Annotated in this window: 200 protein-coding genes, 1 tRNA gene and 2 pseudogenes (1 of these 203 running past the window's edge); 102 read left to right on the top strand and 101 right to left on the bottom strand. The window is 64.7% G+C overall.

The features are described 5' to 3' along the window. Nucleotides 1-278: 278 nt before the first annotated feature. Both RAD16_RS22940 and RAD16_RS22935 read left to right on the top strand, forming a co-directional pair. Nucleotides 279-1,139: a 23S rRNA (adenine(2030)-N(6))-methyltransferase RlmJ gene (locus RAD16_RS22940; RefSeq protein ID WP_458160111.1), complete on the top strand. Its 861-nt coding sequence runs from the start codon at nt 279-281 to the stop codon at nt 1,137-1,139. 267 nt (nt 1,140-1,406) lie between these two features. Next, the gene (locus RAD16_RS22935; RefSeq protein ID WP_008544396.1) at nt 1,407-1,622 is read left to right on the top strand and encodes a cold-shock protein; all 216 of its coding nucleotides are present in this window, start codon (nt 1,407-1,409) and stop codon (nt 1,620-1,622) included. 134 nt (nt 1,623-1,756) lie between these two features. Here RAD16_RS22935 and RAD16_RS22930 read toward each other — a convergent pair whose 3' ends face one another. Next, a complete protein-coding gene (locus RAD16_RS22930; RefSeq protein WP_458160110.1) occupies nt 1,757-2,380 on the bottom strand; it encodes an outer membrane protein in 624 nt (207 codons plus the stop codon). 246 nt (nt 2,381-2,626) lie between these two features. Between RAD16_RS22930 and uvrC the strand changes: the two genes are divergently transcribed. The 7 genes from uvrC (at nt 2,627) to RAD16_RS22895 (ending at nt 8,905) form a co-directional block, all read left to right on the top strand. Continuing rightward, the gene (gene uvrC, locus RAD16_RS22925) at nt 2,627-4,687 is read left to right on the top strand and encodes an excinuclease ABC subunit UvrC (RefSeq protein WP_458160109.1); all 2,061 of its coding nucleotides are present in this window, start codon (nt 2,627-2,629) and stop codon (nt 4,685-4,687) included. Between the two features lie 95 nt (nt 4,688-4,782). Continuing rightward, nucleotides 4,783-5,400 carry a CDP-diacylglycerol--glycerol-3-phosphate 3-phosphatidyltransferase gene (pgsA, locus tag RAD16_RS22920; RefSeq protein WP_326897617.1) on the top strand — a complete coding sequence of 206 codons (618 nt, stop codon included), beginning with the start codon at nt 4,783-4,785 and terminating at the stop codon, nt 5,398-5,400. Continuing rightward, nucleotides 5,397-5,648, top strand: coding sequence for a molybdopterin converting factor subunit 1 (moaD, locus tag RAD16_RS22915; protein WP_007596861.1), 252 nt, complete (start codon nt 5,397-5,399; stop codon nt 5,646-5,648). Before pgsA ends, moaD begins: the two co-directional genes overlap by 4 nt. A gap of 4 nt (nt 5,649-5,652) precedes the next feature. Further along, nucleotides 5,653-6,135 carry a molybdenum cofactor biosynthesis protein MoaE gene (locus tag RAD16_RS22910; RefSeq protein ID WP_458160108.1) on the top strand — a complete coding sequence of 161 codons (483 nt, stop codon included), beginning with the start codon at nt 5,653-5,655 and terminating at the stop codon, nt 6,133-6,135. Continuing rightward, entirely contained in the window at nt 6,135-7,094 is a 960-nt protein-coding gene (prmB, locus tag RAD16_RS22905) for a 50S ribosomal protein L3 N(5)-glutamine methyltransferase (RefSeq protein WP_458160107.1), read from the top strand. The genes RAD16_RS22910 and prmB overlap by 1 nt, the downstream gene beginning before the upstream one ends. Before the next feature lie 91 nt (nt 7,095-7,185). Beyond that, nucleotides 7,186-7,773 (top strand): phage holin family protein, encoded by a 588-nt coding sequence (locus RAD16_RS22900; RefSeq protein ID WP_458160106.1) that lies wholly within the window; start codon nt 7,186-7,188, stop codon nt 7,771-7,773. A gap of 1 nt (nt 7,774) precedes the next feature. Then, nucleotides 7,775-8,905: a YihY/virulence factor BrkB family protein gene (locus RAD16_RS22895; RefSeq protein ID WP_458160105.1), complete on the top strand. Its 1,131-nt coding sequence runs from the start codon at nt 7,775-7,777 to the stop codon at nt 8,903-8,905. 47 nt (nt 8,906-8,952) lie between these two features. On the opposite strand, the gene RAD16_RS22890 is transcribed toward RAD16_RS22895, so the two are convergent. Next, nucleotides 8,953-9,786, bottom strand: a complete 834-nt coding sequence (locus RAD16_RS22890; protein WP_458160104.1) for a class I SAM-dependent methyltransferase — start codon at nt 9,784-9,786, stop codon at nt 8,953-8,955. Nucleotides 9,787-9,907: 121 nt separating this feature from the next. Between RAD16_RS22890 and RAD16_RS22885 the strand changes: the two genes are divergently transcribed. The 3 genes from RAD16_RS22885 (at nt 9,908) to RAD16_RS22875 (ending at nt 13,980) form a co-directional block, all read left to right on the top strand. Continuing rightward, nucleotides 9,908-11,470, top strand: a complete 1,563-nt coding sequence (locus RAD16_RS22885) for a winged helix-turn-helix domain-containing tetratricopeptide repeat protein (RefSeq protein ID WP_458160103.1) — start codon at nt 9,908-9,910, stop codon at nt 11,468-11,470. A 143-nt stretch (nt 11,471-11,613) separates the two neighbouring features. Beyond that, nucleotides 11,614-13,110: an EAL domain-containing protein gene (locus RAD16_RS22880; RefSeq protein WP_458160102.1), complete on the top strand. Its 1,497-nt coding sequence runs from the start codon at nt 11,614-11,616 to the stop codon at nt 13,108-13,110. Between the two features lie 15 nt (nt 13,111-13,125). Beyond that, on the top strand, nt 13,126-13,980 hold the full coding sequence (locus RAD16_RS22875; RefSeq protein ID WP_458160101.1) for a TIGR01459 family HAD-type hydrolase: 855 nt from the start codon (nt 13,126-13,128) through the stop codon (nt 13,978-13,980). Between the two features lie 195 nt (nt 13,981-14,175). Here RAD16_RS22875 and RAD16_RS22870 read toward each other — a convergent pair whose 3' ends face one another. Next, entirely contained in the window at nt 14,176-14,571 is a 396-nt protein-coding gene (locus tag RAD16_RS22870; protein WP_007596883.1) for a response regulator, read from the bottom strand. A gap of 228 nt (nt 14,572-14,799) precedes the next feature. Between RAD16_RS22870 and RAD16_RS22865 the strand changes: the two genes are divergently transcribed. The 7 genes from RAD16_RS22865 to arfB all read left to right on the top strand — a co-directional run bounded on the left by RAD16_RS22865 (nt 14,800) and on the right by arfB (nt 23,815). Continuing rightward, nucleotides 14,800-15,771: a bifunctional riboflavin kinase/FAD synthetase gene (locus RAD16_RS22865; protein WP_458160100.1), complete on the top strand. Its 972-nt coding sequence runs from the start codon at nt 14,800-14,802 to the stop codon at nt 15,769-15,771. Between the two features lie 204 nt (nt 15,772-15,975). Further along, complete coding sequence (gene ileS, locus RAD16_RS22860; protein ID WP_458160099.1) at nt 15,976-18,984, top strand: isoleucine--tRNA ligase; 3,009 nt, start codon at nt 15,976-15,978, stop codon at nt 18,982-18,984. Between the two features lie 8 nt (nt 18,985-18,992). Then, nucleotides 18,993-19,487: a signal peptidase II gene (gene lspA / locus RAD16_RS22855; RefSeq protein WP_458160098.1), complete on the top strand. Its 495-nt coding sequence runs from the start codon at nt 18,993-18,995 to the stop codon at nt 19,485-19,487. Between the two features lie 104 nt (nt 19,488-19,591). Continuing rightward, nucleotides 19,592-20,317 carry a hypothetical protein gene (locus RAD16_RS22850; protein ID WP_458160123.1) on the top strand — a complete coding sequence of 242 codons (726 nt, stop codon included), beginning with the start codon at nt 19,592-19,594 and terminating at the stop codon, nt 20,315-20,317. Nucleotides 20,318-20,521: 204 nt separating this feature from the next. Next, nucleotides 20,522-21,916 (top strand): M16 family metallopeptidase, encoded by a 1,395-nt coding sequence (locus RAD16_RS22845; RefSeq protein WP_458160122.1) that lies wholly within the window; start codon nt 20,522-20,524, stop codon nt 21,914-21,916. Next, nucleotides 21,913-23,280: a M16 family metallopeptidase gene (locus RAD16_RS22840; RefSeq protein ID WP_458160097.1), complete on the top strand. Its 1,368-nt coding sequence runs from the start codon at nt 21,913-21,915 to the stop codon at nt 23,278-23,280. Before RAD16_RS22845 ends, RAD16_RS22840 begins: the two co-directional genes overlap by 4 nt. A 118-nt stretch (nt 23,281-23,398) precedes the next feature. Beyond that, nucleotides 23,399-23,815 carry an alternative ribosome rescue aminoacyl-tRNA hydrolase ArfB gene (gene arfB, locus RAD16_RS22835; RefSeq protein WP_458160096.1) on the top strand — a complete coding sequence of 139 codons (417 nt, stop codon included), beginning with the start codon at nt 23,399-23,401 and terminating at the stop codon, nt 23,813-23,815. 63 nt (nt 23,816-23,878) lie between these two features. On the opposite strand, the gene RAD16_RS22830 is transcribed toward arfB, so the two are convergent. Next, nucleotides 23,879-24,187, bottom strand: coding sequence for a hypothetical protein (locus RAD16_RS22830; RefSeq protein WP_458160095.1), 309 nt, complete (start codon nt 24,185-24,187; stop codon nt 23,879-23,881). Nucleotides 24,188-24,492: 305 nt separating this feature from the next. On the opposite strand from RAD16_RS22830, the gene RAD16_RS22825 reads away from it, so the two are divergent. From RAD16_RS22825 to RAD16_RS22810, 4 genes are read left to right on the top strand one after another with little or no spacing between them, the layout of a single operon-like run. Continuing rightward, on the top strand, nt 24,493-24,879 hold the full coding sequence (locus tag RAD16_RS22825; protein WP_458160094.1) for a c-type cytochrome: 387 nt from the start codon (nt 24,493-24,495) through the stop codon (nt 24,877-24,879). Next, nucleotides 24,880-25,275 (top strand): VOC family protein, encoded by a 396-nt coding sequence (locus RAD16_RS22820; protein ID WP_458160093.1) that lies wholly within the window; start codon nt 24,880-24,882, stop codon nt 25,273-25,275. Between the two features lie 44 nt (nt 25,276-25,319). Beyond that, the gene (locus RAD16_RS22815; RefSeq protein ID WP_458160092.1) at nt 25,320-25,868 is read left to right on the top strand and encodes a gluconate 2-dehydrogenase subunit 3 family protein; all 549 of its coding nucleotides are present in this window, start codon (nt 25,320-25,322) and stop codon (nt 25,866-25,868) included. A gap of 27 nt (nt 25,869-25,895) precedes the next feature. Beyond that, a complete protein-coding gene (locus RAD16_RS22810; protein ID WP_458160091.1) occupies nt 25,896-27,464 on the top strand; it encodes a GMC family oxidoreductase in 1,569 nt (522 codons plus the stop codon). Nucleotides 27,465-27,685: 221 nt separating this feature from the next. On the opposite strand, the gene RAD16_RS22805 is transcribed toward RAD16_RS22810, so the two are convergent. After that, nucleotides 27,686-28,003 (bottom strand): ribbon-helix-helix domain-containing protein, encoded by a 318-nt coding sequence (locus RAD16_RS22805; protein ID WP_008544274.1) that lies wholly within the window; start codon nt 28,001-28,003, stop codon nt 27,686-27,688. Between the two features lie 241 nt (nt 28,004-28,244). On the opposite strand from RAD16_RS22805, the gene mutL reads away from it, so the two are divergent. After that, nucleotides 28,245-30,059 carry a DNA mismatch repair endonuclease MutL gene (mutL, locus tag RAD16_RS22800; RefSeq protein WP_458160090.1) on the top strand — a complete coding sequence of 605 codons (1,815 nt, stop codon included), beginning with the start codon at nt 28,245-28,247 and terminating at the stop codon, nt 30,057-30,059. A 77-nt stretch (nt 30,060-30,136) separates the two neighbouring features. Here mutL and rsmD read toward each other — a convergent pair whose 3' ends face one another. Together rsmD and RAD16_RS22790 are read right to left on the bottom strand one after the other, a co-directional pair. Continuing rightward, nucleotides 30,137-30,694, bottom strand: coding sequence for a 16S rRNA (guanine(966)-N(2))-methyltransferase RsmD (rsmD, locus tag RAD16_RS22795; RefSeq protein WP_458160089.1), 558 nt, complete (start codon nt 30,692-30,694; stop codon nt 30,137-30,139). A 174-nt stretch (nt 30,695-30,868) separates the two neighbouring features. Beyond that, the gene (locus RAD16_RS22790) at nt 30,869-32,878 is read right to left on the bottom strand and encodes a pseudouridine synthase (RefSeq protein WP_458160088.1); all 2,010 of its coding nucleotides are present in this window, start codon (nt 32,876-32,878) and stop codon (nt 30,869-30,871) included. Nucleotides 32,879-32,998: 120 nt separating this feature from the next. Between RAD16_RS22790 and RAD16_RS22785 the strand changes: the two genes are divergently transcribed. Continuing rightward, nucleotides 32,999-33,457: a nucleoside deaminase gene (locus tag RAD16_RS22785; RefSeq protein WP_458160087.1), complete on the top strand. Its 459-nt coding sequence runs from the start codon at nt 32,999-33,001 to the stop codon at nt 33,455-33,457. On the opposite strand, the gene RAD16_RS22780 is transcribed toward RAD16_RS22785, so the two are convergent. Together RAD16_RS22780 and purD are read right to left on the bottom strand one after the other, a co-directional pair. Further along, nucleotides 33,454-34,359 (bottom strand): alpha/beta fold hydrolase, encoded by a 906-nt coding sequence (locus RAD16_RS22780; RefSeq protein WP_458160086.1) that lies wholly within the window; start codon nt 34,357-34,359, stop codon nt 33,454-33,456. The genes RAD16_RS22785 and RAD16_RS22780 overlap by 4 nt on opposite strands. Nucleotides 34,360-34,513: 154 nt before the next feature. Then, nucleotides 34,514-35,797, bottom strand: a complete 1,284-nt coding sequence (purD, locus tag RAD16_RS22775) for a phosphoribosylamine--glycine ligase (protein WP_458160085.1) — start codon at nt 35,795-35,797, stop codon at nt 34,514-34,516. A 214-nt stretch (nt 35,798-36,011) separates the two neighbouring features. Here purD and RAD16_RS22770 point away from each other — a divergent pair, with 214 nt between their 5' ends. Next, nucleotides 36,012-36,680 (top strand): hypothetical protein, encoded by a 669-nt coding sequence (locus tag RAD16_RS22770; protein ID WP_458160084.1) that lies wholly within the window; start codon nt 36,012-36,014, stop codon nt 36,678-36,680. A gap of 401 nt (nt 36,681-37,081) precedes the next feature. Here the strand turns inward: RAD16_RS22770 and RAD16_RS22765 are convergent, their stop codons facing one another. The 5 genes and pseudogenes from RAD16_RS22765 to RAD16_RS22745 form a co-directional block, all read right to left on the bottom strand. Further along, a complete protein-coding gene (locus RAD16_RS22765; RefSeq protein WP_458160083.1) occupies nt 37,082-38,323 on the bottom strand; it encodes a hypothetical protein in 1,242 nt (413 codons plus the stop codon). Between the two features lie 182 nt (nt 38,324-38,505). Beyond that, nucleotides 38,506-39,327, bottom strand: coding sequence for a tetratricopeptide repeat protein (locus RAD16_RS22760; protein WP_458160082.1), 822 nt, complete (start codon nt 39,325-39,327; stop codon nt 38,506-38,508). Next, on the bottom strand, nt 39,324-39,590 hold the full coding sequence (locus RAD16_RS22755; RefSeq protein WP_458160081.1) for a hypothetical protein: 267 nt from the start codon (nt 39,588-39,590) through the stop codon (nt 39,324-39,326). The genes RAD16_RS22760 and RAD16_RS22755 overlap by 4 nt, the downstream gene beginning before the upstream one ends. Before the next feature lie 607 nt (nt 39,591-40,197). Next, a complete protein-coding gene (locus RAD16_RS22750) occupies nt 40,198-40,497 on the bottom strand; it encodes a winged helix-turn-helix domain-containing protein (protein ID WP_458160121.1) in 300 nt (99 codons plus the stop codon). 24 nt (nt 40,498-40,521) lie between these two features. Continuing rightward, nucleotides 40,522-40,758, bottom strand: a pseudogene (locus RAD16_RS22745) (alpha/beta hydrolase); the annotation flags it as partial. 136 nt (nt 40,759-40,894) lie between these two features. Here RAD16_RS22745 and xseA point away from each other — a divergent pair. Next, on the top strand, nt 40,895-42,517 hold the full coding sequence (xseA, locus tag RAD16_RS22740) for an exodeoxyribonuclease VII large subunit (RefSeq protein WP_458160080.1): 1,623 nt from the start codon (nt 40,895-40,897) through the stop codon (nt 42,515-42,517). Between the two features lie 265 nt (nt 42,518-42,782). On the opposite strand, the gene RAD16_RS22735 is transcribed toward xseA, so the two are convergent. After that, on the bottom strand, nt 42,783-42,932 hold the full coding sequence (locus tag RAD16_RS22735) for a hypothetical protein (protein ID WP_326897582.1): 150 nt from the start codon (nt 42,930-42,932) through the stop codon (nt 42,783-42,785). Nucleotides 42,933-43,096: 164 nt separating this feature from the next. Beyond that, nucleotides 43,097-43,927, bottom strand: coding sequence for a dienelactone hydrolase family protein (locus RAD16_RS22730; RefSeq protein ID WP_458160079.1), 831 nt, complete (start codon nt 43,925-43,927; stop codon nt 43,097-43,099). A 214-nt stretch (nt 43,928-44,141) separates the two neighbouring features. Between RAD16_RS22730 and RAD16_RS22725 the strand changes: the two genes are divergently transcribed. Beyond that, complete coding sequence (locus RAD16_RS22725) at nt 44,142-44,366, top strand: DUF2093 domain-containing protein (protein ID WP_326897580.1); 225 nt, start codon at nt 44,142-44,144, stop codon at nt 44,364-44,366. Nucleotides 44,367-44,520: 154 nt separating this feature from the next. Here RAD16_RS22725 and RAD16_RS22720 read toward each other — a convergent pair whose 3' ends face one another. The 9 genes from RAD16_RS22720 to RAD16_RS22680 all read right to left on the bottom strand — a co-directional run bounded on the left by RAD16_RS22720 (nt 44,521) and on the right by RAD16_RS22680 (nt 52,265). Further along, nucleotides 44,521-44,826: a hypothetical protein gene (locus tag RAD16_RS22720; protein ID WP_458160078.1), complete on the bottom strand. Its 306-nt coding sequence runs from the start codon at nt 44,824-44,826 to the stop codon at nt 44,521-44,523. A gap of 190 nt (nt 44,827-45,016) precedes the next feature. Next, a complete protein-coding gene (locus RAD16_RS22715) occupies nt 45,017-45,415 on the bottom strand; it encodes a hypothetical protein (RefSeq protein ID WP_458160077.1) in 399 nt (132 codons plus the stop codon). 170 nt (nt 45,416-45,585) lie between these two features. Next, nucleotides 45,586-46,596: a cysteine synthase A gene (locus RAD16_RS22710; protein WP_458160076.1), complete on the bottom strand. Its 1,011-nt coding sequence runs from the start codon at nt 46,594-46,596 to the stop codon at nt 45,586-45,588. Nucleotides 46,597-46,749: 153 nt separating this feature from the next. Next, a complete protein-coding gene (lpxK, locus tag RAD16_RS22705; RefSeq protein WP_458160075.1) occupies nt 46,750-47,766 on the bottom strand; it encodes a tetraacyldisaccharide 4'-kinase in 1,017 nt (338 codons plus the stop codon). Further along, nucleotides 47,759-49,093, bottom strand: coding sequence for a 3-deoxy-D-manno-octulosonic acid transferase (locus RAD16_RS22700; protein WP_458160120.1), 1,335 nt, complete (start codon nt 49,091-49,093; stop codon nt 47,759-47,761). Before RAD16_RS22700 ends, lpxK begins: the two co-directional genes overlap by 8 nt. Beyond that, entirely contained in the window at nt 49,056-49,769 is a 714-nt protein-coding gene (locus tag RAD16_RS22695) for a lysophospholipid acyltransferase family protein (protein ID WP_458160074.1), read from the bottom strand. Before RAD16_RS22695 ends, RAD16_RS22700 begins: the two co-directional genes overlap by 38 nt. Next, entirely contained in the window at nt 49,766-50,008 is a 243-nt protein-coding gene (locus tag RAD16_RS22690) for a DUF4170 domain-containing protein (RefSeq protein ID WP_063687197.1), read from the bottom strand. The genes RAD16_RS22695 and RAD16_RS22690 overlap by 4 nt, the downstream gene beginning before the upstream one ends. A gap of 60 nt (nt 50,009-50,068) precedes the next feature. After that, nucleotides 50,069-50,887, bottom strand: coding sequence for a 3'(2'),5'-bisphosphate nucleotidase CysQ (locus RAD16_RS22685; protein ID WP_458160073.1), 819 nt, complete (start codon nt 50,885-50,887; stop codon nt 50,069-50,071). Then, nucleotides 50,874-52,265, bottom strand: coding sequence for a TldD/PmbA family protein (locus RAD16_RS22680; RefSeq protein WP_458160072.1), 1,392 nt, complete (start codon nt 52,263-52,265; stop codon nt 50,874-50,876). Before RAD16_RS22680 ends, RAD16_RS22685 begins: the two co-directional genes overlap by 14 nt. Nucleotides 52,266-52,541: 276 nt before the next feature. On the opposite strand from RAD16_RS22680, the gene RAD16_RS22675 reads away from it, so the two are divergent. Continuing rightward, on the top strand, nt 52,542-53,060 hold the full coding sequence (locus RAD16_RS22675) for a DUF6101 family protein (RefSeq protein ID WP_458160071.1): 519 nt from the start codon (nt 52,542-52,544) through the stop codon (nt 53,058-53,060). A 121-nt stretch (nt 53,061-53,181) separates the two neighbouring features. Here RAD16_RS22675 and ubiA read toward each other — a convergent pair whose 3' ends face one another. Together ubiA and RAD16_RS22665 are read right to left on the bottom strand one after the other, a co-directional pair. Continuing rightward, nucleotides 53,182-54,114 carry a 4-hydroxybenzoate octaprenyltransferase gene (ubiA, locus tag RAD16_RS22670; protein ID WP_458160070.1) on the bottom strand — a complete coding sequence of 311 codons (933 nt, stop codon included), beginning with the start codon at nt 54,112-54,114 and terminating at the stop codon, nt 53,182-53,184. Then, nucleotides 54,111-54,770, bottom strand: a complete 660-nt coding sequence (locus RAD16_RS22665) for a hypothetical protein (RefSeq protein ID WP_458160069.1) — start codon at nt 54,768-54,770, stop codon at nt 54,111-54,113. The genes ubiA and RAD16_RS22665 overlap by 4 nt, the downstream gene beginning before the upstream one ends. A 212-nt stretch (nt 54,771-54,982) precedes the next feature. On the opposite strand from RAD16_RS22665, the gene RAD16_RS22660 reads away from it, so the two are divergent. The 6 genes from RAD16_RS22660 to RAD16_RS22635 all read left to right on the top strand — a co-directional run bounded on the left by RAD16_RS22660 (nt 54,983) and on the right by RAD16_RS22635 (nt 60,986). Further along, nucleotides 54,983-55,738, top strand: coding sequence for a 16S rRNA (uracil(1498)-N(3))-methyltransferase (locus RAD16_RS22660; protein ID WP_458160068.1), 756 nt, complete (start codon nt 54,983-54,985; stop codon nt 55,736-55,738). Nucleotides 55,739-55,868: 130 nt separating this feature from the next. Further along, entirely contained in the window at nt 55,869-57,020 is a 1,152-nt protein-coding gene (locus tag RAD16_RS22655) for an ATP phosphoribosyltransferase regulatory subunit (RefSeq protein WP_458160067.1), read from the top strand. A gap of 3 nt (nt 57,021-57,023) precedes the next feature. Beyond that, a complete protein-coding gene (gene hisG, locus RAD16_RS22650) occupies nt 57,024-58,001 on the top strand; it encodes an ATP phosphoribosyltransferase (RefSeq protein ID WP_458160066.1) in 978 nt (325 codons plus the stop codon). A gap of 100 nt (nt 58,002-58,101) precedes the next feature. Continuing rightward, the gene (locus tag RAD16_RS22645; protein WP_458160065.1) at nt 58,102-59,148 is read left to right on the top strand and encodes a glycosyltransferase family 2 protein; all 1,047 of its coding nucleotides are present in this window, start codon (nt 58,102-58,104) and stop codon (nt 59,146-59,148) included. Continuing rightward, nucleotides 59,145-59,990, top strand: coding sequence for a ChbG/HpnK family deacetylase (locus RAD16_RS22640; RefSeq protein ID WP_458160064.1), 846 nt, complete (start codon nt 59,145-59,147; stop codon nt 59,988-59,990). The genes RAD16_RS22645 and RAD16_RS22640 overlap by 4 nt, the downstream gene beginning before the upstream one ends. 126 nt (nt 59,991-60,116) lie before the next feature. Then, complete coding sequence (locus RAD16_RS22635) at nt 60,117-60,986, top strand: DUF2076 domain-containing protein (protein ID WP_458160063.1); 870 nt, start codon at nt 60,117-60,119, stop codon at nt 60,984-60,986. A 77-nt stretch (nt 60,987-61,063) separates the two neighbouring features. Here the strand turns inward: RAD16_RS22635 and RAD16_RS22630 are convergent, their stop codons facing one another. Then, nucleotides 61,064-61,879 carry a L,D-transpeptidase family protein gene (locus tag RAD16_RS22630; protein ID WP_458160062.1) on the bottom strand — a complete coding sequence of 272 codons (816 nt, stop codon included), beginning with the start codon at nt 61,877-61,879 and terminating at the stop codon, nt 61,064-61,066. A 312-nt stretch (nt 61,880-62,191) separates the two neighbouring features. Here RAD16_RS22630 and RAD16_RS22625 point away from each other — a divergent pair, with 312 nt between their 5' ends. Beyond that, nucleotides 62,192-62,977, top strand: a complete 786-nt coding sequence (locus RAD16_RS22625) for a protein phosphatase CheZ (RefSeq protein ID WP_458160060.1) — start codon at nt 62,192-62,194, stop codon at nt 62,975-62,977. Between the two features lie 165 nt (nt 62,978-63,142). On the opposite strand, the gene RAD16_RS22620 is transcribed toward RAD16_RS22625, so the two are convergent. Continuing rightward, complete coding sequence (locus RAD16_RS22620) at nt 63,143-63,670, bottom strand: hypothetical protein (protein ID WP_458160059.1); 528 nt, start codon at nt 63,668-63,670, stop codon at nt 63,143-63,145. 315 nt (nt 63,671-63,985) lie between these two features. Here RAD16_RS22620 and RAD16_RS22615 point away from each other — a divergent pair, with 315 nt between their 5' ends. From RAD16_RS22615 to RAD16_RS22605, 3 genes are all read left to right on the top strand, one after another. Further along, nucleotides 63,986-64,282: a co-chaperone GroES gene (locus tag RAD16_RS22615; RefSeq protein ID WP_212080141.1), complete on the top strand. Its 297-nt coding sequence runs from the start codon at nt 63,986-63,988 to the stop codon at nt 64,280-64,282. Nucleotides 64,283-64,441: 159 nt separating this feature from the next. Further along, nucleotides 64,442-66,073, top strand: a complete 1,632-nt coding sequence (gene groL, locus RAD16_RS22610; protein ID WP_326897558.1) for a chaperonin GroEL — start codon at nt 64,442-64,444, stop codon at nt 66,071-66,073. A gap of 141 nt (nt 66,074-66,214) precedes the next feature. Further along, a complete protein-coding gene (locus RAD16_RS22605) occupies nt 66,215-67,426 on the top strand; it encodes a hypothetical protein (RefSeq protein WP_458160058.1) in 1,212 nt (403 codons plus the stop codon). 152 nt (nt 67,427-67,578) lie between these two features. Here the strand turns inward: RAD16_RS22605 and RAD16_RS22600 are convergent, their stop codons facing one another. Together RAD16_RS22600 and RAD16_RS22595 are read right to left on the bottom strand one after the other, a co-directional pair. After that, nucleotides 67,579-67,977 (bottom strand): META domain-containing protein, encoded by a 399-nt coding sequence (locus RAD16_RS22600; protein ID WP_458160057.1) that lies wholly within the window; start codon nt 67,975-67,977, stop codon nt 67,579-67,581. A 132-nt stretch (nt 67,978-68,109) separates the two neighbouring features. Next, on the bottom strand, nt 68,110-69,774 hold the full coding sequence (locus tag RAD16_RS22595; protein ID WP_458160056.1) for an L-lactate permease: 1,665 nt from the start codon (nt 69,772-69,774) through the stop codon (nt 68,110-68,112). A gap of 336 nt (nt 69,775-70,110) precedes the next feature. Between RAD16_RS22595 and RAD16_RS22590 the strand changes: the two genes are divergently transcribed. Then, nucleotides 70,111-71,874 (top strand): ABC transporter ATP-binding protein/permease, encoded by a 1,764-nt coding sequence (locus tag RAD16_RS22590; protein WP_458160055.1) that lies wholly within the window; start codon nt 70,111-70,113, stop codon nt 71,872-71,874. A gap of 216 nt (nt 71,875-72,090) precedes the next feature. Here the strand turns inward: RAD16_RS22590 and RAD16_RS22585 are convergent, their stop codons facing one another. The 5 genes from RAD16_RS22585 to RAD16_RS22565 all read right to left on the bottom strand — a co-directional run bounded on the left by RAD16_RS22585 (nt 72,091) and on the right by RAD16_RS22565 (nt 78,094). After that, nucleotides 72,091-73,122 carry a TorF family putative porin gene (locus RAD16_RS22585; RefSeq protein ID WP_458160054.1) on the bottom strand — a complete coding sequence of 344 codons (1,032 nt, stop codon included), beginning with the start codon at nt 73,120-73,122 and terminating at the stop codon, nt 72,091-72,093. Nucleotides 73,123-73,550: 428 nt separating this feature from the next. Then, nucleotides 73,551-73,901 carry a histone gene (locus tag RAD16_RS22580; RefSeq protein ID WP_458160053.1) on the bottom strand — a complete coding sequence of 117 codons (351 nt, stop codon included), beginning with the start codon at nt 73,899-73,901 and terminating at the stop codon, nt 73,551-73,553. 69 nt (nt 73,902-73,970) lie between these two features. Beyond that, nucleotides 73,971-75,293: a glycolate oxidase subunit GlcF gene (glcF, locus tag RAD16_RS22575; protein WP_458160052.1), complete on the bottom strand. Its 1,323-nt coding sequence runs from the start codon at nt 75,291-75,293 to the stop codon at nt 73,971-73,973. Further along, complete coding sequence (locus RAD16_RS22570; RefSeq protein ID WP_458160051.1) at nt 75,290-76,528, bottom strand: FAD-binding protein; 1,239 nt, start codon at nt 76,526-76,528, stop codon at nt 75,290-75,292. The genes glcF and RAD16_RS22570 overlap by 4 nt, the downstream gene beginning before the upstream one ends. Nucleotides 76,529-76,600: 72 nt before the next feature. Continuing rightward, nucleotides 76,601-78,094, bottom strand: a complete 1,494-nt coding sequence (locus tag RAD16_RS22565; RefSeq protein ID WP_458160050.1) for an FAD-linked oxidase C-terminal domain-containing protein — start codon at nt 78,092-78,094, stop codon at nt 76,601-76,603. Nucleotides 78,095-78,361: 267 nt separating this feature from the next. Between RAD16_RS22565 and cycA the strand changes: the two genes are divergently transcribed. Next, nucleotides 78,362-78,757 (top strand): cytochrome c-550 CycA, encoded by a 396-nt coding sequence (gene cycA, locus RAD16_RS22560; protein WP_326897548.1) that lies wholly within the window; start codon nt 78,362-78,364, stop codon nt 78,755-78,757. A gap of 116 nt (nt 78,758-78,873) precedes the next feature. On the opposite strand, the gene RAD16_RS22555 is transcribed toward cycA, so the two are convergent. Next, nucleotides 78,874-79,830 carry an alpha/beta fold hydrolase gene (locus RAD16_RS22555; RefSeq protein ID WP_458160049.1) on the bottom strand — a complete coding sequence of 319 codons (957 nt, stop codon included), beginning with the start codon at nt 79,828-79,830 and terminating at the stop codon, nt 78,874-78,876. Nucleotides 79,831-80,158: 328 nt separating this feature from the next. Here RAD16_RS22555 and RAD16_RS22550 point away from each other — a divergent pair, with 328 nt between their 5' ends. Continuing rightward, nucleotides 80,159-80,341 (top strand): hypothetical protein, encoded by a 183-nt coding sequence (locus RAD16_RS22550; RefSeq protein WP_326897546.1) that lies wholly within the window; start codon nt 80,159-80,161, stop codon nt 80,339-80,341. A 6-nt stretch (nt 80,342-80,347) separates the two neighbouring features. Here the strand turns inward: RAD16_RS22550 and RAD16_RS22545 are convergent, their stop codons facing one another. The 3 genes from RAD16_RS22545 to ykgO all read right to left on the bottom strand — a co-directional run bounded on the left by RAD16_RS22545 (nt 80,348) and on the right by ykgO (nt 81,627). Then, nucleotides 80,348-80,608: a hypothetical protein gene (locus RAD16_RS22545; RefSeq protein ID WP_458160048.1), complete on the bottom strand. Its 261-nt coding sequence runs from the start codon at nt 80,606-80,608 to the stop codon at nt 80,348-80,350. Between the two features lie 124 nt (nt 80,609-80,732). Continuing rightward, nucleotides 80,733-81,377: a tetratricopeptide repeat protein gene (locus RAD16_RS22540; protein WP_458160047.1), complete on the bottom strand. Its 645-nt coding sequence runs from the start codon at nt 81,375-81,377 to the stop codon at nt 80,733-80,735. Between the two features lie 124 nt (nt 81,378-81,501). Next, the gene (gene ykgO / locus RAD16_RS22535; protein ID WP_006611362.1) at nt 81,502-81,627 is read right to left on the bottom strand and encodes a type B 50S ribosomal protein L36; all 126 of its coding nucleotides are present in this window, start codon (nt 81,625-81,627) and stop codon (nt 81,502-81,504) included. Between the two features lie 340 nt (nt 81,628-81,967). Between ykgO and RAD16_RS22530 the strand changes: the two genes are divergently transcribed. Then, a complete protein-coding gene (locus RAD16_RS22530; RefSeq protein WP_458160046.1) occupies nt 81,968-82,852 on the top strand; it encodes an amidohydrolase family protein in 885 nt (294 codons plus the stop codon). 76 nt (nt 82,853-82,928) lie between these two features. On the opposite strand, the gene RAD16_RS22525 is transcribed toward RAD16_RS22530, so the two are convergent. From RAD16_RS22525 to RAD16_RS22510, 4 genes are all read right to left on the bottom strand, one after another. Further along, entirely contained in the window at nt 82,929-83,426 is a 498-nt protein-coding gene (locus tag RAD16_RS22525; RefSeq protein WP_458160045.1) for a GlcG/HbpS family heme-binding protein, read from the bottom strand. A gap of 39 nt (nt 83,427-83,465) precedes the next feature. Next, nucleotides 83,466-84,059 carry a family 16 glycoside hydrolase gene (locus RAD16_RS22520; RefSeq protein ID WP_458160044.1) on the bottom strand — a complete coding sequence of 198 codons (594 nt, stop codon included), beginning with the start codon at nt 84,057-84,059 and terminating at the stop codon, nt 83,466-83,468. A 71-nt stretch (nt 84,060-84,130) separates the two neighbouring features. Beyond that, nucleotides 84,131-84,727 (bottom strand): superoxide dismutase, encoded by a 597-nt coding sequence (locus RAD16_RS22515; protein WP_458160043.1) that lies wholly within the window; start codon nt 84,725-84,727, stop codon nt 84,131-84,133. A gap of 563 nt (nt 84,728-85,290) precedes the next feature. Beyond that, nucleotides 85,291-86,025, bottom strand: coding sequence for an SDR family NAD(P)-dependent oxidoreductase (locus RAD16_RS22510; protein WP_458160042.1), 735 nt, complete (start codon nt 86,023-86,025; stop codon nt 85,291-85,293). 160 nt (nt 86,026-86,185) lie between these two features. On the opposite strand from RAD16_RS22510, the gene RAD16_RS22505 reads away from it, so the two are divergent. Further along, nucleotides 86,186-86,557, top strand: a complete 372-nt coding sequence (locus tag RAD16_RS22505; protein ID WP_458160119.1) for a winged helix-turn-helix transcriptional regulator — start codon at nt 86,186-86,188, stop codon at nt 86,555-86,557. 262 nt (nt 86,558-86,819) lie between these two features. Here RAD16_RS22505 and RAD16_RS22500 read toward each other — a convergent pair whose 3' ends face one another. Next, nucleotides 86,820-87,638: an alpha/beta fold hydrolase gene (locus RAD16_RS22500; RefSeq protein WP_458160041.1), complete on the bottom strand. Its 819-nt coding sequence runs from the start codon at nt 87,636-87,638 to the stop codon at nt 86,820-86,822. 223 nt (nt 87,639-87,861) lie between these two features. Here RAD16_RS22500 and RAD16_RS22495 point away from each other — a divergent pair, with 223 nt between their 5' ends. Then, nucleotides 87,862-88,785 carry a LysR substrate-binding domain-containing protein gene (locus tag RAD16_RS22495; protein WP_458160040.1) on the top strand — a complete coding sequence of 308 codons (924 nt, stop codon included), beginning with the start codon at nt 87,862-87,864 and terminating at the stop codon, nt 88,783-88,785. Between the two features lie 145 nt (nt 88,786-88,930). Then, a pseudogene (locus RAD16_RS22490) lies at nt 88,931-89,089 on the top strand (haloacid dehalogenase type II); the annotation flags it as partial. 27 nt (nt 89,090-89,116) lie between these two features. Here the strand turns inward: RAD16_RS22490 and RAD16_RS22485 are convergent. The 5 genes from RAD16_RS22485 to RAD16_RS22465 form a co-directional block, all read right to left on the bottom strand. Next, nucleotides 89,117-89,551, bottom strand: a complete 435-nt coding sequence (locus RAD16_RS22485) for a DUF2721 domain-containing protein (protein ID WP_458160039.1) — start codon at nt 89,549-89,551, stop codon at nt 89,117-89,119. Nucleotides 89,552-89,563: 12 nt separating this feature from the next. Next, entirely contained in the window at nt 89,564-90,586 is a 1,023-nt protein-coding gene (locus RAD16_RS22480) for a SphA family protein (protein ID WP_458160038.1), read from the bottom strand. Nucleotides 90,587-90,787: 201 nt separating this feature from the next. Then, complete coding sequence (locus RAD16_RS22475; RefSeq protein WP_458160037.1) at nt 90,788-92,221, bottom strand: DUF1254 domain-containing protein; 1,434 nt, start codon at nt 92,219-92,221, stop codon at nt 90,788-90,790. Between the two features lie 92 nt (nt 92,222-92,313). Further along, nucleotides 92,314-92,982 (bottom strand): hypothetical protein, encoded by a 669-nt coding sequence (locus tag RAD16_RS22470; RefSeq protein ID WP_458160036.1) that lies wholly within the window; start codon nt 92,980-92,982, stop codon nt 92,314-92,316. Nucleotides 92,983-93,108: 126 nt separating this feature from the next. Continuing rightward, the gene (locus RAD16_RS22465) at nt 93,109-93,354 is read right to left on the bottom strand and encodes a helix-turn-helix domain-containing protein (protein ID WP_458160118.1); all 246 of its coding nucleotides are present in this window, start codon (nt 93,352-93,354) and stop codon (nt 93,109-93,111) included. A gap of 528 nt (nt 93,355-93,882) precedes the next feature. On the opposite strand from RAD16_RS22465, the gene RAD16_RS22460 reads away from it, so the two are divergent. The 3 genes from RAD16_RS22460 (at nt 93,883) to RAD16_RS22450 (ending at nt 96,339) form a co-directional block, all read left to right on the top strand. Then, nucleotides 93,883-94,884, top strand: coding sequence for a helix-turn-helix domain-containing protein (locus RAD16_RS22460; RefSeq protein ID WP_458160035.1), 1,002 nt, complete (start codon nt 93,883-93,885; stop codon nt 94,882-94,884). 225 nt (nt 94,885-95,109) lie between these two features. After that, nucleotides 95,110-95,850: a haloacid dehalogenase type II gene (locus tag RAD16_RS22455; RefSeq protein ID WP_458160034.1), complete on the top strand. Its 741-nt coding sequence runs from the start codon at nt 95,110-95,112 to the stop codon at nt 95,848-95,850. A gap of 21 nt (nt 95,851-95,871) precedes the next feature. After that, a complete protein-coding gene (locus RAD16_RS22450) occupies nt 95,872-96,339 on the top strand; it encodes a YbaK/EbsC family protein (protein WP_458160033.1) in 468 nt (155 codons plus the stop codon). Nucleotides 96,340-96,345: 6 nt separating this feature from the next. Here RAD16_RS22450 and RAD16_RS22445 read toward each other — a convergent pair whose 3' ends face one another. Together RAD16_RS22445 and RAD16_RS22440 are read right to left on the bottom strand one after the other, a co-directional pair. After that, nucleotides 96,346-96,693 (bottom strand): hypothetical protein, encoded by a 348-nt coding sequence (locus RAD16_RS22445; protein WP_458160032.1) that lies wholly within the window; start codon nt 96,691-96,693, stop codon nt 96,346-96,348. A 95-nt stretch (nt 96,694-96,788) separates the two neighbouring features. After that, nucleotides 96,789-97,775, bottom strand: coding sequence for a tripartite tricarboxylate transporter substrate binding protein (locus RAD16_RS22440; RefSeq protein WP_458160117.1), 987 nt, complete (start codon nt 97,773-97,775; stop codon nt 96,789-96,791). Nucleotides 97,776-97,922: 147 nt separating this feature from the next. Here RAD16_RS22440 and RAD16_RS22435 point away from each other — a divergent pair, with 147 nt between their 5' ends. After that, nucleotides 97,923-98,180 carry a hypothetical protein gene (locus RAD16_RS22435; protein ID WP_458160031.1) on the top strand — a complete coding sequence of 86 codons (258 nt, stop codon included), beginning with the start codon at nt 97,923-97,925 and terminating at the stop codon, nt 98,178-98,180. A gap of 153 nt (nt 98,181-98,333) precedes the next feature. On the opposite strand, the gene RAD16_RS22430 is transcribed toward RAD16_RS22435, so the two are convergent. Then, nucleotides 98,334-99,269: a LysR family transcriptional regulator gene (locus tag RAD16_RS22430; RefSeq protein ID WP_458160030.1), complete on the bottom strand. Its 936-nt coding sequence runs from the start codon at nt 99,267-99,269 to the stop codon at nt 98,334-98,336. A 116-nt stretch (nt 99,270-99,385) separates the two neighbouring features. Between RAD16_RS22430 and RAD16_RS22425 the strand changes: the two genes are divergently transcribed. From RAD16_RS22425 to wrbA, 3 genes are all read left to right on the top strand, one after another. Then, nucleotides 99,386-100,138 carry an SDR family NAD(P)-dependent oxidoreductase gene (locus tag RAD16_RS22425; protein WP_458160029.1) on the top strand — a complete coding sequence of 251 codons (753 nt, stop codon included), beginning with the start codon at nt 99,386-99,388 and terminating at the stop codon, nt 100,136-100,138. A gap of 40 nt (nt 100,139-100,178) precedes the next feature. After that, complete coding sequence (locus RAD16_RS22420; RefSeq protein WP_458160028.1) at nt 100,179-100,877, top strand: pirin family protein; 699 nt, start codon at nt 100,179-100,181, stop codon at nt 100,875-100,877. 114 nt (nt 100,878-100,991) lie between these two features. Further along, the gene (gene wrbA / locus RAD16_RS22415; protein WP_200513090.1) at nt 100,992-101,591 is read left to right on the top strand and encodes an NAD(P)H:quinone oxidoreductase; all 600 of its coding nucleotides are present in this window, start codon (nt 100,992-100,994) and stop codon (nt 101,589-101,591) included. Nucleotides 101,592-101,905: 314 nt separating this feature from the next. Here the strand turns inward: wrbA and RAD16_RS22410 are convergent, their stop codons facing one another. Then, on the bottom strand, nt 101,906-102,790 hold the full coding sequence (locus RAD16_RS22410; RefSeq protein ID WP_458160027.1) for a protein-L-isoaspartate O-methyltransferase family protein: 885 nt from the start codon (nt 102,788-102,790) through the stop codon (nt 101,906-101,908). 115 nt (nt 102,791-102,905) lie between these two features. Further along, a complete protein-coding gene (locus RAD16_RS22405; RefSeq protein ID WP_458160026.1) occupies nt 102,906-103,382 on the bottom strand; it encodes an Lrp/AsnC family transcriptional regulator in 477 nt (158 codons plus the stop codon). A gap of 120 nt (nt 103,383-103,502) precedes the next feature. On the opposite strand from RAD16_RS22405, the gene RAD16_RS22400 reads away from it, so the two are divergent. Then, nucleotides 103,503-104,042, top strand: a complete 540-nt coding sequence (locus RAD16_RS22400) for an RBBP9/YdeN family alpha/beta hydrolase (protein WP_458160025.1) — start codon at nt 103,503-103,505, stop codon at nt 104,040-104,042. A 21-nt stretch (nt 104,043-104,063) separates the two neighbouring features. Here the strand turns inward: RAD16_RS22400 and RAD16_RS22395 are convergent, their stop codons facing one another. From RAD16_RS22395 to RAD16_RS22385, 3 genes are all read right to left on the bottom strand, one after another. Next, nucleotides 104,064-105,209 (bottom strand): GNAT family N-acetyltransferase, encoded by a 1,146-nt coding sequence (locus RAD16_RS22395; RefSeq protein ID WP_458160024.1) that lies wholly within the window; start codon nt 105,207-105,209, stop codon nt 104,064-104,066. Between the two features lie 133 nt (nt 105,210-105,342). Continuing rightward, nucleotides 105,343-106,689: an O-antigen ligase family protein gene (locus RAD16_RS22390; protein WP_458160023.1), complete on the bottom strand. Its 1,347-nt coding sequence runs from the start codon at nt 106,687-106,689 to the stop codon at nt 105,343-105,345. A 45-nt stretch (nt 106,690-106,734) separates the two neighbouring features. After that, nucleotides 106,735-107,802 (bottom strand): glycosyltransferase, encoded by a 1,068-nt coding sequence (locus tag RAD16_RS22385; RefSeq protein ID WP_458160022.1) that lies wholly within the window; start codon nt 107,800-107,802, stop codon nt 106,735-106,737. Between the two features lie 248 nt (nt 107,803-108,050). On the opposite strand from RAD16_RS22385, the gene RAD16_RS22380 reads away from it, so the two are divergent. Next, nucleotides 108,051-109,049: a glycosyltransferase gene (locus RAD16_RS22380; protein WP_458160021.1), complete on the top strand. Its 999-nt coding sequence runs from the start codon at nt 108,051-108,053 to the stop codon at nt 109,047-109,049. Between the two features lie 9 nt (nt 109,050-109,058). Here RAD16_RS22380 and RAD16_RS22375 read toward each other — a convergent pair whose 3' ends face one another. Then, nucleotides 109,059-110,087 (bottom strand): glycosyltransferase family 2 protein, encoded by a 1,029-nt coding sequence (locus RAD16_RS22375; RefSeq protein ID WP_458160020.1) that lies wholly within the window; start codon nt 110,085-110,087, stop codon nt 109,059-109,061. 406 nt (nt 110,088-110,493) lie between these two features. Here RAD16_RS22375 and RAD16_RS22370 point away from each other — a divergent pair, with 406 nt between their 5' ends. The 5 genes from RAD16_RS22370 (at nt 110,494) to RAD16_RS22350 (ending at nt 116,330) form a co-directional block, all read left to right on the top strand. Further along, nucleotides 110,494-111,294 carry a methyltransferase gene (locus RAD16_RS22370; RefSeq protein ID WP_458160019.1) on the top strand — a complete coding sequence of 267 codons (801 nt, stop codon included), beginning with the start codon at nt 110,494-110,496 and terminating at the stop codon, nt 111,292-111,294. Nucleotides 111,295-111,582: 288 nt separating this feature from the next. Continuing rightward, a complete protein-coding gene (locus RAD16_RS22365; RefSeq protein ID WP_458160018.1) occupies nt 111,583-113,946 on the top strand; it encodes an exopolysaccharide transport family protein in 2,364 nt (787 codons plus the stop codon). Then, entirely contained in the window at nt 113,939-114,745 is an 807-nt protein-coding gene (locus RAD16_RS22360; protein ID WP_458160017.1) for a WecB/TagA/CpsF family glycosyltransferase, read from the top strand. The genes RAD16_RS22365 and RAD16_RS22360 overlap by 8 nt, the downstream gene beginning before the upstream one ends. A 19-nt stretch (nt 114,746-114,764) precedes the next feature. Next, entirely contained in the window at nt 114,765-115,757 is a 993-nt protein-coding gene (gene galE / locus RAD16_RS22355) for a UDP-glucose 4-epimerase GalE (RefSeq protein WP_458160016.1), read from the top strand. Nucleotides 115,758-115,988: 231 nt separating this feature from the next. Further along, a complete protein-coding gene (locus tag RAD16_RS22350) occupies nt 115,989-116,330 on the top strand; it encodes a hypothetical protein (RefSeq protein ID WP_458160015.1) in 342 nt (113 codons plus the stop codon). Here RAD16_RS22350 and RAD16_RS22345 read toward each other — a convergent pair. Beyond that, nucleotides 116,304-119,870: a bifunctional diguanylate cyclase/phosphodiesterase gene (locus RAD16_RS22345; protein ID WP_458160014.1), complete on the bottom strand. Its 3,567-nt coding sequence runs from the start codon at nt 119,868-119,870 to the stop codon at nt 116,304-116,306. The genes RAD16_RS22350 and RAD16_RS22345 overlap by 27 nt on opposite strands. Nucleotides 119,871-120,165: 295 nt before the next feature. Between RAD16_RS22345 and RAD16_RS22340 the strand changes: the two genes are divergently transcribed. From RAD16_RS22340 to RAD16_RS22330, 3 genes are read left to right on the top strand one after another with little or no spacing between them, the layout of a single operon-like run. Next, a complete protein-coding gene (locus RAD16_RS22340) occupies nt 120,166-121,218 on the top strand; it encodes an Ldh family oxidoreductase (RefSeq protein ID WP_458160013.1) in 1,053 nt (350 codons plus the stop codon). Between the two features lie 21 nt (nt 121,219-121,239). Further along, nucleotides 121,240-122,607, top strand: coding sequence for an LLM class flavin-dependent oxidoreductase (locus RAD16_RS22335; protein WP_458160012.1), 1,368 nt, complete (start codon nt 121,240-121,242; stop codon nt 122,605-122,607). Nucleotides 122,608-122,622: 15 nt separating this feature from the next. Next, nucleotides 122,623-123,408 (top strand): fumarylacetoacetate hydrolase family protein, encoded by a 786-nt coding sequence (locus RAD16_RS22330; RefSeq protein ID WP_458160011.1) that lies wholly within the window; start codon nt 122,623-122,625, stop codon nt 123,406-123,408. Between the two features lies 1 nt (nt 123,409). On the opposite strand, the gene RAD16_RS22325 is transcribed toward RAD16_RS22330, so the two are convergent. Continuing rightward, nucleotides 123,410-124,330 (bottom strand): LysR family transcriptional regulator, encoded by a 921-nt coding sequence (locus RAD16_RS22325; protein ID WP_458160010.1) that lies wholly within the window; start codon nt 124,328-124,330, stop codon nt 123,410-123,412. A gap of 90 nt (nt 124,331-124,420) precedes the next feature. Here RAD16_RS22325 and RAD16_RS22320 point away from each other — a divergent pair, with 90 nt between their 5' ends. Both RAD16_RS22320 and RAD16_RS22315 read left to right on the top strand, forming a co-directional pair. After that, nucleotides 124,421-124,825: a hypothetical protein gene (locus tag RAD16_RS22320; RefSeq protein WP_458160009.1), complete on the top strand. Its 405-nt coding sequence runs from the start codon at nt 124,421-124,423 to the stop codon at nt 124,823-124,825. A gap of 56 nt (nt 124,826-124,881) precedes the next feature. Then, on the top strand, nt 124,882-125,385 hold the full coding sequence (locus tag RAD16_RS22315; protein ID WP_458160008.1) for a hypothetical protein: 504 nt from the start codon (nt 124,882-124,884) through the stop codon (nt 125,383-125,385). 88 nt (nt 125,386-125,473) lie between these two features. On the opposite strand, the gene RAD16_RS22310 is transcribed toward RAD16_RS22315, so the two are convergent. Next, nucleotides 125,474-125,929, bottom strand: coding sequence for an Lrp/AsnC family transcriptional regulator (locus RAD16_RS22310; RefSeq protein WP_458160007.1), 456 nt, complete (start codon nt 125,927-125,929; stop codon nt 125,474-125,476). A gap of 153 nt (nt 125,930-126,082) precedes the next feature. Here RAD16_RS22310 and RAD16_RS22305 point away from each other — a divergent pair, with 153 nt between their 5' ends. Together RAD16_RS22305 and iaaH are read left to right on the top strand one after the other, a co-directional pair. Next, on the top strand, nt 126,083-129,532 hold the full coding sequence (locus RAD16_RS22305) for an indolepyruvate ferredoxin oxidoreductase family protein (protein WP_458160006.1): 3,450 nt from the start codon (nt 126,083-126,085) through the stop codon (nt 129,530-129,532). A 74-nt stretch (nt 129,533-129,606) separates the two neighbouring features. Next, nucleotides 129,607-131,025, top strand: a complete 1,419-nt coding sequence (gene iaaH / locus RAD16_RS22300; RefSeq protein WP_458160005.1) for an indoleacetamide hydrolase — start codon at nt 129,607-129,609, stop codon at nt 131,023-131,025. Nucleotides 131,026-131,143: 118 nt separating this feature from the next. Here the strand turns inward: iaaH and RAD16_RS22295 are convergent, their stop codons facing one another. Continuing rightward, complete coding sequence (locus RAD16_RS22295; protein WP_458160004.1) at nt 131,144-132,052, bottom strand: LysR family transcriptional regulator; 909 nt, start codon at nt 132,050-132,052, stop codon at nt 131,144-131,146. Nucleotides 132,053-132,194: 142 nt separating this feature from the next. Here RAD16_RS22295 and RAD16_RS22290 point away from each other — a divergent pair, with 142 nt between their 5' ends. The 3 genes from RAD16_RS22290 (at nt 132,195) to RAD16_RS22280 (ending at nt 135,571) form a co-directional block, all read left to right on the top strand. Next, on the top strand, nt 132,195-133,346 hold the full coding sequence (locus tag RAD16_RS22290; protein WP_458160003.1) for an HlyD family secretion protein: 1,152 nt from the start codon (nt 132,195-132,197) through the stop codon (nt 133,344-133,346). Nucleotides 133,347-133,463: 117 nt separating this feature from the next. Further along, nucleotides 133,464-135,080, top strand: a complete 1,617-nt coding sequence (locus tag RAD16_RS22285; protein WP_458160002.1) for an MDR family MFS transporter — start codon at nt 133,464-133,466, stop codon at nt 135,078-135,080. Nucleotides 135,081-135,109: 29 nt separating this feature from the next. Beyond that, nucleotides 135,110-135,571: a carboxymuconolactone decarboxylase family protein gene (locus tag RAD16_RS22280; protein WP_458160001.1), complete on the top strand. Its 462-nt coding sequence runs from the start codon at nt 135,110-135,112 to the stop codon at nt 135,569-135,571. Nucleotides 135,572-135,711: 140 nt separating this feature from the next. On the opposite strand, the gene RAD16_RS22275 is transcribed toward RAD16_RS22280, so the two are convergent. The 6 genes from RAD16_RS22275 to RAD16_RS22250 all read right to left on the bottom strand — a co-directional run bounded on the left by RAD16_RS22275 (nt 135,712) and on the right by RAD16_RS22250 (nt 141,573). Continuing rightward, nucleotides 135,712-136,572: a D-amino-acid transaminase gene (locus tag RAD16_RS22275; RefSeq protein ID WP_458160000.1), complete on the bottom strand. Its 861-nt coding sequence runs from the start codon at nt 136,570-136,572 to the stop codon at nt 135,712-135,714. A gap of 187 nt (nt 136,573-136,759) precedes the next feature. Beyond that, nucleotides 136,760-137,491 carry an amino acid ABC transporter ATP-binding protein gene (locus RAD16_RS22270; RefSeq protein WP_018648485.1) on the bottom strand — a complete coding sequence of 244 codons (732 nt, stop codon included), beginning with the start codon at nt 137,489-137,491 and terminating at the stop codon, nt 136,760-136,762. A 12-nt stretch (nt 137,492-137,503) separates the two neighbouring features. Beyond that, on the bottom strand, nt 137,504-138,196 hold the full coding sequence (locus RAD16_RS22265) for an amino acid ABC transporter permease (RefSeq protein WP_458159999.1): 693 nt from the start codon (nt 138,194-138,196) through the stop codon (nt 137,504-137,506). Nucleotides 138,197-138,200: 4 nt separating this feature from the next. Then, entirely contained in the window at nt 138,201-138,932 is a 732-nt protein-coding gene (locus tag RAD16_RS22260) for an amino acid ABC transporter permease (RefSeq protein WP_458159998.1), read from the bottom strand. Between the two features lie 243 nt (nt 138,933-139,175). After that, nucleotides 139,176-140,087 (bottom strand): amino acid ABC transporter substrate-binding protein, encoded by a 912-nt coding sequence (locus RAD16_RS22255; protein ID WP_458159997.1) that lies wholly within the window; start codon nt 140,085-140,087, stop codon nt 139,176-139,178. 100 nt (nt 140,088-140,187) lie between these two features. Further along, nucleotides 140,188-141,573 carry a M20 family metallopeptidase gene (locus tag RAD16_RS22250; RefSeq protein WP_458159996.1) on the bottom strand — a complete coding sequence of 462 codons (1,386 nt, stop codon included), beginning with the start codon at nt 141,571-141,573 and terminating at the stop codon, nt 140,188-140,190. A gap of 264 nt (nt 141,574-141,837) precedes the next feature. Between RAD16_RS22250 and RAD16_RS22245 the strand changes: the two genes are divergently transcribed. Further along, a complete protein-coding gene (locus RAD16_RS22245) occupies nt 141,838-143,217 on the top strand; it encodes an LLM class flavin-dependent oxidoreductase (RefSeq protein WP_458159995.1) in 1,380 nt (459 codons plus the stop codon). Nucleotides 143,218-143,392: 175 nt separating this feature from the next. Here the strand turns inward: RAD16_RS22245 and RAD16_RS22240 are convergent, their stop codons facing one another. The 4 genes from RAD16_RS22240 to RAD16_RS22225 all read right to left on the bottom strand — a co-directional run bounded on the left by RAD16_RS22240 (nt 143,393) and on the right by RAD16_RS22225 (nt 148,664). Further along, the gene (locus tag RAD16_RS22240) at nt 143,393-145,054 is read right to left on the bottom strand and encodes a thiamine pyrophosphate-binding protein (RefSeq protein ID WP_458159994.1); all 1,662 of its coding nucleotides are present in this window, start codon (nt 145,052-145,054) and stop codon (nt 143,393-143,395) included. A gap of 107 nt (nt 145,055-145,161) precedes the next feature. Next, nucleotides 145,162-145,665, bottom strand: coding sequence for a GFA family protein (locus tag RAD16_RS22235; protein ID WP_458159993.1), 504 nt, complete (start codon nt 145,663-145,665; stop codon nt 145,162-145,164). A gap of 254 nt (nt 145,666-145,919) precedes the next feature. Beyond that, nucleotides 145,920-147,047: an alkene reductase gene (locus RAD16_RS22230; protein WP_458159992.1), complete on the bottom strand. Its 1,128-nt coding sequence runs from the start codon at nt 147,045-147,047 to the stop codon at nt 145,920-145,922. A gap of 120 nt (nt 147,048-147,167) precedes the next feature. Continuing rightward, nucleotides 147,168-148,664, bottom strand: coding sequence for an aldehyde dehydrogenase family protein (locus RAD16_RS22225; protein WP_458159991.1), 1,497 nt, complete (start codon nt 148,662-148,664; stop codon nt 147,168-147,170). 185 nt (nt 148,665-148,849) lie between these two features. Between RAD16_RS22225 and RAD16_RS22220 the strand changes: the two genes are divergently transcribed. Beyond that, the gene (locus tag RAD16_RS22220) at nt 148,850-149,695 is read left to right on the top strand and encodes an SDR family NAD(P)-dependent oxidoreductase (RefSeq protein WP_458159990.1); all 846 of its coding nucleotides are present in this window, start codon (nt 148,850-148,852) and stop codon (nt 149,693-149,695) included. A gap of 221 nt (nt 149,696-149,916) precedes the next feature. Here RAD16_RS22220 and RAD16_RS22215 read toward each other — a convergent pair whose 3' ends face one another. The 6 genes from RAD16_RS22215 to RAD16_RS22190 form a co-directional block, all read right to left on the bottom strand. Beyond that, the gene (locus tag RAD16_RS22215; RefSeq protein ID WP_326897493.1) at nt 149,917-150,123 is read right to left on the bottom strand and encodes a hypothetical protein; all 207 of its coding nucleotides are present in this window, start codon (nt 150,121-150,123) and stop codon (nt 149,917-149,919) included. A 73-nt stretch (nt 150,124-150,196) separates the two neighbouring features. Beyond that, complete coding sequence (locus tag RAD16_RS22210) at nt 150,197-150,610, bottom strand: Rieske (2Fe-2S) protein (RefSeq protein WP_008145193.1); 414 nt, start codon at nt 150,608-150,610, stop codon at nt 150,197-150,199. Between the two features lie 5 nt (nt 150,611-150,615). Continuing rightward, nucleotides 150,616-151,728 carry an amidohydrolase family protein gene (locus RAD16_RS22205; protein WP_458159989.1) on the bottom strand — a complete coding sequence of 371 codons (1,113 nt, stop codon included), beginning with the start codon at nt 151,726-151,728 and terminating at the stop codon, nt 150,616-150,618. Nucleotides 151,729-151,743: 15 nt separating this feature from the next. Continuing rightward, the gene (locus tag RAD16_RS22200; protein ID WP_458159988.1) at nt 151,744-152,808 is read right to left on the bottom strand and encodes an amidohydrolase family protein; all 1,065 of its coding nucleotides are present in this window, start codon (nt 152,806-152,808) and stop codon (nt 151,744-151,746) included. A 270-nt stretch (nt 152,809-153,078) separates the two neighbouring features. After that, nucleotides 153,079-153,354, bottom strand: a complete 276-nt coding sequence (locus RAD16_RS22195) for a YiaA/YiaB family inner membrane protein (protein WP_195800661.1) — start codon at nt 153,352-153,354, stop codon at nt 153,079-153,081. A gap of 55 nt (nt 153,355-153,409) precedes the next feature. Next, nucleotides 153,410-154,105, bottom strand: coding sequence for a PspA/IM30 family protein (locus RAD16_RS22190; RefSeq protein ID WP_458159987.1), 696 nt, complete (start codon nt 154,103-154,105; stop codon nt 153,410-153,412). A gap of 101 nt (nt 154,106-154,206) precedes the next feature. On the opposite strand from RAD16_RS22190, the gene RAD16_RS22185 reads away from it, so the two are divergent. The 3 genes from RAD16_RS22185 (at nt 154,207) to RAD16_RS22175 (ending at nt 158,102) form a co-directional block, all read left to right on the top strand. Beyond that, nucleotides 154,207-154,815 (top strand): TetR/AcrR family transcriptional regulator, encoded by a 609-nt coding sequence (locus RAD16_RS22185; protein ID WP_458159986.1) that lies wholly within the window; start codon nt 154,207-154,209, stop codon nt 154,813-154,815. A 114-nt stretch (nt 154,816-154,929) separates the two neighbouring features. Further along, complete coding sequence (gene hydA / locus RAD16_RS22180; RefSeq protein ID WP_458159985.1) at nt 154,930-156,384, top strand: dihydropyrimidinase; 1,455 nt, start codon at nt 154,930-154,932, stop codon at nt 156,382-156,384. 95 nt (nt 156,385-156,479) lie between these two features. After that, a complete protein-coding gene (locus RAD16_RS22175; RefSeq protein WP_458159984.1) occupies nt 156,480-158,102 on the top strand; it encodes an ABC transporter substrate-binding protein in 1,623 nt (540 codons plus the stop codon). Here RAD16_RS22175 and RAD16_RS22170 read toward each other — a convergent pair. After that, nucleotides 158,099-159,442 (bottom strand): glycoside hydrolase family 3 N-terminal domain-containing protein, encoded by a 1,344-nt coding sequence (locus RAD16_RS22170; RefSeq protein ID WP_458159983.1) that lies wholly within the window; start codon nt 159,440-159,442, stop codon nt 158,099-158,101. The genes RAD16_RS22175 and RAD16_RS22170 overlap by 4 nt on opposite strands. A 187-nt stretch (nt 159,443-159,629) precedes the next feature. On the opposite strand from RAD16_RS22170, the gene RAD16_RS22165 reads away from it, so the two are divergent. Genes RAD16_RS22165 through RAD16_RS22155 form a run of 3 tightly spaced genes read left to right on the top strand, consistent with a single transcriptional unit; the run spans nt 159,630 to nt 163,433 of the window. Beyond that, entirely contained in the window at nt 159,630-161,126 is a 1,497-nt protein-coding gene (locus RAD16_RS22165; protein WP_458159982.1) for a DUF4153 domain-containing protein, read from the top strand. 19 nt (nt 161,127-161,145) lie between these two features. Further along, on the top strand, nt 161,146-161,850 hold the full coding sequence (locus RAD16_RS22160) for a response regulator transcription factor (RefSeq protein ID WP_458159981.1): 705 nt from the start codon (nt 161,146-161,148) through the stop codon (nt 161,848-161,850). After that, on the top strand, nt 161,847-163,433 hold the full coding sequence (locus tag RAD16_RS22155; protein WP_458159980.1) for an ATP-binding protein: 1,587 nt from the start codon (nt 161,847-161,849) through the stop codon (nt 163,431-163,433). The genes RAD16_RS22160 and RAD16_RS22155 overlap by 4 nt, the downstream gene beginning before the upstream one ends. On the opposite strand, the gene RAD16_RS22150 is transcribed toward RAD16_RS22155, so the two are convergent. Further along, on the bottom strand, nt 163,430-163,570 hold the full coding sequence (locus RAD16_RS22150; protein WP_007597071.1) for a hypothetical protein: 141 nt from the start codon (nt 163,568-163,570) through the stop codon (nt 163,430-163,432). The two genes, RAD16_RS22155 and RAD16_RS22150, sit on opposite strands and share 4 nt — an antisense overlap. A 79-nt stretch (nt 163,571-163,649) precedes the next feature. Here RAD16_RS22150 and RAD16_RS22145 point away from each other — a divergent pair, with 79 nt between their 5' ends. The 5 genes from RAD16_RS22145 to RAD16_RS22125 all read left to right on the top strand — a co-directional run bounded on the left by RAD16_RS22145 (nt 163,650) and on the right by RAD16_RS22125 (nt 168,077). Further along, on the top strand, nt 163,650-164,219 hold the full coding sequence (locus tag RAD16_RS22145) for an alpha-ketoglutarate-dependent dioxygenase AlkB (protein WP_458159979.1): 570 nt from the start codon (nt 163,650-163,652) through the stop codon (nt 164,217-164,219). A 206-nt stretch (nt 164,220-164,425) separates the two neighbouring features. Further along, nucleotides 164,426-164,842, top strand: a complete 417-nt coding sequence (locus RAD16_RS22140; RefSeq protein ID WP_458159978.1) for a DUF3606 domain-containing protein — start codon at nt 164,426-164,428, stop codon at nt 164,840-164,842. A gap of 23 nt (nt 164,843-164,865) precedes the next feature. After that, entirely contained in the window at nt 164,866-165,351 is a 486-nt protein-coding gene (locus RAD16_RS22135) for a hypothetical protein (protein WP_458159977.1), read from the top strand. A gap of 123 nt (nt 165,352-165,474) precedes the next feature. After that, nucleotides 165,475-166,416, top strand: a complete 942-nt coding sequence (locus RAD16_RS22130; protein WP_458160116.1) for an alpha/beta hydrolase — start codon at nt 165,475-165,477, stop codon at nt 166,414-166,416. 434 nt (nt 166,417-166,850) lie between these two features. After that, nucleotides 166,851-168,077 (top strand): ABC transporter substrate-binding protein, encoded by a 1,227-nt coding sequence (locus RAD16_RS22125; protein WP_458160115.1) that lies wholly within the window; start codon nt 166,851-166,853, stop codon nt 168,075-168,077. A 255-nt stretch (nt 168,078-168,332) separates the two neighbouring features. On the opposite strand, the gene RAD16_RS22120 is transcribed toward RAD16_RS22125, so the two are convergent. Then, a complete protein-coding gene (locus RAD16_RS22120; protein WP_458159976.1) occupies nt 168,333-169,895 on the bottom strand; it encodes an adenylate/guanylate cyclase domain-containing protein in 1,563 nt (520 codons plus the stop codon). A 193-nt stretch (nt 169,896-170,088) separates the two neighbouring features. On the opposite strand from RAD16_RS22120, the gene RAD16_RS22115 reads away from it, so the two are divergent. Beyond that, complete coding sequence (locus RAD16_RS22115) at nt 170,089-171,177, top strand: enolase C-terminal domain-like protein (RefSeq protein ID WP_458159975.1); 1,089 nt, start codon at nt 170,089-170,091, stop codon at nt 171,175-171,177. Nucleotides 171,178-171,186: 9 nt separating this feature from the next. Here RAD16_RS22115 and RAD16_RS22110 read toward each other — a convergent pair whose 3' ends face one another. Further along, the gene (locus tag RAD16_RS22110) at nt 171,187-171,609 is read right to left on the bottom strand and encodes a RidA family protein (RefSeq protein WP_458160114.1); all 423 of its coding nucleotides are present in this window, start codon (nt 171,607-171,609) and stop codon (nt 171,187-171,189) included. A gap of 210 nt (nt 171,610-171,819) precedes the next feature. Between RAD16_RS22110 and RAD16_RS22105 the strand changes: the two genes are divergently transcribed. After that, nucleotides 171,820-172,305, top strand: coding sequence for an NUDIX hydrolase (locus tag RAD16_RS22105; protein WP_458159974.1), 486 nt, complete (start codon nt 171,820-171,822; stop codon nt 172,303-172,305). A gap of 300 nt (nt 172,306-172,605) precedes the next feature. On the opposite strand, the gene RAD16_RS22100 is transcribed toward RAD16_RS22105, so the two are convergent. Beyond that, the gene (locus RAD16_RS22100; protein WP_458159973.1) at nt 172,606-172,851 is read right to left on the bottom strand and encodes a hypothetical protein; all 246 of its coding nucleotides are present in this window, start codon (nt 172,849-172,851) and stop codon (nt 172,606-172,608) included. Between the two features lie 161 nt (nt 172,852-173,012). On the opposite strand from RAD16_RS22100, the gene RAD16_RS22095 reads away from it, so the two are divergent. After that, the gene (locus RAD16_RS22095; RefSeq protein ID WP_458159972.1) at nt 173,013-173,633 is read left to right on the top strand and encodes a DUF4440 domain-containing protein; all 621 of its coding nucleotides are present in this window, start codon (nt 173,013-173,015) and stop codon (nt 173,631-173,633) included. 26 nt (nt 173,634-173,659) lie between these two features. On the opposite strand, the gene RAD16_RS22090 is transcribed toward RAD16_RS22095, so the two are convergent. The 3 genes from RAD16_RS22090 to cpdR form a co-directional block, all read right to left on the bottom strand. Continuing rightward, on the bottom strand, nt 173,660-173,875 hold the full coding sequence (locus RAD16_RS22090; RefSeq protein ID WP_458159971.1) for a DUF2945 domain-containing protein: 216 nt from the start codon (nt 173,873-173,875) through the stop codon (nt 173,660-173,662). Between the two features lie 145 nt (nt 173,876-174,020). Then, nucleotides 174,021-174,095 (bottom strand) — tRNA-Val (locus tag RAD16_RS22085). Nucleotides 174,096-174,169: 74 nt separating this feature from the next. Next, the gene (gene cpdR / locus RAD16_RS22080; RefSeq protein WP_007597092.1) at nt 174,170-174,529 is read right to left on the bottom strand and encodes a cell cycle two-component system response regulator CpdR; all 360 of its coding nucleotides are present in this window, start codon (nt 174,527-174,529) and stop codon (nt 174,170-174,172) included. Nucleotides 174,530-174,889: 360 nt separating this feature from the next. Here cpdR and RAD16_RS22075 point away from each other — a divergent pair, with 360 nt between their 5' ends. The 3 genes from RAD16_RS22075 (at nt 174,890) to RAD16_RS22065 (ending at nt 178,102) form a co-directional block, all read left to right on the top strand. Beyond that, nucleotides 174,890-175,780: an N-formylglutamate amidohydrolase gene (locus RAD16_RS22075; protein ID WP_458159970.1), complete on the top strand. Its 891-nt coding sequence runs from the start codon at nt 174,890-174,892 to the stop codon at nt 175,778-175,780. A 527-nt stretch (nt 175,781-176,307) separates the two neighbouring features. Then, nucleotides 176,308-177,090 (top strand): histidinol-phosphatase, encoded by a 783-nt coding sequence (gene hisN / locus RAD16_RS22070; RefSeq protein WP_458159969.1) that lies wholly within the window; start codon nt 176,308-176,310, stop codon nt 177,088-177,090. A gap of 22 nt (nt 177,091-177,112) precedes the next feature. Continuing rightward, nucleotides 177,113-178,102, top strand: coding sequence for a Bug family tripartite tricarboxylate transporter substrate binding protein (locus tag RAD16_RS22065; RefSeq protein WP_458159968.1), 990 nt, complete (start codon nt 177,113-177,115; stop codon nt 178,100-178,102). A 129-nt stretch (nt 178,103-178,231) separates the two neighbouring features. On the opposite strand, the gene RAD16_RS22060 is transcribed toward RAD16_RS22065, so the two are convergent. Beyond that, complete coding sequence (locus RAD16_RS22060) at nt 178,232-179,122, bottom strand: LysR substrate-binding domain-containing protein (protein ID WP_458159967.1); 891 nt, start codon at nt 179,120-179,122, stop codon at nt 178,232-178,234. Nucleotides 179,123-179,290: 168 nt separating this feature from the next. Here RAD16_RS22060 and RAD16_RS22055 point away from each other — a divergent pair, with 168 nt between their 5' ends. After that, nucleotides 179,291-180,043, top strand: a complete 753-nt coding sequence (locus RAD16_RS22055) for a sulfite exporter TauE/SafE family protein (RefSeq protein WP_458159966.1) — start codon at nt 179,291-179,293, stop codon at nt 180,041-180,043. Between the two features lie 33 nt (nt 180,044-180,076). Here the strand turns inward: RAD16_RS22055 and RAD16_RS22050 are convergent, their stop codons facing one another. Next, the gene (locus RAD16_RS22050) at nt 180,077-180,709 is read right to left on the bottom strand and encodes a LysE family translocator (protein WP_458159965.1); all 633 of its coding nucleotides are present in this window, start codon (nt 180,707-180,709) and stop codon (nt 180,077-180,079) included. A gap of 225 nt (nt 180,710-180,934) precedes the next feature. Here RAD16_RS22050 and RAD16_RS22045 point away from each other — a divergent pair, with 225 nt between their 5' ends. Next, the gene (locus RAD16_RS22045; RefSeq protein ID WP_458159964.1) at nt 180,935-182,731 is read left to right on the top strand and encodes an adenylate/guanylate cyclase domain-containing protein; all 1,797 of its coding nucleotides are present in this window, start codon (nt 180,935-180,937) and stop codon (nt 182,729-182,731) included. Nucleotides 182,732-182,935: 204 nt separating this feature from the next. Then, a complete protein-coding gene (locus tag RAD16_RS22040) occupies nt 182,936-185,743 on the top strand; it encodes a di-heme-cytochrome C peroxidase (RefSeq protein ID WP_458159963.1) in 2,808 nt (935 codons plus the stop codon). A gap of 226 nt (nt 185,744-185,969) precedes the next feature. On the opposite strand, the gene RAD16_RS22035 is transcribed toward RAD16_RS22040, so the two are convergent. Beyond that, entirely contained in the window at nt 185,970-186,917 is a 948-nt protein-coding gene (locus tag RAD16_RS22035; RefSeq protein WP_458159962.1) for an alpha/beta fold hydrolase, read from the bottom strand. A 234-nt stretch (nt 186,918-187,151) separates the two neighbouring features. Between RAD16_RS22035 and RAD16_RS22030 the strand changes: the two genes are divergently transcribed. Continuing rightward, nucleotides 187,152-187,619, top strand: a complete 468-nt coding sequence (locus RAD16_RS22030; RefSeq protein WP_458159961.1) for an Hsp20 family protein — start codon at nt 187,152-187,154, stop codon at nt 187,617-187,619. A gap of 158 nt (nt 187,620-187,777) precedes the next feature. Further along, nucleotides 187,778-188,548, top strand: a complete 771-nt coding sequence (locus RAD16_RS22025) for an alpha/beta fold hydrolase (RefSeq protein ID WP_458159960.1) — start codon at nt 187,778-187,780, stop codon at nt 188,546-188,548. A gap of 63 nt (nt 188,549-188,611) precedes the next feature. On the opposite strand, the gene RAD16_RS22020 is transcribed toward RAD16_RS22025, so the two are convergent. After that, nucleotides 188,612-189,409, bottom strand: coding sequence for a hypothetical protein (locus RAD16_RS22020; RefSeq protein WP_458159959.1), 798 nt, complete (start codon nt 189,407-189,409; stop codon nt 188,612-188,614). A 489-nt stretch (nt 189,410-189,898) separates the two neighbouring features. On the opposite strand from RAD16_RS22020, the gene gltB reads away from it, so the two are divergent. Beyond that, on the top strand, nt 189,899-194,632 hold the full coding sequence (gene gltB / locus RAD16_RS22015) for a glutamate synthase large subunit (RefSeq protein ID WP_458159958.1): 4,734 nt from the start codon (nt 189,899-189,901) through the stop codon (nt 194,630-194,632). A 176-nt stretch (nt 194,633-194,808) separates the two neighbouring features. Beyond that, nucleotides 194,809-196,260, top strand: a complete 1,452-nt coding sequence (locus RAD16_RS22010) for a glutamate synthase subunit beta (protein ID WP_458159957.1) — start codon at nt 194,809-194,811, stop codon at nt 196,258-196,260. Nucleotides 196,261-196,419: 159 nt separating this feature from the next. Here RAD16_RS22010 and RAD16_RS22005 read toward each other — a convergent pair whose 3' ends face one another. Further along, entirely contained in the window at nt 196,420-198,171 is a 1,752-nt protein-coding gene (locus RAD16_RS22005; protein WP_458159956.1) for an outer membrane beta-barrel protein, read from the bottom strand. Nucleotides 198,172-198,358: 187 nt separating this feature from the next. Between RAD16_RS22005 and RAD16_RS22000 the strand changes: the two genes are divergently transcribed. After that, nucleotides 198,359-199,366, top strand: coding sequence for a KpsF/GutQ family sugar-phosphate isomerase (locus RAD16_RS22000; protein ID WP_458159955.1), 1,008 nt, complete (start codon nt 198,359-198,361; stop codon nt 199,364-199,366). A gap of 107 nt (nt 199,367-199,473) precedes the next feature. Here RAD16_RS22000 and RAD16_RS21995 read toward each other — a convergent pair whose 3' ends face one another. Continuing rightward, nucleotides 199,474-200,025, bottom strand: a complete 552-nt coding sequence (locus tag RAD16_RS21995) for a carboxymuconolactone decarboxylase family protein (RefSeq protein ID WP_458159954.1) — start codon at nt 200,023-200,025, stop codon at nt 199,474-199,476. Between the two features lie 72 nt (nt 200,026-200,097). Between RAD16_RS21995 and RAD16_RS21990 the strand changes: the two genes are divergently transcribed. Next, complete coding sequence (locus RAD16_RS21990; RefSeq protein WP_458159953.1) at nt 200,098-200,430, top strand: winged helix-turn-helix transcriptional regulator; 333 nt, start codon at nt 200,098-200,100, stop codon at nt 200,428-200,430. A gap of 111 nt (nt 200,431-200,541) precedes the next feature. Here the strand turns inward: RAD16_RS21990 and RAD16_RS21985 are convergent, their stop codons facing one another. The 4 genes from RAD16_RS21985 to hemH all read right to left on the bottom strand — a co-directional run bounded on the left by RAD16_RS21985 (nt 200,542) and on the right by hemH (nt 204,319). Next, nucleotides 200,542-200,985, bottom strand: coding sequence for an NfeD family protein (locus RAD16_RS21985; RefSeq protein WP_458159952.1), 444 nt, complete (start codon nt 200,983-200,985; stop codon nt 200,542-200,544). A gap of 55 nt (nt 200,986-201,040) precedes the next feature. Then, nucleotides 201,041-202,045, bottom strand: coding sequence for an SPFH domain-containing protein (locus tag RAD16_RS21980; protein WP_458159951.1), 1,005 nt, complete (start codon nt 202,043-202,045; stop codon nt 201,041-201,043). 241 nt (nt 202,046-202,286) lie between these two features. Next, on the bottom strand, nt 202,287-203,255 hold the full coding sequence (locus tag RAD16_RS21975; RefSeq protein ID WP_458159950.1) for an ABC transporter substrate-binding protein: 969 nt from the start codon (nt 203,253-203,255) through the stop codon (nt 202,287-202,289). 26 nt (nt 203,256-203,281) lie between these two features. Next, entirely contained in the window at nt 203,282-204,319 is a 1,038-nt protein-coding gene (gene hemH, locus RAD16_RS21970) for a ferrochelatase (RefSeq protein ID WP_458159949.1), read from the bottom strand. A gap of 82 nt (nt 204,320-204,401) precedes the next feature. On the opposite strand from hemH, the gene RAD16_RS21965 reads away from it, so the two are divergent. Then, entirely contained in the window at nt 204,402-204,800 is a 399-nt protein-coding gene (locus RAD16_RS21965) for an MAPEG family protein (protein ID WP_458159948.1), read from the top strand. Nucleotides 204,801-204,807: 7 nt separating this feature from the next. Here the strand turns inward: RAD16_RS21965 and RAD16_RS21960 are convergent, their stop codons facing one another. The 4 genes from RAD16_RS21960 to RAD16_RS21945 form a co-directional block, all read right to left on the bottom strand. Next, nucleotides 204,808-205,245, bottom strand: coding sequence for an acyl-CoA thioesterase (locus RAD16_RS21960; protein WP_458159947.1), 438 nt, complete (start codon nt 205,243-205,245; stop codon nt 204,808-204,810). Nucleotides 205,246-205,414: 169 nt separating this feature from the next. Beyond that, complete coding sequence (locus RAD16_RS21955) at nt 205,415-206,548, bottom strand: nickel/cobalt transporter (RefSeq protein WP_458159946.1); 1,134 nt, start codon at nt 206,546-206,548, stop codon at nt 205,415-205,417. Beyond that, the gene (locus RAD16_RS21950) at nt 206,539-207,177 is read right to left on the bottom strand and encodes a DUF1007 family protein (RefSeq protein WP_458159945.1); all 639 of its coding nucleotides are present in this window, start codon (nt 207,175-207,177) and stop codon (nt 206,539-206,541) included. Before RAD16_RS21950 ends, RAD16_RS21955 begins: the two co-directional genes overlap by 10 nt. Then, nucleotides 207,177-209,258: a M3 family metallopeptidase gene (locus tag RAD16_RS21945; protein ID WP_458159944.1), complete on the bottom strand. Its 2,082-nt coding sequence runs from the start codon at nt 209,256-209,258 to the stop codon at nt 207,177-207,179. Before RAD16_RS21945 ends, RAD16_RS21950 begins: the two co-directional genes overlap by 1 nt. Nucleotides 209,259-209,395: 137 nt before the next feature. On the opposite strand from RAD16_RS21945, the gene RAD16_RS21940 reads away from it, so the two are divergent. The 3 genes from RAD16_RS21940 to RAD16_RS21930 form a co-directional block, all read left to right on the top strand. After that, nucleotides 209,396-209,650, top strand: a complete 255-nt coding sequence (locus tag RAD16_RS21940; RefSeq protein WP_326897374.1) for a hypothetical protein — start codon at nt 209,396-209,398, stop codon at nt 209,648-209,650. Nucleotides 209,651-210,341: 691 nt separating this feature from the next. Next, complete coding sequence (locus tag RAD16_RS21935; protein WP_458159943.1) at nt 210,342-211,484, top strand: type III PLP-dependent enzyme; 1,143 nt, start codon at nt 210,342-210,344, stop codon at nt 211,482-211,484. Nucleotides 211,485-211,630: 146 nt separating this feature from the next. Then, nucleotides 211,631-211,702: the beginning of a GNAT family N-acetyltransferase gene (locus tag RAD16_RS21930; RefSeq protein ID WP_458159942.1), read on the top strand. The gene runs 516 nt beyond the window's last position; 72 of the gene's 588 nt are visible here — the first part of the coding sequence; it begins with the start codon at nt 211,631-211,633; its stop codon lies beyond the right edge, outside the window.

Genomic DNA, 211,702 nt, shown 5'->3' with positions numbered 1-211,702 from the left:
AACGAGCCTGAAGGCGTGCTCGCTCAGGTCAAGACCAAGCCGCTTCGCGGCGGCCCTCACGGGCCGGTCTTGACCTGATCTGCGCGCGCCATCCCAAACTTCCCGCGGTCGGGACGAAGAGCTGGCCTGCAATCGAACAAAAAGCTGACCATAAACCTTGACACACCAAATCCCCATGTGAGCAATCCAGACTGCCGCCGCAGATCAATTCTGGATTGCTTCGCTGCGCTCGCAATGACAAGGGGTTAGGATCACGAAAGACAACGTAGTCCTATCCCATGAATTACCGCCACGCCTTCCACGCCGGCAACTTCGCCGATGTCATCAAGCACATCGTGCTGGCGCGCATCATCACCTATCTGCAGGACAAGCCGGGGGCGTTCCGCGTCATCGACACCCATGCCGGCGCCGGCCTCTACGATCTCAAAAGCGACGAGGCGCGGCGTGGCGGCGAGTGGCTCACGGGAATCGCGCGGCTGATGCAGGCGCGCCTCTCGAACGAGACCGCGGCGCTGACAAAGCCGTATCTCGACATCGTCCGCGCCTTCAATCCAAAGGGCGAGCTCAAGGCTTATCCCGGCTCGCCGCTGATCGCGCGCGGCCTGCTCCGGCCGCAGGACCGCCTCGTCGCCTGCGAGCTCGAGCCGAAGGCGCGCAAGGCGCTGATCGACGTGTTGCGGCGCGACGAACAGGCGCGCGTGGTCGATCTCGACGGCTGGATGGCAGTGCCGGCTTTCGTGCCACCAAAGGAACGGCGCGGCCTCGTGCTGATCGATCCTCCCTTCGAGGCGAAAGACGAGTTTGAAAGACTGGGCGAAGCCTTCTCGACCGCCTTCGCGAAATGGCCGACCGGTATCTATGTAATCTGGTACCCCGCCAAGAGCCGGCGCGCCACCGATACGCTGGCGCAACTCGTGGCGCGGACCGCAGCCGCAGCGAAGACTCCAGGAAAGTGTCTCCGCCTCGAATTCAGTGTTGCGCCGCAAGCCGACGGTGCGGCCCTCACCTCCACCGGGCTTCTCATCGTCAATCCACCCTACACGCTGCAAAGCGAGCTCAAGACGATCCTGCCCGAGCTGGAAATGCCGCTCGGTCAAGGCGGAGCTGCCAGATTCCGATTGGAGGTACCCAAGCCGTAGGAGGTACCCCACGTAAGGCTCCGTCATCTTTGGGAAAAAGATGCAGTAGCGGTAGTCAATCTGCAACGAACCGTATTATGCTGTTTCCGTGACTGGCTTTACGTTCCGCTTCCGCGAATGGTTGCGGCGGAGTGAAGGCCTAAGAAAGATCCGGCCGGGCCGATGAGGCCCGCCCAAGGATGGCCAGCTCCCGGGCTTCGTAATGCCCGGTCATGTCGTGACGTGAGTCTGCGTCGCGACGGAGGAGCAATGAGGGGGAGTTTCCCGATGGCCATGACGGGAACGGTTAAGTTTTTCAACGGCGAGCGCGGCTACGGTTTCATCAAGCCGGATGACGGTGGTCGCGATGTTTTCGTTCACATTACAGCTGTGGAGCGGGCGGGACTCAAGGACCTTGCCGAAGGACAGCGCATCACTTTTGAAGTCGAGCCGGACAAGAAGGGGAAGGGACCGAAGGCGGTCAATTTAGTCATCCTCTCCTAGCGCATTTTCAAGCGAACGCTTGGTGCCAAGAATACTTGGTGCCAAGAATATCTGGCGCGAAGAACACCTGGCGCAAAAAAATCCCGGCCGCGAGCGGCCGGGAGGCTGTAGTCCGGTATTTTCTTCTTTCGCTATCAGAAGTGATAGTTCACGCCGGCGCGCACAACGCTGGCGCTATAGCCGTTTGACACGCCTGTAATTGCGAACTGGCTCGTCGACAGGTCGATGTAGAGATACTCGAGCTTGGCGCTCCAGTTCGGCGCGAAGCCGACTTCCGCACCGGCGCCGATGGTCCAGCCGGCGTTGGTGTGCGACTCGGTCCAGCCGAAGGTCTGCGCGCGCAGCTCGCCGAAGGCGAGACCCGCGGTACCGTAGACCATCACGTTGCTGAAGGTGTAGCCGGCGCGGCCGCGCAAAGTGCCGAACCAGGGATTCGAGAACTTCCACGGCGCAAAAGTATCGTCGGCACCGGCGGCCTGGATATCGCCCTCGACACCGAACACCCACGGTCCGGTCTGGAAATTATAGCCGGCCTGAATGCCGCCGACGAAGCCGGAAGGCTTCACGGGCGAGTTGCTGACCGAGCCCCATTCGTAGCCGAGATTGGCGCCGAGATACGGACCCGCCCAGCTATAGGCGTTGAGCGGCTGGTTGACGGTATAGGGCGCGCGCTGGCCGTAGTTGAAATCGGCCGCCTCTGCCGAAGCTGTCCAGCCGGCAGCAACCAACGCGGCTGCGCCCACAACGAGCCTCTTCATCACACACTCCAACGCAACTGCCGCCCCGCGATGCCCGCGCCGCTGCGCGAGGCAAAACCGCAGGGTTACGGAACCACCACTTTTTCGCGTAAGATTTATCGAGAGTTTTAAGTTAAAGGCCTGTTAAGCCGGGTTACCGCCCTGTTAACAGGCTTAAGCAAGCGTTACCGGGAACCCCGCCGCCATCCTGTGCGTGCCGCACGGCCGGAACTTCAAATCGGCACCCCCAGCGCCTAAATTCGCACCATGGTTCACGATTCCACCGACAATCCGGACGATCGCGCGCGCAAGGCGCCGCGCGCTGCTACGACAGACGCCCCGACCGAAGCCCTGGCGGCGCCGGACGTCGATCCCGCGGCAGCCGGCGGCGACGACGAGGACGACGCGCTGCTGCCCGATATCCTGGAGGAGAGCGGCGCGGTCGGCGAAGAGCCGCTGGCGACCGGCCACGAGGCGATCGAGCGCGCGGTCCGCCTCGCCCCGACCTCACCCGGCGTCTATCGCATGCTCAGTGCGAACGCCGACGTGCTCTATGTCGGCAAGGCCAAGAACGTCAAAAAGCGCCTGTCCAACTATGCGCGCCAGAGTGCGCCGCAGCCGGCGCGCATCCTGCGCATGATCGCGGCCACGGTGACCGTGGAGATCGTCTCGACCAACACCGAGACCGAGGCGCTCCTGCTGGAGGCCAACCTTATCAAGCAGCTGCGGCCGCGCTTCAACGTGCAGCTGCGCGACGACAAGTCGTTCCCCTACATTCTGATCACCGGCGACCATTGGGCGCCGCAGATCCTGAAGCATCGCGGCGCGCAGACGCGGCCCGGACGCTATTTCGGCCCGTTCGCCTCCGCCGGCGCCGTCAACCGCACCATCACCGCACTTCAGCGCGCGTTCTTGATCCGCTCCTGCACGGACTCCTTCTTCGAGAGCCGCACCCGCCCGTGCCTGCTCTACCAGATCCGGCGCTGTGCCGGTCCCTGCACCCGCGAGATCGACTTCGGCGGCTATACGACGCTGGTGCGCGAGGCGACCGACTTCCTGTCCGGCAAGAGCCATGCGGTGAAGCAGGAGCTTGCCGGCGAGATGGAGAAGGCCTCCGGCGAGCTCGAATTCGAGCGCGCGGCGCTCTACCGCGACCGTCTCGCCGCGCTGTCGGCGATCCAGTCGCAGCAGGGCATCAATCCGCGCACGGTGGAGGAAGCCGACGTGTTCGCCATCCACCAGGAGGGCGGCTTCTCCTGCGTCGAAGTGTTCTTCTTCCGCACCGGCCAGAACTGGGGTAACCGCGCCTATTTCCCGCGCGCCGAGAAGACCTATACGCCGGAGGAAGTGCTGGGCTCCTTCCTCGCCCAGTTCTACGACGACAAGCCACCGCCGAAGGTCATCCTGCTCTCGCACGAGATCGAGGAGAGCGAGCTGCTCGCCAACGCGCTGTCGATCAAGGCCGGCCACAAGGTCGAGGTCACCGCACCCAAGCGCGGCGAGAAGAAGGAACTCGTCGCTCACGCGCTGACCAATGCGCGCGAGGCGCTCGGCCGCAAGCTCGCGGACACCGCAACCCAAAGCCGCCTGCTCGACGCCATGGCCACGACGCTCAGCCTGCCGCATGCGCCCAAGCGCATCGAGGTCTACGACAACAGCCACATCCAGGGCACCAATGCGGTCGGTGCCATGATCGTCGCCGGCCCGGATGGCTTCGTGAAGAACCAGTACCGCAAGTTCAACATCAAGTCCGAAGGGCTCACGCCCGGCGACGACTACGGCATGATGCGCGAGGTGCTGGAGCGCCGCTTCAAGCGCCTGATCAACCCGCCCGAGGACGCTGCCGGCAAGGCGAAGGACGACGATTTCCCGCAATGGCCCGACCTCGTCATCATCGACGGCGGCCGCGGCCAGCTCAATGCCGTCCGGGAGATCTTCACGAATCTCGGCCTGACCCAGGTGTCGCTGATGTCGGTCGCCAAGGGGCCGGACCGGGATGCCGGCCGCGAGACCCTGTTCATGCCCGAGCGCGAGGCGATCAAGCTGGAGCCCCGCGATCCCGTGCTCTATTTCATCCAGCGGCTGCGGGACGAGGCCCACCGCTTCGTCATCGGTTCGCACCGCAAGCTGCGCAAGAAGGACATCCGCGAGGCCGGCTTACAGGAGATTCCGGGCATCGGCCCGTCACGCAAACGTGCCTTGCTGCATCATTTCGGAACCCTGAAGGAGATCGAACGGGCCTCGATCGCCGATCTCGGCAAGGTTCCGGGGGTGAGCGCCGAGAGCGCCCGCAGGATTTTCGAGTATTTCCATCCCCAGCCGGGGTGAACTAAGGGGACCGCGGTCATATGGTCGTCGCATCCCGCGCTCCATTTGGGGGCGGGACGGTTGACCTTCAGGCTTGAGCGGTATTGGTAGGACGGATGAACATCGCCACGACACGAGGGACCACCAGCCGCGCGATGTCCCTCCCCAACATCCTGACCTATGGCCGGATCGCCGCGATCCCGGTCGTGGTCGGATGCATCTATGCGCAGTCGATCATGGATCAGCCGCTGTGGCTGCGCTGGGTCGCGGTTGCCATTTTCATCGCGGCTGCGGTCACCGACTACCTCGACGGCTATTACGCGCGGATCTGGAATCAGCAATCGGCATTCGGCCGGATGCTCGATCCGATCGCCGACAAGCTGCTGGTCGCCTCGTGCCTGCTGATGCTGGCCGCCGACGGTATCATCCACGGCTGGTCGCTGTGGGCCGCCATCGTGATCCTGTGCCGCGAGATCCTGGTCTCGGGCCTGCGCGAATACCTGGCCGCGCTGCGCGTCAGTGTGCCCGTGACCAAGCTTGCGAAGTGGAAGACCACGGTCCAGCTCGTCGCGATCGGTTTCCTGCTCGCAGGCCCTGCCGGCGACGAGGTGGTGCCCGTCGTCTCGATGATCGGACTGGCGCTGCTGTGGGCCTCGGCAATCCTGACCATTTACACCGGCTACGATTATTTCCGCGCCGGTATCCATCACCTCATCAAGGAGGATGAGGGATGAAGGTGAAGTATTTCGCCTGGGTGCGCGAACGCGTCGGCAAGGCCGAAGAGACCATCGAGCCGCCGGCAACCGTGCGTACCGTGGAAGAGTTGATCGCCTGGCTGTCCGGCCAGAGCGAGGCTTATGCCTATGCGTTCGAGAAGCCGAAGGTGATCCGCGCCGCGATCGACCATGCCCATGTCAAGTCGGACGCCGCTATCGCGGGCGCTCGCGAGATCGCATTCTTCCCGCCGATGACCGGCGGCTAGGCCGATGACCTCCTCTGTCACCAGCTGCTCCGTCACCATCCGTATCCAGGAAGACGATTTCGACATCGCGCGCGAGATCGCTGTCCTGACCAAAAGCCGCACCGACATCGGCGCGGTCGTGAGCTTCTCCGGCATCTGCCGCGCGGACGAGGACAGCTCAAAAGTCGCAGCGCTGACGCTCGAGCATTATCCCGGCATGGCCGAGGAAGAGATCAGGCGCCACGCCGACGAGGCCGTTTCGCGCTGGCCGCTCAATGGTGTCACGGTGATCCACCGCGTCGGCCGCTTCATGCCCGGGCAGAACATCGTGCTGGTGCTGACCGCCTCGCAGCACCGCCAGGCCGCATTCCACGCAGCCGAGTTCCTGATGGATTACCTCAAGACCAGTGCGCCGTTCTGGAAGAAGGAAGAGAGCGCCACCGGCACCGGCTGGGTCGAGGCCCACGCCCGTGACGACGAGGCCGCCGCTCGCTGGACCAAATCCTGATGGCAAAAGCTTCGAAAAAGACCGTGCGCGGCCGCGCCGCGCCAAAGCTCGCCAAGGTCGGCCCCGGCGAGCTGCTCACGCTGCTCGATTTCGTCCGCTACGCGGTGAGCCGCTTCGTTGAAGCAAAGCTCGCCTTTGCGCACGGCACGACCGATCCGGTCGCGGAAGCCGCCTTCCTGGTCTGCGAAGCCCTGCATCTGCATCCCGACCAGCTCGAAACGTTTGCCCATGCGCGTGTCACCGCCGCAGAAGGCAAGACCATTCTCGATCTCATCCATCAACGCGTCACGACGCGCAAACCGGCCGCCTATCTCGTCAACAAGATCTACATGCGCGGCCTGCCCTTCTATGTCGACGAGCGCGTCATCGTTCCGCGCTCCTTCATCGGTGAGCTCTTGGAGTCGCATTTCGGCGGCGATGGTGAACCCGGCTCGCTGATCGACGATCCCACGGCCGTCGAGCGCGTGCTCGATCTCTGCACCGGATCGGGATGCCTCGCGATCCTCGCGGCGCATCATTTTCCGAATGCCGCGGTCGACGCCGTCGACATCTCCAAGGGTGCACTCGAAGTTGCCACGCGCAATGTCGGCGAATTCGGGCTCGACGAGCGGATCACGCTGCATCGTGGCGATTTGTTCGCTCCGCTCGGCGACGCGCGATATGACCTCATCATCACCAATCCGCCTTACGTCGATGCTGAGGGTATGGCAGCCTTGCCGCCGGAATGCCGGGCCGAGCCCAAACTCGCCTTCGACGGCGGCGCCGACGGCCTCGACGTGGTGCGCCGAATCCTGCGCGACGCGCCAGATCACCTCACGCCGGATGGCGGCCTCATCTGCGAACTCGGACGGGGACGCGAGCTGGTCGACGAGGCTTTTCCGGAACTGCCGCTGCTCTGGCTGGACACCGAAGATTCCGAGGGCGAGGTATTCTGGATCGCGGCTGCCGATCTCGGCTGATCCGCCCCCGCAAATCGCACGCCGGCGGAACTAGTCAAATTCCGCCACGTTCATCCCCCGACGACTTGTCTCGGTCTCGGAGGATGTCCGCATGCTCGCGCCATCGGGCGAATTGCTGCGCGCCGGCATGGCGCTGAAACTCAACCATCTCAAGCGCGCCGCCCGGTCCTACCTGCGCGACCGCACCAGCCAGACCACCGGACGCCTGACCTCCTATGCGGTGGCGGCGGGATTGTTCGCCGTCGCCGCGCTGTTCCTGATTGCGACCTTCTTTGTCGGCCTGATCGCGCTCTACCGCTGGGTCGCCATCGCTTACGGACAATTCTGGGGCCTTGGCGCCGTCGCGGCCGTGCTGCTGGTGCTCGCCGCCGTTTGCTCGGGGGCGGCCATGGCCCAGATGAATCGCCGGACCCGGCCGATTGTGCCGCTCGCCAGCCGCATGCGCGTTGCCATCGCAACGCCACGGATTCCGCGCGGAACGGTCAAGCAGGCGGTGAAGGAGGTCGCGACCACGATCCCGCTGGTGCCGCTCGCGCCCGGTGAGCGCGGTCATGGCGGCAGTACCTCGTCGGCCCGGACCAACCGGCCCGTGCAGCTTGGCCTGATGCTCGCCGCGATCGGATTACTGGGCTTCACGGCCGCGCGCCGACGGCGCCACAGCCACGGATTGGACGCCTGAGATGCGTGTGCGGCACTCCGAACAGCTCGACTCCTGGCTGCTGGTCGCCGCCACCGCTGTCTTCGTCCTCACTGCGGAACGCTATTTCCAGGAGGCTGGTCTGATCGGAGCCGGGCCACCGCAAGACCATCGCAACAAGGAAGGCAACTCACCGGAAACCAGCCCGGCAGGCGCCGCCATCCAGCCCGGCCACGGCCGCCGCTCGAAGAGCCCGCTCGCAATTCCCTGGGCGGGTTGGAAGGACATCTTCTGGCGCACCTACAAGCGCATCGACGACGATCGCCTGCTCGCGACCGCCGGCGGCGTCGTGTTCTTCGGGCTGCTCGCGATCTTTCCCGCCGTGACCGCACTGGTCTCGTCCTACGGGCTGTTCGCCGATCCCGCCACCATCAGCGACAATCTCCAGACGCTGGCGCTGATGCTGCCCCAGGGCACGTTCGAGATCGTCGAGGACCAGGTCGGGCGCGTTGTCTCGAAAGGCAACACGGCTCTCGGCGCCACCTTCCTGTTCGGCCTCGTGCTCGCGATCTGGAGCGCCAATGCCGGCGTCAAATCCATCTTCGACGCCCTCAACGTCGCCTATGAAGAGCGCGAGAAGCGCAGCTTCATCAAGCTGAACCTGATCTCGCTGAGCTTCACGGTCGGCGCCATCGTGGCGCTCCTGCTGATGGTGGGCGCCGTGGTCGCCTTCCCGCTCGCGCTCGACCATCTCGGCATTGCACCGGAGAGCAAGCTGATCGTCGCGCTGGCGCGCTGGCCGCTGCTGCTCGTCATCCTGCTCGCGGCACTGGCCGTCCTCTACCGCTTCGCGCCCAGCCGCGATTCGCCGCGCTGGCAATGGCTCAGCATCGGCGCAGTGACGGCCGCCCTGCTCTGGATCGCCGGCTCGTCGCTGCTGTCCTGGTACCTCTCGGCCTTCGCCAATTACAACGCGACCTACGGCTCGCTCGGCGCGGCGATCGGCCTGATGACGTGGATGTGGATGTCGGCGATCGTCATCATGTTCGGCGCCGAGCTGAACTCGGAGATCGAGCGGCAGACCCTGCGGGATACGACGACCGGCCATCCCAAGCCGCTCGGCAGCCGCGAGGCCGTCGCGGCCGACACGGTCGGCGCCGCCGCGCCGTCCTGACGGCGAATGGTCAGGCCGAATGCCGGCCTGACCATTCCGATGGCGGATCAGCGCTTGGTGATGACGGCTTCCAGATATTCGCTGTGCACGACGATCGTGCCGTCATCGGCGTGGTTGAACTCGCCGAGCAGCGCCAGCAGATCGCGCTTCAGCGCGGCCTTGCCGCTCTCGTCGAGCGCGGCAAACGCCTTCAGCGTCGGCCCGTAGAAGGTCTTGAAGATCTCGAGCCAGTGCTCCGGCGAGCGATAGCGGAACACGAACATGCGCGGCTCGGCCACGATCTCCGAGGCTATGCTGCCGAACATCTCCTCGAGCCGCGCCGGCGTGCCCCACAGCGCCGGCGACTTCACGCCCGCGGGCGGCGGCAAGTGCTTGCCGATGGTCTTGAACAGCTGGCCGATAAAGCCCTGCGGCGTCCAGTTGGCGAGGCCGATCTTGCCACCGGATTTGCAGACCCGCGCCAGCTCGGAGGCCGCCTTGTCCTGGTCCGGCGTGAACATCACACCGAAGGTCGAGACCACGACGTCGTAGCTCGCGTCGGCAAACGGCAAGGCTTCGGCATCGGCCTCGCGGAATTCGACCATCAGATGTTCCGCCGCCGCGCGTTCCCGCCCGCGTTTGAGCAGCGCCGGCACGTAGTCGGTGGATGTGACATCACACCAGCGCCGTGCTGCGGCCAGCGTCACATTTCCGTTGCCGGCGGCGACGTCCAGCACCTTGCTGCCGGCGCGCAAGTCGAGTGCCTCACAGAGCTGCTCGCCGACGATCTGCAAGGTGGTACCGACGACGGCATAGTCGCCGGACGACCAGGCGCCGTGCTGGCGTTGCTTGACGGCGGCAAGATCCGGTACGGCGGACGCGAGTGCGGCGGATGTCGACATGGACAATCTCCTGGGGTTGAAAACGCCGGGACGATAAGGCGCATACGCATCGCTGGCCTTGAGAGCGGCGTTATTTTACGCTGAGACGCCCTTGATTTCCGAACGGGAGCGAGGAGGAATCGTGACGCTTCGGTTTGAGGATTTTTCGCTCGACCCCGCGCGCCGCGAATTACGGCGTGGGGACAGATTGATCCCGCTCGAGCCCCAGGTGTTCGATCTGCTGCTTCATCTCGTCCGCAACCGCGAGCGCGTGGTGACGCGGGACAATCTGCTCGATGCGATCTGGAACGGGCGCGTCGTCTCGGAATCGACGATGACGAGCCGGATCAACGCGGCGCGCCGCGCGGTCGGCGACAATGGCGAGGAGCAGCGGCTGATCCGTACCATCGCGCGCAAGGGTGTGCGGTTCGTCGGTGAGGTCACGGAAGTTTCCTCGGACGCCATGCCCGCTGCGTCGGGCAAGCCAGCCGCTCCGGCACCGGCTGGCTTACCGCTGCCCGACCGTCCCGCGATCGCGGTGCTGCCCTTCATCAACATGAGCGGCGAGACCGAACAGGACTATTTCTCCGACGGCATCAGCGAGGACATCATCACCGCGCTGTCGAAGCTACGCTGGTTCTTCGTGATCGCGCGCAACTCCTCCTTCATCTACAAGGGGCGCACGGTTCATCTGCGGCAGGTCGCCGAAGAGCTCGGCGTGCGCTACGTCGTCGAAGGCGGCGTCCGCAAGGACGGCGACCGCGTCCGCATCACCGCCCAGCTCAACGACGTCGCTACCGGCAGCCATCTCTGGGCCGAGCGCTACGACCGCGAGCTCGCCGACGTCTTCGCCGTCCAGGACGAGATCACCGAGGCGATCGTCGCCGCGATCGAGCCGCAGCTCTATGCGGCTGAAAGTTTTCGCGCCCAGCGCAAGCCGCCCGACAGCATGGACGCCTGGGACCTCGTGATGCGCGCGCTGTCGCATTACTGGCGTGTGACGCGACAGGATCACGTCGTGGCGCAGGCTCTGCTCGAAAAGGCCATCGCGCTCGACCCGAATTATGGCAAGGCGCTCGGCCTGCTCGGCACCAGCTACATGTTCACGGCGCATATGGGCTGGATGGAGATGGCGACCGCCATCTCCGCCGCCGAGCGCGCGGCGCGAGCCGCGATCCGCGCCGATAACGAGGACGCTTGGGCGCACAATGCGCTCGGCCACGTCAACCTGTTCGCGCGGCGGTTCGAGGACTCGCTGGCCGAATTCGAGACCGCGCTGCGGCTCAATCCCAACTTCGCGCTGGCGCAAGGCTATTACGGCCTGGCGCTCGGCTATTGCGGCCGCTGGCGAGATGCCGACGAAGCCGCACGGCGGGCGATCCGCCTCAGCCCCCGCGATCCCTATGCGCCGGTCTATTTCGGCATCGCCGCCTATGCCCGCTATCTCGGCGGCGACTACGAGGAAGCGATCCGGCTCGCCCAGGAGTCGCTTCGCCAGCGCAGCGACTTCGTCGGCGCGCACCGGGTGCTGACGGCCGCCGCCGGCATGGCTGGGCAGACCGAGACCGCCCGCGCGGCCCTGAAGGAGCTCCACCGTGCCCAGCCGAACGTGTCGTTGGCCTGGATCGCCGAGTTCATGCCGGTGAAGCTCGCCTCCGACCGTGAGCACTACCTCGAAGGCTTTCGCCGGGCCGGTCTGACATGAGCCGCAACGAGGCCGCTATCCCCTCGAATCAACAATGATGTTAGGGTGATACGGCTTGGGGGAGCATGAGGCGTGACGGGATTGGACGCCGCCCATGTTTTCCCGGGGTGAGGCTGTCAGCTCTTTGAGGCGTAACGCGCGGCATGATTCGCATTTCGACGATCTTCATCGCCATCTGCATGGTTCTGGTCGCGGCTTCGCTCGGGCTGGTGCTCTACTCGGTCGCCGGCATCAGCGGAACCGAATCCGCGATCGTGGCGCTGACCGCGCTGACCTTCCTGATCCTCTACAACGCGGTGTCGATGCGGCTGCGCGACCGTAGCGACGTCGGCGGCCAGATCGCCGACCTCTCCCGCGGCACCGCCGACCTCGCCCGCCAGGTCGCCGAGTTCGGCCGCCGGTTAGCTGCGATCGAGGGGCGCATCGCCTCGTCCAATTCGACTAATTCCGACCGCATCCAGTCGGTGGTCGGCGAGATCAACGAGCTCGGCGGGCTGGTCAAGCAGCTCGCCACCACCGTGTCGGCCCATGAAGACATGCTGGCCGGCGCAGCACCGGCACCCTCTCCGGCTGCCGCCGTGGCACGTCCGGAACTGGAGGCGCCGATCGACCTGATCGCAGCGGTCGAGGAACGGCCGGTTGCGCTGCCGCCGCTTCCCGCAGCGCCGCAGCGCCCCGCAGTGCCGTCGCGGCCCGCACCGGCGGTTCAGACCCAGGGCGCCAATCCGGCTCAAACCGCCAACGGCCGCAACCAGACCCAAATGCTGGCGACGCTGCGCAATGCCGTCGACGAGAACCGCATCGACATCTTCCTGCAGCCGATGGTGACGCTGCCGCAGCGCAAGGTGCGGTTCTACGAAGCCGTAACGCGGGTGCGCGACGAGCGCGACCAGCTGATTGCTGCCGAGGAGTTCATCAGCATCGCGGAAGCCTCCGGGCTGATCGGACGCATCGACAACATGGTGATGCTGCGCTGCGTGCAGGTGCTGCGCCGCCTGATGGTGCGCAACAAGGATGTCGGCGTGTTCTGCAACGTCGCGGCCTCCACACTCGGCAATTCCACCACCTTCGCGCAATGCCTCGACTTCCTCGAAGCCAACCGGGCGCTCGCGCCCTCGCTGGTGCTGGAGTTCAAGCAATCGACCTTCCGCAATCTCGGCCCGGTCGAGACCGAGAATCTCGCCGCGCTCGCCCAGCGCGGCTTCCGCTTCTCGATCGACCATGTCACGGACCTCAGGATCGAGCCGCGCGAGCTCGCCGACCGTGGCGTGCGCTTCATCAAGGTGCCGGCCAACCTGCTGCTCGACCCCAGGCAGGCCTCGACCTCGGACATCCACCCGTCCGACCTCTCCGACCTGCTCGGCCGCTTCGGCATCGACCTGATCGCTGAGCGGATCGAGGGCGAGCGCGCGGTGGTCGATTTGCTCGACTATGACGTGCGGTTCGGCCAGGGGTTCCTGTTCGCGCCGCCCCGGCCATTGCGGCCGGAGGGGGCATCTGCTACCGGCGGGGCCTCGCCGAACCAGGCGCAGGACATTCAGGGATCCAATGGCTCCGCTTCGCCCAGCCCAGGCGCGACCTCTTCAGCGCCCCCAGCCCAACGCATCACCGGCAACGCGGCGCTCGCGCGCCGCATCTGATCGGCCGCGCGCATCATGACCACGCTGCATTTCGCCGAAAGCCTGCGCGAACTCGTGGGCGGTGTTGACGTCGTGCTCAGCGACATCTGGGGCGTGGTCCATAACGGCCTGGAAGCTTTCCCCGAGGCCTGCGAGGCGCTGCACACCTATCGCAGCCGTGGCGGTACGGTGATCCTGATCACCAACGCGCCGCGCCCGGCCGACTCGGTGCAGCGGCAGTTGCGCAAGCTGGGCGTCGCTGACGAGACCTATGACGCGATCGTCTCGTCGGGCGATCTGACCCGGCTCTATGTCGCCGACCATCCCGGCAGCAAGATGTTCTGGCTCGGCCCCGAGCGCGACAACTCGATCTATCGCGGCCTCGCTGCGACCACCGCGCCGCTGGAAGAGGCGGATTACATCGTCTGCACCGGTCTCTATGACGACGAGACCGAGACGGCGGAAGACTACCGCGGCATGATGCTGCAGGCGCGCGAGCGCAAGCTGACGCTGGTCTGCGCCAACCCTGACATCGTGGTGGAGCGCGGCGACCGGCTGATCTATTGCGCCGGCGCGATCGCGGAGCTCTATCGCGAGCTCGGCGGCGAGGTGATCTTCTACGGCAAGCCGCACCGGCCGATCTACGAGCGCGCCATGGCGCTCGCCGGCGAACGCCAGGGCCACCAGATCGACCGCAGACGCGTGCTGGCGATCGGCGATTCCGTCCGCACGGACCTCACCGGGGCGCGCGAATTCGGCATCGACTGCCTGTTCGTCACCCGCGGCATTCATGCCGAGGAGTTCGAGGGCCTCGACCAGCTCGACCCGAATTCGGTGATGGAATTGTTCGGCCACCCGCCGAAGGCGCTGATGCGCGAATTGAAGTGGTGACGGCAGAGCCCGCGCAGATGCTGCGGGCTTAGACCAATTGCTTAGCCGCCAACGTCGTCACCGCCGGGCATGGCGGTCCGAAGGACGGCGTCGCTTTCGATCCGATGTCTTTTCAAATCCACAAACGCGGATGCCCGGGACAAGCCCGGGCATGACGCTCCGAATGGAAAGATTGTTGTGCGGTCAGGCGCGCGCTTACGCGCTCGCCATGTCCGGGAAGACCGCCTCGATCTTGGTCTTCAGCGTCGCTGCATTGAACGGCTTGACGATATAGTTGTTCACGCCGGCCTTCTTCGCCGCGATCACGTTCTCGGTCTTCGATTCCGCCGTGATCATGATGAAAGGCGTGGTGGCGAGGTTCGGATCGGCGCGCACTTCGCGCAGCAGGTCGTAACCCGTCATCGGCTCCATGTTCCAATCGGAAATCACGAGCCCGTACTTCTTGCCGCGCATCTTGTTCAGCGCTGCCGAACCGTCGCTGGCATCGTCGATATTCTCGAAGCCAAGCTGCTTCAGCAGATTCCTGATGATACGGATCATGGTGCTGTAATCGTCCACCACCAGAACCGACATCGACAAATCAACCGCCATCTCGACTCCCCCAACGCAAACCCAGGATTGCTACAATCGGACCCGTGGGCTCCAGCCCCGCAGTTCCACGTTTCAAGGACTAGCACCAAGGCGTTAAACAGCGCGTTAACTGCGGACGGCCCCGAAGGACTGAAATCACGTTCAATCCGGTCGCCCCCTGCCGCTTGACTTCATCCGGCCGGTCAAGCCACGGTCCGGACCGGTCCTGCCGCTTCGAGAATTCCCCTGATGGCCCCGCATTTTACCGTTATCCGCGATACGACGCCGGATTCCGCGATATTAAAGGGCGCCGTGGTCGCCATGGGCAATTTCGACGGCGTTCACCTTGGCCATCGCGCGGTGATCGCGGCAGCCATGGAAATGGGCCGCGCGCATGGCCGCCCTGCGCTGGCGTTGACCTTCGAGCCGCATCCGAGGCGATTCTTCAGCCCCAACACCCCGCAATTCCGCCTGACGGACGAACCGGCCAAACTGCGGCTGCTGGCCGGCACCGGGCTCGCCGGCGCCGTGGTCATGACCTTCGACAAGGCGCGGGCCGGCACCAGCGCGCAAGATTTCATTCACCATGACCTGATCGGGCGGCTCGGCGTCAGCGGCATCGCGGTCGGCTACGACTTCCATTTCGGCAAAGGACGGGTCGGCTCGCCGGGCCTGCTCGTGAACGAGGCACCCCGGCTCGGCATCGAGGTCGACGTCCAGCCGCATGTCGATATCGACGAGCGGCCGGTGTCCTCCAGCGCCATCCGGATCGCGCTCGCCGAAGGCCAGCTCGACGAAGCCACCACCATGCTGGGCGCGCCGTGGTTCATCACCGGCGAGGTCATTCACGGCGAGAAGCGCGGCCGCGACCTCGGCTATCCCACCGCCAATATCCGTCTGGACGCCAATTGCGGACTGAAGCACGGCATCTATGCCGTGCGGGTCGGCCGCGGCGCCGAGCGCCTCGACGGGGTGGCAAGCTTCGGCCGCCGCCCGACTTTTGATAATGGCGCCCCGCTGCTGGAGATCTTCCTGTTCGACTTCAAGGGCGACCTCTACGGGCAGGCGCTCGATTGCGCCTTCGTCGGCTTCATCCGCGAGGAGCTGAAATTCGACAGTCTGGAGGCCCTGATCCGCCAGATGGACGACGATTCCGCCCGCGCCCGCACCATGCTGGCCGCCGCCCCGGACGCGTTTCCGCGGCTCGGCGTGATCGATTGAGGCCGAAAGCCGGCCCGCCGGACCTTTGCGCTTCCTCTGGCCCCCTGCTATGGAGAGCCCATGTTTGCGCGGCGCATCATAGGGATTAGCGGCCCGGCTTCCGCCTGAGCCTTCGGCTCGGCGCAAGACCGGGATTTTGTCGTTTCACCCCCGCGATTCCGCATCGCCAGCCGTTCCCGCGCCATTTCCGAGCCAGTCAGCCTCATGTCCGAAAAGCCGCAGAAGTCCCAAAAGTCTGAAGTCAACGACTATTCGAAAACCCTGTACCTGCCGCAGACCGAATTCCCGATGCGTGCCGGCCTGCCGCAGCGCGAGCCGGAACTGCTGAAATACTGGAACGACATCGGCCTCTACGATAAGCTGCGCCAGGAAGCCCGGGGCCGCGCCAAGTTCGTGCTGCATGACGGCCCGCCCTACGCCAACGGCAACATCCATATCGGGCACGCGCTGAACAAGATCCTCAAGGACGTCGTCACCAAGAGCCAGCAGATGCTTGGCTTCGACTCCAATTACGTGCCCGGCTGGGACTGCCACGGCCTGCCGATCGAATGGAAGATCGAGGAGGAGAACTACCGCAAGAAGGGCAAGCAGAAGCCCGACTTCCGCGACTCCGCCGCGATGGTGGCGTTCCGGAAAGAGTGCCGCGCCTATGCGACGCACTGGATCAACGTGCAGCGCGAGGAGTTCAAGCGGCTCGGCATCATCGGCGACTGGGATCATCCCTATCAGACCATGACCTACCCGGCCGAAGCGCAGATCGCGCGCGAGCTGATGAAGTTCGCCGCCAACGGCACGCTCTATCGCGGCTCCAAGCCGGTGATGTGGAGCGTGGTCGAGAAGACCGCGCTTGCGGAGGCCGAGGTCGAATACGAGGACTACACCTCCGACATGGTCTGGGTGAAATTCCCGGTCACCTCGCCCGCGCATGGCGCGCTCGCCTCCGCCAGCGTCGTGATCTGGACCACCACGCCGTGGACGCTGCCCGGCAACCGCGCCATCTCGTTCTCGCCGAAGATCGCCTATGGCCTCTACAAGGTGACGGACGCGCCCGCGGACAATTGGGCGAAGACCGGCGATCTGCTGATCCTCGCCGATGCACTGGCCGCCGAAGTGTTCAAGCAGGCGCGCGTCACTTCCTATGAGAAGGTGCGCGACATCCCCGGCGACACGCTGGACGCCGTCGAATGCGCCCATCCGCTGAAGGGCCTCAGCGGCGGCTATGAATTCATCGTGCCGCTGCTCGCCGGCGAGCATGTCACCGACGACACCGGTACCGGCTTCGTGCACACCGCGCCCGGTCACGGCCGCGAGGACTTCGATGTCTGGATGGCGAATGCGCGTGAGCTCCAAGCGCGCGGCATCTCGACCGCGATCCCCTACACCGTCGACGAGAACGGCGCCTATACCGCACAGGCCCCCGGCTTCACTGGCAAGCGCGTGATCACCGACAAGGGCGAGAAGGGCGATGCCAACGAGGCCGTGATCAAGGCGCTGATCGAGGGCGGCAAGCTGCTCGCACGCGGCCGCCTCAAGCACCAATATCCGCATTCGTGGCGCTCGAAGAAGCCGGTGATCTTCCGCAACACGCCGCAATGGTTCATCGCGATGGACAAGGACATCAGCGAGGACGGCCATGCGAAGAAGGGCGACACGCTGCGCGCCCGCGCGCTGCGTGCGATCTCGGTGACGCAATGGGTGCCGCCGTCGGGCGAAAACCGCATCAACGGCATGATCGCCAACCGTCCGGACTGGGTGATCTCGCGCCAGCGCGCCTGGGGCGTGCCGATCGCCGTGTTCGTGCGCGAGAAGAGCGACGGCTCGGCCGAGATCCTGCAGGACGAGATCGTCAACCAGCGCATCACCGAAGCCTTCATGGAGGAAGGCGCCGACGCCTGGTACATGGAGGGCGCCCGCGAGCGCTTCCTGGGAACACGCGCATCCGAAGACTGGAAGAAGGTCGACGACATCTGCGACGTCTGGTTCGATTCCGGTTCCACGCACGCTTTCGTGCTGGAAGATCGCCAGAACTTCCCGCAGCTCGGCAACATCGTCCGCAAGATCGATGGCGGCGACGACACCGTGATGTATCTGGAAGGCAGCGACCAGCATCGCGGCTGGTTCCACTCCTCGCTGCTGGAAAGCGCCGGCACGCGCGGCCGCGCGCCTTACGACATCGTGCTGACCCACGGCTTCACGCTCGACGAGAACGGCCGCAAGATGTCGAAATCGCTCGGCAACACGGTCGAGCCGCAGAAGGTGATCAAGGATTCCGGTGCGGACATCCTGCGCCTGTGGGTCTGCGCCACCGACTATGCCGACGACCAGCGCATCGGCCCGGAGATCCTGAAGAACACCATCGAGACCTATCGCAAGCTGCGCAACTCGATCCGCTGGATGCTCGGCACGCTGCATCACTTCAAGCCGAGCGAGAAGGTCGCCTATGCCGACATGCCCGAGCTCGAGCGCTTGATGCTGCACGAGCTGGCCGGCCATGCCGAAACGGTTCGCAAGGCCTATGCCGCGTTCGACTACAAGACCGTGGTCGCGAGCCTTGCGGCCTTCATGAACTCGGAGCTGTCGGCGTTCTACTTCGACATCCGCAAGGACACACTGTATTGCGATCCGCCGTCCTCGCCGGCGCGCAAGGCCGCGCTGACCACGATCGACCTGTTGTGCGATGCCATCCTGAAGTGGTTCGCGCCGATCCTGAGCTTCACCACCGACGAGGCCTGGCGGATGTTCCGCCCCAACGCGGAGCCGTCGGTGCATCTGACCCTGTTCCCCGAAGGCATCGAAAAGCTGCGCGACGACAGGCTCGCTGCGAAATGGGAGACCATCCGCAACGTCCGCCGCGTCGTCACCGGCGCGCTGGAGCTCGCGCGTGCCGCCAAGAACATCGGCTCGTCGCTGGAGGCTTCGCCGGTGATCTATGTCGCCGACCGCGACATGCTGGCGACTCTGTTCGACACCGATCTGGCCGAAGTCTGCATCACCTCGAACTACGAGGTGCGTGAGGGCGAGGCGCCGGCCAATGCATTCCGTCTCGATGCGGTGCCTGGCGTTGCGGTCGTGGTCGAAAAGGCTGTCGGCACCAAATGCGCCCGCTCCTGGAAGATCTCGCCGACGGTCGGCGAGGACGCCGAATACCCCGACGTCACCCCGCGCGACGCTCAGGCGCTGCGCGAATGGAAGGCGTTGGGCGTGAGCGTCTGATCCCGGCCATGACTCCGCTCCGCGCCGGCATCTTCACGGCCCTGGTCACGCTGGTGGCCGACCAGGCCTCAAAGCTCTGGCTGCTGAACGTGTTCGACCTTGCCCGCCGCGGCAAGGTCGAGGTGACGCCGTTCTTCGACCTGTGGCTGGCCTGGAACGTCGGTATCAGCTTCGGCTGGCTCCAGAACGACGGCCAAGCCGCCCAGATCGCACTGATGGCGGTCAAGGCCATCGCGGTGGTCGCGCTGGCGGTCTGGATGGTCCGGTCGCACACCCGGCTCGCTACGGTCGCGCTGGGGCTGATCATCGGCGGCGCCATCGGCAACGGCATCGACCGCCTGGTTCATGGCGCGGTGGTCGATTTCGCCCTGTTTCACATCGAAATCGGCGGAACGACCTATAATTGGTACGTTTTCAACCTCGCGGACGTGGCCATCGTTGCTGGGGTGGCGGCCCTATTGTATGATTCCTTCCTGGGGGTACCCGCCGCAAAAGCGCCCTGATCCCGGCCGATACGGGCTGGCAGGCGGAACCTTGCTTTTTGTGAGGATTGGCCGCGTGCGAGCGGCAAAGCAGCAATCTGCCACAATATGGAACAGGTACAGTGATGCGCAGCTCGAAGACCAGCGGTTCGATGGTTCGAGACCCCCGGCAGGGGCTTTTGCGGGCGTTGAAATTGTCCGCTGTCGCACTCGGCATCGGTCTCGTCATGTCGGCAGGCCCGGTCCGCGCCGGTGACGGCGACGACGACGATGATGACGGGATGACCTTCGAAGAGAAGATCATCGACAATCTGATGTCCGGTATCGGCGCCAAGAGCATGGAAAAGCCCGGCATCGAGTACCGCGAGCGCTCGCCGCTCGTCGTGCCGCCCAAGCTCGACCTGCCGCCTCCCGCGACCCAGGCCAAGAATGCGCCGAACTGGCCCAAGGACCCCGAGGAGAAGCGCCGCAAGGAAGCGATCGCCGCGCGGAAGAAGGCCACTAAAGAAACGGAGAACTGGCAGGCTGCGAGGCCGCTGACGCCCGCGGAGATGAAGGTCGGCCAGACCGCTGCCCCCGAGCGCACCAGCAACGATCCGATTCAGCCGGGTACCAACGGCAACCCGTCGCTCAGCCCCGCCCAGCTCGGTTTCACCGGCGGGCTGTGGAACATGATGACGAACGGCAAAGGCGAAACCAAGCAATTCACGACCGAGCCGCCGCGCCAGTCGCTGGTCGAGCCGCCACCGGGCTATCAGACGCCGTCGCCGAGCTATGCCTACGGCGCCGGAGAGGACAAGTCGCGGCGGACCTATTTCGACATCATGTCCGGCAAGGACAAGGAACAATAACGTTCCTGTCCGCTGCGACATCCTGACAGACGACGCCAATCTGGCGCCGGCGGCAGATGTCCGCCGGTCGCGGCCGATAAATTGCTTATCAGTAACTTGCCTAGGCGTTGAGTTCTCTGCTTCGTGACGCGAAGCCTCAGCCGCACGGTGTAGCATGCCGTGCCCTCCGAGCCGGACATCCGGGCTCGGCCTTTCATAAGGATGATGATGTCCTCTTACCGATCGGCGGCCTGCCTCCTTGCCGCACTGCTTTCGACGAGCGTCCTCTCCGCAGGCGCCGCCCTCGCCCAGACCACGGTGACATCGGCGCCGCCCGCCAGCTTCACGCTTAGCAACGGCATGCAGGTCGTGGTGATCCCGGATCACCGCACGCCCGTCGTCACCGAGATGATCTGGTATAAGGTCGGCTCGGCCGACGAGACGCCGGGCAAATCCGGGCTCGCGCACTTCCTCGAGCACCTGATGTTCAAGGGCACCTCGAATCATCCGGTCGGTGAATTCTCCCAGACCGTGCTGCGCGTCGGTGGCAACGAGAACGCCTCGACCTCGGTCGACTACACCAATTACTACCAGCGTGTGCCCAAAGAGCAGCTGCCGACCATGATGGAGTTCGAGGCCGATCGCATGACCGGCCTGATCCTCAAGGACGAGAACGTGCTGCCCGAGCGCGACGTCGTGCTCGAAGAGTACAACATGCGCGTCGCCAACAATCCCGACGCGCGGCTCAACGAGCAGATCATGGCCGCGCTCTATCTCAACCATCCCTACGGCCGGCCGGTGATCGGCTGGCACCAGGAGATCGAGAAGCTCGACCGCGAGGACGCGCTCACCTTCTACCGCCGCTTCTACGCGCCCAACAACGCGATCCTGGTGATCGCCGGCGATGTCGAGGCCGCCGACGTGCGCCCGCTGGTGGAGCGCAATTTCGGCGCGATCCCGGCCCAGCCCGCGATCCCGGCGCGCCGCATCCGTCCGCAGGAGCCGGAGCCTGCGGCACCGCGCACCGTCACGCTGGCCGACCCGCGCGTCGAGCAGCCGGGCCTGCGCCGCTATTATCTCGTGCCCTCCGCAACGACGGCCGCGGCCGGTGAAAGCGCAGCCCTCGACGTGCTGGCGCAGCTGATGGGCAGCGGCAGCAACTCCTATCTCTACCGCGCGCTCGTCGTCGACAAGCCGCTCGCGGTCTCCGCCAGCGCCAGCTATTCGAGCATCTCGCTCGACCCGACCCAGTTCGCGGTCTCGGCCTCGCCGAAGCCGGGCGTCAGCTTCACCGAGGTCGAGCAGGTGATCGACGGCGTCATCGCCGACATCGCGCAGAACCCGATCCGCGCCGAAGACCTCGAGCGCGTGAAGACCCAGCTGATCGCCGAGGCGATCTACGCCCAGGACAATCAGGCTGTGCTGGCGCGCTGGTATGGCGGCGCGCTGACCACGGGCCTGTCGATCGAGGACATCCGGAGCTGGCCCGACCGCATCCGCGCGGTCACCGCCGAGCAGGTTCGCGCCGTCGCGCAGAAATGGCTCGAGAAGAAGCGCTCGGTGACGGGCTATCTGATCAAGGACACCAGTGCCGCCAAGCGCGAGGAGAAGCGTTCGTGACCTATCCCTTCCTTCGACGCGTTGCCTTCTCTCTCGCTACCGGCGCGGCACTCGCGCTCGCGACGGTCTCGCCGTCGCAGGCCGCGGCCAAGATCCAGCGCCTGGTCTCCCCCGGCGGCATCGAGGCCTGGTTCGTGCAGGACGCAACCGTGCCGCTGATCGCCATGGAATATTCCTTTGCCGGCGGTTCGGCGCAGGATCCCAAGGACAAGTCGGGCGTCGCCAATCTCGTCGGCGACCTGCTCGACGAGGGCTCCGGCGACATGGACTCCAAGACCTTCCACGAGCGGCTAGACCGCCGCGCCATCGAGTTGTCCTTCAGCGCCACCCGCGACACCTTCCGCGGCAGCCTGCGCATGCTGCGCGACAACAAGGACGAGGCCTTCGACCTGCTCAGGAGCGCGCTGACCTCGCCGCATTTCGATGCCGCCGACGTCGAGCGCATCCGCTCGCAGGTGATCTCGGGCCTGCGCCGCGAGACCACCAATCCGTCGTCGCTGGCGAGCCGCAAATTCCTCGAGGTCGCGTTCGGCGACCATCCCTACGGCCGGCAGACCAATGGCACGCTGGACAGCGTGCCGACCGTCACGGTCGCCGACATGAAGGACTATCTCGGCCGCGTCCTCGCCAAGGACGGGCTGAAGATCGCGGTGGTCGGTGACGTCGATCCCGCCACCCTCGGTAAGCTGCTCGACCACACCTTTGGGAGCCTGCCCGCAAAGGCCAATCTGACGCCGGTGCCCGACATCGAGGCGGCAAAGCCGCCGCAGCGCGCCTTCGTGCCGCTCGACGTCCCGCAGACCGTCATCACCTTCGGCGGTCCCGGCGTGAAGCGCAGCGATCCGAACTTCATGGCCGCCTATGTCGTCAACCACATCCTGGGTGGTGGCGGATTGTCCTCCCGGCTCTATCGCGAGGTCCGCGAGAAGCGCGGTCTCGCCTATTCGGTGTTCGAATCCCTGCTCTGGATGGAGCACTCGGCGATCTTCATCGGCAATACCGGCACCCGCGCCGACCGCGCCGGCGACACCTTCGATGCCATCGACAAGGAGGTGCGCCGCATCGCCGAGGAGGGCCCGACGCAGAAGGAGCTCGACGAGGCCAAGTCCTACCTCAAGGGCTCGCAGATGCTGGCGCTGGATACGTCCTCGAAGCTCGCGCAGGCGCTGCTGCAATATCAGCAGGACAAGCTGCCGATCGACTATATCGAGAAGCGTAATGCCATCGTCGATGCCGTGACCATCGACGACGCCAAGGCCGCCGCGAAGCGCCTCTGGGGCGAGGGTCTCCTGACCGTCGTCGTCGGCCGCGCCCCGCAGGCCGCCGCTCAGCCGGCGGCGGCTCCGGCGACGAAGTCGAACTGATCTCCGCTGACGTCTCTGAAATGGCCGGGCTCGCCCCGGCCATTTTTCGTTTCCACGATGCACCATTGCCGAACGTGGATGTTCCGCGATATGTCGTGACATCACAAATGGTGCCATCATGCTGCGGATATCCCGCGATCTCGTCATCGACGAGGACGACATCGAGATCGGCTTTGTCCGCGCCTCCGGCCCGGGCGGGCAGAACGTCAACAAGGTCTCGACCTCGGCCCAATTGCGCTTCGACACGCGCAAGCTGACAATGCCGGAGGACGCAGCGATCCGGCTCGCCCGCATCGCCGGCCAGCGCATGACCAAGGACGGCGTGATCGTGATCCACGCCCAGCGCTTCCGCACCCAGGAGCGTAACCGGCAGGATGCCATCGACCGTCTCGTCGAGATCCTGACGGAAGCCATGATCCGGCCGAGGCCGCGCCGCGCGACGCGGCCGACCTTCGCCTCCAAGCAGCGCCGGCTCGACGGCAAGAAACGCCGCAGCGACGTCAAGGCCGGGCGCGGCGGCCGCTTCGACGACTAGCAAACGCGGCCAAGAAACTCCGGCCGCGGGGGCGACCGGAGTTCTGTTGTATTACCCGGCTGGCTAGTAACGTTTACCCGTGGCCGCACCGCCCGTCGCGGTATCGTCTGCCGTTCCCTTCTGCACAGCGCTGCCCGTGGTCCCGACCGTACCTCGGGTACCCTTGGTCGACTTCATACCGGTCTTCTCGCCCGCCGCGCCGGGCTGCGCATTCATCTCCTCATCGCCGCTGCCCATCGTGCCGCCTTGCATGGGTTTGCTTTGCACGGTGCCGCCTGGCTTGGCGGTCGGGGGCGCGCCTTGCGCGAGAACGGGCGTCGCAATGAGAGCCGACAGAGCGCATGCGATCATCGAGGTCTTCACCAACTTCATCCATTTCTCCTGGATTTTTTCGCGATGAATGGCGCGGCGGCTCGCTGCGCCGCTCGTCAGCACCGGACCATTTGCATCGCGTAGACATTTCAAGCGGCGCGACCGTCATGCAATGCGCATGGTGTGGTGAACGTTTAGGGATTTGACGGCGGTTTCGCGGAATTGTGCTCCGCATATAAGGCAGCGCGGAACATCGCACGCCGCAAGGCATCTCTGCGGAAAGCGAAACAGCCCGCTACTACCACCGCATCTTTGCCGACGCCTAGTGTTTGCGCAATTTGATGTGGATGGGCGGATTCTTGGCGATGCGCGCGATCGTGCTGGGATTGTGCACCGCGATGGTGCTGGTGGTGCGAGTTGCCGATGCGCAAATGCCGTTACCGGTCGCAAAGCCGCCGGATGGCGCCTCGCTGTTCAAGCAGCAATGCGCAGTGTGCCACACGTTGAGCCTGTCGGAACCGATGCGGCAAGGCCCGCCGCTGGTGAAGATCGTCGGCCGTCCCGCCGGCAAGACCGACGGCTTCAAATACTCGGAGGCGCTGTCGAAGGCGGACTTCGCCTGGGACGACACCAGGCTCGACGCCTGGCTGGCCAATCCGCAAGCCGTCATTCCCGGCGTGACCATGGTCTACCGGCAGGCCAAGCCTGAGACGCGCGCCGCCATCATCACTTATCTGAAGGAGCAGAACTGAATGGCAAAGCCCGTTCATTCCATGATCCGCGTGCTCGACGAAGCGCGCGCACTCGACTTCTACAAACGCGCCTTCGGTCTCGAGGTCACCGACCATCTGAAGTTCGTGGACTTTGCCCTGATCTATCTGCGTCATCCCTCCTCACCTTTCGAGGTCGAGCTGACGGTGAATTTCGATCGCAAGGAGCCCTACGTGCTCGGCGACGGCTACGGCCATCTCGCCGTGGTGGTCGAGGATCTCGATGCCGAGCATGCCCGCTTCGAGCGCGAGAAGCTCGCACCGGGGCCCCTGCGCGACTTCAAGCACGACGGCAAGACGCTGGCGCGCTTCTTCTTCGTCAGCGATCCCGATGGCTACAAGATCGAGGTGATCCAGCGAGGCGGACGTTTCGGCTGATCAAACACAAAAATCCAAATCATAAAAATCCACGGAGGAATGCCATGAGAGAAATCGATCGTCGAAGCAAGCACAGCCGCCGCGTCTTTCTCAAGGGCGCGGCGACCGCCGTCCCGGTCGTCGCCGTCGCGACCAGCGTATCCGTCAGCATCGATGACGCCTGGGCCGAGGATGCCAGCGCACTGTCGCCGGCGACCATGAAGACGCTGCTCAAGGTCGCGCGCGACATCTATCCACACGATGTCCTCGGTGAAAGCTACTACATCACCGCGATCAAGCCATGGGACGGTAAGGCAGCGAAGGACCCCGCCGTCAAGTCGCTGATCAGCGATGGCATCACGCGGCTCGACCAGAACGCGCGCGATCGCCACAAGGTCGCTTACGCCGAAGTGCCGTGGGAGGCCGACCGCGTCGTGCTGTTGAAGGAGATCGAGCAGAGCGACTTCTTCCAGAAGGTGCGCGGCGACCTCATCGTCTCGCTCTACAACCAGAAAGAGGTCTGGCCGCGGTTCGGCTACGAAGGCTCCTCCGCCGAGCACGGCGGCTACATCAACCGCGGCTTTGCCGACATCGACTGGCTGCCGAAGGCTTAAGCCACCCAACGGTTCAGGAGAACGCATATGGCAAAATTCGATCTGAACGATTCTGGCGTTGTGGTGATCGTCGGCTCCGGCGCCGGCGGCGGAACGCTGGGCAATGAGCTCGCACAGAAGGGCGTCAAGGTGGTGATCCTTGAAGCCGGCCCGCGCATCGAGAACCAGGACTTCGTCAACGACGAGTGGGAGAGCTTTTCCCAGCTCGCCTGGAACGATGCGCGCACCACGTCGGGCACATGGCGCGTTGCCAAGGACTTCTCAGGCCTTCCTGCCTGGATCGTCAAGGCGGTCGGCGGCTCGACGACACATTGGGCCGGCGCGTCGCTGCGCTTCGACGAGCACGAGTTCAAGGTGAAGAGCACCTACGGCAACATTCCCGGCGCTAACCTGCTGGACTGGCCGGTCACGCTGGCCGAAATGGAGCCGTGGTACGCCAAGGCCGAGGACAAGATGGGCGTGACTCGCACCAACGGCATTCCCGGACTTCCCGGCAACAATAATTTCAAGGTGCTCGAAGCCGGCGCGAAGAAGCTCGGCTACAAGACCGTGCACACCGGCAACATGGCGATCAACAGCCAGCCGCGCGACGGACGCGGCTCCTGCCAGCAGATCGGCTTCTGCTTCCAGGGCTGCAAATCCGGTGCGAAATGGTCGACGCTCTACACCGAGATCCCCAAGGGCGAAGCGACCGGCAATCTCGAAGTCCGGCCCGGCAGCATGGTGGTCAAGGTCGAGCATGACGCCGGCGGCAAGGTCACCGGCGTCGTCTATGCCGACGAGACCGGCGCCATGCAGCGCCAGAAGGCCCGCATCGTCGCGGTCGCCGGCAACTCCATCGAAAGCCCGCGGCTGCTGCTCAACAGCGCCTCGAGCATGTTCCCCGACGGCCTTGGCAACTCAAGCGGCCAGGTCGGCCGCAACTACATGCGTCACATGACCGGCAGCGTCTATGCCGTATTCGAGAAGTCGGTGCACATGTATCGCGGCACCACCATGGCCGGCATCATCCGCGACGAAGCCGCCAACAATCCGAAGCGCGGCTTCGTCGGCGGTTACGAGATGGAGACGCTGTCGATCGGCCTGCCCTTCATGGCGGCGTTCCTCAATCCCGGCGCCTGGGGCCGTTCGTTCACTGCGGCACTCGACGGCTATCCGCGGATGGCCGGCATGTGGCTGGTCGGCGAGGACATGCCGCAGGAGACCAACCGCATCACGCTCGATCCGGTCGTGAAGGACAAGCACGGACAGGCAGTCGCAAGCGTGCATTTCGACGATCATCCCAACGACCTTGCCATGCGCGCCCACGCCTACAAGCAGGGCGCCGCGGTCTACGACGCCGTCGGCGCCACCGTGACCTATCCGACCCCGCCCTATCCGAGCACGCACAATCTCGGCACCAACCGGATGAGCGAGAAGCCACGGGATGGCGTGGTCAACAAGTTCGGCCAGAGCCACGACGTCAAGAACCTGTTCGTCTCCGACGGCAGCCAGTTCACCAGCGGCGCGGCCTGCAACCCGACGCTGACCATCGTCGCGCTCGCGATCCGGCAGGCGGACTACATTGCGGGCGCGATGCAGAAGAAGGAGATTTGAGGCCGGCTCTCTCCCCCCGTCATTGCGAGCGCAGCGAAGCAATCCAGAAATCCCTGCGGAAAGACTCTGGATTGCTTCGTCGCTTGCGCTCCTCGCAATGACGGCGGAGGGAGTCTCGTAGCCCGGATGGAGCGAAGCGTAATCCGGGGCCGTTGTCGCTTGTCGCCCGCATCCCGGATTGCGCTGCGCTTCATCCGGGCTACGCAGTTTTGTTGGGACGGCTACTCGGCCGCATCGAGAATCGGCGCCACCGTCGCCTTGAAATCCGGCACCGGCACCATGCTCCTCGAACGATAGATCAGACACGAGCAGCGCAGCAGCGAGGCGAAATTGTTGACCTCGCCGTGATGGTCGAGCACCTCGTTGTAGAGCGTGGTCAGGAACTTGCCGAGGCTCATGCTCTCCTTGGCCGCGATCTCCTCCAGCGTGTCCCAGAACGCCATCTCGAGCCTGATCGAGGTGCAGTGTCCGCCGATCCGCAAGGATCGGGTCTGGGATTCGTAGTCACGTTGGGGCTGGTGCGCGAAGAGATGGCACATGGCGTCCTCCCGTCCTGTTGCCATTTTTTCACGATGCTACACTTCTGCCCGGCACCCCACAATCACGACGATGGCTCCATCCGGCCTCCGCGATTTTCGCGAACGTCCAATGTCTTCAATGTGATAGACAGCCCTCTTCCCCAGGCCGCCACGTCCCTGTTGCCCAACGCATGCTTTTGACGCAACACGGCCTAGAATAGCGCCGTCAGCGAATCCAGATAGCAAATCCAAGTCTGAGCCCATGCCCGTCCGCCAATTGCCAGAACAGGTCGTCAACCGCATCGCCGCCGGCGAGGTGGTCGAGCGTCCGGCGAGCGTGGTCAAGGAACTGGTCGAGAACGCCATCGATGCCGGCGCGAGCCGGATCGACGTCTTCACCGATGGCGGCGGCCGCCGGCGGATCGGCATCACCGACGACGGTAGCGGCATGACCGCAAAAGACCTCGCGCTCGCGGTCGAACGCCATGCGACCTCAAAGCTCGACGACGAGGATCTGCTCCAGATCCGCACCCTCGGGTTCCGCGGCGAGGCGCTGCCCTCGATCGGCTCGGTCGCGCGTCTGTCCATCACCACGCGCCATGCCAGCGAACCGCACGCCTGGGCGCTCAATGTCGAGGGCGGCGAGAAGTCCGAGATCATGCCGGCGGCACTGGCGCACGGCACCCGCGTCGAGGTCAACGACCTCTTCTATGCAACACCGGCGCGGCTGAAGTTTTTGAAGACCGACCGCACCGAGGCGGAGGCGATCCGCGAGGTGGTGCGGCGCCTCGCCATGGCACGGCCGGACGTCGCCTTCACGCTGGCGGGCGAAGAGCGCGCACCGGTGACCTGGGCCGCCGCGCTGCCCGGTGCTGCCGGCCGGCTGACGCGGCTCGGCGACATCCTCGGCGCGGAGTTCCGCAGCCATGCCTTCGAGGTCCATGCCGAGCGCGAGGGCGTCGTCGTCTCCGGCTATGCCGCAGCCCCCGCGCTGACCAAAGCCAACGCGCTCGGGCAATATCTCTTCGTCAACGGCCGGCCCGTCCGCGACAAGCTGATCCTCGGCGCGGTGCGCGGGGCCTATGCCGACTATCTGCCGCGCGACCGTCACCCGGTGCTCGCGCTGTTCGTGACCCTCGATCCGCGCGAGGTCGACGCCAACGTGCATCCGGCCAAGACCGAGGTGCGCTTCCGCAATGCCGGCCTCGTCCGTGCGCTGATCGTGCACGGCTTGAAGGAAGGCCTTGCGCGCGAGGGCCGCCGCACCGCCGCCAATAGCGGCGAGAGCGCCCTGTCATCGTTCCGGCCAGCCTTCACGCCGCCGCGTCCGGCAAGCTGGGACTGGCGCGCCTCGCCGTCGGCTCCGGTCGCGCCGATGCCGTCATTCGAGGGCTCCGCCGCCCCCGCTTTCGCCGAGCGCGCGCAGGCGGCCTTCGACGTCGGCGCACCCAGCGCGGACGTGCGGTTCGAGACGCAGCCGGTCGCGGACCTCGTCGACCGCCCGCTCGGCGCGGCGCGCACGCAGATCCACGAGACCTATATCGTCTCGCAGACCCGCGACGGCCTGATCATCGTCGACCAGCACGCCGCGCATGAGCGCATCGTCTATGAGCGGCTCAAGGCGTCACTCGCCGAGAACGGTGTGCAGCGGCAGATCCTGTTGATCCCCGAGATCGTCGAGATGGACGAGGCGACAGTGGAACGCTTGCTGGAGCGCAGCGAGGAACTGGCCTCGTTCGGCCTCGCGATCGAATCCTTCGGCCCCGGCGCCGTCGCGGTGCGCGAGACGCCGTCGCTGCTCGGCAAGACCAACGCGGGCGGGCTGCTGCGCGATCTCTCCGAGCATATGGCCGAATGGGACGAGGCGCTGCCGCTGGAACGCCGCCTGATGCACGTCGCCGCCACCATGGCCTGCCACGGCTCGGTGCGCGCCGGCCGCCGGCTGCGACCGGAGGAGATGAACGCCCTGCTCCGCGAGATGGAGGAGACGCCGAACTCCGGCCAGTGCAATCACGGCCGGCCGACCTATGTCGAACTGAAGCTGAGCGATGTGGAGAAGCTGTTCGGGCGGCGGTGATCTTCGTAGGGCGGGTTAGCGTAGCGTAACCCGCCGTTTTGTATCCGCGGAGAGAGACGATGGCGGATTAAGCTTCGCTAATCCGCCCTACGCAGAAACACGAACTCCGTATCGTCATACGCCCGCCGCTCCAGCTCCTCGTACCCTTCCGGCGTCACGAACTGTGCGGCCTTCGCCTCTTCCACCACCAGCAGCGCACCCGGCGTCAGCCAGCCGCCATCCCGCAAGGACGCGAGCGCCTTCTCCGCAAAGCCCTTGCCATAGGGCGGATCGAGGAACACCAGCGAGAACGGCTCGACCGGATGTGCGGAGCCAAGGTCGGTCGCATCGCGGCGATAGACTTTTGTGACGCCGCCGAGGCCCAGCGATTCCACATTGTTGCGCAGCAACGCGCGCGCTTCCGCACCATTGTCCACGAACAGCGTGAACTTCGCGCCGCGTGACGACGCCTCGATGCCGAGCGCGCCGGTACCGGCGAAGAGATCGAGCACGCGCGCGTCCTCGATCGGATCGTCGTAAGCGTGCACGAGGATGTTGAACAGGGACTCGCGCAAGCGGTCCGCCGTCGGGCGGATGTCGCGCGAGGACGGTGAGGCGAGATTGCGCCCCTTCAACCTGCCGCCGACGACGCGCATTACATTGCCCGTCCCGCGGCCACGCAAACGATGAGCTCTCCTCCCCCTTGCGGGGAGGGGTTGGGGAAGGGGGTGCCACGTGCACAGACCTCGCGTGTGGTACCCCCCTCCCTAACCCTCCCCCGCAAGGGGGGAGGGAACGAGAAAGAGCCGAGTGACGAACCGCACTCCACCTCACTCCTCCCGCGGCGTCAGATCGCGCTTGCCGTGATAGCCGCGCTTGGGACGGCGCGGCGGGCCGTAGCCGTTCGCCTCCATCTCGTTGCGCTCGCGGGCCTCCTCGCTGCCGGTGCGCTGCACCAGCACGCGGCGGCCCTTGCGGTCGTTGATCACCGCGCGTTTGCTCGCGGGTTTCTTTTCGCTCGGCGCGTCGTCGACGCGCGAAGCCTTCGAGGGCACGTCGAACTCGGCGCCCGACTTCTCGATCACCTTGTCGCCGAGCTGCTCACGCAACACGCGCGAGCGGATCTCGTCGACCTGGCCTTCGGGAATCTCGCCGAGCTGGAACGGGCCGTAGGACACGCGGATCAGCCGGTTCACCTCGAGGCCGAGATGGGCGCAGACGTTGCGCACCTCGCGGTTCTTGCCTTCGCGGATCGCGAACACCAGCCAGACATTGGCGCCCTGGTCGCGCTCCAGCGACGCCTCGATCGGACCGTATTTCACGCCCTCGACCTCGATGCCGCTCTTGAGCTCGTCGAGCTGCGCCTGGGTGACGTCACCATGGGCGCGAACGCGATAGCGGCGCAGCCAGCCGGTGTCGGGCAGCTCGAGCGTGCGCGCGAGGCCGCCGTCATTGGTGAGCAGCAGCAGGCCCTCGGTGTTGAAGTCGAGCCGGCCGACGCTGATCAGGCGCGGCAGGCCTTCGGGGAGATTGTCGAACACGGTCGGGCGACCCTCGGGATCGTCATGCGTGGTCATCAGCCCGCGCGGCTTGTGATAGAGGAATAGCCGCGTGCGCTCGCGCTCCGGCAACGGCTTGCCGTCGACCAGGACGACGTCGTTCTTGGTGATGTCAAGCGCCGGCGAGTTGATGACGCGGCCGTTGACGGTGACGCGGCCCTGCGTGACCATCTCCTCGGCGTCGCGGCGCGAGGCAAGCCCTGCACGTGCCAGCGCCTTGGCGATGCGCTCGCCGGTCTTCTTCGGCTTCGGCGCCTCGTCGCGACGCGGCCGTCCCTCGAAATCGCGATCGCGGTCGCGATAGGCGCCGCGGCCGCCGAACGCCGGACGCTTCTCGAAGATCCTGCTGTCGTCCTCGTTGTCGCGGCGCGGGCGATCGCCGAAACGGCCCTCGCTGCGCGGATGCTCCTGCCAGTCCCTGCGTCCCTCAGGCCGGCCCTCGCGCGAGCGATTGAACCGCGGACGGTCGTCACCGGAGCGCTCTTCGCGCGGGCGCGAGAAACGCGGGCGGTCGTCACCCCCCTCGTCGCGGCGCCGCTGGAAGCGCGGACGGTCCTCGCCGCCACGGCCACCGTCACGGCGGTCATCGCGCTTCTGCCAGGGCTTGTCCTCGCCGCGATCGCGGCCGCCGAAATCCTTGTCGAAGGACTTGCGCGGGCGATCGCCGCGCGGGCGGTCGTCGCGCTTCTGCCACGGCTTGGAGTCGCCCCGCTCGCCACCGCGTGAAAACTTCCGCTCGCCGTCGAACTTGCGTTCCGGACGTTCGCCGCGCGGCGCATAAGGCCGCTTGTCGCCGAACTTTCGCTCGCTGGAGCGGCCGGCGGGACGGGCATCGTCGCGATCCCGGCTGCGCGGCGGACGGTCGTCGCGGCCATAGGACGGGCGCTCACCGCGCGGCTTGAACGGCCGCTTCTCGCCGTCGCGCGAGGAGCGATCCGAGAACGGACGGTCGCCACGCGGCTTGAAGCTGCGCTCGCCCCGGCCCTCTCCGCCGCGGTCGTCGCGCTTGAAGCGGGGACGGTCGGAAAAATCGCGGCGCGGGGCATCGCCTTCCTCGCGGCGGCGGAACGGTCTACCCTCGCGGGGCGCGCGGCTCTCGCGGTCACCGCGGGGCGGGCGGCTGTCGCGGTCGCCCCTCCCCTCGCTCTTGCCTTCAAAACCGCGCTTGGCGAATTTCTTGTCGGGACCGCGCGGCTTGCCGCTGCGGCCGCCCTTCGACGGTCCCTTGGGGGGGCCTCGCCGGCCGCGGGAATCGTTGTCTTTGTCGCTGTTGCGAGGCATGAATAATCTCACTTAAGGGGGCGGCGCGGGAGCATTGCGCGCGCTCGTTCCAAGCCGCATGCTCAGGCAAAACCGGTATTCACTCTTGCTGAAGGCGGAGCTACTAGCAGGTTTCTTCGGATGATACGAGGCTTGAAAGCCCCCTCTTTCATGGATTTGGCGCTTCTGACGGCCGAAAATGCCGGAAAGGCGGGCGAAGTTCCGATCGGATGCGTGGTGGTCCGGGACTACGAGGTCATCGCCGCCGCCGGTAACCGGACGCTGACGGACCACGACCCCACCGCTCATGCCGAACTGGTGGCCCTGCGCGAGGCCGCCAGGAAAATCGGCAGCGAGCGCCTGGTGGACTGCGACCTCTACGTGACGCTGGAGCCCTGCACCATGTGTGCGGGCGCGATCTCCTTTGCAAGGGTCCGGCGGCTCTATTACGGCGCGGCCGACCCCAAGGGCGGCGCGGTCGAGTCCGGCGTGCGGTTCTTTGCCTCGCCGACCTGCCACCACGCGCCGGATGTCTATTCCGGCGTCGGCGAGAGCGAGGCGGCCCGGCTGCTGCGGGAGTTCTTCCGGGAGCGGCGCTAAGGCGCGAGGAAAAACTCGCGCAGCGCCTTCGCGGTCACATCGGGATTCTCCTCCGTGAGGAAGTGGCCTGAATCCACCGGCATGCCGTCGACATTGGTCGCCCACTGCTTCCACGTATCGAGCGGCGTGGCGGCGGCCTGCGCCACGCCGGCATTGCCCCACAATGCGAGCATCGGCACCGTGATCTTCTTGCCGGCTTCGAAATCGGCCTTGTCGAGGTCGTAGTCGAAATAGGCACCGGCGCGGTAGTCCTCGCACATCGCGTGGACGCGGGCGGGATCGCGGAACGGCGCGATGTAGTGCGCGAGTGCGCGCGCATCGATCGCATCGAGCGTCTTCGACTTGGTCTGGCTCGCCATCTTGAAGCGCAGGAAGAACTCGCCATTGCCCGAGATCAGCGTCTCCGGCAGCGGCGCGGGCTGGGCGAGGAAGGTCCAGTGATAGATCTTCAGCGCATAGGCGCGGTTCATCCGCTCCCAGTAATTATAGGTCGGCAGGATATCGAGCACGGCGAGCTTCGACAGCCGGCCGGGATGATCGAGCGCCAGCCGATAGGAAACACGGCCGCCGCGGTCGTGGCCGGCCAGTGCGAAGTGGACGTGGCCGAGCTGCTCCATCGCCTCGACCATCGCTTTCGCCATCGCGCGCTTGCTGTAGGGGATGTGCAGTGCATCGCTCGCGGGCATGTCGGACCAGCCATAGCCCGGCAGGTCGGCGATGATCAGCGTGAACTTGTCGGCCAATTGCGGCGCCACGCGGTGCCACATCACATGGGTCTCGGAGAAGCCGTGCAGCAGCAGCAGCGGCGGGCCGCTGCCGCCGACGCGGGCGAAGATGCGGCCGAGGGAGGTGTTGATCCATTCCGAGGCGAAGCCGGGGTAGAGGTCGGCGAGATCGGACATCTTCGGCATCCTTGTCTGGTCAGTCGCGAGGGGGGCCCAACAAATAAGTCGAAAAACAACCCCATGCACAGTAGCTAAGTTCAAGCCCCGCCTGCACATTTTTGAAGTGCCGACGGGCGCGGCACCAATTGCGCGCCGGACGGCAAAAACCCAGTCAGCTCCGTGCCTTCTCGGCTTTCACCGCCTGCCAGCCGATGTCGCGGCGGCAGAAGCCCTCCGGCCAGTTGATGCGGTCGACGGCCTGATAGGCGCGCGCCTGCGCCTCCGTCACGGTCGCCCCGAGCGCGCAGACATTGAGCACGCGACCGCCATTGGCGAGGATGGCGCCGTCCTTCGCCACCGTTCCGGCGTGGAAAATCTCCACCGTGTCCACCTTGGCGGCGTCATCGAGCCCCTCGATGCGCGTACCTTTTTGATAATCGCCGGGATAGCCCTTCGCCGCCATCACCACGGTGAGCGCTGATTCCGGATACCAGCGCAGATCGAAATTCTTCAACTGGCCGTCGCAGGCAGCGAGGAACGCCGGCACGATGTCCGACATCATGCGCAGCATCAGCACCTGGCACTCGGGATCGCCGAAGCGGACGTTGAACTCGAACAGCTTTGGCCCCTGCGTCGTCAGCATGATGCCGGCGTAGAGGATGCCGCGGAACGGCGTGCCGCGCTGCTTCATGCCGGCGACCGTCGGCAGAATGATCTTCGCCATGATCGTGTCGTGGATTGCCGGCGTCACCAGCGGTGTCGGCGAATAGGCGCCCATGCCGCCGGTGTTCGGGCCGACGTCGTGGTCGAACACGCGCTTGTGGTCCTGCGCGGAGGCCAGCGGAATGGCGGTCTCGCCGTCGCACAGCGCAAAAAAGCTGATCTCGCGGCCGGGCAGAAATTCCTCGATCACGACCTCGGCGCCGGCCTCGCCAAAGGCGCCCTCGAACATCATGGCGATGGCGTCCTCGGCCTCGCGCACGGTCTTGGCGACGACGACGCCCTTGCCGGCGGCGAGCCCGTCGGCCTTCACCACGATCGGCGCGCCCTGGCTGATGACGTAGTCGCGCGCATCCTCAGGCCTGGTGAAGCGCTTGTAGGCGCCGGTCGGAATGCCGAATTCGGTGCAGAGCGCCTTGGTAAAGCCCTTAGAGCTTTCGAGCTGGGCGGGGATCTTGTTCGGACCGAACGCCTTGATGCCGGCAGCAGTGAGATCGTCGACGATGCCGGCGGCAAGCGGCGTCTCCGGGCCGACCACGACCAGGTCGACTGCGTTCGTCTTGCAGAAGTCGATCACCGCGGCATGGTCGGCAACGTCGAGCGCCACGCATTCCGCCTCGCGCGCGATGCCGGCATTGCCGGGCGCGCACCAGAATTTGGTCACCAGGGGAGAGGCTGCGATCTTCCACGCCAGGGCATGTTCGCGGCCGCCGGAACCAAGCAGGAGAATGTGCATCGAAGGCTCGAAATGAGGGGTTTTGCTGGGGCCGGAGGTCGCACGAATCGGGGTGGGGCTCAAGGGGGTGACCATCCATTCCCCGTCATTCCGGGACGTGACCACTGATGGAATTCGCCGCACCGGTGGAGATGATGGTCACGTCGGCCTGAAAGCCGCAACTTTCGGTGGCGCCCTCCTGAACGCTGTACTAGCGTGAACGGGGGGAAATCACATGGCACGGTTTGGGTCCGTATTGCTTTGCTTGGCCGCGATGCTGCTGTCAGGCTGCATAACTACTGCCATGCAGGGTTACGCTGACCGAGATTTACCGGCGCGGCCCGTACAACGCATAGCAGCTTACGTCGTCGCGCCGACAGCACTGGCTTCCAGTTTCCAATCGAGCATCGCTGAGGAATCGGCGAAGCGGGGTATTGGGGCCGAAGATGCTTACGCGCTCCTTCCACCGACGCGAACTTACACTGACGCGGAAATTCGGAAAGTATTGGCCGACAACAGCGTCGATGCAGTTCTAATCATAAATGTGGGGGATACGGGCGTCGTCAAGGAATACGCTGGCACGTTCTTTCAAGGCCAATATTCGGGTTCGACCGATGTTAGCGGCACTGTCACACGCAACGGAAATATCTCGAATGTTTCCCTCGCAGGAAGTACGTCCGGAACGATGACTGGAACAACAACCCCCATGCACAGATACAGTCGCCAAACGGTGTTCAAGGCACGCCTCGTTGATCCGGCTACCGCAAGAAACCTCTGGGTGGGGTCGGGAGAGGTGAGCGCGGGTGGCCGACTTTTCGTCGGAAACGGAAGCAGCGCATCAAGCTCTGTTTCTGCAATTTTTGATGATTTACGCTCCAAGAAGATAATCGGCGGCACCTCTTAGACGGCGAACGCCACAACAGAGATGGCGCTTCTTCAAGGTGCAGCCCGACAGCTTGCGATCCGCGCGCGACTCGCACCGCGACCTAACTGCGCAAAATTACGGCGACAGTGCACAAAACTCCCAAAGCATTGCTCACATGTTTAGTGCACTGTCACCGTAATTCCAGCTTCCTTAACGTGCTGACGGTTGGCTACAGAAATCCCGCCGCACACATCACGGAGCTGGGGCAGCTCGACTACAACAAGTGCCGCGAACTTGTTATCGGTGCGGATGGCGGCCTATGGAAGCTCTTGGTTTCCACAGTCAGACATCGCAGCTAAAGGCGGATTTGGCCATTACAGTGACAGTGCACTGAATTCCAAAGCATCAGTTGACACAGTTTAGTGCACTGTAATCGCAGGTCATTCATCGCTCGGGTTCGGGACGTTCACAGCCATGACGGTCAAGATGATCTGCCGCGCGGGGTCGTCCTTGCAGGCGAACACGTAGCGATATCGGGTCTCCGTTTCCTGCACCGGATCGCGTTTACAGTTCGGGTGCTCGCTCGCGGTCTCCACCATCTTCTTGACCATGGCGGTGAAGTTCTTGTTGCGGTTGAACATGATCAGCGCGGCTTTGGTGTCGCGCCACGTCAGGTAACCGAGGAGCTGGTCGAGGGCGTCCATCAGCGTCTGTGGGCCGTGCCAGTACTTGCATTCAGCGATGAATACGTTGCGGTTGTTTTCCCGGATCAGGATGTCCGTCTTGCCGCTGGCATTAAAGGTCTCGCCCGTTGCGCGGCCCTCGTAGTGGCCGTTGAGGACGACGAGGTAAAAATCCCTGAGGTGCTCTTCCTCCAGGCGCTCAAACGCCGTGGGGCTGCGCTCCATCATCACGGACATGTCGTCGATGATCTTGAGGATGTGCTGGTACTCCGCCTCTTCAAGGGCGGGCTCGGGGGAATAGGCTGTCGAGGTCTGAGGAGGCAGTGAAGGCCTAATTCGGCGTCGCATCTGCGCCGGGACATGGGTCATCGGGACGTGACCGGCACGCACCATTGGATAGCCCAGAGACTCAGCGATACTCCGCGCCGCCAAAATGCCTTTCTTCCGTTCCTCCACGAGTTTGCGGACCTTAGGCCTCAAAGCGTCGTTGAAAGGCTTCACGACCTTCTCCTGACCGCTGAGCCGCATCTTGATAGCGTCGATGACCTTCTTAAAGTGGGCCTGCAGCTCCTCCTTGGTGAGGTTGTAGCCCGAAGCGGTGAGGGTGATGCCGTCCTCGTTGGCCTTCGCCCGCGGCGAGTCGCCGACCGACAACGAGGAGGAGTGGCGGAACAGCCCGAGGTGGCCCTCAAACGGGACCGTAATCCTATACTGGAAGCCCTGCACGCTGATCATGCGACCGTAATCCCGCACCTCCCGAGTCACCTCACGCGGGTCGGCCTGAAAGGTCTTGTCCTCCAGCAGAACAGGGACTTCGAGATGGCAAACGTCGTAGGCCTGCTCGACGATGTCCTCGGCCGGCGTCGACAGCAGCGCATCGCTGCCGTACTCCGCGACGACGTTCTCCGCGCGACCTTTCTGCATGTCGATGAGCGTTGACAACGATTGGTCGCTGAAAAGCGTCTCGCTGACGGGTTCTTGGTCGGAAAAAAATGGCATAGGTCATCCGGGAAATTGAAGATTTACGGTGACAGTGTTGGACTACCAATCAGTGGACAGGGTTTAGTGCACTGTCACCGTAATACTTCAAGGCAGCCAAGGTCGTGGACATCCGCGCGGCCAATCGTTGAACAGCAAAGGAGTGATGTACATCGCAGCATAAGCCTTGGCGCTTTAACAGCTCACCTCAAGATCAGAGTGTGCTGCTCATTATCCACCGACCACGATTTGAACTTGCTCAAAAAACTTTGACCCAAGAGAATTGTCGCATTCACTGAGGCAATGCTCCCAACTACGTTCTCGACGGTCTTATTTCCAACTTTCAGTGACCGAATGCGAAACCGATGGGACGGTACCTTTGAACCGTCCGCGAGAACATAGATTTGTTCGCCCAAAAAATCCTCATCCGTAATAGTCTTGGTGCGTATCAAGGTTGAAACAATATCGGCGGGAATACTTACGTCACTTGCGCCGCTATCAACTATGGCCGGCAACGTGATGATGTCGTTAAAGCGTACCGGAATGACATACACGCCGCCGCTTTTTTCCATGCTGATATTTTCCAACCCAGCAGCCGTTGCAACAGGTTTGCCGGCGACGTTCGTCGGACCTGCTGTTACGCGCTTTAACGCGCGTTGTGCATCGGGATACGACGGATCGACTTGTGCGAAGTATCGATAATCTGCAAGGGCGTCTTGGAGTTTGCCCTTCTTCTCGAAAGCGAGGCCTCTGTAGTAAAAAGCTCTGACATACTTTGGATCAATGCCGATGGCTCGGCTAAAATCGCTGATCGCGCGGTCGTAATCTCTCAACTCGTACCAAGCCAATCCCCGAGCAATATGAGCTTGAGCATGTCCTGTGTCATTCGCGATAACTTGATCGCAGGCCGAGATTATATCCCTAGGCGGCATTCCCGCAGTGAAGCAGTTTGAATTACTCTGCGCCGACGCTGCGCCGGTCATCGTCGCGAGCGCGAGTAGAACGAGCGGATTTATCTTGGTCATAAACCCCGGTTATCCTGAAGGGTGTCGAGAAACCTAAACTCGGTGCGTAGATTCGCGAGAAGCTGGGCCATGGCTTCGGGGTCGTCCGGCGCAGCACGCTCAATCTCGTCAATGATCGCAAGAACCGACCCGCACGCCTCCTCGATGTAGACGATTTTCTGCGCAAGGTCGCGGCGCGTCACGTCCCAGTGACCGCGATCTGGTTTCTTTCCCGTCAGCTTTTCATAGAACAGGGCTACTCGTTGCTCGTCCAGCTTCGCCATGATGCTACCGCCGGGGGCTGACTTGCCGACCGACGCCCTTCGCAAACGCCTCTCTCAGTGGCGCAAGTGCGTCTGCTCGTCGCGCAAATGCCTCTGCTCGTCGGCGCGCGCGGTCACGGCTGATGATGACGAGGCGAACGGTCTCTCGACTGAGGCCGAACTCCTTTCCAAGGGCCGTCAACGACAGACCTGAGGCGCGGCCTTCGTCGTAGCGGGCGCAAATGCGCTGGTTGCGCTCGGGGACGTGAGGGTAGCGGGACTTGCTTGGACCAGTTGCCATGCTGCAATCTCCGTGGGCAACCTCAAGTTTATCTGAGTCGCAGCAGCTCGAACGCCGTGCTTCTACGGTGGTCCACGAAGTTCATTGTTCGACCGGCCCTTACGGATCCTCGCTAAGCCGGGCGGTAGCCCCTACAAAATGCGTATTGGGGCACCAAAATGCGAGCGTCGCCGCGATTGGACAGGACGGGGACAGTCTCGCCTTCTATATTGAAATTATTGACGTTTTTCTACTATCCCGACTCCCGGAAGGGGAGAAGGCACAGCAATCGGCGCTGCGATCTGAAGCAAGCGTCGGCTACACAACGCCCTGAGATGACGATCGGCGCTAAACCTGCTTCCCCGCAATAATCTCCTGCAACGTCGCCACATGCCGTGCGAAGGCGCCGCGGCCGGTGCTGGTGGCGGTCACTGTGGTCTGCGGCTTCTTGCCGACGAAGGCCTTGTCCACCGAGACGTAGCCGGCCTTGGCCAGGGTCTCGATATGTGCGCCGAGATTGCCGTCGGTGGCGCCGGTAAGCTTCTTCAGGCGGGCGAATTCCAGGCCGACCTCCGCAGGCAACGCGTTGAACGCGGCCATGATCTTCAGGCGCAGCGGCTGGTGGATGATGTCGTCGAGCTCTGCCAAGTCTAGCTCCGCCGCATCCAGAGTCCCCTTCGGCGCGTAATGGCGGAAGCCGAGCCAGGTGCCGTCGCGGGCCTGGAAACGCTCGAGCGGCGGCAGCATGGACCAGTCGATGCCCATGGCGGACTCCGAGACCGAGCGCATCTCCGCGGGCCGCTCGAGCGGCGTCGCGATCAGGACGGTCAGCAGCAGCGCCACGGCGCCGACCGCACACAGCCCCCATTTCAGCAAGCCCAAAGCACCTCGCAGCAATTGCATCGCCATGGCCAACCCCGCCAAATCCATTGTCAGTAACAAACTCTATATTACAGAGTACTCTTTCATTCAATTCCCGGATTGGCGCCGCGCGGCGAAAATCCTTAACGTCGGGTCCGACCCCAAAATACCGAATCGTTTGCCGATGCCGCCTGCGGAACAACTGAACAACGCGTTCGAATTCACCGTCTCCGAGCTCTCGCAGTCCCTGAAGCGGACCGTGGAGGACACCTATGGCCATGTCCGGGTCCGCGGTGAGATCTCAGGCTTCCGTGGCGCCCACTCCTCCGGCCATTGCTATTTCGCGCTCAAGGACGAGAGCGCCAAGATCGAGGCGGTGATCTGGAAGGGCGTGCACGGCCGCATGCGCTTCAAGCCCCAGGAAGGGCTGGAGGTCATCGCCACCGGCAAGCTCACGACCTATCCGGGCTCCTCGAAGTACCAGATCGTGATCGAGGCGCTGGAGCCGGCCGGCATCGGCGCGCTGATGGCGCTGATGGAGGAGCGCAAGAAGAAGCTCGCCGCCGAAGGCCTGTTCGACGAGGCCCGCAAGCAGCTCTTGCCGTGGCTGCCGGAGGTGATCGGCGTGGTGACCTCGCCGACCGGCGCGGTCATCCGCGACATCCTGCATCGGCTGGAGGACCGCTTTCCCCGCCGCGTGCTGGTGTGGCCGGTCAAGGTGCAGGGCGAAGGTTCGGCCGAGCAGGTCGCAGCCGCGATCCGCGGCTTCAACGCGCTGCCCGAGGGCGGCAGGATTCCGCGGCCCGACGTGCTGATCGTCGCGCGCGGCGGCGGCTCGCTGGAGGATCTCTGGTCGTTCAACGAGGAGATCGTGGTGCGCGCCGCGGCCGAGAGCATGATCCCGCTGATCTCGGCGGTCGGCCACGAGACCGACATCACGCTGATCGACTTCGTCGCCGACAAGCGCGCGCCGACGCCGACGGCGGCCGCCGAGATGGCGGTGCCGGTGCGCAGCGAATTGTTCGTCGAGGTCGCCGATCTCGCGCGGCGCACCCGCGCCTGTTGGCAGCGCGGCCATGAAAACCGCCGCAATGAATTGCGCGCCGCCGCGCGCGCGCTGCCGTCGGCCGGCGATCTCTTGGCGATCCCGCGGCAGCGGCTGGATTCGGCGGGCGCCTCCCTGCCCCGTGGCCTCAAGGCCAATACGCATGCGCATTTCCGCAGGTTCACCGCGGCAAGCTCGAAGCTGACGCTGCGCGTGCTGCACGGCCAGATCTCGCAGGCCGATCATCGCCTCACCGTCTGCGGCGAACGGCTCGGCCTGTCCGCACGCTCGCTGCTGCGGCAGCGTCGCGACCGCTTTGCCGGGCTCGAGGTGCGCTTGCGTGCCTCGAAGCTTTCCAATGCGCAGGCGCAGCGGAACGCCATCGCCCGCCAGCGCGAGCGCACCCATCGCCTGGCCGAGCGCGCCAACCGTGCGCTGGTCACGCTGCTGCAGCGGTTCGATGCGCGGGTCGAGAACAGCGGCAAGCTGCTCTCCGCACTGTCCTATCGCAGCGTGCTCGCGCGCGGTTTTGCGCTGGTGCGGGATGACGGGGGACATCCCGTGCACGCCGCCGACAGCATCGGGCCGAATGCGCGGATCGAGATCGAGTTCGCCGACGGCCGCGTGGGTGCGACGGCGGACGCGGATCGCCCGGCCCCGGCGACGAAGCGTGCGCCGGCCCAGCCGAAGCAGGCCGCGCAGGAGACGAAGCCCGCGCCGAAGCGCGCAGGCAAGCCGGTCGATCAGGGCAGCTTGTTCTGAAGCGCGATGGCGGCGCTCCGCCCGCAGTGTCATTCCCCGCGAAGGCGGGGAATCCAGTACGCCGCAGCTTCTCGGTAAATCACAGGCGCCTCGGCGTGCTGGATCGCCCGGTCAAGCCGGGCGATGACAGTGAGTGTGGAGACGGCGTAGCCCTAACCTCGTCATTGCGAGGAGCGCTTGCGACGAAGCAATCCAGAATCCCCCAACGGAAAGACTCTGGATTGCTTCGCTGCGCTCGCAATGACGGCTGTGGAGGGAGCGCGCCCTACCGGCAGGACAATCCCGCGTCGATCGTGGTCCAGAAGCCGCAATGTTCCGGCGCGAGCATGGGCGAGCCGGCGTGGGCTTCGAACAGGAAGATCGCGACGGTGAAGACGATCAGTGCGGAGGAGAAGAGGACGATGCGGTTGCGCATGTGAGATGCGTTTAGTCGACATCATGGTCGAACTAAGGCACCGACATCCGCTGAAACCGGTTTGCCGCGCGATCCGTAGCGTCACGGTCGGCCATTCTCCGTGCAGGGCGGTGGTCGATGCGGGGCTGTCCGCCTAAATTGTTCCTCGGGCGGCCCCGCTCGGGCTACCGCGCCAGCCACTCCGCGACTTCGCGCTGCGACTCCGCGCGCGCATCGGCATCGGTGCCGAGATGGCCGTGCTCGGGGGCGGCGGCATCGGTGCTGGTGCTGGCTGCGTGCAGCGGCGTGTTGGCGCGGTCGAAATCGTGATAGGCGCCGGGATAGACCACGATGCGCGCGAGCGCGCTGCGGCCGTGCGCGCCGTCCACCATCTGGCGGCAGGCCGGCGGCGAGGACACGTCGTCGTTGGCGCCGATCAGCACCAGCGTCGGCACGCGCGTGCTCCAGCCGAGGCCGGCGGAGATCCGGCAATCCGGATAGAACGCGATCGCGGCGCGGAAATCCGGCACAGCGTCACGCGCCACGCTCTGCGGACGCACCGCCCAAAGCAGCGCGCTGGCGCCGTTGGCCCAGCCGATCAGGCTGATACGGTCGCGCGCGACCCAGCTCTGCTTCATCAGCCAGGCGCGCGAGGCCGCGATGTCGGCGACGCGCTCGCGACGCGCCTTGACGTGCATCTCCTTGACGCGGCATTGCGGCCCGAGTTCGCGCGAGCCGTAGCTGTCGGGCAGCAGCACGGCATTGCCGGCCTTGAGCAGCCGCTCCGCCCAGTCGCGGTAGCGCGGCAGCACCGGATCGGCATGGCCGCCGAGGCCGCCACAGCCGTGCAGCGCAATCACGGTCGGAAACGGCCCCTCGCCCGCGGGCTTGAACAGCTGCGCATGCAGGGTTCCGGACGCAAGCGGAATCTCCACCTGATGCGGCGCAGTCTCCGGCGCAGCGTGCGCGGCCGACATCAGCAGCGTCAGGAACAGGGCGATCAGTCGAAGGCGCATCGGACTCTGCCGTCGGAGGAGCCGGTCCGCGCGGGTGCCGACGATCCCGGATCGAGCACTATCACGCTGAAACGGCTGCAAAACATCACAAACCGGTGGGTTTACCGGGCGGACAAGCCACCCTATCTATGCTACATCGCGTCCAACACATCGTGCCCTCCAGGGTTTGCTTTAGGGTTTTCCTTGGAGAGGCCTTCCACGGAGACTTTCGACCGTGCTGAACAAGTTCGGCTCTTCCGGCCATGGCGAAGCGCAGGTGCAATATCTCGACGGCGATTTCCGCGTGATCTCGCCGGGGACTTTCGTGCGCTGCGCGATCACCGACACGCGGATCCCGCTCGACGAGCTGAAGTACTGGAGCGTGGATCTGCAGGAAGCCTACGCCACGCCCGCGGCCGTGCTGCAGCGGCACTTTCCCGGTGCGCTGAAGCAGCCGTGATCTCGTCGAGTGGGCAAAGGCGCAAAGCGCCGTGCCCACCGTCTCTCGAAGATCGTAACGAGCAACGTGGGCACGCTTCCGCCTTCGCTCTCCGAGCTTCGGCGGACAAGCCGCTTCGTCTATTCTGCTGCAGCGAGTTCGTGGCATCATTCTGCTATTGCGGCTCGGGACCATCGCCGCCCACGCAGGTCTTGATCGCGCTCTTGCGCGCCTCGCCGACAATCTTCTGGTCGATCGCCTGCTTCAGGCAATCGACCCGCGCCTGCGCCATGCAGAGCTGCATCTGGTCGCGTTTGTCCTGCCCCTTCAGACTTGCCGTCGTGGCGAGACATGTCACCCGCTTGGTCGCGGGAACCGGCACGGTGCTGGTCGGCGCGGCGGACGGCGTCGTCTGCGCCAACACCGGCGCAACAATCAGACACACAAGGCTGGCGGCGACAGCCGCAGAGGGCAATTTCATCGAATTCTCCTGATCGTACGGAACCGATAGGAGTCTTGCGATGAATATCGCCTGAATGGCGAACCGCGGTCGGCTGGGCGAAGCGCAAGCGTCTGAAGATACACGGTCATTTTGGCGACCGGCGCGGGTCCTCCGGTCCTCCAGAGGCGGCGCCACGCAGGCGCTCCGCGATGCTCGCACGCCGTCGACGTCACATCGGACAGCGAACGTAAATCATATCCATGGGCACGGGGCCGTTGGAGCTGAGTGTGATCTCATTCTCACCGGTGTGTTTCACCTCGAACGTGACATCTGAAATCGCGACGCCGTCCGAGCATGCCGCAACTACTCGCACATTCGGCCCGTCATCGTGCCGCGATTTGACGGTGCATTTTTGCAGCGTGCCGGAAATCTCCCGTCCCTGGACGATCAGACCGCCGGCATGGAGATCAGCATCTTTCTTGAACGCAATCCTGTTGTTTTCCTTGGTGAACATGCTGCCGCAGGCCGAGGCGTCGATCGACCATGCTCCGTTCAAATCCGCGGCCTGCGTCGAGGCCGATTGCATAACGAGCAGTACCAGCAACAGCAACGGGTCGAAGCTCTTCATGAAACTCTCCGATGAAATGGCCGATGAGCTACTGGAGCCCGTTCGACTGAACGTGGAATTGTCGTCAGAGCAGATTTCTTTCGAAGCAGCAGGCGTCGCACAGCGACGCTGCCTTTCGTGTCACTTTTACCAACCCAAGCGTGCAAGGGCCTGGCCGGTCTCTCGTTGATCTAAGTCAATCCTTTGATCTGGATCAATTCCAACCACCGCGGCACGGGCAGATTCTTACCGCGCAAGAATTCCGGGTTGAACAGTTTTGATTGATAGCGCTGTCCGCCGTCCGCAAGGATGGTCACGATGGTCTTGCCCGGGCCGAGGTCGCGCGCGAGCCGCATGGCGCCGACGATATTGATGGCGCTGGAGCCGCCCAGCACCAGTCCTTCATGTTCGATCAGGTCGAACAGAACGGGCAAGGCTTCCGCGTCGGTGATCTGATAGGCCATGTCGATCGGCGTGCCTTCCAGATTCCTGGTCACGCGGATCTGCCCGATCCCTTCGGTGATGGAGTCGCCTTCCGTCGTCAGCTCACCCTTGGTGAACCAGTTGTAGAGAGCGGCGCCCATGGGATCGCTGAGCGCGATCTTGACGTCGGGATTGCGCTCCTTGAGCGCACGCGCGATCCCGCCCAGGGTGCCGCCGCTGCCGACAGCGCAGGTAAAGCCGTCGATCCGTCCCTCGGTCTGCGCCCAGATCTCCGGACCGGTCGTGCGATAATGGCCGTCGCGATTGGCGACGTTGTCGAACTGGTTGGCCCAGAAGGCGCCGAGTTCTTCAGCGAGCTGGCCGGAATAACGTGCGTAATGACCGGGGTTGGAATAGGGCACGGCGGGCACCAGGCGCAAATCGGCGCCACAGAGCCGCAACATGTCCTTCTTCTCCTGGCTCTGCGTGTCAGGCATCACGATCACGCTGCGATAGCCGCGGGCATTCGCCACCAGCGCGATGCCGATGCCGACATTGCCGGCGGTGCCTTCGACGATGACGCCGCCGGGCTTGAGCCTGCCGCGTCGCTCGGCATCGTCGATCATGGCAAGGGCCGCGCGATCCTTGATCGAGCCGCCGGGATTGAGGAATTCAGCCTTGCCGTAGATCTCGCAGCCCGTGGCCTCCGACGCCGCCCGCAACCGGATCAGCGGCGTATTGCCGATGGAGTCGAGGAAACCTGCCCGGACATTGTTCATCGCCTGCCCCTTTATGTTCCCGCAACTTTAGGCGGGCGCGCGGGCAATTCGGTTCTCTAGTTCGGGAGATGTTTGAAATGTTTTGGGTGTTTGACGCAGACAACCGGCAATTCCATGCTCAAGTGCCGTACGGGAGCAGCGCTTGCAGCAAGATCATCGTGCGCTGAAGCGTCGCTCGCGCGCCTTGTAGAGGTGGTCGCTGATCAATTGCCGCAGCCTTGCCGGCTGGTCGAATTCGAGCTGGACCGCGAACGGCACGATGCCGTCGGGGACGCCCGCGCGGCCGCGCAGGCGGGCAAGGTCCTTTTCCGTCGTCACCAGCGTGAGCTGCTCGCGGCCAGCCTCCGCTCCGAGCGCGGCGATCTCGTCGTCCGAAAACATGTGATGATCGGCGAAGGCGCGCGTGCGCGCGACCTGGATGCCGCTGGTGCGCAGGGTGCGGAAGAAGCGCTCGGGATCGCCGATGCCGGCGAAGGCGAAAACCGGCTTGCCGAACAACTGCGCGAGCGAAGCCGCATCCGGCTTCAGCCGCGCGCGCAGCTCGGGCTTGTTGCGCTTGGCGAGCTCGGCCGCGACATCGTTGGCGGCACGGCCGTCGCCGATAAGCACCAGCGCGTCGGTGCGCGCGAGCTGTGCTCTCAAGGGCGCGCGCAAGGGACCGGCCGGAAATACCTTGCCGTTGCCGAGACCACGCTCGCTGTCGATCACGATCAGCGACGTATCCTTCAGCAGGCGCGGGTTCTGGAAACCGTCGTCCATCAGGATCACGGTCGCGCCCTGCGATTTGGCCAGCGCGACGCCTTCGAGGCGGTCGTGCGCGACGGCGACAGGCACGTCGCGCACCATCATCAGCGGCTCGTCGCCGATATCGGCTGCGGTATGACGTTCGCGGTCGACCATCACCGGGCCCTTCAACCGCCCGCCATAGCCGCGGCTGAGCACCACCGGCGTCTCGCCGAGCTCGCGCAGCAGCTTCGTCAGCGCCAGCACGGTCGGCGTCTTGCCGGCGCCGCCGACATGGTAATTGCCGACGCAGATCACGGGGATGCCGGCGTCAAAACCCCGGCGCACCATGCGGCGCGCGGTGATGGCGCCATAGAGCGCGCCCAATGGGGTGAGGAGATGCGACTTCGGGGAACGCGGCCGGTACCAGAAGGCCGGCTCACGCATTGGCGGCTCCCATCTCGATCCGCAATTGCAGCAGATACGGCTCGAGCGCGGTCATGGTGCGATCCAGCGCGCCGCCGAGCTGCTCGACGACGCCGTGACCTGCCTGCTGCATCTTGTCACGCAACGAAGGATCGGCGAGCAACTGGCCGAGCTGCTTGACCAGCAGCTCCTGCGTGTCCGCCTGGCGCGCGCCGCCGCTTCCATCGAGCGCCTCGTAGACATCGGCGAAGTTGAAGACGTGCGGGCCGTGAACGATGGCCGCGCCGAGCTTGATCGCCTCGATCGGATTCTGGCCGCCATGGTGGATCAGCGATCCGCCCATGAACACGATCGGCGAGAGCCGGTAGAACAGGCCGAGCTCGCCCATGGTGTCGGCGACATAGATGTCGGTGGTCGCCGCCAGCGGCTCGTCGCGCGAGCGCAAGGCGGGCTTCAGGCCGGACGCCGTGATCAGGCCGGCGATCGAGGCGCCGCGATCCGGATGACGCGGCACGATCACGGTCAGAAGCTGCGGGAAGAAGCCGACGAGGCTGCGATGGGCCGCAACCAGCATCTCGTCCTCGCCCGGATGGGTCGAGGCCGCGACGATGATCGGACGCCCGCGCGTCATCGCCATGAGACGTTCGAGCTTGGCGGGATCGGCCGGCGGCGCCGGCACGTCGAGCTTGAGATTGCCTGTCGTGACGACGTCGCGGCCGCCGAGCGCGGAGAAGCGCTCCGCATCGGTCTTCGACTGCGCGAGGCAGATGTCGAAGCGCGACAGCAGCGCCGAGATGGTGCCGTACATGCGGCGCCAGCGCGGGAAGGAGCGCGGCGACATCCGTCCGTTGATCAGCACCATCGGCACCCGGCGCGCCGCGCCCGCCAGGATCAGGTTCGGCCACAGGTCGGATTCGATGAACAGCGCCAGCGACGGTTTCCAGTGATCGAGGAAGCGCGCGACATAGCGAGGGGAATCATACGGCACGTATTGGTGGATGACGTCGGGCGGAAAGCGCTTTGCGACGACGGCCGCCGAGGTGACGGTGCCGGAGGTGAGCAGGATGCGCAGGTTCAGATCGCGCAGCCGCCCGATCAGCGCGCCGGCCGCTAGCACCTCGCCGACGCTGGCGCCGTGGATCCAGACCAGCGGGCCATGCGGCCGCACGTCCTGGCTAAGCCCCCGCCGTTCGCCGACGCGCGCGGGGTCTTCCTTGCCCTGCTTGAGCCGCCGCTTGATCAGCACAGGCGCCAGCGGCACCAGGCCGGAGGCCAGGCGCTGATACATCCGCAGCGTCATCGGCAGCGCGTTAGGCATCTTCGGGCCCCGGGCGGCCGAGCTGCGCATAGGCACGGCGGGTCGCCTCGTTCAACGTGTCTTCCAACTCCTGCCGCAACGCCTCCATCATGGCGGCATCGGCATCCGGCGGCACGTTGATTTCCTTGATCCCGACCAATGCGCCCCGCCCGAACGGCAAATTGATGGTGGTGCGGTCCCAGTTCTTGAGCCGGATGAAGCGGCTGGTCGCCATCGCGAAAGGCATGATCGGCCGTCCCGATTCCCGTGCCAGCATGATGATGCCGAGCCCGGCCACGCGCGAGCGCTTGGGGACATCGGCGGTCAGCGCGACATTACAACCGTCCTGGAGCGTCCGCACCATCTCCTTGAAGGCGCCCACACCGCCTTTGCGGTGAAAGGCGCCGCCATGGTCGCCGGAACCGCGGATCGTGCCGATGCCGAGCCGCTCGGCGGCAATGGCGTTGAACTCGCCGTCGCGGTGGCGGGAGATCAGGACCCTCGCCTTGTAGGAGTCCTTGTTCTTGATGAAGGGGGTGAGGAAGTGCTGGCCGTGCCAGAAGGCGAAGATCCCGGGGATCTGCGGCTCGACGATCTCATAGACGTCGGGCGGATCGAAGGTGAACTTGTTGGTCCGCCAGACAAAGCGCAGATATTCGGCCGCCAGGACCCCGACGGCACGCTGAACGAAGCTGCTTCGCAGCGTATTGCGAAGCAGTTTTTTCAACGCGCCGGTTCTTGATTCGGGTCGAGCAGCCGGTGGAGATGGACGATGAAATAGCGCATCTGCGCGTTGTCGACCGTGCTCTGCGCCTTGGCGCGCCAGGCGGTGTGCGCGGTCGCATAGTTCGGATAGAGGCCGACGATCTCGACGTCATCCAGGTTCTTGAAGGTGTTGTGCTCGAGATCGACGAGCTCGCCACCGATGACGAGGTGAAGCAGTTGCTGCGGGGCGCTATCTGGCATGGGTTCGGTTCCTAATGGGCTGCCCGGCAAAGCAGTGGTCGACAAGCACGACGCAAGCGCTCAGGGCAAGGGACGATTTCGAAAATGCGCGACAATGCTCGCATGACGATCGCGTCCCGCTGCCACCAGCACCCCGTGCGTAACTTCCCTGCGGTTATAGAGGATGGGGTCTCCGGAGAGGTCGCTCATCCTACCACCCGCTTCCTGCACGATCAAATCGGCCGCCGCAAGGTCCCAATCATGGCTGTTGCCCGCCGCAAAAGCCGCATCCAGCGCGCCGTGGGCGACCCGGCAGAGCCGCAGCGCGAGCGAACCGATTCGCGGATGCAGCTTGATGTCGCCGCCGGCCGAGTTGAGCCGCTCGACCATCGGCTTGGGGCCGGACATGCGGGAGAAGTCGAGGCTGGATCCGGACGTCACCCGCACCGGCCTGTCATTGAGCAGCGTCGCTTGGCCGCGGGCCGCGAAGAAGAACTCATTGCTGGTCGGCGCGAACACCGCAGCCAGCACCGGCGCGCAATTCTCGACCAGCGCGACGCTGACGCACCATTCGTCGTGACCGCTAAGATAGTTGCGGGTGCCGTCAATGGGATCGACCACCCAGACGAGCCGCCGCGACAGCCGCGTGGAATCGTCGGCGCTCTCCTCCGACAGCCAGCCATAATCGGGCGTCGCCGCGCGCAGGCGCGATTCGAGCAGGTCGTTGACGGCGATGTCGGCTTCAGAGACCGGCGAGGATGCGCCTTTGGTCCACTTCTTCAGCTCGGTGCGGAACATCGAGCGGGCGAGCGCGCCCGCATCCCGCACCGTGTCTTTCAGCAGCGCCGCATCGCGCGTCAGGATCGTTTCGTCGAGAGAGTTCGCGTCAGCGTCCGCCAAGCGTCAAACCCTCGATGCGCACCGTCGGCGCATTGATGCCGTAGCGGAATTCGAGATTGTTGGCGGGCTGCATCGACTTGAAGATCTCGAACAGGTGGCCCGCAATCGTCACCTCGCTGACGGGATAGGTGATCTCGCCGTTCTCGATCCAGAAGCCGGAGGCGCCGCGGCTGTAATCGCCGGTGACGCCGTTGACGCCGGAGCCGATCAGGTCGGTGACGTAAAAGCCCTGCTTGATGTCGGAGATCAGCTCGGCCGGCGTCGGCGTGCCGGGCTCGAGATGCAGATTGTACGGCCCCGGCGAGGGCGAGGACGAGACGCCGCGATGGGCGTGGCCGGTGGTGGCAAGGCCGAGCTCGCGCGCGGTGGCGCAGTCGAGCAGCCAGGTGGTCAGCACGCCCTCGTCGATCAGCGCGGTCTTCTTCACCGCGACGCCCTCGGCATCGAAGGTCTGCGAGCGCAGGCCGCGCTTGCGCAAGGGATCGTCGATGATGCGGATGTTCTTGGCGAAGAGCTGCTGGCCGAGCTTGTCCTTGAGGAAGCTGGTTTTGCGCGCGATCGAGGCGCCGTTGATGGCGCCGACGACATGGCCGACCAGCGAGCCCGCGACGCGCGGATCGAACACGACAGGCACCTTGCAGGTCTCGACCTTGCGCGGATTGTAGCGCGCCACGGTGCGCTCACCGGCGGAACGGCCGACGACCTCAGGTGACAGCAGATCGGCCCCATGCGGCGCCGAGGTGAAATCGTAGTCGCGCTCCATGCCGGTGCCCTCGCCGACGATCGCCGTCGCCGAGATGCCCTGGCTGGAACGCAAATAAGAGCCGTGGAAACCGGTGCTGGTGACAAGCACCATGCCGCCCATGCCGGCGGAGGCCGAAGCGCCACCGGATTTGGACACGCCCTTCACGGCAAGCGCGGCAGCCTCGGCCTCGAGCGCACGGCGCTCGAGCTCGCTGGTCGCTGGAATATCGGGATCGAGCAGATCGAGATCCGGGAAGTCGCGCGCGAGCAGCGCGGGATCGGCGAGGCCGACATATTTGTCGTCGGGCGCGACGCGCGCCATCGCCACCGCGCGCTCGGCGAGCTTGGTCACGGCATCGCCGCTGGCGTCATTGGTCGAGACCACGGCCTGACGCTGGCCGACCAGCACGCGCAGGCCGACATCGTCACCCTCGGACCGCTCGGATTCCTCGACACGGCCGTCGCGTACCTCGACACCTTGCGAGATGCCGCGCACCGCGACCGCATCGGCCGCATCCGCCCCCGCGCGCTTGGCCGCCTCCACCAGCCGCTGTGCAAGGTCGGACAGCGCGGACTGATCAAACAGGTCGCGATTGGCTTTGGACGAAAGCGTCGAGCTTGGTGAAGGGTTCACAAACGAAATCCTGTTGGGGCGGGAGGTTTCGGGGCGATCGGGGCCCTGAACACCAGATGTGCCCAAATGGTGCGGACTTCAAGCATTTTCAGCCGTCAAAAAGCTCAGATTCGCAGCTCCCGCGCAACGTCTCGTCAATCATGTGCGCCAAGCTCTTGTCAATCATGACCGCCGGTGACGTTGGGTTAACCAGCCTTTTTAAGCGATTTTCGGACACCGCGCGCTAAGGTCCTCGCATCGACCGGGAACATAATCCCGGCGGGGAGAACGAAAGCCGTGAGGCGTCAAACAGCAACAAGCGGGGTCGCTCCCGCCGGGTCGGGCCGCAGCTTGCGGCTCGACCCTCTTTCCCTTCCTGTCCGCTTCGATGCGCATGATCCGCGCGCCGACGGATACACCAGGCAGATCGAGCTTCATCGCGAACGCGTCGTGCTGCGCCGTGCCGTCCGCGGCATGCAGATGGCGATCAACGTCCGCGTCAGCGATTTCACCGGCGTCGCGCTGCGCGGCAATGACGAGGCGCAGACCCTCGTCCTCGTGCATCGCGATCCCTCGCTCTCCGTTCCGCTGCTGGTCAGCGCCGACGGCGACGAGCTCGCCGAAGCCTGGGCTGTCTGGAGCGAGCTGTTCGCGCTGCCGCAGCTCGACGAAGGCGCCCGCAAGCCCGCGCCGCGCCGCCGCCGCGCCAATGCGATCCGCGCCCGCCGTCCGAAATTCCTGATGCGCCGCCGCACCGGCATCGCGCGCGAGCTGCCGGTTCATCGTGCAGAGCGCGAGATCATCGCGCGGAACTGAGCGACAAGCACAGGTGCCGTAGGGTGGGCAGAGCGAAAGCGTGCCCACCTTTTTTATTTCTGTATCAATCTCGGAAAGATCGTGGGCACGGCGCTGTGCGCCTTTGCCCACCCTACGAGAGCTACGCCGCCCGCATCACCGCGTCGGTCAGCAATCCCGCAAACAGCAGCAGGCCCGCATATTTGTTCGAATAGAACAGGCGCTTGCACAGCTCGGGATCCTCGATCCGCAAGCGCACGATCTGCGAAGCCAGATGCGCGGCGAAGGCTGCAAGCCCGAGCCAGGCCGGCCAGCGCACATCACCTGACGCCAGCGCGACGCCGATCAGCACCACCGCGAGCCCATAGAACAGGATCAGCGCCTGGTGCGTATGCGCGCCGAACAGGCGCGCGGTGGATTTGATGCCGATCAGCGCATCGTCCTCGGCGTCCTGGTGCGCATAGATCGTGTCATAGCCGATCACCCAGGAGATCGCGCCGCCATAGAGCACGAGTGCCGTGACGTCGATGCGCCCGAAGGTGACGGCAAAGCCCATCAGCGCGCCCCAGGAGAAGGCGAGGCCGAGGAAGACCTGGGGCCACCAGGTGACGCGCTTCATGAAGGGATAGATCGCGACGATCAGCAGCGAAGCGATGCCGGTCAGGACCGCAAAGCGGTTGAACTGCAGCAGCACCACGAGACCGATCAGCGCCTGCGCGACCATGAAGGCCAGCGCCTGTCTGGTCGTTACCTGCCCCGACGGCAGCGGCCGCGAGCGGGTGCGCTCGACCTTGTCGTCGAGGTCGCGATCCGTGATGTCGTTCCAGGTGCAGCCTGCCCCGCGCATCACGAAGGCGCCGATGAAGAACAGCACGATGACGAGCGGGAGGCGGTGGACGTCGTGCGCCATGCCGGCGGCAAGCGCCGCCGACCACCAGCACGGCATCAACAGAAGCCATGAGCCGATCGGACGATCGAAGCGTGACAGGCGCAGATAGGGCCGCGCCCATTGCGGCGCGAGCGTATCGACCCAGTTGCCGGTGGAGTCGGCAACGCGGGCGGATGTGTCACTCATCGGGTGAGGACGTTGCCGTTGAGCGTATCGAAGGTGCTGCCGCCTTTCTTGCCGGCATTGGCTTCAGGCGCCGAGCCCGAGCCCAGCACCTCGCTCAGCGACGGACCGGCCGGACGCGCCTGCTGCTGCTGCATCTGCTGCGCAACGTTGCAGACCTTGGCCTGCGTGGCCTCGGTGTTCTTGTGGCTGGCCTTCAGCTGCTCGCTGACCTGTGGCGGGATTCCGCATTTGGCGGAATTGGTCTCGACATATTTGAGCATCTTGAATTCGGCCTGGCTGTAATTCTTGAACAGCTTGCAGGCTTCGTCCGGCGTGGCATGACGATCGCTCGCCACCTTGATCATCTTGCCGCGCTTCTCGGCCTCTTCACGCAGGGGCACGAACGCCTTCATGCAGTCCTCGCCGGGTCCGGCTTGCGTCGGTGGAGCGGCGCTGAAAGCACCGGCGCCGCCAAGCGGCGCAGCACCGTTGACGGGAAACGAGGATTGCGGCGCGGAGCCGACCGAGGCGGTCGGCGCCGAACCGTTCACGGACGGAAACGGCGAGCTGCTCGCAGCCTGGTTCGGCAGTGGCGCCGGGAATCCCTGGGCGTAGGCGCCAGCGGCACCCATGGGGACCATAGCGGCAGTGATCGGAACCATCAAACGACGGATCATCAAGATAGTCTCTCCGGCAGGAGCTTACGGGGTTCGGCGTCTTCCCAAATTGAAGCGCAACCAGCGTGTTCGCGTTTTTACGATTCCCGCCGGCCCTTAACAACCCGTCGAATAGGGCAAGAGCGCGGCGTGCCGACGCACCGGTTTGGCAATATTTACCCCCGAAATGGCGGCTTTAGGTTAATAACGCCGGCAAATCGGACCTTTGAACGATGCCCTCCCACGATTTTCGCGCCCCCCGCCTGTTCGTTGACGCCCCCCTCGCCCAGGACGCCAGGGTCGCCCTCGACCGCGACCAGAGCAACTATCTCGGCAATGTGCTGCGGCTGGCCGCCGGGGCCGAGGTGCTGGCCTTCAACGGCCGCGACGGCGAGTGGCAGGCCGCCATCGAAGGCCGCAAGCGGCCGGACGGCCTCGTCATCCTGCAGCAGACCCGGCCCCAGGACCGCCTCCCCGACCTCGCTTACGTCTTCGCCCCGCTCAAGCATGCCCGGCTCGACTACATGGTCCAGAAGGCAATCGAGATGGGCGCTGCCACGCTGCAGCCGGTCCTGACCCGGTTCACCCAGGCCTCCCGGGTCAACACCGAGCGGATGCGTGCCAATGTCGTCGAGGCGGCCGAGCAATGCGGCATCCTCAGCATTGCGGACGTGACCGAACCGGTGCCGCTGGAGCGCTACCTCGGCCAGCGCCCTGCAGGCCGGCTGCTGATCTTCTGCGATGAGGCTGCCGAGGTCGAAAACCCCGTCCAGAGCCTGCAAGGCGCGCGCGAGGCGGGACAGGGGATCGATGTGCTGATCGGCCCCGAAGGCGGCTTTGCCGAGGAAGAACGGGCGCTGCTGCTGCGCCAGCCGAAAATCCTGCGGCTCGCCCTCGGCCCCCGGATCATGCGGGCCGACACCGCCGCGGTGGCGGCGCTGGCGCTGGTCCAGGCGGTGCTGGGCGATTGGGGCGGCCAGCCCGCCTGATCCGGCATTGGCCTGCCATTAAGCGATTGATCCTTTGGAGGTCGAAACCGTTTTCCGGCCATGCTAAGGGCTGCGCCAATTCGCCTCCCTTTGCCCTACCCGGTTCCACCGGGACGATGGACCCCTGAAGATGACCGCGACTGCCACCTCAAATGCTGCCGGCTCTGCCGCCTGGGCGGATACGCTGCTCTTGTCGTTCGCGCAGGCCGGCTATGTCAGGGCCGAGCCCGCCATCCTGCAGCCGGCCGAGCCGTTCCTGGACCTCTCGGGCGAGGACATCCGCAAGAGCCTGTATCTGACCACGGACCTCTCCGGCGAGGAGCTTTGCCTGCGCCCGGACCTGACCATCCCCGTGGCACGCGATTACCTTGCCTCGGGCCGTGCCGGCCAGCCGGCCGGCTTCAGCTATCTCGGCCCGGTGTTCCGTTACCGCAGCGGCCAGGCCAGCGAGTTTCTTCAGGCCGGCATCGAATCGTTCGGCCGCCAGGACCGGGCCGCGGCCGATGCCGAGATGCTGGCGCTGGCACTGGAGGCGACCGCGGCCTTCGGCGTCAGCGATGTCGAGATCCGAACCGGCGACGTCGCGCTGTTCAATGCGCTTCTCGACGCACTCAACCTCTACCCGGTCTGGCGCCGCCGCCTGGTCAAGGATTTCAACCGCAAGATCAGCCTGGAAAAGGATCTGGAGAAGCTGGCGGCCGCGACCACCGCGACCCGCAGCGAGTATGAAGGCGTGCTCGCCGCGCTGGCGGGCTCCGACCGCAAGGCTGCGCTCGCTTTCGTCACCGACCTGATGTCGATCGCCGGCACCACCAACGTCGGCGGCCGCACCACGGCCGAAATCGCCGACCGCTTCCTCGAGCAATCGACGCTGAAGGGCGGCGCGCTGCCGCGCGAGGCGATCGCCGTGCTCAAGCGCTTCCTGTCGATCGCAGGCAATCCCGACGACGCAATCGCCGCGCTGCGCGCGCTCACCACCGATGCCAGGCTCGACCTCAGCGCAGCCATCGACCAGTTCGAGAGCCGGGTCGGCTTCATGGCCGCGCGCGGCGTCGACGTGAAGCAGACGCGCTTCTCGACCGCGTTCGGGCGCGGACTCGACTATTACACCGGTTTCGAATTCGAGCTGCATCATCGCGGCAATGGCGCCGAACCGCTGGTGGCCGGCGGCCGCTACGATGGGCTGATGACCCAGCTCGGTTCAGCCGAGCCGATCCCCGCGGTCGGCTTCTCGGTCTGGGTGGGCACGCTGACCCGGATCGGTCGCAAGGTGGGAGCTTAAGTCATGAGCGCGCCATTCGTTCTGGCCGTTCCCTCCAAGGGCCGCCTGCAGGAAAACACCGAGGCCTTCTTCGCCCGTGCCGGACTGAAGCTGTCGAAGGCCGGCGGCGCCCGCGACTATCGCGGCACCATCGCGGGCCTCGACAATGTCGAGGTCGCCTATCTCTCGGCGAGCGAGATCGCCTCGCAACTGTCGCGCGGCTTCGCCCATCTCGGCGTCACCGGCGAAGACCTGGTGCGCGAGAACATCCCTGACGCGGACAAGCGTGTGGCGCTGATCGAGGGGCTCGGCTTCGGCTATGCCGACGTCGTCGTCGCGGTGCCGCAGGCGTGGATCGACGTCCGCACCATGGCCGATCTCGACGACGTCACCACCGGCTTCCGCGAGCAGCATCACATGCGGATGCGGGTCGCGACCAAGTTCGTCAACCTCACGCGCACGTTCTTCCAGAGCCACGGCATCACCGATTACCGCATCGTCGAGAGCGCGGGCGCAACCGAGGGTGCGCCGGCGGCCGGCAGCGCCGAGCTGATCGTCGACATCACCACCACGGGCGCGACGCTGGCCGCCAACGGTCTGCGGGTGCTCGACGACGGCGTGATGCTGCGCAGCCAGGCCAATCTGGTCGCCTCGAAGGATGCTGACTGGACGCCGCATGCGCGCGAGACCGCGCGCATCATCCTCGATCACATCGCAGCCCGGGCGCGCGCCAACAAATATCGCGAGGTCCGGACCCGCTTCCGGCAGTGCGACGCCACCCTGCTCGGCGAAGCCCATAGCCGGTTCGGCGTCGAAGCCCCGTTCGGCGGGCCGACCTCGTCGGGCATGCTCACGCTGCACTGCCCGCCGGGGCAGCTCTATGCGCTGGCGAGCTTCCTGCGCGAGCACGGCGCCGAGACCGTCTCGGTGGTGTCGCTGGACTACGTGTTCGACCGGGAGAACCCGCTGTTCGCCAAGCTCGAGGCGTTCCTGCGGCGGTGAGCCCAAGTTTGCTGAGCAGTCTTGTTCAGCGTAGCGACAGCAAACGGCAGCTACCATATGCTGTTGAGATGACCTTGAACGCCCTCTGGAACCTTGATCGATGACGCTGGGCTCTGACGTTTCCGGCCTGACGACCACCGCGGCGAGCGCCGCCGCGAAGGGGCTGTCGATTGTTGTCCCCGTCTACAACGAGGCGAAGGGCCTCGCCGCGCTGCACCAGCGCATCTGCGATCTCGCCAGGACCTTGCGGGAGCGCTACCGGCTGTCTTGCGAGGTCGTCTATGTCGACGACGGCAGCAAGGACGCGACGCTGTCGATTGCGCGCTCGCTGCCGGCCGATGCGATCGACGTCCAGGTGGTGTCGCTGTCGCGCAATTTCGGCAAGGAAGCTGCGCTGATGGCCGGCCTCGACCATGCCCGGCTCGGCGCCGTGATGTTCATGGACGGCGACGGCCAGCATCCGCCGGCGCTGATCGAGCAACTGGTGCGGCACTGGATCGATGACGGCTATGACGTTGTCTATACCGCCAAGGCGCATCGCGACAACGAGACCTTCCTGCGCCGGGTCGCCGTGCACGGCTTCTACGCGCTGATCAATTGGGGCGCCCGCCAGAAGATTCCGGAAGACGCCGGCGACTTCCGCCTGCTGTCGCCGCGCGCGGTGACGGCGCTGCGGCAATTGCCGGAGCGCAACCGCTTCTTCAAGGGCCTCGCGAGCTGGATCGGCTTCCGCCAGATCCGCGTCGATTACGAGCCTGCGGCGCGCGCCCATGGCGTCACCACCTTCAACGCCGCGAGCCTGCTCGGCCTGTCGATCGAGGGCCTGACCTCGTTCTCGGTGGCGCCGCTGCGCTTCGCCAGCCTGCTCGGCGTCATCCTCGCCGGCATCGCCTTCCTGTTCGGCCTCTCGATCCTCTGGGAGGTCTTCACGACCGGCAAGCAGGTCCCCGGCTATCCCTCGCTCGTGGTCGGCCTGATGACGATCGGCGGCGTGCAGCTCATCATGATCGGCATCGTCGGCGAATATATCGGCAAGATCCTGTCCGAGCTGAAGGCGCGCCCGATCTACTTCGTCGCCGAACACAGCGAGAAGCATTTCGAGACCGACAAGGCCGACGACGCCTCGAAGCGGACCGCGGCTGAATGAGCGCGGCCGCGAGCCTGCGGCGGATCTGGCTCTGCGCCGACGATTACGGCATCAGCCCGGGCGTCAACCGCGCCATCCGTGACCTGATCGAGCGCGGTCGCCTCAACGCGACGTCGGTGATGATGGTCGGCCCTGCGATCGAGCGCGGCGAGGTCGAGGCGCTTCAGGCCTCGGTGCAGCAAAGCCCGCGCTGCGCCGTCGGATTACACGTGACGCTGTCCGCGCCGTTCCGCCCGCTCACCATGCATTACCGTCCGCTCGACGGCGACATGTTCATGCCGTTTCCGAAGCTGCTGCGCGCAGGGTTGATGCGGCGGCTGGACCGCGAATTCGTCCGCAATGAGGTGAAGGCGCAACTGGCGGCCTTCGTGGAGGCATTCGGGCGCCCGCCCGATTTCGTCGATGGCCATCAGCATGTGCAGCTCTATCCGCAGGTGCGCGACGGCTTCGTCGATGCCGTCAGCGAGGGCGCGCCGCAGGCCTGGGTGCGCCAGGGCGGCCGCGACCTGCCGCTGGCGCAGCGGCTGGCTTCCCCGAAAGCCATGGTGCTCGACATTCTCAGCGCGCAATTCCGCCGCCGCGCCGGCAGCGCCGGTCTCAGCTTCAATCCGGGCTTCGCCGGCGCCTATGATTTTACGCGCGCATCCGATTTCGGCGCGCTGATGCGGCAATTCCTCGAAGGCCTCCCCGATGGCGGCCTCGTGATGTGCCATCCGGGCTTCGTCGACGACATCCTCACCGGCCTCGACCCGATGACGGACGTGCGCGAACGCGAGCACGCCTATCTCGCAGGCGACGCCTTCCCGCGCCTGCTGGTGGACAGCAACGTGACGCTGGGATGACCCGGGCGAAAAGCGAGCCCTCGGGCAGCTTGTCGCATACAGAAATTTAATCCGGCCGGCACTGTTGGGGCCACATTGGAACCCTACATCTTCGGCGCGCTTGGTTTTGCGCAGAGGAGACAGATCATGACGCCGCAGGAACGCCAGCTCGTTGACGAGCTTTTCGACCGGCTTTCGAAACTGGAAAATGCACAGCGCGATCCCGACGCGATCGCCGCGATCTCCGACGGGCTGCGCAAGGCCCCCGGCGCCGTCTACGCGCTGGTGCAGACCACGCTGCTGCAGGACGAGGCGCTGAAGCGCGCCCATAACCGCATCCAGGAGCTGGAAGCGGCGGCCCATGCCCCCGAGCAGGCGCCGTCCGGCGGCTTCCTCGACACCATGCGCGACACCTTGTTCGGCGGGAGCCCCTCGCGCGGCTCGGTTCCGAACGTGCCGCAGCGTGACTCCCGGCCGGTCTGGAACAGCGGCCAGGCGATGCAGCAGGCGCAGCCGGGTTACGGCCAGCCGCAATACGGACAGCCTTACGGCCAAGGCCCGGGTCAGGCCCCCGGCCAAGGTTATGGCGCCCCGGGTCAGGGTTATGGCGCCCCGCCGGTCGGCGGTGGCGGCGGCTCGTTCCTCGGCACGGCGGCGGCAGCCGCGGCCGGTGTCGTCGGCGGCTCCCTGCTGCTCTCCAGCATCCGCGGCATGATGGGCGGATCGCACCAGCAGGGCTTTGGCGACACCACGATCATCGAGGAGCGCGGTGGCGGCAGCGCGGGCGGAAGCCCTTGGGGCGGTAGCGGCGATCAATCCGGCGGCTCGCTGGCGCGCGACGCCGGCCTCAACGACATCGGCTCCAACCGCGATTCCCGCCAGGGCTACTTCGACCAGGCCTCGAACGACCGCGACAACGACCAGAACTACGACGACGATCGCGACGACGGCAACACGGACATGGCCGACGACAGCGATTTCGGCGGCGACGACGATGGCGGCAGCGATTACGCCTGAGGCTGCTTGATCAGCGCACCAAACAAAACGGCCGCCCGGGAGGCGGCCGTTTTCATTTCAAGCTGCTTGCTCGGGGCTCACATCACCACGACCTTGGTGCCGACATTGACGCGGCCGTAGAGGTCGATGACGTCCTCGTTGCGCATGCGGATGCAGCCGGAGGAGACGTTGGTGCCGATGGTCCAGGGCTCGTTGGAGCCGTGGATGCGGTAGAGCGTCGAGCCCAGATACATCGCGCGGGCGCCGAGCGGGTTTTCCGGGCCGCCCTCCATGTGCCGGGGCAGGTCGGGCCGGCGCGCGATCATTTCCGCCGGCGGGGTCCAGTCCGGCCATTCGCGCTTGGCCGTGATCGACTTGACGCCGGACCAGGTGAAGCCCGGACGCCCGACGCCGATGCCGTAGCGCATCGCGCGGCCGTTGCCCTCGACGAGGTAGAGGAACTTGTTCGGCGTATCGACCACGATCGTGCCGGCACTTTCCTTGCCGCTATAGTCAACAGATTGTTTTTCGAATTTCGGATCGAACGGACGCTGCCGCGGGTCGATCGTCTCCTGTTGGAGACCGGCGCCCTGCTGATATCCGCCTTGCATCTGCGGCTCACCCATCGGCGGCAGGCGGCGCTGGTCGTAGTATCCCGGCTGCTGCTGATAGACCGGCGCTTGCGGCGCGTAGGCCGGACCGCGGCCGGGGCCGTCGCCGAACAGGAACTCGATGAAGCCGCCGCCCATGTTGGCATTGGAGGCGACGCGCACCGGCGCCGCCGGCACCTGCGGCTGATAAAGCACCGCGGGCGGATCGTTCGGCACCGTATTGTCGAATGCGCTGGCGCTGTTCGCGCCGACAACGAAGGTGCAAGCGCTGCCGAGCAGCGCGACAGACATTTTCTTGAACATCGACGTACTCTGTACTGTTTCGTCTAGTTGCATTCGCCGCCGAACGCGCTGGCTGTTCGCGTCCTCGACGTGGTCAATAAAGAGCAAACTCCGTTTCGTTTGGTAAACGTATCAGGCGTTTCGATTCACCACGTCGCGAATGGCGCGGCAATTTGGCGATCAGCGTTTATTTTCGATGAAGGGCGGAGCCTCATGGTTAATCGCTCCTTTGCGCGCCGTCGCGCGTGGCCGCACAACAGTTCCCGCTGTGAACCTCGTGTTAAATTGCTTCTGCCTACAAAGACGCGTGAGTGAGGTGGGGGGAGTATCCTGATGGCTGTTCACCGCAAGCGTTTTCGTGTCGAGGATATCGCCGGTGGCGAGATGCCGATTCTAGACGTAACAGAAGAGGCAGGCCCGATGCATAGCGAGATTATGGCGGAGCTGCGCGCGATCCGCGCACAGATGGCGAAGGGCATTACCGCTGCCCCGCTGTCCGGCAGCGCGGCCATGGCGGCGATCGACGCGTCCACGGCGCATGAGCTCTCCGAAGCGCGCACCATGCTCGATACCTACCGGGCGCAGATCGAGCAGTGCGAGAAGCTGAAGGTCGAGCTCGACCTGATCCACGACGCCATCGATCGCACCAAGCGCGAGATCGCGACGCTGCACGGCAAGAGTTTTGACGGCGGCGAAATGGCCAAGGTCAATGGCGAACTCGGCGCGGTGGTCGGCGGCACCGAGCAGGCGACCCAGCAAATTCTCGAAGCGGCCGAGTCGATCGACCAGGCTGCCAGCGCGATGTCCAAGGTGGACTCGGCCGACCAGCAGAAGCGGCTCGCCGACGACATCCAGGAACGCGTCATCTCGATCTTCGAAGCCTGCAACTTCCAGGACCTGACCGGCCAGCGCATCAGCAAGGTCATGACCACGATGAAGTTCATCGAGCAGCACATCAATGCGATGATGGACATCTGGGGCGGCGTCGACGCGATCAAGGCCCATGTGCCGCCGCCGGTCGACACCCGCAGCGACGACGACAAGCTCCTCAATGGCCCGAAGCTCGCCGGCGACGTCGGCCACGCCTCGCAGGACGACATCGACGCGCTGTTCGACTGAACGGACGCGCGCGAGAGAGAAAAACAAAACGCCGGCGCAAGCCGGCTTTTTTTTTGTTGTCTTCGTCATTGCGAGCGAAGCGAAGCAATCCAGAGTATCTCCGCGGAGGCAGCCTGGATTGCTTCGCTTCGCTCGCAATGACGGGCGGTTAGGCCCGAGCCCCGATCACGCCCGCGGCGCGCAGCGCACGTAGACCATGTTGCCGTAGCGGGTGGCGGCATCCTTGTCGATGAAGCGGGTGATCATGACGCGGCCGTCGAAGGACACGATCTCGCGGTCCTGCTCGCCGGGGGTCGGACCGGCCGGCCCGATATAGTTCTTGCCGCTCGGCGAGCCCTTCAGCCGGAGCTCCTGGGGCGTTGCCTGGTCGGCCAGGTGCATCACCACGCCGCCGGAGGAACCGGCGCCGATCACGTAGGGATTCTTGCACTGCTCGCGCGCCATCTTCTCGGTACGCGGGCGGTCGGCCGGGTTCTGGAACGAGGCGAGACCCCAGCGGCCGACGATCTCGTCGGCACGGATGCTCGCCGGCATCTCCGGCCCGCCGCCGGGGCCGGTATCGGCCTCAGGCGGCGGTTGATTCGACGAGAACGACGGCAGGCTCATACCGCCGCCGCAGGCGCCGAGCAGCAGCGCCAAGCATGAGGCGGCCACCAGGTTGGCAACCGTGCGCACGTGAGCTGAACTGATCATGGCATTCCCCCGAACAAGACCATGGCCGCACCCCTCCCGCAGCCAAGCGCAAAACCGCTGCCGGAGCAATGACGTCCTTTGATACGCCGGAGCCCCGAACAAGTTTCCAATGCCACCATCCTATATCCGCCTCACCAATCGCTTAACCACCTTTGCTTGACAGGATCGCGGCCAAGCCATATTTCCGGGCGCACTATTAGCACTCGGAAAGCCCGATTGCTAAGCGCGCCGTTCGATCCTCGGGACGAGGGAGGACGGAAGCGCCGCCCCACCCACTTCCGCTACTTCCGAAGCGAGCCTCCAAAGGGAAACGTCATGGCTAAATCCAAATTTCGTCCGCTGCATGACCGTGTCGTGGTCAAACGTATCGACGCCGAGGAAAAGACCAAGGGCGGCATCATCATTCCGGACACCGCCAAGGAAAAGCCGTCCCAGGGCGAGGTCGTCGCCGTCGGTCCCGGCGGCCGCGACGAGGCCGGCAAGCTGACCCCGATCGACCTCAAGGTCGGCGACCGCGTGCTGTTCGGCAAGTGGTCGGGCACCGAGGTCAAGATCGACAACGAAGATCTCCTGATCATGAAGGAGTCGGACATCATGGGCGTTCTGGCCTAAGGCCATCCGCCTGAACGGCCGCTGAATGTCATGCCCGGATCGCACGATCCGGGCATCCATCATTCCGCCGGGGTCAACCTTCCGGTCCCGGAATTGATGCGAAGGCGGCACGATACAGCACGAAACAAGACACATCACGAAACACGAGGGATTGCAGACATGGCTGCCAAAGACGTCAAGTTTTCCGGAGACGCGCGCGATCGCATGCTGCGCGGCGTCGACATTCTCGCCAACGCCGTCAAGGTGACGCTCGGCCCGAAGGGCCGCAACGTCGTCATCGAGAAGTCGTTCGGCGCGCCCCGCATCACCAAGGACGGCGTCACCGTCGCCAAGGAGATCGAGCTCGAGGACAAGTTCGAGAACATGGGCGCCCAGATGGTGCGTGAGGTCGCCTCCAAGACCAACGACCTCGCCGGCGACGGCACCACCACCGCGACCGTGCTGGCCCAGGCTATCGTGCGCGAAGGCGCCAAGGCGGTTGCCGCCGGCATGAACCCGATGGATCTCAAGCGCGGTATCGACAGCGCGGTTGCCGCCGTCATCAAGGACATCGAGAAGCGCGCCAAGCCGGTTGCCGCCTCCTCCGAGGTCGCCCAGGTCGGCACCATCTCGGCCAATGGCGATGCCGCGATCGGCAAGATGATCGCCCAGGCGATGCAGAAGGTCGGCAACGAGGGCGTCATCACCGTCGAGGAGAACAAGTCGCTCGACACCGAGGTGGACATCGTCGAGGGCATGAAGTTCGACCGCGGCTATCTGTCGCCCTACTTCGTCACCAATGCCGAGAAGATGACCGCCGAGCTCGAGGACGCCTACATCCTCCTGCACGAGAAGAAGCTGTCGGGCCTGCAGGCCATGCTGCCGGTGCTCGAAGCCGTGGTGCAGTCGGGCAAGCCGCTCGTCATCATCGCCGAGGACGTCGAGGGCGAGGCGCTGGCCACCCTGGTCGTGAACCGCCTGCGTGGCGGCCTCAAGGTCGCCGCCGTCAAGGCGCCCGGCTTCGGTGACCGCCGCAAGGCCATGCTGGAAGACCTCGCGATCCTGACCGGCGGCCAGCTGATCTCCGAAGACCTCGGCATGAAACTCGAGAACGTCACAGTGAAGATGCTCGGTCGTGCCGGCAAGGTCGTGATCGACAAGGAGAACACCACGATCGTCAAGGGCGCCGGCAAGAAGCCGGAGATCGAGGCCCGCGTCGGCCAGATCAAGGCCCAGATCGAGGAGACCACCTCGGACTACGACCGCGAGAAGCTCCAGGAGCGCCTCGCCAAGCTCGCCGGCGGCGTCGCGGTGATCCGCGTCGGCGGCGCGACCGAGATCGAGGTCAAGGAGAAGAAGGATCGCGTCGAGGACGCGCTCAACGCCACCCGCGCCGCGGTGCAGGAAGGCATCGTCCCCGGCGGCGGCGTCGCGCTGCTCCGCGCCAAGAAGGCGGTCGGCCGTCTCACCAACGCCAATGCCGACGTCCAGGCCGGCATCAACATCGTGCTGAAGGCGCTGGAAGCCCCGATCCGCCAGATCTCCGAGAACGCCGGCGTGGAAGGCTCGATCGTGGTCGGCAAGATCCTGGAGAACAAGTCCGAGACCTTCGGCTTCGACGCCCAGAACGAGGACTATGTCGACATGGTCGAGAAGGGCATCATCGATCCCGCCAAGGTGGTGCGCACCGCGCTGCAGGACGCCGCCTCCGTGTCCGGCCTGCTGGTGACCACCGAAGCCATGGTCGCCGAGCTGCCGAAGAAGGACGCTCCGCCCGCGATGCCCGCCGGCGGCGGCATGGGTGGCTTCTAAGCCGTCCGTTCCATCACAGCATTGCGAAGGCCGCCTCCGGGCGGCCTTCTTTTTTGCCCATCGTCCCGGACGCTTTGCAATTCAACCGACGGCCAAAACCAACTACGGTGGCGGCCGATTCGATTGCGCGAGGACTTCACAATGCGTGCGCTTCTGGTTTGTTCGACTGCCCTTTTGGCGGCACTTCTCGTCGTCTCGCCCGAAGTCGCATCCGCCCAGATGAAATTGTCGCCGAAGGCGGCGGCGCCCGGCGGCACCGAGACGCGCTATTTCACCTCGATCGACGGGCTGATGGACGGCAATGCCGACGTGATCCTGAAGGAGACGCGCCAGGGCAAGACGGTCACGGCGGCCGTGCTCGACGTCTGCTATCCCGTCGCGAAGAATTCCGACCGCAAGGACCGCTTCGTCGTCAACCTCCAGGTCGCCGGCCAGAACCTGACCGGCACGACGCAGAGCCTCGGCGAGAAGTCGCCCGTCAGCGTGAAGCTGCTGCGCAAGCAGTCCGGCGACACGTTCGAATTCCGCGGCCAGATCAGCATCGGCCAGACCGTCACCGAGGTCACCTCGCCCGACAATTCCGATCTCAGCGAGAAGGAGTTCCAGGACAACCAGACCTCCGACGACGGCATCACGGCGCAGCCGAAGGATTTCACCGACGTCTCGCCGGAGGCGATCGCGGTCAAGGTCAAGCTGGATGCGGCGACCGAGTTCCTGAAGAGCCTGAAGGGCCAGGAGGTCGAGGTGACGCTGGCGAGCCTGTCGGTCGGCTGCGACGCGCTGCGCGCCGGCGAGCAGACCATCAACATGTCGGTCGATCCGGAGCGCGCGGCCGCGCTGCTCGCCAAGTTCAAGGCGATGCCGGGCGTCACCGCCGCAGGCTGGACCGCTGGTATGACCGAGATGGACCGCACCATCCGCTTTGCCGCCGCCGACTGGCGCGACGGCGACAAGATCAGCCGCGACAAGCTCGCAAGCGCGGTGGCGGGCGTGCTGAGCAAGACGCTCGCGGCGAAGCCGGTCTCGCAAAACTTCAACCCCGCGACCGGCAAGCTCAAGCTGGTGTTCAAGCGGCCGAACCAGGATTTCCCGGCGCTCGATCTCACCGACACGATCGAAGTCGCAGGACTGATCTCGCCGGACAAGCCCGGCAGCACCGACAAGCTGATGCTGTGGATCGGCAGCCCCGCGACCACGACCGCGGATGAGAGCAGCGGCGCCAAGCTCAATCTCTCGGACGAAGCTTCGGCCGACGAGGAAGGCAATCAGCCCGACGACAACGGCTCGATCGAGGCGCTCGCCAAGGAGCTGAGGGGCCAGCGCTGGGACGCCGACAAGTCGGTGTGGAAATAGGCTCTCGCGCTCCGGACGCAGCGCAGCACGTCAGTGATGCGCTGCAGAGCCGGGGCCCAGAAACGACAAGCGCGATCGTGGACAGAACTGGGTCCCGGCTCTGCGGCGCAGCGCTTGCGCGCTACGCCTTGTCCGGGACACGAGAGCGAAAGCTAATTCCCGGTCGAGCGAAAGCGCAGCGGCTTGGGGCCGATCAGCGTCAGCACGTCACCTTGGCGCTTCCAGGTCTCGACACTGCTCAGCGCTGTGACGAGATCGTCGTCGGCCTGCGCCCGCGCCGGCGGGCAGGAACGGTCCTGGATCTGGCCGGGCACGAAGATCACGGTGTTGCCGGCGACGGAGAACTGGCCCTTGCCGCCCTTGCACCAGAGCTCGAGCACGACCTCGCCATTGTCGCCGATCTCGATGTTCGGGATCCGCTTCGAGCCGGGCTGCGGCAGCGCCTCCAGCGTCATCTCGGTGCCGAACGGAAAACCCTCCTCGGCGCGCGCGAGCGTTGACACCGCGAGCATTGCAACCGTCACACATACGATCTGCTTGATCGAAACCATGAAACCTCTCGACCGACCTGATTTGCCGCACCTTCTATAAGACGATGGCGTCATTGAGAAGGTTCGCCGGGTACGGACGCAAAATCCCCGTGAGGGCGAACCTCGCGGGGATTTGCGTCGAAGCGTGGCCTGCTAGTGCAGGACCAGCGCCGTGAACGGCCAGACATAGGCCTGCAACGTCACGAGCACGCCGACGAGACAGGCCAGCACGATCGAGTGCCAGAACACGAAGCGCAGGATGGTGCCCTCGTGGCCGTACCAATTCGTCGCCGTGGAGGCGACGACGATCGACTGCGCGTCGATCATCTTGCCCATCACGCCACCCGATGAATTCGCCGCCGCCATCAGGATCGGCGACAGGCCGAGCTGCTGGGACGTGATCTTCTGGAGGTTGCCGAACAAAATGTTCGACGACGTATCCGATCCGGTCAGCGCCACACCCAGCCAGCCGAGCAGCGTGCCGAAGAAGGGATAGAGCACGCCGGTCGCGGCGAAGGCGAGACCGAGCGTGGCGTCGACGCCGGACAGCCGCGTCAGCGTGCCGATCGCGAGCATCGCCGAGATCGTGATCAGCGAGATCGCGCACAGGCGGATGGTGCGGCCGTACTCGGTCAGCAACCGTCCGGGACCGACGCCCATCAGGAAGCCGGAGATGATCGCCGCGATCAGCATGCCGGTGCCGGTGAACGACAGATAGGTGAAGCCGAACACCGCAGTTTCCTTGGTCGGCGCCGGTGCGACCGGCGGCATCTTGTTGATCATCTGGTGCAGTTCGGGCACCGGATAGTTCCAGACGAAGATCGAGTTCGCCCAGGTCTTGAATGCACCATTGCCCCAGATCAGCATCACGATGCAGACGATGATCCACGGCAGCAGCGCGCTCCACATCTCGCTCTGCGTCAGCGGCGTCTTGTCGAGCGGCTTTGCGGTGGCCATCGTCGCCGCCGATTCATCATGTCCGCGCAGCGCCGGCGACAGCCAGAGCTGCCTGGGCTGCCACACCTTCAGGAACAGGATCAGCGCGCCCATCGAGATCAGCGACGCGCCGATGTCGACGATCCAGGGATTGATGAAGTTCGAGATCACGAATTGCGGGATCGCGAACGACACGCCGGTGACCAGGATCGCCGGCCAGACGTCCTTCATGCCCTTCCAGCCCGCGAACGCCCACACCACCCAGAACGGCACGATCAGCGAGAAGAACGGCAATTGCCGTCCGACCATCGCACCGAGGATGTAGGGATCGAGCCCGGTGACCGAGGCAAGGCCCTGGATCGGCGTACCCAGCGCGCCATAGGCGACCGGCGCGGTGTTGGCGATCAGCGACAGGCCGGAGGCCGCGAGCGGCGAGAAGCCGAGGCCGATCAGCACGGCGCCGGTGATCGCGACCGGCGTGCCGAAGCCGGACGCGCCCTCGAAGAAGGCGCCGAACGAGAACGCGATCAGCAGCAATTGCAGCCGCCGGTCCTCGGTGACGCCGCCGACCGCGCGCTTGAGCAATTCGAAGCGGCCGGTCGCGACCGTCACCTGGTAGAGGAAGATGACGTTGAGAACGATCCAGCCGATCGGGAAGAAGCCGGTGACGATGCCGAGCACCGAGGCGCGGATCGACATGTTGGCCGGCATGGTGAAGACGAAGATCGTGATCAGGTTGGTCACGATCACGGCGATGATGGCTGCGATATGCGCCTTCACGCGACCGCTCGCGATCAGGACCAGCAGCGTGACGACAGGCACCGCCGCCGCAATGGTCGACAGCACGGGGCTGTGCAGCGGATCATAGATTTGATTCCACATGGTCTTCCTCCCCCACGCATGTGTGTGGCAGGCGGCCCGCGTGGACAGCCGGACCTGCTTGGCGTTGGAAGCGATAACCCCCGAGTTGGATGCGAATTCCTCGCGAATGCGACGGTTCCCGCCTGCTCACAAGCTCGCGAAATCCTGGAGGCCCCCACCCCGCGCCGCTAAAGCCCATGCTAGGGTTGCAAGCGGCGACAAGCCAACGCAAATTGCAGAACTTGCGACTTTAGTCTAAGTGCGCCCATTTCTAGTCTGAGCGCGCCCATTTCTGCCTTTGCCGCAAGCCTTTGGCTTCAGGCATTTGTGCCCATCCCCTCGAGGAGACAGAGCTCTGTGAACAACATCCGCGCCACGCTCGCGACCGTCTGGCGAATCGCCGCCCCCTATTTCCGGTCGGAGGACAAATGGGCCGGCCGCGGCCTGCTCGGCGCCGTGATCGCGATCGAGCTGGCGCTGGTCGCGATCGACGTGCTGGTGAACCAGTGGCAGAACCGGTTCTACAGCGCGCTCCAGGCCAGCGACTGGGACTCCTTCGTCACGCAGATCTGGATCTTCATCGCCCTCGCCTTCACCTATATCGCGCTGGCGGTCTACAAGCTGTACCTGAATCAGTGGCTCCAGATCCGCTGGCGGAATTGGCTGACCAGGCATTATCTCGGCGAATGGCTCAACGGCGCCACGCACTACCGCATGCAGCTCAAGGGCGACGCGGCCGACAACCCGGACCAGCGCATCACCGAGGACGTCAAGAACTTCGTCGAGCAGACCCTGACCATCGGGCTCGGCCTGCTCTCCTCGATCGTGACGCTGTTCTCCTTTGCGCTCATCCTCTGGGGACTCTCCAACGCCGCGCCGCTGCACCTGTTCGGCACCGACTTCATGATCCCCGGCTATCTGTGCTGGGGCGCGCTGATCTACGCGATCTTCGGCACCGCGCTGACCCACTGGATCGGCCGCCCGCTGGTCAACCTCAATTTCGAGCAGCAGCGCTATGAAGCGGACTTCCGCTTCAACCTCGTCCGCGTCCGCGAGAACTCGGAGCAGATCGCGCTGCTCAAGGGCGAAGGCGCCGAACGCAGTCGCCTGCTCGATCGCTTCGGCTTCGTGATCGGTAACTGGTACGCGATCATGAGCCGGACCAAGCGCCTCACGATGTTCACCGCAAGCTATCAGCAGGCTGCCGTGATCTTTCCCTACGTGCTGGTGGCACCGGCCTTCTTCGCCAAGAAGATCCAGCTCGGCGACATGATGCAGACGGCGTCGGCCTTCTCCAGCGTCCAGGGCGCCCTGTCGTTCTTCGTGACGGCCTACCGGGCACTGGCGGAATGGCGCGCGATCGTTGCTCGTCTCGACGGCTTCGAGATGTCGGTCGAGAGCGCGGCAAACCTGCCGGCGCATGAGGCGACGGTCGAGCTCAAGACGGTGGGCGGCAGCCGCAATATCGACCTCGAGAAGCTCTGCGTGTATCTCCCCAACGGTACGCCGCTGGTCGCCGCCGACGGCTTCGCCATCCAGGCGCCCGAGCGCGTGCTCGTGACAGGGCCGTCTGGCGCCGGCAAGTCGACGCTGTTCCGCGCCATCGCCGGCATCTGGCCGTTCGGCACCGGCACCATCGCCATCCCCGCGCAGGCCAAGCTCATGACGCTGCCGCAACGCCCCTATTTCCCGGTCGGCGCGCTCGGCGACGCCGTGATCTATCCCGCTGCGCCCGGCGCATTCCAGGCAACCCGGATCCGGGACGCGGTGATCGCCGTCGGCCTGCCCGACCTCGCCGAACGGCTCAACGAGGAAGGCCATTGGAACCGGATGCTGTCGCTCGGCGAGCAGCAGCGCCTGGGCCTCGCCCGCGCGCTGCTGCATGTGCCGGACTATCTGTTCCTGGACGAGGCCACGGCATCGCTGGACGAGCCCTCCGAGGCCCGGCTGTACCGGCTGCTGGCGGAGAAGCTGCCGCAGGCCACCATCGTCTCGATCGGCCACCGCTCGACGCTCGACGCCTTCCACACCCGCAAGGTAACGATGGTGAAGGACGGCGCGATCCACGTCGTCGGCAAGGAGGGTGAGGCGGCCGAGGCGGAGACGACCGCGGCGCGCTGAGGCGAGAGGGTAGCCCGGATGGAGCGAAGCGCAATCCGGGGCATCTCACCGCGCCGATAGCCCCCGGATTTCGCTGCGCTCCATCCGGGCTACGCGCTGCCGCCGCGGAGAGATTCTGGATTGCTTCGCAGTCTCGCTCCACGGCGAGCCCAAAAGCCCCAAAGCAAAAGGGCGGCAGGTTGTCCTGCCGCCCTCGAAGTCGTCTCGGAAAGAAACTTACTTCAGGTTGCTCATCGCCGTCAGGTCGAAGGACAGCTTGGCGACACCAGCAGCGCTACACCAGTTGGAGCCGAAGGCCGTGGCCGCGTTGGCACCACCGTTGATCGGGGTGACGAAGCCGGGGCTGGAATTGGTGGCCGAGAAGTCGCTGGTGAAGGCGTTGCAATTGCCCTTGGACAGGTCGGTGTCGTAGTAGCGCAGATCGAGCGTGAACACCTTGTAGGTGAAGCCGACACCGATGTTCCAGGTGTTGTAGCTGGGCTCCTTGATGCCGTTCGCGTACAGCGGGTCGCCGGCGATGCCGTAGAAGACGTCGGAGGTGCCGAGCCACTGACGGCCGAACTCACCCGACACATACATGCCGACGCCGCTGGAGCCAAAGGTTGTGCTCGGCGCGGTCCACTTGGCGGTGATCGAGGAGTAGTTGCCCCAGGCGCCGAGGTTCAGGAAGTTCGGCGAATAGTACTCGTTGAAGCCGACCACCCACTGGTCGTTAATGTTGAGGTTCAGCTTGGCGTAGACTTCGTAGAAGCTCGCGTCCTTCTTGGCGAAGTTGCCGTTGATCGGAAGGCCGATGGCGCCCTGGGAATTGTCGAGGCTGCTGCCGCAATTGCCCTGGACGAGGGTGCCCTGCGAGCCGAAGCAGCTTCCGCCCGGATACAGGTAGCCCCAGATACCGAAGTCGAAGGCGAACATGCCGAAGGTCGGGCGGATACCGCCGTAGATGTCGACTTCGGCCGCGGCGCGGTTCGGGAACGAGATGCTCTCCGCGGACGCACCAACGTAAAGCTGCAGGTCCTTGTTGACGTTGTAGCGCGGCTCGAAATAGGCCGCGACCGACGGGTTGTGGTTCGACTGGGTGACACCGCGGAAGATGTAGTCGCTCATGATGCCGCCGCCGAAGGCGATATCCCAGGGGTCAAACGCGGGCGGCGGCGGAGCCTTCAGCGCCTTCACCGGCATGTCTGCCGCGAAAGCCGAACCCGTCACCAATGCCAGCGCCGTTGCCAACAAAGCCACTTTTTTCATTTCGATCCCCATCACCAGTTCTTACCCAGTCGGTCCCGGAAGCCCCCCGGGGCGCACGACCTGTCTGCAAAATTTCGTTACTGCGACAATCTGGAGCGGCGGATGTGAACCGTGAAGCAAAAATCACGGGCATCTGCCGACTTTTTAGGCGTTCTGACGATTCCACGAAAGGTTGTCAGCCTGTGTGGCTTCTCGATCACATTATTTGCACTCCAAAGTGCACAGGGAGAACCGAATTAGTACGGGGCACTATGGCGCCGTGCTCTGCGCATTACGAATCAAGCTGACGGTGGAAATGACCACCTGTGGTGGCAGCCATAGCGATGCAAAAAGGCCGCAGCGTCGCCGCCGCGGCCTCTTGCTGTCTGTCGATCGGGGCGTCGGATCGACCCGATCTCTGGCCTGACCTTGGCGCCTGACCTTGGGACCTAACCTTGTCCCTCGGCCGGCGTCGGTTCCGCAGAAAACGAAGGCATCGCCCAGCTCGTCTCGGCGACAGGCTCGGGAGCCGGAGCTGCCGCTGGCGCTGACGGCTGCGGTACGGGAGCTGCCTTCGCCTTCTTCGGCGCCGCTTTCTTCGCGGCCTTCTTCGGTGCAGCCTTTTTCGACGCAGCCTTGGCGGCTTTCTTCGCCGTCTTCTTGGCGGCCTTCTTCGGCGCGGCCTTCTTGGCTGACTTCTTCGCAGACTTCTTGGCTGCCTTCTTCGCGGTCTTCTTCGCCGCTACAACCTTCTTGGCCTTTTTGGCCTTCTTGCTTTTCTTCTTCTTCGCTTTCGCCATCGTGGTCCTCCTGTTGCCGCCGAACAATGGTCGATCGGGCGTCTTCAGCCGTCACCTCGGGAGGAAAGCTCAGCTCGACGTGTTGAGTGCCGGCCGCGACCCGCCCGTAGCCCAATCGAGAAGCTCAATCGTGTGTACGACCGGAACTGACGTGCCACTGGCAATCTGCACCATGCAGCCGATATTGCCCGCGGCAATCATGTCCGGCTTGACGCTTGCGATGTTGGCAACCTTGCGATCGCGCAACCGGCCCGCAAGCTCGGGCTGGAGAATGTTGTAGGTCCCCGCCGAGCCGCAACACAAATGGCTCTCGGGCACATCTTTCACCACGAATCCATTCTTGGAAAGCAATTCTTTCGGAAGGCCCGTGATTTTCTGGCCGTGCTGCAATGAGCACGCTGAGTGATAGGCGACGACGATGTCGTCGTGACGCGTAGTCGGTTCGAGTCCGAGACCGGCGATGTACTCTGTGATGTCCTTCGCGAGTGCGGAGACCTTCGCCGCATCAGCCGCAAAGGCTTGATCCTCGCGCAAGAGATAGCCGTAGTCCTTGATCACGGTGCCGCAGCCGGACGCCGTCACCAGGATGGCGTCGAGCCCCTCGCCTGCGGCTTCTTTCTGCCAGGCCGTGACGTTGGCGCGGGCCCGTCCCAAGGCATCCTGGTCGTTGCCGAGATGGTGGGTCAGCGCGCCGCAGCACTGCTCGTCCCGGACCAGGACGACCTCGATGCCGTGGCGGGTCAGCAGGCTGATGGCGGCCTGGTTGATGCGCGGCGCCAGCACCTGCTGGGCGCAGCCCTGGAGCAGCGCGACCCGGCCGCGCTTCTTGCCGAGCGCTGCGAACACGCTGCCCGGCAGCGCGCCGGGCGACGGCAGCCGGCTCGGAGCCAGCGCCAGCATCGCCTTCAGGCGCTGGATCAGGCCGGGCGTGGCCGAGGGCCGCGGCGTCGGCAGGAACACGGCCAGCGGGCGGGCCAGCCGCGCCAGCCACATGCTGATACGGAAGCGCTGCGGGTCCGGCAGCACGAAGGCCAGGACCTGGCGCAGCAGGCGTTCGGCCAGCGGCCGCTGATAGCGCTGCTCGATCCTGACGCGGGCCTGGTCGACGAGGTGCATGTAGTTCACGCCGGACGGACAGGTCGTCATGCAGGACAGGCACGACAGGCAGCGGTCGACATGCTTGACCACCTCCGCCGTCGGTGTCTGGTCTTTCTCCAGCATCTCCTTGATCAGGTAGATGCGGCCGCGCGGGCTGTCGAGCTCGTCGCCGAGCAGCACATAGGTCGGGCAGGTTGCGGTGCAGAAGCCGCAATGGACGCAGGCGCGCAGGATCTTGTCGGCTTGCGCGATGTCGGGGTCGGCGAGCTGCGCCAGTGAGAATTCCGTTTTCATGCCGCCGCGCCCCGCCTCAAGCGTCCCCGGTTGAGAATGGTTTTTGGATCGAAGCTGGCGCGGACACGCTCGCTCAGGGCGGCTATGCCTGATGCCTGCGGATGGAACACGTCGACGCCGCGCCTGACGTCCTCGGCGGCCCGGATCAGCGTGGCGTGCCCGCCGACCGCGTTGGCCCGCTGCCGCACCGCGGGCTCATGCGCGTCGCTCTTCGGCGGCAGTGCCGCCCAGATCAGGCCGCCGCCCCAGTCGTAGATCACGTCGCCGCCGGTCTCGCGCGCCAATTGCGTGCCGAGCGCCGCGCCCGAGGCGGGCGGGCAGACGATCCGCCACACCGGCCAGGCGCCAAGGGCGCCGCCGGCCGCGAACGGCAGCACGTCGCGGATGGTCGCCCACAGCGCGGACGAGGCGGCGTCCTCGATCAGCGTTGCGGTTCCGAACGGCGCCAGCAGTTCGCGCAGCGAGCCGGCGCGATGCGCGGCGGACGCCGTGATCCCCTCGAGCCGCAGCACCGTCAGCGCCTCGCCCTGGCCGGCGATGGCGCCGAGCCCGTCGGTCTTGGCGCGGAACGCCGATTTCGGCAGATGCGCGGCGCCCGAGACGTCATAGGGCGAGCCGAGCGCCGCGGTCATCGCCTTGTTGGCGGCGGCATCGTCCAGCCCGCGCAGCAGCAGCGTCCGCTCGGCTTCCGGCTTCGGCATCACCTTGAGCGTCACCTCCGTCATCACCGACAGCGTGCCCCAAGACCCCGCCAGCAGCTTGCAGAGGTCGTAGCCGGTGACGTTCTTCACCACCTTGCCGCCGGTCTTGAAGCTGTCGCCGAAACCGGAGACGGCGTGCGCTCCGAGCAGATGGTCGCGGGCCCCGCCCGCCCTGATCCGCCGTGGACCGGCAAGGCCGGCCGCGATCATGCCGCCGATGGTGCCAAGCGCGGGAGTGCCGAGCAGCGGCGCGGTATCCATCGGCTCGAAGGCGAATTGCTGGTTCTTGGCGTCGATCAGCGACAGCACGTCGGCCACCGGCGCGCCGGCCTGAAGCGTGATGATCAGCTCGTTGGGCTCGTAGGAGGTGACGGCATTCAGCGCGGAGACGTCGAGCACGGCGTTGGTCGCCATCGCATGGCCGATGCCGCGCTTACTGCCATGACCGATGATCTCGAGCGGCTGCTCATTGGCAATCGCCGCGCGCACCACCTCTTCGACGTCTTTGGCGTCTCTAACTTTGAGCGTATCCACGACTGAGCCGGTATCCAAGTTTAGAACGGAAAGCAAATCTGGCGCATTGCAGCGACGATGCGGCGATCGACGCTAGAACCGCGGAATGTCCGGGAATGCCAGCTTGCCGGCATGGACATGCATGCGGCCGAGCTCGGCGCAGCGGTGCAGGGTCGGAAACACTTTCCCGGGATTGAGCAGGCCCTGCGAGTCGAAGGCGCATTTCAGCCGCTGCTGCTGGTTGAGGTCGATCTCGGTGAACATGTCGCCCATCAGGTCGCGCTTCTCGATGCCAACGCCGTGCTCGCCGGTGAGCACGCCGCCGAACTCGACACAGGCGCGCAGGATGTCGGCGCCAAAAGCTTCGGCGCGCTCGATCTCGCCGGGCTTGTTGGCATCGTAGAGGATCAGCGGGTGCAGATTGCCGTCGCCGGCGTGGAACACATTGGCGCAGCCGAGCTGGTATTTTTCCGAGAGCTCGCGGATGCGCGCCAAGGCCTTCGGCAGCGCGCCGCGCGGGATGGTGCCGTCCATGCAGAGATAGTCGGGCGAGATGCGGCCCACCGCCGGGAATGCAGCTTTTCGTCCCGCCCAGAACAGATTGCGCTCGGCCTCCGAGGTCGAGATCTGACAGGTGGTCGAGCCGCAGCCGTTCGCGATGGTCTCGACGCGCGTGATCAGCTCGTCGACCTCGATCTTGGGACCGTCGAGCTCGATGATCAGCAGCGCCTCGACGTCGAGCGGATAGCCGGCATGGACGAAGGCTTCCGCGGCGTGGATCGCCGGCTTGTCCATCATCTCCATGCCGCCGGGAATGATGCCGGCGCCGATGATGCGCGCCACGCATTCGCCGGCCGCCTCGACTTCTGCGAAGCCGACCATCAGCGCGCGCGCCGTCTCCGGCTTCTGCAGGATGCGCACCGTGATCTCGGTGATGACGCCGAGCAGGCCTTCGGAGCCGGTAATGACGCCCATCAGGTCGTAGCCGGCGTTCTCGCACCCCTTGCCGCCGATGCGCAGGATCTCGCCGCTCATCAGGACGATCTCGCAACCCAGCACGTTGTTGGTGGTCATGCCGTATTTCAGGCAATGCACGCCGCCGGAATTCTCCGCGACATTGCCGCCGATCGAGCAGGCGATCTGCGAGGACGGATCCGGCGCGTAGTAGAAGCCCGCGTGCGCGACCGCCTGGCTGATCGCGAGATTGGTGACGCCGGGCTCGGTGACGACGACGCGGTTGTCGAAATCGATCTCGCGGATGCGCTTGAACTTGCCGAGACCGAGCAGCACGCCGTCTTCCAGCGGCAGCGCGCCGCCTGACAGCGAAGTGCCCGAGCCGCGCGGCACCACCTTGATGTTCTGCTCGGCACAATATTTCAGGACGAGCGAGACCTGCTCGGTCGTATCGGGCAGCACCACGACCATCGGCGGCTGCCGGTAGGCGGTCAGCCCGTCCGATTCATAGGCCCTCATCTCGGCGGCGCTGTCGATCACGCCTTCGCCGGGCACGATTGCGCGCAATGCAGCAATGATCTGCGCGCGGCGCGCCAGCACCGCCTGGTCGCTCGCAGGCATCATGATGGCCATGACATATCCTTCCGGCTCGTCGCCCACGATCAAATTTGTCGCGGCAAATCAACCACGTCCGCGACGATTTGGGTAGGCCATCCGAAAGTCGCAGCGGCGATCTGGCGCGAGTTCGCTCTGGGACAAGTAGGAAATGATGAAACCTGTCATGGTTTCGTGGCTTGTCCAAGCCGGGCCGGCCTGCCAAAACCGGCGGGTCCGGAGATCGCCGACCAGGCAAGTAACTGACCAGGCTAGACCCACCAGGGAAGAGACGAAGAGCACCCGATGACAAAACTGATTTTTGGCGTACTGACCATCCTCACCGTGACTGCCACCGCTCCGGCGGCAATGGCGCAGGATGCCGCCGCCGGCAAGACCTCGTTCAACAAATGCCTGGCCTGCCACGCGATCGGCGAAGGCGCCAAGAACAAGGTCGGCCCCGAGCTCAACGGCCTCAACGGCCGCAAGTCCGGCACCGCGCCGGATTACAATTACTCGGACGCGAACAAGAATTCCGGCATCACCTGGGACGAAGCGACGTTCAAGGAATACATCAAGGACCCCAAGGCCAAGATCCCCGGCACCAAGATGGCGTTCGCCGGTATCAAGAACGAGACCGAGATCAACAATCTCTGGACCTACGTCTCCCAGTTCGACAAGGACGGGAAGATCAAGCAGTAAGCGGCCTAGCCGCGGCCGATAGAGCTTCGGTTCTGTTGAATCAGGACCGAAGCTCTCGCTTTTTGTTTTGACGCGGTTTCTCGACGCGAGCCGGTAGCCGCGTCGCTCGAAACGCTTCAGTCGGCGGCCGCCTGCGCCGGAACGATTTTCCCGATCATCGCCTCGATCTCCGTCTTCACCAGATCCGGCACGGCGTTCTGCACCATGTGGCCGAGATCGGGCAGCACGATCAGCTTTGCATTCGGCACGGTCGCAGCGAACGGGCGCGCGTGGATGTCGGTCTTCACCGTCTTGTCGGGCTCGCCGGCGATGATCGTGACCGGCGCCTTGATCTCGCCATAGCGCGCGACCTGCGCTCTCACCGCTTCCTTCAGCGTCACCAGATCATAGGCATTGGCGATGAACTCGCGCGGCCGCAGCAGCAGCGGTGTCGCAGAGTCCTTCACGAAGCCATCAGGCATCATCTGCGGCAGGAAGACGTTGCGCGCGCCGGGCTCGGTCAGGAAATAGCCGAGCGGCAATGTGATCGTATAGGCGAGCAAGGGGCCGATCACGGGCGTTGCGATGATCTCGTTGTAGCGGCCGACGCCGCCGCGCCAGGGATGCGTGACAGGCGCGAGCATCACGAGACCTGCGACGCGGGACGGATGATCGAGCGCAATCCGCGCGCCGAGCGCGCCGCTCCAGGAATGCACGACGAACACCGCGCGATCGATCCCGAGCCTGCCGAGCGCCTCGTCAATCATCCGCGCCTGAATCTGCGGCGTCGAATCCTGCCGGCGCGCGCGCGTGCTCCAGCCATGGCCGGGACGGTCGATCAGGATGACACGGTGATTTCCGGCGAGCATGTCGCCGAGCGGACGCCGCATCGCTTCGAGATTGGAGCTCGCGCCATGCAGCATCACGATCGGCAGGCCCGCATCGCGCGGGTCGATATCGACGACGTGGAGCGTCGCGCCCTCGACCGCGATCATTCGCCCCTGCGGCGGATAGGCGCGCTGCACGGCGACGATTCCTGCCTGCGTGGCCAGCGCCAGCAGCACCAGCGCGGTCACGACTGAGATCACGATCATGGAGAGAGTCCGGGCAATCCAGGGCACATCGCAGCTACGAATTCGGCAGGCCGCAGTTTCGCCCCGCCGGCTCCGGCATTTCCACCGTAAATCCCGGGGCTGTGGATATGTGCATAATTGCCGAACTAAAATACCCAATGAAATCAATGCTGACCGCCGGTGAACGCCAGCCTCGGACCAGCTTCATGCAGTCGTCATCGCGGCTTCCTTATAATCGCCACGGTCGGTTTCGCCATTTATGTGCGGGTGGGCGCCGATCCTGCTCGCAACCCCATGGGCTGCGGGAAAGACCGGCAGGATTTGTCCTGATTTGAACCGGAGAATTTCGATGAGCTTCAGATCCAACGACACTGCGATCGACGAGATCGTGGCGAGCTGCAATGGTGACCTGCGCGGCGCCGTGCGCGCGCTGCTCCTGATCAACGAGCACCTCGAGTCGGAACTCGCCAAGGCTTACGCCGCGGCCGCCGATCGCGGCCTCGCCGAGCGCGGCGGCAGCGCGCTGCACTAGGCCGACCTAGTCGGTCTTGTCCTCGTCCTTTTCGTCATCGGGCGTGACGGCTGGACAGGCGCTGATGGTCGAGCGGGCAAGCTTGGCGTCGGCCTTGGATTTGTAGGGGCCGTCACCGAACCAGATATCGCCGATGATCACGGGATTGCTGGTCACGATGCTGCATTTGCCGGTGGCGCGGTTGCCGACCACCCAGAACAAGCCGTCCGCAAGACTCATCGTCCCGGACGCCAGCAGCAATACACCTGCGAGGATCAAACGCTTCATGGCTGTGCTCCTGCACTGCAGGTAGGCCTGTCGCGGCGCCGGCAATAGTCCTCAAGTTGCCGCGCTTCCGATCGTGGTTAATCCGAAGCCGCCGCAGTTCCTCAAGACAGGATCGAGTTTTGGGCTAAATATCCCGGCCTTCGACCTTCTCGGTCAGCGCCTTGACCTGCTCCGGGATCTTCTCCAGGTGCGGATTGACGGCGAGCGCCTTGCGGTAGGCCTCGAGCGCGCGCTTCTCGTCGCCGACCTCCTGCATGATCATACCGAGGCCGGCGAGCGCGCCGAAATGGCGGGGCTCGCGGATCAGCACCTCGCGGATGTCGGCGAGCGAGCGGCCGTAATCGTTCTGCATGTAATAGAGCGTGGCGCGCCGGTTCCAGGCCTCGATATAGTCGGGCCGGAGCTTGATGACCGCATCCAGCAGCTTGATCGCGACCTCGATCTTCTTGGCGTCGACCGCGGTCTTGGCCCGCGCCATCAGCAGCGAGGCGGTGTCGCTCGGGGTCTGGATCCAGATCGCCCAGATCCGCGCCTCGACATGCCTGGCGCTGGCCTCATCGGGCGCGGCCTTCAGCGCGCCGAACAGGAAATCGAGATTCTTGCTGCGATCGACCTTGGGCAGCTTGGCCGGCGCCTCCGGCAGCTTCTTCTGCTCCTTGCCGGGCGGCGGGGCCGGTGGGGCGCTCTGCGCCAGCGCCGGAGCAAGGCCGGTTGCTCCCAGCACGAGGGCCAGACACAAAGTACGCGCGAAGGGGAATCTGACTGCCATGGCGAAAGTCTAAACGCGCAAAGCCGCCCTTGCAAAGCAAAGGCGGCGTCAAACTCGTGTGAGACCGTGGTCTTGCGGGACGCGCGCGAAGGCGACCGCGAGGGCAATATCAGCCTTGCTGATATCAGCCCTGGCGAGCCTTGAAGCGGCGCTGCACCTTGTTGATCACGTAGACCCGACCCTTGCGGCGGACCAGGCGGTTGGCGCGATGGCGACCGCGCAGCGACTTCAACGAGTTACGGACCTTCATGGCAGAATCCTGAACGTTCGAAAGGCCGTGTTCGGCACTACCGTTTCGGCACGCGCGAATGTGGCAAAATGAGATTTTCCCGCTGGCGGACCGACCGCCCGGGACGGGGCGGTTCTTAAGGCATGGCGGGAGGTCATGTCAATGTTAACTGCCCGGTTCCGAACCGGCAATTTTGCGAAAACAACCCCATGCACAGTAGAAGCGGCCGGATCGGCCCGATCTGTCCCGTCAGAGGTCGCGCACAACAAGGACTTTTGCGGGCTGCGCTTTCGCCGCCAACGACGCCTTGCCAAATTCGTTATATCATATAATCAATTTGGCAACCCTCGGGAGGAAACCAATGCCGAAGCTGAAGCTGCCTGATCTCGACAAGGTCGTCGCCATCGACATCCACACCCACGCCGAGGAGCCCTGCGGCTGCCATCCCGACGATGGCTATGACGACTTCCAGGCGCAGATGGCGGAGTACTTCAAGTCGCCCAACAAGCATCCGCCGACCGTGCCGGAGACCGCGGCCTATTATCGCTCCAAGAACATCGCCGCGGTGATCTTCCCGGTCGATGCCGAGCGCGAGACCGGCTTCCGCCGCTACAACAATTACGAGATGATCGAGGCCGCCTCCGACCATCTCGACGTCCTCATCCCCTTCGTCTCGATCGACCCGCACAAGGGCAAGCTCGGTGCGCGCGAAGCGCGCAAGCTGATCGAGGAATACGGCGTGCGCGGCTTCAAATTCCATCCGACCATGCAGGGCTTCTACGCCAACGACCGCATGGCCTATCCGCTCTACGAAGAGATCAACAATGGCGGCGCGATCGCGCTGTTCCACACCGGCCAGACCGGCGTCGGCTCGGGCATGCCCGGCGGCATGGGCATGCGGCTGAAATATTCCAACCCGATGTACATGGATGACGTCGCGGCCGATTTCCCCGACCTCAAGATCATCCTCGCCCACCCCTCCTTCCCCTGGCAGGAAGAAGCGCTGTCGGTCGCGACCCACAAGCCGAACGTCTATATCGACCTCTCCGGCTGGTCGCCAAAATACTTCCCGCCGATCCTGGTGCGCTACATCAACTCGATCCTGCAGGACAAGATGCTGTTCGGCTCGGACTGGCCGGTGATCACGCCGGACCGCTGGCTGGCGGACTTTGCCAAGATCGACATCCGCGACGAGATCCGGCCGAAGGTCTTGAAGGCGAACGCGCGCAAGATTCTGGGGATCTAGCAGACGCGCATAAGCTGGCGGAGTCTGCTTGATCGGCTATAGCAGCTCTGCCAGCGCTGACGGGGGCAAGGCGGCCCTAAAACTCCAGCTTGTCGCGTATGGCGTCGATTCCGGCCCTGGCGCAGGCTTCGTCAGCGTCTCCGCTAGGCGCCCCGGACACGCCGACGGCTCCGACCAGCGAGCCGCCCGCCTCGACGATCAACCCGCCGCCTATGATGACCGTGCCGGGGAGATTGCGGATGCCGGCCTGCATCATGCCGGGCTGGCTGACCGCATTGAGTTCGGTGGTGCTGGTACGGAACGTCGCTGCGGTCCACGCTTTGCTCGAAGCCGTTGAGACGGTGTGAGCACCTGCAAACCTGTCACGAAGGATCACCTGCGTAACCCCAAAGCGATCGACGACCGCAACAGTGACCTGATACCCGCGGGAGCGGCAATCGCCAAGCGATGCCCGGGCCAGATCAAGCGCCAATTCAGGACTCAGGGATTTGTAGGTGGTGAGCGGCTCCTCCGCCATCGCCGGATGCGCGAGTGTCAACAGGACGGTGGTCGTCATCAGGTTTCGAGCGAGCATGGTTTCTCCGACGCGGGCAGGTCGACGCCCGAGGGCAGTCTAGTTCAGCGCACCATAAGTCAGGTCGTCGAATACGGTGACGCTGTCGGCCTTGGTCCACAGGCCGATCATGCCGGCGTCCCTGATCGATTGGTCCTCGACCTCGAACATCGGCTTGCCGTCGTAGCTTACCTTGAACCGCTTTCCCGCGAACTCGCAACGTAACGAATGCCATTGACCTGGTGGCACCGATGCCTTGACACCATAGCCGCCCTTCCGGCCGACGATATCGAGCGCACTGCGAACTCCCTTGATCGTCTTGTAGAGCACGACATTGTCTTCAAGCGCGTTGGCCCGCACGACATAGTAATTGTCGGCATCCCTCGCGCGCCAGACAATACCGGCCGCACGATCCTCGGAGCCTGCGATGGCCTTGAACTTGACCTCGACGAACCCGTCCAGGATGCGGGTGCCGTTCTTGAGCGCTACTGGAAACGTCGCCTGACCGGACTGTTTCAGGACGTTGGGCTTGCTTGGCGCCGTCGACTCCTCCTCGATCGTCCATCTGGGCTGGCCACGCCCCGTCATCGTGAGAATCCAGCCTTCGGGCGCCGCGCCGGTTGCTGCGTTGTCAAAATTGACAGTTTCCGCCATCGCGTTTCCTCCCACCGACAATAGAAGCAGCGCCGCTCCCAGCAGCGCCACACTCATTCTTTTCACGACGTCTAGGCTTCCCGCCGATATTGATCGTACAGTGCCGCGGCGTTGTCCCATTTGATCGCTTCCATGTAGATGTCGACATACTTTGCGGCCGCAGCACCGTAGTCCATGTGATAGGCGTGCTCGTACATATCGAGCACCAGCACGGGGCGTCCGCCGGCCAGCGTCGTCGTGTGGTCGGCGGCCCACTGGTTGACGAGCCGCTTGTCGCGCGGCGAGTAGGAAAGAATCACCCAGCCGGAGCCGCCGCCTTCGGCCTTGCCCATGGCGGAGAACTCCGCGCGCCACCGCTCCATGCTGCCGAAATCGTGCGCGATCGCGTCGGCTAGTGCTGCGCTCGGCCTGCCGGCACCGCCGAGCCCGTCGAAATAGATTTCATGGAGGATCATCGAGTTTGACGCGATGAGCTCCTCGCGCTTCAGGCCGTTGATGATGAAATTCGGAGCTTTCGCGAAGTCGAGCTCGGCGAGCTGCGTTCCGATCGCGTTGAGCCGCTTTACGGCGCCGACATAATTGTTCTCGTAATGGCTGACGAGCACCTTTTCCGAGATGCCGGCAATGGATTTCGGATCGAACGGCATCGGCTTGGACTGATATGTCATTGGCTTCGCTCCTGTTGGCTGATCGGCTTGCGCGAGGGCTTGCGTCCCCGCGAGCATGGCGGCCGACGCCGCGGCGGCCCCCACGCCCCTGGCGAAGTCTCGGCGGTCGGTTTTCGTGGTCATGACGCTCTCCGTTTCATCGTCGTCCCCAATGTGGCCCGCATGCTCGCCGGCTCTTGGTCATCGCCGTCTTGTCGGTTGCGCGGATCAGCCACGCGGTCCCCGTCGATACGGACGTCGACGACGATCGGCGCGCTGGCAGCACCAACAAGACGAGATAATTTGTTTGAGAGATCGAGATGTAAGAAGACATGCGGCGTCCTTGGTGACCAGGACGCGATGCTTGGGCATGTCGCCTCGCGGGGAGATCGCAAATCCCCGTGCTCCGAATAAAACGCCGGACGAGGAGCAGAGTCAATCCGCTGCGCGAGGGTCGAAGAGATGACGATTTGTTGAAGGAGCGTGCGCGAAATCCGAGAAGCGAGAACCGCAGCGCAGAGGGCTTCGATCGTACGACCGAAGCCCTCATGCTCAACTGCTGAAAAGCTCAGACGCTAAAAACCTCAGACTTGGGCCAGGCCTCCATCGACGAAGACCTCGCCGCCGGTCATGTAGCTGCTGTCCGAGGACGCCAGGAACGCCGCCACGGCTCCTGTCTCCGAGGGATCGCCCACGCGCCCGGCAGGCGTCGAGCTTCCGAGCGCGTCGAACGCTTCCTCGCCGACGATCTCCAGCGCCAGCTCGGTTTTGGTCGGCCCCGGTGACAGCACATTGACGCGGATGCCGGTGCCGCGCAGGTCCAGCGCCCAGCTCCGCGCCAGATTGCGGATAGCGGCCTTGGTTGCGCTGTAGATGCTGAACTGCGGCGTCCCCATCACCCCCGTGCTCGAACCGGTCAGGATGATCGACGACCCCTTCGTCATCAGCGGCAGGGCCTTTTGCACCGTGAACACCAGCCCCTTCACGTTGACGTCGAAGATGTGATCGTAGTGCTCGACCGTGATCTCGCCGAGCGGCGCAAACAACCCGGTGCCCGCATTGGCGAACAGAATGTCGAGCCCGCCGCGTTCGGCCTTCACCGCCGCATACAGCCTGTCGAGATCGGACAGATCCGTCACCGAGCCCCTGATGGCGCGCGCCGAAGATCCGAGCTGTGCCACGGCGGCATCGAGCGGCTCCTGGCGCCGCCCGAACAGATAGACGAACGCGCCTTCATCGACGAACCGTTTCGCTGCGCCAAGTCCGATGCCGGTTCCGCCACCCGTCACCACCGCCGTCTTGCCTTGTAGTCTGCCCATGATGTGCTCCTTCACTAGGGTTGCACTGAGCTGGCGGCCTACCCACCTATCTACAAGTATGCACCTTTTGGTAAGTGCCCGAAAAATGTCGCTCGATGATTCGGACCCGATCTCTCCGCCGGCGCAGACACCACTATCGGTTCAGCGCTGCACGCCGACTTTGCCCGGCTTCACCTGCGGCCTCGACGCAACCTTGCGGGTCATCTCCGGCAAGTGGAAGCCGCTGATCCTCTACTTCCTCGCCCAGGACGGCCCGACCCGCTACGGCGAGCTCCGGCGCGCCATACGCGACGTCAGCGACAAGATGCTGATCCAGCAACTGAAGGAATTGGAGGCCGACGGCCTCGTGAAGCGGACCGACTACAAGGAGGTGCCGCCACGGGTGGACTACAGCCTCACCACTTTAGGCCGCAGCCTTGCCGAGGCGCTGGTGCCGCTGTGCGCGTGGGGCACGGAGCACATGGCGGAGGTCGCCCAAGTCTTCGCCGAGCGGGAGACCTGGACGCGGCGAGGACGTCAGCCGACTGGCTAGCTTGCGCTGCACTTCATCCGGGGTCTGCTCCGCTCCTGATAGCGGCGCATTGGCGCAACGCGGCCTGTGGGCCAGTAGCGGTCGTTGAATAACTTCCGCGAACGGGGCGCGAGGCCGACGACGGAGTGGACCTCAAGGCCGAGCAACGCTGCCGAGGATTCGGGTTTCGCCGTAGTGACGAAGGAACGAACAAGAAGCTCAAACCCTCCTCAATATACACCCCTAAGTGTCTACCATAGGCGGTAGTGGATGAGAGATGTCGTCAAGACCTGATGAACGACAGCAGGTCGGGGTTGAGGACATCCGCATGCGTGGTGAGCATGCCATGGGGATAGCCGGGATAAGTCTTCAGCGACCCGTTCTTGAGCAGGTCGACCGCACGCGGCACGGAACTTGCGAACGGGACGACTTGATCAGCCTCGCCATGCATCACCAGCACCGGCACGGTGATCTTCTTGAGGTCTTCGGCATAATCTTCGAGCCAAGAGTCGACAGTCGCGTAGTGAGCGAGGGCACCGCCGGCCATACCTTGGCGCCACCAGTTCGCAATGATTGCCTCCGAAGGCTTGGCCCCATCTTGGTTGTAGCCGTAGAACGGATTCTCAGGGACGAAACGGTAGAACTCCGACCGGTTGCCCAGCACGCCTGCCCGGATCGCTTCGAACCACTCCGGCGGTTGACCGGACGGGTTGTCCTCGCTCCGGTACATGTTCGGCGTCAGTGAAGCGACCAGCGCCGCCTTCGCGACGCGCTCCTGGTGGCGAGCGACATAGCGAGCCACCTCACCGCCACCTGTGGAGTGGCCGATGTGGATCGCGTCGCGCAGGTTGAGGTGTTCAGTCAGAGCCGCGAGGTCGGCAACCCAGTGGTCCATATCGTTGCCGGTGCTGGGCTGGTCGGACCGGCCGTGGCCGCGCCGGTCGTGGGCGATCACCCGGTAGCCGTGGCGAAGGAAGAAGGTCATCTGGGCGTCCCAGTCGTCCGCTGTCAGCGGCCAGCCGTGGCTGAAAACGATCGGCTGGCCTGAGCCCCAGTCCTTGTAGAAGATGTTTACGCCGTCTGTCGTAGTGATCGTGGGCATTGTTCAGTTCCTTTAGATTAGCCGCGGATGAGAGTCATCGCTGGCGCGGCGTAAGCAGGAGCCATCGGCCCAAAGGCCATGGCAGAAGACGATACTGGGCTTCCGCGTCGACATTTTTTCTTGTCCATTTTTGGTTGCAGACCGCGTGACGCTAAATCCCTCTTTGGCCGATGACTAAGACCTTGTACGCTTCGAGCTATGCTTGGAAGATATACGAGGGCGCATGGAACTCCGGCATCTGCGCTATTTCGTTGCCGTTGCTGAAGAAGGCAGCGTGCTGAACGCCGCCCAGCGGCGACTGAACACCTCGCAGCCGTCGCTGAGCCGGCAGATCCGCGACCTGGAATCCGAGGTTGGCGTTCAGTTATTGGATCGCCAGGCGCGCGGCGTGGTGCTGACCGCTGCCGGAAGAGTGTTTCTTGATCACGCGCGGCTGGCGCTGCTGCAGGTTGAGGCGGCAACAGAGGGGGCCCGGCAGACGGCGCAACCGCAAAGGCCCGTCCTCTCGATGGGGTTTCTCGTCGGGTTGGAGGTCATGTGGCTCCCGCAGCTTCTGCGCATCCTCCGCGAGGAAGCACCCGATGTCGAAGTCACGCTCAGCACGCAGTCTTCGCCTGAACTCGCGCTCGCATTGATGCGGGGAAAGTTGGACATCGCCTTCCTTCGTCCCGAGAAAGACAACGAGGGCGTCGTGTTCAAGATGCTGGCGAAGGAGCCCTTGATCGCCGTGCTGCCGGCCGAACATCGTCTGGCATCACGCAAGAAGATTCGTCCCCAAGATCTCGCCCGCGAGATCTATGTCAGCTCCGCAAGAACTTCTCCGGTCTTGCAAGAGATCATACAGAACTATGCATCTCGGGTCGGTATTACTCTCAAGGCGAAGTACGAAGGCGAAAACATATCATCGGCCATGTCGCTCGTGGCATCCACGGGTGGAATTAGCCTCGTCCCCCTCTATGCGCAGAACATGCTGGCACCCAACGTCGTCGCTAGAGCGCTCGAGGGCGGCACACCAACGGTCGATCTGGCACTGGGATACAATCGGGCAAATCAGTCACCCTTGCTTCGTCGGCTTTTGTCCCGCGCGGATGAATTGGTCGCAAGCGTTCAGAACCAGAGCATTATACGCTATGTTGAAGCTCAATAGCTGGAGGTGTCAGACGTCGGCTTCGGGTCACACGCCGCCGATCATTCTTGCAGTGGCGGACTTCCACCGTGCTCTGGTAAGCCGACGATTATGCGTACTCCCCGAGCGGAGTTCTTGTGACCACAACGGCCGGGAAAGACAGCCAATGAGCATCAAAGCCGTCGTGTTCGACGCGTACGGAACGCTCTACGACATCCAGTCGGTCGCAGACATCACCGAGGATGCGTTTCCGGGCTACGGCGAGATCATCACGCAGGTCTGGCGGATCAGGCAGCTCCAGTGCACCCGGCCGCGCTCGCTGATGGTGCCGCTGTGAAGGCGTGAGCCGAAACTAGCCGTAGTGATCAAACGTGCTGAGAGCGATCCGAACCTCTCGCGCGAAATCCACCAGGGACACCACGAAGGCCGTAATGGCAACAATGAAGAGAATGGCAACGCCGCGCTCGTGCTGGATATGAAAGAATGCGCTCACAAAGCCCACCACGATCAGAATACATATCGCGATACTCGCCATGATGGACCAGAAGATGGCACGATTGATCATGGTGGCCCGTCGAACAAGACGCGGCAGGTCCGCCTTGAGCCGGCATCTCACCTGGTCCTCATCGGGAATTTGGTTCAGGTAGATTGATCGGTCGATGATCCTGTTCAGGCGGGCTATCAGCACGGCGATGAATGCGGCGAGGGAGCCGAGAAGAAACGCGGGTGCCGCCGCTTGGGAAATGACGTGAGAAAGCTGACTAACCGATGGGGTGTCCGTCAACATGGGCTTGCATCGCTATTTCGTCATCATTCGCCGGGTTGACGTCACCGTAGTCGTGGGCGCCATCGGCGAGATCGAGAAGGTCAGCCAGGTATTCCAACCGGCCGGACGATTCTCGGCGGCGAACTCGCCGTAGCCTTTCAAGTTCAAATAGCCCTGCATGTCACCCACCGGAAACAGATAGCCGATTTGCGGCCCGGCGCCGAGCACCCGCGAGCGAAAGCCTCCCAGCGCAGGGTGCTGGCCAAAGTCATCCGTGATCTGCTGATAGGCATATCCCACAAGGCCGACGAAAACCTGCTTGGATAGAAATTGCGAGGCGCCCCAGTCGATGTGGAAGTCGATGCCGTTCTGGTACTGCGTATCTTGATTCTTGAAGTTGTAGGTGAAGCCCGCCACGGCCGAAAACTCATGCCCCGTTTGCGGGTTGAAGTAGGTGTAACCACCGCCGCCGTCGATCGCGGCATGACCGATGCCGAGATTTGCCAGACGCGTCGGGCTGTATGCCCCGACGGGAATATCGCCTGTCACGTAGGTCATGAAATTGTGCACGCCTGCGTTCCACTTGAGCGTCGCCTGCGGATACAAGTCGCCGAACGCCGTGATCGAGTCGCCGAAACTGCCCGTGCGCGTTGTCGCGAACGGGCCGACAGCCGACGTCAGTGTCCCGTCGAGGTTCGCGCTCGAGCGTCCGAATAGTCCGATCACGCCGATGGCGAGTTGCCCGCCCAGTACCGGCGTTGCGAAGGTGTAGGTGGGATTGAGGAGAACGAGATCGGCCTGCGCATTGAGGCGCAAGTTCAGATCGACGTTCACAGCGGCGGGAATTCTCCCGACCTGGATTTCCCTCGAGGCCGCCGCACTGCCGAAGGCACTTACGCTGGTGTGATAGTAGACTTCCGCCATCGACCACCCGGCGACCTGAGGGGTCGCTGCGAGGCTGCTGAAGCGGCCGGGAAGCCAATATGAAACTCCGGCCTCGTCGGCACGGACGGTTGCTGACCAGACTGACATTGTTGTCAGCATTGCCGCGGCCATGACCGGATTTCTGAACGTGAAATGGATGCCTCGCCTTGTTTGACCTCGCCTGTCGGCGTGGCCCTTTCTCGTGCCCATCTCTGCCCCCTCTACTTCCAAGCGTATCGCGCAACAATCCGTTCTGCCGCGGCATCATCCCTTCTGCGGCGCGAGCTCATTTGACGGATGCCGACCCCGATGGGTCGGCATCCGCTCGATCACTCAAGTCCCGACCTTCTTCGCGGCGGGAACCGTCCATGTGCCGTTGATGATCGACGGGTCTGTTTCCTGCGGCCAGTACATGCGCAGCATCAGGATGAAATCTCCCTCAGGCGCGGGAAGCCAGTTCGATTCCTTGTCTTTGCCCGGCGAGTCCTTCTGGATGTAGAGATCGGTCGAGCCGTCCCGGTTTTCCTTCAAATCCTCCCGCGCGCTGATCGAGTAGCGGTCAATCGGATTCTTCACGAAGAAGTACGCGCTATCGTACATCGTCAGCGACCAAAATCCCTCCGCCGGCGGCAGGTGGCCTTTGGGAAACCGCATGACGTACTTGTTGGCACCGTTGTATTTGCGGTCATCCGCGTCCTTGAGCGAAGTCGGGTAGACTGCGTCTTGCGGACGGTTAGCGCCGAGCCCGATCGCCGTTACCAGGGCTCGCATCAGATAATCGGTGCCGTAGATGCCGGTCTTCGTTGTGAAGGCAAAGCCGTTCTCGTCCTTGACGGCCTTGTTGACCTTGAACTGGAGCATGATCCTGTCGAACGACACCTCCGGCAGACGCTTCAGGAAGTCCGCCTTGAGCTTGCTCTCGTCAAAATCCTGTCCGGGGACGATGCCGATGCGGGCGAATTTGGCAAGCTGAGGCGCGTCTGCTTCCGATGGCGGATTGGTCTTCATAAGCTCGCACAGCAGCTTGAAATACGACACCGCGTCCATGCGATTGACCTGTTCGCGGACGGCGGTCTTCATGTCGATCGACGGATCGACCTTTCCCGGAGGTGGCGTGTACGGCTTGCCGTATGCACTGAGCGGTACGAGCTTGCACTCATCCTGCAGCTTGTGAACGGCTGCATAGTCCTCCGGAGTGCCGGTGCAATAAATGCGGCCGAGCAGCCACACGATACTGGTCGGCGATTTGTATTCCTTCACGCCGGCCGGCAGTGTGCCCTTCCATCCGGGTCCGGTGATCGCGTAGGTCTGCGCCCCGGTGCCGGTGGTGCGCTTTCCGGGGACTTGAAACACTGTCGTCCAGCCGTCCAGCATTGGCATCAGGTAATAGCGCCCCTTCATGTCCGGGATGCTGAGGACCCACGGTTCTTTCCCGACGTCGAAGAAGGAGGTTGTGTAGAGGGTGTCCGCGTTGGGCGCGGTGACATCCCTGAATGAAGCGTCCGGATATTGACGCAGCTTGATGATCTGACCCATCGGCCCGCGCGTGCCGACGGGTTCGGCAACATTGGTGATGACCCGGCGCGTCATCTCCATCGTCACCAGCGGATAGCCGAAGATGTAGGCGTCGCTCGCCAGCCAGAAATCCTCCAGGCCTTGACCGATGCCCAGGAAGGAGCCGTCCTGGGCGAGCGCCGATGGCCCCATCGCTGCTCCTGTGAGCAGACCCATTCCACCAAACGTGAGATTGCGACGAGTGATATTCACTGTTCTCTCCCTTGCATTGAAACGACTTCAAACAATTTTCGGAAAGACTGCCCCGACCATACGGGGCGAACGCGCCGACCTTGCGCCTGCGCTCAGTAGCAAGGCGGATAGGGGTAGTATCCGCATCGGGGAGCGTAGTACGGATAGGCTGCGGCTCCAACAGCGGCCGCGGCTCCCGCATAGGCGGCACCGCGATAGAACGCACCGCGCCAAGCCGTTCGGCGGGCGACACCGGCAAAGGACAGCGGTGTGAATGGCCGCCCGATGATGTCAATGAAGACCGCGGCCGGTCCATCAGTGCCCGCGAGATCGCCCTCCAGCACGTCGACATCGAAGGTGAGCTTGTCACCGTCAAGTTTCGGCGATTTAAGAACGACCACAGCATCCGCCACCGACGATCCGTCTTTCCTGAATCCGGAAACGGTCGCGTTCGGTGGATCCTTCGCGAAATTGTCAGTTCCGTTGCCCCAATCCTCGACGATGCGAGCTGTGAGATCGTGACCGGCCGCGCGAACCGGTCGATCCGCGAACACGATCGCATTCGGCGAAACTCCCGCCAGCACAAGCTTGCCGTCCTTCAAGCTCACACCGCGCGAATTGAGGACGAACAGAGACGGCACCACTTCCGGCTTTGCCTGGCCGATAGATTTCTCCAGCGGAACGTGCGGCTTATATTCGAGGGCCGTTTGAGCATGAACGTCCTGGGGGCAGGCCAATAACGCGCCCGCGCAAAATGCAAATAAGGAAGCACGAAGTGTCATGATTATTTCTTCCCTTGAAATGGGACGGCTTTGTTTTCGTCCCGGCCCGACGGTCGCTTCGCTACGCATTTCGCGCCAATTCAGATCGAGCGTCTTGCCATTTCGCGCCAATCGTCGCTGATTGGCTCAGCCGTCAATCGCGCGAGCGCGTCTGCGATGGCCTGCCCGTTCTCGCTTGCCGGCAAGTTGCTGCTGCCTATAAATGACCGGCTGAACGTTCATCAAACGCACGAAAATGCGGCTGAAGCTGCTTGCATTGGCATAGCCGAGGAATTTTGCGATATCGGACAGGGGCTTGCTCGAGCCCACGAGGAGTCGGCACGCGATATTGAGACGAACCTCTGCGAGCATCGCACTGTGGCTGGTGCCCATGCGGCCAAGATGACGCTGCAACGTCCGCGTGCTGATCTTGCATATTCGAGCGGTACCATCTAGAGTTGCGTCACCGTGTCGCAGCGACGCGACAATGGCCGCGCGGACAACTTCAGACGACGGCAAACGGACAGCTCTCATCTGGTATGAGGCACGAAGCCTATGCTCCCTCTCAAGAAAACCTTTGCTTCCGGGCCTCCTTCTGGCCGTCTACCCCGGGTAAACCGGGGCTTGTCAGACATTGCCTTTCGTCACCTAGCGGCCCTCGCACGACAGTTGTCGCGCGCGTGTAATGCTGCGAAGCTGGCGACAGGTTCATGGGACTGCAGCACGAGAAGCCGAACTTCTTTCGGCAACCTTGATTTCATGTAAGCCTATGCAGCAAGTTGTTGGCCGTCTGGCCATTAGGCGCCAAAGAAGCCGGCAACCCGGCGCGCAGGAGCGGCTTTGCTGCTCGACGCAAGCGTTCGCTCCGGGATCCCAGCGCAATTCCAACCCAGCATCCAGTTACGAGTGAGGGGCGCGCCAATGGCAACAATTCATCTGACGCGTTGCCAATTCCTCATCCCCTTCGCCGATATCCTGAGCGAGATGGGCGCAGCCGCGGGTTCGCTCCTGGAAAAAACTCGTCTCCCCCCATCGTTGGAAGAAAAGGCCAATCACTACGTTCCGATACTCCAAGCAATCGACTTCGCGGAACTCGCCAGCAGATCGCAAAGCATCACGGATTTCGGATACCACGCCTCTCAACGTCTGCAATATTGTCACCTGAGCGAGAAAACCCGGACCCTGATCGGCCACTCCCCAACGCTGTTGGTTGCGTTGCAACAGGCTTGCAAATGGGCCTCGATCGAGGACTCAAACTTGAGCAACTGGATCGAGCGCTACGACGATCATGTGAGATTTTGCAGCAGACTCACCGGGACAAAAGGACTGTTGCATCTCGAGCATTCGCAATGGCTTCAGAATATCTTCCCCATATACATCGTCCGGCAATTCGCCGGGCCGGATTGGGCTCCGGCAACGATCGCCTTTGAAGCGCGCTATACGCCGAGCCTTGCCTGTCAATCATTCTGGCCAAGCACGCGCTTCCTGTCTGGCCAGGATTCTTCATGGATCGATGTGCCGATCTCGCTCCTCAGCCTTCCCAATCGTGCAAAGGAAAACGTGGTTTCGTTGCAAGATGGCGAGGTTGGTCCGTCGGATCATGATATCATCGCAACGCTCAAGTTGATGTTGCCGGCCTACCTGGATCAAGGACTTCCAGCCCTTGCTGAAATCGCGGAGATGGCGGGCGCCAGCACGAGGAGCTTGCAGCGCAAGCTCGCGTACGCCGGTCTTACGTACTCGAATCTGATCGATACGATCCGATTCGAAAATGCCGGCAGGCTTTTGCGTGACACGGATTCCAAGATCATCGAGATCGCATTCTCCTCGGGCTACGCCGATCCGGCCCACTTTACGCGCGCCTTCCGCCGAATTTCCGGTGTTACGCCACGGCAGTTTCGTGCCCAATCGCGACCAAGCTAGATGGTCCGGCTTTGGGAGCTTTGGCGGACGGCATCTACCTTAGGAACCCCGGCGATACTTCCGAAATGCATCTGAAAGCGGCCGAAGCGCGATATTTCCGCGCCGGGTCACAAGCCGCCGATCATTCTTGCAGTGGCAGACTTCCTCTGTGCTTTGGTAAGCTGACGATTATGCGTACTCCCCGAGCGGAGTTCTTGTGATCACAAGGGCCTGGAAGGACAGCCAATGAGCATCAAAGCCGTCGTGTTCGATGCCTACGGAACGCTCTACGACATCCAGTCGGTCGCAGATATCACCGAGGATGCGTTTCCGGGTTACGGCGAGATCATTTCGCAGGTCTGGCGGATCAAGCAGCTCGAATATACCTGGCTGCGCTCGCTGATGCGGCGCTACCAGGATTTTGCCGCTGTCACCCGCGACTCGCTCGCCTATACGCTGCGCCTGCTCGGACTTGCCTATGAGGGTGAGGCGTTCGAGCGCGTGATCGAGAAATATCTGCATCTCGACCTCTATCCGGATGCAGCGGCCGCGCTCGCGGCGCTCAAGCCGAGAAAGCTCGCCATCCTCTCCAACGGCAGCCCGGACATGCTGAATGCGCTGGTGCGCAACACCAAGCTCGACCGCCTGCTCGATGCCACCATCAGCGTCGATTCGAAGAAGGTCTTCAAGCCGAGCCCGCAGGCCTATGAGCTGATCGGCGAGGTGCTCGGCACCGCGCCTGATGAGGTGCTGTTCGTCTCCTCCAACCCCTGGGACGTCGCGGGCGCGAAATCGTTCGGGCTGAACGTCGCCTGGATCGAACGGGTGACGCCGGAGGCGATGGCGCTGGCTTGCGTCGAGAGCGAACTCGTGGCACCGCTGACGATGTTCAGGGCGATCCGCACCCAGATGGACGAGCTTGGCTTTGCGCCGGATTATCGCGTTCATTCACTGTCGGAGTTGCCCGCAATTACCGCCCGCCCGTAAGTCTGGAATGAGCTGATTGGAATGAGCCTGGAATCCGTTCGCGCCTTCTTCGCCGAGAAAGCCCCCGACATCTCCGTCATCGAATCCCCGATCAGCTCCGCGACCGTGCCGCTGGCCGCTGAAGCCTATGGCGTCGAGCCCGGGCGGATCGCCAAGACGCTGTCCCTGCGCGTCGGCGAGCGCGTGATCCTGATCGTCGCGGCCGGCACCTCGCGGATGGACAACAAGAAGGTGAAGGCGCAGTTCGGCGGCAAGCCGAAGATGCTGGGGCTGGAAGAGGTCGCCGAGATCACCGGCCATGAGGTCGGCGGCGTCTGCCCGTTCGGGCTGAAATCACCGCTGCCGATCTATTGCGACGTCTCACTGAAGGCATTCGACGTGGTGGTGCCGGCTGCGGGCTCAACCCACAGCGCGGTGCGTATCACGCCGGACCGGATGGCGGAGTTGACCGCTGCCGAGTGGGTCGATGTCTGCGAGCACAAGCCCTAGCGGGCACTAGTCGTCGTCATCGTAGGGCCGCCGCTGCGGCGGTGGAGGCGGTGGCACCGCATTATAACGCGGTGGCGGTGCGGCGCGACCGCGGGGAACCTGCTGCTGCGGTGGCATCTGGTTGTTGGATTGGAACACCGCCCGGCAGCCGCTCGAGAGCCGCGGCGTGTTCTGCTGCAGGCAAGCCGTGATGCGGCTCACATCCGGGATCTGATCGCTGCACAGCCGCCACACATCCGGTGTGCAGGCCATCTGCTGTTCCATGGTCCCACGATATTCTTCGGCGGCGGCGCTCTGCGCGACGATGCCGCCGATCGCAAGCGCCACACCCAGCGCAATCCGCCCTGTTCGCATGTGTCGATCCTTCCCGAATCCCTCGAATTCTCATCAATCAATGAGGCGGGAGCCGGTTCTGGACCAACAACAAAACGTGAAAGCGCGGTGGGAACCTACTCCACCTTGCCGATCTTCCTGACCGCCGCGATCAGCCGCTTGCTGTCGGTCGCGACGAATTGCGAGAAGGCCGGCGCATCCTGGTAGGCGACGAGGCTGCCCGAGGTCTCGAAAGCCTTGAGCACATCGGGGCTCGTCATCACCTGCGCCATCGCCTCGCGCAGGCGGGTCGCGATCGGCGCGGGAAGAGAGTTCTGCGCAAAGAGCCCGGCCCAGATGTACATCTCGACATCCTTGTAACCGAGCTCCTGGAAGGTCGGCACATCCGGAAAGCTCGCGATGCGCTGCGCGCCGCAATTGCCGAGCACGCGCAGCTTGCCGTCGTCGACCTGCGGCTTCAGCGTGCCGGGCGCAGCCGCGATCGCCTGCACCGTGCCGCTGAGCAGCGCGGTCAAGGCCGGTCCCGCGCCGCGGAACGGCACGTGCAGCAGTTTGATGTCGGCGCTGCTTGCGAACATCTCCATCGCCACATGCAGCGTGCCATAGGGACCGGACGAGCCGTAAGTGATCTGGCCCGGACGCTTCTTGGCATCCTCGACGAACTCCTGCGCCGTCTTCCACGGCGCCGAGGCCGGCACCGCGAGCAGCGTGGGATCGGCAAGCACGCGCGCGATCGGCATAAACTGCGAGACCTCGTAGGCGACCGGCCGGTCGAACAGACGGTCGGCCTCGGGGAGCACTGCGAGCGACGACAGCGTCATCAGCAGCGTGTAGCCATCAGGCTCGGCGCGCGCCGCCGCGGCATTGCCGACCGATCCGCCGCCACCGCCGGCGCGGTTGTCGACGATGACGGGCTTGCCGAGAATCCGCTCGAGCGCCATCGCCACCGGGCGCGCCGCGAGGTCGGCCTGGCCGCCGGCCGGAAACGGCACGATCATGGTGATGTTGCGCGCCGGATAGGTTTGCGCGAAGGCCTTGTCAGGCACAGCAGCCCGCAGCAGCGGCAATGCCGCAGCCGCACGCAAGAGATTGCGTCGATCCATCATGGTCCCCACCCCCCGATTTTCTTTTGTGTCGCCAGCCTAACGTGCCGCGCGGCAAGAACAAGGCGTTAACGAAGCATTGACCATGTCAGGCCTCTTCCGGAACGCATCCGTGAAGCCGCCGTTGCCCTCCTGAGGGAGTGTGTGATGCGGAATCTTGCGACCATCGACGTCGCCCTGGACGAAATGCTGGTGAATCTCGCCGCGATCGTCCTGCGGCTTTCAACGCCCGAATTGACGCAGACGCCGGAAGCGCGGCGCGCCTTGGCGCAATCGGTGCATCAATACGGAGTGTGCGCCGCACGCTCGAGCGACCCACGCGTTCACGAATTGAAGGCGCAGCTGGAGGGGACGCTGAAGCCGAACTTGCGCATCGTCGCGATCGGCGGCGTGAAGGTGTCGTAGTTGCAATTCGTCATTGCGAGGAGCTCTTGCGACGAAGCAATCCAGAATCCCTCTGCGGAGGCGGTCTGGATTGCTTCGCGGAGCCTGTCATCGGGCCGCGCTTCGCGCGGACCCGTTGGCTCGCAATGACGGGGGTCGTTGAGGCCGCCTGCTCTACGACACCTTTGCCTTGCCGCGCGGCCGCCGCTTGCATGTGCCCGGCAGCTTGGCCGCAAGGAAATCACCCAGCGCTTCGACGCGCGCGGGCCTTGGGCCGCCGGGCGGGGTCACGAGGTGCACGGCGCCTTCGGCCTGTTTCCAGTCTTTCAGGATCACCTCGACGGCACCGGACGAAATCGCGTCGCCGACGATGAACTCCGGCAGTTCGGCGATGCCGAGGCCTGATATCAGCGAGGGCATCACGGCTTCACCATTGTTGACGCGGAGCTGACCGCCCGGACGCACGCTGGCCTGCTCGCCGGCCGAATTGGTGTAGTGCCAGACGTTGGGCGTGGAGAGATAGGCGTAGCTGAAGCACTTGTGCTGGGCCAGATGCATCGGATGCGTCGGCCGGCCGTGCTTCTTCAGATAGGACGGCGCGGCCACGGTGAAGCGCGGCATGGTGAAGAGCCGCCGCGCGATCAGCGAGGAGTCCGGCAGCCGTGCGATCCGCACCGCCATGTCGAAACCCTCGCCGATCAGATCGACGGTCGCATCGCTCAAATGCAGATCGACCGAGACTTCCGGATAGGCCTCGAAAAATTCCGGCAGCAGCGGCGCCACCGCCTTGGTCCCGAACGTCATCGGCACGGCGAGCCGCACCAGGCCGCGGGGCGCCACCGATTGCGCCAGCGCCTCGTTCTCCGCCGCCTCGCCGTCGGCGAGCAGGCGCGTGGCGCGCTCCGCCAGCTTGTGGCCGGCATCGGTCAGCGCGAGCCGGCGCGAGGTGCGGTTGAACAGACGGGCGCCGAGCCGCTCCTCCAGCCGGGTCACCGCCTTGGAGACCGTCGCCTTGGACATCGCAAGCTCGCTCGCGGCCCCCGCAAACGACCGTAATTCCACGACTTTTGCGAAAATCGCGAGCGCCTCGAAATCGGGAAGTTTTGCCATGGCGCCGGTCCAATCGGGATGCTTTGGGAAACAATATGTTTCAACAGTTTCTATTTCTATACCACAGACGGAGGCTTATCCAAGGGTCATCAGACATTCAGGACTGGAGAAATCCAATGACCAAGAAGCTCTCAGGCAAGGTTGCCCTCGTCACCGGCGGTTCGCGCGGCATCGGCGCGGCCTCTGCCCGCGCCCTCGCCGATGAAGGCGCCGACGTCGCCATCAGCTACGTCGCTTCGCCCGAAAAGGCCGAAGCCGTCGTCACCGAACTGAAGGCCAGGGGCGTCAAGGCCCGCGCCTTCAGGGCGGACCAGGCCTCGGCGAAGGACGTGACGAAGCTCGTCAACGACGTCGCGAAGGAATTCGGCCATCTCGACATCCTCGTCAACAACGCCGGTGTCGCCAATGGCGGCGCGATCGACGACGCCAATGCGGACACCGCCGCGCTGGAGCGGCAGGACCAGGTCAACGTGCATGGCGTGATCGCGGCGATCCGCGCCGCCTCGCAGTTGATGGGTGAAGGCGGCCGTATCGTCACTGTCGGTTCGATGCTCGCGGACCGGGCCTCGTTCCCCGGCCTTGCCGACTACGTTGCCACCAAGTCCGCCGTGGTCGGTTACACCAAGGGCGCGGCACGCGATCTCGGCCCACGCGGCATCACCGTCAACGTGGTGCAGCCCGGCTCGATCGACACCGACATGAACCCGAAGGACGGCGGCGAGTTCGCCGAGGCCCAGCGCAAGCAGCACGCGCTGCAGCGTTTCGGCCGCCCCGAGGAAGTCGCCGCCGGCGTGGTCTTCCTCGCAAGCCCGGAAGCCTCCTTCGTCACCGGCACCGTGCTCAACGTCGATGGCGGGTTCGGCGCCTGATCCAGGCGCCACCACCATCCAATTCAAGGGAATTACGCAAATGATCGAACTCAGACCTTTCGCAAAGCTCGGCGGCGCCGATCACGGCTGGCTCAAGGCCAAGCATCATTTCTCCTTCGCCAGCCACTATGATCCCAACAATATGGGCCATGGCGCCTTGCGGGTGTGGAACGACGACGAGATCGCGCCGAACACCGGCTTTCCCGCCCATCCGCACGCCAACATGGAAATCATCACCTATGTGCGCGAGGGCGCGATCACCCATCAGGACAGCCTCGGCAACGAGGGCCGCACTGAAGCGGGCGACGTGCAGGTGATGAGCGCCGGCAGCGGCATCCGCCACTCCGAGTACAATCTGGAGCCGACACAGACGCGCATCTTCCAGATCTGGATCGAGCCGACGGCGCGTGGCGGACAGCCGACCTGGGGCTCGAAGCCGTTCCCGAAGGCGGATCGCTCCGGCAAGCTCGTCACCATCGCGAGCGGAATCGAGGGTGACACCGACGCGCTGCCGATCCGCGCCGATGCGCGGGTGCTCGCCACCACGCTGAAGGCCGGCGAGAGCGCGGAGTACGAACCGGAGAAGTCGCGGCATCTGTACCTCGTGCCCGCGGCGGGTTCCGTCGAGATCAACGGCGTGCGCGTCAACGCCCGCGACGGCGCCGCGATCCGCAACGAGGAGCGGCTGAAGATCACCGCGCTCGAAGACACCGAGCTCGTGCTCGTCGACGCGGCGTAAGCGCCACCGCCACACCAACTCGTGATGTCCGGCCTCGCGCCGGGCATCCATCTCCTTCGCAACGACAGCACACCAAACAACTCACGCCATCACGATATCCCCACGGAGACCACCATGACCAAAGTTCTCGTCCTCTATTATTCCGCCTATGGCCACATCGAAGCGATGGCCAATGCCGTCGCTGAAGGCGCGCGCGAAGCCGGCGCCACCGTCGACATCAAGCGCGTACCCGAGCTGGTGCCGGCCGAAGTCGCCAAGGCGTCCTATTACAAGGTCGACCAGGCCGCCCCTGTCGCCAAGATCGAGGACCTCGCGAACTACGACGCGATCATCGTCGGCACCGGCACGCGTTTCGGCCGGATGGCCTCGCAGATGGCCAACTTCCTCGACCAGGCCGGCGGGCTCTGGGCCAAGGGCGCGCTGCACGGCAAGGTCGGCGGCGCCTTCACGGCAAGCGCGACCCAGCATGGTGGCCAGGAAACGACGCTGTTCTCGATCATCACCAACCTCTTGCATTTCGGCATGGTGATCGTCGGCATGAACTACGGCTTTGCCGGCCAGATGAAGCTCGACGAGGTCACCGGCGGCGCGCCCTACGGCGCCACCACGATCACCGGCGGTGACGGCAGCCGCCAGCCCAGCGCCAACGAGCTCGCCGGTGCGCGCTACCAGGGTCGCCAGATCGCGGAGACGGCCAAGAAGCTTCACGGCTGAGTTGCATGGCTGATGCGATGGAGGCGGCATTCTCATTCGGGAATGCCGCCCCATTTACCTGCCATGGCGTTTGAACTCCTCCTGATCGCGCAGATGATCCGCAAGCCCGCGCAGGCGCTGGCTCGGCGATGGTACTGTCGCAGCCTGTTCAGGGCCTCGCGCGGCCGGTTTCGCTGTGAAGGCTGCACGAACGCGTGAAGCGGACGTGACCCCGCTAAAGCGCGATGAGATTAGGAGGGATGGTCATCGCGCTTTAGGTTGTTGTTTGAGCATGATCTGTTCGGAAACCGCTACGCACTTTTCCGGATCATGCGTTAGGCCTGCGTGATGTCAGCCTGAGGCCTGATTGAATTCGTCACGACCGGCGCGGGCGCCGTCGACAGCCACCAGCCCTCACCGGCAAACCAGCACGTGTGGTCGGGAACGCCTTCCCTCCGCAACGACTGCACGCTCTCCCATCCTCCTGCGAACGCCTCGGCCAATCGCCGGGCGGCATCCTCATCCTGCAATCCCGCGCAGCCGATGAACTGGGCACGGCTGAGGAATTTGGCAGGCCAGACCGCCCCCTCGTCCGGGCGCGTGATCATCAGCATGCCGCCGAGCATGCCCTCGGGCGCGAGCGGAAACACCAGCCGCCCGCCCGGCCGCAGCGCATCGAGCCATTCGGCGGCAGGCTGCGCCGCGCCGGCGCAGACATAGATCACATCGGCAGCAGGCAGGTCCGACGCGATGCCCGAACGGTCGCGCAGCCCGACATGGGCGATGTCCTTCAGATTGTCGCGCGCAAGGCCCGCCAGGCGTTCGTCGATCTCATAGGCATAGACGCGGCCGCCGGGGCCGGCGAGATGCGCGAGGATCGCGGTGTAATAACCGCTGCCCGCGCCGATCTGGATCACGGTCTCGCCCTGCTTCACCGCACAGCCGCTCAGCCAATAAGCATGCGCGCCGGGCATCCCGATATTGAGACCACGTGTGCTGTCGAGCGCCAGCAGCGTGTTCTGATAGAGAAACGCGGGATCATCATCGGGCGTCACGACATAGGGATGGCCGCCGAGAGAGATCGACCATGGCCCGGGCCCGACGAACGGCTCGCGCCTGACGGTCCGAAAGGCCTCCTCGATCCGGGGGTCCTCCGCACGTGCGGCTGCGCAGATCAACTGCGCATAGAATGCGCGATATTTTGCCGAACGATCTTCCATGCCGCCTCCGGACAACGAAGGTGACGATAACACAATGCGCGCGATCACCGGAAGGTTTGCGCAAGCGCGGGCTTTGTGACGGCGCGGTGACGTGTCGATCGCGTGAGCCTGCGCCTCACCTGCGTTCGGTCTTCTTCCTGACGAGGTCTTTGCCGATTGGCCGCGGTGGCTCGCTCCGCAGCACCAGCGAGGTCGTCACCGCGCCGAAACCCGCGATGCGATCCACGATCGTCTCGAGGTCTTCGGGCGCAGGGACGAGCACCTTGAGCACGAAGCAGTCGTCGCCGGTCACACGATGGACTTCGATGATGTGCGGAATCTCGCTGAACCGCTTGAGGCAGGTCTTGATGTGCTCATGCGAGGTGCGCAGGCGAACCAGCGCCATGAGGCCGAGGCCGAGGGCGCGTGGATTGATGCGGGCGCCGTAGCCTTCGATGATCCCGGCCTCCTCGAGCCGCTTCACCCGCTCCGAGATCGCCGGCTGGGACAGCCCGACCGAACGGCCGAGCTCTGACAGCGGCACGCGCGCATTGGCCTGCAGCGCCTCCAGGATCTTCAGATCCTTGGCATCGATGCTCCCGAAGCGATCCAACCAAATTCTCCATTCCGCCTTGAGATCATCGGCCAATGCCCGATTGCGCCGATGACTTGCCATGTGATGCAGGACCGGGATCGGTCACACTGCATCCATCTCAGATATCACGGGACGATCATGCACGACATCATCACATTGCCCGGCCTCGGCGGCTCTGGAGACACCCATTGGCAGACGCTGTGGCAGCGCGCCGAAGCCCGCGTCTCGCAATTTGCTCCGGCAAGCTGGGACCGGCCGGACCTCGACGACTGGGAGCAATCGCTGGAGCGCGCGGTCGCGCGCAGCAAGGGCCCGCCTGTGCTGGTCGCGCACAGCCTCGCCTGCCTGCTGGTGGCGCATTGGGCTGCGCACTTCCCCACTGCGATTGCCGGCGCATTCCTGGTCGCCGTCCCCGATCCGGACGGCCGCAATTTTCCTGCCGAAGCCGCCGCATTCAGACAGGTCCCGGCGCGCGCGCTGCGCTTTCCGTCGCTGATCATCGCCAGCACGGATGATCCCTATGGCGGGCTTGCGACGACGGAGCGGCAGGCGCGCGACTGGCAGTCCGGCTTGATCCTGGCGGGCGCACTCGGCCACATCAATGCGTCAAGCGGGCTCGGTGACTGGCCGCAGGGCCGGGCGTTGCTCGAGGCGTTTTGTGCGGGCCTTCGGCGATGACCGCGGGAAGGCTGGCGTGTATCAGCGCGCCCGCTTGCCCATCACCCGCGCCGCAATGGCGGCGAGCCTCGGGTGGCGGCGCAGTCCCTGCGCGGCGAGATCGCGCCAGGCAAAGGGCTGGCCGCGCCAGGACAGCGCGACGCTGACATCGGTCAGCGGCACCTGCTCGGCGCCCAACCGGCGCTTGTAATCCTGATTGCCGATGCTGAGATCGAAGCGGCGCACGCCCTGCGCATGCAGCGCTTCCATGGTGCGTTCAGTTACGAGCAGCCCGGGCGAGAAGTTCGCCCAGGTCTTGCCGGTATGGCTGATGCGCAGCAGGAAATAGGTCGCGCCGTACCTGACGCCGAGCGTGGTGGCAACGATGCCCCTGTCGCAGACCAGCGCCGAGACGACGGCGTAACCCTCGGCGGCGCCTTGCCGCGCGACGTCGCGATAGAAGGCGGCGTGGGCGTCGTCGTTCAGGACGAACGGCGAGCCGAGCTGCCGCATCCGCTCCTCCTGCTGCACGTCCATCACGTCGAGGAATTCGGATGCGCGCGCGACATCGGTGGCGATCTCGAACCGGGCGCTGCCAAGACGGTTGAAGACGCGCCAGCACCGCGGCAGCTGCAGGCGCCTGATCGACGCCCGATAATCGGCATAGTCATCGCCCATCAGCACGAGATTGCCGTTGACCGAGCAGGATCCGATACGGCCGAGCGACACCAGCGGATTGGGCTTGCCGCCGACATGAGCCGGCATCTTCTTCAGGCGCAACAGATCGAAGCCGTCAGGCAAGGCGCGCAAACCATCGACCAGCGCGGCAGCGATCGCGCGCGCATCGGCGGCATCGAACGTCGCATCGCTTGCGAGGATCGGCGCGTTGTTGTCGGAGACGCCGAGATCGGCGAACTCGACGATACGGATGCCGCGCCTGACATGGTTGATCATCGGCACCAGCGCGATGTCCTTGCCGGTCGTGGCATCGTAGATCAATGCGATCAGCGGCGCGGCGTCGCGAAACGCAGCGTACCAGGCGCCGAGCCAGTAACCATGCTGGAAGGCGGTGCGATGGCCGGCGTTCAGGCGCGATGCGGCCTGCCGCCAGTCGCGCAGGAAATCGACTGCGATTCCCGACGTGCTGGACACCCGATCATCTGGTTGCTCGACGCTGAGAAACGTCATCCGCGGCGCATACAGTTACAGAATGTTTCCAGATAGATGATGTTTTGCCGCCGATCACAAGCGACGTCGCTGCTTATCGTTAAGCCGATACCACTTTCCGTACCTGCGACAGATGCGCCCCTGCGACAAGCTGTCAGTGTTCCGTTTGCGCGACGCACTGGAACCTCGCCAGGAAATGCAGGCCGGCGACGGAGAGCGCGAACATGAACCAGACCGGATTCTGGCGTTCGAGCAGGAAGGTCTCGGTGGTCCCGAAGTAGAGGCCGAACAGCCAGATGGTCAGGAACAGCTTGCCCAGCGCGTTGCTGCGATTGTGAGTCTGGACCGTCTGAAAGTTGCGGAGCGGCGCGAGCACGAACACGAGAACGACCAGCAGCAGGCCCGGCAGGCCGATGGTGACGGCGAGATCGAGATAGCTGTTGTGGCTGTGCGCCGCAGATGTCGCCCATTCGGAGCCCGCGGCGGTCTGGCGCTCGGTCACGTCGTCCCAGAACGCCGCATAGCCGTGGCCGATGATCGGCTTCTCGGCGACCGCTGCGAGCGCAAACTCCCAGATCTCGGAACGGCCGGTGAAGGTGGGATCGAGCGGCAGCAGCCGCGTCACGGCGCCGAGCGACGGGCTCATGACACTGCCGACCGTCAACAGGTTCATCACGATCAGCGGCGCGAAGCAGACGATCCGCTTCAGCCACAGACTTCGCGTGACGTAGACCAGCGATGCCAGCCCATAGATCGCAAGGCACAGCACCGACGACGTCTTGCCGCCGGTGAAGACCAGGAACAGGCCGGCCAGCGCCGCGATCGCCGGTCCCATCACGAACGAGCCGATGGCGGACAAATAAATGCCGACATAGACCAGGATGGTCATCACGGGCGAAGCGACGTTCTTGTGGCCGAAACTGCCGCGCCAGTCGCCGGCAAGCTGCGGCTCGGTGATGTCGAGCGCGGTGTGGATGGAATATTGCGGGGCGAGGACGACACCGAGATAGCACAGCACCAGCAGGGCAAGCGCGGCGGCCCCGAGGCACCAATTGAAGCTGCGCTGTGTCGGCGGCAACAGCGGCAGCAGGACGGCGGTCGACGTCACGCTGGCCGCCAGCACGAAGCGCTGGATCGAAACCCCGCGGCTCTCGGAGAAGACGATGTTGATCAAAAGCCAGCCGACCAGGCAAAGATGCAGCGGCGTCACCAGGCTCTTCAGAGCGGGCGCATCGGTAGCAGCGACGAACAGCACTGCGACCGCAGCCAGCAGCCCCCATGAGATATAGGCGAGCGCCATGCGTCCGCCGACGACGGCGGCGACATCGGGGTTGCGCAGGTCCGGAAACGGATCGAGCGTCACCAGCACGAGCAGCAGCGCGGCGACCACGATGACGCAGCGCGCCGCCTGCAGGGCATTGAGCCCGGACAGCTCGTCGCGCAGGATGTGGCCGAGCGTTCGGGCCTCCACGTCGGTCATGTCAGCGGCGCTGCGATCCATGGCTCAAAGCCGGTGTGATGAACCCGGGGAAGCAAGCCCGAGGTGTTAGCCCATCCCCGTTAACCATCCGTCAACCAGCATGCCGGAGGTCGCCGACACCTTCTGCTGCCGCGCCACGCTTCGCGCGATCTCGTAATATTGCAGCGCGCGCTGCTCGAGCGTGAGATTGTCGAGCACGAAGCCGCGCGGATCGAACTTGCTCGTGGCACAGCCGGCCCAAAAATCGTCCCAGCCAGCCTCGAAGGAGGCCGTGTCGGCGAATTTGGCGCCGCAGCGATCGTCCCAATACGGCACCGAGGACACCGGCGCGAACTGCACGCGGTGCGGATAATAATCGGGGTCCCGCCACGGCCCGCCCGGATCCCAGGCGAACACCGGCACGCCGCACGACAGCGCCTGCTGATAGGCGATGCCCTGGCTCTCATTCTGGCACAGGAAGATCATCGCGCGCGAAGACGCCAGCGCGGTCTGATAGTCCTCCTCCTTGTAGCTGCCGTAGCGCAGCTCCGTGAACGTGCGCCCCTCCTTGCGGAGCCGGGCGCGGACGGGCTCGATCAGGTCGGGCGCATAGCGCTCGCGGTCCCAATGGACCTTGTCGTAGATCAGGACGTCGACGGATTTCTGCGCGACGCGCGACGGTGCCCAGAGATCGGTGTCGATACCGACCGGCCAGGCCTCCGTCTCCGGCCAATGCGGGCGGTACATGTCGACGTACCACGGCCCGGGCACCACCACCTTCTTCACCGGCAGCCGCTTGAACAGATCGAGGTCGTCGAGCGGATGATTGTGGGCGGCGACCCCGAGCAGGATCGGGTTCTTCCACGCGAACTTGTCGAGCAGGAAGGTGCGGCCGATGATGCAGGCCACTTCCTCGGGATGCTGCGCGATGTAGCCGTAATCGTTGACGCGGTAGCGGATGCCCAGCCGATCGAGGCCTGCACAGAGATTGAGGAACACGCGCAGCTGCCCGCTCATCCTGGGCTCGCCGAACAGCATACGGCGCGCCATGCGCCGCAGATGCCGGTCGCCGGGAAACCAGCGATCGTCCTTGTCCTCGTAGAAGAGGTTGAGGACCATGTCGTCGGGATCGTAGTGGATTGTCTTTGCGGGCACTGGGTCCATCCGCGGCAGCAGGTCGCGCATTCTCTCATGGGACCGGCTGTCGCACTGCTCGAAGTTTGCGACAGGCTTAATGCCAACGGCTTAACGCTAATTGACGAAACCGGCCGCGCGCGGGGCTTCCCGGAAACGAATTCGCCGTAATGCGGGTATCATCCGCAGCAGCCGGAATTACGATTGCTGGCATTCGCCAGCCCGGCAAATGTGCCCTGGTTAACAGACCGTTAAGGACGAGCCGCAGCTTGAGCACAGCCCACGACGTTCTCGAAGACGTTCTCGAAGCACCCGCCGCGCCGCGCGCGGCGACAGTCGCGCGTCTCCAGCGGCCGCTGATCCCGGTTGCGTCGGTGTCTCTCGTCATTCCCGCCAAGAACGTTGCGGCCTATGTCGGCGAAACCATCGCGAGCGCGCTGGCGCAGGACGAGGTCACCGAGGTGATCGTCGTGGACGACGGCTCGACCGACGACACCCTCGCGATCGTCCGCGCCGTCAGCGATCCGCGGCTGCGCCTGATGACCAACGATTCCACCGGCGTGTCATCCGCGCGCAATCTCGGTGCGCGACATGCGAGCGGCGACTGGCTGATCTTCCTCGATGCCGACGACCGCCTGCGTCCCGGCGCGGTGGCGGCCTTGCTGGCGGCCGCGCGCCGTGCTCCCCGCGCGGTTCTCGTCTATGGCGACTACAACACGATCGACAGCGAGGGACGGCAGATCGGTCGGCGCGAGCTCTTGAAGGGACGCCGCAAGCCGTCCGGCGACGTGCTGGCGCGACTCGCGGCCGGCAACTTCATTGTCAATGGCGGCATCGCGCTCGCACGAGCAGAGGCCTTTCGTGCCATCGGCGGCTTCGATACTTCGCTCAGATATTGCGAAGACTGGCACTGCTGGTGCCGCCTGGCCGCGATCGGCGAGTTCGCGTTCGCCCCCAAGCTGTTGCTCGACTATCGCGTGCACACGGCCAATACCATGAACGCGGCGATGCGGACGCCGCAGGATTTCCTTCCAGCGGTTGCACGCATCTTCGATGACGGGCTGATCCTGGCAAGACTGCCCGAGGGCGCCGCGGCCGGACTGCGTCAGTCCGCCGAGATCCATCTCGTCACTTATTCAGCAATGCAGGCGATCCGTTTCCGCCGATATCGCGATGCCCTGGCTTATCTCGCGATCGTCGGACGCAGGTCACTCAAGGCTCTGCCGCGTTCCGCGATCAGGGTCGTCCTCGCTTGCTTCGGCATCTAGTCCGCAGCGTTAGGAAACGATCTTCGAGGCCTCATAGGGCTTCGGCGCGAAGCCGAACGCGGCAAGCATGGAGCCGATCGCGACCAGCGCCGGATGCATCGCGACAACGGCCTTAGACGTCGGCAGCAGACGGGCCGCGCGCAGCAGCGACAGCGGCAACCGCCCGAGCATCTGCGCAAACACCCGCGCCCGCGCGGCTCCGCCCTGCGCGGCTTTGTACTGCACACGATAGTTGATCGCGCCGATGCGCAGGCCACGCTTTACGATCCAGCTGAAGCTGGTGCGGCTCGACGGAACGGTCTCGGTGATGACAGCCTCGGCCGTCCAGTGGAAGATCATGCCGGCATCGCGGCAGCGCACGAAGAAGTCGCAGTCGCCGCCGCCGAGAAAATTGAAGCGCAGGTCGAAGGCCGGACTGCCGAGCCGCTCGAACGTCGCGCGCGTGATCAGGCAGTTGCCGCAGCCATAGATCAATGGCACCGCGCCGGTGTAGTCATAGGCCGGACAGAAAGCAGGATGGCGCGCAAGCCATGGCTGGCTGTCATCGTCGAAGACCGGCAGCACCGGCCCACCGACCACGTCGGCACCGGTCGCCTCCGCGGTGCGGACCATCAGCTCCAGCCAATCGGGCGAGGCAATCTCGTCATCGTCGATCATCAGGAAGCGCGTCGCGGCTGGAAACAGCGCCTGCGCCGTCTCGAACGCGGCGTTGATTGCCTGGCAATTGCCCTGCCGCTGCTCGACGAGGCAGATGCCCTGGAGCCTTCCGTCGGCCAGATACTCCGCGGCAACCGGCGCGCTCGCGCGCCCTGCGGCGTCGTTCTCGACCATGACGACGGCGAAGGAGCGCGGCGTGCGCTGGTTCACCAGCGAGTCCAGCGTCAGCCGCAGATGCTGCGGGCGACGGAAACAGGGAATGCAGACGACGATGCCGACCGACAGGTCGATGACGCGCGAGCTTGCCGCGATCTCGCGGTTGGGATCGCGCACGGCATCCGAGATCCGGCTGGCGGACAGGTCTGTCGGGATCAATGTCATTGCGTTCTAAATGCCCGAGATATGTTGAGAAAGCCCTGCGTCGATCGCACGCATCGCCGCCGTCCCGCGACGGCACAGCACCGCGGGACAGAGGCGTGCCAAAGTGAACGGCGGGATCGGGGCATCAAACGGCATCGCCTCGCAGGTCTGCCGGCCATGCGGACGTGACCTCATGCGCTTAACCGCTTTCGCGCCTTTCTCCTGCAAATCCATACGCACGTGGTACTGCAATTCGCAGTCCAGCGTTCAGTGACGGCGCGAAGCGGACAATGCCGTAGTTAACGCCCATGCGCATTAACCCGGCCGTAAGCACCGCGACCGGTGAAGCGCGACGGCATCAGATTTGCTCTTCGGGCATGCGGCATTTTTCCTGTAAATTTGAATAGAACAAGCGCGGTCAGAAAAAATGAACAAGCCAGCCACGATCGATTTCGCGACAGCCACGGCGATCAACATCCCCGCCGCTGCTGCCCCCGTCCAGGCGCTGCACGATCTCGTCCCCGGCGAAGCCCGCGACAGCCTGCTCGCCGTCCACGACGTGCTGCGCCGGGAATTGCCGCAGGGCCAGCTCGCGACCTACGAGGCCGGCGGCGGCTCCTGCAGCGTTCTGCCCCCGGAATTGCTGAGCCGCAGCAGGGTCACCGTCGTCGACATCGACGAGGACCAGGTCCGCAACAACACCTATGCGGACGAGGCGATCCTCGGCGACGTGCAGACCTATCGCTTCGGATCCGAGAGCTTCGATCTCGTCATCTGCTACAACGTGATCGAGCATCTGCCTCATGTCGACGCCGCGCTATTGAATTTCCGCGACGCGCTCAAACCTGGCGGAATGATCTTGATCGGCGCGCCCAATCCGCGCTCGCTGTCCGGCGTCGTCACCAAATACTCGCCGCACTGGTTCCACGTCTGGTTCTACCGGAATATCCGCGGCATCAAGGATGCCGGCCTGCCCGGCGAGCCGCCGTTCCCGACCTTCTTCCATCCGCTGGTGACGCTGCCGCGGCTCGAAGCGTTCACGGCCGCCAACGGCCTCGAGATGATCTATCGGCGCGAGGTCGAGAGCCCCCGCTATCCCGAGATGCGCCAGCGCAAGCCGCTGTTCGCAGCTCTGGTCGATGCCGGCGCCGCCGTGCTCAACGCGGTGCTGCCGCGCGGCACCGATGTCCGCCGCGGCGATTATCACGTCATCCTGCGGAAAAGGTGACAAGAATGCGCGCGCGATCCACCGAACAACGAGCGAAGCCTCGCGGTGATGCTGCGCGCGGTAACGAACCGTTAATCTCTGAGGGAGCCCGGCATCGACGGCGTCGCAGCAACGCGTCGAACTGCGGCATGCGTTTAAACGCTTTGTTTGCCATTTCGGTGAATAGTCCCGCAATGAGTATGGTTAATTTTCCCTGTTGCGTTGATTGGGCACCTATATCCCGGGTGCGTGGCGTAAAGCGAAGAGCAACCCCTCAGCCCGCGGCAGTTGGAATGGAAGCTGGGGATCATGCTTGACTATAACCAGCCGATAGATCGGGCCAAACCGGAGGCCCCGCAGCAGGCGCCTCAGGCCGGCTTCAACGTGCTGGAGCTGGTCAATCTGCTTTGGCGTCGCAAGATCGCGATTGCGGCCGCCGCCCTGCTCGGCGCGACGCTGGCGGTCACCGTCGGCAAGAGCATGGCGCCCCGCTACACCGCCACCGCCCAGCTCTATGTCGATCCGCGCGAGCTTCAGCTCGTCGACCGCGAGCTCACGCCGCGCGCGCAGGACGTCTCCGGCATGTCCATGGTGGTGGAGAGCCAGGCGCGCCTGATCACCTCCAACAGCGTGTTGCTCCAGGTCATCCAGCAGGCGGGCCTCGACAAGGATCCCGAATTCGGCGGCGGCGGCGACGCCAGGTCGCTGATGTCGTCGCTGCTCGGCCTGATCGGCCTGCAGCCCCGCGCGCCCTCCGCCGCGGAGACGAAGGAAGTGCAGCTTGCGGCGCTCGATGCGCTGAACCGGCACATCACCATTCGCAAGACCGAGAAGAGCTTCATCGTCGATATCGAGGTCTGGTCGACCGATCCGGCGAAGGCGGCGATGCTCGCCAACACGCTGACCAGCGTCTACCTCACGGAATCCCGCAACTCGCAGGCGTCGGCGGCGCGTCGCGCCACCAACGATCTCTCCGGCCGCCTGAAGGAGCTGCGCGAGCGGCTGCGCAACGCGGAGACCGCGCTTGCCACCTACAAGGCCCAGAACAATTTCGTCGGCACCCAGGACTCGCTGATCAGCGACCAGCAGCTCTCCTCCAGCAACCAGCGGCTTTCCGCGGCCCGCGCGGCGACGATGGACGCACAGGCGCGGCTCGACCAGATCGAGGCGAGCCGGCGCACAGCGGCCGATGCCGGCGCTATACCCGAAGCACTGCAATCGCCGACCATCGCCAATCTGCGCGCGCAATATGCCGATGCCCGCAAGAAATATGCGGAGCAGGCCGGCGAGCTCGGTCCGCGCCATCCGGCGCTGCGCCAGACCGAGAAGCAGGTCGAGGATCTCAAGCGCACCATCAGCGAGGAGATCGATCGCTTCGCGCAGTCGGCCAAGAACGACCTGACGCGGGCCCGCGACTACGAAGCCTCGCTCAATCGGGCGCTGGAAGCGCAGAAGCGGCAGAGCGTGCAGCTCAGCCAGGCGGCTGTGCGCCTGCGCGAGCTCGAGCGCGAGGCCGATGCCAGCCGCGACGTCTATCAATCCTTCCTCAAGCGCTCGCGCGAGACCGAGGAGCAGGAGACGCTGAACACCTCGGCCGCCCGCGTCATCGGCGAAGCCACGTTGCCGCAGCGTCGCTCGTTCCCGCCGGCGATGAGCCTGTTCGCCATGATCGGTTTCATCTTCGGCGCGATCGCTGCGTCGAGCTGGTTCGTTGCCGCCGAACTGCTGTTCGCCGGTGCGCCCACGCCGGCCCGCCGCGAGCGTACGCCTGCGCCGCAGGCTCCGCGCGCTCCGGAGGCGCCGCGGGGGGCGGAGCCCCCCCGGCCGCAGCCGGCTGCGCGCGCTCCCGAGATTGCGCAGGCGCCGCCGGAAGTTGCCGCACCGCCGCTGCAACCGTCGATGGTCGAAAAACCCCTGATCGAAAAGCCACTGATCGCACGCCTCCAGGAGGCCGATGTCATCCATACGCTGGGCGCCATTCTCGCCACCGGCGGCGGCGTCGACCTGACACGGCTGGGCTGGCCGACGCTGCGCCCCGGCTTTCCCCTGACGAGCCTGCTCAATGCCTGGCGCGACATGCGCGCCGCAGTCGCGCGGCGCGCCGGCGGCAAGACGATGCCGGTGATCGCGCTCCTAGGTACCAGCGAGACCGTCGGGCGCAGCGTAACCGCGCTGAATTTCGCGCTGGCGGCCGCGCGTGACGGCGTCCGCGTGCTGATGATCGATGCCGACCATCAGGCTCACCCGCTCTCGAACAAGGTCAATCGCCCCGGCAAGAGCGAGCCGAGTGCGCGCGGCTGGCTCTCGATCGGCAGCAAGGCCGCACGCGAGATCAAGACGGTCAACGGCATCTCGGTGCTGCCGGCGGCCGAGGGCGACGCCGGCAAGGCCGCCGAGGCCATCCGCAAAGCGATTGCGCAGGCGCGCTCCGCCGGCGGCTATGACCTCGTCATCCTCGACGGCCCCGCAATGCCGCTTGCAGCGAGCAGCCGCAAGCTGCTCGACGATACTGACGCGCTGGTGGCAGTGCTGCCGACCAGCATGGACATCAACGACAGCCTGGAAGAAATCCTGAGCATGCTCGGCCGCGCCGAGCGCAAACTCGTCGGCGTCGTGCTCGACGAGCTCACTCCCGCAACCCAAGCGCGCCAGGGGGGCAGACAATATGCTTGAGCGCCGCACCAACCCGGAAGGCAGAGCCGCAACCGCCGACGTGCCACGAATCACGGTCGGCGGCCTGCGCATGGCCGCACTCGACCTGGAAGCCACCGCCGACTTCATGATCGAGGCCACCAATCCCGACAACCGGATCGGCCGTCCGCTGTACCTGACCTCGGCCAACGGCGAGGTGCTGGCGCGCTGCTCGACCGAGCCGCAGACCGAACGCCTGTTCCGCGCCGCCGACATGATCAATGCCGACGGTCAACCGCTGGTGGCCGCCTCGAAACTGCAATCCTGGTTTCCGCTGCCCGAGCGCGTCGCGACCACCGACCTGTTCCATTACGTCGCGCGCAAGGCGGAAGCGATCGGCCGCACCTTCTACATGTTCGGCGCCAGCGAAGAGGAGAACGCTGCCGCCGTCGCGAATGTTCGCAAGCTCTATCCGAACCTCAAGATCGTCGGCCACAGCCACGGCTATCTGCGCGGCGACGCCCTGCGCGCGAAAGTCGAGGAGATCAACGCACTCGCCCCGGATTATCTCTGGGTTGCACTCGGCGTGCCCAGCGAGCAGGCTTTCGTCGAAGAATATACGCCGCTACTGACCAATGTCGGCGTCATCAAGACATCGGGTGGTTTGTTCAACTTCCTGTCGGGCAGCCGGTCCCGTGCGCCAAAATGGATGCAAAACGCCGGTCTCGAATGGGCCTGGCGCACCTGGCTCGAGCCGCGCCGGCTGTTCTGGCGCTATTTGACCACCAGCCCCCGCGCGATCTATCTTCTCTTCAGCCGCAAACGGCGCTTCAATCGCTGAGAGAAGAGTAGAATACGACATGACTGACCGACCGACTGTCCTCGTCACAGGAGGCGCAGGCTATATTGGCTCGCATGCCTGCCGCGCTCTCACCGCCGCCGGTTATCGGCCCGTCGTCTATGACAATCTCACAACAGGTCATCGCAGTTTCGTTGCCGGAGAGCTCGTGACGGGCGATCTGCTCGATGGCGCGGCGCTGGCGCGCGCCTTCGCCGAGCACAGGATCACGGCGGTGATGCATTTTGCGGCAGCCAGCCTCGTCGGCGAGTCCATGACCGACCCGCAGAAATACTACATCAACAACGTCCAGGGCACGCTGTCGCTGCTCCAGGCGATGCGGAATGCCGGCTGCCATCGCATCGTGTTCTCCTCGACCGGCGCCGTCTACGGCAATGCCGATTCCAAGGAGTTGCCGGAAGACTTCCCCTGCGCGCCGATCAATCCCTACGGCGCCTCGAAATGGATGATCGAGCGGATGCTCGTCGACTATCGCGCGGCTTACGGCTTCGGCGCATTCTGCCTGCGCTATTTCAACGCCAGCGGCGCCGATCCGGCCGGCGGCATCGGCGAGTTGCGTGACAACGAGACGCATCTCATTCCGCGCGCGATGATGGCGCTGCAGGGGCATGTCGACTTCGCCGTGTTCGGCGACGACTACGCCACGCCCGACGGCACCGCGATCCGCGACTACATCCACGTCACCGATCTCGCCGCCGCGCATGTCGCGGCACTAAAGCTGCTCGAGCAGGGACATGCCGGCGGCAGCTTCAATCTCGGCACCGGCTCCGGCTTCTCGGTGCGCGAGATCCTCAACGCCATCAGGCAGGAGACCGGGCGCGAGGTACCGCACACCGTCAAGCCGCGTCGCGCCGGCGATCCCACCTACCTGGTCGCCGACGCTTCCGCCGCGCGAAAGGTGCTGGGCTTCGTGCCGCGTCATTCCGACCTCGCCACGGTGATCCGCACCGCCTGGGCCTGGCACCAGAAGGCGCATCCGCTCAGGCCGCGTTAAGCAACCGTAACATCCGTACCTTGCCTGCCGTGCCCCCAACCGGCTAGAATGCATATTCGCTGCCGCCGTTGGCGTATCGCCAACGGCCGCATTTTTGGGCATCGCCGACGATGAGGTCGGGATGCATGGCTCGGCCCAGTTGCGCGAGCTCATTTTTCCGAGCGTCAAGGCCACGATCAGATCCGCGCGCCGGCCTGTCGTCAGGCGCGGATTCTCAGGAGTTTCGACCGCATGCATGAGGCAGCACGCCTGGAGTTTGAGCGCGTGATGGATGAGTTCGTTCGCTGGCACGTCGTGCCTACGGACGAGCGCTCGCCCGCGCCTGCCTGGTGGTGGGGACCCGCGATGGCCGTGGTCGACGACCAGGAGCCGATGAGCTGCGCATGGTGCGCTGGGCTCGGCTTGAACGAAGGCACGAGCTTTTCCGACGGCGCGCGCACGATCCTGTCGCTGTTCGTCGAGCAGACCTCGCTGACCGGGCCGCAGGATTTTCCAAGCATTGCGGAGGGCGCAGACCACGAGGTCCGAGAGCTTCATCCGCTGCCGTCAGACGACAGCGCGTTTCAGCCGTAACGCCGCCGCTTCTTGCGCGGCGAGATCCGGCTCGGGCTGCAGCGGCGGCGCCACCGGCAGAACCTGGGGCCGCAGCAGCTCGGCCATCTGCCTGGCCGGCAGCGGCTTGGAGATCAGGAAGCCCTGCATCTCGTCGCAGCCATGGGTGCGCAGGAATGCCTCCTGCTCGGCGTTCTCGACGCCTTCGGCCACGACCGTCATGCCGAGCGCCTTGCCCATGCTGATGATCGCCTGCGCGATCGCCTGATCCTCCGAATCCTGCGGCAGGTCGCGCACGAAAGAGCGGTCGATCTTGATGGTGTCGATCGGGAAGTGCTTCATCAGCGACATCGACGAATAGCCGGTGCCAAAATCGTCGATGGCGAGGCGGATGCCGCGGCTCTGGATCGCGTCGAGCACCTTTAGCGCGCGACCTACGTTGCGCATCATCATGCTCTCGGTGACCTCGAGCTGCAGCAGCACCGGCGACATGCCGGAGGCCGCCAGGGCCTCGTCGACATCGTGCAACAGATGCTCGTCGGCGAACTGTCGCGGCGACAGGTTCACCGCCATCGACAGCGGCAGCAGGCCCCGGCGCTGCCAGGCCATCGCCTGCGCGCAGGCTTCATTCAGCACCCAGCGACCGATCGGCACGATCAGCCCGGTCTCTTCCGCGAGCGGAATGAACTGCGCCGGCGAGACGTTGCCGAGCTCGGGATGGGCCCAGCGCAGCAGCGCTTCCACGCCGGTGATCTGGCCGGTCTCCATGTCGACCTTGGGCTGGTAGTTCAGCGAGAACTGCTCGCGCTCCAGCGCCCGGCGCAGCGCGCTTTCCAGCGACAGCCGCTCGATCGACTGCGTCTTCACCTCCTTGGAGAAGAGGCGATAGCCGTTCTTGCCGTCTTCCTTGGCGAGATACATCGCCATGTCGGCATTCTTGGTCAGCGTCTGCGCATCGGAGCCGTTGGCCGGATACATCGCGATGCCGATCGAGGCCGTGGTGTGGCACTCGTGGCCGGCGAGCTCCATCGGCTCGGCGAGCGCCGTGAGCAGCCCGGTAGCGATGCGCTGGACGTCATCGATCTCCCCGCACTGGTCGAGGATCACCACAAACTCGTCACCGCCGAGGCGCGCGACGACGTCGCTCGCCCGCAGCGCGCCGCGCAGGCGGTTCGCGACCTCGAGCAGGAGCAGATCGCCGGCCTCGTGGCCCAGCGAATCGTTGATGACCTTGAAGCGGTCGAGGTCGATGAACAGCACCGCAAAGCGGTGGTCGTGGCGCTGGGCCTCGTCGATCGCCCCGCGCAGCAGCCCGTTGAAGGTCTCGCGGTTCGGCAGATCGGTCAGGCTGTCATGCGAGGCGAGGTATTCGATCCGCTCGTCCGCCCGGTTCTTCTCGTCGGCGCGATCGAAATTCTCCATCGCGAAGGAGACGTTGTCGGCGAGACGCTGCAGCAGCTCGACGAACTCGACCGTGAAGGTCTCCTGCTCGGTCGACATGTAGATCATGACGCCGATGGCCTTGTCGTGCGTGATCAGCGGGAACGCCGCACCCGAACGCGCGCCGTCGCCCTGCAGCACGGCATGGAAGGCGCTGACGCGGCTGTCGTTGACGTAATCGTTGCTGACGCAGGGCCGCCGGGTGCGGAACGCCGTGCCGCTCATGCCGCGGCCTTCCGGCCGGTCGGCGTCGATGGAGAGACGAACATTGCGGGTGGTCTCGGCAGACGGCCCCGCGGCCGCGACGATCGCGAGCTGGTCGCTATCGGCGCTGAGAAGCGCAATGGTCGTGGAAGTGAACTTGCCGCCGGTGGACGCGGCCTGACAGACCAGCTCGAACAGCTCGCCGCGCGACTTGGCGCGCACGATCGCTTCGTTGGTGGCGCTCAGCGCCGCGAACATGCGCGTCAGACGATTGCGCTGCAGCTCGGCTTTGGCCTTTTCGTCGGCGCGGTCGAAATTCTCGAGCGCGAAGGCGACATTGGCCTGGAGGCGCTGCAGCAGCTCGACGAATTCGGGCGTGAACGTGCCGCGCTCCGGCGAGTTGAACAGGAAGATGCCTTCGACGCGGTCGCCGTTGAAGAGCGGCAGCGCCGCGGACGAGCCGATGCCGTTGCGGCGGGCATCGGCCTGCCAGGGCTTGATCCGGTCGTCGGACAGCACGTCGTTGCTGATGCAGGGCTGGCGCGTCCGGAAGGCGGTACCGGTGAGCCCCCGTCCCTCGGGAATCTGATCCGACGTGGAGAACTTGAAGTTCCGAACCGTATCCGCATTCGGGCCGAAGCAGGCAACGACGCGGAGCAGCTCGGCCTCGTGATCGACCAGCGCGATGTTGGCCGAGGTGAACTTGGCGCCCTTCGCCGTCGCCTCGCAGACGAGGTCGAACAGCTCGGCCCGCGAATGCGCGCGCAGGATCGCCTCGCTGGTCGCGCTGAGCGCCGCATACATGCGCGCCAGGCGCTCTTCCTCTGCGGCGATCCGTGCTTTCTCGGCCTCACGGTCGAAATTGTCGACGGCGAAGCAGACGTTCTCGGCGATACGCAGCATCAACCCGACGATCTCCTCGTCCCTGGCCCAGGACTGGCTGAGGAAGGACAGGATCACGCCGATGCTTCGGCCATGCTTGACCAGGGGCGCCGCGACAACCGCGGCGACGCCCGTATTGATATTGGCCTGTTCCCACGCCGTTCCCCTGGTGCGGCGCGCGAGATCGCGCTCGACGATGGGCTTCTGGGTCCGGAACACCTCGCCTGAAATCCCGCCTCCATAGGGATTCTCGGGGTCGGTGGAGTAGTGGGTCCGCGCCACGATCTCCAGATTCTCGCCGGAGCCGGCGACCGGCTTCAGCCAATGCGAATCCTGCTCCTTGAGCAGGACGAAGGTCGCCAGCGACTTGCCGCCATGCACGGAGGCATCGCAGACGAGCTGGTAGAGCTCCTGCTCGGTCTTGGCGCGCAGAATGGCCTCGTTTGTGGCGCTGAGCGCGCCGAACATGCGGTTGAGCCGCCGCGTCGCCCGATCGCTGCTCTGCCGGGCGGTCTCGCTCTCGAAATTGTCCAGCGCATAGGAAATGTTCGCCGACATGCGCTCGAACAGCGACACCATCTGCTCGTTGAGCGAGTTGGCCTCGCGGCGGGTCACATAGAGCACGCCGACGCTCTTGCCGTCGCAGAGCAGCGGCAGCGCCGCCGCCGCGCCGATTTGGGCATGGGTCGCGCCCGCGCGCCATGCCAGCGAGCGCGGATCGTTCAGATAGTCGTTGCTGATGCACAGCTTCTGATCGCGAAATGCCTCGCCGCCGACGCCCGATCCTTCCGGCGTGCCGGCTTCCGTGGTGATCACGAGCGAGCTCAGCCGCGGGATATCGTCGCCGCAACCGGCCGCAAAGCGCAGCCGCCGGCCATCCGGCTCCACCAGGAACACGGCGACAGCCAAAAAGTCCCCGCTCGAAAACCCGGCGTCGCAGACCTTCTGGTACAGCTCGTCCGGCGATTTCGCGTAGAGGATCGCTTCATTGATGGCGCTCAACGCCGCAAAGGTGCGCGCGAGTGTCGTCGGCACGATCTCAACTCCCGGGCATTTCTGCCGATTTCTCCCGGGTGCTTTATGAACGGCGATCGCCTAAGTGGTCGTTATTGCGCGCTGCAAACCCGCGATCAAAGTGAACGAGCGGCGAACAGGCGCCGCCAAACTGTCGGGAATGCCGCCGCGCGGGATGAATCCTCGACGAAAGGCGCGCTCTCTTTACGAATTTGCAGCCCTGTATTGGTTTACGGGAGATTGATATCGCGCCCACGCTTTGAGACGATGGCTCCCAACAAGCAGCCCGTTAAGGGCACAATGCCGGGGAAACGCCATGCCGATCGTCAGGGCCGACCGCCTCACACGAATCAGCGCCGCTCTGCTCCAGGCGGCCGGAGCGTCCGAGGAAGAGGCCGACGCAGTCGCAACGGGCTGCGTCAACGCCAATCTCGCCGGTCACGATTCCCACGGTGTGATCGCGGTTCCCACCTACATCGATCGTATCAAGGCCGGACACATCGTTCCCGGTGCCAAATGGACCATCGTCCAGGAATCGCCAACCACGACCGTGATCGACGGAAACTGGGGGTTCGGCTTCCACGTCAACGCCAAGGCGATGGCGCTGACGATCGAGAAGGCGAAGACCGCGAACGTTGCGGCGTGCACGGTGTTCCGGCAGAGCCATGTCGGCCGCCTCGCCGCCTATCCCTTGATGGCGATGCGCGAAGGCATGATCGGGATCGCGACGGCGGATTCCGGCCGCTCGCCAAAGCATGTGGCGCCGTTCGGCGGCAAGGAGCCGCGGCTCGGCACCAACCCGATCTCGATCGCGGTGCCGTCCGATCTCGATGCGCCGTTCTACCTGGACATGGCGACCTCGGCGGTCGCAGCCGGCAAGATCCAGCTCGCGGTTGCCCGCGGCGAGGAGATTCCGACGGGATGGATCATCGACGCCGACGGGCGGCACACCACCGATCCCACGCAATATCGCAAGGGTGGCGCGCTGCTGCCGCTCGGTGGCACCGAAGGTTACAAAGGTAGCGGTCTTGCGGCGATGGTCGAGGTGCTGTGCGGCCTGCTCACCGGATTGGGATTCGGCGTCGAGCCGACGGGTCGGCACAATGACGGCTGCTTCATGGCGGTGTTCAACGTCGCCGCGTTCCGCCCGCTGCAGCAGTTCAAGCGCGAGGTCGCGGAGTTCGCGCATTATCTGAAATCGACGCCGCCGTCCGAGGGCAGCACGGGCGTCTACTATCCCGGCGAGATCGAGGGCCTGCGCGAGCAGCAGCGCCTGCGCGACGGCATCGAGATCGAGGATGCCACCTGGGAGAAGCTGCGCGCGCTGGCGCGTGACTACCGGCTCGACACGATCCTCGATCTGGTCTGACGCAATTCGGAGAACAGTAGCATGAATCGGCAGATGGTACTGGTCGGCTTCCTCCAGGCGCAGAATTGCACCAATCTGCCGAGCTCCTGGCGGCATCCGGACTCGCGCGACGATTCCATGTCGGCGGACTACTATCAGGAGATCGCGAGGATTCTCGAAGCCGGCAAATTCCACATGGCGTTCTTCGACGATCGCCTGGCGATGCCGGACCGCTACGGCAATGATCACGCCCACACCGTCGAATACGGCATCCGCTGCGTAAAGATGGATCCGCTGATTGTGCTGACCACGATGGGCATGGTCACCGACAAGCTTGGCCTCGGCGCGACCTGCTCGACCACTTACTACGAGCCGTTCGACGTCGCGCGCCGCTTCGCAACGCTCGATCTGATGTCCGGCGGGCGCGCAGGCTGGAACGTCGTCACCTCGCTCAACGACGGCGAGGCGCTCAACATGGGGCGCGATTCCCATCCCGAACATGATTCCCGCTACGACAAGGCCGACGAGTTCATGGAGGTCGTGCTCGGCCATTGGGACACCTGGGAGGACGGCGCGATCCTCATGGACAAAAAGAGCGGCCGCTTTGCCGATCCGAGCAAGGTGAAGCGCCTCGATCACAAGGGAGCGGCCTTCAAGTCCCGCGGTCCCTTCACCGTGCCGCGCTCGCAGCAAGGCCATCCCGTCATCATCCAGGCCGGCGCGTCCGGCCGTGGCCAGCGCTTTGCCGGGCGATGGGGCGAGGTGATCTTCACCGCCGCACGAAATCTGACCGCCGCCAAGGACGGCTATGCGGCCGTGCGCAATGAAGCGGCGAAAGCCGGCCGCGATCCCGACCAGATGTTCCTCTGCAATCTGACGACGCCGGTCTGCGCCGCGACCAAGGCCGAGGCCGAGGACAAGATGGCGCTGATCAACAAGCTGCCGCTCGAGATCGACGCGCTGTCACTGCTCGCCGAAGCCCTCAATTACGACTTCGCCTCCAAGGATCTCGACGAGCCCCTGACCACGGACGAGCTGAAGAGCATGCAGGGCATTCTGGGTATCCGAGACGGCGTGCTGAAGAATTCGGGCAAGAGCAATCCGAGCGCACGCGACTTCGTCACCTTCTCCGGCCGCGGCCAGGTGCATGACGCGATGGTTGGCGGCCCGAAGGAGATCGCGGACAAGCTCGAAGAGATGTTCGTCGAGCGCGGCTGCGACGGCTTTGTCATTGCGGCGACCTATGTGCCCGGCTCCTATGCCGATTTCGTGCAGCACGTTGTGCCGGAGTTGCAGCGGCGCGGCCTGTTCCAGAAGGACTATCGCGGCAAGACGTTACGAGAAAATCTTGGGCTGAAGCGACCGGCTGCCGGTGCGTGGAAGGTGCAGCCGCGCGATGCTGCGGAATAACAACAAGGATACATCATGCGCTGGCTGAAATTCACCGCCGCGAACAAGACCTCGTGGGGAATCGTCGAGGGCGACCATGTCATCGCGGTCGACGGCGACCCCTTTGGCGCATGGCAGCGTACTTCGCGCACGCATCCACTCAGCGCGGTCAAGATCGAGCTGCCGCTGATCCCGCGCACGTTCTATTGCGTCGGCCTGAACTACCTCAAACACCTGAAGGAAGCCGCCGACAAGCGCGGCGAGGTGCCGGCGGTGCCTGAAAGGCCGGAGATCGGCTACCGCGCGCAGAACGCGCTGATCGCACATGATGAGGACGTCGTGATCCCCTCCTTCGCGACGGAGAAGATCCACTATGAGGGTGAGCTCGCCGTCGTCATCGGCAAGAAGGTGAAGCACCTGACGTCAGAGAACGCGATGGATTGCGTGTTCGGCTACACCATCGGTAACGATGTCAGCGAACGCAGCTGGCAGAAGGCCGACCGCAGCCTGTGGCGCTCGAAGAACGCCGACACGTTCAAGCCGATGGGCCCGTGGATCGAGACCGAGGCCGATCTTGGCAAAATGGAAACGATCGTGCGGGTCAACGGCAAGGAGACCAACCGCTTCCATACCAACGACATGATCTTTGGCGTGGTGCCGTTTTTGGTCGAATTGACCAAGTATTTCACGCTGTGGCCGGGCGACGTGATCTGGATGGGGACGGATGGTGCCTCGCCCGACATCAAGCACGGCGATGTCGTGGAGATCGACATCACCGGCGTCGGGACGCTGCGGAACAGGTTTGTGCGGGAGGGGCGATAGATCAGCCCGCTGCGCCCGAGCGGCCCTTCACATGATCGATAAAGGCCCGCAACTTCGGCATGATTTGTCGGTGGCCGGGATAGTAGAGAAACACGCCCGGTGTCATCGGCGCGAATTGCTCCAACACGGGGACGAGCTTTCCCATCGTCAACGCGCCGGTCGCCAGCGGTGCCGGCACCTGCGCAAGACCCACACCTTCGACGGCAGCTCCGAGCATCGTCGGAAAGTCGTTGGCGATGAAAGGTCCGGAAACCACGATCTCGATCGAACGACCGTTGTCGTCGAGCGACCATGACGCAAGCGCACCGCTCGATCGTCGCAATCTCAGGCACGCATGCTCACGCAGATCCTCCGGCCGCTCGGGCCGGCCGCGGCGGGCAAGGTAAGACGGGCTGCCCACGATAATGAGGGGCAGCGGGCTCGTCAGGCGCACCGCGACCATGTCGGGGGCGATGAACTGGCCTAACCTGATGCCGGCGTCAAAACCTTCGGCTGCGAGATCGACCAGTTCTTCGCTTGCGGCAAGCTCCACCTCGATCTCGGGAAAGGCCCGGCAGAACGACGCGATCAGCGGCTCCAACAGGATCGGCACGACGGAGCGCGGTACGGTGAGACGCAGGAGTCCGGCCGGTCGCTGTCCGAGCTCGCGCGCCGCCCCGCTTGCCGCAACGAGCTCCTCGAAGGCGGGTCTTGCGCGCGCAAGGAATCTTTCGCCAGCTTCGGTCAAACCGACACTGCGGGTCGTGCGAATGAAGAGCGCGGCGCCGACGCGCGCCTCGAGCGTGCGTATCGCCTGACTGATGGCCGATGGCGTAACCCCAAGTTCGGCTGCCGCCCGGCGGAAGCTGCGATGCTGGGCGACACTCAGGAACGCCTCCACGCCGTCGAGCGCGCCATGCCTGACTGTGAAGTTCTGCTTCATAGCCCGTTCACATTATCGCGAATAGTCGCCCGCGGAAAGCGGCCTTACATCCGAACTGCAAACGAGCCGCACCACCGCGCGATCGGAGCGATGAAACCGATGAAGGCAATCCGCAACGTCGTACTCACCCTCATACTGGCAGGAGCAACGTCCATGGCCGATCGATCCCTTGCCCAAACACAATCCACATCGCCGACCACCGGGGTCATGGTCATCCTGACCGTCAAGCCGGGCGTCAGTCGCGAACAGGTCATGGCGGTCATGCCCGATGAAGTCAGGCAGACCGTACAGCTCTATCTCAACGGCACGGTTCGCGAATGGTATTCGCGATCCGATGGGCGCGGCGCCGTCTTCCTGCTGGATGTCCGGAATGACGCCGAAGCGCACGCGATCATGGATGCACTGCCGCTCGCCAAGCAGGATCTGATCGACCACGAATACATCGCGGTCGGTCCGCTCATGCCGCTCCGTCTGCTCATGGGTAGCAAACCCTGAGCGCGGGCCGAGCCGGCTTCGACCTCACCCGATGGACATCACAAGGAAATCCGAACGTGCCGCCAAACTTCAACCTTCCGTTCGTCCTCAGCGTCGTCGGGGCGATCCTGACAAGCTCGGTGGTGGCCGCCATCTACGTCTGGCCGGCGCTTCGCGCCATGCCGCGCCATGACGCGCTGAGACTCCTCGCGGCTTTCCACGCATTCAGATTTCTGGGCATGAACTTCATGGTCGCGGGATTCGTAGCTCCGGAGTTGAGCGCCGATTTCGCCGGCCAGGTCGGGTGGGGTGATCTGATCGCCGCCACTCTCGCGCTCGTTTCAATGGCGGCACTCTCCTGGCGATGGTCGTTCGCGATTCCGACGGTTTGGATCTTCAACATCTGGGGTACGCTCGATCTCCTGAATGCGTATTACGTGGGCGCAACGAAGATCCAGAATCCCGGCCTGTTCGGCGCCGGCATCTATATCCCGGCACTCTATGTGCCGCTGCTGCTGGTCGGGCACGCTCTCATCTTCATGCTTCTGCTGAGGCCCGGATCGGAAGCGCAGAAATCGTGACGCAACAGGCGGACCTGCGCGGCGACGAAGGTGCCGTAGGCACGGCACTATGCGCCTTTGCCCACCCTACGGCAGCTGTGCGAGCCGTTCAAAACGGCAGCGCCACGCCCGTCTTGATCTCCTTCAGCACTACATTGCTACGGACATAGCGGATGCCGGGAATGCGGAACATGAATTCGTCGAGGAAGCGGTTGTAGGCCGTCATGTCCTGCACGACGACGCGCAGATGATAGTCGGCATCGCCCGTGGTCGCAAAACACTCCAGCACTTCGCGGCGCCTGGTGACCCGGGAGACAAACTCGTCGACGAATTTTGCGTCGTGTCGCTCCAGTGACACGTGGAGGATGGCCGACATCGCAAAGCCCGCCTGCTCGCGCGCGACCAGCGCCGCATAGCCCTGGATGACACCGCTCTCCTCCAGTGCCCGCACCCGGCGCCAGCAGGCCGAGGTGGACATGCCAACCTCGTCGGCCAGTTGCTGATTGGTGGCGCGGCCGTCCTTCTGGAGTTGGGCGAGAATCCGCGTGTCCTGCTCTTCGATCATGGAAGGTCCTCAATTCGATCGAATCTACCAAATTGCGCATCCTTATGCAAAATTCTACCGAATAACGATTTCGTGCGGGAGAAATAGGTAAGACCTACCAACTTCCCAGGCATACCCTTCCATCAATCGGCAGGATGCCGCGCGAGGTCCGCCATGGACGCCATTCCATCACTCGACAGTTACGATCTCTCCGACCGCTATGACCGCGAGGAAGGCCGCGTCTTCCTCACGGGCACGCAGGCCATCGTCCGCATCGCGCTCGACCAGGCAAGGCGTGACCGGGCGCGCGGCCTCAACACCGCGGGCTTCATCTCCGGCTATCGCGGCTCGCCGCTCGGCGGTGTCGATCTCGAGCTGTGGCGCATCCAGCAGCGGCTGAAGCAGGACCACATCGAATTCCTCCCCGCCGTGAACGAGGACCTTGCGGCAACGGCGGTGCTCGGCTCGCAACAGGTCGAGACCCAAGCCGACCGCGAGGTCGATGGCGTGTTCGGGCTCTGGTACGGCAAGGGCCCCGGTGTCGATCGCTCCGGCGATGCGCTCAAGCACGGCAATGCCTACGGCTCCTCCCCGCATGGCGGCGTGCTGGTGGTGGCCGGCGACGACCACGGCTGCGTGTCGTCCTCGATGCCGCACCAGTCCGACGTCGCCTTCATGAGCTGGTTCATGCCGACGCTGCACCCGGCCGATGTCGGTGAATATCTCGAATTCGGTGAATATGGCTACGCGCTGAGCCGCTTCTCCGGCATGTGGGTCGGCTTCAAGGCGATCTCGGAGATCGTGGAGTCGGGCGCATCCGTCGCGCTGCGCCCTCCGCGCCTGTTCCGCACGCCCGACTTCACGCCGCCGCCTGGCGGGCTGCATTATCGCTGGCCGGACCTGCCGGGCCCGCAGATCGAGGAGCGGCTGGAAGCCAAGAAACACGCGGTCTACGCCTTCGCCAAAGCCAATCCGATCGACCGCCACATCTACGACATCCCCGGCGCGACCTACGGCATCGTCACGACGGGCAAGGCGCATCTCGACCTGATGGAGGCGCTGCGGCTGATGGGCCTCGATGAAGCCGCCTGCCGCCGCATCGGCATCGACGTCTACAAGGTCGGCATGGTCTGGCCGCTGGCGCTGCATGACGCCATGGATTTCGTGAAGGGCAAGCGCGAGATCCTGGTGGTCGAGGAGAAGCGCGGCATCATCGAGAGCCAGTTCAAGGAATATTTTTACGACTATCCCGGCAGCAAGCCCGAGCGCATGGTCGGCAAGCACGACGAAACCGGCGCGCGGCTGATCTCATGGATCGGCGAATTGTCGCCGCGCGCGCTGGCATCCGTGCTGGCGCGGCGGCTCGATCCGATGTTTCCGGGCCTCAATCTCGCCGCGCGGGCCGCTGCATTGCTGCCGGAGGCAGAGCGCGCCATCAACGTCGCCGGCGCGACGCGCACGCCCTATTTCTGCTCTGGATGTCCGCACAACACCTCGACCAAGGTGCCTGAGGGATCGAAAGCTCTGGCCGGCATCGGCTGCCATTTCATGGCGAGCTGGATGGACCGCGAGACCTCGTCGCTGATCCAGATGGGCGGCGAGGGCGTGAACTGGGCGGCATCGTCGCGATTCACGGGCAACAAGCACATCTTCCAGAATCTCGGCGAAGGCACCTATTATCACTCCGGCTCGATGGCGATCCGGCAGGCGATCGCGGCCAAGGCCAACATCACCTACAAGATCCTGTTCAACGATGCCGTCGCCATGACCGGCGGCCAGCCGGTCGACGGCCCCGTCAGCGTGCATGCCATCGCGCACAGCGTCCGCGCCGAAGGGGTTGAACGCATCGCCCTGGTTTCGGACGATCCCGAACAGTTCCGGCCTGCGGACCTCCCCATTGGCGTCACCATCCATCCGCGCGAGGAAATGGATACCGTGCAACGCGAGCTGCGCGACATCCCCGGCGTATCCGTCCTGGTCTATCAGCAGACCTGCGCCACGGAGAAGCGGCGACGGCGCAAGCGCGGCCAGATGGCCGACCCCAAACGCTTTGCCTATATCAACGATCTCGTTTGCGAAGGCTGCGGCGATTGCTCGGTCGAGTCCAACTGTCTCAGCGTCGAGCCGAAGCAGACGCCGTTCGGCCGCAAGCGCCAGATCAACCTGTCGGCCTGCAACAAGGACTTTTCCTGTCTCAACGGCTTCTGTCCGAGTTTCGTGACCGTCGAGGGCGCGACGCGCCGAAAGAAGAGCGCGAGCCAGATCGACGCGATCGGCCGCGCCGCCGCGCTGCCCCTCCCCGCCCCTGCAATGCTCGAGCGTCCCTACGACCTGCTCGTCACCGGCGTCGGCGGCACCGGCGTGATCACAGTCGGCGCGCTGATTGGCATGGCGGCGCATTTGGAGCGTCGCGGCGTCTCAGTGCTGGACTTTACCGGCTTTGCTCAGAAGTTCGGACCCGTGCTGAGCTACATTCGCCTCGCCGCCTCACCCGACGCGCTGCACCAGGTCCGCATCGACCAAGGCGCGGCGGATGCGCTGATCGGCTGCGACCTCGTCGTCAGCTCCTCGCCAAAGGCGTCCGGCACCTATCGCCGCGGCATGCGCGCCGCCGTCAACACCGCGGAGATGCCGACCGGCGACGTGGTCCGTTTCCGAGATGCCGATCTCGCCTCGCCTGCCCGGCTGCGCGCGATCCGGCAGGTCATCGGCAACGACAATCTCGGCACCGTCAACGCCAACACACTGGCCGAGCGGCTGCTCGGCGATGCCGTCTATGCCAACATCATCATGCTGGGCTTTGCCTGGCAGCGCGGCCTGGTTCCGGTTTCGCTGCAAGCGATGCTCCGCGCGATCGAGCTCAACGGCGTCGCGGTCGATCGGAACAAACAGGCTTTTGCCTGGGGCCGGATTGCCGCCGCCGATCCGGGCGTTCTGCCGAAGACGATTAAGGCATCAGCGGCCGAGACGCTCGACCAGCTCATCGCCCGCCGCGCCGATTTCCTCACCGCCTATCAGAACGGTGCCTACGCCGCGCGCTATCGCGCGATGATCGAAAAGGTTCGCGGCGCCGAAGCACGCCTGGGCAGCGAGGCACTGACTGAGGCCATCGCCCGCGCTTTGTTCAAGCTGATGGCCTACAAGGACGAGTACGAGGTTGCGCGCCTGCACATGCAAAGCGGCTTCCTCGACGAGCTCAAGCGCGAGTTCGAGGACGGTTTTAGCGTTCAATATCATCTCGCGCCGCCGTTCCTGCCGTCGGAACGTGACGCGCGTGGCCGGCCGCGCAAGCGCGCCTTCGACCAGTGGATCCAGATGCCGCTGGCCATGCTGGCGCGATTGAAGGGATTGCGCGGGACGCCGTTCGATCCGTTCGGGTACACCGCGGAACGGCGCACTGAACGGGAGCTGATCACCTGGTATGAAGGCGTGATCGAACGCATGCTCGGCGAGCTCGACGCAGAGCACCTTGCCGACCTCATTGCCATCGCAAAGGCGCCGATGGAGATCCGCGGCTACGGTCCGGTGAAGGACATCGCGATCGCCAAGGTGAAGCCCGAGGTCGATCGGCTGCTCGACAAATTGACGACATCGGTAACGCAAAAGAAGCGCGCCGCCGGTTGACGCGACGCCGACAAGGCTTCAGCCTCGGAGCCTGAGGGGCGCCCTGTGGCGCTCCTGCAATCAGGTGAGGCATCATGGATTTCCACCAATTGACGCTGACCCGGGCCGCAGCCGACCTCCGTGCCAGCAAGGTGACGAGCACTGCGCTGACGACGGAAGCTCTTGCCCGCGCCAAGGCCAATGCCGATCTCAATGCCTTCGTCACTCTGGATGAGGCGGGCGCGTTGAAAGCAGCGGCCGCGTTCGACGCTGCGGGCGACAAGACGAGGCCGCTCGGTGGCGTGCCCATCGTGATCAAGGACAATATCGAGGTCGCGGGATTGCCCTGCAGCGCCGGCACACCGGCGCTGAAAGACTACGTCCCGAAGGCCGATGCGCTGGTTGCCGCGAAACTGCGGGCCGCCGGCGCGATCATCATCGGCAAGACCGGCATGCACGAGCTCGCCTTCGGCATCTCCGGCTACAACACCGCGTTCAAGACCGGCGCCGAATTCGGCGTGCGCAACGCCTATGATCGCGCCCTGATCGCCGGCGGCTCCTCGTCCGGAACGGGCGCCGCGATCGGCGCACGGATCGTGGCCGGCGGTCTCGGCACCGACACCGGCGGATCGGTCCGCGTGCCCGGCGCGCTGAACGGATGCGCCTCGCTGCGCCCGACCGTCGGCCGCTATCCGCAAGCCGGCATCGCGCCGATCTCGCACACCCGCGACACCGCCGGCCCCATGGCCGCGACCATGGCTGACGTCGCGTTGCTCGACCGCGTCATCGCGGGCGGCGAGACAATCGCGCCGGCGGATCTTGCGGGGGTGCGCATCGGTCTCGTCGCATCGATGCTGACCAATCTCGATGCCGATACCGAGGCGGCGTTCCAGATGGCCGTCGCGAAAATGAAAGCGCAGGGCGTCACGGTGGTCGAGATCGAGATGCCCGAGCTTGCCGGGCTCAACGGCCAGGTCGGCTTCCCCGTCGCGCTCTATGAAGCCTATGACGACATGGCCGCGTATCTCCAGCACACCGGCACCGGCCTCAGCATCGAAGCACTGGCGAGGGAGATCGCCAGTGCCGACGTCAAGGGCATCTTTGATGACCTCGTGATCCCGCGAAAACTGCCTGGCCCCGACGGCACGCTGCTCGATGCCGCGCCCATCTACGACGCCGCGATCAAGACTGCGCGCCCCGCGCTTCAGGCGCTCTATGCCAACACGTTCGCCGGCAACAAGCTCGACGCCTTCGCCTTTCCGACCACGCCGCGCGTGGCGATTGCCGCCAACCCGGAGTCCAGCAGCCTCGAGAATTTCGGGCTGTTCATCCAGAACACCGATCCCGGCAGCAATGCGGGCATTCCCGGTATACAGATTCCGATCGCGCTTGGCGCAACGAGCAGACTGCCGATCGGGCTGGAGCTGGATGGCCCCGCGGGGAGCGATCGTCGCTTGCTTGCGATCGGCGTGGCGCTCGACAGCGTATTTGGGCGATTGCCGCCGCCGCACTGACGCTCTCGTAGGGTGGGCAAAGCGGAGCGTGCCCACCCTTTTCGATGATGGAGAGAGATCGTGGGCACAGCGCAAGTGCGCTTTTGCCCACCTACGGCACTGCCCGTGCCGGCGCCGCTCACGAATACGGATTGATCATCTTCTGCTGCTCGGCGCTGTGATGCACCAGCATGTCGATGAAGGTTCTCACCTTCGCCGACAGATGATGCTTGTGCGGATAGACCGCATTCATCGACATCTCGACCGGGCGATACTCCGGCAGCAGGCGCACCAGCCGGCCTGCGTCGAGATCGTCGCCGACGAGGAATCCGGCGGCGAGGCTGATGCCCAAGCCCTGCAGCGCGGCCGCGCGCAGAGCTTCGCCGCTGTTGGTGACCAGATTGCCGGAGATGCGCACCGAGGCCGGCGTTCCCTTGCGATCGAAGAAGCGCCACTCGTCGAATGGATAATTCACGTGTCGCACGCAATTGTGCCCGGCGAGGTCTTCCAGCGTCTGCACGCGCCCATGCGCCTCGATATAGGAATGCGAGCAGCACAGCACGTGCCGCCAGGTCGCAAGGCTTCGCACGATCAGGCTGGAGTCCGGCGGCGCGATCATGCGCAGCGCCAGATCAAAGCCTTCCTCGATCAGGTCGACATTGGTCTCGCCCATGCGCAGGTCGACCTTGACCTCGGGATAGGTCGCGAGGAATTCGGCCATCACGGGCGCGACGAACGGAACCATGTGGGTGGCGGTGTGGATGCGCAGCGTCCCGCGCGGTGTCGATTGCAGCGCGCCGGCGATATCGTCGGCCTGTTCGAGATCGGCGAGGATCTGGGTCGAGCGGTCGTAATAGGCCTTGCCGATTTCGGTGAGGCTCACCTTTCGCGTGGTGCGGTTGAGCAACCGCACGCCGAGCCGGTCTTCCAGCGCCTGGACATGGTTGCTCACCATGGTCGTCGACATGTTGAGGCGGCGGGCGGCGGCGGAAAAACCGCCGTTTTCGACCACCCGGACGAAGGCCGTGAGGCTGGTGAAGCGGTCCATGATTTGAGGCTCCGATTATCCGCCCATGGTGGATAATGCTTCCATTGTTTCCGGGATTATCACAACGACCGGGACAACGCATCTTGCGACGATCAACAGCGCACCGCTCGGATCGGGGTGCCTGGGAATTGCCGAGGATGCCATGTCGAACGCTTCTTACGTCACTGAAAACAATGGAAAAATCAGCCTCCGGCCATCCCGGCAGGCGATCAAGCGGGCGGCCATCGGCCTCGCGCTGGTGCTCGGCATCGCGGTCGCCGGCGACTACGGCTACGACTATCTGAGGAACGGCCGCTACCTCGAAGCCACCGACGACGCCTATGTGAAGGCGGATTCCACGATCATCGCGCCAAAGGTCTCCGGCTACATTGCCAAGGTGCTGGTCGGCGACAACGAGAAGGTCAAAGCCGGCCAATTGCTGGCCAGGATCGACGACCGCGACTTCAAGACCGCGCTCGAGCAGGCCCGCGCCGACGTCGCTGCAGGCGAAGCCTCGGTGCGCAACATCGACGCCCAGCTCGACCTGCAGCAGCCGATCATCGAGCAGAGCACCGCCGATGTCGCGGCGGCCGATGCCAACCTGAAATTCGCGCAGGAAGAGCGCGCCCGCTACGACGATCTGATGAAGTCGGGCTCCGGCACGATCCAGCGTGCGCAGCAGACCGATGCGGCGCTCCGCGCCAGCAACGCGCAATTGCAGCACGCCAGGTCGGGCCTCGTCGCCGCGCAGCGCAAGGTCGACGTGCTCACCACCCAGCGTGCCCAGGCCACGGCCCAGCTCGAACGCGCTCGCGCGGTCGCGGAGCAGGCCGCGTTGAACCTGTCCTACACCGAGATCACCGCGCCGGTGGACGGCACGGTCGGCGCCCGCTCGTTGCGCGTCGGCCAGTATGTGCAGGCCGGCACGCAATTAATGGCGGTGGTGCCGCTCGATGCGGTCTATGTCGTCGCGAACTTCAAGGAAACGCAGCTCACGCATGTGCGTCCCGGTCAGCCGGTCGAGCTGCGCGTCGACAGTTTTCGCAATCGCACGCTGCATGGCCATGTCGACAGCCTGTCGCCGGCCAGCGGACTTGAATTCGCTCTGCTGCCACCAGACAATGCCACCGGCAACTTCACCAAGATCGTGCAGCGCGTGCCCGTGAAGATCGTGCTCGACGACCACAGCCTCACGGGGCTGCTGCGGCCCGGCATGTCGGCGGTGCCGACCGTCGATACCAAGGCGGCCGTGATGGCGGAGCGGGAGTCCGCGAAGCGCGTTGCAGATAATTCGCCCCGCGCGAACGGCAGCTGACGCGGAAGGCCCCCGGCAGGATCTTCAACTCCTGCCGGATGATCCTTCCCGGACTTCCCTGATTATCGAAACCATCCGCCTGACGCATCCTGTCTCAAAGACCGAGACGAGGCTTCCATGAGCACGCTTCAACCGACCCTCAACGCTGCATCCGCCGCCAACCTCCCCGCCCCGGCCGCGCCCGCCACGCCGGCGGTCTCCGCCAAAACCTGGATCGCCGTGATAGGCGCCACGCTCGGCGCGTTCATGGCGGTGCTGAACATCCAGATCGTCAACGCCTCGCTCGCCGACATCCAGGGCGCGATCGGCGCCGGCATCGACGACGGCGGCTGGATCTCGACCTCCTATCTGATCGCCGAGATCGTGGTGATCCCGCTGTCCGGCTGGCTCGCGCAGGTGTTCTCGATCCGGATCTACCTGCTCACCAACGCGATCCTGTTCCTGGTGCTGTCGGCGGCCTGCGCGCTGGCGCAGGACTTGCCGCAGATGATCGTGCTGCGCGCCGTGCAGGGTTTTACCGGCGGCGTGCTGATCCCGATGGCGTTCACCCTGATCATCACGTTGCTGCCGCGCGGCAAGCAGCCGGTCGGCCTTGCGCTGTTCGCGCTGTCGGCGACGTTCGCGCCCGCGATCGGCCCGACCATCGGCGGCTATCTCACCGAGAATTTCGGCTGGCAGTACATCTTCTACGTCAACCTCGTGCCCGGCGCGATCATGGTCGGCATGCTCTGGTACGCGCTCGACGCCAGGCCGATGAAGCTGTCGCTGCTGCGCGAGGGCGACTGGGCCGGCATCATCACCATGGCGATCGGCCTGTCCGCGCTGCAGACCGTGCTGGAGGAAGGCAACAAGGACGACTGGTTCGGCTCACCCTTCATCGTCAAGCTCAGCGTGATCGCGGCCGTCGCCCTGACCCTGTTCCTGATCATCGAGCTCACCGTGAAGAAGCCGCTGCTGAACCTGCGCCTGCTGGTCCGCCGCAATTTCGGCTTCGGCATGCTCGCGAACTTCCTGCTCGGCGTCGCGCTGTACGGCTCGGTCTTCATCCTGCCGCAATATCTGTCGCGCATCCAGGGTTACAACGCCGAGCAGATCGGCATGGTGCTGGCATGGACCGGCCTGCCGCAGCTCGTGCTGATCCCGCTGGTGCCGCGCCTGATGCAGCGGTTCGACGCGCGGATCATCATCGGCATCGGCTTCGTGCTGTTCTCGGCCTCGAACTTCATGAACATCACCATGACCAACGATTATGCCGCCGATCAGCTGCTGTGGCCCAACATCGTTCGCGCCATCGGCCAGGCGCTGGTGATGGCGCCGCTGTCGGCGGTCGCAACTTCGGGCATCGAGCCGGAGAATGCCGGCTCGGCGTCCGGCCTGTTCAACATGATGCGCAATCTCGGCGGTGCCGTCGGCATCGCGCTTCTGCAGACCGTGCTGACCAAGCGCGAGCAGTATCACTCCAACGTGCTGATGCAGTCGGTCTCGGTATTCGAGCAGGCCACCCGCACGCGGCTGGAACAACTCACGCAGTATTTCGTCAATCACGGCGTGCTCGACCGCGCCGATGCCGCCCATCGCGCCTATGTCGCGATCGGCCATATCGTGCAGAAGCAGGCTTACATTTTCGCCTTCAGTGACACCTTCTATCTGCTCGGCATGGCGCTGATCGTTGCGCTGGCTGCCGTCCTGTTCCTGAAGAAACCCGGCCAGGCCTCGGCCGGCGGAGCCCATTGAGATCATCCCCGCAAGCAAGGAGAACGACCATGAAACCCCGCATGAATTTCTACCAGGCCGCCCCCGACACGATGAAGGCGCTGATGGCGCTGGAGGAGCAGATCCAGTCGACGGGCCTGGAAAAATCGCTGATCGAGCTCGTCAAGATCCGCGCGTCTCAGATCAATGGCTGCGCCTTCTGCATCAACATGCACACCGAGGACGCCCGCAAGCGCGGCGAGACCGAGCAGCGCATCTATTTGCTCAATGCCTGGCGCGACTCTCCGCTCTACACCGACCGCGAGCGCGCCGCGCTGGCCTGGACGGAAGCGGTGACGCTGATTTCCGAGACGCACGCGCCGGACGAGACTTACGAGCAGGTCCGTGCGCAGTTCACGGATGCTGAGACGGTGAACCTGACCATGCTGATCGGCGCCATCAATGCTTGGAACAGGATCGCGATCGCGTTCCGCGCGGTGCATCCGGTGAAGGTGAAGGCGTCGGTGGCGTGAGGGAACGGCGTGCGCCTCGGCGCAGGTCTCGTAGGGTGGGCAAAGGCGCACTTGCGCCGTGCCCACCATCTTTCGATGAATTCAACGTAAGACGTGGGCACGATTCGCTTTGCCCACCCTACGGCAGCGGAGTATGCGACTCAGACCGCCGTCGCCTTGGCGAACTCCACATAGATCTCGCGAAGTCGCGTCGCCATCGGGCCGGGCTTGCCGTCGCCGACCTTCTTGCCGTCGACTGCGATCACCGGCTGAACGAAGGACGAGGCCGAGGTGATGAAGGCTTCCTTGGCGGAAAGCGCTTCGTCGACCGTGAAGGAGCGCTCCTCGACGCGGAGCTGGCGCTCTTCCGCGAGCGCGATCACGGCCTTGCGGGTGCAGCCCGGCAGGATCGCGTTGGAGTTCTTGCGGGTGACGATGACATCGTCCTTGGTCAGAATGAACGCGGACGACGAGCCACCCTCGGTGACATAGCCGTCCTGCAGCATCCAGGCTTCGCCGGCGCCGGCTTCCGCCGCGGCCTGCTTGGCCAGCACTTGCGCCAGCAGCGCCACGCTCTTGATGTCGCGGCGTTCCCAGCGAATGTCGGGCACCGTGATCACGTTGATGCCGGTCTTGGCCACCGCGGCGTTGACGATGTCCTTCTCGGAGGTGAACATCACCAGGCTCGACTTGACGTCGCCCTTGGGGAACGGGAAATCGCGGCTCTTGTCGGCGCCGCGCGTGACCTGGAGATAGACGAGGCCGCTCTCGATCTTGTTGCGCGCGATCAGCTCCTTCTGCAGCTCGGTGATGCGCTCGACCGTCTCCGGGAGCTTGAGCTTGATCTCGCCGACCGAACGTTCCAGCCGCGCCAGATGCGAGGCGTTGTCGACCAGCTTGCCGTCCAGCACCGCCGAGACCTCGTAGATGCCGTCGGCGAACAGGAAGCCGCGGTCGAGCACCGAGATTCTAGCTTCCGAGAGCGGGACGAATGAGCCGTTGACGTAGGCGATCGAGTCCAAGGCAGGTCTCCTGGGGGAATGGGGGTTTACCTATCGGTATAGGGGATTTGGTGCGCGCGATAAACCCTCGATCCGTCATGCCGGGGCATTCGCAAAGCGAATGAGCCCGGAATCCATAACCCCGGCTGGCGGTTATGGATTCCGGGCCTGCGCCTTCGGCGCATCCCGGAATGACGGCATCAGTGAGTTAATGCGACAAGATCTTCGACAAGAACTTCTGCGCGCGGTCGCTGCGGGGCTTGCCGAAGAAATCGTCCTTCGGGGCGTCCTCGACGATCTCGCCGCGGTCCATGAAGATGACGCGGTTGGCGACCTTGCGGGCGAAGCCCATTTCGTGGGTCACGACCATCATGGTCATGCCTTCGCGGGCGAGGTCGACCATGACGTCGAGCACTTCGCTGACCATTTCAGGATCGAGCGCCGAGGTCGGCTCGTCGAACAACATCACGATCGGATCCATCGCGAGCGCACGCGCGATCGCGACGCGCTGCTGCTGACCGCCGGAGAGCTGGGCCGGGAATTTCTGCGCCTGCTCCTTCAGGCCGACGCGCTCCAGCAGCTGCATGCCCTTGGTGACCGATTTGTCATGCCCGCGGCCCAGCACCTTCTCCTGCGCGAGGCAGAGATTGTCGATGATCTTGAGGTGCGGAAACAACTCGAAGTGCTGGAACACCATGCCGACGCGCGAGCGCAGCTTCGGCAGATTGGTCTTGGGATCGTTGACCTTGGTGCCATCGACGCTGATATCGCCGCTCTGGAACGGCTCCAGCGCGTTGACGCACTTGATCAGCGTCGACTTGCCCGAGCCCGAGGGGCCGCAGACCACGACGACCTCGCCCTTGGTGACGCTGGTGGTGCAGTCGGTCAGCACCTGGAAGGTCGGGCTGTACCATTTGTTGACGTGGCTGATTTCGATCATGACCGATACACTCTAGCGAATGATGGCGATGCGCGACTGCAGGCGGCGAACGCCGAAAGACGCGATACAGGAAATGGTGAAGTAGACGACGGCCGCAAACAGATACATCTCGACCAGACGGCCGTCGCGCTGCGCGACCTTGCTGGCGGCACCGAGGAAGTCGGTGATCGAGAGGACGTAGACCAGTGAGGTGTCCTGGAACAGCACGATGGTCTGCGTGATCAGGACCGGCAGCATGTTGCGGAACGCCTGCGGCAGCACGACGTAGCGCATGGTCTGGGCGTAGGTCAGCCCCAGCGCGCTGGCGGCGGCCGGCTGTCCGCGCGAGATCGACTGGATGCCGGCACGCATGATCTCGGAGAAGTACGCGGCCTCGAACATGATGAAGGTGATGAGCGAGGAAGCGAACGCGCCGACGCTGATCGGGCGCGAGGCGCCGGTCAGCCACTGCCCGATATAGGGCACCAGGAAGTAGAACCAGAAGATGACCAGCACCAGCGGCAGCGACCGCATGAAGTCGACATAGATGCCAGCGATCCGGCCAAGCAGCTTCAGTCCGGACAGCCGCATCAGCGCGAGCGCCGTGCCGAACACCAGGCCGCCGAGTGCGGCAAGCCCCGTCAGCGTCAGCGTGAAGGTCATGCCCTCGAAGAACAGATAGGGCAGCGCACGGCGGATGACGTCGAAATCGAAATTGGCGAGCATGGCGCTATTTCCCCGTGATGTAGCCGGGGATCGCGACCCAGCGCTCGAGGAAGCGCATCGCGGTCACGACGACGGCGTTGACGAGGAGATAGAGGATGGTGGCGGCGGTGAAGGCCTCGAACACCTGGAACGAGAACTCCTGCATCGAGCGCGCCTGACCGGTCAGCTCGAGCAGGCCGATGGTGATCGCGACCGCCGTGTTCTTGATGGTGTTGAGGAACTCGGAGGTCAGCGGCGGCAGGATGATGCGGAACGCCATCGGCAGCAGCACGTAGCGATAGCCCTGCACGGTGGTCAGCCCCAACGCGGTCGCCGCCATCTTCTGGCCGCGCGGCAGCGAGGAAATGCCGGCCTGCAACTGCACCGCCACGCGCGCCGACATGAACAGGCCGACGCCGATCGCCGCCGTCCAGAACGGCGCGTTCGGCAATTGCTTCAGCCAGAGACCGGCGGCCTTCGGCAGAATTTCCGGCAGCACGAAGAACCACAGGAACAGCTGCACCAGCAGCGGCATGTTCCGGAAGAATTCGACATAACAGAAGCCGAACCAGCCGGCGCCCTTCGACGGCAGCGTGCGCATCACGCCGACGACCGAGCCGGTGATCAGCGCGATGACCCAGGCCAGCGCCGCGGTCTCGAGGGTCAGCGCCAGTCCCGACAGCAGCATGTCGAGATAGGTGCCGGTCCCCATCGGGTTCGGCTGGAAAAAGATTCCCCAGTTCCAATTATAGTTCACGTGTCCCCCGCGCGAACGCGCCCTTAGAGAAGTATTGGGCGTTTATGCAAATGTCCGGCCACTTCCCTCCAAGGACGGCCGGCATATCTTCCCTCTCCCCGCTTGCGGGGAGAGGGTTAGGGTGAGGGGGGCTCTCCGCGAGGGAGGTGATAGTCGGACTCGCGGAGAGTCCCCCTCACCCGGAATCCGCGCTACGCGCGCATTCCGGCCTCTCCCCGCACGCGGGGAGAGGCAAACAGCATCTTACTTGTAGTCGTCCGGGTTCGGCGAGTCCGAAGGCTTGGCGAACTCGTTCTTCAGCTCGGCCGAGATCGGAGTGTTGAGGTTGAGGCCCTTCGGCGGGATCTTGGCCGTGAACCACTTTTCATAGATCTTCTGGCCTTCGCCCGAGGTGTAGAGCGCAGCGGTCGCGGCATCGACCACCTTCTTGAACGGCGCGTCATCCTTGCGCAGCATGATGCCGTAGGGCTCGGGCTTGGAGAACGCGTCCTTCGAGATCGCGTAGTCATCCGGTGACTTCGAGCCGGCGACCAGGCTGGCGAGCAGGATGTCGTCCATGACGAAGGCGACCGCGCGGTCGGTCTCGACCATCAGGAAGGCTTCGGCGTGGTCCTTGGCCGGGATGATGTTGGCGCCGAGCTTCTTCTCGACGTTGGCCTCGGTGAGCTGCTTGATGTTGGTGGTGCCGGCGGTCGAAACCACCGTCTTGCCCTTGAGGTCGTCGATCGACTTCAGGCCGCTCGACTTCTTGAAGACGTAGCGGCTGGCGGTCAGGAAGTGCGTGTTGGTGAAGGCGACCTGCTTCTGGCGCTCGGCATTGTTGGTGGTCGAGCCGCATTCGAGGTCGATGGTGCCGTTGGCCATCAGCGGGATACGGGTCGCCGAGGTCACCGGGTTGAGCTTCACCTCGAGCTTGTCGAGCTTGAGCTCCTTCTTCACGGCGTCGACGATCTTGTAGCAGATGTCCATCGCGAACCCGACGGGCTTCTGGTTGTCGTCGAGATAGGAGAACGGGATCGAGGAGTCGCGGAAGCCCAGCGTGATGGCGCCGGTGTCCTTGATGTTCTTGAGCGTGCCGGTCAGCTCCTGGGCCCCTGCCTGGCTGACGGCGAAGGTCGCGGCGAGCGCGAGCCCGATGCTACGGAAATGTTTCACTTTTTTGTTCCCCTTTCAGGATGATGCGGCCGGATGCAAGCACAAATCAGACCGGATTAGAATGTGACTTTCGGCGGGATGACGGCTCAGGTTAACGGGCTCAGGTCAGTGGCTTTGGCAATTCCCCGAGATCCCAGAACAGCCCGGCCATCACCGTCAAGGCCTCTTCGGTCAATGGCAGCAGGATGTGCTCATTGGGCGCATGCTGGGAGCAGCCGGGATAGGAGTGCGGGACCCAGATCGTCGGCAGGCCCAAAATCTCGGAAAACACGTCGTTGGGCAGCGAGCCGCCGAAGTTCGGCAGCACCGCCGGCGGCTTGCCGGTGGTCTCCTTCACTGAATCCGCCGCCCATGTGATCCAGGGGCTGTCGAAATCGGTGCGCGAGGCGGCAAAGCTCTGCGCCGCCCGCACCTCGACCATCGGAAAACCCTTCGCGACCAGATGGGCGCGGACGGCGTCGATCAGGCCATCGACCTTGGTGCCGACCACGAAACGCAGTTGCAGCACGGCATTGGCGTGGCCGGGAATGGCGTTCGCCGGCTTCTCGATATTGCCCGACGACATCGCCAGCACTTCGAGCGTGTTCCAGGCATAGAGCCGCTCCGCCGCGGAGAGACCGTCTTCGCCCCAGTTCTCGGCAAGCGCCGGCTCGTCCGCAGTCGGGACCACCTGCACGTCCGCAAGATAGCTGCGGATCTGGTTGGTGAGCCGCGGCGGCTTCAGGGCGTCGAGCTGGAGACGGCCGTGGCCGTCGACCAGCGTCGAGATCGCGTTGACCAGGATGGTCGCGGGGTTGGAGAGCACGCCGCCCCAATTGCCGGAATGGTGGCCGCCATCGCGCAAGTTGACATCGAGATGAATGCGGATGCCGCCGCGGCAGCCCAGAAACAGCGTCGGCCGGTCGGCAGACAAACGCGGCCCGTCGGACGCCATGAACAGATCGGCCTTCAGCGCCTCGCGGTTGAGGTCGCAGACCTTGCCGAGATCGGGCGAGCCGATCTCCTCACCCATCTCCACGATGAATTTGGCGTTGAAGCCGAGCTTGCCGCCGCGGACCTCGCGCACCGCGCGGAGCGCGGCCATGTTGATGCTGTGCTGGCCCTTGTTGTCGGCGGTGCCGCGGCCATAGAGGCGCGTGCCCGCGACCGTGGTGCGCCAGGGATCGCGGCCATCGCGCCACTCGCCCTCCATGCCGTCGACGACGTCGCCGTGGCCATAGACCAGCACGGTCGGCGCGGAGGCGCTCTCGTGATGCTCGGCGAACAGGAACGGCGCCTTGCCGCTGGGGGATTCGACGATCCGGCTGGTGAAGTCGAGCGCGGCGAAGGAGGGGATCATCTCCTGTTCCAGATAGGCACGCAGCTCGGCGCCGCGTGACGGATTCTGGCTCTCGGTCTTGTAGGCGACGCGGCGGTCGAGTTCAGCGAGGAACGCACCGGATTTGAAGTCGTCCCGGGCGCGGGCGATGGCGTCGGCTCTGGTCATTGCTTTCGTTTTCAAGGTTTCGACGCGGGCGAACCTAGCGGGCTACGCTGGCCGTCGAAAGTGGCGGGGACTTGGATAGTTCTTGGTTAGCTCTTGCTTCGCTCTTGGGATTTCGTTCTTGCTCTATTGAGATTGGCTTGCCAAAGGCGGGACTGCTGCCGATTTTGGCCTTGCCAAGGTCGCGCTATATGCAAGAACTTCGCCAAGTTGGGGCGCACATCTATCATTCGAAGAGCGCTCAGTACAGAGCGCCGGGGGACGATCATGGCCAAACAAATCAGGCTCAATGCCTTTGCGATGAACTGCGTCGCACACCAGTCACCGGGCCTGTGGACCCATCCGCGCGACCGCACCGCCGAATATAACCGCCTGCCCTATTGGATCGATCTCGCCAAGACGCTGGAACGCGGCCGCTTCGACGGATTGTTCCTGGCCGACGTGCTCGGGGTCTACGACGTCTATGGCAACAGCCCTGACGCGGCCTTGCGCAATGCAGCACAGACGCCGTCGAACGAGCCGCTGCTGCTGCTCTCGGCCATGGCCGCGGTGACTAAAAATCTCGGCTTCGGCGTCACCAGCAATCTCTCCTTCGAGCCGCCCTACCCGTTCGCACGGCGGATGTCGACGCTCGACCATCTCACTGAGGGACGGATCGGCTGGAACGTCGTCACCGGTTATCTCGACAGTGCCGCGCGCGGGGCCGGCAAGGACAAGCAGACCGGGCACGATGACCGCTACGACATCGCCGACGAATATATGGAGGTGGTCTACAAGCTCTGGGAAGGAAGCTGGGAGGACGACGCGGTGCTGCGCGATCGCAAGCGCGGCATCTTCACCGATCCCAGCAAGGTGCATCGCGTCAACCACGAGAGCGCGAACTACCGCATCAACAACACCATTCACCTCAGCGAGCCGTCGCCGCAGCGCACGCCGGTGCTCTACCAGGCCGGCACCTCGCCGCGCGGCCGGCGGTTCGCGGCCAAGCACGCCGAATGCGTGTTCATGTCGGGACCGTCGGCCAAGATCATCGCGCCGCGCGTCTCGGCGATCCGCCAGGAGGCCGCCGCGCTCGGCCGCGATCCGGCCGAGATCCTGATGTTCAACATGATGACGATCATCCTCGGCAACACCGAAGCCGAAGCGGCTGCGAAATATGCCGACTACCGCTCGCACATCAATCCGGAAGGCGCGCTGGCCCTGATGTCGGGCTGGACCGGCATCGACTTCTCCGGCTACGAGCTCGACCAGCAGGTTCGCCACGTCCAGAACGATGCCGGCCGCAGCGCGCTCGACAACGTCACCCGCGGCGACCCCGATCGCGTCTGGACCGTGCGCGACGTCATCGAGCATGTCGGCATCGGCGGCGCCGGCCCGGTCGTGGTCGGCACACCCGAAAGCGTCGCCGACAAGATCGAGGACTGGTTCGAGAAGACCGACGTCGACGGCCTCAACGTCGCATTTGCGATCTCGCCCGGCGATTTCGAGGACATCGCCGACATGCTGGTGCCGGAGCTGACCAAGCGCGGACGGTACAAGTCCGAATATGCGAAAGGCACGCTGCGCGAAAAACTGTTCGGCGACGGCCGCGCCCGGCTCGACGCGCCACATCCGGCGGCGGGGTATCGGGTGGGGAAGAAGGGGTAGTAGCCGTCACGCGCTGTAAGTTCCGTCACCCTGAGGTGCGCGCCCTTCGCGCTCCTCGAAGGATGAACGGCCGCGATGCAGCCGGGCCGTCGCCCTTCGAGGCCTCCGCTTCGCTCCGGCACCTCAGGGTGACGGTGATGAGTCGAAGAACGCTGTCGCCGCATCTTCCCTGTGGCTACACCTTCCCGTCCACCATCACCTCGATCAGCTTCGTCCCGGGCCGATTGAACGCTGATGCCAGCGTCGCCTTCAATTCGCGGGGATCGCTGATCCTGATCGCCTCGCAGCCGAGGGCTTTCGCCACGCCGGCGAAATCCACGGGCGGATCGGCGAAGTCCATGCCGACGTAATTGTCGTCGCCATGGAAAGCGAGCAGGCGCTGCTTGATGATGCGATAGCCGCCATTGTTGGCGATGACGATGTTGAGCGGCAGCTTGTGATGCGCGGCCGTCCACAGCGACTGGATCGAATACATTGCGCTGCCGTCGCCGGAGAAGCACACGACGGGGCGATCCGGATTGGCGATGCTGGCGCCGACCGAGGCCGGAAGGCCCCAGCCGATGCCGCCGGAGGCAAGGCCGTGATAGCCATAGCGGTCGCGATGCGGCCGCAGCGCCGTGATCTGGCGGCTCGACGTGAGACCTTCGTCGACGAGGATCGCATGATCGGGCATCGCCTCGACCATTTGCAGCACGAGATAATCGGGATCGATCGGCGCACGTCCCGCGCTCTTGCCGATCTGCTCGACCAAAGCGGCGCGACGCGCGCTCCAGTTCTTTGGCGCCAGTTCGGCGAGGCGCTGTTTTGCGCGGCTCGCCAGTGCGGCGCCGCCCATCTCCTTGAGCACCGGAATCAGCGCACGCAGCGTTTCCTTGAGGTCGGCCTTGAGCGCGATCTCCGCGCCGTAATTTTTGGCGATCTCCCAGTCGACGAGACCGATCTGCACGACGCCGAGTCCATCCGGCAGCGCATCGACCTCGCTGTAGACGGACATCCGCAGGGGATCGCCGCCAAGCGCGATCAGCAGGTCGTAAGGCGCGAGCGTATCGCGCGCGACCTTCTGCACGCGTGCCAGCGTGCCGACGAAGCTCGGGCTCTCAGACACGAAGTGCGAACCATAGGGCGTCGAGGATTGGTAGGCGGCCGCGCCGAGCAGTTCGGCGAGTTCGGCGGCTTCCTTCAGCGCATCGCTCTTGACCACCTCGTCCATGGTGACGATGACGGGACGCTCGGCCTTGAGCAGGCGCGTGGCAAAAGCTTTCAGCGCTTCATCCGACGGCTTTGTGCGTGCGTCGATGCGGGTGGAGCGGCCGAGATCGATGCCGGCTTCGCTGTTGAGGATATCGCCCGGCAGCGAGATGAACACCGGCCCCGTGGGCGGCGTCATCGCGACCTTGGCGGCGCGGCGCACGATGCGCGGCAGGTCTTCCAGCCGCGTCACCTCGACCGCCCATTTCACCAGCGGCTCGGCCATGCGTACCAGCGGACCGTACAGCACCGGCTCCATCAGGCCATGGCCCTGCTCCTGCTGGCCCGCGGTCAGGATCATCGGCGTGCCCGTGAACTGGGCGTTGTAGAGCGAGCCCATCGCATTGCCGAGGCCGGGCGCGACATGGACGTTGCAGGCGACGAGCTTGCCGGAGGCGCGGCTATAGCCATCCGCGATCGCCACCACCAGGCTCTCCTGCATCGCCATCACATAGGTGAGATCAGGATGGTCCTTCAGCGCATGCATGATCGGCAGCTCGGTGGTCCCGGGGTTGCCGAACAGATGCGTGATGCCCTCGTCCTTGAGCAGCGCGAGAAAGGCGGAACGGCCGGTGATCTTGTTCTTCATGTTTCCTCCGAGAGCGGACGTTGCCGCAAGGACGGGGAACATGATGGCCGAAGTCGCGTGATGCGCGCAAGGAAGTGCGGTCATGGCTGCGTTGCGTGGGAGAGGCGCTACATCTCCTCCCGCCCGAGCTCGAATGGATCTTCACCGCCCGCACGCTTCTTCTTTTTCGAGCGCTGCCAGACCACGCCGGGAAAACCCTTCAGCGGCACCAGCGGCTCGCCGGTATAGGCCCATTCCTGCAGCTCCTCGATCGCGATGTGATAGAGCGGCTGGCGGCCGGTGCGTTCCTTGAACAAGGCGCGGGGGATGTTGACCATGTGGGGACCGCGCGGGCGCTCATAGGCGATCGGCGTACCGCAATGCGAGCAGAAGCTGCGCGCGGTCCTGGTGGCCTTGTCTTCAAAGCGGCTCAGCGCGGTTTTCCCTGAGATGATGCGAAAGCGTTTCTTCCAGCTGCCGACATAGGTCGCGTAAGCCGCGCCATGGGCCCGGCGGCTGGCGGCGGAATGGTCATGCCAGGCCCAGCGGGCGGGAACGTCGATCTCGAAGGTGACCTTGCCGCAGAGGCATTGGCCGGTGGCGGTTCCTGCGGCGACTGCGGCTTTGGCCATGGAAGTCTCTCCGTCGTCATTGCGAGCGCAGCGACTTGCCCGCCGAAGCCTTTGGCGAAGGCGGAAGCAATCCAGACTGTCTCCGCGGAACGATCCTGGATTGCTTCGCTGCGCTCGCAATGACGGAGTTTGTGGTGCGGTCGGAGCCTAAACAATAGTCTCGTAGCCCGGATGAGCGAAGCGACATCCGGGAAATCTACCGCTCAAGCGAAAGTCCCGGATATCGCTTCGCTCATCCGGGCTACGAGGAATACCTACGCCGGCGTCAGCTCGTCATAGACAGGATAATCCGTGTACCCCTTCTCCTCGCCGCCGTAGAACGTCGCGCGGTTATACGGCGTGATCGGATAATCGTGCTCCAGCCGGCGCGGCAAATCGGGGTTGGAGATGAAGATGCGGCCGAAGGCGATGATGTCGGCGTGGCCGTCTGCAATCGCCGCATTGGCGCTCTCGCCGGTGAACCCGCCGGCGGTCATCAGCACGCCGCTGTAGAGCGGGCGGAACAGCACCATCGCCGAGGGCACGTTCTCCCAATGAACATCGGCCCGGCCCGCGCCGCTGGAGCGCGGCTCGATGAAGTGCAGATAGGCAAGGCCGAGCTTGTCGAGCGCCTTCACCACATGGGTGTAGAGCGGCATCGGATCGGGCTCACCGGAATCATTGGCGATGCCGTGCGGCGACAGCCGGACGCCGACGCGATTGGCGCCCCAGACGTCGATTGCGGCCTGCGTGACCTCGAGCAGCAGCCGCGCGCGGTTCTCGATCGAGCCGCCATATTGGTCGATGCGCTGGTTGCTGCGCGACTGCAAAAACTGCTCGAGCAGATAGCCGTTGGCGCCGTGGATCTCGACGCCGTCGAAGCCCGCGGCAAGCGCGTTCTTGGCGCCCTGCCGGAAAGCTTCGACGATGCCCTTGACCTCGTCGGTCTCCAGCGCGCGCGGCGTCTCATAGTCCGAAATCTTGCCGTCGGCGGTCATCGCCTTCATGCCTTCCGCCTTGATCGGAATCGCCGAGGCCGACACCGGCAGCTCACCGCCATGATAGGACGAATGCGAGACGCGGCCGACATGCCAGAGCTGGAGGAAGATGATGCCACCCTTGGCGTGCACGGCATCGACCACCTTGCGCCAGCCGGCGATCTGCGCCTCCGAATAGATGCCTGGTGTCGCCGGATTGCCGCGGCCGTGCGAGAGCACCGGCGAGGCTTCGGCGATCAGCAGGCCACCTTGCGTCGCACGCTGGCCGTAATATTCGGCGTTGAGCGGGCGCGGCGAAAAGCTCTCGCGCTCGGCGCGCATGCGCGTCAACGGCGCCATCGCGACGCGATGCGCGAGCTTGTACGGACCGACCTGGAGCGGCCTAAACAACGCCTCGAATTTCATGGGGACCCCGGATGTCACTGAAAGGATGCCGATCATATAGCGAGGGGCGGCCGCCGGAAAAGGCGCCGCCCCTCACAAAAGCAGATATTCCCTCGCGCGGAACGCGGCAGAGAACAGGCCTTACGCCGTCTTGATCCAAACGGACTTCACGTTGAGATATTCCTCGACGTGCTGCTTGCCGGACTCGCGGCCGTAGCCGCTCATCTTGTAGCCGCCGAACGGCACGGCCGGATCCATCGCCTGGTAGCAGTTCACCCACACCGAGCCGGCGCGCAGCGATTTCGCGACCGCATGCGCCTTGGTGACGTCGCGCGTCCACAGGCCCGAGCCGAGACCGAACGTGGTGTTGTTGGCGCGCTTGACCAGTTCGTCCATGTCCTTGAACGCGATCGCGGAGATGACGGGACCGAAGATCTCCTCCTGCGCGATGCGCATGTTGTCCTGCACGCCCGCGAACACGGTCGGCGAGACGAAGAAGCCCTTCGACAGCGCGCCTTCAGTGACGCGGCCGCCGCCGGCGAGCGCGCGCGCGCCTTCCTTCTGGCCGATATCGAGATAGCCGGTGACGCGCTCAAGCTGCTGCTCGGAGACCAGCGGCCCGATCTGCACGTTGGGATCGAGACCGTTGCCGACCTGCAGCTTCTTGCCGAACTCGGCGACGCGGCCGACGAACTCTTCGTAGATCGACTGCTCGACGAACAGGCGCGTGCCGGCGCTGCAGATCTGGCCCGAATTGGCGAACACCGCCATCGCTGCACCAGGAACGGCAGCATCGAGATCCGCGTCGGCGAACACGATGTCCGGTGACTTGCCGCCGAGTTCGAGGGAGACGCGCTTGAGGTTGCCGGCGGACGCGCGGATGATCGACTGGCCCGTGACATGCGAGCCGGTGAAGGCGACCTTGTCGACGTCATGATGCGAGGCGAGCGCGGCGCCCGCGGTCTCGCCATAGCCGGGCACGACGTTGATGACGCCGGGCGGAATACCGACTTCCATCGCGAGCTCGGCGATGCGCAGCGAGGTCAGCGGCGCCTCTTCGGCGGGCTTGAGCACCACGGTGCAGCCGGTCGCAATCGCCGGGCCGATCTTCCAGATCGTCGCGGTGAGCGGGCCGTTCCAGGGAATGATGGCGCCGACGACGCCGATCGGCTCTTTCAGCGTGTAGGAGAATATCTCGCCGGGCAGCGAGTTCTCGATGGTCTCGCCGTGGATCGCGGTGGTCTGGCCGGCGTAATAGCGCAGCATGCCGACGGCGCGGAGGCGATAGGCGCGGGTGCGGCTGAGCGGCGCGCCCATGTCGAGCGTGTCAAGCTGCGACAATTCGTCAAAGTTCTTCTCGACGAGGTCGGCAAGCTTGAGCAGCAGGTTCTGGCGCTCGAACGGCTTGACCTTGCTCCAGGGGCCCTCGAAGGCACGGCGGGCGGCGGCGACCGCACGATCGATATCCTCCTTGTCGCCCTCGGCGACGGTTGCGAGCAGCTCGCCGGTGGCGGGGTTGTGGGTTTCGAAGCGCTTGCCGGAAGCGGCATCAACCCACTTCCCGTCGATCAGCATCTGCTTGTAGGACCCGTTGGCGAACGGATGACGCGTGATCGGAATAGCCTGCGACACAGCCATGGCTTCACTCCCTGTCAGGTGATTGATTGGGTTCGATCTGGGCGGGATCGTTAGGTTGAGGAGAATACAGCGCTGCCGGAGGGGCGTAAAGGCGGCGCGGAACGAAGACCTCCCATGCCGACTTGTGCAGGGTCGCGCGAGCGCCATGTTATAGCTCGACCAAGCCCCCTGCCCGGAGACGAGCCATGCCACACCCAGCCATCGTCAAAGACAATGTCGCCGTGATCACCGGTGGCGCCTCCGGCATCGGGCTCGCGGCCGCCGAGGCCTTCGCGCGTGCCGGCATGAAAGTGTGCATCGCCGATGTCGATGAGGCTCGGCTGGCAGAGGCCGCAACAAAACTGTCATCCGTTACTCCTGCCACACATGTGATGACTTTCGCGGTCGACGTCGGCAAGGCGGAAAGCGTCAGGGAACTGGAACGCGCGGTGGGCGCGCATTTCGGCGGGACCGACCTGCTCATGAACAATGCCGGCATCCAGCCCGGCAGCACCCTGTTCGGCGAGCCCGACCATTGGCAGCGCATCATCGCCGTCAACATGTGGGGCATCATCAACGGTTCGCGCATCTTCGCACCCCAGATGATCGCGCGCGGCAGGGCCGGTCTCATCATCAACACCGGCTCGAAGCAGGGCATCACCACGCCGCCGGGCGATCCCGCCTACAACGTCTCCAAGGCCGGCGTGAAGGCGTTCACGGAAGCGCTCCAGCATGAGCTGCGCAACACCAAGGATTGCCATATCACCGCGCACCTGCTGATCCCCGGCTTCGTCTTCACCGGGCTGACCGCGAAGGGCCGCACCGAAAAGCCCGCCGGCGCCTGGACGCCGGAGCAAACGGTGGATTTCATGCTGAAGCGGCTCGCGGCCGGCGATTTCTACATTCTGTGCCCGGACAACGACGTGCCGCGCGCGCTCGACGAGAAGCGCATGCTGTGGGCCGCCGGCGACATCGTCGAGAACCGCCCGCCGCTGTCGCGCTGGCACCCGGACTATGCGGATGCGTTCAGGAAGTTTGTGGAGGGGAAGTAAGTGTGCACCGCTCCCTCACTCCCTCGCCCCGTTCTTACGGGGAGAGGGTGGGTGAGGGGCTGCCTCGGCAAACTGGGATCTCAATTATTGAAGGGATTTCGTAGTAGGCCGCCGCGGAATCGGCGCGACTTTCATCGCGGCTCGCCAGTGCCATGCCCCTCACCCGGATTGCTTCGCAATCCGACCTCTCCCCGCACAAGAGCGGGGAGAGGTTAAGCCGGCTACAGCGTCTCTTGCTGGTGCCCGCAATTCTTGCAGGAGAACTTGACCCGGCTCTGGCCTTTTTCCGCCTGCACCCGGTTGGGCGCGCCGCACTTGCCGCAGACGGCCTCGATGCGGGTCGTGCCCTGCTTGACGACGATGGTCTTCTTTTCCATCGATTCGCGGATCAGGCGCTCGGCCTCCTCACGCAGGGATTGTTTCGACAAAGCTCATCTCCGCCTCTGGAAAGCGCGAGAGCCATATCGCACCTGCGTTGGAATCTCAATCGGCAATGCCGGTTCAGACCTCGACAATCACATAACTGTCTTCGACATGGACCGGAAACGTCTCGGCAACATACGGGCCCTTCTGGAGCTCGTCGCCGCGCTCCACCGCGACGGGATATGACCGGATCTTGACGCGTTTCGGATCGAACCAGGACTGCCCGTTGCGCATATCGAATTCCCAGCCATGCCAGGGACAGCGCAGCATCTCACCGACGCGTGACCGCTCGTAGACGCCCGGCTCGGGCGAGGTCAGCCGCGCCACGCACGCCGCTTTCTCCAACGGCGCGCCCTCGTGCGGGCAGCGGTTCAACAGCGCGAAGAACTCGCCATTGACGTGGAACACGACGATATCGCGGCCGGCGACATCGACGACCTTGTTGCCGCCGGGCGGGATCTCCGAGGTGGTCGCGACGATGTGACGGGCCATGTTGATCAGAACTTGTAGACCGCGCGGGCATTGGTGCTGAAAATCTTCTTCCGCTCGGCCTCGGTCAGCGGCGTCTTGAAGGCAAAGCGCGGGTCGTCGAAATCCCAGTGCGGATAGTCCGACGAGAACAACAGGCGGTCGATCCCGACCCATTCGATCAGCGCGCGCAGATGCCGCGCCTCGTCCGGCTCGTCGATCGGCTGGGTCGTGAACCAGAAATGCTCACGGACATATTCGGACGGCTTGCGCTTGAGATGCGGCACCTCGCTGCGGAACCGCTCGAAATGCTGGTCCATTCGCCACACCGCCGAAGGGATCCAGCCGAAGCCGCCCTCGATGAAGACGATCTTCAGCTTTGGAAACCGCTCCGGCACACCCTCGATGACGAGGCTGGCGAGCTGCGCCGCGATGGTGTGCGCGTTCGACTGGTGCTCCTCGACATAATAAGACGGCCAGCCGCCGCCGGTCGGCGCGTGGCCGCCATAGCCGCCGACATGGATGCCGAGCGGCAGGTCCAATTCCTGCGCGCGCTCGTAGATCGGCCAGTAGCGGCGCCGGCCGAGCGGCTCGTTGGCGCGCGGCGAGACGTTGATCTGGATGTATTCGCCGATTTTGGCGCAGCGCTCGATCTCGGCAATCGCAAGGTCCACCCCGTCCTGCCCGACCAGGATCGAGGCCTTCAGGCGCGGATCGCGGTGCGACCAGAATGCCAGCTGCCAATCGTTGATGGCGCGCTGGATCGCAGCGCCGAATTCGAGGTTCTGCTGCGAGAAGATGAAGAGATCGAGCACCTGCAGGATGCCGAACTCGACGTCGAGCGGATCGAGATGCTGCTTCTGCATGAAGGCGAGATCGGAGCCGGGCGGCCCACCCGTCGGCGGCCAGGCATCGCGCCGCGCGATCAGCGGCGAGGAGCGCGGATAGGGCGTGGTGAAGAGGTAGGGCGTGCGCAGATGGCTGCCGTATTCCTTCAGATGCTGCTGCCAGCGTTTCGGCAGGAACTCGTTGAGGTCGTCGAAGGAGTGCAGGCTCGGATGCACGTCGCAATCGACGATCCGCAGCCGTGATGCGGCAGGCTTCTCGTCGTCACGCAGCGGACGGTCGATGACTTCACTCATTCGAACCTCCTGGAATTAATTGGAGAGAGACAACCGCGGAAACGTCTCCAGCGGATTGTCGACGCACATCTTCTCGATAATGCTCTTCGGCAGATGTGGCGGGATCGGATCATCGCCGTCGAACTGCCAGTGCGGATAGTCGGACGCGAACAGGAACATCTTTTCGGAGCCGATCTGATCGATGATCTCCTCGACGCTTTTGGCATCGCCGGGCGCATCGAACGGCTGCATGGTCACGCGGAAATTGTCGCGGATGATCGCGGCCGGCTCGCGCTCGACCCAGGGCACCTCGACGCGGACGCCGCGCCATGTCTTGTTGGCGCGCCACATGAAGGCCGGCAGCCAGCTCACGCCGGATTCCATCAGCACGACCTTGAGATCGGGGTATTTGCCGAACACGCCCTCATAGATCAGGCTCAGGATCTGCGCCTGAAACGCCTGAGCCTCGACGAAGTAATATTCGTAGCGGTGCGAGGGCCAGCCGGCCGAGCTCGGCGCCTGCCGATATTGCGTGCCGGCATGGATGGCGAGTGGCACCTTGTACTTTTCCGCGAGCTGGTAGACCGGCCAGAAATGCCGGCGTCCCAGCAGCGTCTCGCCCTGCGCCAGCACCAGGATAGAGACGAAACGATTGTCGCCGGCGCGGCGCTCGATTTCCTCGATCGCCAGATCAGGCGCCTGCATCGGCACCACGATCGAGGCGCGCAGGCGCCGGTCACGCGACAGCCATTCGGCGGCGATCCAGTCGTTGATCGCCTTGCAGAAATCGGCCGCCATGTAGGAATCGAACACGGCCTGGGCGCCATAGAGCACGTTGAGGATCGCGTGGCTCGCGCCCAATTGGTCGAACGCGCCCTTCTGCACCATCGCGAGATCGGAGCCCGGCTTGGCGCCATTGGCCGGCCGCCAGTCGGCGCGGCCGGTCAGCGGCATGCTCGGCGGATAGGAGGTGAGGTCGAGGCCGTCGATGGCGCGGCTGACCACCTGCTCCTTCCAGTGATCGCTGAGATAGGGAAGCAGCGTCGTGCGCGTGCCGCCGACCGCCGGGTGGATGTCGCAGTCGATCCGCGTCACCGCCATGGATGCTTCCTCGCCAAAATTTTATAGGCACGTCTTTATTGGCGGCATTCTTCGTACCGCGAACGCAGAGTGCTCCGGCCCGTCACAACGCGCAAGAGCGCGCGCCCGCGCGATCCGTCATGGCTCGGTTGCATTTCGCAGGCGCGATATCGCCAACGCGGAGCAAATTGACGGGACACAATTCGGCGGCGCTAGCGATAGCTTCGGGCACAGTGGCAGAACGAGTTGTTCCGCCACCCTCTTGCTTGTTTGCTGCGGCCAGTCTCAAGCTCAGGCCGCCTTGGAGACCTCCATCAGCAGGCGCTCGGCCTTGGCATCCTCGATCCGGTTCACCAGACGGCCGCTCTCGTGGTTGTCGCGGACGGTCTTGGTCAGGGTGACGCAGGTCTGGATCAGCATCACGATGCCCATGGTGAGATAGCCTTTCATCCAGAGATCAATCGGCAGGAAGAAGATGCCGATCGCGACGAGGAAAGCGGAGGCTGCGAAGGATGCGTAAGTGAAGGTCACCCAGGCGCCGCTGTGGGGTTGGCCGTTCTGGTTCATGATGGTCTCCTGTTGGTTCGAATGATGATGGGGTTTTGAGAGATCGGGTTCGGGATCAGGCAGTCGGCATGCGCCTGGACTTCAACCGTGCCAGCACGTCGTCCGCGGTCGTCTTGAGCCGGGGGCCAAAACCCTGCTCGGCGAGTCTTTCGGCGGTGGCGAGCGGGCCGGTGGCCGCATCGAGCTCGACCAGCGCATCATCGGCGGCCTGGGCTTCCATCTGCCGCTCACGCAGGCGTCGCAGGGTGCTCTCGGCCTCCGGCAGCGTCGATTCATAAGGGCGTGCCGCCTCGATGCCGCTGCGGCGAAGCGAGCGCACCGCTTCCGAGGCGCGGGCGACGCGGCGGCCGCGATCGAGTTCGGTGATGCGGTCCTGCGCATTGGCGACATGCCGCTTCAGCCGCGCGATCTCGGTCGCGAACAGCGCGCGGGCCGTCATGGCCGCATCGCGGTCGGCTTCGAGACCTGCGATGGCTTCGGCCGCGTCCTTGGCGAGATCCTCGCGGCCGCCGTCGAGCGCCGCAACCGCGCGGGTCTCGAGATCGGCGATGCGGGCAATGGTCGCTTCGAGCTTGCGCCCCTCCTGCTGGTCCTGCGCAATCGCCAGCGCCAGCGTCCGCTTGCTGCGCTCGACGGCCGCGGCCGCATCGCGCATCTGCTGGTCGAGGATCAGGAGAGCCGTGCGGTCCTCCAGCTCCTCGCCTGCGGCGGCAACGCTGCCGCGGAAAAGTGTCACTACCGTCTTGAACATTTGCTGCTCCCTGTTATGAGCGTTGCTCACGGATGCTTTGTAGCACAACTTGAGCGACGCTCAAGCGAAATTTGAGCAATGCTCACGCCCCTGGTTAACAAATGACTAAAGCTTTGGAACGTCGAGAGAAATTGCGGGCCGACCTGATCCAGGCGGCCGAACGCATGATCGCTGACCGCGGTTTGGCGGGCCTGAAGACCCGCGATTTGGCCCGCGAGATCGGCTGCGCCAATGGCGCGGTCTACAATCTCGTCACTGACGTGGACGAGCTGATCCTGCGCGTCGGCTCACGCACGCTGCTTCGGCTCGATGAGGCGCTGAGCGCAGCGGAAAGCGCGGGCGAGCCCTCGCCACAGGAGACGCTGGTCCGCATCGCGATTGCCTATTGCGATTTCGCCGCGGAAAATCTCCAGCTCTGGCGCGCGCTGTTCGAGCATCGCATGGACGCCGACAAGGCCCTGCCCGACTGGTCGATCGAGGACCAGATGCAGCTGTTCCGGCACATCTACCAGCCGCTGGCGCTGCTGTTTCCAAAGCGGGGCGCGGAGGAGCTCGGCATCACCGCGCGCAGCCTGTTCTCGGCGGTGCATGGCATGGTGGCGCTGGGACTGGAGCAGAAGCTGGTCGCCGTGCCGCTGCCGGCGCTGCGCAAGGAGATCGCAGGCCTGGTGCGCGCGATGGTCGATGGCTTGATCGCGCGGGCAGCATAGCGGCTGGGAGAACGGAGCGAGGTTGTCGGCGGTGCCTGACTAAAATTTCGCCTGTCGCATCGCGGGCCGCGCGCTTAGCTTTCGCGGCGTCCCGTCCTCTCGCCGGAGTTCCCCATGCCCCTCCTCATCCGCGGCGGCACCGTCGTCAATCATGATCATTCGCGCCGCGCGGACGTGCTGATCGACGGCGCGACCATCGTCGCGATCGGGGCATCGATCGACGCACCTGCAGGCACGGAGATCGTCGATGCCGACGGCGCTTACGTCATCCCGGGCGGGATCGATCCGCACACCCATCTCGAAATGCCGTTCATGGGCACGGTGACCGCCGACGATTTCGAATCGGGAACCAAGGCCGCGCTGACCGGCGGCACCACCATGGTGGTGGATTTCTGCCTGCCCGATCCGGGCCAGTCGATGCTCGCGGCCTACCAGGAATGGCGGCACAAATCCGAGAAGGCGGCGACCGACTACGGTTTCCACATGGCGGTGACCTCGTGGTCGAAGCAGATCTATGACGAGATGGAGACCGTGGTCAGAACCTACGGCATCAACACCTTCAAGCATTTCATGGCCTACAAGGGCGCGCTGATGGTGAACGACGACGAGCTCTACAACTCGTTCGCGCGCTGCGCCCATCTCGGCGCCATGCCTGTCGTCCATGCGGAGAACGGTGACGTCGTGGCCCTGATGCAGGAGGCGCTGATCGCGCGCGGCGTCACCGGCCCCGAGGGCCACGCTTATTCACGGCCGCCGGAGGTCGAGGGTGAAGCCACCAACCGTGCCATCATGATTGCTGATATGACGGGCACACCAGTCTATATCGTGCACACCAGCTGCCGCGAGGCGCATGAGGCTATCGCCCGGGCGCGGGCCGCGGGTAAGCGCGTCTATGGCGAGCCGCTGATCCAGCATCTGCTGCTCGACGCCGGCGAATATCAGAACAAGGACTGGGATCATTCCGCACAGCGCGTGATGTCGCCGCCGTTCCGCGACAAGTCACATCAGGACAGTCTTTGGGCGGGCCTGCAGGCCGGCTCGCTGCAAGTGGTCGCGACCGACCATTGTGCCTTCACCACCGAGCAGAAGCGGTTCGGCCTCGGCGATTTCAGAAAGATCCCGAACGGCACCGGCGGGCTCGAAGATCGCCTGGCGCTGCTATGGACCGCGGGCGTCGCCACGGGGCGGTTGACGAAGGAGGAATTCGTCGCGGTGAGCTCGGCGAACATCGCCCGCATCCTCAATATCTATCCGCGCAAGGGCGCGGTCGCCGTCGGCTCGGATGCCGATGTCGTGGTGTGGGATCCCAAGGCAAGCAAAACCATCAGCGCGAAGCGGCAGATGAGCCGGATCGACTACAACGTCTTCGAAGGCTTTGCCTGCACCGGCGGGCCGGCGGCTACGCTCTCGCGCGGTCGCATTGTCTGGAAGGATGGCGATCTGCGTGCCGAGGCGGGCGACGGACATTATGTCGAGCGTCCGGCGTTCTCGCCGGTGCATCTCGCCAATTCCACATGGAAGGAGCTGACCGCCCCGCGCGCGGTGGCACGCGGAGCGGTGACGCCGTAGGAACGCGATCCGCACAGGATGGGACGCCGTGAAGCCGCGGCCGATGGCACGCGCCTTGCCTCTTTATGTCGCAAATCTGTTCCGAGGAGCCACCAATGAACGCATCATCTTTCGGCGTGAATCGACGCAGCGTCTTGCTCGGCGGCCTCGGCGCTGCCGGGATGATGGCGCTCGCGCCGCCTTTCGCCTGGGCGCAGGGCCGCGCCGAGACGCTGCTGGTGGTGCAGGAGCTCGGACCGAACTCGCTCGACATGCAGGGGGTCGGCTCCAACCAGACCGTGAACGGCCTGTCCTGGAATTGCTACGACCGCCTGCTGAGCTACGCCTCGAAGACGCTGCCCGATGGCACGCTGTCCTACGACCGTGAAAAACTCGCACCTGAACTAGCCGAGAGCTGGGAGGTCGCCGCCGACGGCATGTCCTGCACGTTCAAGCTTCGCAAGGATGCCAAATTCCACGACGGCACGCCGGTCACCGCGAAGGACGTCAAATGGTCGTTCGACCGCGCGGTGAAGGTCGGCGGCTTCCCGACCTTCCAGATGTCGGCGGGGTCGCTGGAGAAGCCCGAGCAGTTCGTCGTGGTCGACGACCACACCTTCCGCATCGACTATGTCCGCAAGGACAAGATGCTGCTGTTCAACGTCGCCGTGGTCGTGCCCTTCATCATCAATTCGGAGCTCGCCAGGAAGAATGCGACCGCCGAAGATCCGTGGGCGCTGGCGTGGCTGAGGACCAACGAGGCCGGCGGCGGCGCGTACAGGATCGAGAGCTGGAAGCCCGGCAGCGAGACCGTGCTGGCGCGCTTCGACGACTGGAAGAGCGGGCCGCTGCCGAAGGTGAAGCGCGTGATCGCGCGCGACGTCCCCTCCGCCGGCACGCGCCGCGCCATGCTGGAGCGTGGCGATGCGGATATTTCCAGCGGCTTTGCGCCGCGCGATTTCGAGCAGATCATCAAGGAGGGCAAGGTCAAAGTCTCGGGCGTGCCGATCCCGAACGCGCTCTGGTACGTCGCGCTGAACACGGCGAAGCCGCCGTTCGACAATGTCAAGCTGCGGCAGGCCATCGCCTGGGCAATGCCCTATGAGCAGATCCAGAGCAGCGCCTTCTTCGGCCGCGCCGTGCCAATGTATGGCGGAGCGGCCGAGGTCTCAAAGCCGGTCTGGCCGCAGCCCTCTCCTTACGTCACCGATCTCGACAAGGCCAAGGCGCTGATGAAGGAGGCAGGCTTCGAATCCGGGCTCGAAACGACGCTGTCGCTCGACACGGGCACGGCCACGGTCGGCGAGCCGACCGCCATCCTGATCCAGGAGAATCTCGCCAAGATCGGCATCAAGGCGTCGATCGAAAAGATTCCCGGCGCGAACTGGCGCACCACGCTAAACAAGAAGGAGTTGCCGCTCGCGCTGAATCGATTCAGCGGCTGGCTGGATTATCCAGAATACTACTTCTACTGGAATTTCCACGGCAACAATTCGATCTTCAATATCTCCTCCTACCAGAACAAGGCGATGGACGCGCTGATCGACAAGGCGCGCTTCACTACCGACACGGCCGAGTACGACAAGTGCGTGAAGGATTTCATCGCGCTCTGCATGCGCGATGTCCCGGTCGTTCCGCTCAACCAGCCGATCCACGATGTCGCCATGCAGAAAGCCGTCACCGGCTACGAGTTCTGGTTTCACCGCGAGCCGGACTATCGTCAGTTCGCAAAGGGCTAGTGGCGCTCGACGATTCGAACCACGCCTGCCGCGGCTCGCGCCTGCTGGGTCGGGAAGCCCCGCTCCAGCCGCGCCTCGCTCGCACGCAGCATGAGCGCATCGAGCCTGTTCTGCCGCGATCCCTCCAGGGCGCAGGCAAAGACCCGGTAGAACTGCGCGCCGTCATAGGCGACCAGCAGTAGATCGACGCCGGCATTGATGGCCTCGACCACGGCCTTGCAGACGTCGTTCTGGTAGATCGCGCCCATCACGAGGTCGTCGGTCATCACCATGCCCTGGTAACCCCATTTGCCGCGGATGATGCCGTCGACGACGCGCTTCGAATGCGAGGCGGCGCGGTCGGGATCGACCGCGGTGAGCGTGACATGGCCGACCATCAGTGCGCTGCGCGAATGCGACAGCACCTCGCGGAACGGCAGCCAGTCAGTGGCTTCGAGCTCCCCCACCGGCGCATTGAGACTGGCGCTGAAATGATGCGTGTCGGTGCGCACGCGGCCGATGCCCGGAAAATGCTTGAGCGTGGCACCGACGCCGGACTCTTCCAGTCCGCGCACATAGGCGCCGGCGATGGCGCTGACGACGGCGGGATCGGTGGCAATCGCGCGCTGGCCGATCAGCGTGTGGAAGTCGAGTCGGTTGCGCCGCTGCGGCGGCTTGAGATCGAGCACGGGTGCGAGGTTGAGGTTGATGCCGAGCCCGGCAAGCTCGCGTCCGTGGGTGCGGCCGAACTCTTCGGCCTTTTCCTGCTGCTCGTCGGGGGCGAGCCCTGCGAGCGTTGCCAGCGCCGGCACCTTTGTCAGCGGCGGCGCCAGGTGCCCGACGATGCCGCCCTCCTGGTCGGCAGCGACGACCAGCGGCGGCAGGCCGGCGGCGCGCCGCTTGTCCTGCAGCGCCGCGATCTCGGCCCGCAGCGCCTCGATCGTCCGCCCCCGGATGTTGTGGCGGGTGACGTAGACGCCGCCGATCAAGCCCTGCTCGGCCAGGCGCGCGACCTCGTCAAACGAGGAATAGCCGACCATGAAATGCGGCCCGAGCTGACGCGCCTCGCCGGCGCTGGCAGCGAGGACATCGTGCTTGCGCAGCTCGAACTTCAGATGCGCCGCCGACATCAGGGCCGGCGGCAGGCACCAGAGCATAACGAGCAGCTTGCCCGGGATGCTGCGCCAATGCCCGCGACGCAGCAGGACGGCGACGATCAGGAGGCTTGCGACGACAAGCGCGATGTTTCCTGCGCCGCGCAGCACCAGCAGATAGGGATCGTTCTTGTTGGCGGCGGCGAATGCGGCAAGAGGCGCGGCGAGCCAGAGCAGGATGAGACCGATGCGATTGAGGAATTGCATGATGCGTCACGTCCAAAATGATGAACGCATCGCACCTATCAGCGCGACTTGCGTTACGCGAGGGGCAAAAGCGCACCTGCACGAAAACTGCAAAAGACTCCTGAAACCGTGCAGACCAAGGCCCCGGCTTCTGCGCAAGCGCCGTGCAGATTGCACGACATCGCTATTCACGAGAGATCATTTGCATATGACGAGCCTGGCCACGACACCTGCGACGGACATCCAGCCGATCAGGCCTTCGACTGTATCGATCAAGCTCGCGATGGCGCTGGCGCTCGCCGCGCTTTCCGACTGGCTGTTCTATGGCCAGCGGGTCGGGCTGGCGCTGATCATCTTTGCAGTCGCAATCGTCTGCGCCTCGCTCCTCGCCAACCACGCGTCCCTGGACATCCGCCGCGCGGCAATCGGTGCGGCCGTCATCGTCCTCGGTCTCGTGCCGGCCATCGAGGAGCTCAATACGCTTTCGTTCCTGATCCTCATTGCAGCGCTGGTCATCGCCCTGCTGCTGGCAACCAATCCCGAAACGACTGGCCTTGCCGACCGCGCTCGCGCGCTGCGAAACTTCGTCCTGTTCGGCCCCTTCAGAGTCTTCCCCGACGCGCTTCAGGTCTTCAACATGTCCGCGTTCACCCGCGGCATCGCGCTGTGGCTGGTGCCGGTGGTGCTGGGCACCGTGTTCGTCGCGCTGTTCGCCGCCGCCAATCCCGTGATCGAGCAATGGGTGTCGCTGCTCAATCCAAGGATCATCCTCGAATATGTCAGCGTCCCGCGCGTGCTGTTCTGGATCCTGATGCTGGCGCTGATCTGGCCGTTCATCCACGTGCGCTGGCGGCGCAGAAAGATCGCCGCAACCGCCCAAACCGACGTCGTGGAGCTGGAGCCGCTTGCACCCTTCATCTCGCCGGAGTTTCTAGGTCCCTCCACCATCCTGCGGTCGCTGATCCTGTTCAATCTGCTGTTCTCGGTACAGTCCATTCTTGACGGCATCTATCTCTGGGGTCATGTGGCGCTGCCCGATAATGTGACCTATGCGTGGTACGCCCATCGCGGCGCCTATCCGCTGATCGCGACCGCCCTGCTCGCCGCCGCTTTCGTGCTGGTGGCGATGCGCCCCGGTGGCCCGGCCGAGAAATCCAGGGTGATCCGGCCGCTGGTCTATCTCTGGGTCGGACAGAACGTATTGCTCGTCGCCTCCTCCATTCTCCGCCTCGATCTCTACGTCGACGTCTACATGCTGACCTACTGGCGCATCGCGGCCTTCATCTGGATGGGGCTGGTGGCGCTCGGGCTGATCCTGATCGTCGCCCGCATCGTGCTCGACAGGTCCAACGAATGGCTGGTCGGCGTCAATCTGACCGCGTTGGCGATCGTGCTCTATGGCTGTTCGCTGGTGAACTTCGATGCCTTCATTGCCAATTATAATGTCGCCCATAGCCGGGAGGCCTCGGGCAACGGCGTGCAGATCGACATCAATTATCTCCTGACGCTCGGGCCGCAGGCGCTGCCCGCGATCGACAAGGCGATCATGCTCAAATCCGGCAACCTCGAGAGCTGCCTTGTGTCGCGCCGCGACCGCCTTGTAGAACAGCAGCGTCAGGATCTGGCCTGGCGAAGCTGGGGCTTCCGCAACTGGCGGCTCCAGCGCAGGCTGGACGCGCAGGCGGCGAATCAGCCGGCGGGTTGACGAGGCAGCGGAGAGATTCTTGGCGCATCGCATTCTCATCGTCGACGACGAGGGCCACATCCGCGAGGTCATCCGCGTCGCCTTGAAGAAGGCCGGCATGGATGTGATCGAGGCGCGCGACGGCAGGGAGGCGCTCGCCCGCTTTGCCGCCGACAAGCCCGACCTGATCGTGCTCGACATCGGCATGCCTGAGTTCGACGGTCTCGACGTCTGCCGCGAGATCCGCAAAGGCTCCGACGTGCCGATCCTGTTCCTGTCGGCGCGCGACGAGGAGATCGACCGCATCCTCGGCCTCGAGATCGGCGGCGACGACTACGTGACCAAGCCGTTCAGCCCGCGCGAGCTGGTGGCGCGCGTCAACGTCATCCTGCGCCGCCTCAGCCCGCGCAATGGCGAGGCCAAGGCCGGGCCCGCCGCGCTGTCGCAAGGCGGCCTCCTGATTGATCCCGAGCAGCATGTCGCGACCTTCGCCGGCACGCCGCTGAAACTGACCGCGATCGAGTTCGGCATCCTGCGCGCGTTCCTGACAAGGCCGACCTCGGTGTTCAACCGTGAGCAGCTGATGCGGGCGGCCTATCAGCTCAACATCCAGGTCTCCGACCGCACCATCGACAGCCACATCCGCAACATCCGCGCAAAGCTCGCGGCGCAAAATTGCGAGAACGTGATCGAGACCATCCACGGCGTCGGCTTCAAGCTCGGCCGCTGCGAGAAAGAGGCATGAGCGCGGCGCCCGACAAATGGCGGCCGTCGCTGGGGCTCGTGATCTTCACGGTGCTGGCGACCGTCGCGATACTCCCGCTGGTCGGCCTGTTCTTCTTCCGCCTCTATGACAACCAGCTGATCCGCCAGACCCAGGCCGAGCTGATTGCGCAGAGCCGCGTGCTCGCGACGATCTATGCGCAGGAGGTCACGGCGAGGCTCGACAACGGCCTTACGCTCGGCCCCGAGGTGCCGCCGAACATGCTGCCCGATCCCGGCGACCCGGTGACGCCGATCCGCCCCGCCCTTGACCTCACCGCCAACGATCTGTTGCGACGCCGGCCAGATGCGCTGCCCGCGTCCCAGCCGGCGCAAGCCGCCTATGTCGAGATCGGCGCAAAACTGACGCCGATCATCCGCGAGACCCAGAAGGTGACGCTGGCGGGATTCCGCATCCTCGATCCACAGGGCGTCGTGATTGCCGGGCGCTACGAGGTCGGCCAGTCGCTCGCCCATATCGAGGAGGTCGCGGACGCCCTGCACGGGCAGTACCGCGCGACCTTGCGCAACCGCGTCCCGGATCGGCCGCCGCCGCCGATCTATTCCTTCAGCCGCGGCCTCGGCGTGCACGTGTTCTCAGCGATGCCGGTCATCGTCAACAACCGCGTCGCGGGCGTGATCTACACCACGCGGACCCCGAGCAACATCTTCGACCATCTCTATCAGGAGCGCGGCAAGTTCGTGCTGGCGGGGCTGGCCGTCATCCTCGGCACGATCGCGATTGGGCTGGTGTTCTCGCGCACCATCACGCTGCCGATGCGCGAGCTGATCGACCGCGCCGCCAGGATCGGCCGCGGCGACCGCGAGGCGTTCCAGCCGCTGCGGCATTACGGCACCCGCGAGTTCGCCCAGCTCTCGCACAATTTTCTCGGCATGGCCGAACAGCTCGCAAGGCGCTCCGACTACATCGCGACCTTCTCGGCCCACCTCACCCACGAGCTGAAATCGCCGCTGACTTCGATCAAGGGCGCGGCCGAGCTGTTGCAGGATTCATTTCAAGGCAAGCCCGAGGGATTGACACCGGCCGAGCAGAAGACCTTCATCGCCAACATCCTATCGGACACCCAGCGGCTGGAGGCGATGGCGCAGCGGCTGCGCGAGCTCGCCCGTGCCGAAAGCCTGCCGCAGAACGAGCGCACGGAGCTGGCGCCCGTCATCGCCGACCTCAGAAGCCGGTTTCCGGAGAGCGCGATCCAGGCCAGCGGCAGCCTCGAGCGGGCGATCGGCATGTCCGGCGAGAAGGCGCTGATCGTGCTGTCGCATCTCGCCGACAACGCGGTGCGGCACAGGGCGAAGTCAATCCGGCTGGAAGCGGTAGATGAGCGGACGACCCTGCTGCTGACGGTGAGCAATGACGGGGAGCCGATTTCGGCGCCGAACCGCGACAGGATCTTTGATGCGTTCTTCACCACCCGGCGCGACCAGGGCGGGACCGGGATGGGCCTTGCGATCGCGCGCGCGGTGATGGCGAGCCATGGCGGCTCGATCAGGCTCAAGCCCTCCGAGCGGGGCGTCGCCTTCGAGCTCCAATTCCCCGCTGCCTAGATCGCAAACACCCAGGCGGCGACGATGGTGCCGATGGTGACCAGACCGGCGATGGTCCAGCCGGCGGCATATTCCAGCTCAGGATGACCGGTCGCCCGCATGATCTCTGCCGGATCAGCGGTATGCTTCTCTGCCATGACAGCCTCGCACGTTTTTTCCCGCGTCATAGATAAGTCGCTCCAGACGCCAGAAGGTTCCATCACGGAAATGCGAGGAATGACGCAGCTTAGTTTGTTCGCCGAACCGGAAGCAGGGCCGGCCGGCCTTCGCCATACGGACAATTTTATCGACGCCGCCACTGAGCAGGCGCTGATCGGCCGCATCGCAACATTGCCGCTCCAGCGCTTCCAGTTCGGCGCCTTCGAGGGCAACCGGCGCGTGGCGTGGTTCGGCTACAGCTATGACTACACGCTGCAGCGGCTCACCGAGGCCGCGCCGATCCCGGACTGGGTGCGCCCAGTCGCTCGGCAGGTCGAGGCATGGGCGGGGCTCGCAGAGGGCAGCGTGCGGCAGGTGCTGTGCACCGAATATGACGCCGGCGTCGGCATCGGCTGGCATCGCGACAAGCCGCACTTCGACAAGATCCTCGGCCTGTCGCTGGGCTCGGCTTGCAAATTCCGTTTCCGCCGCCGCAGCGGCGACAGATGGGAGCGCCACACGCTCGACGCCCTGCCGCGCTCGCTCTACATGATGGACGGCGAGGCGCGGTCGCAATGGGAGCACAGCATCCCGCCGGTCGAGGCACGCCGCTACTCCATCACCTTCCGGACGATGAAGCGGGTGTGACAGGCACCTCCAAAACAAAAAGTGCGAAAACAACCCCATGCACAGTAGAACGCCGCTTCCCGCTCGAGACGCGGTCGCGCGACGCAACGGTTTGAGACATCAGTGCAAAACGGCCGCTCCGCGCAATCGCCGCGCGGGCGGCATCTTGCCTTCCAAATCGGGTTGCATGCTAGATTGACGCACGTCATCCAGGGCGGGAGAGAAGCATGGCCGACAACAAGGCAAAGCGCGGCGGCGCCGATCGGGCGCTGATCGCGCTCACGGAGAAGTACGAAGTCGCCTACTGGTCGAAGAAGTTCAAGGTGACGCCGGCCAAGCTGAAATACGCCGTCAAGAAGGTCGGCCACTCCGCCAGGAAGGTCGAGGAGTACATCAAGCTCCAGAAGCACCGCGCCGCCGACAAGAGCCGGATTGCGCTCAGCGAGGCCTATGAGGTCCGCTACTGGTCGAAGAAGTTCAAGATCACCCCCGCCAAGCTGAAGGCCGCCGTCGCCGCGGCCGGCCACTCCTCCAAGAAGGTCGAGGCCTATCTCGCCGCCCAGAAGGCGGCGAAGAAGAAAAAGGCCCAAAAGACCACGAAGAAGGTCGCCAAGAAGGCAGCTACGCGCAAAAAAGCCGCCTGAAACGGCAGGCCGGTGGGGGCAAGATGAAATTCGGTCGATTGATCCTTTCCTGCGGCCTCCTCGCGGCCTGCGCACAAGGCGCCGCTGCAGCCGCGCCCGCAAAAATCTCGGGCGCGACCGCGCTAGCGCTGGCGGGCGTGATCGCGCCGCTGTCGCCGGACCTGACCGGGCCCGAGAAGAAGGCGGTGGCGATGCTGTTCGCCGCCAATGCCGACATCCCCTACAAGAAGCCGATCGTCGTGGCCGTCGACCGGATCGTCTGCCGGACCGGCAATGTCGACATCACCATTCGCAACTGCGAGGTGACCTTCGGCAAGAAGGTCAAGACGGTGAACGGCTCGACCGCCAACGAGATCTTCGCCACCGAAGCGCTGGCCGGCGTTCCACCCGATGGCGCGGCAGGATCGAACTTCGAGAGCCTCACCAAGCTGAGTTGCACCATCGATCCCAATGCGATCAGGCGGAAGGACGGCAGCGGGGCAGATTGCACGTTCCAGCCGGGCAATTGAACCGGGCCCGAGGGGCAGCCCCGAGGTGCCGTGAAATCGCCTCAAGACCAGCCAACTAATAAGGCGAATTGAAAAGACAGGCCCCGAGAGCGAGCCAATATGGCGCGCAAGGCCCCCACCGCCATGAAGAATTGTCTCGCTTTTTTGCTTTTTCTGACCGTTACGACCGCCTCCGCGCATGGTCCCGTGCCGGGTCCCCTGCCGGCATCGCGGACGGCGCCGTCCGATCTCATCCGCGTCGGCCTCACCGATTCCGACACCACCGCCGGCGGCACGGCGCGGCTGTGTGAACAGATCACCTTCTCGCGCGGCCTGCGCTACGGCGAGAGCGAGGCCAATGTGCTCGATGTCGCCGCCAGCACGACCAAGGCGGATACGCCGCGGCCGGTGCTGCTGTTCGTGGCCGGCGACACCTTTACCGGCGACCGCGGTGCGCCGGACCTGTCGCGCGAGATCCAGGACCAGGTCATGTGCTTTGCCGCGCGTAACGACATGATCGGCGTGCGGGTCAATTATCGCCTGGCGCCGTCGGCGGCCTGGCCGACCGGCGCCACCGACGTCGCGGCGGCGCTATCCTGGATCCACGGCAATATCGACCTGTTCAACGGCGATGCCCGCGAGATCGTCGCGGTCGGCTATGGCGCCGGCGCCTTCCATGTCGCCACCCTGCTGGCGCATCCCGAGCTCCAGACCGATCGCGCGGAGGTCGCGGGCGTCGTGCTGGTGTCCGGGATCTACCGCGCCGGCAAGGACGCCAGTGACAGCGAGAAAGCCTATCTCGGCACCGACGCCACCCAATATGACAAGCGGTCGGCCTTCCCCGGCATCCTCAATGTCGACGTGCCGATCGTGCTGGCCTGGGCCACGGACGATTCCGCCGGCGTTGTCGCACAAGGCGAGACGCTGAAGAAAACGCTCTGCGGCGCCGGCCACTGCCCGCGCGCCGCCCTCCTGCGCAACCGCGACGGCATCGCCGCCGCGTTCGGGCTCGACGGCTCCGGCGACAGTCTTGCCGAGCCGACGCTGCTGCTGGTGCATCAGCTCGAGGCGCGGGGTTTGCCGTAGCGCGGCGTTGCGGGCAAAGCTCCCGCAACGTCATGGCCGGCCCCGTATATCACTACGCCATACCGGCTACGAATTCCGACCGTGACAATCAGTCCATCACCGTCACCCTGAGGTGGCCGCTTCTTCAGCGGCCCTCGAAGGGCGACGGCCCGGCTCTCCGCTCGGTTGCAGCGGTGGCCATTCATCCTTCGAGGCTCCCGGCGCGATGCCTTTCGCATCGCGCCACTCGCACCTCAGGATGACGGAGCAACGCTTTTGGTCTAAGCCCTCAGTGTAAGCGGCGCGTCAACACGCCTGCCGTTTCATCCGGGCCGCCATGCGTCGCATTGAAGCGCACCACCTGGCCACACGATCGCCAAACGCTTGACGTAGATCAACTCGCCTGGGTGCGGAATGAGCCGACCTCGTTGGGGGCCAACGACAAGGTGTCGAGCATGCACGTCACCGGCAGGACGCTGTTCGTTTTGATCGCCGCTCTTGCGTCGCTTGGGGCGATGTCGCAGCAGCAGCACACCGAGCAACCCGCGAGCGAGAACGACATCCGCATCGGCAACGTCATGCCGTATTCAGGGCCGCTGTCGGAGTTCGGCGCGATCGGCAAGGCGGAGGCCGCCTATTTCGACATGGTCAACGCCCGCGGCGGCATCAACGGCCGCAAGATCCGCTTCATCACGCGCGACGACAATTCCGATCCCGCAGCCGCGCTGGAGCTGACGCGAAACCTGGTCGAGAAGGACGATGTGCACCTGATGTTCGGCTCGTTCGGCACGCCGGGCAATCTCGCCGCGCGCTGGTATCTGAATGAAAGGAAGATCCCGCAACTGTTCGTCGCCTCGGGCGACGAGGAGCTGAGCCAGGCCAAGGCGTTTCCCTGGACCATGGGCTGGCAGCCGTCGTTCCGGTCGGAGGGGCGCATCTACGCCAATTACATCCAGGCCTATTATCCGCAGAAGAAGATCGTGGTGCTCTGGCAGAACGACCAGTTCGGCCGCATGCTCTACAAGGGCATCCAGGAAGGCCTCGGCGATCTGAATCGCCACATCCTCGTCGACATCGCCTTCGACATCAACGACGAGCATCTCGAAGGACACGTCTCGATCCTCAAGCGCACCGGCGCCGACATCTTCGTCTTTCTCGGCGTGCCGTCGACGGCGTCCAAGGTGATCCAGATCGCGGCCTTGCTCAAATGGCGCCCGGTCGTCATCGTGAACGACGCCTCGGCGTCGATCGCCAATGCGATGGCGCCCGCGGGCCTGGAGAATTCGGCCGGCGTGATCTCGGCAGCCTTCCTGAAGGACCCGAGCGATCCCGCATGGAAGGACGATCCGGCCATGAAGGACTGGTTCACCTTCATGGACAGGTATCATCAGGTCGAAAGCACCAACAACAGCGCGGCGGTCTATGGCTACGCCGCGGCCGAAGCGCTGACGCAGGTGCTGAAGCAATGCGGCGACGATTTCTCGCGCGAGAACATCATGCGGCAGGCGGCGTCGCTGAAGGCCTATCAGCCCTCCCTCGCGCTGCCCAAAATCAGGATGAACACCTCGCCGGAGCGCTATCTGCCGATCAAGCAGATGCGGCTGGTGCAATTCGACGGCCGCTCCTGGCAGCCGTTCGGCGAGGTGATCGAGACCGCGTTTACGGAAGGCGCGGCAAGGTGAGGTGACGAGGGCCTGCAGCGGCGAGGTGCCTCACGCGCACCTTTTGCTGGGCCACCCCTCTCCCCCGCCCTCCCCCGCAAGGGGGGAGGGAGCGCAGCGGAGTGCGTGGCGACACTCCGCCCTCATCGCCGATGCGCCAATGAATCAAGTCATTCGCCACGAGGAAGGTAGGTTCCCTCCCCCCTTGCGGGGGAGGGTTAGGGAGAGGGGTATCACACGGGGACTCCCTCGAACGGCGGCAACCTATATCGCGTCTCACGCCGGCTTCAGCGAAGCCAGCGCGCTCTCCAGCAGCGAGCGCACGCGTGCCGCATCGCCGGACTTCACCACGGCGGGATCGAGATAGAGCTCGAGCCCCGGCGCCCGCTCGGTGATCACCCCGCTCTTTTCCGTCGCCGCGTCGTTCAGCGCGTCGACCGAATAGGGAATCACCTCGCGGCTGATGCCCTTCATCGTGATCGCCGGCAGCGCGTGGGCGCGGACGATGTCGCTGACCAGCGCGAAGGTCTCGTAGCTCAGCACGATGCCGCCGGGCTCGGCGATCGACTGCAGGCGCGCGGCGAGGTTCGCTTCGGCACCGATGATGGTGTAATCCATGCGGTCGCTGCTGCCGAAATTGCCGACATTGCAATAGCCGGAATTGATGCCCATGCGCGAGCGGAACGGCTGCTCGATGCCGGACGCCCGCCATTTCGCATTGAGCTCGGCAAGGCGCTGCTGCATGCGCCAGGCCATCTGCAGACAGGCCTGCGCATCGGCGCGGTCGCCCTTGGTCTCGGGATCGCCGAAGAAGATCAGCATGGCATCGCCGATGAACTTGTCGATGGTGCCGCCATATTCATGGGCGATCGCCGACATCTCCGTGAAGTACTCGTTGAGGAGCTGGGTCAATTGCTCCGGCTGCAGCCGCTCGGCGGTCGCGGTGAAATTCTGGATGTCGGAGAAGAAGATGGTGAGCTTCTTGCGCTCGGTGTGGATGGTGACGTCCTTCTGGCCGGAGAAGATGCTCTTGTAGACCTGCGGCGGGATGTAGCGCGAGATCTTCATCGACAGCGAGGCGAGGAAGTCGTTGGCGGATTCCAGCTCCTTGTTCATGCCCTTGATGCGCCTGGCCTGCCGGCGCTGCAGCGACAGGAACGACAGGCCGCTGCCGGCGGCGATCAGGAAATAGGCCAGCAGGAACTTGAACGAGAAGATGTTGGCGGCGATCGGCTGGGCGATGATCACCTCCTGGATGCCTCTGACATCGCCGACCTTCCAGTCCTTCTTCGGGCTTTCGGGGTGGCTGTTGTGGCAGCTCACGCAGGCCGGGCCCATCGTGACCGGGGCGACCAGGCGGACCTTGTCGTTGAACAGCGAGGTCTCGGTCTCGACGATCTTCTGCTCGGGATCCTTGCGCAGCGCATCGAGCGCGTCCTTCTCGAACTTGTCGAGCTGGTGCGCGGCGCGGTTCTGGAAAGGGAAATCCGAGACGAAGCGATAGGTGATGTTCTCCTGCTGCGCGCCGATCACCCGGCCGAGCTCGAGCGACAGCGTCGCCGGGATCGGGATCGCGCCGGGAATCGACTCGTAATTGTGCACGACCCTGGTGGTGCCGTTCGGATTGGCAAGCACGCGCCCGACCACGTTCGACGCATAATAGCTGCGCACGCTCGTGATCACCGAATTGAGATCGATCGCCTGCCGACGCAGCGCGGTCTTGGAGAGCTCGATCAGGTCGAGCCACACCGCGAGCGGCAGCGCGAGCAGCAGGAAGGCGACCGCGGCCCCCATCAGGATGCCGCTCTTGCGCTGTTCTTCGGAGATCTCTTGTTTCACGTCGTGGCTCCGTTGTGTGCGTTTTTGTCGCAAATCCGGGGGATTTGCGGCACAGCATTGGGGCGCACAGAGCCAACAAACGCGCCCCCGCGCAACCCCAATTTATGGTGGTCGGACGAGACGGCTTTTCGTTTCATGACGATTGTTTAAGATCGACATTGACCTGCATTCACTCCGCCGGGAGATCCTCCGTATGACCCTCATCCGTATCAAGCGCATCAACGCGCGGCCCGTGATCGTGCCGATGAACTTGCCGCTGAAAACCTCGACCGGGGCCGTGGCAAAGGCGCCACTGGTGCTGATCGACTGCGAGACCGACCAGGGCGCGGTGGGCCATGCCTATCTGTTCTCGATCACGCCGTCGGCCCTGAAGCCGCTGACCGCGATGGTCACGGAAATGTCAGAGTTGCTCGCCGGCGACGAGTTGCTGCCGTTCGAGATCGAGCGCAAGGTGACCCAGCGCTTCACCCTGCTCGGCCTCGCCGGCCTGCAGCCGCTGGCGCAATCCGGCATCGACATGGCGGCCTGGGATGCGCTGGCGCGCAGCAAAAGCTTGCCGCTCGCGCGCCTGCTCGGCGGCGCGCCAAAGCCGGTCAGGGCCTACAATTCAAAGGGGCTCGGCATCATGCCTGTGGGCGCAGCGGTGGAGGAAGCCCACAAGCTCCTGGCCGAGGGCTTTCACGCCGCAAAGATCCGCGTCGGCCGGCCCGATGCGCGCGAGGACCTCGCCGTGGTGCGCGCGGTGCGCAAGGCTGTCGGCGACGATGTGACGTTGATGTGCGACTACAACCAGGCGCTCACGGTCACCGAAGCCATCCGCCGCGGCGAGATGCTCGACGACGAAGGGTTGAGCTGGATCGAGGAGCCGATCCGGCACGACGACTATGCCGGGAACGCCCGCATCGCGGACGCCTTGCGCACGCCGGTCCAGATCGGCGAGAATTTCGACAGCGCCTTCTCGATGCAGACCGCGCTCTCGTCCGAGGCCTGCGACTACGTGATGCCCGACGTGCAGCGGATCGGTGGCGTCACCGGCTGGCTCCGCGCCGCCGCGCTGGCGCACGCCGCCGGCGTCGAGATGTCCACGCACCTGTTCTCGGAGGTCAGCGCGCACCTCCTCTGCGTGACGCCGACCGCGCACTGGCTGGAATATGTCGACTGGGCCGACGCGGTGCTTTCGACGCGGCTGACGATCAAGGACGGCTTTGCGCTGCCGGGCGAGAACCCCGGCAACGGCATCGAATGGGACGAGGCGGCGGTCGCCAGATATCTCGTTACATAAGGCGGCCTGCTACGACCGAACGGCGGCAATCATACTCAGCTCGACCGGAGCGCCCCGCGGCAACTCGGCGACGCCGACGGACGTGCGCGTGTGACGACCGCGATCGCCGAGGCGCTCGATCAGCCGGTCGGAGGCCCCGTTCATGACTTGCGACTGCAGGGTAAATCCGGGCGCTGAAGCGACGTATCCGACGAGCTGCAGGACCTGGACGATCCTGTCCTCTCCACCCGTTGCGTGGTTGATGGCCGCAATGCAGAGATCGGCGCAGAGGGCTGCAGCCTCCTGCGCAGCCGCGATATCGACATCCGCGCCGACCTTGCCCTTATACAGCAGGTCTTCGCCACGACGCGGGAGCTGGCCGCTGACATACGCAACTCCATCATGGATGATCACCGGCAAATAGTTGCCGCCGGGCTTGTTCACGCTGCTCATCTCGAAAACCGGCCTTCTCTTCACGTCCGAAGCGACACATGTCGCCGAACGCACCATCTGCATCTCTCACGGGGCTCGTCGCCCCGGGGCGGATGACATGACAATGGCAGGCGGGGCCTCACGGATCAAGGCTGCGAAGCTTTGCATGCTGAAGGCAATGCCTCGCCTACACGCATTGCGAAACCGTGTGGCGCGGACTAACCATGCCCCATGACCACATGGCGCCCGCATCCCCACATCCGCGTCGTCGCGATCGGCCTGCATTGGCGGGACGGTCGGCTGCTGGCGGCCGAGGTGCGTGACGATGCAGGGCGGATCAAGGGTGTGCGCCCGCTCGGCGGCGAGATCGAGTTCGGCGAGAGCTGGCAGGCGGCCCTCGTGCGGGAGCTTCACGAAGAGCTCGGCATCGACATCACCATCACAAGCGAGCCGCTGGTGATGGAGAACATTTTCGCGCACGAGGGATCGACCGGCCACGAGGTGATGTTCATCGCCGAGATCGCGTTTCCGGATGGCGCTTTCGGCGGCCACGATCGCATCGACTTCCGCGAGGATAACGGCGAGCAGATCGTCGCCCGCTGGTTCGACCTCGCCGATCTCGATGTCGCGGGCGGACCGCATCTCTATCCGACCGGGCTGAAGGACGTGCTGCTCGGGAGCAAGGACAGGATGAAGGTCTCAACCCCGTCATCCTGAGGTGCGAGGCATGGGACGCAGCGCGTCCCATGAGCCTCGAAAGATGAACGGCCCGGATACAGCCGGGCCGTCACCCTTCGAGGGCCGCTTAAGAAGCGGCCGCCTCGGGGTGACGGTTTTAGACTTGAACACGTCACTGCCTCCACGTCGTCATTGCGAGCCAACGGGTCCGCGCGAAGCGCGGCCCGATGACAGGCTCCGCGAAGCAATCCAGCATCTTTCCACGGTGACAGTCTGGATTGCTTCGCTGCGCTCGCAATGACGGGAATGTGGAGCAGCGGCGCCGACTGACCGGCTGACCTACCACACCTCCGCGCCCGGGATCTTCTTGCGCACCGCCATGCGCTGGATCCAGATGCAGCGGCGCACGGACCTGTTGGAGCGGCCAACGGCGGAGATGCCCTCGCCTGCCTGGAGCAGCGGCGCGACATTCTCGCGCAGCGTGCGGCAGCGTTGCAGCTCGGCTTGCCAGTCGATGATCGCCGCATCCGCGTGCGACGCCATCAGCGTCAGCATCGCCACGGCCAGACAGCTCGCCCGCATCATGCGCATTCCCCTCACCGTGATCCCCCACATCGCACCGGTTGGCTCCGTCGGGCAGACGACACCGCGAGACGATAGCTCAACCTGGCGTTGGCGGCGAGAGCTTGCCCGTTGCGTCCCCCGCGACATCCGAGGGCCTTCGCCAACGCATCGGTGATGTCACGGTGACCGCCGATCGTGCAATCGGGAAACGTCGACGAAGCGATCGATGGTATGACGATCACCATTCAAATGCCGCCGGCCAACCACGAGAGGTGAACATGACCCAACCCGAGATGTCTCCAGGCAGCGCCTGTCCACGCCCATTGACACGAAACCGTCGACTTGCGGCAACCGCCGCGGCGATGCTCCTCGCCGCGACAGTCTGGTCAGCCGGACCCGCGCAGGCCGCGGCGAATGATGCCGAAGCACGAGTCATCTTCGAGAAATTCATCGCCGCGCAAAATGCGCACAACGCGGACGACGTGAAGGCGATGCTCTGGAATTCGCCGAGCACGCTGTTGTTTGCCAGAGGGATCGAGACGAGAGGCCGTGATGCGGTCGCAGCCCGCTTCAAGACGTATTACGAGGGCACCTGGCAGCTCGAACCCGACATGTCGAAATTCCACGTCGCCGTGATCTCGAACGAGGTCATGCAGATCCTCGTCCCGATCGTCTTCACGCGCGCCCTTCCCGGCAAGCCGCCCCAGCAGAATACATTTCTGATCAGCCAGACCTACGTTCAGGATACGAACGGCTGGCACGTCGCTTCCATCATGCCGGTAGCGAACACGGAACTGAAATAGCGGGATGCAGCATCCGGGCGACGGACTCAGCTTCGCAGCAACCGCAACGCCTTGCCCTTGTGCAGGGCGACGTGGTCGGTCTTGTCGCTCTTGATCTCGTATTGCGGCTCGTCCGGCGTGGCGTGGTGGACGTAGCCCTTATAGTCGACGTCCCCAGTGTGGACGCGCAGGATACGACCGCGCACGCGGCCGGCCTCGGAATTCCAGCTGACGTGGTCGCCGGGTTTGAAGGGTTTCGGCATGCCGGAACAATGCCGCTATGCGTCGGCGCGTTCCAAGGAAGGGTGCTTCGCGTTGGAATTCGGATGGCTTGCTGCGGCTGCAAGCCCGCCTGCGCCCCTTTGGGCTTCGGCGCGGCATCCTTCTCTCGCTACCGCGAGCGAAGGATGGTGGGCACGACAGGGATCGAACCTGTGACCCCTACCATGTCAAGGTAGTGCTCTCCCGCTGAGCTACGTGCCCTAGATGTCGTCTAGATCGGGTGGGGTCCCTATAACGGCTCAGGGGACCCGGCGCAAGGACGGAACGGGGCCGATTTAGGCCGCCAGCATCTTGTTCACTTCGCTGACCAATTCGCGCAGATGCACGGGCTTGGACAGCACCTTGGCGTTCTTGGGGGCGTCCGAATCCGAGTTCAGGGCGACCGCGGCGAAGCCGGTGATGAACATGATCTTGATGTCGGGGTCGAGTTCCGAGGCCCGGCGGGCGAGCTCGATGCCGTCCATTTCCGGCATCACGATGTCGGTCAGCAGCATCTCGAACGGCTCTTCCCGGAGCCGCTGATAGGCGGCCATGCCGTTGTCGTGGGACGAGACCTGAAAACCGGCGTTTTCCAGCGCCTTGACCAGGAAACGGCGCATGTCGTTGTCGTCTTCGGCGAGCAGGATCTTTGGCATGGCAGGAAACGTCGAATCCCCAGAGGATATCAGCAGAGGTCACTAAGCCCGACAGACGGTAAATTTGGGGTGAAAATCTTTACCCTGGCGGCGCGCTGCCGACTCCTTGTGAACCCGAATCCCGCCCGAATCAATCGAGCCGCACGAGCGTGTCCCCGCCTGCCTGCCCGCACGGTTAAGACATGTTCCAGCGGCAAATCACATCTTTTCGCTTGGCAGAATGGTTGTGATTCCGGACAATGAGGTCACATAAGAGCCGCTGGACGGCCGAATCATAGCGCTCAGGTCTTTGCCGGACCTCTTCCGGATCCTGCGGCGGCGAGGGATGAAGCCTGAGAATGTGGGACGAAGCCTGAGAAGATGACCCGGTTTGACGGCGCGGTGTCGCCAGCCTTCGAGATCTTCGAGCCCGCCGAGTGGCGCGCGCCCGTCATCTTCAACTCGCCCCATTCCGGCTCGACCTATCCGGACGAATTTTTGGCAGCCTCGCGGATCGACCTGCCGCAGCTGCGGCGGTCCGAAGATTCCTTCATGGACGAGCTGATCGGTCATTTAAGCGATCGCGGCTTTCCGACCGTGCGGGTCAACTTTCCCCGCTCCTATGTCGACGTCAATCGCGAGCCCTATGAGCTCGACCCGCGCATGTTCACCGGCCGGCTGCCGAGCTTTGCCAACACCCGCTCGATGCGGGTCGCCGGCGGCCTCGGCACCATTCCGCGCGTGGTCGGCGACGGCCAGGAGATCTATCGCGACCGCATCCTGGTCGAGGATGCGCTGGCGCGGATCGAGACGCTGTACAAGCCCTACCACCGCGCGCTGCGCCGGCTGATCAACAAGGTGCACCAGATGTTCGGCACCGTGGTGCTGGTGGATTGCCACTCGATGCCCTCGGTCGGCGTCAGCAGGGACGAGCCGCGCCGGCCCGACATCGTGATCGGCGACCGCTACGGCACCAGCTGCACGCCGCTGCTGCCCGACCGGGTCGAGGAAACGATGGGTGGGCTCGGTTATTCGATCGGCCGCAACAAGCCCTATGCCGGCGGCTTCATCACCGAGCACTACGGCAATCCCGCGAGCGGCCTGCACGCGGTGCAGCTCGAGTTCAACCGCGGGATCTACATGGACGAGCGGCGGCGCGAGCGCGGTCCGCGCTTTGGGCAAGTCGCATCCGACTTCGGCGTGCTCGCCGACGTTCTGGCGACCACGATCCCGTTCGGCGATCTCGGCCCGTTCCAGGCCGCGGCGGAATAGACGAGAAGCTTTTTCTTTGAACGATTGTCCCGCGCGCGAATGGCGCGAAAGCGTTTTCGCTTCGCATCCCTGAGCGCGCCAAACTGAAACCAGAGGCGGACAGAAAAAAGGGCCGCTTCTGATGAAGAAGCGGCCCAAGTCTAGGGAGGAAACGCCCAAGGAGGGCAGCGGTAACGCAGAGCGCTACCGCACCGCAACAATATGCGGCCGCGACGCACAAAGTGCAAGGGCTTTTGAGCGATTCCCCATGCAATACGCACATGGCTCAATTGCTTTAAGAGAAACCTGGATTCAGTTTCTTTAATAAGGAAATTCAATGGGTTGATAGTCGTTTGCATACCAACAAGGCATGTTCGGAACTAAGTTTTCAACTCTGTGATCGATATTTGGCCAACGGATGACTGATGCAGGGCAGCGGCTTCCGGCATCCAAAATACCAGGGTGCAAATCAACACAGCGCTGCACGCGGAAGGCGAATTGAGCTAGGCAAGATGAGCTTCACCCGACTTTCGCTTTGAGGATACGCCGTGACGGTGATCGACTTCTCTGCCTTCATCGGACGGCTGGCCACCGCCTCCGGCGAGACCATTTTGCCGTTCTTCCGTACCTCGCTGTCGATCGACGACAAGAGCAAGACCAAGGATTTCGATCCGGTTACGGAGGCCGACCGCGCCGCCGAGGCGGTGATGCGGCGGCTGATCAAGGCGAGCTTCCCCCAGCACGGCATCGTCGGCGAGGAATTCGGCAATGAGCGGGAAGACGCCGACTATGTCTGGGTGCTCGATCCCATCGACGGCACGAAATCCTTCATCGGCGGCTTTCCGATCTGGGGCACGCTGATCGCGCTCCTGCACAAGGGCACGCCGGTCTACGGCATGATGCACCAGCCCTTCATCGGCGAGCGCTTCTCCGGCGACAGCGGCTCGGCCAACTATAAAGGCCCGTCCGGCGAGCGCCGGCTGCAGGTCCGCCGCTGCGCCTCGCTGTCGGAGGCGACGACCTACACCACCTCTCCGCTGCTGATGAACGAGCGCGACCGCGCCATCTTCGGCCGGATCGAGAAGGGCGCGCGGCTGTCGCGCTATGGCGGCGACTGCTACTCCTATTGCATGCTCGCGGCCGGCCATGTCGACCTCGTGGTCGAGACCGAGCTGAAGCCCTACGATATCGCGGCCCTGATCCCGATCGTGACCGGCGCCGGCGGCGTCGTCACCACCTGGGAAGGCAAGCCGGCCCAGGGCGGCGGCCGCATCGTTGCCGCCGGCGATGCAAGAGTTCATGAAGAAGCACTGAAGCTTCTCAACCAATAACAAGCGCGAGCGGGAGGCTTGCATGACCATCTCACGCAAGCCGCTTGTTCGACTGTTCCTTGGACTATTCCTTGGATTGCCCGTGCTGCTGCCGCCGTTGGCGTCCGCGCAGAATTTCCCCGCAAAACCGATCAAGCTGATCGTGCCGTTCCCGGCCGGCGGCCCCAACGACATCATCGCCCGCGTGATCGGCCAGCGCATGTCGGCGCTGTCGGGGCAGCCGGTGCTGATCGACAATCGCGGCGGTCAGGGCGGCGTGCTCGGCACCGACGCGGTCTCCAAGGCCCCGCCCGACGGCTACACCATCGCGATCTCCTCGGCCGGCGCGCTCGCGATCAGCCCGAGCATGGAGCGGGTCGCCTACGACACGCAGGTCGACCTTGCGCCGGTGACACTGGTTGCGACCGTGCCGGAAATGCTGGTCGTCGCCACCAACGTGCCCGCCAAAGACATCGGCGAGTTGATTGCGCTCGCCAAGTCGCAGCCCGGCAAGCTCAACTTCGCCTCCTCCGGCCCCGGCAGCCTGCCGCATCTTGCCGGTGAATTGTTCAAGCTGACGGCCAAGATCGACATCGTCCACGTGCCCTATCGCGGCGCAGCCCCTGCCGTGAACGACCTCCTGGGCCAGCAGGTGCAGATGACGTTCCTCGATCTCCCGGTGCTGCTGCCGCAGGTCAAGGCCGGCGCCTTGAAGCCGATCGCGATGGGCTCGGCCGAGCGCGCACCGACCGCGCCCGACGTGCCGAGCTTGGCGGAAGCAGGTTTTCCCGATCTGCGCATCGAGAACTGGTACGGCATGGTCGCCCCGAAGGGCACGCCGAAGGAGATCGTCACCGCGCTGCATAGCCTCGCGACCAAGGCCATGGCGGATCCCGGCGTGAAGGAAAAACTCGCCCAGCAGGGCGCCACCCTGATCGGCGACGAGCCGGACCATTTTCGCGCTTTCATTGCCGATGAGACCAGGAAGTGGGCGAAGGTGATCAAGGACGCAGGCGTCGAGACGGCGAAATAGCCTGACGCTCTGCTGGAGGGGAAGAGCCGACCTCTCACAACGCAACAGCTGCGTTCCCTCGCCCTTGCGGGGAAGGGGGACGGAGCGCAGTTGAGTGCGCGGCTAGAGCGTCGGCTCGCATCAGCACGCTCACACCGCCTCCGCCCTTAAGTGCTCCACCAGCATCTTGGCCGGGCGCGGCAGCGTTTTAAAACTGCGCGCGCAGATCACGAGCTTACGGTTGGCCCAGGCATCGCGCAGGCGGACCATCGCGAGCGGCATCAGCTTGGCGCAGCGGCGGGCGGCGGAGATCGGCACCAGGGCGATGCCGACGTCGGCCGCGACCATCTGGCAGATCGCGTCGAAGTCGCGCATCCGCGCCCGATAGTGGGGGCGCATGCCGAGCCGGGCGGCATGCTTTGAAATGTGCATTTGAAGCGCGGTCGCGCTGGTGAGCCCGACGAAGTCGTAAGCGCCCGTCTCCTGGAAATCGATCTGGCGGCGGCCCGCGAACGGGCCGCGCCGCGACGTCACCAATGTCAAATGATCCTCGCTGAAGACGAAGCGCTCGATATGATCGGGCAGCGCGTGCTCGGCGGCGAAGCCGAGATCGGCGGCGCCGGCCGTGATCGCTGCCGCGATATCGGTGCTCTCGCGCTCCTCGATGTCGACAGCGATATCGCGGTGCTCGTGCAGGAATCCGGCCAGCGCCTTCGGCAGATGCTCCGACAGCCCCGAGGTGTTGACGAGAAAATGCACGCTCGCGCGCACGCCGCTGGCAAACCCCGCGAGATCGCCGCGCATGGCATCGATCTGGTGAATGACCACCCGCGCATGATCGAGCAGGCTCTCGCCGGCCGCGGTCAATTCGACGCCGCGGCGCCCGCGCTTGAGCAGCGCGACGCCGAGCGCATCCTCGAGCCCTTTGATGCGCGCGCTGGCGGAGGCCAAAGCGAGATTCGAGCGTTCGGCGCCGCGCGTGATGCTGCGCTGGTCCGCGACCGCGATGAAGAGCTGGAGGTCGACGAGGTCGAAACGCATGACAGGTCCTCCTTCTTATTGGAGCATGATCTCGTCGGAAAACCGCCGCGCACTTTGCGCTAACGCGGCCCTTCGGGTCCGGATCATGCGATAGCCTTCGTAGCTGACGAAGGCTATCTCCGTAACCTTCAGATTGTGCCGGCGCGCCGCTTCGGTCAATGTGCCGACATGATCGACCCGCTTCTCATCCTCATCGCCGCCGTCTTCCTGATTGCCGGATTCGTCAAAGGCGTCGTCGGGCTCGGCCTGCCGACCGTGTCCATGGGACTGCTCGCCGTCGGCATGGCGCCGAGCCGCGCCATCGCCATCGTGATCGTGCCCGCCATCGTCACCAACATCTGGCAGACTTTTGCCGGACCCTATCTGCGCGACATCCTGCGGCGGCTGTGGCCGCTGATGATCGGCACCGTGATCGGCTGCTGGCTCAATGCCGGCGCGCTGAGCGGCCCGTATGCGCGCTACGGCACCGTCGTGCTCGGCATCCTGCTGGTGATCTACGCCATCGTCGGCCTCAGCAAATTCAAGTTCCACGTCGCGCCGGGGAATGAGAAATGGGTCGGCGGCGTGGTCGGCGTGATCACCGGAATGATCTCGGCCTCGACCGGCGTGCAGGTGATCCCCTCGATGCCGTTCATGCAGGCGATCGGCATGGAGAAGGACGAGCTGGTGCAGGCGCTTGGCGTGTTCTTCACGACGGCGACATTGGCGCTCGCCTTCAACCTCACCGCCGGTGGATTGCTGACGCCGGCCAATGCCGTGCCGGGCGCCGTGGGCATGGCGATGGCCTTTGCCGGCATGTTCATCGGCCAGTCGGTGCGGGCGCGGATGCCGGCGGAAGCGTTCCGCCGCTGGTTCCTGGTCACGATGATTTTCCTCGGTCTTTATCTGGCCGGCAGCGCGCTGGCGAAAGAGTTCGTCTGAGGGCAGATCGCCCGCATCATCCGTTCGGATGCGTTACCGCGTCTCCAGCATGGCGACGCGGATGCCGAGATAGATAAAGAGGCCGCCGAGCGTGCGGTTGACCCAGGCGATCGCGCCTTCGGAGCTCCGCAGCCGGTGCGCGGCCCTGGCGGCGAAAGCGGCCAGCACCAGGCACCACAGCGTTCCCGTCGAGATGAAGATCAGGCCGAGCGTCAGGAAGGCGAGCGGCTTGTGGGCGGAGTCGGCTGCGACGAATTGCGGCAGGAAGGCCAGGAAGAACAGCGCGACCTTGGGATTGAGCGCGTTGGTGAAGACGCCCTGGAGGAACACCCGTCGCAGCGAGCTCCGCGCCGGCTCGTCCATGGCGGACGCCAGCGCCGGGCGCGACCACAGCATCTGAAGCCCGGTGACGATGAGATAGGCCGCGCCGACCAGCTTCAGGATCGAAAACGCAGTGGACGAGGCCATCAGCAACGCCGAAAGGCCGATCGCGGCGCCCGCAACATGGAAAAAGCAGCCGCAGCTGATGCCAAGCGCAGCCGCTGCGCCGCCCCGCCAGCCCATCTGCATGCTGCGGCCGATCACATAGACGGTATCCGGGCCAGGCGTGATGTTGAGCAATATGCCCGCCAGGATGAAGAGCCAGATCTCGTGAATGCCCAGCATGTGAAATCCCCCGCCCGGCCCGCCTTACGGCCTTGGAAGTCGGGCATAGTCGGTTCGCTCCTCTCCGTCCACCGCCGGTGTGCGTCAAATTTACGTCGAATTTGCAATGCGGTTCATACTATCGCTCGGCCACATCTGCTCTATAAAGGCAGGGTTCTTGAAATGCGGGATTCGAGGCGACTGCCACGCCGTGGCTGGTCTCCGATCCCTTGGAGCTCCGGGGCTATGGAAAGACGTCTGGCCGCCATTGTCTGCGCCGATGTCGCCGGCTATTCGCGCATGATGGGCAGCGACGAGGCCGGCACCCATGCCGCCTTCAAGGCCCATCGCAGCGCGATTCATCCGATCATCCTCAATCACGGCGGCCGGGTGGTGAAGAACACCGGCGACGGCTTTTTGCTGGAGTTCGCCTCGATCGTCGGCGCCACCGAGGCGGCGATCGCGATGCAGACGCTGATGGCGGAGCGCAACCACCATCTGCCCGCCGAGCGCGCGATGCAGTTCCGGCTCGGCATCCACATGGGTGATGTCATCGCCGACGAGGACGAGGTCTTCGGTGACGATGTCAACATTGCCGTCCGCCTCGAATCCGTGTCGAGCCCCGGCGGCTTCGCCATCTCGGCCAAGGCCTATCGCGAGGCCAGCAAGCATGTTTCCGTCTTGCTGACCGATGCCGGCAACCATCGCTTCAAGAACATCAAGGATGCGGTCGGGGTTTGGACCTGGATGCCCGAGGGCGCGCCCGCGCTCGCCCCCGAGCTGCGGGAGGCTTCCGCCCTCTCGCAGCAGTACCGCACCGCCATCGTCGGCGTGCTGCCCTTTGCCAATCTCAGCGACGCCCAGGACGAATATTTCTCCGATGGCCTCACCGAGGATTTGATCCACGCACTCTCGCTGCAATCCTTCTATCGGGTGCTGAGCCGCAACTCGACGTTCGCCTTCAAGGGCAAGAACACCAGCACGCGCCTGATCGCACGCGAGATCGATGCCACCTATCTGATCCAGGGTTCGGTGCGGCGCGCCGGCGCCAAGATCCGCGTCACTGCCGAACTGATCGCGCCGGAGACCGGCGAGCAGCTCTGGACCGGGCGCTACGACCGCGACATCGGCGATCTCTTTGCGATGCAGGACGAGATCACCACCAATCTCTCCGCCGCCATCGCCACCGAGATCGTCCGTGCCGAGGCCTCGGCGCCGGCCCGGCTCTCGACCGACGTCAGCGCCTGGGACCGCTTCCTGAAAGGCCTGTCGCATTATTACCGGCAGACCAAGGAGGATCTTGGCACAGCCGTCAGCCTGTTCCGCGAAGCAATCGCGCTCGATCCCAAACTGTCGATCGCGCACGCCTATCTCGCCACGATCCAGATCCAGAGCATCCAGTTCGGCTGGGTCAAGGGCACGCGCGAGATGTGGGCCGAGGCAATGACCTTGGCCGAAACCAGCGTCCGGCTCGACCCGCGCTCCTCCTTTGCGTTCTCGATCCTGACCTGGGCGCACGCGTTGGAGGGTCATCACGAGGCGGCAATGGACGCCGCCAAGCGCGCGGTCGCGCTCAACCCTTATGACAATGGCGCCCGCGGCGTGCTCGGCATCTGCCATTTCATGATCGGCGAGCACCGCCAGGCGATCGAGCTGTTCTCGATGGCCGCGCAACGCGACAACAGCGACCCGCGCTATCAATGGGCCGCGCTGAACGCCTTCAGCCATTATCTCCTGAGACAGTATGACGCGACGCTGTCATGGGCCCGCGAGCAGCTCTACATCAACCCGAACCACATGCAGGCGCTGGCGATCCGCGCCGCGGCGCTGGCGCAATTGGGACGGACCGGCGAAGCGAGCGAGGCCACCGTCGTGCTCATGGGCAACTACCCGACCCTGAACGTCGACCGCCATCTGCGCAATTTTCACTGGAAGCGGCCCGAGGACCTCGCGCATTACCGCGAGGGCCTGCTGAAGGCGGGCGTGCCGCTCGGCAAGCTGACCCTGGTCCAGGGCGACCTCAAACGCGCCGCCGAATCCTGAGCGCGGGCCGCGGGCCCCTCCGCGGCCGGCAGTCTCCTGTCAGTTTCCCACGACATTGCGCCGGCTTTTATTGACACGGCAGTGAATTCAGCCACACTTCGTTACACGCTGAAGTAGTATAACCTGCTGCCGTTTTGTTAGGACTTTCCGCGCTTGATCGGCGCGTCCGTTTTTTTGCGATTCGCCGTTTTCAGGATTTGGGCCATGCATCACCCCGCTCCGAAGCCGCCATTCGACCCCTCGATCCAGGTCTCACCGAACAATCCCTGTCCCTTCCTGCGCGGCCTCGTCGGCGAAGGTTTCCTCGATGGCGGCACCGTGCCGCTCCGGACGGTGTCGCAGACCATCGCCAATGCAAGCGGCGAGACCGGGCTGAAGAAGACCTCGGCCCGCATCCAGGTCCGCGGCGTCGCGCTGATCGCCAATGGCGCCTGTCACATCCTGCAAAGCATCTTCTGGGGCGCGCAGCTCGATGGCTTGCGCGGCGGCCCGCTCGACAAGCTCGGCGCCGGCTCGCGCATCCTCGGCGTCGACGGCCACGTCAATGAGGACGAGATCGCGCGGCTCGCCAGTTTCGGCAGCACCTATGCCGATCCCGATGGTGGCAGCGAGACCGGGCTCAACGCCTCGCAGATCCAGACCTTCATGAAGGACAATCTCAAGCGCGCCGGCAATCAGGCGCGCTGGTACTACCCGCTCCTGATGAAGTTCGAATGGCCGATCCTGCTCAGGATCATGGGCAAGGGTGAGGGTGACGACCGCTATCTCAGCGTGGCCGAGGTGAGGACATTGTTCAACGAGCGCAACTTCCCCGACAGGGTCACCCAGCGGGTCGTCGCCCAGCCGGTCACCCCGCCCTCGCTGCTCTTGCGCACTATCGGCGGACTCGCCGCCGCGCTCTTCATCTTTGGCGTCGTGGCGCTGCGCTTTCCCGATCAGTTCCAGCCGATGCTGCCCAACCTCATCGGCCAGCTCGTGGCGCCGCCACTGCCGAAGCTTGTCGAACCGCGGGCCGCATACTGGCTCGAGCAGAACTGGGCGCTGGAGGACCGGCACTGGTTTCATCACGCCAGCCAGGGCACCGCGACCTTCCCGGTGCCCTATGCCTGGTTCATGGCGCTCGAGCAGCCGCGGCTGCATTTCTTCGCCAAGCCCGGGATGCTGCATGACAGCGACCATCTGCAGCGCTTCGGCTTCATCCCGAGCCCGCAGACGATCAACACCGACGACGCCACGCTGCGCCGGTTCGGCTATGCCAACGTCTACGACACGACGAAGCCGGCGCCGGCGCGGCTTTGGGACCCGCCGGTCAATTGGGGTGCCCAGGCCGAGAACGTCGACGGCCTGCCCGTCGGCTTTGCGCGCATGACCGGCGTGCCCGATCCCGCGACCGGCAAGGTCGGCGAGGACCGGATCGGCCTGACCTGCGCCGCCTGCCACACCGGCCAGATCCATTACAAAGGCATCGACATCCGCTTCGACGGCGGCCCGGCGATGACCGACCTCAGGAAGCTCGAGGTCACGACCGGCCTGTCGATCGCCTACACGCTCATCGTGCCGGGCCGCTTCACGCGCTTCGCCGACCGCGTGCTCGGCCCCTCCGCCAGCGATGCGGATCGCGATGCGCTGAAGCAGAAGTTGAGTGCGATCGGCACATTCCTGAAAGACTGGGAAACGACCTACGACAAGACCATCGCAGGCAAGACGAGGCTCAACGAGAAGACGCAGCAGAAAGAGCCGCAGCAGGACACCGAGGAAGGTTATGGTCGTCTCGACGCGCTCAACCGCATCGGCAACCAGGTCTTCTCGCAGGACATGGCGCTCAGCGGCCTCAGCGGCTTCGAGAAGAACCTGCACGCCAAGGACGCGCCGGTCAGCTTCCCGCCGATCTGGACCGTGCCCTGGCTCAAATACGCGCAATATGACGCGTCGATCGAACAGCCGCTGATCCGCAACGCCGGCGAAGCGCTGGGCGTGACCGCGCTGCTCAACCTGTCCGACAATGCGCCCAAGGACACGCTGTTCCGCTCGTCGATGGACATCAAGAACCTGAACTGGATCGAGGATCTGCTGAAGGGGCAGGCGCCCTATCCGAAGAAGCAGCTCTCCGGACTGACATCGCCGAAATGGCCGTCGGACATCTTCGGCGATGCCGCCTGGAAGATCGATGACGAACGCGTCCAACGCGGCCGCAAGCTCTATGCGGAGATCTGCGCCGAATGCCATCTCGGTCCGGTCAACGATGCCAAATTCGACGCCGAATTTCCGCAGCAGAGCATCTGGTCCTCGTCACGGTGGGAAACCATCGGCGACGACAAATTCCTGAACGAGGTGCAGAAGAGCGCCAAGGGCATGGGGACCGATCCCGCCCAGGCCAGTGTGCTGGCGACGCGAACGGTTCAGGTGCCGGGCTTCCTCAAGCTCGACCCCACGCAGAATCTCAATGCCTGGTGGGACTGCAAACTGAAGGATATTTCGTCGACCGACATGCCGTACTCGGTCGGCCTGATGGTGCTCGTCGACATCGTCAGCCGCAAGGCGATGGACGATGCCAAGATCGAGCCGAAGGTTCAGCAGGCCTGGTGGGGCAAGCGCAAGAACTGCCCCAATCCCGGGCCGCAGCCGGCCGAGAAGAATGAGCCGGCGCCCTGGTATCGCGCCCGACCGCTCAACGGCGTCTGGGCCACCGCGCCTTACCTGCACAACGGATCGGTGCCCTCGCTCTATTGGATGCTGAGCCCCGCGGCCGAGCGCCCCAAATCGTTCTGCATGGGTGGTGGTCGCGACTACGATCCGAAGCAGGTGGGCTTTGCGGTCGCCGACGGCGAGAGCTGCAAGACCGGGCAGTCGCGCTTCTCGACGCGCGCGTCCGATGGCACCGATCTGTACGGCAACAGCAATGCCGGCCACTCCTTCGACGGCACGCCGGGCCCCGGCAAGGACGGCACCATCGGCCGCGTGCTCAAGGAGCAGGAGCGCTACGATCTGATCGAGTATCTGAAGACGCTGTGAGCTGCCGGGTCACCTCTCCGCACTTGCGGGGAGGCGTCGGAATGCATCCACGCCGTCATTGCGAGCCAACGGGTCCGCGCGAAGCGCGGCCCGATGACAGGCTCCGCGAAGCAATCCAGGCTGTCTCTGCGGAGGCCGTCTGGATTGCTTCGTCGCTTCGCTCCTCGCAATGACGGAGAATGAGGAGACTTCGCGTGTCCAGCTCTCAGCGCCGCTGCGGAGCCCCTCACTTGAACAGCGGCGTGCCCGGGACGAAGGCGTCGAAGGCGGCCCAGAACTGGGAGCGGTAGCGGTCCTGCTCCTGGAGGATCTCGTGCTTGGCCCCGGCGATCACGAGGTGGGAGCCGGCGCGCAAATGATAGGCAAACTCCTCGATCGCCGCGGTCGAGACCACGGTATCGTTGGAGGCCGCCAGCATCAGGATCGGCTGGCGGATCTCGGAGGGGTAGTTCATCCCCCTGAAGGTGTGCATGGCGCGGAAGGCGGTGTCGGCCCAGGCGACCGTCGGTGATGCTAGCCCGAGCGTCGGGTCCTCCTCCAGGATCGCGGCATTGCGCGCATAACGGACGGGATCGCTGGTCACGGGATTGTTGATGAAGGGGTCGAGCCCGGTGATGCGGTCGCTGCCCCCGGGCACATAGCGGCCGCCCATTCCCATCAGGCGCATCGTCTTCAGCAGCGTTCGCGCCGGCCACGCGGTCGTGCGGCCGGGCAGGTCGATCATCGGCGCCGACAGCACCATGCGATCGAACCAGCGCTTGCCGGCATGCGCCACACGCAGCATCACCGTGCCGCCCATGGAGTGGGCCAGCGCGAAGAAGGGCGGCGGGCAATCCGGCAGCACCACCTGCTGCACGAAGGTCTCGACGTCGATCTCGAAATCGGAGAAGTCGCGCACATAGCCCTTGCGAGGATCGCGCAGGCGACGCGAGGAGTGGCCCTGCCCGCGCCAGTCGATCATCGCCACCGCAAAGCCGCGGTCGCGCAGGTCGCGCACGGTCTCGAAATATTTCTCGATCTGCTCGCTGCGCCCGGAGAAGACGCAGACTGTGCCCTTGCGGTTGGCCGGCGGCGCCCAGCGCGCAAAACGAAGCTCGGCGCCGTCAGGTGTCTTGATGATGCCGCTGACGACGTCTTCGGGAACGGGGTTGGACGGAATCGAGACCAGCGTCATGATTGGGAGTGCTTGGGCGCCAAGTGCTGTACTCAAGTGCTGCAAATCAAGGGGCGGGAGCGCCGAAAAGGCGCTAGTGCCGCCCTCTTGAACGCCGTCTGGACTCACCCATATCACCTCAGTGCAGGCCGCTACCAGTGTTTCGGAACCGGAACATCAGGCTGCACACAGACTAAAGCCCGGCCCGATTGGCGGGCGGGTTACCGAAACAGTCGCTCATTGGAGGACTAGACCATGCGTACTTACGATCTCACCCCGTTCTATCGTTCCACCGTCGGCTTCGACCGCCTCTTCAACCTGCTCGACCAGGCCGGCTCTGACGGCAGCCCCGGTTATCCCCCCTACAACATCGAGCGCACCGGCGAGAACGCCTACCGCATCACCGTTGCGGTCTCGGGCTTTGCCAAGGATGAGCTCTCCATCGTCGCGAAGGAAAACACGCTGACGATCAAGGGCGAGAAAGTCGCCAACGAGAACTCGAAATCCGAAGTGCTCTATCGCGGCATCGCCGCCCGCGCCTTCGAGCGCGCCTTCCAGCTTGCCGACTTCGTGCAGGTGAAGGACGCCTCGCTCGAGAACGGGCTGCTTCACGTCGACCTCGTCCGCGAGATTCCCGAAGCCAAGAAGCCGCGCCAGATCGCGATCAACGCCGGTACGCCCAAGGCGCAGGTGATCGAGAATTCGGCCGCACAAGCCGCCTAAGACAAGCCACTTCCAGATTTGCAACTTCCAGGTTTGCGAAAACGCCCCGGTGCCCCGGGGCGTTTTTTGCGCTGCATCACAGAGTGGTGAACGCGTAACGCCGTAGCCTCGCGCTTCGTCCTTTGGACATCGAACCCAAAACGAGACGGAGAACGATCATGTCACTTTGGCGCAGCCTTTTCGTCGCCGCGAGCCTGCTGGCGGCTCCTATCAGCCTTGCCCACGCGCAGACCCCGCAGACCGTGAAGGCGACCAACGTCGTGCTGGTGCACGGCGCCTGGGCCGACGGCTCGAGCTGGTCGGAGGTGATCCCGATCCTGCAGGCCGCGGGCCTTCATGTGACGGCCGTGCAGAATCCGCTATCGTCGCTTGCGGACTCGGTCGAAGCGACCAAACGCGCATTGGCCGAGCAGGACGGACCGACCGTGCTGGTCGCGCATTCCTGGGGCGGCACCGTGATCAGCCAGGTCGGCACCGATCCGAAGGTCACCGGCCTCGTCTACATCGCCGCACGCGCGCCCGACGCGAGTGAGGATTTCGTTGCGCTGTCGAAGCAGTTTCCGGCAGGACCGGCGCGCGCCGGCATCGTCGAGCGCGACGGCTACACAAAGCTCTCGGAAGACGCGTTCCTGAAGTATTTTGCCAATGGCGTGAAGCCGGAGCAGGCGAAGGAGCTCTACGCGGTGCAATGGCCGACGGCCGCCTCGATCTTCGCCGGCCGGACCACTGAGGCTGCGTGGCATTCGAAGCCGAGCTGGTATGCGGTGTCGAAGAACGACGGCACCATCAATCCCGATTTCGAGCGCTTCCTCGCCAAGCGCATGAACGCCACCACGATCGAGCTCGATGCCGGCCACCTCTCGCTGGTATCGCATCCGAAGGAGGTGGCGAAGCTGATCCTGGACGCTGCGGGGTATCCGCGGAGCTAGGGCTCCATCGCGACAACGCAAAAGCGCCCGACGTCATCGGGCGCTTTTTTGTTTTGCTCGGGTCTAATCCAGCCCCTGCGCGGCCGGCATCTCCTGCGTCGGCAGGATCGCGGCGGCCGGCTTGGCCTGGCTGACGGTCGGAGCGGCGGCTTGCGGCGCGGCCTCCGCCGGCTTGGCCTGCACGGCGGCGGTCTGCTGCGCGGGCTGAACCTGCGGCGCCTGGGCCTGCTGCGGAGCCTGCTGCGTTTTGGGCTCGGCCGGCTTCACCGCAGCGACCGGAGTCTCGGCGCGATGCGGAGGCGCCTTCGGCAGCGGCACGGTGCGGCTGGCGACATGCGGGATCGGCGCCGGCGGACGCGGCGGGCCGCCACGAACCATGGTCGGCGGCGGCAGCGCGCTTTGCGGGCGATAGGGCGAAACCGCGGGCTCCTCATAGGAAGGCGCCATGCCATAGGCATCCGCATTCGGCACGAAGCGGATGATCCGTCCGTCGCGGGCATCGATCACCAGCCGGCCATCATCGCCGCGGCGGTCGATCACCGCGATGGTGTAGACGCCGCCGCGCAGGCGCGGGATGCCGAGCGGCGAGAAGCCGTTGTCGCGCAGCACCGCATAGACCTCGATCGAGGGCAGCAGCGCCGGAGCCGGGCCGCGCTCCTCATAGCCATAGCCGTAGCCGTAACGCGGCGGCGGTGGCGGCGCGGCTTCGCCCGGCGCGTAGGGTCCGTCGAAATCCGACACCGCAATCACGCCCCCTCCCGCAATACCGTCCGATGGAACCTGAGCCAAAACCTGCGCATGTCCCGCGGTCGCTGCCAGCGCCAGCGTGGCGGCGGCTACACATCCTGTGAAAAACTTCATGGTCGAGACGCTCCTGTCAGGCCCCGAATGGCTCGCGCTCTTTCGCTTCTTGCGGCGTGGCGCGCCTTCCGAAGGGGCTATCCGAAGCTTCATTCGGGATTTCGGCGTCCACAGGGCCGGATCAGGGCACGTTTGCTTCAAAATCGGGCCGCGCAACTTTCGGAAAGCGATTGATTGACTTATCGGGAATCGGGACTTCCGCGCGCTTGTGTGATAGACAAAAATTTGGCAAGGTGATTGTTAGGACAGGAAAGCTGTCTCAATTTTGCTTGCGGTTCCGGCATAGGGATTGCAACGAAAGTCGGTGCTCTCGAGCACCATAAGGCAACAGGCCAAACCGTTCTCGGGGACGAAGAACGCCGAGGCCTGAATTTAAGAAAATGCGGCTCGCAGCGGACGAGCGGTGACCCAGAGGCGGGTGCCGCGGAACGCCCAAGGTGCGCCGAAGAGAGCGGTGAGACAGCTTGCCGCATGGAGAGGATTGGAAAAATGAACGGGTCGCAATTCGAGCGCGCAAACATCGTGGCAGAAGAGCTGTCGGCGACGGTCGCCTCGAAAACGACCGATCCGATTCAGGAGCACAATTCGCGCCCGCCGGCCGAAGGTCTGTACGATCCGAGCCTGGAGAAAGACTCCTGCGGCGTCGGCTTCATCGCCAACATCAAGGGCAAGAAGTCGCACGAGATCGTCTCGGACGCGCTGAGCATCCTCTGCAATCTCGAGCATCGCGGCGCCGTCGGCGCCGACCCGCGCGCCGGTGACGGCGCCGGCATCCTGGTGCAGATCCCGCATCCCTTCTTCGCCCGCAAGGCCAAGGAGCTCGGCTTCGCGCTGCCCGCGCCGGGCGAATACGCCATCGGCGCGCTGTTCATGCCGCGCGACACCGCCTGGCGCAACGTCATCAAGAGCATCATCGCCGACCAGATCAAGGAAGAGGGCCTCACCCTGCTCGGCTGGCGCGACGTGCCGACCGACAATTCCTCGCTCGGCGTCACCGTGAAGCCGACCGAGCCTGCCTGCATGCAGGTGTTCATCGGCCGCAACGGCACCGCCAAGACCGAGGACGAGTTCGAGCGCCGGCTCTACATCCTGCGCAAGTCGATCTCGCAGGCGATCTACCAGCGCCGCGACCGCGGCGGCGCCGGCTATTACCCGTGCTCGATGTCCTGCCGCACCGTGATCTACAAGGGCATGTTCCTCGCCGACCAGCTCGGCAAGTACTATCCCGATCTGCACGAGGCGGACTTCGAGAGCGCGCTCGCGCTGGTTCACCAGCGCTTCTCGACCAACACCTTCCCGGCGTGGTCGCTGGCGCATCCCTACCGCATGATCGCGCATAACGGCGAGATCAACACGCTGCGCGGCAACACCAACTGGATGGCGGCGCGCCAGGCCTCGGTGAGCTCCGAGCTCTACGGCAAGGACATCAACCGGCTCTGGCCGATCTCCTATGAAGGTCAGTCGGACACCGCCTGCTTCGACAACGCGCTCGAATTCCTGGTGCAGGGCGGCTACTCGCTGCCGCACGCCGTCATGATGATGATTCCGGAGGCGTGGGCCGGCAATCCGCTGATGGATGAAAAGCGCCGCGCCTTCTACGAATATCACGCCGCGCTGATGGAGCCGTGGGACGGCCCCGCCGCCATCGCCTTCACCGACGGCCGCCAGATCGGCGCCACGCTCGACCGCAACGGATTGCGGCCGGCGCGCTATCTCGTGACCAAGGACGACCGCATCGTCATGGCGTCCGAAATGGGCGTGCTGACGATCCCCGAGGACCAGATCATCACCAAGTGGCGCCTGCAGCCCGGCAAGATGCTGCTGGTCGACCTCGAGCAGGGCCGTCTCATTCCCGACGACGAGATCAAGGCCGAGCTCGCCCGGAGCCATCCCTACAAGGAGTGGCTGGAGCGGACCCAGATCGTGCTGGAAGAGCTGCCGAAGGTTTCGACCACCGGCGTGCGCTCGAACCTGTCGCTGCTCGATCGCCAGCAGGCGTTCGGCTACAGCCAGGAAGACATCTCCATCCTGATGACGCCGATGGCGGCCATCGGCGAGGAAGCCGCGGGCTCGATGGGCAACGACACGCCGATCTCGGCGCTGTCGGACAAGGCCAAGCCGCTGTTCACCTACTTCAAGCAGAACTTCGCGCAGGTCACCAACCCGCCGATCGACCCGATCCGCGAGGAGCTGGTGATGAGCCTCGTCTCCATCATCGGACCGCGGCCGAACCTGTTCGACCTGCAGGGCCTTGCCACCACCAAGCGCCTCGAAGCGCGCCAGCCGATCCTGACCGACGCAGATCTCGAAAAGATCCGCTCGATCTCTGAGGTCGCCGAGTCGCACTTCAAGTCGCGCACGCTGGACACCACCTTCCACGCCGGTCTTGGTGCAGCCGGCATGGACCAGGTGCTCGACGAGCTCTGCGCGCGCGCCGAGAGCGCAGTGCGCGAGGGCGTCAACATCATCATCCTGTCCGACCGCATGGTCGGCACCGACCGGGTTCCGATCCCGTCGCTGCTGGCCTGCGCCGCCGTGCATCATCACCTGATCCGCACTGGCCTGCGCACCTCGGTCGGCCTCGTCGTCGAATCCGGTGAGCCGCGCGAAGTGCATCACTTCGCCTGCCTCGCCGGCTACGGCGCCGAAGCGATCAATCCGTACCTCGCGTTCGAAACCATCGTCGCGATGAAGGACCGCCTGCCCGGCTCGCTCGACGACTACGAGATCGTCAAGCGCTACATCAAGTCGATCGGCAAGGGCCTGCTGAAGGTGATGTCCAAGATGGGCATCTCGACCTACCAGTCCTATTGCGGCGCGCAGATCTTCGACGCGGTCGGCCTCAAGGCTGACTTCGTTACGAAGTTCTTCGCCGGCACCCACACCCGCGTTGAGGGCGTCGGCCTTGCCGAGATCGCCGAAGAAGCCGTGCGCCGTCATGCGGATGCGTTCGGCGAGGCGCAGGTCTACAAGACCGCGCTCGATGTCGGCGGCGAATATGCCTATCGCAGCCGCGGCGAGGACCATGCCTGGACCGCGGAATCGGTCGGACTGCTGCAGCACGCCGCGCGCGGCAATTCGCTGGAGCGCTATCGCGCCTTCGCCAAGATCCTCAACGAGCAGTCCGAGCGCCTGCTGACGCTGCGCGGCTTGTTCCGGATCAAGAATGCCGACGAGGAGAAGCGCAAGCCCGTCCCGCTCGACCAGGTCGAGCCGGCCAAGGACATCGTCAAGCGTTTCGCCACCGGCGCGATGAGCTTCGGCTCGATCTCGCGCGAGGCACACACGACATTGGCGATCGCCATGAATCGGATCGGCGGCAAGTCGAACACCGGTGAAGGCGGCGAGGAAGCCGACCGCTTCAAGCCGATGCCGAACGGCGATTCCATGCGCTCGGCGATCAAGCAGGTGGCCTCGGGCCGCTTCGGCGTCACCACGGAGTATCTCGTCAACTCCGACATGATGCAGATCAAGATGGCGCAGGGTGCCAAGCCCGGCGAAGGCGGCCAGCTGCCCGGCCACAAGGTCGACGCGACCATCGCCAAGGTGCGTCATTCGACCCCGGGCGTCGGCCTGATCTCGCCGCCGCCGCACCACGACATCTACTCGATCGAGGACCTCGCGCAGCTCATCTACGACCTCAAGAACGTCAACCCGACGGGCGACGTGTCGGTCAAGCTCGTCTCCGAGATCGGCGTCGGCACGGTCGCCGCGGGCGTCGCCAAGGCGCGTGCCGACCATGTCACCATCGCGGGCTTCGAGGGCGGCACCGGCGCTTCGCCGCTGACCTCGATCAAGCATGCCGGCTCGCCCTGGGAGATCGGCCTTGCCGAGACCCACCAGACGCTGGTGCGCGAGCGGCTGCGCAGCCGCATCGTGGTCCAGGTCGACGGCGGCTTCCGCACCGGCCGTGACGTCGTGATCGGCGCACTGCTCGGCGCCGACGAGTTCGGCTTCGCCACCGCCCCCTTGATTGCGGCCGGCTGCATCATGATGCGCAAGTGCCATCTCAACACCTGCCCGGTCGGCGTCGCCACGCAAGATCCCGTCCTGCGCAAGCGCTTCACCGGCCAGCCCGAGCACGTGATCAACTACTTCTTCTTCGTCGCGGAGGAAGTCCGCGAGATCATGGCCTCGCTCGGCTTCAGGACCTTCAACGAGATGATCGGCCAGGTTCAGCTGCTCGACCAGACCAAGCTGGTCGCGCACTGGAAGGCCAAGGGCCTCGATTTCTCGAAGCTGTTCGTCAAGCAGAAGGAAGAGAAGGGCCAGAAGATCTATCACTCCGAACGCCAGAACCATCATCTGGAGGCGGTGCTCGACCGCACGCTGATCGAGAAGGCGCAGCCTGCGCTCGACCGCGGCGCGCCGGTGAAGATCGAGGCCACGATCAACAGCACCAACCGCTCCGCAGGTGCGATGCTGTCGGGCGCGGTCGCCAAGATCTATGGCCATGCCGGCCTGCCGCACGACACCATCCATGTCGGGCTCAAGGGCACCGCGGGCCAGGCCTTCGGCGCGTGGCTCGCCCATGGCGTCACCTTCGAGCTCGAGGGTGAAGGCAACGACTATGTCGGCAAGGGCCTCTCGGGCGGCAAGATCATCGTCAAGCCGCCGAAGAACTCCGCGATCGTCCCGGAAGAGAGCATCATCGTCGGCAACACCGTGATGTACGGCGCGATCGAGGGCGAGTGCTACTTCCGCGGCATCGCCGGCGAGCGTTTCGCCGTTCGTAACTCGGGTGCCGTGGCCGTCGTCGAAGGCGCGGGCGATCATTGCTGCGAATACATGACCGGCGGCATCGTGGTGGTGCTCGGCAAGACCGGGCGCAACTTCGCGGCCGGCATGTCCGGCGGCATCGCCTACGTGCTCGACGAGACCGGCGACTTCGACAAGCTGTGCAACATGGCGATGGTCGAGCTCGAGCCGGTGCTATCGGAAGAGCTGATCAACGCCGGCACCTATAACCACGCCGGTGACCTCGAGGCGCACGGCCGGGTCGACGTGTTCAAGAACCTGCTCGACTCCGACGTCGAGCGGCTGCACGTCCTGATCTCGCGCCACGCCAAGGCGACCGGCTCCAAGCGCGCCGCAGACATCCTTGCCAATTGGAAGGACTGGCTGCCCAAATTCCGCAAGGTGATGCCGGTCGAGTACCGGCGCGCGCTGCGCGAAATGGTCGCGAATGCGGACGCCGAGCCGAAAATCGCGATCGGGGCGTAAGGCAATCACACCCCGTCATTGCGAGCGAAGCGAAGCAATCCAGACTTTCTTCCTTGATGCAGACTGGATTGCTTCGTCGCTACAGTGCAAAATTGCCTAGCAATTTTGTCACGAGCTCCTCGCAATGACGACGAGAAGAAACAAAACGAATTTAAGCGGCAGGGACTTCGAGTTTAATGGGCAAGATCACGGGTTTTCTCGAAATCGAACGGCACGACCGCAAGTACACCCCGGTCGCCGAGCGCGTGAAGCATTACAACGAGTTCGTCGTTCCCTTGAGCGAGAAGGAAACGCGCGACCAGGCCGCGCGCTGCATGAACTGCGGCATTCCCTATTGCCACGGCACCGGCTCGGTCGCGCCCGGCACGCCCGGCTGCCCGGTCAACAACCAGATCCCCGATTTCAACGACCTCGTCTATCAGGGCAATTGGGAAGAAGCCTCGCGCAACCTGCACTCGACCAACAACTTCCCGGAGTTCACCGGCCGCATTTGTCCTGCGCCGTGCGAGGCCTCCTGCACGCTCAACATCGACGACAACCCTGTTACCATCAAGACGATCGAATGCGCGATCGTCGACCGCGCCTGGGACAATGGCTGGCTGAAGCCTGAGGTCGCAGCGGTCAAGACCGGCAAGAAGGTCGCGGTGATCGGCTCGGGTCCGGCCGGCATGGCCTGCGCCCAGCAGCTCGCGCGCGCCGGCCACGACGTGCACCTGTTCGAGAAGTACGCCAAGGCCGGTGGCCTGCTCCGCTACGGCATCCCCGACTTCAAGATGGAGAAGGGCATCATCGACCGCCGCGTCAAGCAGATGGAAGGCGAAGGCGTCACCTTCCACTACAACAGCCATGTCGGCGCTGACGGCAATGTCGATCCGCGCGAGATGCTCAACGAGTACGACGCGATCGCACTGACCGGCGGTGCGGAAGCCCCGCGCGACCTGCCGATCCCCGGCCGCGATCTCCAGGGCATCCACTACGCCATGGACTTCCTGCCGCAGCAGAACCGCCGTGTCTCCAGCGAGCCGCTGAACGGCGTCCAAGAGATTCTGGCCGGCGGCAAGCATGTCGTCGTCATCGGCGGCGGCGACACCGGCTCCGACTGCATCGGCACCTCGCTGCGCCAAGGCGCGCTGTCGGTGACCCAGCTCGAGATCATGCCCGCCCCGCCGGAGCGCGAGAACAAGGGCCTGACGTGGCCGAACTGGCCGCTGAAGATGCGCACCTCCTCCAGCCAGGCCGAAGGCGCGGTCCGCGAATACGCCGTGCTGACCCAGAAGTTCACGGGCGAGAACGGACAGGTCAAGAAGCTGCACTGCGTCCGCGTCGACGACAAGTTCAAGCCGATCGCCGGCACCGAGTTCGAGCTCGACGCCGAGCTCGTCCTGCTCGCCATGGGCTTCGTCCATCCCGTGCACGAGGGCCTGCTCAAGCTGCTCTCGGTGGATCTCGACCCGCGCGGCAACGTCAAGGCCAACACGCTCGACTACCAGACCTCGCGTCCGAACGTGTTTACGGCCGGCGACATGCGCCGCGGGCAATCGCTGGTGGTGTGGGCGATCCGTGAAGGCCGGCTGTGTGCACGGTCGATCGACACGTTCCTGATGGGGAAGACGGATCTGCCGCGGTAGGTTCGCCGCCACACCGTCATTCCGGGGCGCGCCACTTGGCGCGAGCCCGGAATCCATCGGGCCTCAATGTTCGTGGATAGATAGATTCCGGGCTCGCGCTTCGCGCGACCCGGAATGACCGGGCGTCTTGTCGTACCGAATACGCGTGGGGCAGGCGTACTAATTCTGCAGCCTCACCCCAACCATCACCACCGTCCCCTGCGAGCTCGAGCCCGGCTGGTTCGAATCCAGGATGTCGTGACGCAGCGTGCCCTTGATCCAGATGTTGCGGTTGAGCTTGTAGATCAAATTGCCTTCGAGCGAGTAGGTTTTGTCGTTGCGACCCTGGTTCTGGTAATCGTAGGTGCCGTAGGTGAACTTGCCGATTGCGGTGAGCCAGCGGCGGAAATCGTGATCGACTTCGGCGGCGTAGGTGTGCACCAGCACGCCGGATGAGCCGGGGATCGTGGTCTCGTTGATCTGCGTGTCGGTGAAGAATTTCACCGTGGTCAGGCCGCTCGCGTTCCAGATCAGCGAGCCCGCGGTGAGGAAGCCCGAGAGCTGGCTGAGGCGCGGGTCGACATAATTGCGCGCGGCATAGCCGATCGAGACCTCGCCGGTGAGGATGCGCGAGAACTCGAACGACGAGCCGACCTTGGCATAGCCGCCGTTTGAATCGCGGAAGTAGCCGTTGCGGTCGGCGGGCTGGTCGTGCACGCGGGTGTCGCCCTCGATCTCGACGAACGGCTTCAGCCCGGGCTTGAGCTCGTAGGAGAAGCGCCCGACGCCGCCATACTGGTTGAAGTCGCGGTCGTTGTTGCTGAAGGTCGAACCGTCGGTGAGTTTCGAATCCGTGTAGGCGGTGCGATCGATGGTGGCGCCGGCGGCGACCTGGAAGCGGTTGAAGGTCTGGTCGAAGCCGAGGGTCGTGCCGTAGCTGGCGTAAATTGGATATTTCTGCAGGCCGGCCTGCACGTTCGGGCTGCCGGGATTGTCGGTGGCGATCCGCAGGCGGAGTTGCGAGGTCAGCTTGAGATCGCGGTCGACGTCGAGGCGGCCGTCGACATGGCCGGTGAAATCGGGGCGATTGATATCGACCGGAGAGGGCGAGGCAAAGCCATCGATCGTCGCCGGCATGTTGTTGGTGTAGCCCGAGAACGAGCCGCGCAGATCGGCGACCAGCGCGTGGCGCTCCCAGTCGGACTGCACGAGCAAGTCAGGCGCGACGACGATGACCGGCGAGCCGACCGGCTTGCTCAGGCGCGCCGGGTTGGTGTCGTAGCCGGTGGAAAGCTCGAGCCCGCCCTTGATCAGGAAGCTGCCGGCATAATCGCCGACCGCGCCGAACGCGTCGTCGTCGGCCCTGAGGCGGCGGCGGAGCGGCTGGCCGGGCACGTTGCCGGCCATCGCCGGCGGCACCGGCGGCTTGTGCGCGGTCTCGGACGGCGGCGGCGCGATGCGCGGTGGACCGAGCATCGTCACCGGCGTTGCGGGCGGCGGCGCCGAGCCGGGCCCGAGCGGGCGCTTCGGCTTGGCCTGGCCGGGATAGAGCTTTGGCTGCTGCCGCTTGCGGTTCAGCGAGTCGTAGCCGGACCCGCTGGCACCGTTGGCGGCCGGCAGGCCGTAGGTCGGGACCTGGCCGACGCGCGAGGGCGCGGGCGCCTGTTGCTGCTGCTGACGCGTGCGCGGATCGGCATTGGGATCCGGCAGCGTCGGCAGCGCATCGGACGGTGCCTGCGGCACGCCCGCCGTGCGGCGCGTCGGCAGCGTGTCGGGCGCGGCAAAGCCGCCGCGGTTGGGATTGAACAGGTCGGGCGTGAGGCTCTGGGCGGCCACCGGACCGCCTCCGAGGGCCGTCAGCGCCAGACATGGCAAAGCCGCGCTCAGGAAATGCGCGCGTTTGCTCCGGCCGGTGCCTGGAGACGACCCCACGATGGAATTACCCCAACGAATTCAAACACTTTCATGATGGTTCCCGCCGGCTGGCGGAACCATCGTTAATGGAGTTAAAACAATTATGGTTAATGACCGGTTGAGGGCATTAGGGGCTCTCGTCGCCTCGCCCGCCCGGGCGTGCTAAGCAGCAGACCAACGAACGCCCTCCTCCCTGGACCTGAATATGCCGAGCTCGAAACCGCTGATGACCCAATCATCCGGCCCCACCCCTGACAGCGTCGAATCCGCGCTCCGCACCCTGGAGACGGAGAGCGGCGGCATCAACGCGCTCGCCGCCGCCCTGCGCGGCCCGCTGGGCGAGCCGTTTGCCAAGGCGATCGACCTGATCCGCAACGCCAAGGGCCGCGTCATCGTCACCGGGCTCGGCAAGTCCGGCCACATGGCGCGCAAGATCGCGGCGACCTTGGCCTCGACCGGCACGCCCGCCTTCTTCGTCCACACCGCCGAAGCCGCCCATGGCGACCTCGGCATGATCACCACGGACGACGTCATCATGGCGCTGTCCTGGTCCGGCGAGCAGCCGGAGATGAAGACGCTGGTGAACTATTCGGCGCGCTTCGCGATTCCGATGATCGCGGTGACGTCGAATGCGGCCTCCTCGCTCGGACAGGCCGCCGACATCGTGATCGAGCTGCCGAAGGCGCGCGAGGCCTGCCCGCACAATCTGGCGCCGACGACGTCGACGATGATGCAGGTCGCGATCGGCGATGCCATCGCGATCGCGCTGCTCGAAGGCCGCGGCTTCACCGCGCTGGAATTCGCGCATTTCCACCCCGGCGGCAAGCTGGGCGCGATGCTGAAATTCGTCCGCGACTACATGCGCACCGGCGCGGAGATTCCGCTCAAGCCGCTCGGCACCAAGATGTCGGATGCGGTGATGGAGATGTCGGCCAAGGGGCTTGGCTGCGTCTGCATCGTCGATGAAGCCGGCGGGGTTGCGGGCATCATCACCGACGGCGATCTGCGCCGCCACATGCGGCCCGATCTGCTGACGGTGTCGGTCGACGACATCATGACCAGGCAGCCGAAGACCGTGCCGCCCTCGATGCTCGCGAGCGAGATGATCGAGGTGCTGAACACGCGCAAGATCACCATACTGGTGGTGACGGAAGCCGATAAGGTGGTGGGCATCGTGCACCTGCACGATCTGCTGCGGGCGGGCGTGGCTTAAGGCACGCGTCCTCTCCTCCGTCATTGCGAGCGCAGCGAAGCAATCCAGACTGCCCTACGGAGAGATTCGGGATTGCTTCGTCGCTTCGCTCCTCGCAATGACGAGACCTACGCCGGAAACCGCGCCGCCCCCTCCTCCAACGGCAATCTCAGCCCGTTCGCCAGATACGACACCGTGCGGTAGAAGCCGCACAGCAGCATGATCTCCAAAATCTGCGCCTCGTCGTAATGCGCCGACAGCGCGGCGAACTCGTCATCGCTCAGCGTCGCGCGGTGATGCAGCGCATCGACGGCCGCAATCAGCGCCTGCTCGGCCGGCGACCAGCACGGTGACGTCGCATCGCCCGCGACGGTCGCGCGAACCTCGTCCTCGGTCAGCTTTGCCGGCCCCGCAAAAATCGCGACATGCACGCCCCATTCATATTCGCATCGGTTCAGCGCGCAGGTGCGGTCGATGACGATCTCGCGCTGACGGAGCGACAGCGGCCCGGGATCGAGTAGCCCGCCGGCGCGGAACTTGTCCCAGGCGCGGGCGTGGCCCGCCATTACCCGGAACAGCATCAGCGGCGGTGCGCCGCGCATGATGCGGTCGAACTGCGCCTGGATCTCCGGGGGATAAGGTGGATCGAGCGGGGCGATGCGCGCCGTGGCCTGGGACATGGGCTGTTTCCGTTGCTACATTTACCGTAGCAATATGCTACATTATATGTAGCGCGACGCAAGAGGGCAGCGATGGCAAAACAGGCGGCATCAGGGAACGTCCGCGGCTCGCGCACCGGGCGGCCGGTCATGGCGCTGCTCGATCTGCTCGGCCGGCGCTGGAGCCTGCGAATATTGTGGGAGCTACGCGGCGAGCCCCTCACCTCCCGCGCGCTACGCACGGCTTGCGATGAGGCTTCACCGACAGTGCTGCAGGCACGGCTGACGGAGCTGCGCGAGGCCGGGTTCGTGGAGCTCGGCGACGGCGGGGGTTATGGACTGACGGCGCTGGGGCGAGAGTTGTGCGAGATGTTCATGCCGCTGCACCGGTTTGCGGAAAGGTGGCGCAGCAAGAGCGGTGCCTGAGTCTCGCGATGTCGTCTCAACGGACTCGTCATTGCGAGCGAAGCGAAGCAATCCAGGCTGTCTCCGCGGAACGTTTCTGGATTGCGTCGCTTCGCTCGCAATGACGGCGGATTACGCCGCCGCCACCGTCAGATTGGCGCCGTCGACCTGCACCACTTTCACCTTCGTTCCCGCCGGCGTATCCGGGCCGGCGACGCGCCAGACCGTGTCGCCGATGCGCACGGTGCCGCTGCCGTCGATGATCGGCTTCTCCAGCGTGAACTCGCGGCCGAGCAGCGCCTCGGTGCGCTTGTTGAGGAAGGGACTGGTGCTGGCATCCAGCTTCGGCCGGGCGAGGCGGCGCCACACCGGCACGGCGGCGGCGGCGAAGATCGCGAACATCACGAGCTGGATCTGCCAGGACATGGCCACGATGAACGAGATCAGGCCGACGAGCAGCGCAGCTAACCCGAGCCAGAACAGGAAGACACCCGGCGCCACCGTCTCCAGCGCCATCAGGACGAAACCGAAGATCAGCCAGTTCCAGGTGCCGAGCGATACGAACATGTCGGTCATGACACGACCTCTTGATATTGGCGCACGATCTTAGCGGAAAATCATGCGCCGTTCCTTACCCCTGCCGCGGCGGCACTGCCGGCGGCGTCGGTCCGGTCGGTGGCACTGAGCCGGTGCGACGGGCCGCAGCGGCCGCGGACGCCGCGCTCTCGCCGAACGTGGCCTTGGCGATCTCGCCGATGCCGGCGAGCGAGCCGAGCATGCTGGTCGCCTCCATCGGCAGCATGATGATCTTCTGGTTGGGCGCGTCCGCGAACTGGCCGAACGCCTTGATGTACTTGTCGGCGATGAAATAGTTCAGCGCGGCGACATCGCCCTTGCCGATGGCCTCCGACACCGCCAGCGTCGCCTTCGCCTCGGCTTCGGCCAGGCGCTCACGCGCCTCGGCGTCGCGGAAGGCGGCTTCGCGGCGACCTTCGGCCTGAAGAATCTGGCCCTGCTTGGCACCCTCGGCGCGCAGGATCTCCGACTGGCGCTGGCCTTCGGCGGCGAGAATGTCGGCGCGCTTGACGCGCTCGGCCTTCATCTGCCGGCCCATGGCTTCGACGAGGTCGGCCGGCGGCACGATGTCCTTGATCTCGATGCGGTTGACCTTGACGCCCCACGGCGAGACCGCGGCGTCGACGACGCGCAGCAGGCGCTCGTTGATCTCGTCGCGATGTGACAGCACCTGGTCGAGATCCATCGAGCCCATCACCGAGCGGATGTTGGTCATGGTCAAAACCGTGATCGCCTGCGTCAGATTGGCGACCTCGTAGCTTGCCTTGGCCGCATCGAACACCTGGAAGAAGGCGACGCCGTCCACCGTCACGGTGGCGTTGTCCTTGGTGATAACCTCCTGCTCGGGAATGTCGATCACCTGCTCCATCATGTTGATCTTGCGCCCAACGCGATCGAAATAGGGCACGATCAGGTTGAGCCCGGGGCTCAGCGTCTGGGTGTATTTGCCGAAACGTTCGATGGTCCAGTCATAGCCCTGCGGCACCGTCTTCACGCCGGCGATCAGCGTGACGATGACGAGCAGCACCAGAACAATCGCGAAAATGTCGAAACCGCTCATATTTCCTCCAAGGCGGAAAAGAAGCCGGCAAAAGGCCTTTTCCGGCGCTGTCATTGGTCGGGATCACGACCCAACCGGTTCAGCGGTCGCGATTCACGTCGGTATCTGCGCGATTCTGCACAAGGCGGAGAGGAAGGAAACGGCCGCGATATGTATTTGCGGAAGGCTCTTGAAAGCGCGCAGGCGCAGACCTAGCAGCGAAAGTTAACGAATCCTGAGATGCCGTCCGCCACGGACAGCCTCACTCGATGACGTCGTTCGCGATTGCGAGCAGGCCCGGGGAGAGCGTGACGCCGATCGCCTTTGCCGTCTTCAGATTGACCGCCAGATCGAGCTTGGTGGGGTTCTGCACCGGCAGGTCGGCGGCCTGCGCACCCTTCAGGATGCGGTCGATGTAGCTGGCGGCGCGGCGGAGCTGCTCGGCACTATCGGTGCTGTAGGACATCAGCCCGCCCTCCTCGACGAAGGCGCGGCTCCAGAACACCGCAGGCATGCGCGCTTCATGGATCGCCGCGAGCAGCGGCGCGCGGTTGGCCATGGTGAAGAAGTCCGGCAGGATCAGCAGGCCGCCGTCCTTGCGCGAAGCAAGCGCGGCGATGGAGGCGGCGTCCTGCACCGGCGCGGGCTCGACGTTCACATGCAGGGTGCGCGCGGCATCCTCGATCGTGCGCAGCATCAAGGGCGCGAACGGCGCGGTGGCGGGATTGTAGACGACGAAGACGCGGGACACCTTCGGCGTGACCTGCGTCAGCATCTCCAGCCATTTGCCGGCCAGCGGGCCGTCATAATCGGTGAAGCCGGTGATGTTGCCGCCGGGATGCGCGAGGTTTTTCACAAAGCCCTGGCTGACGGGATCGGTGACCACGGCGAACACGATCGGGATCGTCGTGGTGCGCTGGCGCAGCTCCTCCACCGAGGGCGTGCCGAGCGCGAGCAGGATGTCGGGCTTGAGCGCGATCAGCTCGTCGGCAAGCCGGGCGATGCGCGCGCGATCGCCGGCGCCGCTGCGCCAGTCGACCTTGAGATTGTCCTGCTCATTCCAGCCATGGGCGGCGAGCGCCTCGGAAAGGCGCGCCTGGCCGATCACCTCGTCGGAGGCGATGACCGAGAGCACGCCGACCCTGCGTGCCGCATTCGGCTGCTGCGCCAACACGGGGGGAGGCAGCGCGGCGATCGTCCCAAGAAGCGCCAGGCATTCGCGGCGGTTCATGGGAGACACCATCAGATCCAGGCACATCAGATCCAGCCCTGAAGCTCGCGCAGCACAAGGGTGCGGATCACGTCCATGCCGGGATCGCTGTCATTGAGACAGGGGATCGCGGAAAACTGCTCGCCGCCATTGTGCTTGAAGATCTCGGCATTCTCCTGCGCGATCTCCTCCAGCGTCTCGAGGCAATCGGCGGAAAAGCCCGGCGTCACCACCGCGATGCGGCGCACGCCTTCCTTGGCGAGCCGCTCCATGGTCTTGTCGGTGTAGGGCTGAAGCCACTCGTCATTGCCGAAACGCGACTGGAAGGTCAGCAACAATTTTGTCTCGTCCATGCCGAGCCGGCGGCGCAGCGCCTCGGTCGTGGCGATGCAATGGCCCTGATAGGGATCGCCCTTGTCGACATAGGATTTCGGCATGCCGTGGAAGGACGCCACGATCAGCTCGGGCTTGAACGGCAGCGTCGCCAGATGCGTCTCGATCGAGACCGCGAGCGCCTCGATATAGGGCTCGTCCTCGTAATAAGGCGGCGTCACCCGCAGCGTCGGCTGGTTGCGCAGACGGGCGAGCACGCGGAACACCTCGTCGCAGACCGTCGCCGAAGTCGAGGCGGAATATTGCGGATAGAGCGGAACGGCGAGGACGCGCTCGCACCCCTTCGCGATCAGCGCGTCGATGCCCGACTTGATCGAGGGATTGCCGTAGCGCATCGCCCAGTCCACCGCGACATGCGCGCTATCGGACAATGCGTCGGCGAGCTTGTCGCTCTGCGAGCGCGTGATCGTCTTCAGCGGCGACTCGTTCTTCTCGTTGTTCCAGATCTTCTGGTAGTCGAGCGCCTTGGTGCGGGGACGGCTGCGCAGGATGATCCCGTTCAGGACGAACTTCCAGACAAGGCCCTGGTCCTCGATAACGCGGGCGTCGGAGAGGAATTCCTTGAGGTACACCCGCACGCCCGGCGCATCGGCCGTATCGGGCGTGCCGAGATTGACCAGAAGCACGCCGACGCGCGGCTGGCTGGACTGGAGGGTCGGCTTCGCGGTCGCGAGGGGGGCTGCGGTCGTCATGGCCAGTTGCGTCGCGCGTTGCACCGAACTTGTCAAGATGAGCCCGGTTTCGCTAGGGTCCGCCTCAAGCGGGGGAGGGAAGATGACGCTCGCGGAATGGTGCGTATTCGGGGCGCTGCTGCTCTATCTGGCGACGATCGCCGCGATCAAATGGATCAGGTTTCGCGGGTTCGACAATTCACGCCCGCGCGATCCCGCCTTCTATGAGGAGGCCATCGCACAGCGCGCGCTGGGCGCCCATCAGAACGGTATCGAGACCTGGCCCTTCTTCGCCTTCGCCGTCCTGCTCGCCGAATACAGGGACTCGCCGCAGCGGCTGATCGACGAGCTCGCCGCGCTGTTCCTGATCGTCCGGGTCGCCTATGTGCTGACTTATCTCGGCAATCGCCCGACCTTGCGCTCGATCCTCTGGAGCATCGGCTTTGCGATCAATCTCGGGATCTTCTTCATGCCGGCCTTGAAGCGCTTCTTGCCGGTGTGAGGCGATCTCACACCGACAGATGACGCTCCCGCGTCGCGATCAGCGCCCGCATCGATGCCGGGATCGTGACCGGACGATGGGTCTCCTGGTTGGTGTAGACCCACACGATCTCGCCGGTCACCAACGCATCCGTGCCGCCTTTCCGGAAAATGGCGAGCTCGAAGACGAGGCTCGAATTGCCGATCCGCGCCACGCGCGCGCCGACGTCGAGTTCCCAGTCGAACCGGACCGGCGCCTTGTATTCGATCACTGATTTGACGACGTGGAAATCGATGCCGCTCGCCTGCGCGTCCGCGTATTGGTCGAACCCCAGCGCGCGGAAATATTCGGTGATGGTGGTGTCGAAATAGGTCAGATAGTGCGCGTTGAAGACGACGCCCTGGCCGTCGATCTCGGAATAGCGCACCCGGAATGGATGAAAGAACCAGAAGTTTTCGCGCGACATGGAAACCCCCGACTGTTCTTGTTCGTTTGAGGAATTGAATAGCCGACCGGAGGGGGGTTCGCAAAGGTGCCGTCGTAGCCCGGATGGAGCGCAGCGTAATCCGGGGCCTTTCCGCGACAGCACTGTCCCGGATTGCGCTGCGCTCCATCCGGGCTACGAAGCTCTCGGCCTAGAAACACGTCGTCCGTTCAGCCGCGATGTAGCCGAACAGCAGGCCCGTGCCGAACAGCAGCACGACGGCGGCCGCGGCAAATTCGATGCCGCGCATGAACAGCGCGCCGCCGCCGTCGCGGCCGGCGCTGAGGCGCTGCGCGATATCCTTGGCGGAGACGGCGACGACCGCGATGGCGGCGACCGTGATCGCGGTGCCGAGGCCCATCAGGAAGGTCGCGGCGATGCCGGCCCAGAACAGGCCCTGGGCGAGCGCAAACACCAGAACCAGGATCGCACCCGAGCAGGGGCGGATGCCGACGGTGAGGATGGCCGCAAAGCCGCGCCGCCAGCCGCCGGGGCCGGCGAGCTCGCTCGGCGTGGGGCCGTGGGAATGGCCGCAATGCTCGTCATGGACATGATCGTGCCCGCCATGATGATGGGCGTGCGCGTGGTCGCGATGATCGTGGTGATGATGATCATGGTCATGATGATCGTGCGCATCGTGATGGTGCTGGCCGTGATCATGATGGTCGTGCGGCACGCCGGCGATCGCCGGCACCGGCTGGGCCGCCTGCAGCGCGCGGATGAAGGTGCGGCCCTTGACCCAGACGAGGCGCAGGCCGAACAGCGCGATCAGGGCATAGCTCGCGATCTCGATCGCGCCTTCCGCCTTGCACATGGTCTTGGCGGTCGCGTTCAGGATCCAGGCCGAGATGCCGACGATCAGGATCGCGACCAGCGACTGCATCAGGGCAGACGCGAACGAGAGCGCGATGCCGCGCCGCGCGGTCTCGCGGTTGGCGACGAGATAGGAGGCGATCACCGCCTTGCCGTGGCCCGGGCCGGCAGCGTGAAAGATGCCGTAGGCGAACGAGATGAACAGCAGCGTCCACACCGCCGAGCCGTCGGACTTGGCGGCGCGGATCGTCGCCGACATCTGGCGATAGAATTCCGACTGCTTTGCCAGCAGCCAGCCGATGATCCCGCTGGCCTCGGGCTCGGCGGCCTGCGCCGGGCGCGGCGCGCCGAAGGGGTTTTGCGCGAGGAGATCGTGGAGCGCGGCATCGGCCACGCCCAGCACGACGACGACAGCGGCGCAGACGAACAGCCCGCGGGCGAGCGGAGACTGAAGACGACTGATCAAGGGCAATCCACCGTGATCTTGTTGGCGAACATCATGCCGAAATTCGAGTTCTCGCCGTTCAGGAAGGTCTGCTCGTTGAGCTTCTGCGCGGTGGCGGAGCCGTCGCTGGGCCGATCGAGCTTCATCTGGCAGCCGGCGGGCGCGCCGACCAGCTTGACCGGATTGTCCTTGGCCATCTGGAAGTCGATGAAGAAGGAACGGTCGAACACTTCGAGCACCAGTTGCTTGGGTTTGACCGGGTTCTTCAGCGGCAGCGTGAAGTGCAGGGTCAGCACCGTATCCTTGTAGTCGAGGAAGTAGTCGATCGGCTCATTAAACCGCTCCTTCTTGCCGTCGGCTCGCGCGAAGGTGAAGTAGGCGTATTCCTTCAGCGACTCCACATTGGTCTGCGCCAGCGGCACCAGCTCCTCGCGGGTGTAGGCGCCCTTGGTCTTGCTCTCGAGCCCCTGCACCGCATAGGCCGAGAACATGTCGTCGAAAGTCCAGGCGTGGCGCACACCGGTGATGGTGCCGTCCGGAGCGTAAAGCAGCTCACTGGTCGCGGTGATCCAGACATGCGGATGCGCGCGCGCCGCGCTGGCCGCGAGCGTGAGGCCGGCGGCAAGCAGCAGGCCGAACAGGGCGCGCATGCCCATCAGGCCGCCTTCGGGGCGTCGAGCAGGCCGCGGCGGCGGAGCAGCGCGTTGGGCTCGGGCGGGCGGCCGCGGAAGGCTTCATAGGCGGCCTCGGGATCGACCGATCCGCCTGAGGAGTAGATGTCGTCGTGCAGGCGCTTGGCGACATCAGGATCGAAGATGTTGCCGGCCTCCTCGAAGGCGCCGAAGGCGTCGGCGTCCATCACCTCGGACCACATGTAGCTGTAATAGCCGGCGGCATAGTGATCGCCGGAGAAGATGTGGCCGAACTGGGTGGGTCGGTGACGCAGCGAGATCTCCTCGGGCATGCCGATCTTCTCCAGCTCCTTCTTCTCGAAGGCGCGGACATCCTGCGCGGCGGCGGCCGGCTGGGTGTGGAATTCGAGATCGACCAGGGCCGAGGAGACGAACTCGACCGTGGCAAAGCCCTGGTTGAACTTTCGTGCGGCGAGGAAGCGCTGCAGCAAATCGTCCGGCAGCGGCTCGCCGGTCTGGTAGTGGCGGGCGAACTGCTGCAGCACCTCGGGCCGCTCCTGCCAGTGCTCGTAGAGCTGGGAGGGCAGCTCGACGAAGTCGGTGAACACCGACGTGCCCGACAGCGACGGGTAGGTCACGTTGGAGAGCATGCCGTGCAGGCCATGGCCGAACTCGTGGAACAGGGTGCGGGCATCGTCGGGCGACAGCAGCGAGGGCTCGCCATTGGCGCCCTTGGCGAAGTTGCAGACATTGATGACGAGCGGCGCGATCTCGCCGTCGAGCTTCTGCTGGTCGCGCAGCGAGGTCATCCAGGCGCCGGAGCGCTTTGACGGCCGGGCATAGTAGTCGCCGTAGAACAGTGCCTTGTGCTTGCCGTCCGGCCCCTTGACCTCCCAGACCCGGACGTCCGGGTGCCAGGCCGGCACGTCCTTGCGCTCCTCGAAGGTGATGCCGAACAGGCGCGTGGCGCAGTCGAAGGCCGCGGCGATCATGTGGTCGAGCGTGAGATACGGCTTGATCGCGGCATCGTCGAAATTGGCGCGCTGGAGGCGGAGCTTCTCGGCGTAGAAGCGCCAGTCCCAGGGCGCGAGCTTGAAATTGCCGCCCTCCGCCGTGATCAGCGCCTGCATCTCGTCGCGGTCGGCGAGCGCCCGGGCACGGGCCGGCTTCCAGACCCGCTCGAACAGGCCGCGCACGGCGTCGGGCGTCTTGGCCATGGAATCCTCGAGCCGGTAGGCGGCAAAGGTCGGATAGCCGAGCAGCTTGGCGCTCTCCTCGCGCAGCTTCAGGATCTCGACGATGGTCCCATTGTTGTCATTGGCATTGCCGTTGTCCCCGCGCGCCGTGAAGGCCTTGTAGACCTTCTCGCGCAGGTCGCGCCGGGCCGAGCTCTTCAAGAACGGCTCGGTCGAGGAGCGCGACAGCGTCACGATGGCCTTGCCGGCCATGCCGCGTTCTTCTGCCGCAGCCCTGGCGGCGGCGACGAAGCTCTCGGGCAGTCCCTCGCGGTCGGCCTCCCCCAGCTCCATGAACCACTCCTGCTCGTCGCCGAGCAGATGATGGCTGAAGCTCGTGCCGAGCTGGGCGAGCTTTTCGTTGATCTCCGCCATACGCTTCTTGGCCTCCTCGGAAAGGCCGGCGCCGGAGCGATGGAAGCGGGTGTAGGTGCGCTCAAGGAGGCGGAGTTGCTCTGGCGACAGACCAAGAGAGGCGCGGTTCTCGTGCAGTTGAGCGATGCGGCCAAACAGCACAGCGTTCATCATGATCGGATTCCAGTGCCGCGCCATCCGCAAGGAGACCTCCTTGTCGATCTCCAGGATGGCCGGGTTGGAATGCGCCGAGACGAGATCGTAGAACACCGCCGCCACCTTGTTCAGCAGCTTGCCCGAACGCTCCAGCGCCGTGATGGTGTTGGCGAAGTCGGCCGCGGCCGGATCGTTGGTGATTGCCGCGATCTCGGCGGAGTGGTCAGCGAAGGCCTGCTCGAAGGCCGGCAGGAAGTGCTCCGGCTTGATCTCGTCGAAGGGCGGGGTCGCGAACGGCGTCACCCAGGCCTTCAGCAGCGGATTGGTCTCGGAGTCCGTAGTCTGGCGGGGTTCTGACATCGCAAATCTCGATTTTTGAGCTGATTTGTTGGGGCCAGCTATAGCACGCGATGGGGCTTTTTTGGGCCATTTGCCCTTGCTCCCGGCCGCCTTTTCGGGGACATTGCGGCCCTCGAAGCCTAGGGACTCCTGAGTTCATGAACGCGCCCGCCTCCTCTTCCCGCCAGATCGCCTGGCCCAGCGTCATCACCGTCATCAGCGCCGCCATCCTGATCGGCGCCGAGGTGTTCGGCGCGGCCTTCGCCGGCGGCTGGGCGCTTGCGATCCTGTTCGGCCTCGGCGACCAGGGCACGCACATCCTGCAAGCCGTGCTGTTCGCACTCGGCGTGCTGGTGATGACTGCGTTCATCCGCGCAGCGCAGCGCGTCGAGCCCTTCACGAAGCGCCGCTGACGCCCGGTCGCGCGGCGTAAGGACACACGCGCGACACAGAAAACTTAACGCACGTTCATCTTCCGCTTCGCTCGCGCAACACCGCGCAAGCAGATGTTAGGCAATTCTGTCCGCAGCCTAAAAAAATTCTTGCGAAGCGGAGTCAAAACGCTTATGTGCGCTCTTGCCCAATTTCGCACGTGCCTGTGGTCGTGTGTCAGTCGGTAGGTATCCGGACAAGAGGCCGGACAGCCGCCAAGGGGTGAAGAAGCCGAGGGGCTCTTCGGAAGTGCAGAAGTCAGAAGACTGAAGGTCGCAAGACTTGACGGTCAGACGACGAAGCAAACCCGGAGCGTCCAGCATCTCTCTCAAAGAGATGCCATGTCGAAGGTGACTTCACTTTTTGCAACCGTGACTGGCAGCCGGAGGCGAACCGGCGCACCCCGCTCTCAACGGGGGACGCGACTTAAAGCAACGACGGATCGGGCTTTTTTGGTCTCTACCGGCATTCCAACGCCGGCGCGGGCTACTGAAAAGGCTTGTCCTTCATTGCCAGGTGTGCGGGCGGGATTCTCTCCCAACCAATCCACGGCAGCACAGTCTGGTTTGAGTCTTTGGCTTCAGCGCGCCTCCATCGCGCGATGTGGCCGGAGTGCTCTTATCCGACGTCACGTTGATACGGACCCTGTCGCTGGGGCCGTTGGAGAGTGCCATGACCGAACGTATCCAGGAATTCCTGCGCAACCGCCGCAAGGAAGGTCTCGACACCGAGCCGTGCCTCGTCGTCGACCTCGAGGTCGTGCGCGACAATTACCAGACCTTCGCCAAGGCGCTGCCCGACAGCCGCGTGTTCTACGCCGTCAAGGCGAACCCGGCGCCGGAAGTGCTGGCGCTGCTGGCCTCCATGGGCTCCTGCTTCGACACCGCGACCGTCGCCGAAATCGAGATGGCGCTGGCCGCCGGCGCGACGCCCGACCGCATCTCCTTCGGCAACACGATCAAGAAGGAGCGCGACATCGCGCGCGCCTTCACGCTCGGCATCCGGCTTTTCGCCGTGGATTGCGTCGCCGAAGTCGAGAAGGTCGCCCGTGCCGCGCCCGGCGCGAAGGTGTTCTGCCGCATCCTCTATGACTGCGCCGGCGCCGAATGGCCGCTGTCGCGCAAGTTCGGCTGCGACCCGGAGATGGCCGTCGAGGTGCTCGACGTTGCCAAGCGCCTGGGCCTGGAGCCGTGCGGCATCTCCTTCCATGTCGGCTCGCAGCAGCGCAAGGTGAAGGCGTGGGACCGTGCGCTGGCGATGGCCTCGCAGGTGTTCCGCGACTGCGCCGAGCGCGGCATCAACCTGACCATGGTCAACATGGGCGGCGGCTTCCCGACCAAGTACCTGAAGGACGTGCCGCCGGTCGTGACCTACGGCCGCTCGATCTTCCGCGCGCTGCGCAAGCACTTCGGCAACCAGATTCCGGAGACTATCATCGAGCCGGGCCGCGGCATGGTGGGCAACGCCGGCATCATCGAATCCGAGGTCGTGCTCATCTCGAAGAAGAGCGACGAGGACGAGGTGCGCTGGGTTTACCTGGACATCGGCAAGTTCGGCGGTCTCGCCGAGACGATGGACGAGTCGATCCGCTACGCCATCCGCACCCCGCATGACGGCGCGGACATGACCCCGTGCGTGCTCGCCGGTCCGACCTGCGACAGCGCCGACGTGCTGTACGAGAAGACGCCGTATCCGCTTCCCGTCACGCTTGAGATCGGCGACAAGCTGCTGATCGAAGGCACCGGGGCCTATACGTCGACCTACTCGGCGGTGGCGTTCAACGGCATCCCGCCGCTGAAGACGTACCACATCTGATTTGCCACATCTGATCCGCCTCTCTCGTTCTGAGGCCTGACGAACCCGGGAGCCGGCTTGCCGGCTCCTTCCCTGACATTTCGATCTGACGACGTCTTGGACAGGCGTGCTGCGCGCACGCCGGTTCAAGCGGGGACTGACGCGCCATGACTGCTCCTCGGAAGCCACAAATTGCCCTCTCTTCGGAAGCCGCTCCGTTCGCGATCCGTGCGGAACGC

It is taken from the genome of Bradyrhizobium sp. 18BD (genome assembly GCF_054185225.1).
Note: the sequence above shows the minus strand (reverse complement) of the source record. Positions and strands in the feature narration are given on the sequence as shown.

Bases quoted from the DNA above. Each gene is read 5' to 3' on its own strand.
- RAD16_RS22940 (WP_458160111.1), top strand. From the start codon at position 279: ATGAATTACCGCCACGCCTTCCACGCCGGCAACTTCGCCGATGTCATC.
- RAD16_RS22935 (WP_008544396.1), top strand. From the start codon at position 1,407: ATGGCCATGACGGGAACGGTTAAGTTTTTCAACGGCGAGCGCGGCTAC.
- RAD16_RS22930 (WP_458160110.1), bottom strand. From the start codon at position 2,380: ATGAAGAGGCTCGTTGTGGGCGCAGCCGCGTTGGTTGCTGCCGGCTGG.
- uvrC (WP_458160109.1), top strand. From the start codon at position 2,627: ATGGTTCACGATTCCACCGACAATCCGGACGATCGCGCGCGCAAGGCG.
- pgsA (WP_326897617.1), top strand. From the start codon at position 4,783: ATGAACATCGCCACGACACGAGGGACCACCAGCCGCGCGATGTCCCTC.
- moaD (WP_007596861.1), top strand. From the start codon at position 5,397: ATGAAGGTGAAGTATTTCGCCTGGGTGCGCGAACGCGTCGGCAAGGCC.
- RAD16_RS22910 (WP_458160108.1), top strand. From the start codon at position 5,653: ATGACCTCCTCTGTCACCAGCTGCTCCGTCACCATCCGTATCCAGGAA.
- prmB (WP_458160107.1), top strand. From the start codon at position 6,135: ATGGCAAAAGCTTCGAAAAAGACCGTGCGCGGCCGCGCCGCGCCAAAG.
- RAD16_RS22900 (WP_458160106.1), top strand. From the start codon at position 7,186: ATGCTCGCGCCATCGGGCGAATTGCTGCGCGCCGGCATGGCGCTGAAA.
- RAD16_RS22895 (WP_458160105.1), top strand. From the start codon at position 7,775: ATGCGTGTGCGGCACTCCGAACAGCTCGACTCCTGGCTGCTGGTCGCC.
- RAD16_RS22890 (WP_458160104.1), bottom strand. From the start codon at position 9,786: ATGTCGACATCCGCCGCACTCGCGTCCGCCGTACCGGATCTTGCCGCC.
- RAD16_RS22880 (WP_458160102.1), top strand. From the start codon at position 11,614: ATGATTCGCATTTCGACGATCTTCATCGCCATCTGCATGGTTCTGGTC.
- RAD16_RS22875 (WP_458160101.1), top strand. From the start codon at position 13,126: ATGACCACGCTGCATTTCGCCGAAAGCCTGCGCGAACTCGTGGGCGGT.
- RAD16_RS22870 (WP_007596883.1), bottom strand. From the start codon at position 14,571: ATGGCGGTTGATTTGTCGATGTCGGTTCTGGTGGTGGACGATTACAGC.
- RAD16_RS22865 (WP_458160100.1), top strand. From the start codon at position 14,800: ATGGCCCCGCATTTTACCGTTATCCGCGATACGACGCCGGATTCCGCG.
- ileS (WP_458160099.1), top strand. From the start codon at position 15,976: ATGTCCGAAAAGCCGCAGAAGTCCCAAAAGTCTGAAGTCAACGACTAT.
- lspA (WP_458160098.1), top strand. From the start codon at position 18,993: ATGACTCCGCTCCGCGCCGGCATCTTCACGGCCCTGGTCACGCTGGTG.
- RAD16_RS22850 (WP_458160123.1), top strand. From the start codon at position 19,592: ATGCGCAGCTCGAAGACCAGCGGTTCGATGGTTCGAGACCCCCGGCAG.
- RAD16_RS22845 (WP_458160122.1), top strand. From the start codon at position 20,522: ATGATGTCCTCTTACCGATCGGCGGCCTGCCTCCTTGCCGCACTGCTT.
- arfB (WP_458160096.1), top strand. From the start codon at position 23,399: ATGCTGCGGATATCCCGCGATCTCGTCATCGACGAGGACGACATCGAG.
- RAD16_RS22830 (WP_458160095.1), bottom strand. From the start codon at position 24,187: ATGAAGTTGGTGAAGACCTCGATGATCGCATGCGCTCTGTCGGCTCTC.
- RAD16_RS22825 (WP_458160094.1), top strand. From the start codon at position 24,493: ATGCGCGCGATCGTGCTGGGATTGTGCACCGCGATGGTGCTGGTGGTG.
- RAD16_RS22820 (WP_458160093.1), top strand. From the start codon at position 24,880: ATGGCAAAGCCCGTTCATTCCATGATCCGCGTGCTCGACGAAGCGCGC.
- RAD16_RS22815 (WP_458160092.1), top strand. From the start codon at position 25,320: ATGAGAGAAATCGATCGTCGAAGCAAGCACAGCCGCCGCGTCTTTCTC.
- RAD16_RS22810 (WP_458160091.1), top strand. From the start codon at position 25,896: ATGGCAAAATTCGATCTGAACGATTCTGGCGTTGTGGTGATCGTCGGC.
- RAD16_RS22805 (WP_008544274.1), bottom strand. From the start codon at position 28,003: ATGTGCCATCTCTTCGCGCACCAGCCCCAACGTGACTACGAATCCCAG.
- mutL (WP_458160090.1), top strand. From the start codon at position 28,245: ATGCCCGTCCGCCAATTGCCAGAACAGGTCGTCAACCGCATCGCCGCC.
- rsmD (WP_458160089.1), bottom strand. From the start codon at position 30,694: ATGCGCGTCGTCGGCGGCAGGTTGAAGGGGCGCAATCTCGCCTCACCG.
- RAD16_RS22790 (WP_458160088.1), bottom strand. From the start codon at position 32,878: ATGCCTCGCAACAGCGACAAAGACAACGATTCCCGCGGCCGGCGAGGC.
- RAD16_RS22785 (WP_458160087.1), top strand. From the start codon at position 32,999: ATGATACGAGGCTTGAAAGCCCCCTCTTTCATGGATTTGGCGCTTCTG.
- RAD16_RS22780 (WP_458160086.1), bottom strand. From the start codon at position 34,359: ATGTCCGATCTCGCCGACCTCTACCCCGGCTTCGCCTCGGAATGGATC.
- purD (WP_458160085.1), bottom strand. From the start codon at position 35,797: ATGCACATTCTCCTGCTTGGTTCCGGCGGCCGCGAACATGCCCTGGCG.
- RAD16_RS22770 (WP_458160084.1), top strand. From the start codon at position 36,012: ATGGCACGGTTTGGGTCCGTATTGCTTTGCTTGGCCGCGATGCTGCTG.
- RAD16_RS22765 (WP_458160083.1), bottom strand. From the start codon at position 38,323: ATGCCATTTTTTTCCGACCAAGAACCCGTCAGCGAGACGCTTTTCAGC.
- RAD16_RS22760 (WP_458160082.1), bottom strand. From the start codon at position 39,327: ATGACCAAGATAAATCCGCTCGTTCTACTCGCGCTCGCGACGATGACC.
- RAD16_RS22755 (WP_458160081.1), bottom strand. From the start codon at position 39,590: ATGGCGAAGCTGGACGAGCAACGAGTAGCCCTGTTCTATGAAAAGCTG.
- xseA (WP_458160080.1), top strand. From the start codon at position 40,895: ATGCCGCCTGCGGAACAACTGAACAACGCGTTCGAATTCACCGTCTCC.
- RAD16_RS22735 (WP_326897582.1), bottom strand. From the start codon at position 42,932: ATGCGCAACCGCATCGTCCTCTTCTCCTCCGCACTGATCGTCTTCACC.
- RAD16_RS22730 (WP_458160079.1), bottom strand. From the start codon at position 43,927: ATGCGCCTTCGACTGATCGCCCTGTTCCTGACGCTGCTGATGTCGGCC.
- RAD16_RS22720 (WP_458160078.1), bottom strand. From the start codon at position 44,826: ATGAAATTGCCCTCTGCGGCTGTCGCCGCCAGCCTTGTGTGTCTGATT.
- RAD16_RS22715 (WP_458160077.1), bottom strand. From the start codon at position 45,415: ATGAAGAGCTTCGACCCGTTGCTGTTGCTGGTACTGCTCGTTATGCAA.
- RAD16_RS22710 (WP_458160076.1), bottom strand. From the start codon at position 46,596: ATGAACAATGTCCGGGCAGGTTTCCTCGACTCCATCGGCAATACGCCG.
- lpxK (WP_458160075.1), bottom strand. From the start codon at position 47,766: ATGCGTGAGCCGGCCTTCTGGTACCGGCCGCGTTCCCCGAAGTCGCAT.
- RAD16_RS22700 (WP_458160120.1), bottom strand. From the start codon at position 49,093: ATGCGCAGCTCGGCCGCCCGGGGCCCGAAGATGCCTAACGCGCTGCCG.
- RAD16_RS22690 (WP_063687197.1), bottom strand. From the start codon at position 50,008: ATGCCAGATAGCGCCCCGCAGCAACTGCTTCACCTCGTCATCGGTGGC.
- ubiA (WP_458160070.1), bottom strand. From the start codon at position 54,114: ATGAGTGACACATCCGCCCGCGTTGCCGACTCCACCGGCAACTGGGTC.
- RAD16_RS22665 (WP_458160069.1), bottom strand. From the start codon at position 54,770: ATGATCCGTCGTTTGATGGTTCCGATCACTGCCGCTATGGTCCCCATG.
- RAD16_RS22660 (WP_458160068.1), top strand. From the start codon at position 54,983: ATGCCCTCCCACGATTTTCGCGCCCCCCGCCTGTTCGTTGACGCCCCC.
- RAD16_RS22655 (WP_458160067.1), top strand. From the start codon at position 55,869: ATGACCGCGACTGCCACCTCAAATGCTGCCGGCTCTGCCGCCTGGGCG.
- hisG (WP_458160066.1), top strand. From the start codon at position 57,024: ATGAGCGCGCCATTCGTTCTGGCCGTTCCCTCCAAGGGCCGCCTGCAG.
- RAD16_RS22645 (WP_458160065.1), top strand. From the start codon at position 58,102: ATGACGCTGGGCTCTGACGTTTCCGGCCTGACGACCACCGCGGCGAGC.
- RAD16_RS22640 (WP_458160064.1), top strand. From the start codon at position 59,145: ATGAGCGCGGCCGCGAGCCTGCGGCGGATCTGGCTCTGCGCCGACGAT.
- RAD16_RS22635 (WP_458160063.1), top strand. From the start codon at position 60,117: ATGACGCCGCAGGAACGCCAGCTCGTTGACGAGCTTTTCGACCGGCTT.
- RAD16_RS22630 (WP_458160062.1), bottom strand. From the start codon at position 61,879: ATGTTCAAGAAAATGTCTGTCGCGCTGCTCGGCAGCGCTTGCACCTTC.
- RAD16_RS22625 (WP_458160060.1), top strand. From the start codon at position 62,192: ATGGCTGTTCACCGCAAGCGTTTTCGTGTCGAGGATATCGCCGGTGGC.
- RAD16_RS22620 (WP_458160059.1), bottom strand. From the start codon at position 63,670: ATGATCAGTTCAGCTCACGTGCGCACGGTTGCCAACCTGGTGGCCGCC.
- RAD16_RS22615 (WP_212080141.1), top strand. From the start codon at position 63,986: ATGGCTAAATCCAAATTTCGTCCGCTGCATGACCGTGTCGTGGTCAAA.
- groL (WP_326897558.1), top strand. From the start codon at position 64,442: ATGGCTGCCAAAGACGTCAAGTTTTCCGGAGACGCGCGCGATCGCATG.
- RAD16_RS22605 (WP_458160058.1), top strand. From the start codon at position 66,215: ATGCGTGCGCTTCTGGTTTGTTCGACTGCCCTTTTGGCGGCACTTCTC.
- RAD16_RS22600 (WP_458160057.1), bottom strand. From the start codon at position 67,977: ATGGTTTCGATCAAGCAGATCGTATGTGTGACGGTTGCAATGCTCGCG.
- RAD16_RS22595 (WP_458160056.1), bottom strand. From the start codon at position 69,774: ATGTGGAATCAAATCTATGATCCGCTGCACAGCCCCGTGCTGTCGACC.
- RAD16_RS22585 (WP_458160054.1), bottom strand. From the start codon at position 73,122: ATGAAAAAAGTGGCTTTGTTGGCAACGGCGCTGGCATTGGTGACGGGT.
- RAD16_RS22580 (WP_458160053.1), bottom strand. From the start codon at position 73,901: ATGGCGAAAGCGAAGAAGAAGAAAAGCAAGAAGGCCAAAAAGGCCAAG.
- glcF (WP_458160052.1), bottom strand. From the start codon at position 75,293: ATGAAAACGGAATTCTCACTGGCGCAGCTCGCCGACCCCGACATCGCG.
- RAD16_RS22565 (WP_458160050.1), bottom strand. From the start codon at position 78,094: ATGGCCATCATGATGCCTGCGAGCGACCAGGCGGTGCTGGCGCGCCGC.
- cycA (WP_326897548.1), top strand. From the start codon at position 78,362: ATGACAAAACTGATTTTTGGCGTACTGACCATCCTCACCGTGACTGCC.
- RAD16_RS22555 (WP_458160049.1), bottom strand. From the start codon at position 79,830: ATGATCGTGATCTCAGTCGTGACCGCGCTGGTGCTGCTGGCGCTGGCC.
- RAD16_RS22550 (WP_326897546.1), top strand. From the start codon at position 80,159: ATGAGCTTCAGATCCAACGACACTGCGATCGACGAGATCGTGGCGAGC.
- RAD16_RS22545 (WP_458160048.1), bottom strand. From the start codon at position 80,608: ATGAAGCGTTTGATCCTCGCAGGTGTATTGCTGCTGGCGTCCGGGACG.
- RAD16_RS22540 (WP_458160047.1), bottom strand. From the start codon at position 81,377: ATGGCAGTCAGATTCCCCTTCGCGCGTACTTTGTGTCTGGCCCTCGTG.
- ykgO (WP_006611362.1), bottom strand. From the start codon at position 81,627: ATGAAGGTCCGTAACTCGTTGAAGTCGCTGCGCGGTCGCCATCGCGCC.
- RAD16_RS22530 (WP_458160046.1), top strand. From the start codon at position 81,968: ATGCCGAAGCTGAAGCTGCCTGATCTCGACAAGGTCGTCGCCATCGAC.
- RAD16_RS22525 (WP_458160045.1), bottom strand. From the start codon at position 83,426: ATGCTCGCTCGAAACCTGATGACGACCACCGTCCTGTTGACACTCGCG.
- RAD16_RS22520 (WP_458160044.1), bottom strand. From the start codon at position 84,059: ATGGCGGAAACTGTCAATTTTGACAACGCAGCAACCGGCGCGGCGCCC.
- RAD16_RS22515 (WP_458160043.1), bottom strand. From the start codon at position 84,727: ATGACATATCAGTCCAAGCCGATGCCGTTCGATCCGAAATCCATTGCC.
- RAD16_RS22510 (WP_458160042.1), bottom strand. From the start codon at position 86,025: ATGGGCAGACTACAAGGCAAGACGGCGGTGGTGACGGGTGGCGGAACC.
- RAD16_RS22500 (WP_458160041.1), bottom strand. From the start codon at position 87,638: ATGCCCACGATCACTACGACAGACGGCGTAAACATCTTCTACAAGGAC.
- RAD16_RS22495 (WP_458160040.1), top strand. From the start codon at position 87,862: ATGGAACTCCGGCATCTGCGCTATTTCGTTGCCGTTGCTGAAGAAGGC.
- RAD16_RS22485 (WP_458160039.1), bottom strand. From the start codon at position 89,551: ATGTTGACGGACACCCCATCGGTTAGTCAGCTTTCTCACGTCATTTCC.
- RAD16_RS22480 (WP_458160038.1), bottom strand. From the start codon at position 90,586: ATGGCCGCGGCAATGCTGACAACAATGTCAGTCTGGTCAGCAACCGTC.
- RAD16_RS22470 (WP_458160036.1), bottom strand. From the start codon at position 92,982: ATGACACTTCGTGCTTCCTTATTTGCATTTTGCGCGGGCGCGTTATTG.
- RAD16_RS22465 (WP_458160118.1), bottom strand. From the start codon at position 93,354: ATGGGCACCAGCCACAGTGCGATGCTCGCAGAGGTTCGTCTCAATATC.
- RAD16_RS22460 (WP_458160035.1), top strand. From the start codon at position 93,883: ATGGCAACAATTCATCTGACGCGTTGCCAATTCCTCATCCCCTTCGCC.
- RAD16_RS22455 (WP_458160034.1), top strand. From the start codon at position 95,110: ATGAGCATCAAAGCCGTCGTGTTCGATGCCTACGGAACGCTCTACGAC.
- RAD16_RS22450 (WP_458160033.1), top strand. From the start codon at position 95,872: ATGAGCCTGGAATCCGTTCGCGCCTTCTTCGCCGAGAAAGCCCCCGAC.
- RAD16_RS22445 (WP_458160032.1), bottom strand. From the start codon at position 96,693: ATGCGAACAGGGCGGATTGCGCTGGGTGTGGCGCTTGCGATCGGCGGC.
- RAD16_RS22440 (WP_458160117.1), bottom strand. From the start codon at position 97,775: ATGGATCGACGCAATCTCTTGCGTGCGGCTGCGGCATTGCCGCTGCTG.
- RAD16_RS22435 (WP_458160031.1), top strand. From the start codon at position 97,923: ATGCGGAATCTTGCGACCATCGACGTCGCCCTGGACGAAATGCTGGTG.
- RAD16_RS22430 (WP_458160030.1), bottom strand. From the start codon at position 99,269: ATGGCAAAACTTCCCGATTTCGAGGCGCTCGCGATTTTCGCAAAAGTC.
- RAD16_RS22425 (WP_458160029.1), top strand. From the start codon at position 99,386: ATGACCAAGAAGCTCTCAGGCAAGGTTGCCCTCGTCACCGGCGGTTCG.
- RAD16_RS22420 (WP_458160028.1), top strand. From the start codon at position 100,179: ATGATCGAACTCAGACCTTTCGCAAAGCTCGGCGGCGCCGATCACGGC.
- wrbA (WP_200513090.1), top strand. From the start codon at position 100,992: ATGACCAAAGTTCTCGTCCTCTATTATTCCGCCTATGGCCACATCGAA.
- RAD16_RS22410 (WP_458160027.1), bottom strand. From the start codon at position 102,790: ATGGAAGATCGTTCGGCAAAATATCGCGCATTCTATGCGCAGTTGATC.
- RAD16_RS22400 (WP_458160025.1), top strand. From the start codon at position 103,503: ATGCACGACATCATCACATTGCCCGGCCTCGGCGGCTCTGGAGACACC.
- RAD16_RS22395 (WP_458160024.1), bottom strand. From the start codon at position 105,209: ATGACGTTTCTCAGCGTCGAGCAACCAGATGATCGGGTGTCCAGCACG.
- RAD16_RS22390 (WP_458160023.1), bottom strand. From the start codon at position 106,689: ATGGATCGCAGCGCCGCTGACATGACCGACGTGGAGGCCCGAACGCTC.
- RAD16_RS22375 (WP_458160020.1), bottom strand. From the start codon at position 110,087: ATGACATTGATCCCGACAGACCTGTCCGCCAGCCGGATCTCGGATGCC.
- RAD16_RS22370 (WP_458160019.1), top strand. From the start codon at position 110,494: ATGAACAAGCCAGCCACGATCGATTTCGCGACAGCCACGGCGATCAAC.
- RAD16_RS22365 (WP_458160018.1), top strand. From the start codon at position 111,583: ATGCTTGACTATAACCAGCCGATAGATCGGGCCAAACCGGAGGCCCCG.
- RAD16_RS22360 (WP_458160017.1), top strand. From the start codon at position 113,939: ATGCTTGAGCGCCGCACCAACCCGGAAGGCAGAGCCGCAACCGCCGAC.
- galE (WP_458160016.1), top strand. From the start codon at position 114,765: ATGACTGACCGACCGACTGTCCTCGTCACAGGAGGCGCAGGCTATATT.
- RAD16_RS22350 (WP_458160015.1), top strand. From the start codon at position 115,989: ATGCATGAGGCAGCACGCCTGGAGTTTGAGCGCGTGATGGATGAGTTC.
- RAD16_RS22340 (WP_458160013.1), top strand. From the start codon at position 120,166: ATGCCGATCGTCAGGGCCGACCGCCTCACACGAATCAGCGCCGCTCTG.
- RAD16_RS22335 (WP_458160012.1), top strand. From the start codon at position 121,240: ATGAATCGGCAGATGGTACTGGTCGGCTTCCTCCAGGCGCAGAATTGC.
- RAD16_RS22330 (WP_458160011.1), top strand. From the start codon at position 122,623: ATGCGCTGGCTGAAATTCACCGCCGCGAACAAGACCTCGTGGGGAATC.
- RAD16_RS22325 (WP_458160010.1), bottom strand. From the start codon at position 124,330: ATGAAGCAGAACTTCACAGTCAGGCATGGCGCGCTCGACGGCGTGGAG.
- RAD16_RS22320 (WP_458160009.1), top strand. From the start codon at position 124,421: ATGAAACCGATGAAGGCAATCCGCAACGTCGTACTCACCCTCATACTG.
- RAD16_RS22310 (WP_458160007.1), bottom strand. From the start codon at position 125,929: ATGATCGAAGAGCAGGACACGCGGATTCTCGCCCAACTCCAGAAGGAC.
- RAD16_RS22305 (WP_458160006.1), top strand. From the start codon at position 126,083: ATGGACGCCATTCCATCACTCGACAGTTACGATCTCTCCGACCGCTAT.
- iaaH (WP_458160005.1), top strand. From the start codon at position 129,607: ATGGATTTCCACCAATTGACGCTGACCCGGGCCGCAGCCGACCTCCGT.
- RAD16_RS22295 (WP_458160004.1), bottom strand. From the start codon at position 132,052: ATGGACCGCTTCACCAGCCTCACGGCCTTCGTCCGGGTGGTCGAAAAC.
- RAD16_RS22290 (WP_458160003.1), top strand. From the start codon at position 132,195: ATGTCGAACGCTTCTTACGTCACTGAAAACAATGGAAAAATCAGCCTC.
- RAD16_RS22285 (WP_458160002.1), top strand. From the start codon at position 133,464: ATGAGCACGCTTCAACCGACCCTCAACGCTGCATCCGCCGCCAACCTC.
- RAD16_RS22280 (WP_458160001.1), top strand. From the start codon at position 135,110: ATGAAACCCCGCATGAATTTCTACCAGGCCGCCCCCGACACGATGAAG.
- RAD16_RS22270 (WP_018648485.1), bottom strand. From the start codon at position 137,491: ATGATCGAAATCAGCCACGTCAACAAATGGTACAGCCCGACCTTCCAG.
- RAD16_RS22265 (WP_458159999.1), bottom strand. From the start codon at position 138,196: ATGCTCGCCAATTTCGATTTCGACGTCATCCGCCGTGCGCTGCCCTAT.
- RAD16_RS22250 (WP_458159996.1), bottom strand. From the start codon at position 141,573: ATGACCAGAGCCGACGCCATCGCCCGCGCCCGGGACGACTTCAAATCC.
- RAD16_RS22245 (WP_458159995.1), top strand. From the start codon at position 141,838: ATGGCCAAACAAATCAGGCTCAATGCCTTTGCGATGAACTGCGTCGCA.
- RAD16_RS22240 (WP_458159994.1), bottom strand. From the start codon at position 145,054: ATGAAGAACAAGATCACCGGCCGTTCCGCCTTTCTCGCGCTGCTCAAG.
- RAD16_RS22235 (WP_458159993.1), bottom strand. From the start codon at position 145,665: ATGGCCAAAGCCGCAGTCGCCGCAGGAACCGCCACCGGCCAATGCCTC.
- RAD16_RS22230 (WP_458159992.1), bottom strand. From the start codon at position 147,047: ATGAAATTCGAGGCGTTGTTTAGGCCGCTCCAGGTCGGTCCGTACAAG.
- RAD16_RS22225 (WP_458159991.1), bottom strand. From the start codon at position 148,664: ATGGCTGTGTCGCAGGCTATTCCGATCACGCGTCATCCGTTCGCCAAC.
- RAD16_RS22220 (WP_458159990.1), top strand. From the start codon at position 148,850: ATGCCACACCCAGCCATCGTCAAAGACAATGTCGCCGTGATCACCGGT.
- RAD16_RS22210 (WP_008145193.1), bottom strand. From the start codon at position 150,610: ATGGCCCGTCACATCGTCGCGACCACCTCGGAGATCCCGCCCGGCGGC.
- RAD16_RS22205 (WP_458159989.1), bottom strand. From the start codon at position 151,728: ATGAGTGAAGTCATCGACCGTCCGCTGCGTGACGACGAGAAGCCTGCC.
- RAD16_RS22200 (WP_458159988.1), bottom strand. From the start codon at position 152,808: ATGGCGGTGACGCGGATCGACTGCGACATCCACCCGGCGGTCGGCGGC.
- RAD16_RS22195 (WP_195800661.1), bottom strand. From the start codon at position 153,354: ATGAACCAGAACGGCCAACCCCACAGCGGCGCCTGGGTGACCTTCACT.
- RAD16_RS22190 (WP_458159987.1), bottom strand. From the start codon at position 154,105: ATGTTCAAGACGGTAGTGACACTTTTCCGCGGCAGCGTTGCCGCCGCA.
- RAD16_RS22185 (WP_458159986.1), top strand. From the start codon at position 154,207: ATGACTAAAGCTTTGGAACGTCGAGAGAAATTGCGGGCCGACCTGATC.
- hydA (WP_458159985.1), top strand. From the start codon at position 154,930: ATGCCCCTCCTCATCCGCGGCGGCACCGTCGTCAATCATGATCATTCG.
- RAD16_RS22175 (WP_458159984.1), top strand. From the start codon at position 156,480: ATGAACGCATCATCTTTCGGCGTGAATCGACGCAGCGTCTTGCTCGGC.
- RAD16_RS22170 (WP_458159983.1), bottom strand. From the start codon at position 159,442: ATGCAATTCCTCAATCGCATCGGTCTCATCCTGCTCTGGCTCGCCGCG.
- RAD16_RS22165 (WP_458159982.1), top strand. From the start codon at position 159,630: ATGACGAGCCTGGCCACGACACCTGCGACGGACATCCAGCCGATCAGG.
- RAD16_RS22155 (WP_458159980.1), top strand. From the start codon at position 161,847: ATGAGCGCGGCGCCCGACAAATGGCGGCCGTCGCTGGGGCTCGTGATC.
- RAD16_RS22150 (WP_007597071.1), bottom strand. From the start codon at position 163,570: ATGGCAGAGAAGCATACCGCTGATCCGGCAGAGATCATGCGGGCGACC.
- RAD16_RS22145 (WP_458159979.1), top strand. From the start codon at position 163,650: ATGACGCAGCTTAGTTTGTTCGCCGAACCGGAAGCAGGGCCGGCCGGC.
- RAD16_RS22140 (WP_458159978.1), top strand. From the start codon at position 164,426: ATGGCCGACAACAAGGCAAAGCGCGGCGGCGCCGATCGGGCGCTGATC.
- RAD16_RS22135 (WP_458159977.1), top strand. From the start codon at position 164,866: ATGAAATTCGGTCGATTGATCCTTTCCTGCGGCCTCCTCGCGGCCTGC.
- RAD16_RS22130 (WP_458160116.1), top strand. From the start codon at position 165,475: ATGAAGAATTGTCTCGCTTTTTTGCTTTTTCTGACCGTTACGACCGCC.
- RAD16_RS22125 (WP_458160115.1), top strand. From the start codon at position 166,851: ATGCACGTCACCGGCAGGACGCTGTTCGTTTTGATCGCCGCTCTTGCG.
- RAD16_RS22115 (WP_458159975.1), top strand. From the start codon at position 170,089: ATGACCCTCATCCGTATCAAGCGCATCAACGCGCGGCCCGTGATCGTG.
- RAD16_RS22110 (WP_458160114.1), bottom strand. From the start codon at position 171,609: ATGAGCAGCGTGAACAAGCCCGGCGGCAACTATTTGCCGGTGATCATC.
- RAD16_RS22105 (WP_458159974.1), top strand. From the start codon at position 171,820: ATGACCACATGGCGCCCGCATCCCCACATCCGCGTCGTCGCGATCGGC.
- RAD16_RS22100 (WP_458159973.1), bottom strand. From the start codon at position 172,851: ATGATGCGGGCGAGCTGTCTGGCCGTGGCGATGCTGACGCTGATGGCG.
- RAD16_RS22090 (WP_458159971.1), bottom strand. From the start codon at position 173,875: ATGCCGAAACCCTTCAAACCCGGCGACCACGTCAGCTGGAATTCCGAG.
- cpdR (WP_007597092.1), bottom strand. From the start codon at position 174,529: ATGCCAAAGATCCTGCTCGCCGAAGACGACAACGACATGCGCCGTTTC.
- RAD16_RS22075 (WP_458159970.1), top strand. From the start codon at position 174,890: ATGACCCGGTTTGACGGCGCGGTGTCGCCAGCCTTCGAGATCTTCGAG.
- RAD16_RS22065 (WP_458159968.1), top strand. From the start codon at position 177,113: ATGACCATCTCACGCAAGCCGCTTGTTCGACTGTTCCTTGGACTATTC.
- RAD16_RS22060 (WP_458159967.1), bottom strand. From the start codon at position 179,122: ATGCGTTTCGACCTCGTCGACCTCCAGCTCTTCATCGCGGTCGCGGAC.
- RAD16_RS22055 (WP_458159966.1), top strand. From the start codon at position 179,291: ATGATCGACCCGCTTCTCATCCTCATCGCCGCCGTCTTCCTGATTGCC.
- RAD16_RS22050 (WP_458159965.1), bottom strand. From the start codon at position 180,709: ATGCTGGGCATTCACGAGATCTGGCTCTTCATCCTGGCGGGCATATTG.
- RAD16_RS22045 (WP_458159964.1), top strand. From the start codon at position 180,935: ATGGAAAGACGTCTGGCCGCCATTGTCTGCGCCGATGTCGCCGGCTAT.
- RAD16_RS22040 (WP_458159963.1), top strand. From the start codon at position 182,936: ATGCATCACCCCGCTCCGAAGCCGCCATTCGACCCCTCGATCCAGGTC.
- RAD16_RS22035 (WP_458159962.1), bottom strand. From the start codon at position 186,917: ATGACGCTGGTCTCGATTCCGTCCAACCCCGTTCCCGAAGACGTCGTC.
- RAD16_RS22030 (WP_458159961.1), top strand. From the start codon at position 187,152: ATGCGTACTTACGATCTCACCCCGTTCTATCGTTCCACCGTCGGCTTC.
- RAD16_RS22025 (WP_458159960.1), top strand. From the start codon at position 187,778: ATGTCACTTTGGCGCAGCCTTTTCGTCGCCGCGAGCCTGCTGGCGGCT.
- RAD16_RS22020 (WP_458159959.1), bottom strand. From the start codon at position 189,409: ATGAAGTTTTTCACAGGATGTGTAGCCGCCGCCACGCTGGCGCTGGCA.
- gltB (WP_458159958.1), top strand. From the start codon at position 189,899: ATGAACGGGTCGCAATTCGAGCGCGCAAACATCGTGGCAGAAGAGCTG.
- RAD16_RS22010 (WP_458159957.1), top strand. From the start codon at position 194,809: ATGGGCAAGATCACGGGTTTTCTCGAAATCGAACGGCACGACCGCAAG.
- RAD16_RS22000 (WP_458159955.1), top strand. From the start codon at position 198,359: ATGCCGAGCTCGAAACCGCTGATGACCCAATCATCCGGCCCCACCCCT.
- RAD16_RS21995 (WP_458159954.1), bottom strand. From the start codon at position 200,025: ATGTCCCAGGCCACGGCGCGCATCGCCCCGCTCGATCCACCTTATCCC.
- RAD16_RS21990 (WP_458159953.1), top strand. From the start codon at position 200,098: ATGGCAAAACAGGCGGCATCAGGGAACGTCCGCGGCTCGCGCACCGGG.
- RAD16_RS21985 (WP_458159952.1), bottom strand. From the start codon at position 200,985: ATGACCGACATGTTCGTATCGCTCGGCACCTGGAACTGGCTGATCTTC.
- RAD16_RS21980 (WP_458159951.1), bottom strand. From the start codon at position 202,045: ATGAGCGGTTTCGACATTTTCGCGATTGTTCTGGTGCTGCTCGTCATC.
- RAD16_RS21975 (WP_458159950.1), bottom strand. From the start codon at position 203,255: ATGAACCGCCGCGAATGCCTGGCGCTTCTTGGGACGATCGCCGCGCTG.
- hemH (WP_458159949.1), bottom strand. From the start codon at position 204,319: ATGACGACCGCAGCCCCCCTCGCGACCGCGAAGCCGACCCTCCAGTCC.
- RAD16_RS21965 (WP_458159948.1), top strand. From the start codon at position 204,402: ATGACGCTCGCGGAATGGTGCGTATTCGGGGCGCTGCTGCTCTATCTG.
- RAD16_RS21960 (WP_458159947.1), bottom strand. From the start codon at position 205,245: ATGTCGCGCGAAAACTTCTGGTTCTTTCATCCATTCCGGGTGCGCTAT.
- RAD16_RS21950 (WP_458159945.1), bottom strand. From the start codon at position 207,177: ATGGGCATGCGCGCCCTGTTCGGCCTGCTGCTTGCCGCCGGCCTCACG.
- RAD16_RS21945 (WP_458159944.1), bottom strand. From the start codon at position 209,258: ATGTCAGAACCCCGCCAGACTACGGACTCCGAGACCAATCCGCTGCTG.
- RAD16_RS21940 (WP_326897374.1), top strand. From the start codon at position 209,396: ATGAACGCGCCCGCCTCCTCTTCCCGCCAGATCGCCTGGCCCAGCGTC.
- RAD16_RS21935 (WP_458159943.1), top strand. From the start codon at position 210,342: ATGACCGAACGTATCCAGGAATTCCTGCGCAACCGCCGCAAGGAAGGT.